The sequence below is a fragment of the Streptococcus sp. FDAARGOS_522 genome, assembly GCF_003812445.1.
Lineage (GTDB): Bacteria > Bacillota > Bacilli > Lactobacillales > Streptococcaceae > Streptococcus > Streptococcus agalactiae.
On the sequence record NZ_CP033808.1, the window covers coordinates 1,567,843 to 1,798,528 of the forward strand.

General features: G+C 35.3%; 227 protein-coding genes, 1 tRNA gene and 12 pseudogenes (2 of these 240 running past the window's edge). 170 read left to right on the plus strand and 70 right to left on the minus strand.

Going from position 1 to position 230,686, the window contains the following annotated elements; genetic code table 11:
• On the minus strand, positions 1-969 hold the 5' portion of the coding sequence (gene recF, locus EGX70_RS08195) for a DNA replication/repair protein RecF (RefSeq protein ID WP_000264870.1). The gene continues 141 nt to the left of window position 1, outside the view; only the first 969 of its 1,110 coding nucleotides appear in the window; its start codon is at positions 967-969; its stop codon lies beyond the left edge, outside the window.
• Positions 970-971: 2 nt separating this feature from the next.
• Complete coding sequence (gene yaaA / locus EGX70_RS08200) at positions 972-1,325, minus strand: S4 domain-containing protein YaaA (protein WP_000384869.1); 354 nt, start codon at positions 1,323-1,325, stop codon at positions 972-974.
• A gap of 238 nt (positions 1,326-1,563) precedes the next feature.
• Here yaaA (EGX70_RS08200) and EGX70_RS08205 point away from each other — a divergent pair, with 238 nt between their 5' ends.
• From EGX70_RS08205 to EGX70_RS08240, 8 genes are all read left to right on the plus strand, one after another.
• The gene (locus EGX70_RS08205; protein WP_123948067.1) at positions 1,564-2,790 is read left to right on the plus strand and encodes a pitrilysin family protein; all 1,227 of its coding nucleotides are present in this window, start codon (positions 1,564-1,566) and stop codon (positions 2,788-2,790) included.
• 19 nt (positions 2,791-2,809) lie between these two features.
• Positions 2,810-4,093, plus strand: a complete 1,284-nt coding sequence (locus EGX70_RS08210) for a pitrilysin family protein (protein WP_000217762.1) — start codon at positions 2,810-2,812, stop codon at positions 4,091-4,093.
• A 122-nt stretch (positions 4,094-4,215) separates the two neighbouring features.
• Complete coding sequence (pgsA, locus tag EGX70_RS08215; RefSeq protein ID WP_000239225.1) at positions 4,216-4,758, plus strand: CDP-diacylglycerol--glycerol-3-phosphate 3-phosphatidyltransferase; 543 nt, start codon at positions 4,216-4,218, stop codon at positions 4,756-4,758.
• Positions 4,758-5,597 (plus strand): energy-coupling factor ABC transporter ATP-binding protein, encoded by an 840-nt coding sequence (locus EGX70_RS08220; RefSeq protein WP_000181758.1) that lies wholly within the window; start codon positions 4,758-4,760, stop codon positions 5,595-5,597. The genes pgsA and EGX70_RS08220 overlap by 1 nt, the downstream gene beginning before the upstream one ends.
• A complete protein-coding gene (locus tag EGX70_RS08225; protein ID WP_000510606.1) occupies positions 5,573-6,415 on the plus strand; it encodes an energy-coupling factor transporter ATPase in 843 nt (280 codons plus the stop codon). The genes EGX70_RS08220 and EGX70_RS08225 overlap by 25 nt, the downstream gene beginning before the upstream one ends.
• On the plus strand, positions 6,408-7,202 hold the full coding sequence (locus EGX70_RS08230; protein WP_000359358.1) for an energy-coupling factor transporter transmembrane protein EcfT: 795 nt from the start codon (positions 6,408-6,410) through the stop codon (positions 7,200-7,202). Before EGX70_RS08225 ends, EGX70_RS08230 begins: the two co-directional genes overlap by 8 nt.
• 215 nt (positions 7,203-7,417) lie before the next feature.
• Positions 7,418-7,957 (plus strand): LysM peptidoglycan-binding domain-containing protein, encoded by a 540-nt coding sequence (locus EGX70_RS08235; protein ID WP_000029069.1) that lies wholly within the window; start codon positions 7,418-7,420, stop codon positions 7,955-7,957.
• A 105-nt stretch (positions 7,958-8,062) separates the two neighbouring features.
• Positions 8,063-8,737 carry a transglycosylase SLT domain-containing protein gene (locus tag EGX70_RS08240; RefSeq protein WP_001042665.1) on the plus strand — a complete coding sequence of 225 codons (675 nt, stop codon included), beginning with the start codon at positions 8,063-8,065 and terminating at the stop codon, positions 8,735-8,737.
• A gap of 133 nt (positions 8,738-8,870) precedes the next feature.
• Here EGX70_RS08240 and sdaAA read toward each other — a convergent pair whose 3' ends face one another.
• Together sdaAA and sdaAB are read right to left on the minus strand one after the other, a co-directional pair.
• A complete protein-coding gene (gene sdaAA / locus EGX70_RS08245; RefSeq protein ID WP_000500148.1) occupies positions 8,871-9,743 on the minus strand; it encodes an L-serine ammonia-lyase, iron-sulfur-dependent, subunit alpha in 873 nt (290 codons plus the stop codon).
• Positions 9,744-9,757: 14 nt separating this feature from the next.
• Entirely contained in the window at positions 9,758-10,426 is a 669-nt protein-coding gene (gene sdaAB, locus EGX70_RS08250; RefSeq protein ID WP_000681579.1) for an L-serine ammonia-lyase, iron-sulfur-dependent subunit beta, read from the minus strand.
• Positions 10,427-10,671: 245 nt separating this feature from the next.
• On the opposite strand from sdaAB, the gene mnmA reads away from it, so the two are divergent.
• From mnmA to rpsD, 8 genes are all read left to right on the plus strand, one after another.
• Positions 10,672-11,793 carry a tRNA 2-thiouridine(34) synthase MnmA gene (gene mnmA / locus EGX70_RS08255; protein ID WP_000131751.1) on the plus strand — a complete coding sequence of 374 codons (1,122 nt, stop codon included), beginning with the start codon at positions 10,672-10,674 and terminating at the stop codon, positions 11,791-11,793.
• A 31-nt stretch (positions 11,794-11,824) separates the two neighbouring features.
• Positions 11,825-12,436 (plus strand): MarC family protein, encoded by a 612-nt coding sequence (locus EGX70_RS08260; RefSeq protein ID WP_000623752.1) that lies wholly within the window; start codon positions 11,825-11,827, stop codon positions 12,434-12,436.
• 169 nt (positions 12,437-12,605) lie between these two features.
• A complete protein-coding gene (gene mnmG, locus EGX70_RS08265; protein WP_000149489.1) occupies positions 12,606-14,507 on the plus strand; it encodes a tRNA uridine-5-carboxymethylaminomethyl(34) synthesis enzyme MnmG in 1,902 nt (633 codons plus the stop codon).
• Between the two features lie 66 nt (positions 14,508-14,573).
• Positions 14,574-16,556, plus strand: coding sequence for a DHH family phosphoesterase (locus EGX70_RS08270; RefSeq protein WP_123948069.1), 1,983 nt, complete (start codon positions 14,574-14,576; stop codon positions 16,554-16,556).
• 5 nt (positions 16,557-16,561) lie between these two features.
• Positions 16,562-17,014, plus strand: a complete 453-nt coding sequence (rplI, locus tag EGX70_RS08275; protein WP_000864243.1) for a 50S ribosomal protein L9 — start codon at positions 16,562-16,564, stop codon at positions 17,012-17,014.
• 42 nt (positions 17,015-17,056) lie between these two features.
• The gene (gene dnaB / locus EGX70_RS08280) at positions 17,057-18,412 is read left to right on the plus strand and encodes a replicative DNA helicase (RefSeq protein WP_000852645.1); all 1,356 of its coding nucleotides are present in this window, start codon (positions 17,057-17,059) and stop codon (positions 18,410-18,412) included.
• 11 nt (positions 18,413-18,423) lie between these two features.
• Positions 18,424-18,711, plus strand: a complete 288-nt coding sequence (locus tag EGX70_RS08285; RefSeq protein WP_001278152.1) for a Veg family protein — start codon at positions 18,424-18,426, stop codon at positions 18,709-18,711.
• Positions 18,712-19,040: 329 nt separating this feature from the next.
• Positions 19,041-19,652 (plus strand): 30S ribosomal protein S4, encoded by a 612-nt coding sequence (rpsD, locus tag EGX70_RS08290; protein WP_000092759.1) that lies wholly within the window; start codon positions 19,041-19,043, stop codon positions 19,650-19,652.
• Positions 19,653-19,759: 107 nt separating this feature from the next.
• Here rpsD and EGX70_RS08295 read toward each other — a convergent pair whose 3' ends face one another.
• A complete protein-coding gene (locus tag EGX70_RS08295; RefSeq protein WP_000700115.1) occupies positions 19,760-20,926 on the minus strand; it encodes a site-specific integrase in 1,167 nt (388 codons plus the stop codon).
• Between the two features lie 498 nt (positions 20,927-21,424).
• On the opposite strand from EGX70_RS08295, the pseudogene EGX70_RS11315 reads away from it, so the two are divergent.
• Positions 21,425-21,529: pseudogene (locus EGX70_RS11315) on the plus strand (DUF3102 domain-containing protein); the annotation flags it as partial.
• Positions 21,530-21,960: 431 nt separating this feature from the next.
• Here the strand turns inward: EGX70_RS11315 and EGX70_RS08300 are convergent.
• Both EGX70_RS08300 and EGX70_RS08310 read right to left on the minus strand, forming a co-directional pair.
• Positions 21,961-23,118, minus strand: a complete 1,158-nt coding sequence (locus EGX70_RS08300; protein ID WP_000746021.1) for a hypothetical protein — start codon at positions 23,116-23,118, stop codon at positions 21,961-21,963.
• A 254-nt stretch (positions 23,119-23,372) separates the two neighbouring features.
• Positions 23,373-23,960: a helix-turn-helix domain-containing protein gene (locus EGX70_RS08310; RefSeq protein ID WP_001080836.1), complete on the minus strand. Its 588-nt coding sequence runs from the start codon at positions 23,958-23,960 to the stop codon at positions 23,373-23,375.
• Between the two features lie 154 nt (positions 23,961-24,114).
• Here EGX70_RS08310 and EGX70_RS08315 point away from each other — a divergent pair, with 154 nt between their 5' ends.
• From EGX70_RS08315 to EGX70_RS08415, 21 genes and pseudogenes are all read left to right on the plus strand, one after another.
• Positions 24,115-24,300: a hypothetical protein gene (locus EGX70_RS08315; protein WP_000909285.1), complete on the plus strand. Its 186-nt coding sequence runs from the start codon at positions 24,115-24,117 to the stop codon at positions 24,298-24,300.
• A gap of 15 nt (positions 24,301-24,315) precedes the next feature.
• Positions 24,316-24,918 carry a phage repressor protein gene (locus tag EGX70_RS08320; protein ID WP_001258609.1) on the plus strand — a complete coding sequence of 201 codons (603 nt, stop codon included), beginning with the start codon at positions 24,316-24,318 and terminating at the stop codon, positions 24,916-24,918.
• Positions 24,919-25,153: 235 nt separating this feature from the next.
• On the plus strand, positions 25,154-25,792 hold the full coding sequence (locus EGX70_RS08325; RefSeq protein WP_001021397.1) for a Bro-N domain-containing protein: 639 nt from the start codon (positions 25,154-25,156) through the stop codon (positions 25,790-25,792).
• 98 nt (positions 25,793-25,890) lie between these two features.
• Positions 25,891-26,064, plus strand: coding sequence for a hypothetical protein (locus EGX70_RS08330; protein ID WP_000130289.1), 174 nt, complete (start codon positions 25,891-25,893; stop codon positions 26,062-26,064).
• Positions 26,065-26,152: 88 nt separating this feature from the next.
• Positions 26,153-26,659, plus strand: coding sequence for a hypothetical protein (locus EGX70_RS08335; protein ID WP_001259478.1), 507 nt, complete (start codon positions 26,153-26,155; stop codon positions 26,657-26,659).
• 76 nt (positions 26,660-26,735) lie between these two features.
• Positions 26,736-27,068: a hypothetical protein gene (locus EGX70_RS08340; protein WP_000877499.1), complete on the plus strand. Its 333-nt coding sequence runs from the start codon at positions 26,736-26,738 to the stop codon at positions 27,066-27,068.
• On the plus strand, positions 27,065-27,286 hold the full coding sequence (locus EGX70_RS08345) for a hypothetical protein (protein WP_001256559.1): 222 nt from the start codon (positions 27,065-27,067) through the stop codon (positions 27,284-27,286). The genes EGX70_RS08340 and EGX70_RS08345 overlap by 4 nt, the downstream gene beginning before the upstream one ends.
• A 2-nt stretch (positions 27,287-27,288) precedes the next feature.
• Positions 27,289-27,480 (plus strand): hypothetical protein, encoded by a 192-nt coding sequence (locus EGX70_RS08350; RefSeq protein ID WP_001157003.1) that lies wholly within the window; start codon positions 27,289-27,291, stop codon positions 27,478-27,480.
• A gap of 10 nt (positions 27,481-27,490) precedes the next feature.
• Positions 27,491-27,820: pseudogene (locus EGX70_RS11235) on the plus strand (hypothetical protein).
• 1 nt (position 27,821) lies between these two features.
• Positions 27,822-28,094 carry a hypothetical protein gene (locus EGX70_RS08360; RefSeq protein ID WP_001100460.1) on the plus strand — a complete coding sequence of 91 codons (273 nt, stop codon included), beginning with the start codon at positions 27,822-27,824 and terminating at the stop codon, positions 28,092-28,094.
• A pseudogene (locus tag EGX70_RS08365) lies at positions 28,095-28,953 on the plus strand (primase alpha helix C-terminal domain-containing protein).
• An 11-nt stretch (positions 28,954-28,964) separates the two neighbouring features.
• On the plus strand, positions 28,965-30,359 hold the full coding sequence (locus tag EGX70_RS08370; RefSeq protein WP_000656430.1) for a VapE domain-containing protein: 1,395 nt from the start codon (positions 28,965-28,967) through the stop codon (positions 30,357-30,359).
• Positions 30,360-30,651: 292 nt separating this feature from the next.
• The gene (locus EGX70_RS08375; protein WP_001069293.1) at positions 30,652-30,909 is read left to right on the plus strand and encodes a hypothetical protein; all 258 of its coding nucleotides are present in this window, start codon (positions 30,652-30,654) and stop codon (positions 30,907-30,909) included.
• Positions 30,906-31,079, plus strand: coding sequence for a hypothetical protein (locus tag EGX70_RS08380; RefSeq protein WP_000694573.1), 174 nt, complete (start codon positions 30,906-30,908; stop codon positions 31,077-31,079). Before EGX70_RS08375 ends, EGX70_RS08380 begins: the two co-directional genes overlap by 4 nt.
• Positions 31,080-31,236: 157 nt before the next feature.
• Positions 31,237-31,794, plus strand: a complete 558-nt coding sequence (locus EGX70_RS08385) for a hypothetical protein (RefSeq protein WP_001258765.1) — start codon at positions 31,237-31,239, stop codon at positions 31,792-31,794.
• A 72-nt stretch (positions 31,795-31,866) separates the two neighbouring features.
• Positions 31,867-32,355: a hypothetical protein gene (locus EGX70_RS08390; protein ID WP_000891151.1), complete on the plus strand. Its 489-nt coding sequence runs from the start codon at positions 31,867-31,869 to the stop codon at positions 32,353-32,355.
• 6 nt (positions 32,356-32,361) lie between these two features.
• Positions 32,362-32,514: pseudogene (locus EGX70_RS08395) on the plus strand (DUF1492 domain-containing protein); the annotation flags it as partial.
• Positions 32,489-32,866: an ArpU family phage packaging/lysis transcriptional regulator gene (locus tag EGX70_RS08400; protein ID WP_000038826.1), complete on the plus strand. Its 378-nt coding sequence runs from the start codon at positions 32,489-32,491 to the stop codon at positions 32,864-32,866. The pseudogene EGX70_RS08395 and the gene EGX70_RS08400, both read left to right, overlap by 26 nt.
• A gap of 68 nt (positions 32,867-32,934) precedes the next feature.
• Positions 32,935-33,222, plus strand: coding sequence for a type II toxin-antitoxin system RelB/DinJ family antitoxin (locus EGX70_RS08405; protein WP_000543070.1), 288 nt, complete (start codon positions 32,935-32,937; stop codon positions 33,220-33,222).
• Positions 33,212-33,559, plus strand: coding sequence for a type II toxin-antitoxin system RelE/ParE family toxin (locus EGX70_RS08410; RefSeq protein WP_000253103.1), 348 nt, complete (start codon positions 33,212-33,214; stop codon positions 33,557-33,559). Before EGX70_RS08405 ends, EGX70_RS08410 begins: the two co-directional genes overlap by 11 nt.
• 483 nt (positions 33,560-34,042) lie before the next feature.
• On the plus strand, positions 34,043-34,339 hold the full coding sequence (locus tag EGX70_RS08415) for a DUF4298 domain-containing protein (RefSeq protein ID WP_001052249.1): 297 nt from the start codon (positions 34,043-34,045) through the stop codon (positions 34,337-34,339).
• An 85-nt stretch (positions 34,340-34,424) separates the two neighbouring features.
• Here the strand turns inward: EGX70_RS08415 and EGX70_RS08420 are convergent, their stop codons facing one another.
• Positions 34,425-34,964: a TetR/AcrR family transcriptional regulator gene (locus EGX70_RS08420; protein ID WP_123948071.1), complete on the minus strand. Its 540-nt coding sequence runs from the start codon at positions 34,962-34,964 to the stop codon at positions 34,425-34,427.
• Positions 34,965-35,102: 138 nt separating this feature from the next.
• Between EGX70_RS08420 and EGX70_RS08425 the strand changes: the two genes are divergently transcribed.
• From EGX70_RS08425 to mprF, 4 genes are all read left to right on the plus strand, one after another.
• Complete coding sequence (locus EGX70_RS08425; protein ID WP_000883414.1) at positions 35,103-37,421, plus strand: YhgE/Pip domain-containing protein; 2,319 nt, start codon at positions 35,103-35,105, stop codon at positions 37,419-37,421.
• A gap of 66 nt (positions 37,422-37,487) precedes the next feature.
• The gene (locus EGX70_RS08430; RefSeq protein WP_000105934.1) at positions 37,488-37,844 is read left to right on the plus strand and encodes a DUF1304 domain-containing protein; all 357 of its coding nucleotides are present in this window, start codon (positions 37,488-37,490) and stop codon (positions 37,842-37,844) included.
• Positions 37,845-37,977: 133 nt separating this feature from the next.
• Complete coding sequence (locus tag EGX70_RS08435) at positions 37,978-38,721, plus strand: alpha/beta fold hydrolase (RefSeq protein ID WP_000138570.1); 744 nt, start codon at positions 37,978-37,980, stop codon at positions 38,719-38,721.
• Positions 38,705-41,245 (plus strand): bifunctional lysylphosphatidylglycerol flippase/synthetase MprF, encoded by a 2,541-nt coding sequence (gene mprF, locus EGX70_RS08440; protein WP_000733240.1) that lies wholly within the window; start codon positions 38,705-38,707, stop codon positions 41,243-41,245. Before EGX70_RS08435 ends, mprF begins: the two co-directional genes overlap by 17 nt.
• A 78-nt stretch (positions 41,246-41,323) precedes the next feature.
• On the opposite strand, the gene EGX70_RS08445 is transcribed toward mprF, so the two are convergent.
• The 4 genes from EGX70_RS08445 to EGX70_RS08460 form a co-directional block, all read right to left on the minus strand.
• Entirely contained in the window at positions 41,324-42,838 is a 1,515-nt protein-coding gene (locus tag EGX70_RS08445) for an ABC transporter permease/substrate-binding protein (protein WP_000209279.1), read from the minus strand.
• Between the two features lie 2 nt (positions 42,839-42,840).
• Positions 42,841-43,563 carry an ABC transporter ATP-binding protein gene (locus EGX70_RS08450; RefSeq protein ID WP_000622721.1) on the minus strand — a complete coding sequence of 241 codons (723 nt, stop codon included), beginning with the start codon at positions 43,561-43,563 and terminating at the stop codon, positions 42,841-42,843.
• Positions 43,564-43,784: 221 nt separating this feature from the next.
• Positions 43,785-44,618, minus strand: coding sequence for a DNA-binding domain-containing protein (locus EGX70_RS08455; RefSeq protein WP_000675242.1), 834 nt, complete (start codon positions 44,616-44,618; stop codon positions 43,785-43,787).
• The gene (locus EGX70_RS08460; protein ID WP_000884290.1) at positions 44,615-45,910 is read right to left on the minus strand and encodes an ATP-binding protein; all 1,296 of its coding nucleotides are present in this window, start codon (positions 45,908-45,910) and stop codon (positions 44,615-44,617) included. Before EGX70_RS08460 ends, EGX70_RS08455 begins: the two co-directional genes overlap by 4 nt.
• 102 nt (positions 45,911-46,012) lie before the next feature.
• Here EGX70_RS08460 and argF point away from each other — a divergent pair, with 102 nt between their 5' ends.
• The 3 genes from argF to EGX70_RS08475 all read left to right on the plus strand — a co-directional run bounded on the left by argF (position 46,013) and on the right by EGX70_RS08475 (position 49,596).
• Complete coding sequence (argF, locus tag EGX70_RS08465) at positions 46,013-47,011, plus strand: ornithine carbamoyltransferase (protein ID WP_000793624.1); 999 nt, start codon at positions 46,013-46,015, stop codon at positions 47,009-47,011.
• An 11-nt stretch (positions 47,012-47,022) separates the two neighbouring features.
• Positions 47,023-47,949, plus strand: a complete 927-nt coding sequence (gene arcC / locus EGX70_RS08470; RefSeq protein WP_001074358.1) for a carbamate kinase — start codon at positions 47,023-47,025, stop codon at positions 47,947-47,949.
• Positions 47,950-48,042: 93 nt separating this feature from the next.
• Entirely contained in the window at positions 48,043-49,596 is a 1,554-nt protein-coding gene (locus EGX70_RS08475) for a YfcC family protein (RefSeq protein WP_001114291.1), read from the plus strand.
• Positions 49,597-49,703: 107 nt separating this feature from the next.
• On the opposite strand, the gene EGX70_RS08480 is transcribed toward EGX70_RS08475, so the two are convergent.
• The 3 genes from EGX70_RS08480 to EGX70_RS08490 form a co-directional block, all read right to left on the minus strand.
• Positions 49,704-51,068: a cell wall metabolism sensor histidine kinase WalK gene (locus EGX70_RS08480; RefSeq protein WP_000898844.1), complete on the minus strand. Its 1,365-nt coding sequence runs from the start codon at positions 51,066-51,068 to the stop codon at positions 49,704-49,706.
• Positions 51,052-51,723: a response regulator transcription factor gene (locus tag EGX70_RS08485; RefSeq protein WP_000699621.1), complete on the minus strand. Its 672-nt coding sequence runs from the start codon at positions 51,721-51,723 to the stop codon at positions 51,052-51,054. The genes EGX70_RS08480 and EGX70_RS08485 overlap by 17 nt, the downstream gene beginning before the upstream one ends.
• A gap of 84 nt (positions 51,724-51,807) precedes the next feature.
• Positions 51,808-52,479, minus strand: coding sequence for a PepSY domain-containing protein (locus tag EGX70_RS08490; RefSeq protein ID WP_000186296.1), 672 nt, complete (start codon positions 52,477-52,479; stop codon positions 51,808-51,810).
• A gap of 280 nt (positions 52,480-52,759) precedes the next feature.
• Here EGX70_RS08490 and EGX70_RS08495 point away from each other — a divergent pair.
• Positions 52,760-53,565 (plus strand): IS5-like element IS1381A family transposase gene (locus EGX70_RS08495; protein ID WP_088181596.1). Its coding sequence is split into 2 segments (ribosomal slippage): positions 52,760-53,134 and positions 53,137-53,565, totalling 804 coding nucleotides; the frame shifts between segments, so codons are not numbered across the junction.
• Between the two features lie 133 nt (positions 53,566-53,698).
• Here EGX70_RS08495 and EGX70_RS08500 read toward each other — a convergent pair.
• The 10 genes and pseudogenes from EGX70_RS08500 to EGX70_RS08545 form a co-directional block, all read right to left on the minus strand.
• Positions 53,699-54,957 (minus strand): annotated as a pseudogene (locus EGX70_RS08500) (tyrosine-type recombinase/integrase).
• Between the two features lie 89 nt (positions 54,958-55,046).
• Entirely contained in the window at positions 55,047-55,295 is a 249-nt protein-coding gene (locus tag EGX70_RS08505) for a MerR family transcriptional regulator (protein ID WP_001058391.1), read from the minus strand.
• On the minus strand, positions 55,288-55,893 hold the full coding sequence (locus tag EGX70_RS08510; protein ID WP_001040935.1) for a replication protein: 606 nt from the start codon (positions 55,891-55,893) through the stop codon (positions 55,288-55,290). Before EGX70_RS08510 ends, EGX70_RS08505 begins: the two co-directional genes overlap by 8 nt.
• Before the next feature lie 205 nt (positions 55,894-56,098).
• A complete protein-coding gene (locus tag EGX70_RS08515) occupies positions 56,099-56,704 on the minus strand; it encodes a hypothetical protein (RefSeq protein ID WP_000182708.1) in 606 nt (201 codons plus the stop codon).
• Positions 56,701-57,801, minus strand: a complete 1,101-nt coding sequence (locus EGX70_RS08520) for a type IV secretion system DNA-binding domain-containing protein (RefSeq protein ID WP_000203864.1) — start codon at positions 57,799-57,801, stop codon at positions 56,701-56,703. The genes EGX70_RS08515 and EGX70_RS08520 overlap by 4 nt, the downstream gene beginning before the upstream one ends.
• Positions 57,801-58,121, minus strand: coding sequence for a hypothetical protein (locus EGX70_RS08525; RefSeq protein WP_000874694.1), 321 nt, complete (start codon positions 58,119-58,121; stop codon positions 57,801-57,803). Before EGX70_RS08525 ends, EGX70_RS08520 begins: the two co-directional genes overlap by 1 nt.
• Before the next feature lie 202 nt (positions 58,122-58,323).
• The gene (locus EGX70_RS08530; protein ID WP_000066889.1) at positions 58,324-58,773 is read right to left on the minus strand and encodes an RNA polymerase sigma factor; all 450 of its coding nucleotides are present in this window, start codon (positions 58,771-58,773) and stop codon (positions 58,324-58,326) included.
• 320 nt (positions 58,774-59,093) lie between these two features.
• Positions 59,094-60,509, minus strand: coding sequence for a helix-turn-helix domain-containing protein (locus EGX70_RS08535; protein WP_000667636.1), 1,416 nt, complete (start codon positions 60,507-60,509; stop codon positions 59,094-59,096).
• Between the two features lie 50 nt (positions 60,510-60,559).
• A complete protein-coding gene (gene cadX, locus EGX70_RS08540) occupies positions 60,560-60,898 on the minus strand; it encodes a Cd(II)/Zn(II)-sensing metalloregulatory transcriptional regulator CadX (protein WP_000711079.1) in 339 nt (112 codons plus the stop codon).
• 11 nt (positions 60,899-60,909) lie between these two features.
• Positions 60,910-61,524, minus strand: a complete 615-nt coding sequence (locus EGX70_RS08545; protein ID WP_000615736.1) for a CadD family cadmium resistance transporter — start codon at positions 61,522-61,524, stop codon at positions 60,910-60,912.
• Positions 61,525-61,552: 28 nt separating this feature from the next.
• Between EGX70_RS08545 and EGX70_RS11240 the strand changes: the two genes are divergently transcribed.
• Positions 61,553-61,738, plus strand: a complete 186-nt coding sequence (locus EGX70_RS11240; RefSeq protein ID WP_075316629.1) for a FanG protein — start codon at positions 61,553-61,555, stop codon at positions 61,736-61,738.
• A gap of 78 nt (positions 61,739-61,816) precedes the next feature.
• Here the strand turns inward: EGX70_RS11240 and rpmG (EGX70_RS08555) are convergent, their stop codons facing one another.
• Entirely contained in the window at positions 61,817-61,966 is a 150-nt protein-coding gene (gene rpmG, locus EGX70_RS08555; protein ID WP_001265622.1) for a 50S ribosomal protein L33, read from the minus strand.
• Between the two features lie 15 nt (positions 61,967-61,981).
• Positions 61,982-62,164: a 50S ribosomal protein L32 gene (gene rpmF, locus EGX70_RS08560; protein WP_000290414.1), complete on the minus strand. Its 183-nt coding sequence runs from the start codon at positions 62,162-62,164 to the stop codon at positions 61,982-61,984.
• A 219-nt stretch (positions 62,165-62,383) separates the two neighbouring features.
• Here rpmF and hisS point away from each other — a divergent pair, with 219 nt between their 5' ends.
• The 4 genes from hisS (at position 62,384) to EGX70_RS08580 (ending at position 67,422) form a co-directional block, all read left to right on the plus strand.
• Entirely contained in the window at positions 62,384-63,664 is a 1,281-nt protein-coding gene (gene hisS / locus EGX70_RS08565; RefSeq protein WP_000775906.1) for a histidine--tRNA ligase, read from the plus strand.
• A gap of 92 nt (positions 63,665-63,756) precedes the next feature.
• Entirely contained in the window at positions 63,757-65,508 is a 1,752-nt protein-coding gene (gene aspS, locus EGX70_RS08570; RefSeq protein WP_000830938.1) for an aspartate--tRNA ligase, read from the plus strand.
• Positions 65,498-66,442 carry a YitT family protein gene (locus tag EGX70_RS08575; RefSeq protein ID WP_123948073.1) on the plus strand — a complete coding sequence of 315 codons (945 nt, stop codon included), beginning with the start codon at positions 65,498-65,500 and terminating at the stop codon, positions 66,440-66,442. The genes aspS and EGX70_RS08575 overlap by 11 nt, the downstream gene beginning before the upstream one ends.
• Before the next feature lie 107 nt (positions 66,443-66,549).
• Positions 66,550-67,422: a YitT family protein gene (locus EGX70_RS08580; protein ID WP_000915478.1), complete on the plus strand. Its 873-nt coding sequence runs from the start codon at positions 66,550-66,552 to the stop codon at positions 67,420-67,422.
• Positions 67,423-67,448: 26 nt separating this feature from the next.
• On the opposite strand, the gene EGX70_RS08585 is transcribed toward EGX70_RS08580, so the two are convergent.
• Both EGX70_RS08585 and argS read right to left on the minus strand, forming a co-directional pair.
• Positions 67,449-67,757 (minus strand): bacteriocin immunity protein, encoded by a 309-nt coding sequence (locus EGX70_RS08585; protein ID WP_001138859.1) that lies wholly within the window; start codon positions 67,755-67,757, stop codon positions 67,449-67,451.
• 87 nt (positions 67,758-67,844) lie between these two features.
• Positions 67,845-69,536: an arginine--tRNA ligase gene (gene argS / locus EGX70_RS08590; protein ID WP_000379864.1), complete on the minus strand. Its 1,692-nt coding sequence runs from the start codon at positions 69,534-69,536 to the stop codon at positions 67,845-67,847.
• Between the two features lie 221 nt (positions 69,537-69,757).
• Here argS and argR point away from each other — a divergent pair, with 221 nt between their 5' ends.
• Positions 69,758-70,195 carry an arginine repressor gene (argR, locus tag EGX70_RS08595; RefSeq protein ID WP_123948075.1) on the plus strand — a complete coding sequence of 146 codons (438 nt, stop codon included), beginning with the start codon at positions 69,758-69,760 and terminating at the stop codon, positions 70,193-70,195.
• Between the two features lie 56 nt (positions 70,196-70,251).
• Positions 70,252-72,828 carry a DNA mismatch repair protein MutS gene (mutS, locus tag EGX70_RS08600; protein ID WP_001118379.1) on the plus strand — a complete coding sequence of 859 codons (2,577 nt, stop codon included), beginning with the start codon at positions 70,252-70,254 and terminating at the stop codon, positions 72,826-72,828.
• A gap of 56 nt (positions 72,829-72,884) precedes the next feature.
• Here mutS and EGX70_RS08605 read toward each other — a convergent pair whose 3' ends face one another.
• The gene (locus EGX70_RS08605; RefSeq protein WP_000191849.1) at positions 72,885-73,088 is read right to left on the minus strand and encodes a cold-shock protein; all 204 of its coding nucleotides are present in this window, start codon (positions 73,086-73,088) and stop codon (positions 72,885-72,887) included.
• A gap of 225 nt (positions 73,089-73,313) precedes the next feature.
• Between EGX70_RS08605 and mutL the strand changes: the two genes are divergently transcribed.
• From mutL to nrdG, 17 genes are all read left to right on the plus strand, one after another.
• Positions 73,314-75,287 (plus strand): DNA mismatch repair endonuclease MutL, encoded by a 1,974-nt coding sequence (gene mutL / locus EGX70_RS08615; protein WP_000034614.1) that lies wholly within the window; start codon positions 73,314-73,316, stop codon positions 75,285-75,287.
• A 31-nt stretch (positions 75,288-75,318) separates the two neighbouring features.
• Positions 75,319-76,551, plus strand: a complete 1,233-nt coding sequence (locus EGX70_RS08620; protein ID WP_000657472.1) for an MFS transporter — start codon at positions 75,319-75,321, stop codon at positions 76,549-76,551.
• Position 76,552: 1 nt separating this feature from the next.
• Positions 76,553-77,143 carry a Holliday junction branch migration protein RuvA gene (ruvA, locus tag EGX70_RS08625; protein WP_000272490.1) on the plus strand — a complete coding sequence of 197 codons (591 nt, stop codon included), beginning with the start codon at positions 76,553-76,555 and terminating at the stop codon, positions 77,141-77,143.
• Positions 77,144-77,165: 22 nt separating this feature from the next.
• Entirely contained in the window at positions 77,166-77,717 is a 552-nt protein-coding gene (locus EGX70_RS08630) for a DNA-3-methyladenine glycosylase I (RefSeq protein ID WP_000817341.1), read from the plus strand.
• 88 nt (positions 77,718-77,805) lie between these two features.
• On the plus strand, positions 77,806-79,065 hold the full coding sequence (locus EGX70_RS08635) for a competence/damage-inducible protein A (protein WP_001200975.1): 1,260 nt from the start codon (positions 77,806-77,808) through the stop codon (positions 79,063-79,065).
• Between the two features lie 73 nt (positions 79,066-79,138).
• Entirely contained in the window at positions 79,139-80,278 is a 1,140-nt protein-coding gene (recA, locus tag EGX70_RS08640; protein WP_001085741.1) for a recombinase RecA, read from the plus strand.
• Positions 80,279-80,493: 215 nt separating this feature from the next.
• A complete protein-coding gene (gene spx / locus EGX70_RS08645; RefSeq protein WP_000591161.1) occupies positions 80,494-80,892 on the plus strand; it encodes a transcriptional regulator Spx in 399 nt (132 codons plus the stop codon).
• Between the two features lie 201 nt (positions 80,893-81,093).
• Positions 81,094-81,360 (plus strand): IreB family regulatory phosphoprotein, encoded by a 267-nt coding sequence (locus EGX70_RS08650; RefSeq protein WP_000507056.1) that lies wholly within the window; start codon positions 81,094-81,096, stop codon positions 81,358-81,360.
• On the plus strand, positions 81,360-81,779 hold the full coding sequence (gene ruvX, locus EGX70_RS08655) for a Holliday junction resolvase RuvX (RefSeq protein ID WP_001222109.1): 420 nt from the start codon (positions 81,360-81,362) through the stop codon (positions 81,777-81,779). The genes EGX70_RS08650 and ruvX overlap by 1 nt, the downstream gene beginning before the upstream one ends.
• A 25-nt stretch (positions 81,780-81,804) precedes the next feature.
• Entirely contained in the window at positions 81,805-82,122 is a 318-nt protein-coding gene (locus EGX70_RS08660) for a DUF1292 domain-containing protein (RefSeq protein WP_000940931.1), read from the plus strand.
• 82 nt (positions 82,123-82,204) lie between these two features.
• Positions 82,205-82,327 (plus strand): hypothetical protein, encoded by a 123-nt coding sequence (locus tag EGX70_RS11270; protein ID WP_001285708.1) that lies wholly within the window; start codon positions 82,205-82,207, stop codon positions 82,325-82,327.
• 45 nt (positions 82,328-82,372) lie between these two features.
• Entirely contained in the window at positions 82,373-83,914 is a 1,542-nt protein-coding gene (locus EGX70_RS08670) for a membrane protein (protein WP_000230040.1), read from the plus strand.
• A gap of 97 nt (positions 83,915-84,011) precedes the next feature.
• Positions 84,012-86,210 (plus strand): anaerobic ribonucleoside-triphosphate reductase, encoded by a 2,199-nt coding sequence (gene nrdD, locus EGX70_RS08675; protein ID WP_000989502.1) that lies wholly within the window; start codon positions 84,012-84,014, stop codon positions 86,208-86,210.
• A 74-nt stretch (positions 86,211-86,284) separates the two neighbouring features.
• Positions 86,285-86,428 carry a hypothetical protein gene (locus tag EGX70_RS08680; protein ID WP_000521645.1) on the plus strand — a complete coding sequence of 48 codons (144 nt, stop codon included), beginning with the start codon at positions 86,285-86,287 and terminating at the stop codon, positions 86,426-86,428.
• A gap of 12 nt (positions 86,429-86,440) precedes the next feature.
• Positions 86,441-87,373, plus strand: coding sequence for a Gfo/Idh/MocA family protein (locus EGX70_RS08685; protein WP_000939688.1), 933 nt, complete (start codon positions 86,441-86,443; stop codon positions 87,371-87,373).
• An 8-nt stretch (positions 87,374-87,381) separates the two neighbouring features.
• Entirely contained in the window at positions 87,382-87,873 is a 492-nt protein-coding gene (locus EGX70_RS08690; RefSeq protein WP_000776870.1) for a GNAT family N-acetyltransferase, read from the plus strand.
• A gap of 72 nt (positions 87,874-87,945) precedes the next feature.
• On the plus strand, positions 87,946-88,563 hold the full coding sequence (nrdG, locus tag EGX70_RS08695) for an anaerobic ribonucleoside-triphosphate reductase activating protein (RefSeq protein ID WP_001287939.1): 618 nt from the start codon (positions 87,946-87,948) through the stop codon (positions 88,561-88,563).
• A 356-nt stretch (positions 88,564-88,919) separates the two neighbouring features.
• Here nrdG and yaaA (EGX70_RS08700) read toward each other — a convergent pair whose 3' ends face one another.
• Positions 88,920-89,651, minus strand: coding sequence for a peroxide stress protein YaaA (yaaA, locus tag EGX70_RS08700; protein ID WP_000590609.1), 732 nt, complete (start codon positions 89,649-89,651; stop codon positions 88,920-88,922).
• Positions 89,652-89,693: 42 nt separating this feature from the next.
• A complete protein-coding gene (locus EGX70_RS08705; protein WP_001146813.1) occupies positions 89,694-90,554 on the minus strand; it encodes a VOC family protein in 861 nt (286 codons plus the stop codon).
• Between the two features lie 185 nt (positions 90,555-90,739).
• Here EGX70_RS08705 and EGX70_RS08710 point away from each other — a divergent pair, with 185 nt between their 5' ends.
• From EGX70_RS08710 to groL, 6 genes are all read left to right on the plus strand, one after another.
• Entirely contained in the window at positions 90,740-91,537 is a 798-nt protein-coding gene (locus EGX70_RS08710; protein ID WP_000251907.1) for a Cof-type HAD-IIB family hydrolase, read from the plus strand.
• A gap of 464 nt (positions 91,538-92,001) precedes the next feature.
• Complete coding sequence (locus EGX70_RS08715; RefSeq protein WP_000724423.1) at positions 92,002-92,964, plus strand: ABC transporter substrate-binding protein; 963 nt, start codon at positions 92,002-92,004, stop codon at positions 92,962-92,964.
• A 15-nt stretch (positions 92,965-92,979) separates the two neighbouring features.
• Complete coding sequence (locus tag EGX70_RS08720; protein WP_000884162.1) at positions 92,980-93,876, plus strand: ABC transporter permease; 897 nt, start codon at positions 92,980-92,982, stop codon at positions 93,874-93,876.
• A 4-nt stretch (positions 93,877-93,880) separates the two neighbouring features.
• On the plus strand, positions 93,881-94,684 hold the full coding sequence (locus EGX70_RS08725) for an ABC transporter ATP-binding protein (protein WP_123948077.1): 804 nt from the start codon (positions 93,881-93,883) through the stop codon (positions 94,682-94,684).
• Positions 94,685-94,858: 174 nt separating this feature from the next.
• On the plus strand, positions 94,859-95,143 hold the full coding sequence (gene groES / locus EGX70_RS08730; RefSeq protein WP_000917302.1) for a co-chaperone GroES: 285 nt from the start codon (positions 94,859-94,861) through the stop codon (positions 95,141-95,143).
• Between the two features lie 95 nt (positions 95,144-95,238).
• Complete coding sequence (groL, locus tag EGX70_RS08735; RefSeq protein WP_001029978.1) at positions 95,239-96,861, plus strand: chaperonin GroEL; 1,623 nt, start codon at positions 95,239-95,241, stop codon at positions 96,859-96,861.
• A gap of 34 nt (positions 96,862-96,895) precedes the next feature.
• Here groL and EGX70_RS08740 read toward each other — a convergent pair whose 3' ends face one another.
• Together EGX70_RS08740 and EGX70_RS08745 are read right to left on the minus strand one after the other, a co-directional pair.
• Complete coding sequence (locus EGX70_RS08740; protein WP_001181223.1) at positions 96,896-97,258, minus strand: hypothetical protein; 363 nt, start codon at positions 97,256-97,258, stop codon at positions 96,896-96,898.
• Between the two features lie 12 nt (positions 97,259-97,270).
• A complete protein-coding gene (locus EGX70_RS08745) occupies positions 97,271-98,008 on the minus strand; it encodes a GntR family transcriptional regulator (RefSeq protein ID WP_001125582.1) in 738 nt (245 codons plus the stop codon).
• Positions 98,009-98,165: 157 nt separating this feature from the next.
• Here EGX70_RS08745 and udp point away from each other — a divergent pair, with 157 nt between their 5' ends.
• From udp to EGX70_RS08770, 5 genes are all read left to right on the plus strand, one after another.
• Positions 98,166-98,945 (plus strand): uridine phosphorylase, encoded by a 780-nt coding sequence (gene udp / locus EGX70_RS08750; protein ID WP_001182060.1) that lies wholly within the window; start codon positions 98,166-98,168, stop codon positions 98,943-98,945.
• Positions 98,946-98,965: 20 nt separating this feature from the next.
• On the plus strand, positions 98,966-100,168 hold the full coding sequence (locus tag EGX70_RS08755) for a NupC/NupG family nucleoside CNT transporter (protein WP_001159688.1): 1,203 nt from the start codon (positions 98,966-98,968) through the stop codon (positions 100,166-100,168).
• Positions 100,169-100,197: 29 nt separating this feature from the next.
• Positions 100,198-100,869: a deoxyribose-phosphate aldolase gene (deoC, locus tag EGX70_RS08760; protein ID WP_000453154.1), complete on the plus strand. Its 672-nt coding sequence runs from the start codon at positions 100,198-100,200 to the stop codon at positions 100,867-100,869.
• A gap of 66 nt (positions 100,870-100,935) precedes the next feature.
• Positions 100,936-102,147: a phosphopentomutase gene (locus EGX70_RS08765; RefSeq protein WP_000077187.1), complete on the plus strand. Its 1,212-nt coding sequence runs from the start codon at positions 100,936-100,938 to the stop codon at positions 102,145-102,147.
• A 169-nt stretch (positions 102,148-102,316) separates the two neighbouring features.
• Positions 102,317-103,957, plus strand: coding sequence for a zinc ribbon domain-containing protein (locus EGX70_RS08770; RefSeq protein ID WP_123948079.1), 1,641 nt, complete (start codon positions 102,317-102,319; stop codon positions 103,955-103,957).
• 24 nt (positions 103,958-103,981) lie between these two features.
• On the opposite strand, the gene EGX70_RS08775 is transcribed toward EGX70_RS08770, so the two are convergent.
• Positions 103,982-104,866 carry an RluA family pseudouridine synthase gene (locus tag EGX70_RS08775; RefSeq protein WP_000010477.1) on the minus strand — a complete coding sequence of 295 codons (885 nt, stop codon included), beginning with the start codon at positions 104,864-104,866 and terminating at the stop codon, positions 103,982-103,984.
• A 43-nt stretch (positions 104,867-104,909) separates the two neighbouring features.
• On the opposite strand from EGX70_RS08775, the gene pbp2a reads away from it, so the two are divergent.
• The 6 genes from pbp2a (at position 104,910) to EGX70_RS08805 (ending at position 111,575) form a co-directional block, all read left to right on the plus strand.
• Positions 104,910-107,231 (plus strand): penicillin-binding protein PBP2A, encoded by a 2,322-nt coding sequence (gene pbp2a, locus EGX70_RS08780; protein ID WP_000764812.1) that lies wholly within the window; start codon positions 104,910-104,912, stop codon positions 107,229-107,231.
• Positions 107,232-107,279: 48 nt separating this feature from the next.
• A complete protein-coding gene (gene rpmG / locus EGX70_RS08785) occupies positions 107,280-107,432 on the plus strand; it encodes a 50S ribosomal protein L33 (RefSeq protein ID WP_000057521.1) in 153 nt (50 codons plus the stop codon).
• A gap of 35 nt (positions 107,433-107,467) precedes the next feature.
• Positions 107,468-107,641: a preprotein translocase subunit SecE gene (gene secE / locus EGX70_RS08790; RefSeq protein WP_000497678.1), complete on the plus strand. Its 174-nt coding sequence runs from the start codon at positions 107,468-107,470 to the stop codon at positions 107,639-107,641.
• Between the two features lie 310 nt (positions 107,642-107,951).
• Entirely contained in the window at positions 107,952-109,847 is a 1,896-nt protein-coding gene (locus EGX70_RS08795) for a YSIRK-type signal peptide-containing protein (protein WP_123948081.1), read from the plus strand.
• Positions 109,848-110,052: 205 nt separating this feature from the next.
• Positions 110,053-110,592 carry a transcription termination/antitermination protein NusG gene (gene nusG, locus EGX70_RS08800; protein ID WP_000887149.1) on the plus strand — a complete coding sequence of 180 codons (540 nt, stop codon included), beginning with the start codon at positions 110,053-110,055 and terminating at the stop codon, positions 110,590-110,592.
• 137 nt (positions 110,593-110,729) lie between these two features.
• Entirely contained in the window at positions 110,730-111,575 is an 846-nt protein-coding gene (locus EGX70_RS08805; RefSeq protein WP_000953628.1) for a patatin family protein, read from the plus strand.
• A gap of 42 nt (positions 111,576-111,617) precedes the next feature.
• Here the strand turns inward: EGX70_RS08805 and EGX70_RS08810 are convergent, their stop codons facing one another.
• The gene (locus EGX70_RS08810) at positions 111,618-112,865 is read right to left on the minus strand and encodes an MFS transporter (protein ID WP_000074727.1); all 1,248 of its coding nucleotides are present in this window, start codon (positions 112,863-112,865) and stop codon (positions 111,618-111,620) included.
• A 376-nt stretch (positions 112,866-113,241) separates the two neighbouring features.
• On the opposite strand from EGX70_RS08810, the gene leuS reads away from it, so the two are divergent.
• Positions 113,242-115,743: a leucine--tRNA ligase gene (gene leuS / locus EGX70_RS08815; protein ID WP_000145177.1), complete on the plus strand. Its 2,502-nt coding sequence runs from the start codon at positions 113,242-113,244 to the stop codon at positions 115,741-115,743.
• Between the two features lie 89 nt (positions 115,744-115,832).
• On the opposite strand, the gene EGX70_RS08820 is transcribed toward leuS, so the two are convergent.
• From EGX70_RS08820 to EGX70_RS08835, 4 genes are all read right to left on the minus strand, one after another.
• Complete coding sequence (locus tag EGX70_RS08820) at positions 115,833-116,441, minus strand: hypothetical protein (RefSeq protein ID WP_000903269.1); 609 nt, start codon at positions 116,439-116,441, stop codon at positions 115,833-115,835.
• A gap of 92 nt (positions 116,442-116,533) precedes the next feature.
• Positions 116,534-117,922 (minus strand): cell wall metabolism sensor histidine kinase WalK, encoded by a 1,389-nt coding sequence (locus tag EGX70_RS08825; protein ID WP_000730416.1) that lies wholly within the window; start codon positions 117,920-117,922, stop codon positions 116,534-116,536.
• Complete coding sequence (locus EGX70_RS08830) at positions 117,919-118,605, minus strand: response regulator transcription factor (protein WP_123948083.1); 687 nt, start codon at positions 118,603-118,605, stop codon at positions 117,919-117,921. Before EGX70_RS08830 ends, EGX70_RS08825 begins: the two co-directional genes overlap by 4 nt.
• Before the next feature lie 232 nt (positions 118,606-118,837).
• Positions 118,838-123,553, minus strand: a complete 4,716-nt coding sequence (locus EGX70_RS08835) for a S8 family serine peptidase (protein WP_001093374.1) — start codon at positions 123,551-123,553, stop codon at positions 118,838-118,840.
• A 322-nt stretch (positions 123,554-123,875) separates the two neighbouring features.
• Between EGX70_RS08835 and EGX70_RS08845 the strand changes: the two genes are divergently transcribed.
• The 5 genes from EGX70_RS08845 to EGX70_RS08865 all read left to right on the plus strand — a co-directional run bounded on the left by EGX70_RS08845 (position 123,876) and on the right by EGX70_RS08865 (position 130,431).
• Entirely contained in the window at positions 123,876-124,568 is a 693-nt protein-coding gene (locus EGX70_RS08845) for an AzlC family ABC transporter permease (RefSeq protein ID WP_000410672.1), read from the plus strand.
• Positions 124,558-124,881 (plus strand): AzlD domain-containing protein, encoded by a 324-nt coding sequence (locus tag EGX70_RS08850; protein WP_000610952.1) that lies wholly within the window; start codon positions 124,558-124,560, stop codon positions 124,879-124,881. The genes EGX70_RS08845 and EGX70_RS08850 overlap by 11 nt, the downstream gene beginning before the upstream one ends.
• 369 nt (positions 124,882-125,250) lie before the next feature.
• On the plus strand, positions 125,251-127,488 hold the full coding sequence (gene metE, locus EGX70_RS08855; RefSeq protein ID WP_000241559.1) for a 5-methyltetrahydropteroyltriglutamate--homocysteine S-methyltransferase: 2,238 nt from the start codon (positions 125,251-125,253) through the stop codon (positions 127,486-127,488).
• Between the two features lie 44 nt (positions 127,489-127,532).
• Entirely contained in the window at positions 127,533-129,377 is a 1,845-nt protein-coding gene (locus EGX70_RS08860; RefSeq protein WP_000032994.1) for a bifunctional homocysteine S-methyltransferase/methylenetetrahydrofolate reductase, read from the plus strand.
• 346 nt (positions 129,378-129,723) lie between these two features.
• The gene (locus EGX70_RS08865; protein WP_000227144.1) at positions 129,724-130,431 is read left to right on the plus strand and encodes a DUF1003 domain-containing protein; all 708 of its coding nucleotides are present in this window, start codon (positions 129,724-129,726) and stop codon (positions 130,429-130,431) included.
• A gap of 164 nt (positions 130,432-130,595) precedes the next feature.
• Here the strand turns inward: EGX70_RS08865 and EGX70_RS08870 are convergent, their stop codons facing one another.
• Together EGX70_RS08870 and EGX70_RS08875 are read right to left on the minus strand one after the other, a co-directional pair.
• Positions 130,596-131,681: an iron-containing alcohol dehydrogenase family protein gene (locus EGX70_RS08870; protein WP_000210838.1), complete on the minus strand. Its 1,086-nt coding sequence runs from the start codon at positions 131,679-131,681 to the stop codon at positions 130,596-130,598.
• Between the two features lie 200 nt (positions 131,682-131,881).
• Positions 131,882-132,421, minus strand: a complete 540-nt coding sequence (locus tag EGX70_RS08875) for a DNA topology modulation protein (RefSeq protein WP_000684245.1) — start codon at positions 132,419-132,421, stop codon at positions 131,882-131,884.
• Positions 132,422-133,189: 768 nt separating this feature from the next.
• Between EGX70_RS08875 and cfb the strand changes: the two genes are divergently transcribed.
• Both cfb and EGX70_RS08890 read left to right on the plus strand, forming a co-directional pair.
• Positions 133,190-133,957: a CAMP factor pore-forming toxin Cfb-I gene (gene cfb, locus EGX70_RS08885; RefSeq protein WP_001101132.1), complete on the plus strand. Its 768-nt coding sequence runs from the start codon at positions 133,190-133,192 to the stop codon at positions 133,955-133,957.
• Between the two features lie 172 nt (positions 133,958-134,129).
• Positions 134,130-134,432 (plus strand): rhodanese-like domain-containing protein, encoded by a 303-nt coding sequence (locus EGX70_RS08890; RefSeq protein ID WP_000162433.1) that lies wholly within the window; start codon positions 134,130-134,132, stop codon positions 134,430-134,432.
• A gap of 156 nt (positions 134,433-134,588) precedes the next feature.
• On the opposite strand, the gene EGX70_RS08895 is transcribed toward EGX70_RS08890, so the two are convergent.
• From EGX70_RS08895 to EGX70_RS08905, 3 genes are all read right to left on the minus strand, one after another.
• On the minus strand, positions 134,589-135,452 hold the full coding sequence (locus EGX70_RS08895; RefSeq protein WP_001071067.1) for a CPBP family intramembrane glutamic endopeptidase: 864 nt from the start codon (positions 135,450-135,452) through the stop codon (positions 134,589-134,591).
• Between the two features lie 304 nt (positions 135,453-135,756).
• On the minus strand, positions 135,757-136,317 hold the full coding sequence (locus EGX70_RS08900) for a TIGR00730 family Rossman fold protein (RefSeq protein ID WP_001223118.1): 561 nt from the start codon (positions 136,315-136,317) through the stop codon (positions 135,757-135,759).
• A complete protein-coding gene (locus tag EGX70_RS08905) occupies positions 136,314-136,631 on the minus strand; it encodes a MazG nucleotide pyrophosphohydrolase domain-containing protein (protein WP_000355472.1) in 318 nt (105 codons plus the stop codon). Before EGX70_RS08905 ends, EGX70_RS08900 begins: the two co-directional genes overlap by 4 nt.
• Before the next feature lie 213 nt (positions 136,632-136,844).
• Between EGX70_RS08905 and EGX70_RS08910 the strand changes: the two genes are divergently transcribed.
• From EGX70_RS08910 to EGX70_RS08955, 10 genes and pseudogenes are all read left to right on the plus strand, one after another.
• Complete coding sequence (locus EGX70_RS08910) at positions 136,845-137,459, plus strand: phosphatase PAP2 family protein (RefSeq protein ID WP_001035910.1); 615 nt, start codon at positions 136,845-136,847, stop codon at positions 137,457-137,459.
• 248 nt (positions 137,460-137,707) lie between these two features.
• Positions 137,708-138,784 carry a helix-turn-helix domain-containing protein gene (locus EGX70_RS08915; protein WP_000900242.1) on the plus strand — a complete coding sequence of 359 codons (1,077 nt, stop codon included), beginning with the start codon at positions 137,708-137,710 and terminating at the stop codon, positions 138,782-138,784.
• A 1-nt stretch (position 138,785) separates the two neighbouring features.
• On the plus strand, positions 138,786-138,992 hold the full coding sequence (locus EGX70_RS08920) for a PLDc N-terminal domain-containing protein (RefSeq protein ID WP_001090962.1): 207 nt from the start codon (positions 138,786-138,788) through the stop codon (positions 138,990-138,992).
• Positions 138,989-139,891 carry an ABC transporter ATP-binding protein gene (locus EGX70_RS08925; RefSeq protein WP_000644459.1) on the plus strand — a complete coding sequence of 301 codons (903 nt, stop codon included), beginning with the start codon at positions 138,989-138,991 and terminating at the stop codon, positions 139,889-139,891. Before EGX70_RS08920 ends, EGX70_RS08925 begins: the two co-directional genes overlap by 4 nt.
• The gene (locus EGX70_RS08930; RefSeq protein ID WP_000838136.1) at positions 139,888-140,649 is read left to right on the plus strand and encodes an ABC transporter permease; all 762 of its coding nucleotides are present in this window, start codon (positions 139,888-139,890) and stop codon (positions 140,647-140,649) included. Before EGX70_RS08925 ends, EGX70_RS08930 begins: the two co-directional genes overlap by 4 nt.
• A 168-nt stretch (positions 140,650-140,817) precedes the next feature.
• The gene (locus EGX70_RS08935; protein WP_000403114.1) at positions 140,818-141,306 is read left to right on the plus strand and encodes a GNAT family N-acetyltransferase; all 489 of its coding nucleotides are present in this window, start codon (positions 140,818-140,820) and stop codon (positions 141,304-141,306) included.
• A gap of 521 nt (positions 141,307-141,827) precedes the next feature.
• Entirely contained in the window at positions 141,828-142,163 is a 336-nt protein-coding gene (locus tag EGX70_RS08940; RefSeq protein ID WP_000827865.1) for a PadR family transcriptional regulator, read from the plus strand.
• Positions 142,150-142,758, plus strand: a complete 609-nt coding sequence (locus EGX70_RS08945) for a DUF2812 domain-containing protein (RefSeq protein ID WP_123948085.1) — start codon at positions 142,150-142,152, stop codon at positions 142,756-142,758. Before EGX70_RS08940 ends, EGX70_RS08945 begins: the two co-directional genes overlap by 14 nt.
• A gap of 441 nt (positions 142,759-143,199) precedes the next feature.
• Positions 143,200-143,592, plus strand: a complete 393-nt coding sequence (locus EGX70_RS08950; protein ID WP_001191782.1) for a DUF2785 domain-containing protein — start codon at positions 143,200-143,202, stop codon at positions 143,590-143,592.
• Between the two features lie 178 nt (positions 143,593-143,770).
• Positions 143,771-144,361 (plus strand): annotated as a pseudogene (locus EGX70_RS08955) (aminoglycoside 6-adenylyltransferase); the annotation flags it as partial.
• A gap of 11 nt (positions 144,362-144,372) precedes the next feature.
• On the opposite strand, the gene EGX70_RS08960 reads toward EGX70_RS08955, so the two are convergent.
• The 9 genes and pseudogenes from EGX70_RS08960 to EGX70_RS11075 form a co-directional block, all read right to left on the minus strand.
• Positions 144,373-145,175 (minus strand): IS5 family transposase gene (locus tag EGX70_RS08960; RefSeq protein WP_123947962.1). Its coding sequence is split into 2 segments (ribosomal slippage): positions 144,373-144,779 and positions 144,779-145,175, totalling 804 coding nucleotides; the frame shifts between segments, so codons are not numbered across the junction.
• A 249-nt stretch (positions 145,176-145,424) separates the two neighbouring features.
• Entirely contained in the window at positions 145,425-145,619 is a 195-nt protein-coding gene (locus EGX70_RS08965; protein WP_016480129.1) for a type II toxin-antitoxin system RelB/DinJ family antitoxin, read from the minus strand.
• A gap of 293 nt (positions 145,620-145,912) precedes the next feature.
• Positions 145,913-146,641, minus strand: a complete 729-nt coding sequence (locus EGX70_RS08970; RefSeq protein WP_029140671.1) for a hypothetical protein — start codon at positions 146,639-146,641, stop codon at positions 145,913-145,915.
• Positions 146,642-146,919: 278 nt separating this feature from the next.
• The gene (locus EGX70_RS08975; protein WP_000731523.1) at positions 146,920-147,303 is read right to left on the minus strand and encodes a DUF1310 family protein; all 384 of its coding nucleotides are present in this window, start codon (positions 147,301-147,303) and stop codon (positions 146,920-146,922) included.
• Positions 147,304-147,403: 100 nt separating this feature from the next.
• Entirely contained in the window at positions 147,404-147,685 is a 282-nt protein-coding gene (locus EGX70_RS08980; protein ID WP_029661612.1) for a WXG100 family type VII secretion target, read from the minus strand.
• A 392-nt stretch (positions 147,686-148,077) separates the two neighbouring features.
• Positions 148,078-148,227 (minus strand): annotated as a pseudogene (locus EGX70_RS11320) (site-specific integrase); the annotation flags it as partial.
• Positions 148,182-148,310 (minus strand): hypothetical protein, encoded by a 129-nt coding sequence (locus EGX70_RS11275; RefSeq protein ID WP_000562552.1) that lies wholly within the window; start codon positions 148,308-148,310, stop codon positions 148,182-148,184. The pseudogene EGX70_RS11320 and the gene EGX70_RS11275, both read right to left, overlap by 46 nt.
• A gap of 48 nt (positions 148,311-148,358) precedes the next feature.
• The gene (locus EGX70_RS08990; protein ID WP_000134167.1) at positions 148,359-148,676 is read right to left on the minus strand and encodes a hypothetical protein; all 318 of its coding nucleotides are present in this window, start codon (positions 148,674-148,676) and stop codon (positions 148,359-148,361) included.
• A gap of 8 nt (positions 148,677-148,684) precedes the next feature.
• Positions 148,685-148,822: a hypothetical protein gene (locus EGX70_RS11075; protein ID WP_162471061.1), complete on the minus strand. Its 138-nt coding sequence runs from the start codon at positions 148,820-148,822 to the stop codon at positions 148,685-148,687.
• A 912-nt stretch (positions 148,823-149,734) separates the two neighbouring features.
• Here EGX70_RS11075 and EGX70_RS08995 point away from each other — a divergent pair.
• The 4 genes and pseudogenes from EGX70_RS08995 (at position 149,735) to EGX70_RS09010 (ending at position 151,954) form a co-directional block, all read left to right on the plus strand.
• On the plus strand, positions 149,735-150,067 hold the full coding sequence (locus EGX70_RS08995; RefSeq protein WP_123948087.1) for a hypothetical protein: 333 nt from the start codon (positions 149,735-149,737) through the stop codon (positions 150,065-150,067).
• A gap of 1 nt (position 150,068) precedes the next feature.
• Positions 150,069-150,622 (plus strand): annotated as a pseudogene (locus EGX70_RS11245) (hypothetical protein); the annotation flags it as partial.
• Between the two features lie 641 nt (positions 150,623-151,263).
• On the plus strand, positions 151,264-151,665 hold the full coding sequence (locus EGX70_RS09005) for a hypothetical protein (RefSeq protein WP_000517024.1): 402 nt from the start codon (positions 151,264-151,266) through the stop codon (positions 151,663-151,665).
• Positions 151,649-151,954 (plus strand): hypothetical protein, encoded by a 306-nt coding sequence (locus tag EGX70_RS09010; protein WP_000511798.1) that lies wholly within the window; start codon positions 151,649-151,651, stop codon positions 151,952-151,954. Before EGX70_RS09005 ends, EGX70_RS09010 begins: the two co-directional genes overlap by 17 nt.
• A gap of 188 nt (positions 151,955-152,142) precedes the next feature.
• Here EGX70_RS09010 and EGX70_RS09015 read toward each other — a convergent pair.
• The 3 genes from EGX70_RS09015 to EGX70_RS09030 form a co-directional block, all read right to left on the minus strand.
• Positions 152,143-152,215: transfer RNA gene (locus EGX70_RS09015), tRNA-Lys, on the minus strand.
• Between the two features lie 262 nt (positions 152,216-152,477).
• Complete coding sequence (locus tag EGX70_RS09025; RefSeq protein WP_000774765.1) at positions 152,478-153,746, minus strand: replication-associated recombination protein A; 1,269 nt, start codon at positions 153,744-153,746, stop codon at positions 152,478-152,480.
• Positions 153,739-154,230 (minus strand): GNAT family N-acetyltransferase, encoded by a 492-nt coding sequence (locus tag EGX70_RS09030; RefSeq protein ID WP_000586892.1) that lies wholly within the window; start codon positions 154,228-154,230, stop codon positions 153,739-153,741. The genes EGX70_RS09025 and EGX70_RS09030 overlap by 8 nt, the downstream gene beginning before the upstream one ends.
• Before the next feature lie 604 nt (positions 154,231-154,834).
• Between EGX70_RS09030 and EGX70_RS09035 the strand changes: the two genes are divergently transcribed.
• The 6 genes from EGX70_RS09035 (at position 154,835) to EGX70_RS09060 (ending at position 157,341) form a co-directional block, all read left to right on the plus strand.
• Complete coding sequence (locus EGX70_RS09035; protein ID WP_001082462.1) at positions 154,835-155,023, plus strand: helix-turn-helix transcriptional regulator; 189 nt, start codon at positions 154,835-154,837, stop codon at positions 155,021-155,023.
• Between the two features lie 2 nt (positions 155,024-155,025).
• Positions 155,026-155,553, plus strand: a complete 528-nt coding sequence (locus tag EGX70_RS09040; protein ID WP_001031199.1) for a DUF3278 domain-containing protein — start codon at positions 155,026-155,028, stop codon at positions 155,551-155,553.
• Between the two features lie 73 nt (positions 155,554-155,626).
• Positions 155,627-156,097: a DUF3013 family protein gene (locus tag EGX70_RS09045; protein ID WP_001051338.1), complete on the plus strand. Its 471-nt coding sequence runs from the start codon at positions 155,627-155,629 to the stop codon at positions 156,095-156,097.
• Positions 156,098-156,139: 42 nt separating this feature from the next.
• Positions 156,140-156,448, plus strand: a complete 309-nt coding sequence (locus EGX70_RS11080) for a hypothetical protein (RefSeq protein ID WP_001868493.1) — start codon at positions 156,140-156,142, stop codon at positions 156,446-156,448.
• The gene (locus EGX70_RS09055; RefSeq protein WP_000376720.1) at positions 156,441-156,899 is read left to right on the plus strand and encodes an NUDIX hydrolase; all 459 of its coding nucleotides are present in this window, start codon (positions 156,441-156,443) and stop codon (positions 156,897-156,899) included. The genes EGX70_RS11080 and EGX70_RS09055 overlap by 8 nt, the downstream gene beginning before the upstream one ends.
• Positions 156,871-157,341 (plus strand): GNAT family N-acetyltransferase, encoded by a 471-nt coding sequence (locus EGX70_RS09060; protein WP_000631754.1) that lies wholly within the window; start codon positions 156,871-156,873, stop codon positions 157,339-157,341. The genes EGX70_RS09055 and EGX70_RS09060 overlap by 29 nt, the downstream gene beginning before the upstream one ends.
• A gap of 38 nt (positions 157,342-157,379) precedes the next feature.
• Here EGX70_RS09060 and EGX70_RS09065 read toward each other — a convergent pair whose 3' ends face one another.
• The gene (locus EGX70_RS09065; RefSeq protein ID WP_000859570.1) at positions 157,380-158,096 is read right to left on the minus strand and encodes a MerR family transcriptional regulator; all 717 of its coding nucleotides are present in this window, start codon (positions 158,094-158,096) and stop codon (positions 157,380-157,382) included.
• Between the two features lie 216 nt (positions 158,097-158,312).
• Between EGX70_RS09065 and EGX70_RS09070 the strand changes: the two genes are divergently transcribed.
• The 15 genes and pseudogenes from EGX70_RS09070 (at position 158,313) to EGX70_RS09145 (ending at position 173,003) form a co-directional block, all read left to right on the plus strand.
• Complete coding sequence (locus tag EGX70_RS09070) at positions 158,313-158,678, plus strand: MepB family protein (RefSeq protein ID WP_228776375.1); 366 nt, start codon at positions 158,313-158,315, stop codon at positions 158,676-158,678.
• Complete coding sequence (prmA, locus tag EGX70_RS09075) at positions 158,675-159,628, plus strand: 50S ribosomal protein L11 methyltransferase (protein WP_001099300.1); 954 nt, start codon at positions 158,675-158,677, stop codon at positions 159,626-159,628. Before EGX70_RS09070 ends, prmA begins: the two co-directional genes overlap by 4 nt.
• Positions 159,628-160,368, plus strand: a complete 741-nt coding sequence (locus EGX70_RS09080; protein ID WP_001188249.1) for a 16S rRNA (uracil(1498)-N(3))-methyltransferase — start codon at positions 159,628-159,630, stop codon at positions 160,366-160,368. Before prmA ends, EGX70_RS09080 begins: the two co-directional genes overlap by 1 nt.
• The gene (locus EGX70_RS09085) at positions 160,365-160,952 is read left to right on the plus strand and encodes an AAA family ATPase (RefSeq protein WP_000582350.1); all 588 of its coding nucleotides are present in this window, start codon (positions 160,365-160,367) and stop codon (positions 160,950-160,952) included. The genes EGX70_RS09080 and EGX70_RS09085 overlap by 4 nt, the downstream gene beginning before the upstream one ends.
• 200 nt (positions 160,953-161,152) lie before the next feature.
• Positions 161,153-162,034: pseudogene (locus EGX70_RS09090) on the plus strand (substrate-binding domain-containing protein).
• Between the two features lie 14 nt (positions 162,035-162,048).
• Positions 162,049-162,894: a phosphate ABC transporter permease subunit PstC gene (gene pstC, locus EGX70_RS09095; RefSeq protein WP_000814835.1), complete on the plus strand. Its 846-nt coding sequence runs from the start codon at positions 162,049-162,051 to the stop codon at positions 162,892-162,894.
• Between the two features lies 1 nt (position 162,895).
• Positions 162,896-163,774, plus strand: a complete 879-nt coding sequence (pstA, locus tag EGX70_RS09100) for a phosphate ABC transporter permease PstA (protein ID WP_000427916.1) — start codon at positions 162,896-162,898, stop codon at positions 163,772-163,774.
• Positions 163,767-164,516, plus strand: coding sequence for a phosphate ABC transporter ATP-binding protein PstB (gene pstB, locus EGX70_RS09105; RefSeq protein ID WP_000041121.1), 750 nt, complete (start codon positions 163,767-163,769; stop codon positions 164,514-164,516). The genes pstA and pstB overlap by 8 nt, the downstream gene beginning before the upstream one ends.
• The gene (gene phoU / locus EGX70_RS09110) at positions 164,513-165,169 is read left to right on the plus strand and encodes a phosphate signaling complex protein PhoU (protein ID WP_000621376.1); all 657 of its coding nucleotides are present in this window, start codon (positions 164,513-164,515) and stop codon (positions 165,167-165,169) included. Before pstB ends, phoU begins: the two co-directional genes overlap by 4 nt.
• Positions 165,169-165,846 carry a winged helix-turn-helix domain-containing protein gene (locus EGX70_RS09115; RefSeq protein WP_000638643.1) on the plus strand — a complete coding sequence of 226 codons (678 nt, stop codon included), beginning with the start codon at positions 165,169-165,171 and terminating at the stop codon, positions 165,844-165,846. Before phoU ends, EGX70_RS09115 begins: the two co-directional genes overlap by 1 nt.
• Complete coding sequence (locus tag EGX70_RS09120) at positions 165,839-167,494, plus strand: ATP-binding protein (RefSeq protein ID WP_123948089.1); 1,656 nt, start codon at positions 165,839-165,841, stop codon at positions 167,492-167,494. Before EGX70_RS09115 ends, EGX70_RS09120 begins: the two co-directional genes overlap by 8 nt.
• A 157-nt stretch (positions 167,495-167,651) precedes the next feature.
• Positions 167,652-169,835, plus strand: a complete 2,184-nt coding sequence (locus tag EGX70_RS09125; RefSeq protein ID WP_000795065.1) for a PTS transporter subunit IIBC — start codon at positions 167,652-167,654, stop codon at positions 169,833-169,835.
• A gap of 53 nt (positions 169,836-169,888) precedes the next feature.
• Positions 169,889-170,704: an endonuclease/exonuclease/phosphatase family protein gene (locus EGX70_RS09130; protein WP_001029866.1), complete on the plus strand. Its 816-nt coding sequence runs from the start codon at positions 169,889-169,891 to the stop codon at positions 170,702-170,704.
• A 215-nt stretch (positions 170,705-170,919) separates the two neighbouring features.
• Complete coding sequence (locus EGX70_RS09140; RefSeq protein ID WP_001019939.1) at positions 170,920-171,672, plus strand: LytTR family transcriptional regulator DNA-binding domain-containing protein; 753 nt, start codon at positions 170,920-170,922, stop codon at positions 171,670-171,672.
• The gene (locus EGX70_RS09145; protein WP_001089364.1) at positions 171,669-173,003 is read left to right on the plus strand and encodes a sensor histidine kinase; all 1,335 of its coding nucleotides are present in this window, start codon (positions 171,669-171,671) and stop codon (positions 173,001-173,003) included. Before EGX70_RS09140 ends, EGX70_RS09145 begins: the two co-directional genes overlap by 4 nt.
• An 88-nt stretch (positions 173,004-173,091) precedes the next feature.
• Here the strand turns inward: EGX70_RS09145 and EGX70_RS09150 are convergent.
• Positions 173,092-173,256, minus strand: a pseudogene (locus tag EGX70_RS09150) (cysteine peptidase family C39 domain-containing protein); the annotation flags it as partial.
• A gap of 288 nt (positions 173,257-173,544) precedes the next feature.
• Here EGX70_RS09150 and EGX70_RS09155 point away from each other — a divergent pair.
• From EGX70_RS09155 to EGX70_RS09210, 11 genes and pseudogenes are all read left to right on the plus strand, one after another.
• Complete coding sequence (locus EGX70_RS09155) at positions 173,545-173,718, plus strand: hypothetical protein (RefSeq protein WP_000683599.1); 174 nt, start codon at positions 173,545-173,547, stop codon at positions 173,716-173,718.
• 68 nt (positions 173,719-173,786) lie between these two features.
• Positions 173,787-174,634: pseudogene (locus EGX70_RS09160) on the plus strand (ABC transporter ATP-binding protein).
• A gap of 5 nt (positions 174,635-174,639) precedes the next feature.
• Complete coding sequence (locus EGX70_RS09165) at positions 174,640-175,794, plus strand: ABC transporter permease subunit (RefSeq protein WP_000623425.1); 1,155 nt, start codon at positions 174,640-174,642, stop codon at positions 175,792-175,794.
• 228 nt (positions 175,795-176,022) lie between these two features.
• Positions 176,023-177,058, plus strand: a pseudogene (locus tag EGX70_RS09175) (acyltransferase family protein).
• 246 nt (positions 177,059-177,304) lie between these two features.
• Positions 177,305-177,730: a PTS mannose transporter subunit IIA gene (locus EGX70_RS09180; protein WP_000823117.1), complete on the plus strand. Its 426-nt coding sequence runs from the start codon at positions 177,305-177,307 to the stop codon at positions 177,728-177,730.
• Between the two features lie 17 nt (positions 177,731-177,747).
• A complete protein-coding gene (locus EGX70_RS09185) occupies positions 177,748-178,239 on the plus strand; it encodes a PTS sugar transporter subunit IIB (RefSeq protein ID WP_000632641.1) in 492 nt (163 codons plus the stop codon).
• 15 nt (positions 178,240-178,254) lie between these two features.
• Complete coding sequence (locus EGX70_RS09190) at positions 178,255-179,064, plus strand: PTS mannose/fructose/sorbose/N-acetylgalactosamine transporter subunit IIC (protein WP_000605775.1); 810 nt, start codon at positions 178,255-178,257, stop codon at positions 179,062-179,064.
• Positions 179,061-179,888 (plus strand): PTS system mannose/fructose/sorbose family transporter subunit IID, encoded by an 828-nt coding sequence (locus tag EGX70_RS09195; protein WP_000841957.1) that lies wholly within the window; start codon positions 179,061-179,063, stop codon positions 179,886-179,888. The genes EGX70_RS09190 and EGX70_RS09195 overlap by 4 nt, the downstream gene beginning before the upstream one ends.
• 137 nt (positions 179,889-180,025) lie before the next feature.
• Positions 180,026-181,675: a sensor histidine kinase gene (locus EGX70_RS09200; RefSeq protein WP_123948091.1), complete on the plus strand. Its 1,650-nt coding sequence runs from the start codon at positions 180,026-180,028 to the stop codon at positions 181,673-181,675.
• Positions 181,676-181,678: 3 nt separating this feature from the next.
• Positions 181,679-182,452 (plus strand): response regulator, encoded by a 774-nt coding sequence (locus EGX70_RS09205; RefSeq protein WP_000286068.1) that lies wholly within the window; start codon positions 181,679-181,681, stop codon positions 182,450-182,452.
• 11 nt (positions 182,453-182,463) lie between these two features.
• Positions 182,464-183,501 carry an extracellular solute-binding protein gene (locus EGX70_RS09210; protein WP_000660653.1) on the plus strand — a complete coding sequence of 346 codons (1,038 nt, stop codon included), beginning with the start codon at positions 182,464-182,466 and terminating at the stop codon, positions 183,499-183,501.
• A gap of 221 nt (positions 183,502-183,722) precedes the next feature.
• On the opposite strand, the gene EGX70_RS09215 is transcribed toward EGX70_RS09210, so the two are convergent.
• The 4 genes from EGX70_RS09215 to EGX70_RS09230 all read right to left on the minus strand — a co-directional run bounded on the left by EGX70_RS09215 (position 183,723) and on the right by EGX70_RS09230 (position 188,282).
• Positions 183,723-184,220, minus strand: a complete 498-nt coding sequence (locus tag EGX70_RS09215) for a kinase (RefSeq protein WP_000226643.1) — start codon at positions 184,218-184,220, stop codon at positions 183,723-183,725.
• Entirely contained in the window at positions 184,220-185,257 is a 1,038-nt protein-coding gene (locus tag EGX70_RS09220) for a M42 family metallopeptidase (protein ID WP_000450427.1), read from the minus strand. The genes EGX70_RS09215 and EGX70_RS09220 overlap by 1 nt, the downstream gene beginning before the upstream one ends.
• 10 nt (positions 185,258-185,267) lie before the next feature.
• Complete coding sequence (nrdI, locus tag EGX70_RS09225) at positions 185,268-185,723, minus strand: class Ib ribonucleoside-diphosphate reductase assembly flavoprotein NrdI (protein WP_001125401.1); 456 nt, start codon at positions 185,721-185,723, stop codon at positions 185,268-185,270.
• A 156-nt stretch (positions 185,724-185,879) separates the two neighbouring features.
• Positions 185,880-188,282, minus strand: coding sequence for a bifunctional 2',3'-cyclic-nucleotide 2'-phosphodiesterase/3'-nucleotidase (locus EGX70_RS09230; protein ID WP_123948093.1), 2,403 nt, complete (start codon positions 188,280-188,282; stop codon positions 185,880-185,882).
• Positions 188,283-188,541: 259 nt separating this feature from the next.
• Here EGX70_RS09230 and EGX70_RS09235 point away from each other — a divergent pair, with 259 nt between their 5' ends.
• The 4 genes from EGX70_RS09235 (at position 188,542) to EGX70_RS09250 (ending at position 194,998) form a co-directional block, all read left to right on the plus strand.
• Complete coding sequence (locus tag EGX70_RS09235) at positions 188,542-190,758, plus strand: bifunctional (p)ppGpp synthetase/guanosine-3',5'-bis(diphosphate) 3'-pyrophosphohydrolase (RefSeq protein ID WP_000237875.1); 2,217 nt, start codon at positions 188,542-188,544, stop codon at positions 190,756-190,758.
• 9 nt (positions 190,759-190,767) lie between these two features.
• Positions 190,768-191,211 (plus strand): D-aminoacyl-tRNA deacylase, encoded by a 444-nt coding sequence (gene dtd, locus EGX70_RS09240; RefSeq protein WP_000691434.1) that lies wholly within the window; start codon positions 190,768-190,770, stop codon positions 191,209-191,211.
• A gap of 254 nt (positions 191,212-191,465) precedes the next feature.
• Positions 191,466-192,389, plus strand: coding sequence for a zinc ABC transporter substrate-binding protein (locus EGX70_RS09245; RefSeq protein ID WP_000822451.1), 924 nt, complete (start codon positions 191,466-191,468; stop codon positions 192,387-192,389).
• 26 nt (positions 192,390-192,415) lie between these two features.
• Complete coding sequence (locus tag EGX70_RS09250) at positions 192,416-194,998, plus strand: pneumococcal-type histidine triad protein (protein ID WP_001080372.1); 2,583 nt, start codon at positions 192,416-192,418, stop codon at positions 194,996-194,998.
• A 281-nt stretch (positions 194,999-195,279) separates the two neighbouring features.
• Here EGX70_RS09250 and EGX70_RS09255 read toward each other — a convergent pair whose 3' ends face one another.
• Positions 195,280-196,056 carry a DeoR/GlpR family DNA-binding transcription regulator gene (locus EGX70_RS09255; protein ID WP_000919190.1) on the minus strand — a complete coding sequence of 259 codons (777 nt, stop codon included), beginning with the start codon at positions 196,054-196,056 and terminating at the stop codon, positions 195,280-195,282.
• Between the two features lie 208 nt (positions 196,057-196,264).
• Between EGX70_RS09255 and EGX70_RS09260 the strand changes: the two genes are divergently transcribed.
• From EGX70_RS09260 to galE, 13 genes are all read left to right on the plus strand, one after another.
• Positions 196,265-196,738 (plus strand): PTS sugar transporter subunit IIA, encoded by a 474-nt coding sequence (locus tag EGX70_RS09260; protein ID WP_000458428.1) that lies wholly within the window; start codon positions 196,265-196,267, stop codon positions 196,736-196,738.
• A gap of 1 nt (position 196,739) precedes the next feature.
• A complete protein-coding gene (locus EGX70_RS09265; RefSeq protein ID WP_000590543.1) occupies positions 196,740-197,045 on the plus strand; it encodes a PTS sugar transporter subunit IIB in 306 nt (101 codons plus the stop codon).
• Positions 197,046-197,084: 39 nt separating this feature from the next.
• A complete protein-coding gene (locus EGX70_RS09270) occupies positions 197,085-198,533 on the plus strand; it encodes a PTS galactitol transporter subunit IIC (RefSeq protein ID WP_001195839.1) in 1,449 nt (482 codons plus the stop codon).
• A gap of 240 nt (positions 198,534-198,773) precedes the next feature.
• On the plus strand, positions 198,774-201,224 hold the full coding sequence (locus tag EGX70_RS09275) for an exo-alpha-sialidase (protein WP_000176328.1): 2,451 nt from the start codon (positions 198,774-198,776) through the stop codon (positions 201,222-201,224).
• Positions 201,225-201,470: 246 nt separating this feature from the next.
• On the plus strand, positions 201,471-201,896 hold the full coding sequence (gene lacA, locus EGX70_RS09280) for a galactose-6-phosphate isomerase subunit LacA (RefSeq protein WP_000152527.1): 426 nt from the start codon (positions 201,471-201,473) through the stop codon (positions 201,894-201,896).
• 20 nt (positions 201,897-201,916) lie between these two features.
• Positions 201,917-202,432 (plus strand): galactose-6-phosphate isomerase subunit LacB, encoded by a 516-nt coding sequence (gene lacB, locus EGX70_RS09285; protein ID WP_000686152.1) that lies wholly within the window; start codon positions 201,917-201,919, stop codon positions 202,430-202,432.
• Between the two features lie 10 nt (positions 202,433-202,442).
• Positions 202,443-203,375 (plus strand): tagatose-6-phosphate kinase, encoded by a 933-nt coding sequence (locus EGX70_RS09290; RefSeq protein ID WP_000604244.1) that lies wholly within the window; start codon positions 202,443-202,445, stop codon positions 203,373-203,375.
• A 1-nt stretch (position 203,376) separates the two neighbouring features.
• Positions 203,377-204,354 carry a tagatose-bisphosphate aldolase gene (gene lacD, locus EGX70_RS09295; protein ID WP_123948095.1) on the plus strand — a complete coding sequence of 326 codons (978 nt, stop codon included), beginning with the start codon at positions 203,377-203,379 and terminating at the stop codon, positions 204,352-204,354.
• 53 nt (positions 204,355-204,407) lie between these two features.
• Entirely contained in the window at positions 204,408-205,304 is an 897-nt protein-coding gene (locus tag EGX70_RS09300; RefSeq protein WP_001018634.1) for an aldose 1-epimerase family protein, read from the plus strand.
• A gap of 94 nt (positions 205,305-205,398) precedes the next feature.
• Positions 205,399-206,250 carry a helix-turn-helix domain-containing protein gene (locus EGX70_RS09305; protein ID WP_000345941.1) on the plus strand — a complete coding sequence of 284 codons (852 nt, stop codon included), beginning with the start codon at positions 205,399-205,401 and terminating at the stop codon, positions 206,248-206,250.
• A gap of 100 nt (positions 206,251-206,350) precedes the next feature.
• A complete protein-coding gene (locus tag EGX70_RS09310) occupies positions 206,351-207,484 on the plus strand; it encodes an ABC transporter ATP-binding protein (protein ID WP_123948097.1) in 1,134 nt (377 codons plus the stop codon).
• 128 nt (positions 207,485-207,612) lie between these two features.
• On the plus strand, positions 207,613-209,220 hold the full coding sequence (locus EGX70_RS09315) for an alpha-glucosidase (RefSeq protein ID WP_000716724.1): 1,608 nt from the start codon (positions 207,613-207,615) through the stop codon (positions 209,218-209,220).
• An 87-nt stretch (positions 209,221-209,307) separates the two neighbouring features.
• A complete protein-coding gene (gene galE / locus EGX70_RS09320; protein ID WP_000279626.1) occupies positions 209,308-210,303 on the plus strand; it encodes a UDP-glucose 4-epimerase GalE in 996 nt (331 codons plus the stop codon).
• 20 nt (positions 210,304-210,323) lie between these two features.
• Here galE and EGX70_RS09325 read toward each other — a convergent pair whose 3' ends face one another.
• Both EGX70_RS09325 and EGX70_RS09330 read right to left on the minus strand, forming a co-directional pair.
• Complete coding sequence (locus EGX70_RS09325) at positions 210,324-211,004, minus strand: response regulator (protein WP_000382776.1); 681 nt, start codon at positions 211,002-211,004, stop codon at positions 210,324-210,326.
• Position 211,005: 1 nt separating this feature from the next.
• Positions 211,006-212,481 (minus strand): cache domain-containing protein, encoded by a 1,476-nt coding sequence (locus tag EGX70_RS09330; RefSeq protein ID WP_123948099.1) that lies wholly within the window; start codon positions 212,479-212,481, stop codon positions 211,006-211,008.
• A 221-nt stretch (positions 212,482-212,702) separates the two neighbouring features.
• On the opposite strand from EGX70_RS09330, the gene EGX70_RS09335 reads away from it, so the two are divergent.
• The 12 genes from EGX70_RS09335 (at position 212,703) to EGX70_RS09395 (ending at position 227,662) form a co-directional block, all read left to right on the plus strand.
• A complete protein-coding gene (locus EGX70_RS09335; RefSeq protein WP_306806734.1) occupies positions 212,703-214,022 on the plus strand; it encodes a 2-hydroxycarboxylate transporter family protein in 1,320 nt (439 codons plus the stop codon).
• 24 nt (positions 214,023-214,046) lie between these two features.
• On the plus strand, positions 214,047-215,210 hold the full coding sequence (locus tag EGX70_RS09340; protein ID WP_001293705.1) for an NADP-dependent malic enzyme: 1,164 nt from the start codon (positions 214,047-214,049) through the stop codon (positions 215,208-215,210).
• 190 nt (positions 215,211-215,400) lie between these two features.
• Positions 215,401-215,745 (plus strand): thioredoxin domain-containing protein, encoded by a 345-nt coding sequence (locus EGX70_RS09350; RefSeq protein ID WP_000286792.1) that lies wholly within the window; start codon positions 215,401-215,403, stop codon positions 215,743-215,745.
• Positions 215,746-215,821: 76 nt separating this feature from the next.
• A complete protein-coding gene (gene yajC / locus EGX70_RS09355; protein ID WP_000056607.1) occupies positions 215,822-216,163 on the plus strand; it encodes a preprotein translocase subunit YajC in 342 nt (113 codons plus the stop codon).
• 166 nt (positions 216,164-216,329) lie between these two features.
• A complete protein-coding gene (locus EGX70_RS09360) occupies positions 216,330-217,082 on the plus strand; it encodes an isoprenyl transferase (protein WP_000469560.1) in 753 nt (250 codons plus the stop codon).
• Positions 217,083-217,096: 14 nt separating this feature from the next.
• Positions 217,097-217,891, plus strand: a complete 795-nt coding sequence (locus EGX70_RS09365) for a phosphatidate cytidylyltransferase (RefSeq protein WP_000664688.1) — start codon at positions 217,097-217,099, stop codon at positions 217,889-217,891.
• A gap of 30 nt (positions 217,892-217,921) precedes the next feature.
• Positions 217,922-219,181, plus strand: coding sequence for an RIP metalloprotease RseP (gene rseP / locus EGX70_RS09370; protein ID WP_000900650.1), 1,260 nt, complete (start codon positions 217,922-217,924; stop codon positions 219,179-219,181).
• A 91-nt stretch (positions 219,182-219,272) separates the two neighbouring features.
• Positions 219,273-221,126 carry a proline--tRNA ligase gene (locus EGX70_RS09375; protein WP_029140674.1) on the plus strand — a complete coding sequence of 618 codons (1,854 nt, stop codon included), beginning with the start codon at positions 219,273-219,275 and terminating at the stop codon, positions 221,124-221,126.
• A gap of 124 nt (positions 221,127-221,250) precedes the next feature.
• A complete protein-coding gene (locus EGX70_RS09380) occupies positions 221,251-221,835 on the plus strand; it encodes a glycoside hydrolase family 73 protein (protein ID WP_000842267.1) in 585 nt (194 codons plus the stop codon).
• 122 nt (positions 221,836-221,957) lie between these two features.
• On the plus strand, positions 221,958-226,364 hold the full coding sequence (locus EGX70_RS09385; RefSeq protein WP_001292143.1) for a PolC-type DNA polymerase III: 4,407 nt from the start codon (positions 221,958-221,960) through the stop codon (positions 226,362-226,364).
• 125 nt (positions 226,365-226,489) lie between these two features.
• The gene (locus tag EGX70_RS09390; protein ID WP_000526288.1) at positions 226,490-226,915 is read left to right on the plus strand and encodes a MarR family winged helix-turn-helix transcriptional regulator; all 426 of its coding nucleotides are present in this window, start codon (positions 226,490-226,492) and stop codon (positions 226,913-226,915) included.
• A 132-nt stretch (positions 226,916-227,047) separates the two neighbouring features.
• Positions 227,048-227,662: a nitroreductase family protein gene (locus EGX70_RS09395; RefSeq protein ID WP_000008878.1), complete on the plus strand. Its 615-nt coding sequence runs from the start codon at positions 227,048-227,050 to the stop codon at positions 227,660-227,662.
• Positions 227,663-227,708: 46 nt separating this feature from the next.
• On the opposite strand, the gene EGX70_RS09400 is transcribed toward EGX70_RS09395, so the two are convergent.
• The 4 genes in view from EGX70_RS09400 to dhuD are tightly spaced (at most 25 nt apart) and all read right to left on the minus strand, a layout consistent with a single transcriptional unit that may run on beyond the window.
• Positions 227,709-228,347, minus strand: coding sequence for a bifunctional 4-hydroxy-2-oxoglutarate aldolase/2-dehydro-3-deoxy-phosphogluconate aldolase (locus tag EGX70_RS09400; RefSeq protein WP_000597407.1), 639 nt, complete (start codon positions 228,345-228,347; stop codon positions 227,709-227,711).
• 11 nt (positions 228,348-228,358) lie between these two features.
• Entirely contained in the window at positions 228,359-229,366 is a 1,008-nt protein-coding gene (locus EGX70_RS09405) for a sugar kinase (RefSeq protein ID WP_000034938.1), read from the minus strand.
• A gap of 25 nt (positions 229,367-229,391) precedes the next feature.
• The gene (gene dhuI, locus EGX70_RS09410) at positions 229,392-230,033 is read right to left on the minus strand and encodes a 5-dehydro-4-deoxy-D-glucuronate isomerase DhuI (protein WP_000684793.1); all 642 of its coding nucleotides are present in this window, start codon (positions 230,031-230,033) and stop codon (positions 229,392-229,394) included.
• 16 nt (positions 230,034-230,049) lie between these two features.
• A protein-coding gene (gene dhuD / locus EGX70_RS09415; protein WP_000139173.1) for a monomeric 2-dehydro-3-deoxy-D-gluconate 5-dehydrogenase DhuD crosses the window boundary here: on the minus strand, positions 230,050-230,686 show its 3' portion. It continues 176 nt past the right edge of the window; the window shows 637 of its 813 coding nt (coding positions 177-813); the start codon falls outside the window, past its right edge; its stop codon occupies positions 230,050-230,052.

The following is a 230,686-nucleotide window of genomic DNA, read 5'->3' on the forward strand; positions in this document are numbered from 1 at the left end:
GAGTTTTAGTTGACGATGGTTGTCAAGTTCACTCATGACGTCGTCAAGTAAGAGAATCGGATAATCGTTGGTAACGGTTTTTATTAGCTCAATTTCTGCTAATTTCAATGATAAAATAAGGCTTCTTTGTTGCCCTTGGCTACCAAAAGTAGCATTGATATCATTAATAAAGAAAGTAATATCATCACGATGAGGTCCGATGCTTGTGTTTTTCTTAAAGATGTCTCTTGAGTGGCTTTTAGATAATTGGTTTAAAAAATGTTCCCTAATACTTGACTTATCTGTAAACTCTATTGACGATTTGTAGTGAATAGATAAATGTTCTAACTCAGTACTGATAATGTAGTGATGCTTGTCCGCTTCATCATTTAGGGCTTGGATAAAATCAAAACGGTGTTCAATGACACGACTTCCATAATCAGCTAATTGTTCATCAAGGACTGATAAAAAAGTTTTGTCGACGTTATTAGTAGTTTTTAGATAAGTGTTTCTTTGTTTTAATACATGATTGTAATTTGAAAGTTCAGCTAAGTACGTTGGCTTAATTTGTCCAATATCTATATCTAAAAATTTCCGTCTTAGGCTAGGTGCACCTTTAACTAATTGAAGATCTTCAGGGGCAAAAAGTACGACAGTCATAGCCCCAATATAATCAGATAATTTTGCCTGTTTAAGATGGTTAACCTTAGTGATTCTTCCTTTTTCAGATAATTGAATATCTAAGCTAAGATGGCCGCTTTTGCGGATTACCTCACCTGTAATTTGTACATCATGGTGTTTAAAATGTACAAGTTCTTTATCAGAACGGGTACGATGACTTCGAGTCAAAGCCAAGAAGTAGATTGCTTCTAAAAAATTTGTCTTTCCTTGAGCATTGCGGCCAATGAAAATATTGAGGTTGGGTGAAAAATCTACTTGTGCTTCTTCATAATTACGATAATGTTTTAAAGAAATATTTTTTATCCACATTTTTATGTCCCTGGAAAGCGAACTGGTTTTTTGCTAGTTTTTGATTTATCTTTGTTGGTGTTTTTATTCATTTCTTTAACGATTGCTGAAACACGCTGTTTTTCAGCTATTTCTACATTACGTTCTTCAATTTCTTGATCTGATGGCTTCCTTATAATGATCTCGACATTTTGATCAGGAATAGTAATAATATCCCCCAGGCGGAGTTTCTTTCCACGCCTATTTTCAAGGTCACCGTTAAACAATACTTGATTATCCGCTAAAAATTTTTTAATGGCTCCGCCACTTTGAATGATACCAATCTCTTTTAGAAGTGATTGTAAAGTAATATATTCATCAAATAATTTATAATCCATGACTTTTTAATCTCCAATTTTAGATATCACATCATTATAGCATAAAATTATTTTTTGAGTTGAACTTATGATATGGAGACAAGGTATAAAAAATGGGAGTAAATATTGGTTGACGACTTTGTCAATTTTGAAGAAGATTGAAATTTAGAATTAATCATATCTTGGATGTTTAATCTTTTTTAACGCCTTTAAAAATGATATAATCTTAGCTAACAATACAGAACACAAAGGATATTGAATGAAAATAGTTGAAGGCGTTTCTCTACATTTAATTAAAAACCAACAATTTAAGACTAATCATCTTACTTTTCGATTTTCAGGTGATTTTAATAATAAAACAGTAGCACGTAGATCGCTCGTTGCTCAAATGTTAGTTACTGCAAATGCTAAGTACCCTAAGGTACAAGAATTTCGAGAAAAGTTAGCTTCCTTATATGGTGCTAGTTTATCAACTAAGATTTCTACTAAGGGTCTTGTTCACATTGTTGATATTGATATTGTATTTGTTAAAAATACCTTTACTTTAGAACAAGAAAATATCGTTGAACAAATTATTACATTCTTGGAGGATATGCTGTTTTCTCCTTTAATTTCTTTAGAACAGTATCAAACATCTATTTTTGATACTGAGAAGAAAAACCTTATTCAATATTTAGAGGCCGATATTGAAGATAATTTTTATAGCAGTGACTTAGCACTAAAATCTTTATTCTACAATAATAAGACACTTCGTTTACCTAAGTATGGTACAGCATCTTTAGTGGAATCAGAAAATTCATTTACAGCTTATCAAGAATTTCAGAAGATGCTTAAGGAAGATCAATTAGATATTTTTGTCGTAGGAGATTTTGATGACTATCGAATGATTCAGGCATTTAATCGTATGGCATTTGAGCCACGTCACAAAGTATTAGCTTTTGATTATACGCAGACTTATGAAAATATCACGAGAAGTCAAGTAGAAGATAAGGACGTTAATCAATCTATTATGCAATTGGCTTATCATCTTCCAATAACTTATAAAGATGAAGATTATTTTGCTTTAATAGTATTTAACGGTTTATTTGGTGCTTTTGCCCATTCCTTGTTGTTTACAGAAATTCGAGAAAAGCAAGGTTTAGCCTATACTATAGGTAGTCAATTTGACAGCTTTACAGGTCTCTTTACGATATATGCAGGTATTGATAAAGAGAATCGTGAGCGTTTTTTGAAGCTTATTAATAAGCAATTCAATAATATTAAGATGGGCAGGTTCTCTTCTACATTATTGAAACAAACAAAAGATATATTGAAAATGAACTATGTTTTAGCTTCTGATAATCCTAAGGTCATAGTTGACCACATTTATCATGAACATTATTTAGATCAGTTTCATACTTCAGCACTATTCATTGACAAAGTGGACGATGTAACAAAATCAGATATTGTCAGCGTAGCAACAAAATTTAAATTACAAGCTTTTTAATTTTTGGAAGGAAACTAGGATGACAGTTAATAAAATAACTTATCAGAACCTTCAGGAGGAAGTATATAAGTTAACATTAGAGAGCGGGCTAAATGTATACCTTATTCCAAAACCATCATTTAAGGAAACTGTTGGAGTATTGACAGCAAATTTTGGATCACTCCATACAAGATATACGAGGAATGGTTGTGTAGAACATTATCCGGCAGGAATTGCTCACTTCTTAGAACATAAATTATTTGAACTGGATAAAGGACAAGACGCTGCAACTCAATTTACTAAATATGGCGCCGAGAGTAATGCCTTTACAACTTTTGATAAAACTAGTTTTTATTTTTCAACTATAAGTCACATTACAAACTGCTTAGATATACTACTTGACTTTGTATTGACAACAAACTTTACAGAAGAGTCAATTACTAAAGAAAAAGACATTATCAAACAAGAAATTGAAATGTATCAAGATGACCCAGAATATAGGCTTTATCAAGGAGTGTTATCGAACCTTTACCCCAACTCTCCATTAGCATTTGATATCGCTGGAGATTACCAATCAATCTCTCAAATAACCTTAACCGATTTACAAGAAAATCACAAAGACTTTTATCAGTTGTCTAATATGAATTTAGTTCTTGTTGGACAATTTAGTCCACAAGAAATTATAACTTACCTTCAAAAAAATTCTCATTTAACAAATTACTCACAGAATATTGACCGAGATTCTATTAGTCTTGAACCTGTTATAAAAAACAACTCTTGCCATATGACAGTGACAAAACCTAAATTAGCTATTGGTTATCGAAAATCAAGTCATATGAGACATGGTTCTTACCTAAAAGAGAAAATCGGATTACAGCTATTTTTTGCAATGCTTTTAGGATGGACTTCTACAATTAATCAAGACTGGTACGAATCTGGTCAAATTGATGACTCTTTTGATATAGAAATTGAAGTTCATCCAGATTTTGAGTGCGTTATTATTTCTTTAGATACGACAGAGCCAATTGCTTTTTCAACTCAGTTGAGGTTATTGCTAAAAAATGCTTTGCAATCATCTGATCTTACCGAAAGCCACTTACAAAACGTTAAGAGAGAGCTCTATGGCGATTTTTTAAGGAGCTTAGATTCTATTGAAAATCTCGCAATGCAATTCGTCACCTATTTATATGATGGAAAAACGATGTATTTAGATTTGCCATCTATCGTTGAAGAATTAGACTTGGAAGATGTCATTACGATTGGTAAGGATTTCTTAGATAATGCTGACACATCTGACTTCGTTATTTTTCCAAAATCTTCGTAAATAATCTGAAATTTTGATATAATAAGGAAGCTTAGACATCTATAAAGTTGGTATGTCAAAAGTCTTTTACTAGTTTTGAAATAACATAATATAGGAATACTATGTTTCCAAAAGGAGAATTTATGGTGAAGAAAGAAAATATTCCGAATCTATTAACTGTAGTCAGAATTTTAATGATTCCGTTATTTATAGTATTAACTTCAGTAACAACAAGTACAACTTGGCATATTGTTGCAGCTATTGTATTTGCTATTGCAAGCTTGACCGATTACCTAGACGGTTATCTAGCACGTAAATGGCAAGTAGTAACAAATTTTGGGAAATTTGCAGACCCATTAGCTGATAAAATGCTAGTTATGAGTGCTTTTATCATGTTAGTTGGACTAGGCTTAGCACCGGCTTGGGTTTCAGCTATTATCATTTGTAGAGAGTTAGCAGTTACAGGTTTGCGTTTACTTTTAGTTGAAACAGGTGGAACAGTACTTGCTGCAGCTATGCCAGGGAAAATAAAGACGGCTACTCAAATGTTTGCAGTTATTTTTTTGTTAGTACATTGGATGACACTTGGTAACATCATGTTATACATTGCTTTATTCTTTACCTTGTATTCAGGCTACGACTATTTTAAAGGTGCAGGCTTCTTATTTAAGGATACTTTTAAATAATGACAAATATTATTACTGTTAATAATCTCTTTTTTAAATATGATAGTAATCAAACACATTATCAATTGGAGAATGTATCGTTTCATGTGAAACAAGGAGAATGGCTATCTATTATCGGTCATAATGGTTCTGGGAAATCCACTACTGTTCGTTTAATAGATGGGCTTTTAGAGGCGGAGTCAGGCCAGATTATCATTGATGGACAAGAGTTAACCGAAGATAATGTCTGGGAGTTACGTCACAAGATTGGCATGGTATTTCAAAATCCTGATAACCAATTTGTAGGGGCAACTGTTGAAGATGACGTCGCCTTTGGTTTGGAAAATAAAGGTATTCCTTTGAAAGACATGAAAGAAAGAGTGGGCCAAGCACTTGATTTGGTAGGCATGTCTGAATTTAAAATGAGGGAGCCTGCACGTTTATCTGGAGGGCAAAAGCAGCGTGTAGCCATTGCAGGAGCTGTAGCTATGCGTCCACAAGTTATCATCTTGGATGAGGCGACTAGTATGCTTGATCCTGAGGGACGATTGGAACTGATAAGAACGATACGAGCTATTCGTCAAAAATATAATCTTACTGTTATTTCAATTACACACGACTTAGATGAAGTTGCATTGAGTGATCGTGTCATCGTTATGAAAAATGGTAAAGTTGAGTCAACATCCACTCCAAAAGCGTTATTTGGTCGTGGAAATCGTTTGATTAGTTTAGGTTTAGATGTTCCCTTTACAAGTAGGTTAATGGCAGCACTGGCTGCTAATGGTCTTGATATAGGGACAGAGTATCTTACAGAGAAGGAATTAGAAGAACAATTATGGGAATTGAATTTAAAAATGTAAGTTATACCTATCAAGCCGGCACTCCTTTTGAAGGGCGTGCCCTTTTTGACGTTAATCTGAAAATTGAAGATGCTTCCTATACCGCATTCATTGGGCACACAGGTTCTGGAAAATCAACTATTATGCAACTTTTGAATGGTTTACATATTCCTACAAAAGGTGAGGTAATTGTCGATGATTTTTCTATTAAAGCAGGGGACAAGAACAAAGAAATCAAATTTATAAGGCAAAAAGTTGGTTTAGTTTTTCAATTTCCAGAAAGTCAGCTTTTTGAAGAGACAGTTTTAAAGGATGTTGCTTTTGGACCACAAAATTTTGGTATTTCTCAGATTGAAGCTGAAAGGCTGGCTGAAGAAAAATTAAGGTTAGTTGGTATTAGTGAGGATTTATTCGATAAAAATCCATTTGAACTTTCTGGAGGGCAGATGAGGCGGGTTGCTATAGCTGGTATTTTAGCGATGGAACCCAAAGTACTAGTACTGGATGAGCCAACAGCTGGACTTGATCCTAAGGGAAGAAAAGAATTAATGACTCTTTTTAAAAATCTTCATAAAAAAGGAATGACTATCGTCTTAGTGACTCACTTAATGGACGATGTAGCGGATTATGCTGACTATGTGTATGTTTTAGAAGCAGGGAAAGTAACCTTATCAGGACAACCAAAACAGATTTTTCAAGAAGTAGAACTTTTAGAAAGTAAACAATTAGGAGTTCCCAAAATCACCAAGTTTGCTCAAAGACTATCTCATAAGGGATTAAATTTACCTAGTTTACCAATTACTATTAACGAATTTGTGGAGGCTATTAAGCATGGATAAATTGATTTTGGGACGTTACATACCAGGTAATTCTCTCATTCATAAATTAGATCCTCGAAGTAAGTTACTAGCCATGTTACTTTTTATCATTATTGTTTTTTGGGCAAATAATGTAGTGACAAATGTGATCGTATTCATTTTTACGTTGGTTATTGTGGGTTTATCTCAGATAAAATTTTCCTATTTTTTCAATGGTATTAAACCGATGGTTGGTATTATTTTATTTACCACCCTATTCCAGATGCTGTTTGCACAAGGCGGGCAGGTTATCTTCTCGTTTTGGATTTTTAGCATCACTAGCCTTGGGTTACAACAAGCAGCACTTATTTTTATGAGATTTGTTTTAATTATCTTCTTTTCGACATTACTTACCTTAACTACTACTCCGTTAAGTTTAGCAGATGCTGTTGAATCTTTGTTAAAACCATTGGAAGTACTGAGAGTACCAGCACACGAGATTGGTTTGATGTTATCCCTTAGCTTACGTTTCGTTCCTACTTTAATGGATGATACAACACGTATCATGAATGCTCAAAGAGCTCGTGGAGTTGATTTTGGAGAGGGAAACCTAATTCATAAGGTTAAGTCCATTATCCCTATTTTGATTCCATTATTTGCTTCTAGTTTTAAAAGAGCAGATGCGTTGGCAATTGCTATGGAAGCAAGAGGTTATCAAGGCGGAGCCAATCGTAGTAAGTACCGTTTATTGAAGTGGACTGTTCGGGATACTTTTAGTATATTACTTATGTTATTATTGGGTTTGAGTTTGTTTCTATTAAAAAATTAAAAGGTTAAGATCAGTTTATGGTCTTAGCCTTTTCATTTATATAATGTGAAAAGCTCAACAACTTTACTTAAAGAAAACTAAAAATTATTTTTTGGAGGCCTTTTCTTTATTAATTTACAATTTATTTGTAATAAATTTCATCTAAGGCAAAACAATTAGTAATATTTACAAGGTATGATAGTACGCGTATCAATTAATGAAAGAGAGCATATATTATGTCAATAACCTCGGTTAAAAAATCAAAACCATTTAAATTAGGAGTGGCAGGTCTTTTAGTGGGTGCTTCATTAGCTTTACCACTTTCAGTAAGCGCAGCATCTTATACCGTGAAATCAGGTGATACCTTATCAGCTATTGCTAAAAATCATAAAACTACGGTACAAGAGTTAGTGTCTCTCAATAGTATCAGTAACGCTGACGTCATCAGTATAGGTGATGTTTTAAAATTGGATAATTCTACAACTAGTCAAGCAGAAGCAAAATCTCAACCAACAATTGAAAATTCAATGAATTCTTCATCAAATTTGAGTTCAAGTGATTCAGCCGCAAAAGAAGAAATAGCTCGTCGTGAATCAAATGGTAGTTATACTGCACAGAATGGACAATATTATGGAAGATATCAACTGTCTCAATCTTACCTAAATGGCGACTTATCTCCTGAAAATCAAGAAAAAGTAGCGGACAATTATGTGGCTTCTCGTTACGGATCTTGGTCGGCAGCGCTATCATTTTGGAATAGTAACGGTTGGTATTAATAAAAGTTGATAAAACAAAGAGATTTACTTAAAATTAAATCTCTTTGTAATATTTTTAACATCTATTCAATTGTTAAGTAACAAATAAAGTATAATATAGGTGACATGAATAAAAGAAGAAAATTATCAAAAATGAATGTAAAAAAACAACATTTAGCTTACGGAGCTATCACTTTAGTAGCCCTTTTTTCATGTATTTTGGCTGTAACGGTCATCTTTAAAAGTTCACAAGTTACTACTGAATCTTTGTCAAAAGCAGATAAAGTTCGCGTAGCCAAAAAATCAAAAATGAATAAGGCAACATCTAAATCAAAAGTAGAAGGTGTAAAACAGGCTCCAAAACCAAGTTCTCAATCTACAGAAGCTAATTCTCAGCAACAAGTTACTGCGAGTGAAGAGGCAGCTGTAGAACAAGCAGTTGTAACAGAAAATACCCCTGCTACCAGTCAAGCACAACAAGCTTATGCTGTTACTGAGACAACTTATAGACCTGCTCAACACCAGCCGAGTGGCCAAGTATTGAGCAATGGAAATACTGCAGGGGCTATTGGCTCAGCAGCAGCAGCACAAATGGCTGCTGCAACGGGAGTTCCTCAGTCTACTTGGGAACATATTATTGCCCGTGAATCAAATGGTAATCCTAACGTTGCTAATGCCTCAGGAGCTTCAGGACTTTTCCAAACGATGCCAGGTTGGGGTTCAACAGCTACAGTTCAGGATCAAGTTAATTCAGCTATTAAAGCTTATCGTGCTCAAGGTTTATCGGCTTGGGGCTACTAGTGAATAGCTATAAATTAACTTTACACTATTGTCAACAATAATTACAAATTGCTAAAACAAGTAAATTAAAACGTTACAGCTTTACTGTAGCGTTTTAATTTATTTTTAGGAAAGATTAGAAAATTGATAAACTTTATTCCCCAAAAATTTCTTTGCTATAACGTCTTCCTGTCGGCGTGGCAGCAAGTCCTCCTTCTGCAGTTTCACGAAAAGCAGTCGGTAAACTTGATCCAACTTGATACATTGCATCAATAACTTCATCTACTGGAATTTGCGATTCAATACCAGCCAAGGCCATATCAGCAGCAACAAGTGCAAAACTTGATCCAAGAGCATTCCGCTTCACACAAGGGACTTCAACTAAACCTGCAACAGGGTCACAGATAAGTCCAAGCATATTTTTAATAACAAATGCTATAGCTTGGCTAGCTTGGAAAGGAGTACCTCCAGCAGCCATAACTAAAGCAGCCGCAGCCATAGCACTAGCTGACCCAACTTCAGCTTGGCAACCTCCTTCTGCACCTGAGATAGAGGCATTATTACCAATGACAAGACCAAATGCGCCGGCTGTAAATAGAAAATTAAGTTGCTCTTCTTCTGTTAAATTAAGCTTTTCAATGGCTGTAGAAATCACAGCTGGTAAACATCCTGCACTACCTGCAGTTGGTGTTGCACAGACCAGTCCCATCTTAGCATTTAACTCATTAACAGCCATAGCATTCCTAACGGCAGCTAGGATTGTGGTATCTGAAATAGTTTTTCCTGATTGTAAATATTGATCCATCTTGACAGCATCACCGCCTGTTAAACCACTGATTGATTTACTAGGGGTCAATCCATCAATAACAGAAGCTTTCATAACCTCAAGGTTTCGGGACATAATATAACGAATTTCTTCACGACTTCTACCAGTCATTTCAATTTCCGTTTGGATCATGAGCTCTGCTATGTTACCCTTATGTTGGCTATTAGCTTGCTCTACCAGCTCTTCAATTGTATAAAACATAGTTACCCTTTCTCTTAATCAAAGAAGTTGACATTGTGTAAATGAGGAATAGCTTCTATCTTTTTGACAGCTTGTTGACAATCTCGTGAATCTACTTCTATAATCATGATAGCTTTTTCTCCTGCACTTTCGCGTGTTACATTCATTTGAGCAATATTAATGTTAAAGTCAGATAAAATATCAGTTACTTTAGCAATCATGCCAGGTATATCTTGATGAACGATAATTAAAGTAGGAGTATTCATTGTTAATGAAACTGAGAATCCATTCAACTCAGTAACTTGGATGTTTCCGCCACCAATTGACACTCCTGTAATACTCATGCTCCTATCCCCATTTTTAACAGTTATTTTCGCAGTATTTGGATGTGGTGAATTACTATCTTTTAGGATATCCCAGTAAATCTTAATTCCTTTTTGATGAGCAATTTCAAGAGAGTTTTTAATATCTGGATTATCTGTATCCATTCCTAGAATCCCTGCAACCAATGCTTTATCAGTACCGTGTCCTTGGTAAGTTTTAGCAAAAGAATTGTATAAATGAAAGGTTACTTCACTAGGTTCACCAAAAATAGAATGGACAACTTTGCCAATGCGGACAGCTCCTGCAGTATGACTACTTGATGGTCCAATCATAACAGGACCGATAATGTCGAAGACCGATTGAAATTTTAAATGTTTCATAGTTTTTCCTCGTGATTTTTGTACATTCTCATTATAACAGATTATTTCTAAAAAATATCATAAAAAGATAAAAAAACTGCAATGTAATAAATATTTATCATAACAAAAACATACAACTTGACAACAAATAGTGCTATAATATATAAGCACTTTTATAGTGTTTCTTAGTCAATATGATTGATCTAAGAACAACTTGGCCCTTCAAGCCTAAGTTAAAAATAAAACTTTTTGATGGGAGAATTCTTATGACTGATAATTCAAACATTCGTGTCGTTGTAGGCATGAGTGGAGGTGTTGATTCATCAGTAACTGCCCTACTTTTAAAAGAGCAAGGTTATGATGTTATTGGTGTTTTTATGAAAAATTGGGATGACACAGATGAATTTGGTGTTTGTACGGCTACTGAAGATTATAAAGATGTTGCTGCTGTTGCTGATCAGATCGGCATACCATACTACTCTGTCAACTTTGAAAAAGAGTATTGGGACAGGGTTTTCGAATATTTTTTAGCAGAATATCGAGCAGGTCGTACCCCAAACCCAGATGTTATGTGTAATAAGGAAATTAAATTTAAAGCATTTCTAGATTATGCGATGACATTAGGTGCTGACTATGTAGCAACAGGTCATTATGCACAAGTAACACGTGATAAAAACGGAATAGTTCATATGCTCAGAGGAGTAGATAATAATAAGGATCAAACTTATTTTCTAAGTCAATTATCTCAGGAGCAATTGCAAAAAACGTTATTTCCACTTGGTCATTTACAAAAACCAGAAGTTCGCCGTATAGCTGAAGAAGCAGGACTTGCGACCGCTAAGAAAAAAGACTCTACTGGTATTTGTTTTATTGGAGAAAAAAATTTCAAGGATTTCCTGGGTCAATATTTACCGGCTCAACCAGGTCGTATGATGACTGTTGATGGTCGTGACATGGGTGAACATGCTGGTTTAATGTATTATACTATTGGTCAAAGAGGGGGCCTTGGTATTGGTGGGCAACATGGTGGAGATAATAAACCTTGGTTTGTAGTTGGAAAGGATTTAAGTAAAAATATTCTTTATGTCGGTCAAGGTTTCTATCATGACTCATTGATGTCAACTAGCTTGACAGCTTCTGAAATCCACTTTACACGTGATATGCCTAATGAATTTAAGCTAGAATGTACGGCTAAGTTCAGATATCGTCAACCTGACAGTAAAGTTACAGTTTACGTAAAAGGTAATCAAGCAAGGGTTGTGTTTGATGATTTACAACGAGCAATCACACCAGGTCAAGCTGTTGTTTTTTATAATGAACAAGAATGTTTAGGTGGTGGGATGATTGATCAGGCTTATCGTGATGATAAAATCTGTCAATACATTTAATTGACACTTAATTATTAAGTGAGGTAATCGTATGATTTCAAAATTTATTTTAGCTTTCATGGCTTTTTTCGCCATTATGAATCCCATTTCTAATTTGCCAGCTTTTATGGCTTTAGTAGCTGATGATGATCAGAAGATTTCACGTCGAATTGCAGCAAAAGGAGTATTACTTGCTTTTGTCATTATTGTAATCTTTGTATTAAGTGGCCACTTACTTTTTAACTTATTTGGGATTACCCTAGCCGCCCTAAAAATATCTGGTGGGATATTGGTCGGCATTATAGGTTATAAAATGATTAATGGTATACATTCACCAACCAATAAAAACCTAGAGGAGCATAAGGATGATCCAATGAATGTGGCAGTTTCACCATTAGCAATGCCCCTTTTGGCAGGTCCGGGTACTATTGCAACTGCTATGGGTTTATCAAGTGGTGGTTTATCTGGCAAACTCATTACTATACTTGCTTTTGCCATACTATGTGTGATAATGTATGTTATTTTAATAAGTGCAAACGAAATTACTAAATTTCTTGGAAAAAATGCAATGACTATAATCACCAAAATGATGGGACTTATTTTGATGACTATCGGGATAGAGATGCTAATAACAGGCATAAAAATTGGTTTTCATTTAACATAGTCTGTCCCCTCTGGTTGACTTTTAAAAGATAAATGCTAAAATAAATTTAACAATAACTATGATGGTCAAAGCTCATGGAATTTGTAAGTCTTTTTGACGTACAATTTTCGAGAGTTTTGGCTATTTTTGTGTTTTAATGAATTAGACTTTGAAATTGGAAAGGAATAAAATGACACATAATTTTGCAGAAAACTATGATATTATTGTTGTTGGAGCGGGTCATGCAGGTGTGGAAGCTAGTCTAGCTGCTAGTCGTATGGGATGTAAGACACTTCTAGCTACTATCAACTTAGAAATGTTGGCATTTATGCCTTGTAATCCTTCTATAGGTGGCTCTGCTAAAGGTATCGTTGTCAGAGAGATTGACGCTTTAGGTGGTGAAATGGGTAAAAACATTGATAAAACCTATATCCAAATGAAAATGCTTAATACAGGTAAGGGGCCTGCTGTCCGTGCCTTAAGAGCACAAGCTGATAAAGCCCTCTATGCACAAACAATGAAGCAAACTGTAGAAAAGCAAGAAAACCTTACCTTAAGACAAGCTATGATTGATGAAATACTTGTTGAGGATGGAAAGGTTGTGGGGGTTCGTACAGCAACTAATCAGAAATTTTCAGCAAAATCTGTTGTTATAACAACAGGTACTGCTCTTCGAGGAGAGATTATATTAGGTGAGCTTAAGTACTCTTCGGGTCCTAATAATAGTTTAGCTTCTGTGACATTGGCAGATAATTTAAGAGACCTAGGATTAGAAATTGGTCGTTTCAAAACTGGAACACCTCCTCGTGTAAAAGCCTCCTCTATTAATTATGAAGAGACAGAGATACAACCTGGGGATGAGCAACCAAATCATTTTTCATTTATGTCTAGAGATGAAGATTATATTACTGACCAGGTACCGTGCTGGTTGACCTATACGAATACTTTGAGTCATGACATCATCAATCAAAATCTACACCGTGCTCCTATGTTTTCTGGAATCGTTAAGGGAGTTGGTCCTCGATATTGTCCGTCAATTGAAGATAAAATTGTGCGTTTTGCTGATAAAGAGCGCCACCAACTCTTCTTAGAACCAGAAGGTAGACACACTGAAGAAGTTTATGTTCAAGGGCTATCAACGAGTCTTCCTGAGGATGTTCAAGTTGATTTATTACGTTCTATAAAAGGGCTTGAAAATGCTGAAATGATGCGTACAGGCTATGCTATTGAGTATGATATTGTATTGCCTCATCAATTAAGAGCAACACTCGAAACAAAAGTAATTGCTGGTTTGTTTACTGCAGGACAGACTAATGGTACTTCAGGTTATGAAGAAGCTGCTGGTCAAGGGTTGGTTGCTGGGATCAACGCTGCTCTCAAAGTTCAAGGGAAGCCAGAACTTATTTTAAAACGAAGTGATGCTTACATTGGTGTCATGATTGATGATTTAGTTACCAAAGGGACTCTAGAACCATATCGTCTGTTGACAAGTCGCGCAGAATATCGTCTGATTCTTCGTCATGACAATGCAGATATGCGTTTAACAGAAATCGGTTATGAGATTGGCCTAGTAGATGAAGAGCGTTATGCGATATTTAAAAAGCGTCAAATGCAATTTGAAAATGAATTAGAACGTTTAGATTCTATAAAGTTAAAGCCAGTTTCTGAGACAAATAAACGGATTCAAGAATTGGGTTTTAAACCTTTGACAGATGCTTTAACTGCCAAAGAATTTATGCGCCGCCCACAAATCACATATGCAGTAGCAACGGATTTTGTTGGTTGTACTGATGAGCCATTAGACAGTAAGGTTATTGAACTTTTGGAAACTGAAATTAAATACGAAGGCTATATTAAAAAAGCTTTAGATCAAGTTGCAAAAATGAAACGAATGGAAGAAAAACGTATTCCCCCTCATATTGACTGGGATGACATTGATTCTATCGCAACAGAAGCTAGACAAAAATTCAAAAAAATTAACCCAGAAACGCTAGGTCAGGCTAGTCGTATTTCAGGAGTTAATCCAGCCGATATTAGTATTTTAATGGTTTACCTTGAAGGAAGACAAAAAGGTCGTAAAAATATCAATTGATAATAGTGTTCGCCCCTGTTTATCAGGGGCGTTTTGTGTTATAATTAGGTCTTAAGAGGTTATTTAATGAAAAGATTTCGTTTTGCAACCGTCCATTTAGTTTTAATAGGCCTGATTTTATTTGGACTATTAGCTATTTGTGTTAGGTTATTTCAATCCTATACGGCTCTATTATTGGCTATTTTTGTTGCTTTATCTTTTGTTGTTGCCTTATTATATTACCAAAAGATAACTTATGAACTATCTGAAGTTGAACAAATTGAATTACTTAATGATCAAACAGAAGTTTCTCTTAAGAGTCTTCTTGAACAAATGCCAGTTGGTGTTATACAATTTGATCTTGAAACAAATGATATTGAGTGGTTTAACCCTTATGCAGAATTGATTTTTACTGGGGATAATGGTCATTTTCAGTCTGCTACTGTTAAAGACATCATTACTAGTAGACGTAATGGAACGGCTGGGCAATCATTTGAATACGGTGATAACAAATATTCAGCTTATTTGGATACAGAGACGGGTGTTTTCTATTTCTTCGATAATTTCATGGGGAATAGAAGAAACTATGATAGTTCAATGCTACGTCCAGTTATTGGTATTATTTCCATTGATAACTACGATGATATTATGGATACTATGTTAGAGGCTGATATGTCAAAGATTAACGCCTTCGTGACTAGTTTTATTTCTGATTTTACCCAGTCTAAAAATATTTTTTATCGTCGTGTCAATATGGATCGATACTATATTTTTACCGACTATAGTGTTTTAAATACATTGATAAAAGATAAATTTGATATTTTAAATGAGTTTCGAAAACGCGCTCAGGAAAACCATTTATCATTAACATTAAGTATGGGAATTTCTTATGGTGATGGTAACCATAATCAAATTGGGCAAATTGCTTTAGAAAATCTTAATACAGCACTCGTTCGCGGAGGAGATCAAATAGTAGTACGTGAAAATGATAGTAGTAAAAAAGCACTTTACTTTGGTGGTGGTGCTGTTTCAACTATTAAACGTTCACGAACACGTACTAGAGCTATGATGACTGCTATTTCTGACCGTTTGAAAGTAGTTGATAGTGTCTTTATTGTGGGACACAGGAAATTGGACATGGATGCACTAGGTGCATCTGTAGGGATGCAATTTTTTGCTAGTAATATTGTTAATGCCAGTTATGTAGTTTATGACCCAAATGACATGAATTCTGATATTGAAAGAGCAATTGATTACTTGCAAGAAGACGGCGAAACACGTCTCGTAAGTGTTGAGAGAGCTTTTGAATTAATTACTCAAAATTCTTTATTAGTCATGGTAGACCATTCTAAAACAGCTTTAACCTTATCTAAGGAATTCTTTAACAAGTTTGCAGATGTTATTGTGGTAGATCATCATAGAAGAGATGAAGATTTTCCCCAAAATGCTGTCCTTTCATTTATAGAAAGTGGCGCAAGTAGTGCCAGCGAATTAGTTACAGAATTGATTCAATTTCAACAAGCTAAAGATAAATTAAGCCGCAGTCAAGCAAGTATTTTAATGGCTGGTATCATGCTTGATACAAGAAATTTTGCATCTAATGTAACGAGTAGAACTTTTGATGTGGCAAGCTATTTACGCGGTTTAGGTAGTAATAGTATGGCTATTCAAAAAATATCAGCTACAGATTTTGATGAATATCGTTTAATTAATGAATTGATTTTAAAAGGTGAGCGTATTTATGATAACATCATTGTTGCTACCGGAGAAGAACATAAAGTTTACTCGCATGTTATAGCTAGTAAAGCAGCTGACACCATGTTGACAATGGCAGGTATTGAGGCTACTTTTGTTATTACTAAAAACAGTTCAAATATTGGTATTTCAGCGCGCAGTAGAAATAATATCAATGTCCAGCGCATTATGGAAAAACTTGGTGGTGGCGGACATTTTAGTTTTGCTGCTTGTCAAATACAAGACAAGTCTGTAAAGCAAGTTAGACGTATGTTACTGGAAATAATTGACGAAGATTTAAGAGAAAATAGTACAGTCGAAAATAGAAGGGATTAATTGAGATGAAAGTTATTTTTTTACAAGATGTTAAGGGGAAAGGAAAAAAAGGTGAGGTTAAGGAAGTACCTACTGGTTATGCTCAAAATTTCTTATTAAAAAAGAATCTAGCTAAAGAAGCAACGACACAAGCTATCGGTGAATTAAAAGGAAAACAAAAGTCCGAAGAAAAAGCGCAAGCAGAAATTTTAGCACAGGCACAGGAGCTGAAAACACAATTAGAATCCGAAACTACACGAGTGCAATTTATTGAAAAGGTAGGTCCAGATGGTCGTACGTTTGGTTCTATCACAGCCAAAAAGATTGCTGAAGAGTTACAAAAACAATACGGCATTAAAATTGACAAACGTCATATTGATTTAGATCATACTATTAGAGCGATTGGTAAGGTTGAAGTACCAGTAAAATTACATAAACAGGTTTCTTCACAGATTAAGCTTGATATCAAAGAAGCGTAAACTGAGAGATGATAAAGGTTGACAAGTCAGGAGGAATGAAGTTTGGCAGAAGTATCTGAGCTAAGAGTACAACCTCAAGACCTGTTGGCAGAACAGGCCGTTTTAGGATCTATCTTTATCTCACCAGAGAAACTGATTATGGTGAGAGAATTTATAAGTCCAGATGACTTTTATAAATATTCACACAAAGTTATCTTCAGAGCGATGATTACCTTAGCTGATAGAAATGATGCAATTGATGCTGCTACTGTTAGAAATATTTTAGATGACCAAGGTGATCTTCAAAACATTGGTGGGTTGGGCTATATTGTTGAATTAGTTAATAGTGTTCCAACAAGTGCTAATGCGGAGTTTTATGCCAAAATAGTTTCTGAGAAAGCCATGTTGCGAGATATCATTTCTAAGTTGACAGATACTGTCAACATGGCCTATGAAGGAAATGATTCTGATGAAATTATTGCTACCGCTGAGAAGGCTTTAGTTGATATTAACGAACACAGTAATCGTAGCGGGTTTAGAAAGATATCTGATGTTTTAAAAGTTAATTACGAAAACTTAGAATTACGTTCACAGCAAACCTCAGATGTCACAGGTTTACCAACTGGATTTAGAGATTTAGACAGGATTACTACAGGTTTACATCCAGATCAATTAATCATCTTAGCGGCTCGTCCTGCAGTAGGTAAAACAGCCTTTGTTTTAAATATTGCTCAAAATGTTGGAACTAAACAAAATAGACCTGTAGCTATTTTTTCACTTGAAATGGGGGCTGAGAGTTTAGTTGACCGTATGTTGGCAGCAGAGGGAATGGTTGATTCTCATAGTTTACGAACTGGTCAGTTGACGGATCAAGATTGGAATAATGTAACGATTGCTCAAGGAGCTTTGGCGGATGCGCCAATTTATATTGATGATACGCCCGGGATTAAAATTACAGAAATTAGAGCACGCTCTAGGAAGTTATCTCAAGAAGTTGATGATGGTTTGGGTTTAATCGTCATTGACTACCTCCAATTAATTTCAGGAACTAGACCAGAAAATCGTCAGCAAGAAGTTTCTGAAATTTCAAGGCAGTTGAAGATTTTAGCTAAAGAATTAAAGGTTCCTGTTATCGCATTAAGCCAGCTCTCTCGTGGGGTTGAGCAAAGGCAGGATAAACGACCGGTCTTATCTGATATTCGTGAATCTGGATCGATTGAACAAGATGCTGACATTGTTGCTTTCTTATATCGAGATGATTATTATCGTAGAGAGGGCGAAGAAGCAGAGGAAATTGTAGAAGATAATACCGTTGAGGTTATTTTAGAAAAGAACCGTGCTGGTGCGCGTGGGACAGTAAAATTAATGTTTCAAAAGGAATATAATAAATTTTCTAGTATAGCTCAATTTGAAGAATAGGAGATGTTAATATGAGTGATGCATTTGCAGATGTTGCAAAAATGAAAAAAATAAAAGAAGATATCAAGTCACATGAGGGACAGATGGTCGAACTTACTCTCGAAAATGGTCGTAAGAGGGAAAAAAATAAAATTGGGCGCCTAATTGAAGTTTACCCATCTTTGTTTATCGTAGAGTATAAGGATACTGCAGCTGTACCAGGAGCAATTGATAATACTTATGTAGAGTCTTACACTTATTCAGATATTTTAACTGAGAAAACTTTAATTCGTTATTTTGATGACGAGTCAGCAGAATAGTATGAAAACCTCGACTGAGGTTTTTTGTTTCTATAAAAAAATTTACTAATTCTCTATTGGTGGTTAGAATTAAGAATCTTTCTTATTATAATCGGAAATACTTATTAGATGTCTATTTGTATTTAAGGTTTAAGAGACATAAAAACTTGATTCAATATTATTTTCATGATATAATATAGCTTGTGTGAAATAACAGCAGAAAAATATGAAGCTCGTCAACAGGTGGTTAACTAATCTAGTACCCTTTGCTGTTTAGGCGAAAATCCCCTGCACGAATCAGGATTTTTTAAATCGTTATTTCCTCAATTATTTTAGAGGAGGACATTTAGATGTCACGTTATACTGGTCCATCATGGAAACAATCACGTCGCCTTGGTTTATCACTTACAGGCACAGGTAAAGAATTGGCACGTCGTAACTACGTACCTGGTCAACACGGTCCTAATAACCGTAGCAAGCTTTCAGAATATGGCTTGCAGTTAGCTGAGAAACAAAAACTTCGTTTTTCATACGGACTTGGTGAAAAACAATTCCGTAACTTGTTCGTACAAGCTACTAAAGCAAAAGAAGGAACTCTTGGTTTCAACTTTATGGTTCTTTTAGAGCGTCGTCTTGATAACGTTGTTTATCGTTTAGGACTTGCAACAACTCGTCGCCAAGCTCGTCAATTTGTTAACCATGGTCATATCCTTGTTGATGGTAAACGTGTTGATATCCCATCATACCGCGTTACTCCAGGACAAGTTATTTCAGTTCGTGAAAAATCAATGAAAGTACCTGCTATCCTTGAAGCTGTTGAAGCTACTTTAGGACGTCCAGCTTTCGTATCATTTGATGCTGAAAAACTTGAAGGTTCATTGACTCGCCTTCCAGAACGCGATGAAATTAACCCAGAAATCAATGAAGCACTTGTCGTTGAATTCTACAACAAAATGCTTTAATTTTAAGATTAAACTTACTGAAAGCCTACAACAGTGGGCTTTTTCTCTTATCTTAAAACATTGATTTCTGGGTTTGCTTACTTTTTTGCTAACTTTTGATTTTTTTGCTATATTGAGTTAATTGCTGTTTCAAAGAATGAGACAGCTTTTTTTGCATTCTCTTTTGATAAATGGCTATAAATATCCATAGTCATAGATAGAGTAGAGTGCCCTAACCTATATTGGAGTTCTTTGTAGGGGATACCTGTGTTGAGCAATAAACTAGCGTGAGTGTGACGAAAACCATGAAAGCCTATATTCGGTACATTCGCTCTTTTAAAATGTGTTCTTAATCGAGTTTGTAAGGTTCTATTGTTGGGGTACTTATGGATAAAATCAGAAAATACCACTGTTTCTGAACGACCTAACTTCCATGCTTCTTGAATCTGTCTTCGTCTATACTGCTTAAGCATTGTAATTGTTTGACTATCTATGTCAATATCACGATAGCTTGACTTTGACTTTGGACTATTAATTTCTTGCTTGTAATTTAGCGTTTTTGTGATATGAACAACGGCATTATCCAAGTCGATATCTGACCAGTTTAGAGCTAACGCTTCATTAATGCGACAACCTGTAGCTAACAAAAACTTATAAAGTGTGACTTCGTAGAAGTTTCTATATTTACTTTTATCTAGATTGTTTAAGTAGTTGAAAAATGTTCTTAGCTCATCATTTTCAAAATGCTTTACTCTTTTAGTGTTAGCTTTCTTAGTGTTGCGAGGGAGAATGACCTCACGAGCAGGGTTGAATGGTATAGCTTGCATGATAACACCATATTGTAGTATACGTTTATTTAGCGCGTGTATTCTGTCATAATGGAGATAAGCTTTTCTTTCTCCTTTATTAGTTTTATCAGCTAGTTTATTGATGATAGACTGTATAAGTGGTGTCGTTAACTTATCAAGCTTATATGCTCCAAAAATTGGTATGACATGAACGGTTAACAGCTTTTCAGTAGCTAGCTGAGTATTGTATTTTACGGTATGTTTGTAACTATCCCACCATAAGGTTGCAAGTTCCTGATAGCTTGTTACGGAAGTAGCTTTGAAGCGAGTAGAACCATTTTTTATAAACTCAACAGCTCCTTGCTTAGCTTTTTCTCTAACTTCTTTCTTAGTTCGTCCTGTTATTTTAGTGGTTACTTTCTTACCTGTTACTTTATCAGTACCAAGATAAACACTGGCACGATAAATTACCGTACCATCTTTCTTTTTTACTTCATTTATTTTCACGATTATAAACCTTTCCATCAGCAGGCAAGCTATTATTAAAAGGGTTTTAGATTAGTTTATATCATGGTATAATAACGGTATCGGGTTAATATCCGAAATATTATAAATAGAAAATTGTGATATAATATTGTTGTTTTTTAAGACCTTGCGAGCGTGGAAAACTTGCGAGGTCTTTTTTTGTTTGGTTTTAGTAAGTTGGTAAATTTTTAGATAGCCCAGAAAAGCTGGCTGTCTCTTGGCTATTGTTAGCCGTATATATCAAAAATTGTAATTCATTCATGGCTATTCCTTTAAGGTTACCCCCCATCATTAAAAAATGTTGTTCAATCCGAGTTTGGAAACCGGTGGGAAGGGTCAACTGTCCAAATATTCGCTTTTTTTCTCACACGACCCCCCTCCCCAGGGAGAAAAACTAGAAAGGAGATGTGAATTTTTGGATGAATTAAAACGTTTAGAATAGCAATCTCATCACATTTATAAGCAAAATTAACACAGACAGTAGCAAAAGAACTTCCAAATTATTCAACGTTGAGTAATTTAGGTAGTTCAGCCCTCTACCTCATCGCTACCCTTCCAGATGACCAAAAGCAAGAACAGCTTGAATAACCTATGGCTTCCTATGGTGGAAGGCTGACGCTCCTGAATCGTTCAACGTTGAGAGATTTGGCAACTCCGTTGACATGTTGCTGTAGTCCCTAAATGTTGGTACGTGCCAACATAATACGTCAACCTATTTCAATAGTCCTAAAACGCTCGGTAAATTCACTTAAAGAACTTGAAAAAACTTGATATATCGGTCGTTTATTAATTTATTTTTTCCGTTGTGATAGCTTCTAAGATCAGTAGACTTTTTTAGCATATAGTATTCAGAAATCGGACTTTTCGGCTCTCCTAAAAGGTTGTTAAAGATAATTATTTGGTGAAAAATGATGGAATTTCGAGTGTGAACAGAGAGCGAACTCCGAGAAATTGGCTTGAAGCTAGAGCGAAGTAAGAGAAATATAGTAAACGGTGTTTCATATTGAGGGAATAACTCATGGATGATAAGTACTATCTCCATTATCACTGCTAGTTGTGTCACCAACCTGATTTTCAAATTCATTCGGTGCATAGTAATCTCTTGAGTCTTGGATTTCCTTAATTGCAGAATTTAATTCCTCTTCCGTCATTTCACTTGATGAAGATGTATCACTTGAATCTTCCACACCCCGAGTGCCACCTCTACCACCACTATTTGAAGTTTCACTGCTTGACTGTGATTCCTGACTTTTGTCCGTAGTTGATGAAGGTGCAGGCTGTTCTTGTGTACTTGTTTTTGTATTATCTTTGCTAACTTCTTTCTTCTTGGAGTCTTTGGTAGAACCAGAATTTTTTGATTTAATTTCTATCAATTTTTCATATATTTTTTGTGTTAAAGATTTCTGTTGGCTTGCTGTTAGATAGTGAGATGTCCTAATAACAACAGTTCCAAATACATAGTGAGAACCTGGATTAAACATACCTGCACTGTCAAATGCACTCAGGTATATATTACGTTTTTCTGCTTCTTCTTTGGTTTTAAAAACCTCAATATTTCCTCCTGCATCGGTCCCCTTATCGAGCACATCCTTACCTTCTACAGCTTCAGTTACCTGGTTATCAGTAAAGTAGATTGAGGCAGTATAACCACCTTGTTTATTTAGTTTTCCATTAGGGTCATTGCTTTCTGTCACTGACTGAACGCCTGTAACTGTATCAATCTCTTTTAAGCGCTCCTCAACAAAACTTTGACTGGGATTGGTTATTTGGGCTAGTTGCTTAACACTATTTGTATATGCTAAAGAACTATCAGCTAAAGACTGAGTAGCTTTTGAATAATCTATTGGTTGATTAAGCGACTTGGTTTGTTTCTTGATAGCTTCGGTTTTATCTGCTACCTTTGGAATTTCTCTTAAGTCACTTTTGGCAGTTGCTACTGCTGCTTTTAGGTTGTCTAAAGTCCTTACATCTAGCGGCTGCTGGTTTGACTTAACGAGCTTTTCAGCTTTGGCAATCTCACTTTTTAGCGTCTTATTCTTTGACTTAACTGTCTGAACAGCTTTATTAAAGTTTGTGACAGCCTCTTGGTGAGGGGCGTAACTTAGGAAATAATAAGCTGAACCACCACCAATAGCTAGCAATGCGACCAGCACAACAATAATTCTCTTTTTCATGTTTGTTTCTCCTCTATGCGCGTGAGTTAATGCGGAAAATCAATATCTAAACCCGCTAGTCCCTCTAAAATATTTATTATGCTTTCCCTTTCTTTTGGCGTTAGTAAAGAAAAATAAAAAATAAGCTTTTTAAAAACATTTGGGGTATCCCCACCGTCAATAAATTCAATAAATTTCTTTGTATAAAGCGTTTAAATACAGATACCATGGTTTTATTTATATAGATGAAACCCTTGAAAATAGTGGCGCGTGGGTTAGTTGTCACCATTGTCAGATATAAATTTGACAACATTTTTAACGGTTTCTAGTTTCTCACCTTCCATAGCTAGAATATCCAATAAGGTGAAACGAATGTCATCACGAAGTTTAACTATACCCGTAAGCAGCATGATGATATAGTCGTTTGTATCTTCTTGAAATTCTGCTAAAAAAGCATTGAATTTCTCACTGTCTTTTATTTCGTGTTCTTCTTTCATTCGAATACCATAATAATCATAATATTCTTTTAAATTTGAAAGTATCTTATCGCGAGTATCTACATTTTTCAACATAGATATATCCATAAGAGTAACCATGTCTTGTAAATCAAAATACTCTCCTGTATCATCTTTTCGAGCTAATTCAAAGCTGGTTAGCATTGGGTCTTTTTTATCATCGCTATACCCCAACAGATACCCCACAGACACGTTAAAATAATCCGCTAGGGCTTGGGCTTTGTCTGGTTTGATTTGGCTTTCACCATTCTCTATTTTCTGATACCCTCGGCGACTCATATTCAAAAACTCAGACATATCCTGCTGAGTCTTTTTTTGATTAGCTCTTAATTCTTTCAATCTATTCATAATTTATTACCTCAAGTCGATTATATCATAAAAAGAAAACTAAGCTAACTTTTTTTACACTTTTTAGAATCACCTTCTTGACAACGAATTATAAGTTAGCTAAAATAAAACCTGTTAACTAACAAAAAGTTAGCAAAGAAAGGAGTTGAAATTATTGCTTATTACCTCAACACAAGCAAAAGCTATCCGAAGAAAACAAGCTGATAAACAATTAACTTCTAAATCAGCAAGCGCTGAAATTGGAGTTACAGAAGTGACTTATCGCAAAGTTCGTAATGGCGGAGAAGTAAAAAATGGCATTTATCAAAAAGTCATGGAATGGCTTGCTGAAGATTACTAAAGAAAGGACAATTTATTGAGAACAGAAACATGGAATGGATATGATATCCGATTTGTAGAGCACCAAGGCGAATGGTGGGCAGTTCTTGCTGATATTTGTCACGCGCTAGACTTAAAACCAAAACGTGTGAAAGAGCGTTTAGTTGATGAGGTCGTTTCAACCGACCACGTCGCAGACAGTTTAGGACGTCAACAAGAAATGCTAATTGTTAACGAGTTTGGAATTTATGACACTATTTTTTCAAGTCGTAAACCAGAAGCAAAATCATTTAAGTTTTGGGTATTTGAAACCATTAAACAGTTAAGACAAGCAACTGGTCTAGAAGGCTTTGAGGTCTTTAGAATGCTGGATAAGGAACATCAAAAAGAAGCTATGGCAAGATTGACTAATAGCTTAGATAGGGTATCTAAGAAAGACTTGATTAAAGCTAACACAATCACAAATAAAGCCGTTTCCAACAAGTTTGGATATTCAAAAATGGTTAAAAAATCAGAAATGACACCAGATATGTTAGTTGCTAGAGAAATGATTTTAGATGATACTGTGGAACTCATGGGAATTAAAGAAAAGTTCGGATTGAATATCAGTGTGTCTGAGTCAATCTACAATAAAAATTAAAAAAAGCGCAAAAATGCGCGTGAAAACAACAAAAAAAGGCTTACCGAGACCAATCAGCAGAGCCTTTAACTAGTATAACTAAACTCAATTAATAAAGCAGGCAAGCTATTATTAAAGGGGTTTTAGTAAAAGATTTGATACTTCCATTGTATCATACTACCGCAGAGCAGGCAACGACTTAACAGTTGCAGTTCTCCCCGACAAAACAACAATAATCAAATAACGAGGTAAAACAGTGAATATCATAAAACAAGTAAAAAGTTCTTTTGGAGAACTTGAAATTGATTTTTATCTGGACAGGAATAGAAATATTTTTGTGACGATTGAACAATTAGCGCAGAGATTTGGATATAAGAGCCGAAATGCTATTGAAAAGATGATAGAGCGCCAACCCTACCTCAAAGAAAAGCGATTTTCAGTTACTGACAAATTGTCAGCTACTGATGGCAAACAATACGAGACCCGACTATTCAATAAGCGAGGAATTTTTGAGATCGGTATGCTGTCCAAAACGGAGAAAGGTAAAATCTTTCGTCAATGGATTTATGACCATATCGAAGAACTAGAAAGAGAAAACGCTAACTTTAAACTGATACGAGAGCTTGAAAAGTCTAATCATAAAGAATTAACACAAGCTATCAAGGATTGGGAACACTTTAATCAATGGAGCTACAAGGCTATTAGCGACCTTTTGCTAAAATCTGTCACAGGACAGACTGCTAAACAACTGAAACAGTCACGGGTAGGTTATGAAATTGCATTAGATTGCCTAAGTGCTGATGAGTTGACGCGATATAGAAAACTTGAACAAAAAGTAATTGTCCTATTGGAGCTCAATGCAGAATATAACGATATTAAAAAATTAGTCCTTTAACAACTGAATAGAGTACGCAAAAAAGTTTGATTTAGGGGTTGACTTATTAAGACGACTTAATTATAATAATTATGTCGTCAAAACTAAGGAGGTATACAATGACTGACAAAAGAGCAGTCGGCAGACCACCAAAGGGCGAGCAACCGAACAATATCAAGATAACGGTTAGAATTAGCCAAGGACTTGATGAAAAGGTACAAGCATATGCTGATAATCATGGCTTAACAAAGCCAGAAGCAATCAGAAAAGCCCTTGAAGATTTGTCAGACTAAACAAAAAAATAGCACAGTAACCGCCAACGCCAATTTTTGGTTACTATGCTATCGCTCGACCCACAAAGTGAGTACGTAAATATTATACATGCGTACTCTATTTCAGTCAACACAAAAAACAGAAAGGGAGTGCGCTTTTTGTGTGCTCAAAAATCAAAACAATATGATTAAGAAAAAAAGAAATCCGAGAGTACTATTTAAAAATGTCGCTTATAAACTATCTGAAATTGAAGGGAAAACATTAACAGAAATCGCTTCTTTTCTTGGATTTGGGAATTCAGAAGTTTGCAGAAGTACCCTATATAATTGGAAGCGTAGAAAATGGCTAACATTCGACCTTAAAAACGGTCATTATCGCAATGTTGAAGTATTACATGAAGTTACTCTTGAAAAGATGGCTAACAAGGAATTAAAAGAACAAGGACTCATTTATAAAGCTAGCATTTACTATGAACAAGTGGTTTCAACATCCGAAATTATAGAAGACATTAAAACCAAAACACAAGATAGAATTAAAGCTATCCACTTACAACAAAAAGCGCTAGAGCGTATCCCTAGCGAGTTATTCGCAGAATTATACACTAACATGAACTAATCATAAAACTAGCATGAATCTAGTATAAGAAACAAGCAATTACACAGAAAATAATAATTAAGCGAGAAAAAACATAATGAAATATAGAGTAGAAACAAATCCTTTTTCAAAAGATAGATACACTCCTGAACAACGAGAAATGCTCAAAAAACGCCAACTCAGCAAAGATAAAGCGGAAGCCTATTTTGCTCGACTATATAACCATCATATCGCTAGGGTGATTATTGCTAATGTAATGGCAGAGTATACGACTACATTCAGGAAAAGTGCCACTACTTTTGAAGAAGCATGGGGCGCTTTAGGTTATAAACAAACCACAGAGATTGTCTTTAGAGCCGTTAACGGTTTACCATGTTCAGAGAAAGACACAGGGGAATTAGAAACTTATTTAAGTGAGGTATCCGCATGAGGAGTATTGAAGAATTAAATGAAATCGCTAACGACATTTTAGTAGATTATGAAGGTCTTTGCGGTCAACTTATGGATATTCTAAATGTCCTAGATTTGGCTGCTCAAGAATATAGTAAGGAAACAACTAGTGCAATTATAAACACGAGTTGTCGCGCTTTGAAGTGCCTTATTTCTGACCATGATAAGATGACACATAAATACAGAAAGGAGTTGTAACCATGCAAGAACTTAACTTTACACTAACACAGACACTTATTTTATTCATTGTTTTAGGTCTCATAGGGCTTCTTCTAAGCCGTTCTAAGCCATTAATAGAGATTGACTTACCAGAAGATACCCAAGCACCTAAACCACGTCAGAATGCAAACTATGGGGCTTATATTCAAGCACAGAACCATTATTACAATTAGGGGGAACTGAATGACATTGCCTGAAAATTATAGACGTGTCCTTAATCTGATTAAGGTTGGGGCAGACAATCCCATTACAGGGCAGAGATTGGCTTAATACTGAAACGCGAAGAACGCTCCGTCCAAAGTATCATCAAGTAGCTTAATCACGCGCTACAACGTCCCTATTATTGGCATTAGACACGGATTCAATCGTGGTTACTTTATCCCAGCTAATAAAGAAGAATTACTAGATGGTGCTAAAGCCTTTTATAATCAAGTACAAAAGGAACAACAACGCCTAAGTGTCTTATTGAATGCCGATTTAACCAGTTATAAGGAATTACTCAAAGGAGGTTAGTATGAACGTATTTAGTCAAGATTATGAAGCAAAACTCTTAGAACAAAATCTGACCGCTTTTAATCGCTTCTTAGAAGTATACCAGCAACCTAAACCAAGAGTTTTAGGGTTGATCACGGCTGAACAGGTCAAAGAGGAATTAAATATCAAAGGTAAAACCCTAAAGCGGTGGGAAAACGCTGGGTTAAAACGATACCAACCACCACTAGAAGACACAAGGAAACATTATTACAAGGTCAGTGATATTCTTATCTTTTTGGGGGTGGATGTGTAGATGGCTATTTATGAAGCAAGAGGCTTTAGCTCTTATTTGTACCCCTACAAAGGACAATTAGAACCGTTTGACTATATCGCACAGTTTAAACCAATGAAAACGCCTGAGGCTATCGATATTGAAGAATACAAGCGAACACAAGCTCCGTACTGTTTGAGTGGCAAGGTAACCCCAGAGAAAAACGGTAGCTATAAGCGCAATAATGCTAGTCTAGTCTATCGTGATTTGATTTTTCTTGACTATGACGAGATAGAAACAGACGTAAACCTGCCTAAAATCGTTTCTAAGACACTTTGGGAATACAGCTATATTTATTTATCCAACGATTAAACACACCCCTGAGAAGCCACGCTATCGCCTTGTCGTGAAGCCTAGTGACACTATGGACAAAACGACGTATAAACAAGTGGTCAAGGAGATAGCTAATAAGATTGGACTACCGTTTGATTTAGCTAGTCTTACCTGGTCGCAATTACAAGGCTTACCCGTCACAACAGGCGACCCAGAAGACTATCAGCGCTATGTGAACCGTGGTCTTGATTATCCTGTCCCTAAAGCACCCAACCGACAGGTTACTACTACTTACACGTCACGCCCTAGAAGTCAGCGTTCTATTACCATGAGGGTCATAGATACCTTGTTTAATGGTTTTGGAGACGAAGGCGGACGTAATGTAGCCTTAACTAAATTTGTTGGTTTGCTATTTAATAAATGGGTGGATTGTGATTTAGAGACGGCTTATGAGCTGGTACAAATAGCTAACAGCGTGACAACTAAGCCACTACCCATTGATGAGATAGACAAAACTTTTAGAAGCATACTCGATACAGAACTAAGAAAGAGAGGAATCAAGCCATAGAAAAGGAAGAATTGAAAGATTATCAAAATAAACTATCACAAGCCACTCAACCTGCTTTTGCCCCTGCATTCAGGACGCGAAAAGGTAGAGGAGACAAAGAATATGTCATTAGTAGCCCCTACAATGTCGGTAAGGTTTTTGAATTCTACGAAAATATCTTCACAGGTATTAAATACAACGAATTTGAAAAAACTATTGAAATCACTAAAACACTCCCTTGGTCTAAAGAAAAAGGGCTATGGACGAATGAACAGACCAGCCTTTGTATTGCATTCATTGATGATAAATATCGGTTTACCCCTCGTAAAGAACATATAGAGGTAGCTATTACCGCTTTAGCTAAAAAGAACTCTTACCACCCCATTAAACAGCGTATTGAAAGTCAAAAATGGGATGGTAAAGCTAGAGGAGAACGCTACTTTATTGATCTATTAGGCTGTGCTGATAATTCCTATAATAGAGAAATTGCCAAAGTATGGCTAACAGGTCTTATAGCTAGAATTTATCTCCGTAAAGTAAAGTTTGAAGTCGTTCCTATTCTCATTGATAAAAGACAAGGAACTGGAAAAAGCACTGTTACTAAGCGCTTGCTTCCTAGCTACCACACCGATTCAGAAATCAAGTTTGGTAAAAATGATAGTGATTATCAGAAGATACAAGCCAATGCCATCATCGAGCTAGGGGAGCTAAAAGGTATGTCAAAGGCAGAAATTGAAACGGTTAAAAGCTTCATTTCCTCAGATAGTGATACTTATCGTGAACCTTATGAACGTAAAGCCACTCCTCATCCAAGGCACTGTGTCTTTATCGGGACAGCTAACAAAAAATCTTTTCTTAAGGATAGTGGAACAGAAAGACGCTTCTTCCCTATTGAATGTGGTATCAATGACGTGGAAAAACATCCTATGGAGGTGGAAGAAGATTATTTCTTACAGATACTCGCTGAAGCCAAAGTATGGTTTAACAATTATGAACCACTAACACCATCTAAAGAGTTGATGAATCAGTTAGCTGATATTCAAGAAGATTATAAAGTTGAAGACGTTGACAAAGAAATCATTGACCAATTACTGAATGAGTTTCAAATTGTTGAAGGTTGGGATAGTTTATCACAGTATGAACAACGGCAATACGTCCTAAAACAGTTGGGAGAACCTTTAGATAATGCTCAAAGTTATAGTGACTACCCTTCTGCACAGACAAATTGCTTACTCCAGGTCACAAGTCCTAACCATATTGCTTATCTGGGGTTTAACCAAAAACCAACGCAAGGCGGTAAAGCTCTTATTTCTCAAAAAATACGTGACCATTTAGATAATGATGACGGCTGGAAAAAAGGAGAGAATCCCGCAAGAAAAAGACTATTTAAAGGTGGCACTCCCGTATCTTACTATGAACGAGTTTAAAAACTACACTAATACTACATAAAAACTACACGTAATAACACAAGCCAAAACATTGGTATTATAAGCTTTATACTCTATTGTAGTATTAGTAGTATTTAATACTATAGATAATAATATTTATAACTAATAGTGCGCGTGCAAAAAAAGAAAGTCTTTTGGTCAAATTAATGCTACTAAAAACACAAAATGTCAAAAACCCTTGATACAACTGGCTTTAGCCCTGTGTTTTTTGCTGTGCTATTTGATTTTTTAAATGTTAATAACACACATTTTAGAGAGAAAAGAGGGACATATGAATCCTAACTATACAAATCATGGCATAAAGAAAATGCATTACCATTATGATGACCTGCCAAACGACCAGCTATACCGATTGGAGCTTCCCAATGGTCAATGCGGTTATGACTTCATCAGCAAAATCAATTTCAACACCAAGTCTAAACCTGGTGATTGTGATTTTACAAGACCAGAACTCATACGCCGTGGTTATCGCTGGGTCTTTGACTGTGGCTTTGCTATACCCGTTGAGAAAGGAGAACAAACACAATGAAAATCAAGCTATTTTATCAAAAACACAAAGAATCACTGGATGATTTTGAATATCGAATCAATCAATTTACCCTATCGGTATCTGTGATAGACATTAAATTTTCAGAAGCAACTTATGGCAATTATGAAGACATGAGTACCACAACTTCTTTATTGGTCTTGTACAGGTAACTAAAATTACACACACGAGGCGGTAACACCGTCACTATACAAGGAGACTGCACCCTTTATAATGAGTTGGTCAAATATCTTCTATCTGGGCAACAACCAAACTGGGTAGCCATCATCAATTTATCAGACATTATAGCAATCACAAAGGAGAAATAACATGAGAACATTTTCAGACACACCAAAAACATTTACATTCCACTATACTTTTAAAGACTTTGATACTGCGCAAGTTGCCTGTCATGCCATTCTAGGGTATATGACTGGGAGCTATGAGCAACCAGTGATTGACGCAACTTATCACAATGATGATCAAGGTGGTCATGCTAACCAGTTAGTACTTGAATATGCCGAAGACAGAAAACTAAATAAGGTCTTCAAGCGTATCTGTGACAGCTTTAAGGACTATTACAACCAACCTGAGGATATGACGGATGAAGAACTTGATGACGTAGCTCAAGAAACTGAGTTACTAAAGGAGGTTGAAAGTACTGACAAGAAGCGCGTGGTTCCTTTATTTGACAATAGCCAAGAGAAAGCGGACAAACAAGACATATTCATGGCTTTCATCTCAGACCACAACCAACTCGCCGAACACGTTTCCATGAATTATAAAAAGATGACTCAAGAGGATTTAGGAGCTGTACTTGAATCTATCAGCCAAGGCTTTAATTATTTGTATGATATGGCTATTGAGGGTGAGTTACTGGTTAAATAAACAATCAGAGGGATTTCCCTCTTTTTGTCGTTTATCAATAGTTTTGGGTTATTTGAATACTAAGGAGAAAAGATGTTAGAACTAGCTATTGAGAGTATCATTAAACCAATGAAGAAACAGGAAAAGACTAGAGTTACAGGAACAATAAATGACCAATCTATCACCATAGACCTAGATAACCTAATCGTCCATTATGAGGGGCAAGAATTCTTACTTGAAACGATACCAGGAACTTATGGTGGTAAGCGCTACTTCTTCCTGTGTCCTGACTGTGAGAGACGTTGTAGAAAGTTATTTAAGGCTTCTCATGCCTTTGCTTGTGGTACTTGTCAGAAGCTTCATCAAGCGACATTCAATCGAAGTAAGACAGATTGTCAATACTATTGGCAACTAGCCTTTAAAGAGTGTCTGAAAGTAGATTCAAAAGCAAAACACAAACATGGTTATTATAGTTATGATGACTTTCCTAAGCGTCCAAAGTACATGAGAATGACTAAATACTTATATCATTGGAAGAGATTCCATTACTATATGGATAAGGGGGACAAATACTGGCTATAACATTCGGAAAAACAGATAGCTGTTATCAAAGCTAGATACGTGGATGACTTATCATGGGATGAGATACCCGACAAGCTAGGTTATTCAAGGAATACTGCATTCAAATTACATAGAGAAGCTTTAGAGGTATTAGATGAGCAAGAAGAACGCTATTCGTAAATTAAAAGAGTTTCATAGATGGCAACGTATCGCCAATAGCCTTGATTTAAGCTATAACGAGCGTTACCAGTTTGATATAAAATATCATCCCACGCGCAGAGAACACCTTGAAATAAGCCGAGAATGTGCCTTAGAGGAGCTAGACGCTATCAAGTATGCTATCAACCAACTGTCTAAGATAGACTACAGAAAGATATTGATTGAGTGTTACTTGATTAGTGAGAAAAAAACTCAGCAAGACATCATAGCAGAACTTAACAAAAGTCAAAGTTGGTACTACGAGACTAAGAAAAGAGCTTTGCTTGAATTCGCCCAGAGTTATAGGAATGGTGTGTTAATAACAACAGCATAGGCTCTTGGATATATGCAACTATACAGGTATAGTTTAAAGTGTTATAATAACTAAAAGGAGGTGCTACTATGCACGCTTTAGAAAAAAATACGCAGGTCAACTTTAAAACCAACAGTGATTTACTAGAGAAAGCTAAAGCTATTATCGCAGCCCAAAACCTTGACATGACAGCTAGCTTTAATTTGTTTTTAGAAAACATTGTACAAAATAAAGCCTTACCTTTTGAGACTGACACCGATAAAGAACGAGCTGAACTACTTGCAGGTTTACGAGCTGAAATTGCTAAAAGTTTTGACGATTTAGAGCATGGGCGGGTATACAACGCTAGTGAAGTGAGGGCTAACCTTGGTATCTGATAATAAAACCCATAGCCTTATTATCCCTGAAACCGTACAAGAACAATTACAGGAGATAAAAAGCTATATTGAAACTACTTACTTTTCGGAGCAGGCAGGGGCTAACACCGTCAACAATATTCTTTACGGGCTAGAACGTCTTGAATTTTTCCCAGAAGCAGGATTTAACGCAGATGACAGAGTAGGTGAAACTATTTATCCGCCACATAATACTCGTTGTATTGTTTTAGGGGACTACCTAGCTTTTTATCACATTTTAGAAGACAGAAAAGCCGTTTTTGTATCTGATATTATCCATAGCAAACAAGACTATATCAAACTGTTTAAGAAAAAATAAAAACGCAAGATTTACAGCAAACTAAAAAGCACCTTTATTGGGTGCTAGTTCTTGCCTGCTGAACTCATTGATTGACAGAGTTGTAAATTAAATTTTTGCTTACTTTTTGCTAACTTTGAAGGAAATTTTAATGTCAACTAATGTTGACAAAAAAAGTTTAAAATGTTGATTTAAAGCTATAAAGACTTGTAAAGCAACCTTAAGGAAGTCTCAAAAATACAGTACAACAAAATGCTTTAATTATTACATTACATACTTTAAAAGCCTATTTTATAGGCTTTTTTTGTTATATACTTTTTAGTGAGTCATTATATTTAATGAACCAAAAAGATTTTAAACTAACATTAGAATAAAAATCAACACTGTCAGTTTGTAATGAGTAATTTTTTACTTTGTAAAAAGGATATAGTAGAATTAACGTTACAAATACTTGAGAATGATAACTTATCTCGTCGAATCTTATATAACTAAGGAGATTTTATTATGAATCTAAATGATAGATTAAAAATAGAAGAAATGGAAGAGAAGTATGATAGCTTCAAACCTAGAATCAATGCATTAGTAGAAGCTATAGATGATTTTCAAAAGCACTATGAAGATTACGTGAAATTAAGAGAATTTTATGGTAGCGAAGACTGGTTTAGACTATCAGAACAAGCAGAAAATAATCTCAAATGCGGTGTACTGAGTGAGGATCAGCTCTTTGATTTTATAGGAGAACATAACGAGCTTGTAGGCCAATTTTTAGATATGTCTTCTCAAATGTATCGTCATTTATAATGTCAGTCCATATTAGTGTTGTTATCCTATAACGAGGATAAAATAAACCTAACTAAAAATGACCAGCCTATAAGGAAGGCTGGTTTTAAGTTTGAGGTAATAAACTGAGTAGCACTTGTGTAATTTGTTGAGGGCTTTCTTTTTTTCCTCGTGTTATCCACATTTGATAGACTCCAAAAATAGCATGACTGAGATAGACACTATAATACAAACGGTTGATATCAGACTTTGTTGCATCTGGATTGACCTCAGGTAATTCTTTAGAAAGCATTAATTGTAATTTATTAAGGGTGTAGGTCTGAATTTCTTTTGTTCCATTTTGGGTTAAGAGAGCAGCAAATAATGATTCTCTATCTAAGAATTGAAAAATTTCGAGCAAGGCATCTTCTTTTTTAAATTGATTGCGATCAAAAATATATTCGACTTTATTGAAGAGTGACTGTTGGTATTGATCAATCATTTCATATTTATCTTTATAATGAGTATAAAAACTAGAACGACTGATTCCAGCTGTTTTAGTTAGATTAATCGTTGAAATTTCATCGAAGCTCTGATCTTTTAATAACGTAATCATAGCTGCTTCAATAGCTCTTTTTGGTTTTTCTCTCCTCGTATCGTTTACCATATTAATTACCCCTTAATATTTTTGTACATTTTTAAACACAGTGTCCAAAAACGAGATTTTTATCTTGAAATTATCTATCATCACTGTATAATATATTTTATCAAAAAAATGAACAATATGTCCAAAATAGGAGAAAAAATGTTAGACGAATTAAAAGCAATCATAAAAAGCCCAAAATTATGGATTACGATGGCTGGGGTTGCACTGATTCCAACGCTATATAATGTTATCTTTCTAAGCTCAATGTGGGATCCTTATGGGAATACTAAAAATTTACCTGTGGCAGTCGTTAACCAAGATAAATCGGCTAAATTAAATGGAAAAACTATTTCAATTGGCAAAGATATGGAGGACAATTTGTCTAAAAATGATAGCTTAGATTTCCATTTTACAACGGCTAAAAGAGCAGAAAAAGAATTAGAAAAGGGTCACTATTATATGGTTATTACCTTTCCTAAAGATCTTTCTAGAAAAGCGACAACTCTCATGACAGAAAAACCAGAAAGGTTAAATATTACTTATAAAACTACTAAGGGGCGTAGTTTTGTAGCTTCAAAAATGAGTGAGACAGCAGCTAATAAACTAAAAGATGAGATAGCAGAATCTATTACAGGGACTTATACTGAATCAGTTTTTAAAAATATGGGTTCTATGAAAACAGGTATCAATAAAGCTGCTGATGGGAGTCAAGAATTATTAAATGGTTCTAATAAGCTACTGGATGGCAGTCAAACCTTGACAAGTAATTTAGATGTTTTAGCAAGCTCTAGTCAAACTTTTTCTGGAGGAGCTAATAAACTAAATAGTGGAATAAACCTTTATACAGATGGTGTGGGGACCCTATCTAACGGGTTAGAAACATTATCAGATGGTGTTACTGCTTACACAACAGGTGTGCATAAGTTGAGTGAAGGTAGTCAAAAATTAGATGATAAGTCTCAAGCATTGGTGGAAGGATCAGAAAAGTTGACGGATGGTTTACAACAATTGTCACAAGCAACTCAACTAAAACCAGAGCAAGAACGTACTTTGCAGAACCTTTCAGATGGATTAAAGAATCTAAATCAGATTATTACAAATTTACAATCGACAGCAACTACTGATAGCGATACTAATAGTAAGTTATTTAATTTTTTATCAACTATTGAATCAAGTACAAAGGCTTTGATGAATACGGCTGCTGCTGATAAACAAAAGCAAATGACTGCGGTACAATCAACGTCAGCTTTTAAAAGTTTAACCCCTGAGCAACAATCTCAAATTACCTCAGCGGTTACTGGAACACCTACTTCAGCTGAGACAATTGCAGCAAATATTTCTTCAAATATAGAAAATATGAAAACTGTGCTTAGTGAAGCATCTAGTTCAACCCCTTCTAATAATAACTCACAAAATCTTCAAACTTTGTCAGGAACAGCTAACAATTTAGTATTAAAAGCTATCTCAGATTTAGATAAAATTCAAAAATTGCCAACGGCTACTAAGCAGTTATATCAAGGTAGTCAAAAATTGACAAAAGGAATCACGGATTATACGAATGCTGTAGGGCAATTACGCAAAGGTGCAGAAACTTTAGATAGTAAATCCAATCAATTGATTTCAGGAACACAAAAAGCAAGTCAGGGAGCTCAAACTTTAGATAGTAAATCGGATCAATTGAGAGACGGAGCGGGGCAATTAGCTAGTGGTTCTGATAGAATTGCAGATGGTTCTAATAAGCTTGCTGGGGGAGGACATCAGTTGACAGATGGGTTGACAGAGTTGTCAGGTGGTGTTTCTCAATTATCAAGTTCTTTGGGGAAAGCTGGGGACCAGTTGTCCATGGTTTCTGTAAATAAAGATAATGCCAATGCAGTATCTAGCCCAGTCACTATCAAGCATGAAGATTATGATAGCGTTGATACGAATGGTGTTGGAATGGCACCATACATGATTTCAGTTGCGTTGATGGTGGTAGCTTTATCAGCCAATGTTATTTTTGCGAAAGCTTTATCTGGCAAAGAGCCAGATAATCGTTTTAGTTGGGCTAAAAATAAATTATTAATCAATGGATTCATTGCAACTCTAGCAGCAACTATCTTATTTTTTGCAGTTCAATTCATAGGTCTTAAACCAGATTACCCTGGAAAAACATACTTTATTATCCTATTGACAGCATGGACTTTGATGGCATTAGTAACTGCTTTAGTGGGATGGGATAATAGATATGGTTCCTTCTTGTCGTTATTAATATTATTATTCCAGCTTGGTTCAAGCGCAGGAACTTACCCAATAGAATTGAGTCCTAAGTTCTTTCAAACAATTCAACCATTTTTACCGATGACTTACTCTGTTTCAGGATTAAGAGAGACCATCTCGTTGACGGGAGACGTTAACCATCAATGGAGAATGCTAGTAATCTTTTTAGTATCATCGATGATACTTGCTCTTCTTATTTATCGTAAACAAGAAGATTAATAGAAAGTATCTAGTGATAGACTAACAGTATGATATGGTATGTCAAAGTATTTAGGAGGAGAAGATATGTCTACTTTAACAATAATTATTGCAACATTAACTGCTTTGGAACATTTTTATATTATGTATTTGGAGACGTTAGCCACCCAGTCAAATATGACTGGGAAGATTTTTAGTATGTCTAAAGAAGAGTTGTCATATTTACCCGTTATTAAACTTTTTAAGAATCAAGGTATATACAACGGCTTGATTGGTCTATTCCTCCTTTATGGGTTATATATTTCACAGAATCAAGAAATTGTAGCTATTTTTTTAATCAATGTGTTGCTAGTTGCTGTTTATGGTGCTTTGACAGTTGATAAAAAAATCTTATTAAAACAGGGTGGTTTACCTATATTAGCTCTTTTAACATTCTTATTTTAATACTACTTAGCCGTTCGATTTAGTTGAACGGCTTTTAGTAATCATTTTTTTCTCATAATACAGGTAGTTTAAGTAATTTGTCTTTAAAAATAGTATAATATAACTACGAATTCAAAGAGAGGTGACTTTGGTTATGACTGAGAACTGGTTACATACTAAAGATGGTTCAGATATTTATTATCGTGTCGTTGGTCAAGGTCAACCGATTGTTTTTTTACATGGCAATAGCTTAAGTAGTCGCTATTTTGATAAGCAAATAGCATATTTTTCTAAGTATTACCAAGTTATTGTTATGGATAGTAGAGGGCATGGCAAAAGTCATGCAAAGCTAAATACCATTAGTTTCAGGCAAATAGCAGTTGACTTAAAGGATATCTTAGTTCATTTAGAGATTGATAAAGTTATATTGGTAGGCCATAGCGATGGTGCTAATTTAGCTTTAGTTTTTCAAACGATGTTTCCAGGTATGGTTAGAGGGCTTTTGCTTAATTCAGGGAACCTGACTATTCATGGTCAGCGATGGTGGGATATTCTTTTAGTAAGGATTGCCTATAAATTCCTTCACTATTTAGGGAAACTCTTTCCGTATATGAGGCAAAAAGCTCAAGTTATTTCGCTTATGTTAGAGGATTTGAAGATTAGTCCAGCTGATTTACAGCATGTGTCAACTCCTGTAATGGTTTTGGTTGGAAATAAGGACATAATTAAGTTAAATCATTCTAAGAAACTTGCTTCTTATTTTCCAAGGGGGGAGTTTTATTCTTTAGTTGGCTTTGGGCATCACATTATTAAGCAAGATTCCCATGTTTTTAATATTATTGCAAAAAAGTTTATCAACGATACGTTGAAAGGAGAAATTGTTGAAAAAGCTAATTGAAAAAGTCAAATCACTGACTTCTGTGATTAAAATTGTATTTTTTATATCTGTTTTAGTGCTTATTATTGTTGAAATGATTCATTTGAAACGAACTATTTCTGTTGAGCAACTAAAGAGTGTTTTTGGGCAATTATCTCCAATGAATCTTTTCTTAATTATCCTTGTGGGGGTTATCGCTGTCTTACCGACAACTGGATATGACTTTGTACTGAATGGACTTTTACGTACAGATAAAAGCAAAAGGTATATTTTACAGACTAGTTGGTGTATCAACACTTTTAATAACTTGTCAGGATTCGGTGGCTTAATCGATATTGGGTTGCGCATGGCTTTTTATGGTAAAAAAGGTCAAGAGAAGAGTGACCTAAGAGAAGTGACTCGTTTTTTACCCTATCTTATTTCTGGTCTGTCATTTATTAGTGTGATTGCCTTAATCATGAGCCATATTTTTCATGCCAAAGCTAGTGTTGATTACTATTATTTGGTATTAATTGGTGCTAGTATGTATTTTCCTGTTATTTATTGGATTTCTGGTCATAAAGGAAGCCATTATTTCGGAGATATGCCATCTAGTACTCGTATAAAATTAGGTGTTGTTTCTTTTTTTGAATGGGGATGTGCGGCCGCAGCATTTATAATTATCGGTTATTTAATGGGCATTCATCTACCAGTTTATAAAATTTTACCACTATTTTGTATTGGTTGTGCCGTGGGGATTGTATCCCTTATTCCCGGTGGATTAGGAAGTTTTGAACTAGTTCTATTTACAGGGTTTGCTGCCGAGGGGCTACCTAAAGAAACTGTGGTTGCATGGTTATTACTTTATCGTTTAGCCTACTATATTATTCCATTCTTTGCAGGTATCTATTTCTTTATCCATTATTTAGGTAGTCAAATAAATCAACGTTATGAAAATGTCCCGAAAGAGTTAGTATCAACTGTTCTACAAACCATGGTGAGCCATTTGATGCGTATTTTAGGTGCATTCTTAATATTTTCAACAGCATTTTTTGAAAATATTACTTATATTATGTGGTTGCAGAAGCTAGGCTTGGACCCATTACAAGAACAAATGTTATGGCAGTTTCCAGGTTTATTGCTGGGGGTTTGTTTTATTCTCTTAGCTAGAACTATTGATCAAAAAGTGAAAAATGCTTTTCCAATTGCTATTATCTGGATTATTTTGACATTGTTTTATCTTAATTTAGGTCATATTAGTTGGCGACTATCTTTCTGGTTTATTTTACTATTGTTAGGCTTATTAGTCATTAAGCCAACTCTCTATAAAAAACAATTTATTTATAGCTGGGAAGAGCGTATTAAGGATGGAGTCATTATCGTTAGTTTAATGGGAGTTCTATTTTATATTGCAGGACTACTATTCCCTATCAGGGCTCATATTACAGGTGGTAGTATTGAACGCCTGCATTATATCATAGCATGGGAGCCGATAGCATTGGCTACGTTGATTCTTACTCTCGTTTATTTATGTTTGGTTAAGATTTTACAAGGAAAATCTTGTCAGATTGGCGATGTGTTCAATGTGGATCGTTATAAAAAACTACTTCAAGCTTATGGTGGTTCTTCGGATAGCGGTTTAGCCTTTTTAAATGATAAAAGGCTCTACTGGTACCAAAAAAATGGAGAAGATTGCGTTGCTTTCCAATTTGTAATTGTCAATAATAAATGTCTTATTATGGGTGAACCAGCCGGTGATGACACTTATATTCGTGAAGCTATTGAATCGTTTATTGATGATGCTGATAAGCTAGACTATGACCTTGTTTTTTACAGTATTGGACAGAAGTTGACACTACTTTTACATGAGTATGGTTTTGACTTTATGAAAGTTGGTGAGGATGCTTTAGTTAATTTAGAAACGTTTACTCTTAAAGGGAATAAGTACAAACCTTTCAGAAATGCCCTAAATAGAGTTGAAAAGGATGGTTTCTATTTCGAAGTTGTACAATCGCCACATAGTCAAGAGCTACTAAATAGTTTGGAAGAGATTTCTAATACTTGGTTAGAAGGACGTCCTGAAAAAGGTTTCTCATTAGGATATTTTAATAAAGATTATTTCCAACAAGCCCCAATAGCTTTGGTAAAAAATGCTGAACACGAAGTTGTTGCTTTTGCTAATATTATGCCAAACTATGAAAAGAGTATTATCTCTATTGATTTAATGCGTCACGATAAACAGAAAATTCCGAATGGCGTTATGGATTTCCTCTTTTTATCATTATTCTCTTATTATCAAGAGAAGGGATACCACTATTTTGATTTGGGGATGGCACCTTTATCAGGAGTTGGTCGCGTTGAAACAAGTTTTGCTAAAGAGAGAATGGCGTATCTTGTCTATCATTTCGGTAGTCATTTCTACTCATTTAATGGTTTACACAAGTATAAGAAGAAGTTTACACCATTGTGGTCGGAACGTTATATTTCTTGTTCTCGTTCGTCCTGGTTAATTTGTGCTATTTGTGCCCTATTAATGGAAGATAGTAAAATTAAGATTGTTAAATAAGCTTTATTTGGCAATTAAAAAGAGCATGTCATGCGACATGCTCTTTTTAAATCATTTAATACCATTGATTGCTTGAATCTACTTTATAATATGATGTGCTTTTAAATATTGTTTAGCTACTGTAGCTGCTGATTTATGCTTTACAGCTACTTGGTAGTTCATTTCTTGCATTTCTTTTTCAGTGATATGACCAGCAAGTTTATTGAGAGCTTTTTTTACTTGAGGGTATTTTTTAATCGTATCTTGCCTTAGTAGCGGTGCTCCTTGATATGGCGGAAATAGATGCTTATCGTCTTTGAGAATTTGAAGTTGATACTGGATTAATTCACTATCGGTAGAGTAAGCGTCAATAATATTGACATCTTTACTATTGATAGCTTGGTATCGTAAAGCAGGTTCTAAGGTTGAGATATCAAGGTTTAAACCATAATGTTTCTGTAAACCAATACTCCCATCCTCTCTATCCTTAAATTCTAAAGTGAAACCAGCTTTTAGTTTATCTAATTTTTTTAGGTCACTGATATTTTTGAGTTGATTAGCTTCAGCGTAATCTTTTTTAACAGCTACAGCGTAGGTGTTTTGATAAGCCATAGGTGACAAAAGTGACAACTTATCTTGTTTTAAAATACCGTTTTTGGCTAAGTTGTAAACCTGTTTAGGGTTATTACTTACTTTAGGAGGATTTTTAAGTAAACTTGATGTAATAGTACCTGTAAACTCTGGGTAAAGATCAATGTCACCAGATTTTAGGGCTTGATATAAGAAAGTTGTTTTTCCGAAATTAGGTTTAAGCTTAACTTTGATATCTGTCTGATCCTCAATAAGTTCTTTGTACATATTAATTAAAATATCTGGTTCAGTTCCTAACTTCCCTGCAACAGTTATCGTTGCAGTATTTGTTCCAGGCATCCATTTTGGAGCATAGGATAGTCCTAAGCCTGCTAGTAAAAGTATACCAGAAACGGCTATGGTTCGTAATCTAGCCTTTTCTAGTAATCCAATTAAACCACTAAATATAATAGCTAAGACAGCAGAAGAGATTGCCCCTATGAGAATTAGAGAAGGATTGTTGCGATCAATCCCTAACAAAATAAATGATCCAAGGCCACCAGCTCCGATAAGACTAGCTAATGTAGCTGTACCAATAATCATAACAGAGGCAGTTCTAATGCCTGAGATGATAACAGGCATACTTAAAGCTAACTCAAACTTTTTAAGCCTTTCCCAACGTGTCATTCCAAAAGCAGTTGCTGCCTCAATGAGATTAGCATCAATTTGCATCAGTGCTGTTACAGTATTTTGTAAAATTGGAAATAGAGCGTAAATAATTAGTGCAACGACAGCTGGTACAGTTCCAATTCCCATAAAAGGTATAAATAAACCAAGCAAGGCTAAAGAAGGAATTGTTTGAAATATCCCAGTTATCTGAAGGACAACATGACTGATTTTTTTATAATGACTAATGATGATACCGAGTGGAATAGCAATTAAGGTTGCTAAAATAAGTGTTAGTAGTGATAGCTGGAGGTGTTCAATAAGACTTTGAGTCCAATCTCCAAAACGCTCTTGAAAGGTAGTGATTAGTGTTGTCATACTCAGTTCTCCTCTTCAAATAGGGTTCTAACAAATTGGTCAGAGGGATTATTTTGAATTATTTCTGGTCTATCCAATTGCACTATCTTACCTTCCTTAATAACACAAATTCTATCTGCAAGACGCATAGCTTCTTTCATGTCATGGGTGACAAACACTAATGTAATACCCAATTCAGACTGTAATTGTTTGGTGATATCTTGCAATTGACGTCTTGAGATAGGGTCTAAAGCAGAAAATGGCTCATCCATAAGTAGTACCTTAGGTTTAGCAACGATTGCTCGTAAGATACCTATGCGTTGTTGTTCACCACCAGAGAGCTCATGAGGATAGCGATTAAAGTAGTCCTTAGCAGGTAAACCCACCTTATCAAGAAGGTCGCTAGCGGCTTTTTTTTGGTCACCTTTTGACCAGCCCTTCATTTCAGGGATAAGTTCTATATTTTCTCCAACTGTTAAATTAGGGAAAAGTGCAATTTGTTGCAAGACATAACCAGTTTCTAAGCGTAATTGTCGCAAATCAAGTGATGTAATGTTTTCCCCATCTAAAGTAATAGCGCCTTGGCTTGGTTCGATGAGACGATTAATCATCTTGAGGATGGTAGTTTTACCACTGCCACTGGCCCCCACAAGGACAAAGAATTCTCCTCTTTGAATATGGCAACTAATATTATCAATGATGGTATGATCACCATATGATTTACTAACATTTTCAAATGAAATCATGTAATTTACTTTCTAGTGCGTAACGAGTGTAGGTCGTATGATATTAGGGTTATATTAGCATAAAGTAGACATTCAAACAACTATCTGACATTTAAATTGTCAGAAACGATAAACTAGAAGCAAAAACAAACACCTTGCGGTAGACAAGGTGTTTGTTGGAGATTTATGAAAAGGAAAGTTTTAGGATGGTTATAGTATATAAGGCCATGCTTAAACAAGTCTTAAAACGTTTTACTCTGTAAAATAAGTTCATCGAAAAAACGTTTAAGTGAAATTTTACCACCATACATGCTTTTTCCTTGAATAAGTTGTGCCTCATTATGGATATTCTGAAATCCAAACAATGCATTAGCATATTGCAGTGTTAATTCATTTTCAAAATCATCAATGTACAGATGAGCCATATTTATCATAGCTTTTTTAACGGCACGACGAATACGTTGTAAAATGATTTTTTGTTGGTGTTCATCGATAGAAAGTTCTTTTTGAAAATCAAATTGGGCAAAATTTAATTCTTGTTTTAATAAAAGTTCACAGATGTTAAGAATATCTGTGTAGGCTGTCTCTGAAGTAATACCTAAATAACTGAGTATTGAACGGATTTTAGTGAGGTTACTAGTCGTTATAGGCTTTTGATATGATGGCGTATTTTCTAGGAGATTTTGGATTGTATTTAATTTTTTTTGCATTTCGATAGTATCAGTGACACGTTTCACGACGCTTTTTACTTCAATAATATTAATGGGTTTATTAATAAAAAATTCGATTCCTGCTTTATATGCTTCTTGTCGTAAATCATTATCTTTGACTTGGGAAATCATAATAAATTTTAAATCGGAACGCTGTTTATAGATTTTTTGGACTAATGTTACACCGTCTAATATTGGCATTAATAAATCAATCAATACGATATCAACATCTGCAATCAGCAATTCGTTGTATGCCTTACTGGAGACATTATTCACTCTGACTACTGTATTATTGAAATCTTCTTCAATAATATCTTGTAAAATCATAGTGATAGTGGGGTCATCATCAATAATATAGAATTTCACGTATTATCTCCTAACTTAAATCGATTTTTACGGAATAACAGTGTAAATGTTGTTCCATTTGGCTGATTAGGACAAACAGTTATCGTTCCTTGATATTGCTCTTCCATTAAAATACGCACGTGGGATAGCCCGATTCCTCGATAGATATCACCATTAGCATCAAATTTAGTCGAAAATCCAGGTTTGAAAATCATGTGTTTCATTTTATCAGGTATTCCTGGTCCGTTATCACTAATCTCAATTTTAATAAAATCTTCTAATTCTTCTGTGTGAACACTGATTGTACCCTTTTTTTGTTTATCAATAGCTTCTACTGCATTTAAAACGATATTGGAAATAATGGTTAGTAAATAGTAATAGTTTGATATTATCAAATTACATTTATTATTTTCGAGAATAATGATATCTTGATGCCGAAATTGAATAATACTCCTAGTATAAGATAAAACAATTTGAAAGATATCTTTCAATGCCATAGTTGATTCATTTTTTACACTAAAATAGGTTCCTAAGCCTTTAATAATATTTTGGTAATCTTTCTTAACTTCGTGAACGTCCCGCGAAATATCTAGAGAGAGGTGTTGGTATTCTTTAGGTAGGTGATATTTGGATAACTCTTTATCTAATAAATAAGCATTTTTCATGATGTTTTCAATTTCAATGATATTTTTTTGCATAAAATAAACCTCGCTTTTGACGGCTGAAGTTGACCACATAAAATAATAGTATCGACGTTCGTGATCGTCTTTTTGTAAGAGAAGTGATAGATAACTATAAGTATAAGCCACAGCGCAACTAATAAAAGCTCGCAAAAGTGCTATGGCAAATAAAGTAGCGAATATAGTTATAGTATAATTGTTAAACTTTATGAGAAAACTAATTTCTACAAGGTTGGCAAAATAATCACAAATAATGATAGAAAAGAAAAAAGTACCTTTATTACGGTAGGAACGATGCCAATAAATAGTATAAAAGGTGATGCCATAACAAATATAAAACGCCATATCAGTTAAAACGAATTCAATTATTTGATGAATCTCAGCCTCGCCAGCGATACTTAATATGATTCCTCTGAAGATAGGAGAAGCAAAAGTAATTCCTAGACAGAGAAGAATTGGATTAATGTCGTCATTAAAATATAAAAAGACAGGCAAAATGAACAAAGATAAGGTCATAATAAACCCATCAGCAAGTATTGAGATATTTATTTGAGCAGCTAAGGCGATAACTATTGCAGAGATAATAATACGCTGCTTTCTTTCTAGATGTTTTTCTGATAATATATCTAGCATACAAATGTCCTTAAAGTTTTTTTGAAGATTTTTGATGAATTTTGATTATTTTTGAAAGCGCTATCTACAATAAGAGTATAAAAAAAAAGGAGGCAATAAGCAATGAAAAATTTACGTAACCGTAGTTTTCTTACTTTATTGGATTTTAGTACAGCAGAAGTTGAATTTCTTTTAAAACTTTCAGAAGATTTAAAACGTGCTAAATACGCAGGAATTGAACAACAAAAACTTGTTGGTAAAAATATCGCTTTGATTTTTGAAAAAGATTCTACACGGACACGTTGCGCTTTTGAAGTTGCTGCTCACGATCAAGGAGCTCATGTTACTTATTTAGGTCCAACAGGCAGTCAGATGGGTAAAAAAGAGACCTCAAAAGACACTGCGCGTGTGCTAGGTGGTATGTATGATGGTATTGAGTATCGTGGATTTTCTCAAGAAACAGTTGAGACTTTAGCCGAATTTTCAGGAGTTCCTGTGTGGAATGGCTTAACCGATGCTGATCATCCCACGCAAGTACTAGCCGATTTTCTGACTGCTAAGGAATGCTTACATAAGCCCTATAAAGATATTCGCTTTACGTATGTGGGTGATGGACGTAACAATGTCGCTAATGCCTTGATGATCGGTGCTTCTATTGTAGGCATGACTTATCATTTGGTTTGTCCTAAAGAATTAGAGCCAGATCCTGAACTACTCTCTAAATGTCAAGAAATTGCGAAAACTACTGGTGCTTCTATTGAAATCACTGATGATATTGCAGAAGGTGTCAGAGATTCAGACGTCCTATATACAGATGTTTGGGTTTCAATGGGAGAACCGGATGAAGTTTGGAAAGAAAGAATAGCTCTTTTAGAACCCTATCGTATTACCCAAGAAATGCTTAATATGACAGAAAATCCAAACGTTATTTTCGAGCATTGCTTGCCCTCATTTCATAATATAGATACTAAAGTTGGATACGACATTTATGAAAAATATGGTTTGAAGGAAATGGAAGTATCAGATGAAGTTTTTGAAGGCCCTCACTCAGTTGTTTTCCAAGAAGCTGAAAATCGTATGCATACTATTAAAGCAGTTATGGTAGCAACTTTAGGTGATTAGGAGGAATTTTCATGGCAAAAATTGTTGTTGCACTAGGAGGAAATGCCTTAGGAAATTCTCCAGAAGAACAATTAAGATTAGTAAAACATACTGCAAAATCATTGGTAGCCTTGATAAAAAAGGGACACGAAATTGTTGTAAGTCATGGTAATGGACCACAAGTTGGTGCCATTAATTTAGGAATGAATTTTGCGGCTGAGAGTGGTCAAGGAACTAATTTTCCTTTTCCAGAATGTGGAGCAATGAGCCAAGGATACATAGGCTATCATCTCCAACAGAGCCTTTTAAATGAATTACGTCAAGAAGGAATAAATAAGGAAGTTGCTACAATTATTACCCAAATTGAGGTGGATGAATCAGATCAAGCATTTAGCGCACCTACCAAGCCTATAGGTACCTTTTATGATAAGGAGACATCAGAAAAGATTGCTATAGAGAAAGGGTATACTTTTGTAGAAGACGCTGGACGAGGGTATCGTCGTGTTGTTGCTTCACCTGAACCTAAAAAAATCATCGAAATTAATAGCATTAAAACACTTATTGAAAATGATACCCTAGTTATCGCAGGTGGAGGTGGAGGCATCCCTGTCATTAATAAGGGAGGTTATGAAGGTATTGCAGCTGTTATTGATAAAGACAAATCTAGTGCACTGTTAGCAGGAGAACTAGCTGCGGATCAATTGATTATTCTCACTGCAGTTGATTATGTTTATACTCAATTTGGTAAAGAAAATCAAAAAGCTTTAACAGAGGTTAATGAGAATCAAATGATTGATTACGTTAACCAAGGTGAGTTTGCAAAAGGAAGCATGTTACCTAAAGTAGTAGCCTGTATGAGTTTCTTAGATCACAATCCGAAAGGAACAGCCTTAATCACCTCATTAAATGGTTTAGAAGATGCATTAGATGGGAAATTAGGAACACGTATAACTAAGTAATCTCAGATAAGTGCAAAGAAATGATTATTTAACCTTCATCTTTGCACTTTTTCTGATGAAGTCAATCTATTTTTATTATAGAGGAGGCGTGTCATGCCAGAAAAAATGACAAACAGTGAAAACAAAAAGAGTAAAGGTTTTCGAATGCCAGGTGCCTTTACAATATTATTCATTTTAACAATCTTTTCGGTTTTGGCTACATGGTGGATACCTGCTGGGTCCTATTCAAAATTACAATTTGATACAGCATCATCCAAACTAGTAGTAACAGATCCAAATGGTAAGACAGTTCATGTTCCAGCAACGCAAACACAGTTGGATAAGATGAATGTCAAAATTAAAATTAAAGAATTTACTTCTGGTGCTATTAGTAAGCCAGTTTCAGTTCCAAATACTTACAAACGTTTGAAGCAAAATCCGGCAGGCATTGGCTCCGTGACGACTAGTATGGTAAATGGAACCATTGAAGCTGTTGATATTATGGTATTTATCATGGTACTTGGAGGCATGATAGGAGTAGTTAGAAAGAGTGGCGCTTTTGAGTCTGGTCTTCTAGCTTTAACAAAGAAAACCAAAGGTAGAGAGTTTTTATTGATATTTTTAGTTTCCTTATTGATGGTTTTAGGCGGTACTCTATGTGGTATTGAAGAAGAAGCAGTTGCTTTTTATCCTATTTTAGTTCCAATCTTTTTAGCCATGGGTTATGATTCTATCATTTGTGTAGGTGCTATTTTCTTAGCAAGTTCTGTTGGGACATCATTTTCAACAATTAATCCGTTTTCTTCTGTTATTGCTTCAAATGCAGCTGGTATTAGTTTCACAGAAGGCTTATCATGGCGTACAGTAGGGTGTACTGCAGGTGCTATTTTTGTTGTGGTGTATCTACATTGGTATTCTAAAAAAATAAAAGCGAATCCAGAGTTTTCATATTCCTATGAAGATAGAGTAGAATTTAATGCTAAATGGGGCATGACAACTAACCATACCCCCTCACTCTTTACTGTCAGACAAAAAATTATTTTAAGTTTATTTGTTATTTCATTTCCTTTGATGGTTTGGGGAGTAATGTCACAGGGATGGTGGTTTCCAACCATGGCTTCTTCCTTTTTAGCTATTACAATTATTATTATGTTTTTAACAGCAACTGGGGCAAATGGTATTGGAGAAAGGGATGTTGTTGATGAGTTTGTTAATGGTGCATCAAGCCTTGTTGGGGTTTCATTAATCATTGGTTTAGCGCGTGGTATCAATATTATTTTGAACCAAGGTTATATATCAGATACGATGCTTTACACAGCTTCAAAATTAGCTTCACATGTTAGTGGCCCTGTCTTTATCATTGTTATGATGTTTATCTACTTTGTGTTAGGATTTGTTGTTCCATCCTCGTCGGGTTTAGCAGTACTTTCAATGCCAATTCTAGCACCTCTTGCAGATACTGTTGGGATTCCTCGTTCAGTAGTAGTAATGGCTTATCAATTTGGGCAGTATGCAATGTTGTTTTTAGCACCTACTGGACTAGTTATGGCAACCTTGCAGATGTTAGATATGAAGTACTCCCATTGGCTAAAATTTGTGTGGCCGGTTGTTTTATTCCTCCTAATATTTGGTGGCGGTTTGTTAGTTCTACAAGTTTTAATACTTTAAAGATTTCAGCTATTAGTCTCAAAAATATCTGAAGAGATATAATAAATTGAGTTTAAGTTAAATAAAAAAACGATAGGTGTAATCTATCGTTTTTTTATTTCCTTTCTCTAGTCTTTCTTCAATTTTGGAAAGGTGAGCGTAAACTGACTGCCATCATCAGGTTTAGAATCAACCCATATTTTAGCACGGTGTATTGTAGCGATTTGTTTTACTAAAGATAGCCCTAAACCAATTCCAGACTGACTATCCTTGGTTCGAGCAGAGTCCACTTGATAGAAACGGTTCCAAATTTTACTTTGGTCATCAACTGAGATACCTAGACCATTATCTTTAATAGAGAAGACAATTTGATTATCGGACTGTCTTAGACTAATAGAAATATGATTGTTTGTAAATTTAATAGCATTTGAAAATAGATTATCAAAAAGCCGTTTGAGTAGTGTTTGTTGACCTATAATCCAAAGGTCATCTTCGATTTGAGAGTCAAGGTGTATAGGGGTATTATCTAATAATCTACTTGAATCGGATACTAGTTGCTTCATCATAATTGAGAAATTAAGAGGTTCTAACTGAATTGATAATGGATTTTCTGCCTTAGTCAATTCTAGAAGTTGCTCAACTAATTTTTTCATTGATAGTGACTGACGGTGTATAACCTCAAAGGATTCTTTTGCTTCAATTAAATTTTCTGCGTAGTTTTTTCCGTATTCACTTTCAGAAAGTATAACTGTTACAGGAGTCCGTAGTTCATGAGAAACATCATTGTTAAATTGTTTTTCCCGAACAAATGATGATTCAATAGAAGCCAACATAGTATTGATAACAGCTGCTAGCTCAGTTAATTCATTTTCGTTATTTTTAGTGATAATTCGCTTAGTATAGTCCTCATTTTGGGTAATAAATTGAGCGGTTTCAGTAATTTCTTGAATCGGTCTAAAAGCGCGCTTTAAAATTAAATAGCCACCAACAGTTATTATAATCAATATAAGAGGAAGAACGATACCCAAACTAAATAACAATTCAGTTAATTGCTTATCCAGTCTGTCAACAGTACGGATAGCACGTAACCACTGATTTTTCCCAGAAATTGGAATATCAACATACTGAAATGTACGATTCTCCATGGAAAATAGAGATAATTTCTTTTTATGTTTATGTTGATGGTCTAAATCCTTTTTAAATCCTTTTGGAAAACCAGAATAGATAACTTTTCCATTTTGGTCATAGACTGAATAAAATATTCCATCTTCAAAAGCCTCATACCGATGACCTTTAGCTAACGCTTGACTCATTTGCACAGCTTTAGCTTCTAAATTTTTTTCAGATTTGTTTTCAGCAATGCTTTTTGAAATAAAAAATGAACCAATTAATACACCGATAACAAGGATAAAAATAAAAGAGCTGTACCAGAGGGTAATTTGAGTGATGATGCTAGACTTTTTAGGGTAATTTATTTTACTTTGGAATAACATATCCTAAACCTCGTTTAGTTTTTATTAGTGATCCGTCTCGGTTGTTATCTAGTTTTCGACGAAGGTTTTTGATAAGGACATCAATAATATTGGACTCTCCATCATAATCATAATCCCAAACGTGTTCACGAATTTGATGACGAGAGAGGACTTGGTCTCTGTGACGTGCCAAATACTCAAGGACTTCGTATTCCTTAGCTGTTAAATCAATCAAATTGTTGTTTCTCCAAACTTGCTTTGTAGATAAATTGATTGTTATATCTTGAATTTGAATATCATCAGAAGATACTTGTCTATTTGTACGTCGTAACATAGCTCGAATTCGGGCCATGAGCTCTCCAAATTCAAATGGTTTTACAAGGTAATCATCCGCACCAAAATCTAGACCTGCGATACGATCTTCAACGGCATCTCGAGCAGTCAACATAAGAATAGATACTTGACTTCCTTTGTTGCGAAGCAGTTTTAAAAAGGTGAAGCCGTCCATTTTTGGCATCATTACATCTAAGATAATCACATCATATTCTGCCACTGAAACAAATTGTAAGGCTTCTTCACCATTTGAAGCACTGTCAACACTGTAGTGTTGCTTTTTTAAAAGTTTTACAATACTACGGTTCAAGTCAAACTCATCTTCAACAACAAGGATTTTCATTTTTTGGCCTCCGTATGGCTTTTTTCCATTATATCACAAAAGGGAATGGAGTACTGAGGTCCTATTCCCTTTAATACACTAGTATTAGTCGTGATTTTTATGAGTTGTATTAAGCTTATTTGCCTTTATAAATGATGCTTTATCACTATCAAATTGGGCAATCTTAGGAGTATTTCCATCAAGTAGTTTTACTTTATAAACTAGCTTATTTGATTTGTTATTCGCAAGAGAAATTTCTTTTATTTTTGCATTTTTATATTTTGCTTGAATAGCTTGTAATGCAGTCTGAATATCTTTACTTGGTTGTTTTAATTGGGCATCTTTTGAATTGAGTTGGTTATCTGATGTTGTTGAAAGGATCTTCCCAGAATTAGCATCAATTTTATATTTTTTAGCTATTTTATTATCAATAACTTTGATTTCATAAAAAGGTGTATCACCTTTGGTATTTAATTCAATTTGTGAAATAAAGCCTGAGCGAGCTTCTTTTTTGGCAGTTTCTAAGGCAGTCTTATAATCGATTTTTGTCGAGATATTCTTTAATGTTTTTAGTGAGTGTTTTTCTCTATGATCGTGATGTTTATCGTGTCCTTCATGCTTATGTTCAAAAGACATGTGTTCTGAGTGATGGTTATGCGCTAATGCAGCTCCGCTTACTCCTATAGCTCCCCCAATACCAAGTAGCGTAATGGAAGCTAACCCTACGTATAATTTATTGCTCATGAATTTTTTTAAGTTGTTTTTATAGTTTGTCATACTGACTTCCTTCTTTCTTTTTTCAAACCTTGGATTAGGTTTGTTACTTCTGAGTATATAGTCGTAAAATGAATCTAAAATGAATTTTTAAAATTAGGAACAATATTTTCAGTTATAAAAAAGTGAGTTTTAAAAGAATGACTAACTACCTGAAGGTAAGAGGTAAATTTATACTTTTTTGTCAGATTTTATTTTTAAAAATAAAAAGCCCAGAAATATTGATTTCATAGGCTTTTTTATATTAGACTTCCTGCGAAACAAAATATGGTACAATAGTTCTATGAATTATGAAGCAAGCAAACAATTAACTGATGTACGATTTAAGCGCCTTGTTGGTGTTCAGCGCACTACTTTTGAAGAGATGTTAGCTGTGTTAAAAACAGCTTATCAACGTAAACACGCAAAAGGTGGCCGAACCCCTAAGTTAAGCTTAGAAGATCTCCTCATGGCTACTCTTCAATACATGCGAGAATACCGCACTTATGAACAAATTGCGGCTGATTTTGGCATTCACGAAAGCAACTTAATCCGTCGAAGTCAATGGGTTGAATCAACTCTTATTCAAAGTGGTTTTACGATTTCAAAAACTCATCTTAGTGCTGAGGATACGGTGATTGTGGATGCAACAGAGGTAAAAATCAATCGTCCTAAAAAAATCAACTAGCGAATTATTCTGGTAAAAAGAAATGTCATGCTATGAAGGCTCAGGCGATTGTCACAAGCCAAGGGAGAATTGTTTCTTTGGATATTGCAGTGAACTATTGCCACGATATGAAGTTGTTCAAAATGAGTCGCAGAAACATCGGACAAGCTGCTAAAATCTTGGCAGACAGTGGTTATCAAGGGATCATGAAGATGTATTCACAAGCGCAAACTCCGAGGAAATCAAGCAAACTTAAGCCACTAACTCTTGAAGATAAAACCTATAACCATACGCTATCCAAAGAGAGAATCAAGGTTGAGAATATTTTTGCCAAAGTAAAAACGTTTAAAATATTTTCAACAACCTATCGAAATCGACGCAAACGGTTTGGATTACGAATGAATTTGATTGCTGGAATGATCAACCGTGAACTAGGATTTTAGTTTCGCAGGAAGTCTATTCAATTATTTAACTTCAGTGAGAGTTAAATAATTTCTATTTTAGCTGTTAGAAACGTTGGTACATCAATGTTTCTAGAATGCTACATAATAAAAGGTAGAGTGAATGGTAGAGTAGTTATTGCGTTAGCTCAGCAATCTTTTCAAGATAAATCCCCACAGCTTCTAACTTTCGTTGTGGTGCTAATTCAGCGTAAGTATCCATTGTAGTTGAAATGGATTTATGTCCCATTCTGACTTGGAGTTCTTTCCAATTTGTTCCAGCATTAAGTAGCATTGAAGCATGAGTATGTCGGAATAAATGGAAACCATAGTTTGGTAATCCAAGACCTACTAACCTTTTCTTAAGAGTTGTTCTCTCGTTTCTGTCACACATATAGTTCCCATAGATTGTAGGGAAAATCAGTTTTGTTCTATGTCTGTTGTGCAATTCAAGATACTTGTTCATTTCGTGGTGGAAATCTCTGAGTTTTTCTATTATGGGGGGAGGGACAGAGCGATTTCCTGCATCAGTTTTTGGTGTAGCTTTACAGATAACTTCCCCTTTTGTCCCATCTTTTTTATTTGCGGTTTTCCACATCAATGTTTTACTGACGTTAATAGAAGAATTTTCAAAATCTAGGTCATCAATCGTCAATGCAAGTAATTCATTTATTCGCAAAGCGGAGGCTAATAGAGTATTACAAATTAACTTAAATCTACGATTGGCTCTATTGTTATCTAAACTTTCAAGATAATTAAGCCATATTACAAGACCATCATCATGTAATACCATGATGCGTTGCTTATTTGATTTTGGCTTAGGTGGTATCTTAACAGTGCTAACAGGATTAGTGATTAGTCCATAGTTTGTAATTCCATAGTCAAAAATATCTTTCAACTTATGGATAACAGCACCAAAATCTTTAGCACTACCTTTATCAGCACGCTTTATACCAGATTCAATGGACTCTTTTGATTTCTTTGCCAAATCGTTTAACCAAAGCTGGATATCCGCAGATTCAATTTTATCTGGTTTGTAATCTCCAAATTTAGGGATAATATAATTATCAAGATAACTTCTTACTCTGTTCAGAGTATTATGCGAGTTAACCCAGGTTTTATATGATTTAAACCATTCTTCAGCTAAATCTTCCAGTGTATCAATGACGATAACTTTTTCTCGTGTTGAGCCATTTTTTCAAATTCTAGTCGTGCTTGAATGATTGCTCTATCTAACTGTTTTAGTGTCTTGGCTGTAATGGTAGTAGTGACTTGCTTACCAGTTTTGATATCTTTTCCCAGAAATGTCCCCTTCAAAGTGTATGAGATGGACTTATCTTTTTTGATTTTTTTAATGACTTTTTTGCCATTATGAATAATTGTTTCAGTTTCCATATTTGCCTTTCTTCATGGATATTGAAGTAGGCTAAAATAGTTACCACTCTTTCTTTTAGATAAAACTATTTTAGCACAAATTTTCAGAATTAGGATTGTAAAAAGTTGATAATATCATCTAGTAGATAGAAGACGGTTCGAGTTCCCTCTATAGGAGGTTCTAATCTTTTTAATCCTTTTTGTTCCCAAGTTTTTAGTGTGTTTGGGGAGATATTTAGCTGTTTTAGCAATTCTCGCTGTTGTATTATCTTTAGTGGTATGTTCTGTTCTTTGATTTGAATGAGTTTGATAAGTGTTTGCAATAATTGTTCAATTTGTTCTAATTTTTCGTTATTCATTATTCTCTTTCTCCTCTGTGTTTGAATTATGGAGTCGATTAGGATTGTATCTTCGTGAATCTAGGTATTTGGCGAAGAAATATGTACGTTCAATGATAAGCCCTAATAAATTGGTATTGTTTGCTCGGGCATACCAGACCAATTCTTCAAATTCGGTAAAGTCGTTCTCTTCGATAATATCAACTACTTCATGTATAAAATCCGAGGAGTTCATCTCCATCAAGAATTTTTCTAAATTAAAGCCGCAACCGACTTCAATATCCTCAATGTTGTAGGGGGTCTTATCTGGATTTTCCGCATGGGTAAAGTAGTCAAATAAACCAGTGGGAGACATAACTACCTCCACATGTGCTGGACCGTTTAGTTTGTCACTGATGATATTTGATACTTGTGAATAGCTTTTCAGTGAATCAAAGAAGAAAGCACCGTGTTTGTGCGATTTCTTGAACTCTCCCGTCTGTCTATTAACGTCCTTATCGTGCCAAGGACTAAGAATAAACGGAATATGGAGTTCCTCTAATATATTCAAGTAGTTCTCTGGGGCGCTTTCCTCGTAGAAGAGAAAAGTCCATTTGGTTGAGCGCTGTTCTTTTGCCATAGGCAGTTACCTCATTTCTTTTGGGTTCTATTACTAAGGAGAAATGACAGGTCGTATGCAAAGTTTTTTTGGAAAAATTGAATTTTTTGTGATTATTGATTATTGACCTATTGGGGGTCGTAGTCACCCCAATAGGTCATGATAGAAAAGAATATAAAAAGGGGCTGTCTGGCTTTTGCTTAACGCAAGCCACAGCCCCAAGGGATTAACGTTTTTGTTCAGTGAACCACAATTGGTTACGAACTCGAATAGGAGAGGAGAAATAATAGTCTGCGTGTTGGCTGACGATTTCTTCTTTTAATTGTGCTTCCATCTCTTTTAGGATTTTTTGCCCTTGTTGGTCTCTAGGGACTTTTAGAAAAATAGTGATGGTATCTTTTCGTATATCTACGATACACTTACGAACAGCTCGGTTAAATCCGTTATGGATTGGGTTGATAGTAGTAACCGTCTGATGTTCAAGATTGCTTATCTTCTGTACTCGTTCACGCTGAAACAGGAAGTGTCGCAACAGAAAAGTGTGATAGACAGATTGGATATAGTTCCAAAGACTATCTGTTTTCAACCGTTGTATTATTTCTAATCCAACCAAAAATAAGGCAAGTAGAAGAGAAATAAGTGCAAATCCATGACAAACGGAACTAATGATATCCGTAATACTTTTGACCGTATCTAAATTGACAAACGTGATGTTTGTTAATTGAACGGAAAGATAATTGAATAACCATCCAAATGCAGAACAGATAGGTGCAAATAGAAATAAATATAGTATGAGATTAAAACTTCTCATAAAGTAGGTTTTATTGGTCATAGAATACCTCGTTTAGTGTAGTAGGTTGGACAGAGTAAGGGCAGAACTTGGTAGGGATGTTCATTATCGATAACTTGAATGATACCTGTCCCATGTCCTATTGGAATAACAATACCCTCTGGGTCTAGGTCTGGAAATAAAAATTGAGTAGTTTTCTGATTGATATTTCCAATTTGCAACAATACGTTTAGCTGTTCCCTCACTGAAATTGGAATAGTATTGTGGTCAAAACGCTGGCTTACCAAAAACAGATGGATTTTGGTAGCACGTCCTAATAAGGAAATCTGTGAGAGTAGGGAGAAAAAGGCTTCTTTGATATTCTTATTGACTCCCTCTGATAGAGCGAGGACTTCATCAATAACAATAGTTAGATGGGTAAATTGATGATTGGGATTATCATACAAGATAGCTTGTCGTTTCTGAATGAGAGTTGCACACTGACTTAATTGTTCATTGACCTGTGAGACAAAATCTGATTTTGAACGGTTTTCAACAGGGTGTATAACAGCAACGTGATTTTCTCTTGCCCATCGACTTGGGGTATCAAATTTAGGGTCAATGATAATCAAGTCAGACATATGCTTTAGTACACTCAAGAAATAAGTGAGAGCGTACGATTTCCCAGAACCTGAATTTCCAGCAATAGCCCAGTGATTAACCTTATCTAAATTGAGTTCAAAGTACTTCATGATAGGGATTTTCCCCTGTGGCAAGCTAGCTGAAAACTTATCCAAATCTGGAATGACTAAACGTTCTGAAATTCCCTTTTTCCAAGGGAAAAATAATCCACGCTGAGTGTGTAAGTCATCTGTTTCTAGAGGGACAAAATCGGTAGCGTTTTGTTTTAGAAGCGTATATTGTGGATAAAGTGAAGCATTGGCAATCAGAAAGATTTTCTTGTACAAGTCATCATCAAGGATATAAGCACATGGTAGACGAGGGACAAAGATAAAGCCGTCTGCTTGAATAACAATATTAAAAGAATTGGTGTAGCTGGTTTCTCCCTGCATTAAAGCCCCCAGAGCCATGTTTAGGCTCTGGAGCAGGTAAGATTGCAGGTAAGATTGGTTTAGCACATCACGAGATTGTGAAGTCATTACCGAACCTCCTTGATACCATTTGCTTTGAAGTAGATGTTATATTTTACTTCGCAGGCTTGTAGTGTGTCAAATTGAATCATGGATTGAAAAGCTGGAAGCTCAATCGTTTCTTCAAATTTTACTTGGAAAGGGTCTTGCCCTTCCTGTACAAACCATGCTTTATAAGCTACGATTTCTCCGGTTGGTTTTCCTTCTTCAAACCGTTGTTGTGGTTCAAGTTCGGTACTAAGTGAGTAAATCGGTTGTTTTTGACTGATAATTTTATCAGCCAATGTAGTTGTATAACCACCTTTTGTGGTTTTCATTTTAAACGCCATAGGGCAAATCCTCCTTATGAATAAGAGATAGTGTGAATGCGACAGGCTCGGTTTGGGTCATGAGCTGGACTTTGTTTTTTAGGTTATCTGACCACCTCCTCATTACTAAGGAGAATGAGACAGCTAAACGCAAATTTATTTGTTGAATTTTTAATTTTTTTTTTACAAAAAATCCAGTGACAGAGACACTGGATTTGAGGAATTAGCGGTAAGCTTTTAATAAAGGAGCTAATTTTTTTAGCGCTTTACAATAATGGGATTTAACAGTTACATCACTCATTTTCTTATAATGTTCAGTGATATAGCGAGCCGTTTCTTTATAGCTTGAACCTTGTTCCGCTATCATTTCAACAATCTTACTGTCAATTTCTGATAGGGATGCTTTAGCTTCACGAATAGCTTGTCTTAACTCCTCTAGGATTAAAGCTTCTTCGGGATTCAAATCAGAACTTGCAATGACATCATAACGTACAGACTTTTTGGCATTTTTGCTAGCTATTGTTTCGTCTTTGATTCGTCTATTGTGGTATCGGTCACGACGTTCTGCGTTACTTTGTTCTTGTTGAAGCAAACGAGTTACTTCATCCCAATTTTTAGCTTTAATAGCTTCTTTGATTTTACGCTCACGACGTTCTTGTACTTTATTACTCATAATGATGAGCTCCTTTCTGTCCTTTGGACAGAAGGAAACAAAATGAGCAAATATTGAACGCTGAGTATACCAAAAGGCACAACAAAGAAACAGCGAAACAATTCTATGCAAGACATGACCTTTATCGTCATGTCATCATATTTGTTTCAATCTGTCCTTTGATGGCCATCAATTTGGACTATTAAAATTTATATCAAGAGTTTTTCTTGATATATTCAGTATAAGGAGTAATGTTCTTTTATTTTTTACTTCTTTTTTTACTTCAATAGACTAATTTGTAAAACGAGACGCAAAAAAAGACTAGGCGATTCACCTAGTCTTTAAAGAGCAAATTTTCGTATCTCCTCTTCACTTAATAATTTAATAAAGGCCTGTTGTACGTTATCTAAAGCGTGAGCCATTGACAGCAACTCCTTATTTAATTGTTCTTGGAAATAGTATGTTACTTGGGTGTTATTAGTCAATAACCCCACAATATGGCGATTGACGCTTGTATTGTCTAAATTAATATCATATAGGTCAACTAAATCAATAAGGTCGATTTCGCTTAGTCCTTGAGCTGCAGCTTCTTCAATTCTTTTCTTATCCTCTAGTGAAAATCTTGTTGGCTCTAATTGAATAGTGTGCCTTTCTTGAATTGGTCTTGTTGCATAAGGGTTGGAAACCCAACTGATAATTTCATCAAAAGTTCTTTCCTCAGTCCTTTCTATATCATTGGATTGATAAATATTAATGCCTAGATTTGCCAACTCTTCTTTAGAATATTTTTGATATAACTCTGCGATATCCTTACCTTGACTGAGTAATTTCATATAGTCCTCATATATCTGTTTGAATTTCACTCCATCTATTTGTTGACCACCAGTCATACTAAACGAATAGGTTGTTCTTCCTTTTTGAGAAATAACTAATGGGACGGATGTAAGGTAAGATTTTGGAATATTCTCTTTATACATTCTTTCTAATATATCATTTACCATAAATCCGATATTAAACAAGGGATTTTCTTTGAGTTTTTTTATTAGATTAGGGATAATTTCTGTCGAAACATTATCATACCACCATTTATTGATGAGAGGATCAATGTTTTCTTGCCTAAATGTTGAGGGTATGTCATTTCCGCCTAATTCAAATAGGATACCACAGACATTAACTTCAAATGATTTAATTAAATTATCCCCTAACATCAACCAAAGAATATCAAACATTTCTTCAAAATCAATGACAGTCAATTCATTGATGGTACGGGTTCTAAAACTTCTAGCGGGGTTATAACTTTTTCCACCAACCCATACGTCAATGTCATCTTTCTTGTGAAAAGTATCCATTTCAGTTTCAGTAGAAATCATAAATCTTTTTCTTTGAATATTGAAATTTGCAAATGTCTTGGCAATACTTAGACAACTTGATTGGATTGAAATTAAATCATCACTCATGAAAGAATATAGTTTTTCATCTACAGCCTCTAAATCTCTATATAAAATAGAACTGAAAAAATAATGAAACAGATTCTCAATAAACTCATCTAACTCTCCAAAAACGATATACGTATAGCTCGAAGCGGTTAGAGCATTTAAATAAACTAACATCGAACTCGTAATTGGTCGCTTACCACTTTCAACTTGACTAACTTGACCTGCATTGCCTAGTTCGCTTTGTGTAATATTGTATTTTTTTCTTAAATTTTTGATACGAGTAGGTATTTCTTGTGAATAATTTTCTTCAAAAAATTTCATATATAATCCCCCTATAATCATGGAAAAGTAGAAAGTAGTAGAAATAGTTGTTATCCTAGTTGATTAAAAAAATCTCTGATTTCCTCATCTTTTATAAAATAATATACAATTTTCCCCTCTCTTCTAGTGTCCAAGATGTTTTGATTGGCTAGTTTACGAAGATGGTGGGAGGCAGATGCCATACTGAGATTTAATAAACAGGCTATATCGCAGACACAGAGTTCTTCGACGGCAAGGAGATAAAAGATGATATTTATCTGTTTATTATCGGTAAATTTTGATAAAATGCGAAGTGATTTTTGGACTTTTTCCTTTTCAAGGTAGTTCGTTGCGGTTGTAACATTTTGTTGATTTATAACATCCACTTGACAGATACTATCTTTTTTCATAATTTTTTCTCCTAGCCTAACACAGCCCATAGCATGTCAAAGCTGTTGTTTTCAATCAGGATATACATCCCCAATCCTAAATAGACAACGGCAATAAACCATCTGCTATATTTTTCCAAAGTTTCTCCAACAGAAGGGACTTGTGCTAATTTTTGTGCAGAAAAAACCAAGAGATAAATCATGACTAGAAAAGTAAGTAAAGTCACTATCAAATTCGCTAAATTTAAGGTGGTAAAATATGGGACAAAGACACCAATATTGTCAGCGCCACAACTTGCAAAAGTAATCATAGCGACTAGAAAAATCAGGTTTTTATTGTCTTTTCGCAAACCATCTTTTGCAATAGCTTCTCCATCAGAATCTCCTAAAAGCAAAACTTTTAGGCCTAGGAAAATTGGAATCAAACCGAGTAAACCTAAAATCTCTTTACTAGGAATATAATTTAAGACAAATGCAAAAAGCAAACTTAGGAATATTAGACTAACAGAGCCTAGAAATTGTCCTAAATAGATGTTAATGATGTCTTTTCTGCTTTTTCTTTTGGCAAAAAATAACATTAGGATAATAAGTAAGTCTACGGCTGTCCCAGAATACAGGATTATTGAAGTAACAACATTTTGAATCATAAAATACCTCATTCAAATATATTTTTGAATGTATTCTAACATTAAACTTTGTAGATGTCAACTTAAAATCCACCAAAATATAGATAATAAGTTAGTGTACCAAATATTAAAAAGCCCTGCCATCGAAATGATAGCAGGGCTTAACTTCAATATCCAGATGATATATTTATCTAAAAAAGGTAGAGTAAAAGGTAGAGTTTTTATTGATTTGTAGTGCGATATAATGAGTTTCAAAAAATCAAAAATCGCTTAAAATCAATATTTTGACGTCTATTGACGTGTACTGAAACCCTTACTTAACCTCAGTAAAAACAACGTGTTTACGAAGTTTTGGTGAGTATTTTTTCAATTGAAGACGGTCTGGAGTGTTACGTTTGTTTTTTGAAGTAAGGTACAAGCGTTCACCAGATTCTTTATGTTCAAGTGTAATATTTACGCGCATGGTATCTCCCTTCTATTATTTAGCTTCGTTAGCTTTAGCGATTTTACGTCCTTTGTAGTATCCTTTGAGTGATACACGGTGTGAACGTGAGTAATCTCCAGTAGTTTCGTCGAATTGTACAGATGGAGCTGTCAATTTGTAGTGTGTACGACGTTTGTTTTTCTTCGCTTTTGAAGTGTGACGTGCAGGTACTGCCATTTTCTTATTCTTCCTTTCGATGTGTAAGTTTTGATTTTCATCAACTTCACTATGATAACATATCTTTTTTGTAAAGTAAAGTTACTTGACAAAACTTTTTATTTTTACAATTTCATGGTGAAAATACTATCAAACTAAAGCAAATGATATATGCTTGTTTAAAATATAAGAAAAAATGGTAGAATGTTTAAAGAGAAAACTAATCGAAGAGGTAAACTTATGAAACTTCAAAAACCAAAAGGGACTCAGGATATCTTACCTGGAGAATCAGCAAAGTGGCAATACGTTGAAAATGTTATACGCAATCTCTTTAAACAATATCATTATGATGAAATTCGTACACCAATGTTTGAACATTACGAGGTTATTAGTCGCTCAGTTGGGGATACAACGGATATCGTTACAAAAGAGATGTATGATTTTCATGATAAAGGAGATCGTCACATTACGCTTCGTCCAGAAGGAACAGCACCTGTTGTACGTTCTTATGTTGAAAATAAACTATTTGCACCAGAAGTTCAAAAACCAACCAAAATGTATTATATTGGATCAATGTTCCGATATGAGCGCCCACAGGCTGGTCGTTTACGAGAATTTCATCAAGTAGGCGTTGAGTGCTTTGGATCAAATAATCCAGCAACTGATGTTGAAACAATCGCAATGGGACATCATCTATTTGAAGATTTAGGTATCAAAAATGTTAAACTTCATCTTAATAGTTTAGGGAGTCCAGAAAGTCGTCAAGCCTATCGCCAAGCTCTTATTGATTACTTAACACCCATACGTGAACAATTGTCTAAGGATAGTCAACGTCGTTTGAATGAAAATCCATTGCGCGTACTAGACTCTAAGGAGCCAGAAGACAAACTAGCAGTTGAAAATGCTCCTTCTATTTTAGATTATTTAGATGAGTCAAGCCAAGCCCACTTTGATGCTGTGTGTCATATGCTTGATGCTCTAAATATTCCATACATCATTGATACTAATATGGTTCGTGGTCTTGATTATTATAATCATACTATTTTTGAGTTTATCACTGAGATTGAAGATAATGAATTAACGATCTGTGCTGGAGGCCGTTATGACGGCTTAGTATCCTATTTTGGTGGACCAGAAACTCCAGCATTTGGTTTTGGATTAGGTTTAGAACGCTTGCTCTTAATATTAGGTAAGCAAGGGATTCCTTTACCAATAGAAAATACTATAGATCTGTATATAGCTGTATTAGGATCAGAGGCTAATCTAGCTGCCTTAGATTTGGCACAATCAATACGTCATCAAGGTTTTAAAGTAGAACGTGATTATTTGGGTCGTAAAATCAAAGCACAATTTAAGTCTGCAGATACTTTTAATGCTAAAGTGATTATGACATTAGGTAGCAGTGAAGTAGATTCGAGAGAGGTCAGTTTAAAAAATAATCAAACACGTCAAGAAGTTAAAGTTAGTTTTGAAAACATTAAAACAGGTTTTTCATCTGTGCTTAAACAATTAGGATTGTAAAACAGTTCCTAAAAACTCTCCTTAATGGGTGGGGTTTTTAGGTGCTTTTTGTTATAATAGGTTGGAATGAATATTTTAAATGGAGAAAACAGATGAAACGTAGTATGTATGCTGGGCGTGTTCGTAGTGAGCACATAGGAACATCGATTACTTTAAAAGGATGGGTTGGTCGTCGTCGTGACCTTGGAGGTCTTATTTTTATTGATCTTCGCGATCGCGAGGGAATCATGCAATTAGTTATTAATCCTGAAGAAGTATCAGCCTCAGTTATGGCAACCGCAGAAAGTCTCCGTAGTGAATTTGTTATAGAGGTTAGCGGTGTAGTGACAGCACGAGAACAAGCTAATGATAATTTACCAACAGGAGAAGTTGAATTAAAAGTGCAAGAATTATCGGTTCTTAATACCTCGAAAACAACACCATTTGAAATTAAAGATGGTATTGAGGCAAATGATGATACACGCATGCGTTACCGTTACTTGGATCTTCGTCGTCCGGAAATGCTTGAAAATTTCAAATTACGTGCGAAAGTAACACACTCAATCCGTAATTACCTTGACAACTTAGAGTTTATTGATGTCGAAACTCCGATGCTAACAAAATCAACTCCAGAGGGGGCACGAGACTACTTGGTTCCATCACGTGTCAACCAAGGACATTTTTATGCCCTTCCACAAAGCCCTCAAATTACAAAACAGCTATTGATGAATGCGGGATTTGATCGTTATTATCAAATTGTCAAATGTTTCCGTGATGAGGATTTACGTGGAGATCGTCAACCCGAGTTTACACAAGTTGACTTAGAGACATCATTCCTTAGTGATCAAGAAATTCAAGACATTGTTGAGGGTATGATTGCTAAAGTAATGAAAGACACTAAAGGTTTAGAGGTTTCTTTACCATTCCCAAGGATGGCATATGATGATGCAATGAATAACTACGGGTCTGATAAGCCTGATACAAGGTTTGATATGCTTTTACAAGACTTGACAGAAGTTGTAAAAGAAGTTGACTTCAAGGTATTCTCAGAAGCTTCAGTAGTTAAAGCGATTGTTGTCAAAAATAAGGCGGACAAGTACTCTCGAAAAAATATTGATAAATTAACAGAAATTGCAAAACAATACGGTGCCAAAGGTTTAGCATGGCTAAAATATGCAGATAATACTATTTCAGGTCCGGTTGCTAAGTTCTTGACAGCTATTGAAGGTAGGTTGACAGAAGCTTTACAGCTAGAGAATAATGACTTAATTCTATTTGTAGCAGATAGTCTTGAAGTAGCTAACGAGACTTTAGGAGCGCTTCGTACACGCATTGCAAAAGAACTTGAACTCATTGATTATTCTAAATTTAATTTCCTATGGATTGTTGATTGGCCAATGTTTGAGTGGTCAGAAGAAGAGGGACGATATATGTCGGCTCATCATCCATTCACCTTGCCAACAGCGGAGACAGCGCATGAGTTGGAAGGGGATTTGGCTAAAGTACGTGCAGTTGCCTATGATATTGTTTTGAATGGATATGAGTTAGGCGGTGGTAGCCTACGTATTAACCAAAAAGATACACAAGAGCGTATGTTCAAGGCTTTAGGATTTAGCGCTGAATCAGCTCAGGAACAGTTTGGTTTCTTACTTGAAGCTATGGATTACGGCTTCCCACCACATGGTGGATTGGCAATAGGCCTTGACCGCTTTGTTATGTTGTTAGCAGGCAAGGACAATATTCGAGAAGTTATTGCATTCCCTAAAAACAATAAGGCTAGTGATCCAATGACTCAAGCTCCTAGTCTCGTTTCAGAACAACAATTAGAAGAATTATCACTTACTGTAGAAAGTTATGAAAACTAGACGAACCCCTTTAGAAAAAAAGGTAAAATATATTATCAGTGTATGGGCTAAAAAATTTGGTCTCTTACACACTTTAAAAAGTATCTCACGAGAAAAATATGCAGAGAAAATTTCGGCTTCATTACTGTATGGTATTCTATCCAGTGTTGCTGTCAATTTCTTTTTTCAACCTGGACATGTTTATTCAAGTGGAGCAACTGGTTTAGCTCAGGTTATTTCAGCTGTCAGTAAACACTGGTTTTCTTTTGAAATACCAGTTGCTTTAGCTTTTTATGCTATTAATATCCCTTTGCTGATATTATCTTGGCGTAAGATTGGACATAAATTTACTATTTTTACGTTTATCACAGTAACTGTAAGCTCTATCTTCATTCAATTAATGCCTCAAATCACCCTTACAACTGATCCCTTAATCAATGCTATCTTTGGTGGCTTAATTATGGGAGCTGGTGTTGGTTTTAGCTTTAAGTCTAGAATTTCTAGTGGGGGAACAGATATTATCAGTTTGACAATTAGAAAGAAAACAGGCAGAGATGTAGGTAGTATTTCTTTTATTATTAATGGTATTATTTTATTATTTGCAGGTCTTTTATTTGGTTGGAAGTACGCTTTGTACTCGATGGTGACAATTTTTGTATCAAGTAGAGTTACAGATGCCATTTTTACAAAGCAAAAAAAGATGCAAGCGATGATTGTTACCAGTAAGCCTGATTGCGTCATTAAACATATCCATCGTGATTTACATCGTGGTGTAACCTGTATCAATGATGCTGAAGGTACTTATAATCATGAGAAAAAAGCAGTTTTAATAACTATATTAACACGTGAAGAATTTAGTGATTTTAAATATTTAATGCTAAAAGCAGATCCAAAAGCCTTTGTTTCCGTTGCAGAAAATGTTCATATTATTGGACGATTCGTTGATGATGATTAACTGTATATATGACTTTTGGTCAACTGCCACTAAGGAAACATTATGATGTTATTAAGCTAAGTTGTTTAAACAACTTTAGCTTTTTTGAATAAGGAAGGATTAAGCCTATGTTGAAACTGGATTTAAAAACAAAGATAAAAGAAGCTATTTTAATTGCCTTGGGTGTGGCTCTCTATACTTTCGGATTTGTCAAATTTAATATGGCTAATCATTTGGCTGAAGGAGGTATTTCCGGTGTCACCTTGATTATCCATGCACTTTTCGGAGTTAATCCAGCACTTTCATCACTTCTCCTTAATATCCCGTTATTTATATTAGGGGCTAGGATTTTAGGGAAAAAATCCTTATTGTTAACTATATATGGTACAGTGTTAATGTCTTTTTTCATGTGGTTTTGGCAACAAATCCCTGTAACAGTCCCTTTGAAAAACGATATGATGTTAGTTGCAGTAGCTGCTGGAATTTTAGCAGGAACTGGTAGTGGTTTAGTATTTAGATATGGTGCAACTACAGGTGGTGCAGATATTATTGGTCGTATTGTGGAGGAAAAATCTGGAATAAAATTAGGGCAAACCTTATTGTTTATTGATGCTATAGTTCTAACGTCTTCACTTGTTTATATTAATTTACAACAGATGCTATATACGTTAGTAGCTAGCTTTGTATTTAGTCAAGTGTTAACAAATGTTGAAAATGGGGGCTACACTGTTCGTGGAATGATCATTATTACCAAAGAATCAGAATCTGCAGCAGCAACCATTTTGCATGAAATTAATAGGGGTGTAACTTTTTTACGGGGCCAAGGTGCCTACTCAGGTAGAGAGCATGATGTCTTGTACGTAGCTCTTAACCCAAGTGAAGTGCGTGATGTGAAAGAAATCATGGCTGATTTAGACCCAGATGCTTTTATTTCTGTTATAAATGTAGATGAAGTTATTAGCTCAGATTTTAAAATTCGACGAAGAAATTACGATAAATAAAAATACAGGCTGTCTGGCCTGTATTTTTATTTTGGTCCTCCACTTAAGAAACTACCAAGCATAATAGCTGAGATAGCAGTTCCCTTGTAATGGCTAGCTTTTGTTTTTACCAAGCGACTAAGATCAAATATGCTTTTAGGAGCATCAAATTGATGTGTTAAGACGTATTGATTGATAAGTGAGTCAATTTTTGTAGCTAGGAGTGAGTTCATCCCCTCTTTTTCAAGTTGACTAGCGAGCTCGAAAATAGCTTGACGAAAATAATCATCTGCTTGTATTACTTCTTCGCTATAAACTTTACTAAGAGCATCTAATATTTCTTTTTCTGATGGCATGGCATTCTCCTGTAACTTATTGTGCTATTATTATAATATAAAAAATTAAGACTGTCATAAATTTGACAGTCTTAGTAGTGTCATTTCTTACATTTCATTCGGAGCATCAACTCCTAGGAGGCGAAGAGATTCTTTTAATACTGTAGCAGTTGCATAGCAAAGTGCTAGACGACTACTGATTTCAGCGTCTTCATCTAAAATACGTGTGTGGGCGTAATATTTATTGAAGCACTGAGCTAAATTGATAGCGAATTTTGCAATAATAGAGGGCTCAAAATTATCTGCCGCACGTACAATAATACGAGGAAAATCTTGGATGAGTTTGATGATTTCCCAGCTTTCAACATCGTTGAGACTGTAATTATCGCTATTAGATGGGTTAAAGTTAGCTTTACGTAAGATTGATTGAATACGAGCATGTGCATATTGTACATATGGCCCAGTTTCACCTTCAAATGATACCATTGCTTCTAAGTCAAAGTCATAACCATTTGTACGATCAGTTTTCAAATCGTAAAATTTAATAGCACCTACACCAACTGCTTGAGCAACTTTATCTTTATCTGCTAGGTTAGGGTTTTTAGCTTCAATCTGAGATGCCGCACGATTAATAGCTTCTGCAACAGTAGGTTCAAGGAGAATTACATTTCCTTTACGAGTTGATAATTTTGCTCCTCCTTTTGTTACAAGGCCAAAAGGAACATGAGTCATATCATCGGACCAATCGTAGTCCATTTCTTTAAGAACAGCTTTTAGTTGTTTAAAGTGTGCAGACTGTTCGTTTCCTACAACGTAGATTGATTTTGCAAAATCGTAGGTACGTTTACGGTAAAGTGCAGCAGCTAAGTCGCGTGTAATGTAGAGAGTTGCTCCATCGGATTTCTTAATGAGAGCAGGATGTTCAATACCGTATTTTTCTAGGTTAACAACTTGTGCACCTTTAGATTCGACCAGGAGGTTTTTAGATTCTAGCAGTTCAAGCACTTCCTCCATTTTGTCGTTGTAGAATGCCTCGCCGTTATAGCTATCAAATGTAACATTCATTTTATCGTAAAGACGGTTGAATTCTAATAATGACTCGTCACGGAACCATTGCCATAATTCAGTTGCTTCAGGATCGTTAGCTTCAAGTTTACGAAACCACTCACGTGCCTCTTCATCAACGCTAGGGTCTGTCTCGGCTTCAGCATTAATACGGACATAAAGTTTTAAAAGTTCATCAATGGGATGAGCACGGACAGCCTCTTCATTGCCCCATTTTTTATAAGCAACGATTAACATTCCAAATTGTTTACCCCAGTCGCCAAGGTGATTAATTTTAACAGGATGATAGCCAATTTTATCAAAAATATTAGCTAAACTATCACCAATAACTGTTGAACGAAGGTGTCCAATTGAGAATGGCTTAGCAATATTTGGACTAGACATGTCAATGGCAACATTTCGTCCTTCACCAATATTTTGAGTAGCATAGGCAGAACCATCAGATAAGACTTGTTTTAGAACTTGACTTGAGATTGCGGCTTTATCAAGGAAAAAGTTAACGTAAGGTCCAACAGCTTCCACCTTTTCAAATTGGTCGCTTTTAATTTGTTCAGCAATGTCACTAGCAATTATTTGAGGTGCTTTGCGTAGAGTTTTAGCCAAAGAGAATGCTGGGAAAGCTAAATCTCCCATGCTCGAATTTTTTGGGGTTTCTAATAAAGAAAGAATGGTCGATTGTTCCATATCTGGAACAACTTTTTGAATTTCACTCGCAATTAGATGTTTTGTATCCATGGTATCTCCTATTTTAATTAGTAATATAGTCACCCTATTTTAACATAATTATGAAAAATAGACGAGAACTTGTTGATTAAATTCATAATGCATTCTGTAAAGAACTAGCCTACTTTATAGCTTTTTTACAGAATGATTACGATATCACTACTAAGTGAAAAAGACAATTTTTTTTGATATAATTTGGTAAGCATAATTCTAACTAAAAAGGATTGAATAACATGAATAAAATAGAACGCCAAAAACGTATTAAACGTTTAATCCAATCAGGGCAGATTGGCACACAAGAAGAAATTAAATTACATTTAAAAAATGAAGGAATCGATGTCACGCAAGCGACTCTATCAAGAGACTTGCGTGAGATTGGTCTTTTAAAATTGCGTAGCCCAGAAGGTAAGCTATATTATAGTTTATCAACAGCTACTTCAAATCGATTTAGCCCAGCCTTACGCTCCTATATTTTGAAAGTATCGCGAGCAAGTTTTATGTTAGTTTTAAATACTAATTTAGGGGAGGCTAGCGTTTTAGCAAACTTTATTGATGAGAAAGGGCTGCCAGAGATTTTAGGAACAATGGCAGGAGCAGACACCTTGTTGGTGATTTGTCAAAATGAAGATATTGCCAAAGTTTTTGGAAAAGAACTATCAGTAGGTTTATAAATATAATGATTGAGGAGCTGAGCATGGCAGCCAGCCCCGTTAGTTAGGAGTGAGAAATGGCCAAGCCAACGATATCACCGGGAATGCAACAGTATCTGGATATAAAAGAGAATTATCCAGATGCTTTTTTGCTTTTTAGAATGGGTGATTTTTATGAATTATTTTATGATGATGCGGTAAAAGCAGCACAAATCCTGGAGATTAGCTTGACTAGTCGAAATAAGAACGCAGAAAAGCCAATCCCAATGGCAGGTGTTCCCTATCACTCAGCTCAACAGTATATTGACGTTTTAGTTGAATTAGGTTACAAAGTAGCCATTGCTGAGCAGATGGAAGATCCTAAAAAAGCTGTGGGAGTGGTAAAGCGTGAGGTAGTGCAAGTTGTTACCCCAGGAACGGTTGTGGAGTCAACGAAGCCGGATAGTGCTAATAATTTCTTAGTAGCGATTGATTCGCAAGATCAACAAACATTTGGTCTAGCATATATGGATGTCTCAACTGGAGAGTTTCAGGCAACCCTTTTAACAGATTTTGAGTCCGTCCGTAGTGAAATACTAAATTTAAAAGCTCGTGAGATTGTAGTAGGATATCAATTGACGGACGAAAAAAATCACCTACTGACGAAGCAGATGAACTTGCTTTTATCATACGAAGACGAACGACTTAATGATATTCATTTGATTGATGAACAGTTAACTGATTTGGAAATATCTGCTGCGGAAAAACTTTTACAATATGTGCATAGAACACAAAAGCGTGAACTTAGTCATTTACAGAAAGTAGTTCATTATGAAATAAAGGACTATTTACAAATGTCATATGCAACGAAAAATAGTCTAGATTTACTGGAGAATGCTAGAACAAGCAAGAAGCACGGAAGTCTTTACTGGTTGTTAGATGAGACTAAAACAGCGATGGGAACTCGAATGCTGAGAACTTGGATTGACAGGCCTTTGGTAAGTATGAATCGAATCAAGGAACGTCAAGATATTATTCAAGTGTTTCTTGATTATTTTTTTGAGAGAAACGATCTCACAGAAAGTTTAAAGGGTGTATATGATATTGAACGTCTAGCAAGTCGAGTATCTTTCGGAAAAGCCAACCCTAAAGATCTATTGCAACTCGGACAGACCTTATCACAAATTCCTCGGATTAAAATGATTTTACAGTCCTTCAATCAACCTGAGCTTGACATTGTTGTCAACAAAATTGACACTATGCCTGAATTAGAAAGTTTAATTAATACGGCGATAGCCCCAGAAGCACAGGCTACTATCACTGAGGGAAACATTATCAAGTCTGGATTTGATAAGCAATTGGATAATTATCGAACAGTGATGCGTGAAGGTACAGGTTGGATTGCTGATATTGAAGCTAAGGAAAGAGCAGCAAGTGGTATCGGTACTCTTAAAATTGATTATAATAAAAAAGACGGTTATTACTTCCATGTTACCAATTCCAATTTATCACTAGTACCGGAGCATTTTTTCCGTAAAGCGACGTTAAAAAATTCTGAACGCTATGGAACAGCAGAACTAGCCAAAATTGAAGGTGAAGTGCTCGAAGCTCGCGAGCAATCTTCAAATTTAGAATATGATATTTTTATGCGTGTTCGTGCTCAAGTAGAATCTTATATTAAACGTCTTCAAGAGCTAGCAAAGACTATTGCAACCGTTGATGTTCTACAGAGTTTGGCAGTAGTTGCAGAAAATCATCACTATGTTCGTCCCAAATTTAATGATGAACATCAGATTAAGATTAAGAATGGGCGTCATGCAACCGTTGAAAAAGTGATGGGAGTGCAAGAATATATTCCCAATAGTATCTATTTTGATAGTCAGACAGATATCCAGTTGATTACAGGACCAAATATGAGTGGTAAGTCGACCTATATGCGCCAGTTAGCTTTGACAGTTATTATGGCACAAATGGGAGGTTTTGTATCGGCAGACGAAGTTGATTTGCCTGTATTTGATGCAATATTTACTAGGATTGGTGCTGCTGATGACTTAATTTCTGGGCAATCAACCTTTATGGTAGAAATGATGGAAGCGAATCAGGCTGTAAAACGAGCCAGTGATAAATCTTTGATTCTTTTTGATGAATTAGGTCGAGGGACAGCCACTTATGATGGTATGGCATTAGCTCAATCGATTATAGAATATATTCATGACCGTGTTAGGGCAAAAACAATGTTTGCAACTCATTACCATGAGTTGACAGATTTATCTGAACAATTGACAAGGCTTGTCAATGTACACGTGGCTACTTTAGAGAGAGATGGAGAAGTTACCTTCTTACATAAAATTGAATCTGGACCTGCGGATAAGTCTTATGGGATACACGTCGCAAAAATAGCTGGTTTACCAATTGACTTATTGGATAGGGCAACTGATATTTTATCACAGTTGGAAGCTGATGCAGTACAGTTGATCGTATCAGCCCCCCAAGAAGCTGTTACTGCTGACTTAAATGAGGAACTAGATTCTGAGAAGCAACAAGGACAATTATCACTTTTTGAAGAACCTTCAAATGCAGGTAGGGTTATTGAGGAGTTAGAAGCGATAGATATAATGAATCTAACTCCAATGCAAGCTATGAATGCTATATTTGACTTAAAGAAATTATTATAAAATAGCCTTTGGGCAACAAAAAAGAGACTAAATAATTCATTTAGGCTCTTTTTTAATTATTTAACAAGATTGATATTTGTTGCTTGTGGTCCACGTTGACCATCTTGAATATCAAATGTTACTTTTTGTCCTTCTTCAAGAGTTTTGAAGCCATCAACTTTAATCTCTGAAAAATGAGCGAAGACGTCTGTTCCAGTTTCGCTAGAAATAAAGCCAAAACCTTTTTCTGAGTTAAACCATTTCACTGTACCTTGTGTCATTTGTTTATTACCTTTCTAAAAATGTTACTGTAAAAAATTAAAAAGGTAAAAATGTTAAACAAAAATACAACTTCAAAACTTATTACGCTCCCTAAGTCTAACAGGTAATAGGAGTGATGTCAACTAAAAATTGTGTTATTGTCAAATTAATATTTTGAATATGGTATAATGGCTAAGATATCACAAAAAAAGTTACAAAAAATCTTAAAAAAAGGAGGGATGAACTTGTCTAAAATTATTGAATTACCGGATATATTAGCTAACCAGATTGCTGCTGGTGAGGTTGTTGAAAGACCTAGTAGCGTCGTTAAAGAATTAGTTGAAAATGCCATAGATGCAGGAAGTAGCCAAATTACCATAGAGGTTGAAGAATCTGGTCTTAAAAAGATTCAAATAACGGATAACGGTGAAGGGATGACTAGTGAGGATGCTGTTCTCAGTTTACGACGTCACGCTACATCCAAAATCAAAAGCCAGAGTGACCTTTTTCGTATTCGGACCTTAGGTTTTCGTGGTGAAGCCCTACCATCAATCGCTTCGATTAGTTTAATGACGATAAAAACAGCTACAGAGCAAGGGAAACAAGGGACGTTACTTGTTGCTAAAGGGGGAAACATTGAAAAACAGGAAGTTGTTTCAAGTCCTCGTGGAACAAAAATTTTAGTTGAAAATTTATTCTTTAATACGCCTGCCAGATTGAAATACATGAAGAGTTTACAGTCTGAACTAGCTCATATTATTGATATTGTTAATAGACTCAGTCTAGCGCATCCGGAAGTTGCTTTTACACTGATAAATGATGGTAAAGAAATGACTAAAACTAGTGGGACTGGCGATTTGAGACAGGCGATTGCAGGTATTTATGGTTTAAATACTGCAAAAAAAATGATTGAGATTTCAAATGCAGATTTAGATTTTGAAATTTCGGGTTATGTAAGTTTGCCTGAATTGACACGAGCTAACCGAAACTATATTACCCTATTAATTAACGGTCGTTACATTAAAAATTTTCTTTTAAACCGCTCAATTCTAGATGGTTATGGTTCAAAGTTGATGGTTGGAAGATTTCCAATTGCTGTCATTGATATTCAGATAGATCCTTATCTAGCAGATGTCAACGTTCATCCGACTAAGCAAGAGGTGAGAATTTCTAAGGAACGAGAATTAATGAGTTTAATAAGCTCAGCAATTTCTGAGAGTCTTAAACAATATGATTTGATTCCGGATGCTTTAGAGAATTTAGCTAAAACTAGTACCCGAAGTGTAGATAAGCCTATACAAACAAGCTTCTCACTAAAACAGCCTGGTTTGTATTACGATAGGACTAAAAATGACTTTTTTATAGATGCAGATACTGTATCTGAACCTATTGCTAACTTTACAAACCTTGACAAAAGTGACGGTTCAGTTGACAATGATGTAAAAAACTCTGTTAATCAAGGAGCAACGCAGTCTCCTAATATAAAGTATGCTAGTAGAGATCAAGCTGATAGTGAGAACTTCATTCATTCTCAGGACTACCTTAGTAGTAAACAGTCACTTAACAAACTTGTTGAAAAATTAGATTCGGAAGAAAGTTCGACTTTTCCAGAGCTCGAATTTTTTGGTCAAATGCATGGGACCTACTTATTTGCTCAAGGGAATGGTGGGTTGTATATTATTGATCAACATGCAGCTCAAGAGCGTGTAAAATACGAGTATTACCGTGAAAAGATAGGTGAGGTTGATAATAGTCTTCAACAATTGTTAGTACCATTTCTATTTGAATTTTCAAGTTCAGATTTTCTTCAATTACAAGAAAAAATGTCATTATTACAAGATGTTGGTATTTTCTTGGAACCGTATGGTAATAATACTTTCATTTTAAGGGAACATCCAATTTGGATGAAAGAAGAAGAGGTAGAGTCTGGCGTTTATGAAATGTGTGATATGTTGTTGCTCACTAATGAAGTCTCAGTGAAAAAATATCGCGCAGAGTTGGCTATTATGATGTCTTGCAAGCGATCTATTAAAGCAAACCATACGCTAGACGATTACTCAGCACGTCATTTATTAGATCAGTTAGCGCAATGTAAAAATCCTTATAATTGCCCTCATGGAAGACCTGTTTTAGTTAATTTTACAAAAGCTGATATGGAGAAAATGTTTAAACGAATCCAAGAAAATCATACAAGCCTCAGGGATTTAGGAAAATATTGATAATTACTTGTTAGGGAAGAAGGGAGAAAAAGTGAAAGAGTTTTTTGCTTTGCCAAAACAGCTACAGTTAAGAGAATTATTGCGTTTTATTTCCATTACAGTTGGTTCAGCGATTTTTCCTTTTATGGCAATGTATTATGTTCAATATTTTGGAAATCTAGTTACAGGAATTTTGATCATCATAACTCAACTATCAGGGTTTGTAGCGACCTTATATGGAGGCCATTTGTCAGATGCTATAGGGAGGAAAAAAGTTGTGATTGTAGGTTCACTGCTGGCAACCATTGGTTGGGCTATAACTATAGCTGCAAATGTTCCAAATCATATTACGCCACACTTGACCTTTGTAGGTATCCTTATCATTGAAATAGCTCACCAATTTTATTTCCCTGCCTATGAAGCTATGACCATTGATTTGACGAACGAACAGAATCGTCGCTTTGTTTACACTATAGGTTATTGGTTGGTTAACATCGCTGTAATGCTAGGTTCTGGGATTGCTGGGATTTTCTATGATCACCATTTTTTTGAATTATTAATAGTTCTTCTTATTATTTCAGCGATTTGTTGTTTCGTGGTTTACTTCAAGTTTGATGAGACAAAACCACAGGAGGGAACCTTCAAGCATGATAAGGGAGTTTTAGGAACTTTTAAAAATTATAGTCAGGTTTTAGTGGATAAAGCGTTTGTTGTTTATACTTTAGGAGCAATTGGTTCCAGTGTTGTCTGGCTCCAGGTTGATAATTATTTCTCGGTCAATCTTAAGCAAAATTTTGAAGTAGTGTCCATTTTAGGACATACAATCACAGGTGCTAAAATGCTTAGTTTAGCAGTCTTTACAAACACTCTATTAATTGTCTTACTAATGACAACTATAAATAAATTCATAGAGAATTGGCCTTTGAAACGTCAACTAATATTAGGGAGCTTGATTTGTGGTTTTGGAATGCTTTTTAATATCTCTCTAAACACTTTTGGAGCTATTTTGATTGCCATGACGTTTTTTACCTTTGGCGAAATGATTTATGTTCCAGCTAGTCAGGTTCTAAGGGCGGAGATGATGGTGGAGGGAAAAATTGGATCATATTCTGGATTTTTAGCTATCGCACAACCTGTTGCAAGTGTATTAGCAGGTGCCATGGTTTCGCTCAGCTATTTTACAGGAAAAATAGGTGTTCAAATAACATTGACCATTTTTATGTTAGCAGGTCTGGTTTTAATCTTATATGCTACCAAAATGAAAAATATTGAGATAGGAAAATAGAATGTACGATTATATTAAAGGAAAATTGAGTAAAATAACAGCTAAATTTATTGTTGTGGAAACAGCTGGATTGGGATACGTGATATATGTGGCAAATCCCTACTCTTTTTCAGGTTACGTTAATCAAGAAGTTACCATCTACTTACATCAAGTCATTCGCGATGATGCACATCTTTTATTTGGTTTTCATACGGAAAATGAAAAAGAAATTTTTCTTAATTTAATTTCAGTATCAGGAATTGGTCCAACGACCGCTTTAGCAATTATTGCAGTCGATGACAATGAAGGTCTCGTAAGTGCCATTGATAATAGTGATATTAAGTATTTGACTAAATTTCCAAAGATAGGAAAAAAAACAGCACAACAGATGATCCTTGATTTGTCAGGGAAGTTTGTAGAAGCTTCTGGTGAGAGTGCGACTAGTCGTAAGGTTAGCTCTGAGCAGAATAGCAATCTTGAAGAAGCTATGGAAGCTTTGTTAGCGTTGGGGTATAAGGCGACTGAATTGAAAAAAGTAAAAGCCTTTTTTGAAGGTACGAACGAGACTGTGGAGCAATACATCAAATCTAGTTTGAAGATGTTGATGAAATAATTTAGAAGTAATGAGGTTTCACATGAAACGATGTTCTTGGGTGAATTTAGATAATCCATTATATGTAGCTTACCATGATAAAGAGTGGGGGAGAGCTGTTCATGACGATCATGTACTCTTTGAGTTACTATGTTTAGAAACTTATCAATCGGGTTTATCTTGGGAAACAGTATTAAATAAACGTCAGGAGTTCAGACAAGTTTTTCATCACTATAATATTGAAAAGGTAGCTGCAATGTCAGATGCGGATTTAGAGATAATCTTACAAAATCCTAGGGTTATTCGTCATCGTCTAAAACTTTTCTCAACACGACAAAATGCTAGGTCAATTATATTAATTCAGAAAGAATTCGGAAGTTTTGATCGCTACATTTGGTCTTTTGTAGATAATAAAGTACAGGTTAACTCAGTTAACAACTACAACGATGTGCCTGCAAGTACTACCTTATCCGAACGCTTATCTAAGGATTTAAAAAAACGCGGTTTTAAATTTGTTGGTCCAACTTGCCTCTATTCTTTTATTCAGGCCGCGGGTATGGTTAATGACCATGAAAATATATGTGATTTCAAGTAATATCAATGTGATATGTTTTAAGTAGCACTTTTGCTACTTTTTTTGCTAAAATGTAGTCATTATTTCGAATAGATAAGAGGGTGAAGTTGTGAGGGCTGAAATTATCGCTGTAGGAACAGAAATTTTAACAGGACAGATCGTTAATACAAACGCACAATTTTTGTCGGAGAAAATGGCAGAATTGGGAATTGATATTTATTTCCAGACAGCTGTAGGAGACAATGAGGAACGTTTATTATCGCTTTTAGATATAGCTAGTCAGCGCAGTCAATTGGTTATCCTATGTGGTGGACTTGGACCTACAGAGGATGATTTAACGAAACAAACTTTGGCTAAATTTTTAGGTAAATCATTAACAGTGGATTTATTAGCTAGTCAAAAATTGGATCGTTTTTTTGCAAGTCGTCCTCAGTTTGCTAGAACGCCAAATAATGAACGACAAGCTCAATTGGTTGAAGGCTCAATACCTCTACAAAACCTTACTGGTCTAGCTGTTGGTGGTATCGTTACATCTAAGGGAGTCCAATATATGGTTTTACCAGGTCCGCCTAGTGAATTAAATCCAATGGTTATGGAGCAGGTGGTACCTATTTTGTCAAATAATGGTACAAAATTATATTCACGTGTATTGAGATTCTTTGGTATCGGTGAGAGTCAGTTAGTCACAATCTTAGAAGACATAATTAAGAATCAGACAGATCCAACTATAGCACCATATGCAAAGGTTGGTGAGGTAACTTTAAGGTTATCAACGAAAGCTGAAAATCAGGATGAAGCCGACTTTAAATTAGATAGCTTAGAAAAAGAAATACTTGCTCTTAAGACATTAGATAACCGTAAATTAAAAGATTTATTATATGGTTATGGTGATAATAATAGTATGGCACGTACTGTTTTAGAATTATTGAAAGTACAAAATAAAACGATTACTGCCGCAGAGAGCTTAACAGCAGGGTTATTTCAATCTCAGTTAGCAGAATTTTCTGGTGCTTCGCAAGTTTTTAATGGTGGTTTTACGACCTATAGTATGGAAGCAAAATCACAACTTCTCGGCATCCCTAAGAAAAAATTGCAAGAATATGGAGTTATCAGTCATTTTACAGCTGAGGCAATGGCTCAGCAAGCTCGCCAACTTTTAAAAGCAGATTTTGGTATCGGTTTAACGGGAGTTGCTGGTCCTGATGAGTTGGAAGGATACCCTGCAGGTACAGTTTTTATTGGGATTGCAACCCCTGAAGGCGTTTCTTCTATTAAAGTATCGATTGGAGGGAAGAGCCGCTCAGATGTCCGTCATATCAGTACTTTACATGCTTTTGACCTGGTGCGTAGGGCTTTATTAAAGATATAATATTTGTTATAATTAGTAGAACGATTTCTAAATTTGAATCAACCTAGATTCATAGAAATATAAGGAGAAGACATTGGCTAAAAAAACGAAAAAAGCAGAAGAAATTACTAAGAAATTCGGTGATGAACGTCGAAAAGCCTTAGATGATGCTTTGAAAAATATTGAAAAAGATTTTGGTAAGGGCGCAGTGATGCGCTTAGGTGAGCGAGCTGAACAAAAGGTTCAAGTAATGAGTTCAGGTTCTCTTGCTTTAGATATCGCTTTAGGAGCAGGTGGATATCCTAAAGGACGTATCGTCGAAATTTATGGACCAGAGTCATCTGGTAAAACAACGGTTGCCCTTCATGCCGTAGCTCAAGCCCAAAAGGAAGGTGGGATTGCTGCCTTTATTGATGCTGAGCACGCTCTTGACCCAGCCTATGCTGCGGCTCTTGGAGTTAATATTGATGAGTTACTCTTGTCTCAACCTGACTCAGGTGAGCAAGGTCTTGAAATTGCAGGTAAATTGATTGATTCAGGCGCAGTTGATTTAGTTGTTGTCGATTCAGTTGCAGCCCTTGTTCCTCGTGCTGAGATTGATGGTGATATTGGTGACAGCCACGTTGGTTTGCAAGCTCGTATGATGAGTCAAGCAATGCGTAAATTGTCAGCATCCATTAACAAGACAAAGACAATCGCAATTTTTATCAACCAGCTAAGGGAAAAAGTAGGCGTTATGTTTGGTAACCCTGAAACAACACCTGGTGGTCGTGCTTTGAAATTTTATTCATCGGTTCGTCTAGATGTTCGTGGTAATACTCAAATCAAGGGGACTGGTGAGCATAAAGATCATAATGTTGGTAAAGAGACAAAAATCAAAGTTGTTAAAAATAAAGTTGCTCCACCATTCCGTGAAGCTTTTGTCGAAATTATGTATGGTGAAGGTATTTCTCGCACGGGTGAGTTAATTAAAATTGCTAGTGATTTGGATATTATCCAAAAAGCAGGTGCATGGTACTCATATAATGGTGAGAAAATTGGACAAGGTTCTGAAAATGCCAAAAAATATTTAGCAGATAATCCAGCAATTTTTGATGAAATTGACCATAAAGTGCGCGTGCACTTTGGAATGACTGAAGATGATTCGCCAGTTCAGTCTGAGCTCGTTGAAGAAAAAAATGAAGCTGATGATCTTGTTTTAGATTTGGACAATGCTATTGAAATTGAGGAATAAAATAGCAACTATACATCTTGAACTTGAATAAATGTAACTAAAATAAGTTCTGACAGTGGTTGGAACTTATTTTTATACTAAAAATAAGCTTAAAAATCCCTAAAATATATTTATTTTTATTAGTAAATTGATAAAAAATAGGTCTTAAGTCCCATGTTTGATTTTTGTGACTATGTTAAACTATAACTATCATGGGATAGAAAGTGAGAAGGCACATGATTAAGATTTATACTATTTCAAGTTGCACAAGTTGTAAAAAAGCAAAAACTTGGCTAAATGCTCATCAACTTCCATATAAAGAACAAAACCTAGGTAAAGAATCACTAACACGTGATGAAATTTTAGAAATATTAACAAAAACTGAAAGTGGTATTGAAAGTATCGTTTCTTCTAAAAATCGTTATGCTAAGGCGCTCAATTGTAATATTGAGGAGTTGAGTGTAAATGAAGTTATTGATCTTATTCAAGAAAATCCACGTATTTTAAAGAGTCCAATTCTAATTGATGACAAACGTCTTCAAGTAGGTTATAAGGAAGATGATATTCGTGCTTTTCTACCTCGCTCTATTCGTAACGTTGAAAATGCAGAAGCTCGTCTTCGTGCAGCACTTTGAGCTTTAGATAAGCATAAGTGAGAGTCACACGATAACCTGTAAAAATCACCTATAAGGTAGGGAGTAAAGAAATCAAAGAATCACTTCTTGGTTTCTTGTGCTCCCTTTTTGATTTTCTAATATAGTGTTTATCAATTTCTTGTACAAATACTTTATTTAAGTTATAATAAGTGAAAGAATTAAAGGAAAGAAGGTGTAGGTATGGGATTTACAGATGAAACTGTTCGTTTTAGATTAGATGATAGTAACAAAGTAGAAATTAGTGAAACATTAACAGCTGTTTATCGTTCATTAGAAGAAAAAGGTTACAATCCCATCAATCAAATTGTTGGTTACGTATTGAGTGGGGACCCTGCTTATGTACCTCGTTACAATGATGCTCGCAATCAAATTCGTAAATATGAACGTGATGAGATTGTAGAAGAGCTCGTTCGTTATTATTTACAAGGAAATGGAATAGATTTGTAATGAGAATAATGGGACTTGACGTCGGCTCGAAAACTGTTGGCGTTGCAATTAGTGATCCACTCGGTTTCACTGCACAAGGTCTTGAAATCATTAAGATCGATGAAGAATCTGGAAATTTTGGTTTTGACCGCTTAGCAGAGTTAGTAAAAGAGTACAAAGTTGATAAATTTGTAGTTGGTCTACCTAAAAATATGAATAATACAAGTGGTCCTCGTGTAGAGGCTAGTCAGGCATATGGCGATAAAATCACTGAATTATTCAATCTTCCAGTTGAATATCAAGATGAACGTCTAACGACTGTTCAAGCAGAGCGTATGCTAGTTGAGCAAGCTGATATTAGTCGTGGTAAGCGTAAGAAAGTTATCGATAAATTAGCAGCTCAACTAATCTTACAAAATTATTTAGACCGCATGTTTTAAGCATTCGGCATAAAAAGGAGAAACAATGGCACATAATCATAACCACGATCATAACCATGAACATCAACATGAAGTAATCACTCTTGTAGATGAGAATGGGAACGAAACACTTTTTGAAATCCTATTAACTATTGATGGGCGTGAAGAGTTTGGCAAAAACTATGTTCTCCTCATTCCTGCAGGTGCGGAAGAAGACGAACAAGGTGAAATTGAGATTCAAGCTTACTCATTTACAGAAAATGCCGATGGAACTGAAGGAGACCTTCAGCCTATACCAGAAGATTCAGATGCAGAATGGGACATGATTGAGGAAGTTTTCAACAGCTTTCTAGATGAAGAATAATATTGAAGCGATTGAGCAATTGTTCAGTCGTTTTTTTTTTCGAATAATAATAGTGATGATGTAGTAAAAGGAGGTGATGTTAATGTCAGATACTCAGCTAACATTAGAAGAACAAGAATTTTTCAAACAATATATGTCTAGAAAATACCACTACTTTAGGGATATTATTCGTTACGGTCAAGTGTTGGCTAAATTGACTAAATAAGGTTTTCTGATATACTGGTAGTATGTAAATATGAGGAGAAAAATAGTGGTAGAAAACCTAGAAAAACCAATTGGAGTGAGCTATAAAAATAGCCCATCAATGAGTAAACGAACGGCTATCAGAATGAAGAAATCTAGTCGATTTTCAATTTTATTATATAGTGTTTTGTCAACTCTCTTAGCAATTGCAAATCCGTTATTGACTTATTTTGCAAATGGTTTGCAGACTCAGAATCTCTATACAGGTTTGATGATGACCAAAGGACAGATTCCTTATAGTGATGTTTTTGCTACAGGAGGATTTTTATACTATGTAACGATTGCTCTAAGTTACCTTTTAGGGTCTAGTATCTGGTTACTTATTGTACAGTTTATTGCTTACTATGTATCTGGAATTTATTTTTATAAATTAGTTTATTATGTGGCACAAAGTGAAATTGTCTCGATAGGCATGACGTTGATTTTCTATATAATGAATATTGTCTTAGGATTCGGTGGTATGTACCCAATACAGTGGGCATTACCTTTTATGCTCATTTCGCTATGGTTTTTAATTAAATTTTGTGTCGATAATATCGTTGATGAAGCATTTATATTTTATGGCATTTTAGCAGCATTCTCACTATTTATAGATCCCCAAACACTGATTTTTTGGCTTTGCTCTTTTGTTCTCTTAACAGCAACCAATATTAAGCAAAAGCAGTCACTACGAGGATTTTATCAGTTTTTATGCGTTGTTTTTGGTATGATTTTAATTGCTTATACTGTTGGTTACTTTATGTTTAATCTACAGATTATCTCTTCTTATATTGACAAAGCTATTTTTTACCCCTTTACGTATTTCGCTAGGACAAACCACTCATTCCTTCTTAGTTTAGCAATTCAAATTGTTGTCCTTCTAGGGTCAGGTTGTCTCTTTGGACTATGGGATTTTATTCAAAATCGTAAAAAAGCATCTTATCAAATCGGCTTGAACTTTATTGCCTGTATTTTTATTATTTACGCTATAATGGCCATTTTTTCAAGAGATTTTAACCTTTACCACTTTTTACCTGCTTTACCATTTGGTCTTTTGCTAACGAGTAATAAAATTACTATTCTTTACCAAAAAGTGATTGACAGGCGTTCACATAGACGTCAGTATTTCTCTGGTAAATCTCTTATCGTAGACCTTTTTGTAAAGAAAACATATTATTTGCCCCTCTTACTAGTTTCTTTATCGATAGGGTTACTAGTTTATAATACTTATCAAAATGTTACTCTTAGTAAAGAAAGGCGTGACATTTCACATTATTTGACTACAAAAATTGATAGAGATGGTAAGATTTATGTTTGGGACAAAGTTGCTAGCATTTATAGCCAGACTCGGTTAAAATCTGCTTCTCAATTTGTTTTGCCACATATTAATACAGCGCAAAAAAATAATGAGAAAATTTTGAAGGACGAGCTGCTTCAGCATGGGGCTAAATACTTTATCTTAAATAAAAATGAGAAGTTACCAAATGAACTGAAATCTGATATTAAGAAGCACTACCAAGAAGTTCCTCTATCAAATATCACTCATTTTGTTCTATATCGTTTCAAATAGATTAAAAATCAATATATTGTGTCTGAGCAAAAAACTTGACACAATATATTGATTTTTTTTCTTTGCATGCTATAATTGTCACTGGAGGATATTTCACATGATGGTATTGGAAAGAGAACGATTTATGACAGAATCTGATATCAAAGTGATTAAACGTGACGGGCGTTTGGTCAGCTTTGATAAGTATAAAATCTACACGGCTCTATTAAAAGCTAGTAATAAAGTTATCAAAATGTCTCCTTTAGTTGAGGCTAAACTTGAGATGATTGCAGATCATGTCATCGCTGAGATCTACAATCGTTTTAAAGATAACATCAAGATATATGAAATACAAAATATCGTTGAACATAAATTATTGGAAGCTAATGAGTACGCTATTGCACAAGAATATATCAATTATCGTACCCAACGCGATTTTGAGCGTTCACAGGCTACAGATATCAATTTTTCTATTGGAAAATTAATTAATAAGGATCAAACTGTTGTTAATGAGAATGCTAATAAAGACTCTGATGTGTTTAATACCCAACGTGATTTAACAGCAGGTATTGTAGGGAAATCAATTGGTCTGAAAATGTTACCTTCTCATGTAGCAAATGCACATCAAAAGGGTGATATCCATTATCATGATTTAGATTACAGCCCATACACTCCCATGACAAATTGCTGTTTAATCGATTTTAAGGGAATGCTTGCAAATGGTTTTAAGATTGGTAATGCAGAAGTTGAGAGTCCAAAATCTATTCAGACAGCGACTGCTCAGATTTCACAGATTATTGCGAACGTTGCTTCAAGTCAATATGGTGGCTGTACAGCAGATCGCATTGATGAGTTTTTAGCTCCTTATGCACAGTTAAATTATCAAAAACATTTAAAAGATGCAAAAGAATGGGTTATTGAAGATAAACAAGAAGACTATGCGCGCGCTAAAACACAAAAAGATATATATGATGCCATGCAATCTTTGGAGTATGAAATTAATACTTTATTTACTTCAAATGGGCAAACGCCATTTACTTCGCTTGGTTTTGGATTAGGAACTAATTGGTTTGAACGAGAAATTCAAAAAGCGATTTTGAAAATTCGGATTCAAGGTTTAGGAAGCGAGCATCGTACTGCTATTTTTCCAAAATTAATTTTTACGCTTAAAAAAGGCCTTAATTTAGAAGAAAATAGCCCCAATTATGATATTAAACAATTAGCACTAGAGTGTGCGACAAAACGGATGTATCCAGATGTCCTTTCTTATGATAAAATTATTGACTTAACGGGCTCTTTTAAAGCCCCTATGGGCTGTCGTTCTTTCCTACAAGGGTGGCGAGATGCAAATGGTCAGGATGTAACATCTGGTCGTATGAATCTTGGAGTTGTAACAGTTAATCTACCGCGCATTGCCATGGAGTCTAACGGTGATATGGATAAATTCTGGGAGATATTTAATGAACGTATGAGTATTGCTAGAGATGCCTTGGTTTATCGTGTGGAACGTGTCAAAGAGGCTATCCCAGCAAATGCGCCCATTCTTTACCAGTATGGAGCATTTGGAGAACGTTTAGGAAAATATGACAATGTTGATCGACTCTTTAATCACCGCCGTGCAACGGTGTCTCTTGGTTATATTGGTTTATATGAGGTGGCGAGTGTTTTTTATGGTGGTGACTGGGAAGATAATCATCAAGCTAAAGCATTTACTGTAGACATCGTTCGTAAGATGAAGCAGTTATGTGCAGATTGGTCTGATGAGTATGATTATCATTTTTCAGTTTATTCGACACCATCGGAGAGCTTGACTGACCGGTTCTGTCGTTTAGATACTGAAAAATTTGGTATAGTAACTGATATTACTGATAAGGAATACTACACTAATTCATTCCACTATGATGTGCGTAAGAATCCAACACCTTTTGAAAAACTAGATTTTGAGAAAATCTATCCTGAAACGGGTGCATCAGGAGGATTTATTCACTACTGTGAGTACCCTGTTTTGCAACAGAATCCAAAAGCTTTAGAAGCAGTTTGGGACTATGCTTATGATCGGGTAGGTTATCTAGGTACTAATACACCAATTGATAAGTGTTACCAATGTCAATTTGAAGGGGATTTTACACCGACAGATCGAGGCTTTACTTGTCCAAATTGTGGTAACAGCGACCCTAAGACAGTAGATGTTGTCAAACGTACATGTGGTTACTTAGGTAATCCACAGGCTCGTCCGATGGTTAATGGTCGTCATAAGGAAATCTCTGCTCGTGTAAAACATATGAACGGATCAAGTATTAAAAATCAAGGCAATTAATTAAAACCTCTATTAAAACCTCTGGTCTATTATATGTTAAAATAAGAAGATAAAATAGAAGGAGTTATTAAGATATGGGGAAATACCAATTAGATTACAAAGGGCAAGCACAAGTACAGAAGTTCCATGAGAAGCACTCTACTGGAGAGAATGCTAATCAAAAATCACGTCTAAAAGATTTAAGGAAACAATTTTTGGAAAAGGCAAAGAAAAAATAGAAGGAGGATGCTATGTTGCAACTTGGAATTGTCGGTTTAGGAGGTATTTCACAGAAAGCTTATCTACCTTATATGCGTCAAGTGACAGGTGTGCACTGGCATCTTTTTACACGCCAAAAACAGATTTTAGAAGAAGTTAATATGCTTTTTGGTTCTTCTACAGCTTATGACAGTTTAGATAGTCTAGCCGAGCATCCTTTGGATGGAGTCTTCATTCATGTCGCGACTAGTGCTCACTTTGATATAGCAAAGCTTTTTTTAAAAAAGGGTATTCCAGTTTTTATGGATAAGCCTTTGACAGAAGATTATACTTCAACTAAAGCATTGTATGATTTGGCGAAGGATCATAAAACATTTTTAATGGCAGGTTTTAATCGTCGCTTTGCACCACGTATTATGGAAATGAAAAAAGTAGAAGATAAAAACCATATTCGCACCTTTAAAAATGCTGTCAATGCACCAGCGGATTTTCAATATAAGCTTTTTGATATGTTTATCCATCCTTTAGATACGGCGCTATTTTTGACAAATAATGTTGTTAAAAGAGGATACTTTGTGACTAAACGTGATGGGAATAAGATATTACAAGTATCAGTAACGCTAGAAACAGACAGTGAGATAATAGAAGCAAGCATGAACCTGCAGTCGGGGTCTCGTCGAGAAATAATTGAAATAGAGTCGCCAGAAGTAACCTATTCATTAGATGATTTGTCAAATCTTTCTGTTATTGATGGCTTTGATCGTCGTGCTATCGGTTTTGGCTCTTGGGCAAGCACTCTAGAGAAACGTGGTTTTGAACCAATGATTGATGCTTTTATTCAAGCTATCACTACAGGTGTCAATCCTATATCACCAAAGTCTAGTTTATTGAGTCATTTTATTTGTGACCAGATTAATAAAGCGAATGCTCCTTTTGGAATGCTTAACTTGAAGATAATGGAATAGGAAACAATATGAAATTACGGCGCCCAGTGTTAGAAGATAAAGAAGAAATTTTAGCCATGTATAAAGAGTTTCAAAAAGAAAGTAGTTCAATGGATGGTGGTTTTTATGAACCAACTATGCATTTTGAAGACTGGCTAGATCATAACCTAAATATGGAGTTAGGGATAGGTGTTCCTGATAATTTTGTTCCATATATTCAGTTTGTGTCTTTTGACAATGATAATAATGCTATAGGTTTCTTAAATTTACGTTTAAGACTAAATGATACTCTTTTAGAAAAAGGTGGACATATTGGTTATTCCATACGACCTCGCCAGCGTGGCAAAGGTTATGCTAAAGAACAGTTGAAGCTAGGAATTGAGCAAGCACATCTAAAAAATATCAATGAAATACTTGTGACATGCCATGTAGACAATGATGCCAGCAAGTCAGTAATATTAGCTAACGGTGGTGTTTTAGAAGATTGTCGTCATCAGACAGAGCGTTATTGGATAACCTAAAATAGTACTTTAAGATAATAATAAAAAGACCAGTTAGTTCTGGTTCTTTTCATATCAATAGAGAGGTTAGAAATGTCAGAAGAAGCAAGTTGGAATACTCCAAAGCCTGGGGAGTGGAAAAGCGAAGAATTAAGTCATGGCCATATCATTGATTATAAAGCTTTTAATTTTGTAGATGGTGAAGGTGTTAGAAATTCACTCTACGTAGCTGGATGTATGTTCCACTGTAAAGGGTGTTATAATACTGCTACATGGTCCTTTCGAGCCGGAATCCCTTATACAAAAGAGCTTGAAGATCAAATTATGAAAGATTTGGCACAACCTTACGTCCAAGGTTTAACGTTATTAGGTGGAGAGCCGTTCTTAAATACAGGTATTTTGCTGCCACTTCTTCAGCGTATCCGACGTGAATTGCCAGAAAAAGATATTTGGTCATGGACGGGGTATACTTGGGAAGAAATGATGCTGGAGACTCAAGATAAATTGGAGATGTTATCTTTGATTGATATTTTAGTGGATGGTAGGTTTGATCAAAGTAAGCGAAATTTAATGCTACAATTTAGAGGATCTTCAAATCAAAGAATCATTGATGTACAAAAATCTTTAAAAGAAGGTGAAGTCGTGATTTGGGAAGGATTAAACGATGGTGACAATAGTTATGAACAAGTCAAACGAGATGATTTACTTTAGTGTCAAAAATTAACTTTTAAATAGAAATTGAAAGTTATGTTTATCCACAGCTTGTTTATAAGTATTTGACAGTCTGTGACAAGATGTTGACGTTTATTATTGTTAATTTAACAAGTATTTTTGAAATCTAAAGGTATATAAAATGACATTAATGTTAAGTAATCAACTTTATATAAACAGATTATCCTCTGTCTATCCCCATAGTTATCCACAAGTTGTTGATAACAATTATTTTTTGTTAATATTATTTGAAACCTTGATATAGAGAGGTTTTTAGACCTTACAAGTTTGTCAAAAAGCAAGAGATACGATTATCTCTTGCTTTTTGTGTGAATAAATTGTGGATAAATAGTTACTTAAGTCTGTTTTTTAACAAAAGTTAATTGCTTAGAGTCTGAGAGTTCATTATCATAACAGAAGCCATCAAAGCGTAATTGCTTTAAGTGTTCTAGAGTTTGGCAATTATTTTCCATCATAGCAGTTAAACACTTTCCTCTTGCTTTTTTTGATATGGTAGAGTGGGTTTTTAATTGGCCATCTCGATCTTCAATAAAGTTAAGATGTATTAGTTTTTGACGCTCTTTAGGAGAAAAGACGGTTTCAAATTCATTAGAAAGCAAAGAAACCATAATGTCATCTGACTGCATAAAAGTATCGTAATTTTCACGCCAAAAAACTTTAAGAGAGTTATTGTTGATTTTGATTTTAGTGTTAAAATCTAAACGATGAGGGGATATTAGTGTCATAGCAGGAATGATGCCATAAAGAGCACTAGTAATAAAAACAGAATTTTCCATAAATTGTGCTTCACTTATGGATAAGTTGTGCCTTTTGATATTGCGGTACATAAGACCGTTGAATAACTTAATAGCAGGATTCAGAGTAAGTTGTTTACATTTAAAATCTTGCCATCTTTGAGCCTCACAACGAGCTGCACTTGTATTAATTCTGTAGATATCCTCTAAGTCTGAAACAGTTAAAGTAGAAAAATAATCAATTATAATTTGCGTTTGTGCACTCAGTTTAGGCCTTGCAATGTTTTGACACACTTTCATTTCTTTTGCAGTTGGGATCAAAATTTTTATCATATTGACATTATGTAAAATGAAGAGGCAAAAGTCAAGTAATGGTTAATTCTCTGGTTTTAGAACAACTTTAATTCGGATGCCATCAAAATCTTCAATAATATAATAATGATCTTGTTTTTCAAGGAAAGTCAGTTGGTAAAGTTGCGCTTTTTTTAAGCTATCTCTAAAAAGGTTGTCATCATTGTAAGCAATTGTCAATAAGAAAATTCCGGGTCTATCTTCTTGGTTTTTAGAAAGATTTGGACCAGCCCAATTATTAAAGGCTAGATGATGATGGTAGTTGCCGGATGCAATCCAACTAGCTGTCGGGATTGCAAATTTCTCATCAAAGCCAAAAACATTTTGATAGAGTTTTGAGCTAATCTTAGCATCTTTAACACTCAAATGAATATGACCAATACGAGTTTTTTCAGAAAGCTTATAATTATTAGGAACGTTGACAAGGCTGTCAAGTAAATTGTCAATATCTAGTCTTTCAGTAATACCAATAATTTGTCCACTCTCTCTGATATCCCACATAGAGATATCCTTATCATTATAAATTTCGATTCCATTACCTTCAGGATCACTTAGATAGATAGCATTGCTATAGCCATGGTCAGCTCCACCCTCTAGAGGGATATGCTGAGATAATAAATGATTTAGAGCTAGACTGAGATGGTATTCATCTGGTACTAAAATAGCAGTGTGATAAAGGCCATAGGTACTATGCTTTTCAAGTTCAGTTTTTTCAAGGATAATAAGAGGGATTTTTTGATTTACCCCTAGTAAGGCTCTAGTGCTGGATTTGTCAATAACAGTTAACCCAATGATATCGCTATAGAAGTTTACGAGGTTTTCGAGGTCATTTACTTTTAAGGTGATTGATTCAATGGAATGATTGGCTTTGTATGGATACGGCATAGTTAATCCTCCTATTATTACTATATAGTAACATATTACACCGTTCATTGAGAGAAATAAACTAATTTGTTTTGAAATATAGCTTATATTAGTAGTCTCATTAGACCAGACGAAGTTTATTTGCGAAACAAAAATTTAAGTGTTAGAGTAAAGTAAGCGCGTACAATTATATTTTGGAGGATAATATGGTAAGGCTAATATTTAGTGATATTGATGGTACTTTAATTAACAGTAATTTTAAAGTAACACCTAAGACACGGCAGGGAATTAAACAAATAGTAGCTCAAGGGGCTACTTTCGTTCCCATATCAGCTAGGATGCCTGAGGCAATTACTCCGATTATGGAACAAATTGGAATAGATTCTTATATTATTTCCTATAATGGGGCTTTAATACAAGATATGCAACAAAAAACAATTGCTTCCCACACAATGGATGGTCAAGTTGCCTTACAAGTTTGTTCTTATGTAAGCAAGCATTATTCGAAAATTGCATGGAATGTCTATCGTTATCATGAATGGTATTCCTGTGATAAAGAAAATGAGTGGGTCCAAAAAGAGGAGGAGATTGTTGGTTTACAATCTAAAGAGATGAGTTTGATGGAGTTAGAGAAGCAAGATAGGATTCATAAACTTCTCTTGATGGGAGAACCATCTCTGATGGGAGAATTGGAGAACACTTTGAAAGCTCAATATCCACATTTATCAATCGCACAATCTGCTCCTTACTTTATTGAAATAATGGCTCCAGGTATTGAAAAAGGAAAATCTGCTAAAACTTTAGCAGACTATTTAGATATTTCTCTTGCAGACTCTATTGCGTTTGGTGATAACTATAATGATTTAAATCTGCTTGAAATTGTGGGTAAAGGTTTTGTCATGGCGAATGCTCCTAAAGATTTACAAGAGAGAATTGGAAATGTAACTCAGGATAATGATAACGATGGTATTTATTATGCTTTAGTAGAGTATATGGAAAATTAAGGATAGCAAATCTAAATTTCTTTAAAAGCGTGTTATATCAACGAATGACTATTATTTAAATTATCTATCTAACAAGAATTTTCAAAAAAATCAAATTTAACTATTGACAATTATTTTTAAATGACGTAAACTTATAGGCAACCATAAACAAGGAGAGAATAATATGTTAATCAAATCGTCTATTATTAAACAAACAAATACTTATTATTACTTTAGTTTCTTTAGATAGACGTTTGTAGCCTCAAGGATACAAACGTCACGCAAAGTTTGTATCTATGAAGCTAAAGCATTTTATGATGAAAGCAGAGCCGATTAGATCATTTCAATAATCTAGTTGGCTAAGGCAATATTTTTTCGTCCTCTCGTGCACAGAGGAATTGAGAGAAATAATTAACCAACTAGATGTAGGGTCTAGTTGGTTTTTTGTTTTATGGAAAATTTGATGGTATTACAAGGAGACAGTAATGAAAAAAATAACAAAGATGGTAATTAGCAGCGTTTTAGCAACTGTTCTGATGACAGCTTGTTCACAATCTTCTCAAAATGGTCAATCTGATGTAAAACATATTGGTATTTTACAATATGTAGAACATCCCTCTCTAACTGCCACTAGAAAAGGATTTATAAAAGAATTAGCTAAAGAAGGCTATAAAGATGGCAAAAATATCAAAATTGAGTATAAGAATGCTCAAGGGGATCAGTCAAATATCCAATCAATTTCTGAAAAACTCATTAAAGATAATAAATTAGTATTGGGAATTGCGACTCCGGCGGCTCAATCGTTGACAACTGTGTCAACAGAAACACCTATTTTGTTTACAGCAGTGACAGATCCGGTATCAGCCGAATTAGTAAAATCAATGAAAAAACCTGAAGGTTTAGCGACTGGTACAAGTGACATGTCTCCAATTAAAAAGCAAGTATCCCTTTTGAGAAAAGTAATGCCTAAGGCTAAACGTGTTGGTATTATGTATACCACTAGCGAGCGTAACTCAGAAGTTCAGGTAAAACAAGCAAAAAAGATCTTCCAAGAGGCGGGGATTAAAACAAGTGTTAAAGGTATTTCTTCCACTAATGATGTACAAGATACTGCTAAGAGTTTAATGTCTAAAACAGATGTTCTTTTTGTACCAACAGATAATATTATAGCCAGCTCAGTAACGCTGTTAGGGAATCTATCGAAAGAATTAAAAGTGCCTGTTGTGGGAGGTTCAGCAGATATGGTACCAAGTGGTTTGCTCTTTTCTTATGGGGCTGATTATGAGGCTTTAGGTCGTCAAACAGCAAGACAAGCTGTTAAAATCCTCAAAGGTAAAGACGTCGCTAAAGTTCCTTCAGAATATCCTCAAAATCTAAAAGTAGTAGTTAATGAAGATATGGCAAAAGAGCTTGGAATTGATGTTTCAAGTATTAAAAATAATAAATAATCAGAAAGGTATTGTATGTTAGATATTATCTTATCCGGAATTTCGCAAGGATTACTTTGGTCAATTATGGCAATTGGCGTGTTTATCACTTTTCGTATCTTAGACATAGCCGATCTCTCTGCAGAAGGGGCTTTCCCTATGGGGGCTGCAGTTTGCGCCTTATGTATCGTTAATGATATTAATCCAATTGTGGCAACCATAGCGGGCATGTTAGGTGGTATGTTGGCAGGACTAGTATCGGGTTTTCTTCATACTAAAATGAAAATACCAGCCCTCCTCACAGGTATTATTACGTTGACAGGACTTTACTCTATTAATTTACTTGTTTTAGGAAGATCAAACGTCTCTTTTGCTCTCAAAAATACTTTGGTTACAATGGTAACAAGATTAGGTTTAAATAAACTTTCAGCAGTTTTATTAATTGGAATTGTTTGTGTAGGCTTGGTTATCTTAATTTTGTATCTCTTTTTAAATACCCAACTAGGATTAGCTCTAAGAGCGACAGGTGATAATGAGGCTATGGGACAAGCCAATAGTATTAAAGTAGATCGGATGAAAATGCTAGGATATATGATTGGGAATGGCCTGATTGCTTTATCTGGTGCACTTTTAGCGCAAAATAATGGCTATGCAGATTTGAATATGGGAGTGGGCACAATCGTTATTGGATTAGCTTCAATTATCTTGGCAGAAGTAATGATAAAATACTTACCTCTTGGCAAAAGGTTATGGTCAATTGTATTAGGTTCTGTTTTATACCGTATGATTATTGTTTTCATATTAACAACCGATATTGATGCACAGATGATAAAGTTGGTTTCAGCAATTTTGTTGGCTCTCATTTTGTATGTCCCAGAATTACGAGCTAAACTAGGAGTAAAAACCTCTAAATCGCTTACAAAGGAAGGATAAGAACATGTCATTACTTGAATTAGTCAATCTGCACAAAACTTTTGGAAAAGGAACTGTCAATGAGAACCATGTTTTACGTGGTTTAGATTTAACGATTGAAGACGGTGATTTTATTTCAGTAATTGGAGGTAACGGTGCAGGAAAATCAACCCTCCTTAACTGTATTGCTGGTCTAATCTCTATTGATCAGGGGGCAATCACATTAGACAACCAATCAATTACTAAAGACTCTGTAGAAAAACGGTCTAAGGATATTAGTCGAGTCTTTCAGGATCCTAGAATGGGAACTGCAACAAATTTGACGATTGAAGAAAATATGGCAATTGCACATAAAAGAGGCAATAAGCGTCACATTTTTAGACAGTCAGTGACTGACGATGACCGTCAACTATTTAAAAAGTCTCTATCACAATTAGGTCTAGGCTTAGAAAATCGAATGAAGACTGATGCTGCATTTTTATCTGGAGGTCAGCGTCAAGCCCTCACGTTAGCTATGGCAACTCTTGTTCGTCCCAAATTATTATTACTGGATGAACATACAGCGGCTCTAGATCCCAAAACTAGCGATATGGTTATGGAATTAACACAGAAAGTGATAGAAGAACAACGATTGACAGCCTTAATGATTACACACAATATGGAACATGCCATTGCTTATGGTAATCGTCTCGTGATGCTCTATCACGGGAAAATTGTTGTTGATGTTAAAGGAGAAGCAAAGAGAAACTTAACAGTTGCAGAATTAATGGAACTTTTCCATAAAAACTCAGGTCAACAGTTGATAGATGATGCCCTTGTCTTAGGTTAAAATATAAATTTCTCTAGTGAATGGACAGGATAACTAGGGAAATTTTTCTTGTTTGAAACGTGCCTTTTCTCTTGACTAATTCTGACCAAGTGATAGAATAGTTTTTGTAGTTAGCACTCTCTGTATAGGAGTGCTAAAAAATCAAAATATATCTCGTATGGAGGTTCGTTTATTATGTTAAAACCATTAGGTGATCGTGTGATCATTTCGTTTGTTGAAACTGAAGAGAAATCTGTCGGTGGTTTTGTTCTTGCAGGAGCAAGCCATGATGCGACAAAGACAGCCAAAGTTCTTGCTGTGGGTGACGGTATTCGTACCTTAACAGGGGAATTAGTTGCACCTAGCGTTGCAGAGGGTGATACTGTTTTAGTCGAAAATGGTGCTGGTTTGGAAGTTAAAGACGGTAACGAAAAAGTGACAGTTGTTCGTGAAAGTGACATTGTTGCTGTCGTTAAATAGGTTTTATTAAGCAAGAAAGGATATAGGCCTATTAGAGAAAAGTTGCTTTGTAAAGAAAGTAGACTTTGTTAAATTTTAGGCCTGGGTATTAAATTATGGCAAAAGATATTAAATTTTCAGCAGATGCCCGCTCAGCAATGGTGCGTGGTGTTGATATTTTAGCTGATACAGTCAAAGTAACATTAGGTCCTAAAGGCCGTAATGTTGTTCTTGAAAAAGCATTTGGTTCGCCTTTAATTACAAATGATGGTGTGACAATTGCTAAAGAAATTGAGCTAGAAGATCACTTTGAAAATATGGGAGCTAAACTTGTGTCAGAAGTGGCTTCAAAAACTAATGATATTGCAGGGGATGGCACTACAACTGCTACTGTTTTGACCCAAGCTATTGTACGGGAAGGTCTTAAAAATGTAACTGCAGGGGCGAATCCGATTGGTATTCGTCGTGGTATTGAAACAGCTGTTTCAGCAGCAGTTGAAGAGCTAAAAGAGATTGCACAACCAGTTTCAGGCAAAGAAGCTATTGCTCAAGTTGCAGCTGTGTCTTCACGTTCTGAAAAAGTTGGGGAATATATTTCTGAAGCTATGGAGCGCGTGGGTAATGATGGTGTTATCACTATTGAAGAATCGCGAGGTATGGAAACAGAGCTTGAAGTTGTAGAAGGAATGCAGTTTGACCGTGGGTACTTGTCACAGTATATGGTAACTGATAACGAGAAAATGGTCTCTGAACTTGAGAATCCGTATATCCTTATTACAGATAAGAAAATTTCAAATATCCAAGAAATTTTACCATTATTAGAAGAGGTTCTTAAAACAAATCGTCCATTGCTAATCATCGCTGATGATGTTGATGGAGAAGCTCTCCCAACGCTTGTTCTTAATAAAATTCGTGGAACTTTCAATGTCGTAGCTGTTAAAGCGCCTGGATTTGGTGATCGTCGTAAAGCCATGCTGGAAGATATTGCTATCCTAACAGGAGGAACTGTCGTTACTGAAGACCTTGGTTTAGACTTAAAAGATGCTACTATGCAAGTTTTAGGACAGTCTGCTAAAGTAACAGTAGATAAAGATTCTACTGTTATTGTCGAAGGTGCCGGTGACTCATCAGCAATTGCTAATCGCGTAGCTATCATTAAGTCACAGATGGAGGCTACAACTTCTGATTTTGATCGTGAAAAATTACAAGAACGACTTGCCAAGTTAGCCGGTGGTGTAGCAGTAATTAAAGTTGGTGCAGCGACTGAAACAGAATTAAAAGAGATGAAACTTCGCATCGAAGATGCGTTAAATGCAACGCGTGCTGCAGTTGAAGAAGGTATTGTTTCAGGTGGAGGTACGGCTCTTGTGAACGTTATTGAAAAAGTAGCGGCACTGAAACTTAATGGTGATGAGGAGACTGGACGTAATATTGTTCTTCGTGCTCTCGAAGAGCCTGTTCGTCAAATTGCTTACAATGCTGGATATGAAGGTTCAGTTATTATTGAACGTTTAAAACAGTCTGAAATTGGTACAGGATTTAATGCGGCTAATGGAGAATGGGTAGATATGGTTACCACAGGTATCATTGACCCTGTCAAAGTAACACGTTCTGCACTTCAAAATGCGGCATCTGTAGCAAGTCTTATCTTGACTACAGAAGCAGTAGTAGCAAATAAACCTGAACCAGAAGCTCCTACAGCTCCTGCAATGGATCCATCTATGATGGGTGGCTTCTAATCACTAACTTATCACAACATAAAACTCCCCTTTGTTAAAGGGGAGTTTTATGTTGTGATAATAGAGATATGATAGTCACTACCACTTGCGGTAAGAAGATCATAAGGATAGGCCATCCAATATTTGCCAGTAGTGGGAGGAAAAAAAGTAGCAAAACAATGATTGCTATTATCTTAGATTGAGATTGATAAGCTAAGAATTGAATTATGGCTAATAGAATTAAGTAACTAATAAGTATAAATAACATAGCAAAGAGCATTCCGTACCCAGCACCCATTGACGGTTCCTTTGGAGGGGCTAGAAAATAACTTAACTTAAAATAAGCGCCAACTATTAGGCCCATAATTAATTCGGTAAAAGTTATGAAAAAAGCAACTTTTAATAGTCTATTTTGCATAGGCTTGTCTCCTTAATGAGAGGTAATGGACAATTCAAAGTGCTCAATGGGAACGTAATGCTTATTACACATTAGTATTTTCTCTTGGTTAAAAATTGTTTCTTGTATTAATATGAATTGTCCATGATCGGATAGGGTATATTTGGTTGCTGAAAAATTGCCAGATGTCGCATATCCCAAATGGCTTTGTGAGTGGCTTGATATGCCTTCTTGATAGATACCTTCTTCAATGAAGTTTAACAACTGTTTAGTATCATGTAAAGAAATCTCAGCATCTGAAATAAGTTCGATAGGGATAAAAGAAAGTGTGTAAGCTAATGGTCCATCATCGGTGTGGTACCAACGATCAGCAATAACAACTACAGGGGTTTCTTGTTTAAGTGAAGCTGTGATAGCTTCTGCAGGAACCTCTACACGAAATTCTAATTCCACTTCTGTAATTTTGGAAGTTAGACAAGTTTTAATAGGGTGTTGTCTATTTTCGTAACCGTTTTCAGACAAGTTGCTAGAATTTTCTCTAATGAAATTACCTTTTCCTCTGATATTTTTAACCAAATGGTCTTCTTGTAATAGTGCTAATGACTTTCGTAAAGTAGCTCGACTAACATTAAGTTGCCCTGCTAATTCGGGCTCAGAAGGCAATTGCATTCCAGGAGAATAAGTACCGTCTTGGATCATGTTAAAAATCTTATTGTAGACTTGCACATGCTTTAGTTTATTTAGTTTATTATTTAGTTCATTTTTAGGCATTGTAACCTCCGTATACAAGTTAGTTTAATTGAAAAAATTAGAAAAATCAAGTTAAAAAATAAAACGTTTTCTTTCGATAAAAGCGTTTACAAAGGTTGTCTTGTATGTTATTATACAAGTGTAAAAAAATAGACAAGACATTAAGGAGGTCTTTATCATGCAGAATTATTCAGGTGAAGTCGGATTGCAATATCACCTACAGATTCGTCCAGGTGATGTAGGTCGTTATGTTATCATGCCAGGTGATCCAAAACGTTGTGCAAAAATTGCAGAACATTTTGATAATGCAGTTCTTGTAGCAGACAGCCGTGAATATGTTACTTATACAGGTACATTAAACGGTGAAAAAGTCAGTGTTACTTCAACTGGTATTGGTGGTCCATCAGCGTCTATTGCGATGGAAGAATTGAAACTCTGTGGCGCTGATACCTTTATCCGTGTTGGAACATGTGGTGGTATTGACCTTGATGTTAAAGGCGGAGACATCGTTATTGCAACTGGAGCTATCCGTATGGAAGGTACAAGTAAAGAATATGCTCCGATTGAATTTCCTGCTGTAGCTGACTTGGAGGTAACGAATGCTCTAGTTAATGCAGCTAAAAAGCTTGGTTACACAAGTCACGCAGGAGTAGTTCAATGTAAAGATGCATTTTATGGACAACATGAGCCAGAACGTATGCCAGTTAGTTATGAATTATTAAATAAATGGGAAGCATGGAAACGTCTGGGAACAAAAGCGTCTGAAATGGAATCTGCAGCTCTTTTTGTAGCAGCAAGTCATCTAGGAGTTCGTTGTGGATCAGATTTCCTTGTTGTTGGTAATCAAGAACGCAACGCTTTGGGTATGGATAACCCAATGGCTCATGACACAGAAGCAGCTATTCAAGTTGCTGTTGAAGCACTCCGCACACTTATTGAAAATGATAAATCACAATAAGCGAGGTTTTGGAAGTCATCATGCAATTTATTTATAGTATTATTGGTATTTTATTGGTATTAGGAATTGTGTATGCAATTTCTTTCAATCGTAAGAGTGTTTCTCTAAGTTTAATTGGAAAAGCTCTTATCGTTCAATTCATTATTGCGCTAATCTTAGTACGTATCCCACTAGGCCAACAAGTTGTTAGTGTTGTTTCAACTGGAGTTACTAAAGTAATCAACTGTGGTCAAGCTGGTTTAAATTTTGTGTTTGGTTCATTAGCAGATAGTGGAGCAAAAACTGGTTTTATTTTCGCCATTCAAACGCTTGGTAATATTGTTTTCTTATCTGCCCTAGTTAGTCTACTTTATTATGTAGGAATCCTTGGATTTGTAGTAAAATGGATAGGTAAGGGTGTTGGTAAAATTATGAAATCCTCAGAGGTTGAGAGTTTTGTTGCCGTAGCTAATATGTTTCTTGGTCAAACAGACAGTCCAATTTTGGTTAGCAAATACCTAGGTCGTATGACTGATAGTGAGATAATGGTTGTGTTGGTATCAGGTATGGGAAGTATGTCAGTTTCTATTCTTGGTGGCTACATTGCATTAGGCATTCCAATGGAATATCTCTTGATTGCTTCAACAATGGTTCCTATTGGCAGTATTCTCATTGCTAAAATCTTATTGCCTCAAACAGAACCTGTTCAAAAAATTGATGACATTAAGATGGATAATAAAGGTAATAACGCCAATGTGATTGATGCAATCGCTGAGGGTGCAAGCACAGGTGCACAAATGGCTTTCTCAATTGGTGCTAGTTTGATTGCCTTTGTTGGTTTAGTTTCTTTGATTAATATGATGTTAAGTGGATTGGGAATCCGCTTAGAACAAATCTTCTCATATGTTTTTGCTCCATTTGGTTTTCTTATGGGATTTGACCACAAAAACATTCTTCTAGAAGGAAACCTTCTTGGAAGTAAGTTGATTTTAAATGAGTTTGTTTCGTTCCAACAATTGGGTCACCTAATCAAATCTTTAGATTATCGTACAGCATTGGTAGCAACTATTTCACTTTGTGGTTTTGCTAATTTATCAAGTTTAGGTATTTGTGTTTCAGGTATTGCTGTTCTTTGTCCAGAGAAACGTGGCACCCTAGCTCGACTTGTTTTCCGTGCAATGATTGGTGGTATTGCTGTAAGTATGCTTAGCGCCTTTATCGTCGGTATTGTAACTCTATTCTAAAAGTTGACAAAAGAAAGAAGGATAGTAACGTGGAAGTAAAAGATATTTTAAAAACGGTAGACCATACTTTGCTAGCAACAACAGCAACATGGCCAGAAATCCAAACAATTTTAGATGATGCAATGGCTTATGAAACAGCTTCAGCATGTATTCCAGCCTCTTACGTCAAAAAAGCAGCAGAGTACGTTTCAGGTAAATTAGCTATTTGTACTGTTATTGGGTTCCCAAATGGCTATAGTACAACTGCAGCGAAGGTTTTTGAATGTCAAGATGCTATTAAAAATGGTGCTGATGAAATTGACATGGTCATTAATTTGACAGACGTTAAAAATGGGGATTTTGATACTGTTGAAGAAGAAATTCGTCAAATCAAGGCTGCATGTCAAGACCATATCTTAAAAGTTATCGTTGAGACATGTCAATTAACTAAAGAAGAACTTATCGAACTTTGTGGAGTTGTCACACGTTCAGGTGCAGACTTTATTAAAACCTCTACTGGTTTTTCGACAGCAGGTGCTACATTTGAAGATGTTGAAGTGATGGCAAAATATGTCGGCGAAGGTGTTAAAATTAAGGCAGCAGGTGGAATCTCATCATTGGAAGATGCTGAAAAATTTATTGCTTTAGGAGCTTCACGCTTGGGTACTAGCCGTATCATCAAGATTGTTAAGAACCAAAAAGTTGAAGAAGGCACTTATTAAATAATATAAAGGAAATAGGAAGGATGCTGGTCTGACTTCCTATTTTCAATTGATAAAGGAGAAGTTATGTCACAATTTGATCGCATTCACTTAGTTGTCTTAGATTCAGTGGGTATTGGAGCGGCACCAGATGCCAATGATTTTGTCAATGCAGGAGTTCCTGATGGTGCTTCAGACACGCTTGGCCACATTTCAAAAACAGTTGGACTTGCGGTGCCAAACATGGCTAAAATCGGACTTGGTAATATTCCTCGTCCCCAAGCGCTTAAGACCGTCCCTGCAGAAGAAAATCCAAGTGGCTACGCGACGAAGTTACAAGAAGTATCACTTGGTAAAGATACAATGACAGGGCATTGGGAGATCATGGGCTTAAATATTACAGAGCCATTTGATACTTTCTGGAATGGTTTTCCAGAAGATATCATCACAAAGATTGAGGATTTTTCAGGACGTAAAGTTATTCGTGAAGCGAATAAACCTTATTCAGGGACAGCTGTTATTGATGACTTCGGACCACGCCAAATGGAAACTGGTGAGCTCATCATCTATACCTCAGCTGATCCAGTCCTACAAATTGCAGCTCATGAGGATATCATCCCTCTAGAAGAACTCTACCGTATTTGTGAATATGCTCGTAGTATCACAATGGAGCGTCCAGCTCTCCTTGGTCGTATTATCGCTCGTCCATATGTAGGTGAACCAGGCAACTTTACGCGTACAGCCAATCGTCACGACTATGCAGTATCACCATTTGAAGATACCGTATTAAATAAACTAGATCAAGCTGGCATCGATACTTATGCTGTTGGTAAAATCAATGATATTTTTAATGGTTCAGGCATTAATCATGATATGGGACATAACAAATCAAATAGTCATGGTATTGATACTTTGATAAAAACAATGGGGTTATCAGAGTTTGAAAAAGGCTTCTCCTTTACTAATTTGGTTGACTTTGATGCTCTCTATGGTCACCGTCGTGATCCTCATGGCTATCGTGATTGTCTTCATGAGTTTGATGAGCGTCTTCCAGAGATCATTTCAGCAATGCGTGACAAAGACTTACTTTTGATCACTGCCGATCATGGTAATGACCCAACTTATGCAGGCACAGACCATACAAGAGAATACATTCCTCTCTTAGCCTATAGCCCATCCTTCACAGGAAACGGACTTATCCCAGTAGGGCATTTCGCAGATATTTCAGCAACAGTTGCGGATAACTTTGGTGTTGATACTGCGATGATTGGAGAGAGCTTCTTGCAGGACTTGGTATAATCATAGACAAAAATTTTAGAGGTTGAAATCGGATTATGGTTTCAATCCTTTTTTCGTTTTGTTATAATAGAAAAATAGCGGTTACAAGTACAAATACAGCTGTTTTATCAGTGTTGTAACTTTTCTTTAAGCAATTTACTTTAATATAAAGTGAATGAGAGGATAAGGTATGTTTGATTTTTTTAAGAAAAAAGTTGTTAAAGTGTGCTTAGTTATTTTTGGTATAGTTTTAGTATCACTTCTGAGTCTAGGATTCTTTTATTTTTCAAAGGGACAAGTACTTAGTCGTTTTGTAGCAGCACGTTCTCGTACGTCAGGTCAAGCGTTTGATAATATTAAAGAATACATGGTTTGGTCAGATACGGGAGAATCTATCACAAATGATGAGGCCAATTACGCTAATTTTGAGCCCTTGTCTAAAAGTGAGGCGCGTAAATTAGGGCAGGAAATAAAAGAAGGAAACAAAAATGATTCAATGTATCTAAAGCGTGTAGGTAGTCGCTTAGGTATATTCCCTGATTATCGTATTGCTAATAAGCCTATGTCTTTGACCTTGAAAACCAATGTTCCTAAATTGGATGTTTTGTTGAATCAAAAAAAGGTCGCAACAAGCAATTCAGATCATTTTTCAGTAACGGTGGAACGTTTACCTAGAACCCATTATACTGCTAGCCTTGAAGGGACTAGTGACGGAAAAGAGATTAAACTCAAAAAAGATTATGATGGTAAAAACCAAACTATTGATTTATCGGTCGCTTTTAAATCTTTTACAGTAACAAGTAATCTTATGGATGGTAATCTTTATTTTGGTGATAATCGTATTGCTAAATTAAAAGATGGTAGCTATTCCGTAGAGAATTATCCAGTGACTGATGGTTCAAAAGCTTATATCAAAAAGGTTTTTAATGATGGTGAGATAACCTCTCATAAACAAAAATTAATCTCTATCGCTGATAATCAGACAATCAAATTAGATGTTGATGGTTTATTAAATGAAAAAGAAGCTGGACAGAAATTGATAACTGCTTTCAATCAATTGATACTTTATGTATCAACTGGGCAAGACCCTCAGACTTTAGGAACAGTTTTTGGAAAAGGTGCCGAAAATGATTTTTACAAAGGATTGAAAGAAAGTATTAAAGCAAAATTTGTAACTGATAATCGTAAAGCGAGCCATTTCACTATTCCTAATATTGTCCTTAATAAAATGACACAGGTTGGGAAAGAAAGTTATCAAGTTAATTTTGCTGCCGATTATGATTTTAATTATGATAAATCAACAGATCCTGATAAGAAAACATATGGCCACATTATTCAGAATTTAACTGGTAATTTTATTATGAAAAAATCAGGAAATAGTTACCTTATTTCTAATGATGGTAAAAAAGATATCACAGTAGCTAAGGAAACTAATAAAGTTAAGGCTGATCCCGTTTCCATTTTTCCAGAGAACCTTGTAGGAAGTTGGAAAGGTGAAGTTGAGGACGGTACAGTAACGATGACTTTTGATAAGGATGGTAAAGTTACTCAGAAAAAAGTTTACAAGGATAGTAAATCTAAGGAAAGTAACCATTCTGCTAAAGTTACGAAGTTGGAGGATAAGGGAAATGGGCTCTACCTTTATCAATATGAATCAGGTACTGATACTACAACTTTTGTAACAGGAGGTATCGGTGGTCTTAAAGTTAAATACGCCTATGGAATAAAAATTGAAGGGAATAAGATCATCCCAGTAATCTGGCAGACATCTAGTGATGGAGAATTTGATTACCATAAACCACTACTCAGTAAGCCATTAACTAAGCAATAATGATTAAAAGGAGTTGGATAATTATTATCCAACTCCTTTTTTATAATTGTTTAAAATCTTCTCGAAAGTAGATGAAGGGGCCTCTACGCTAATAGTTTCGCAAGTTAGTGGATGAGATAGAGTCAATCGGTGAGCGTGTAGCATTAACCTTTCATTATTAGAAGAAGGGTTGTAGAGGGGATCTCCTATTAAAGGATGTCCGTGATGAGATAAGTGAATGCGAATTTGATGGGTTCTTCCGGTTTCCAGTCGGCATTTTATGAGACTACTATTTTGGGTATACTTCAAAACGTCAATGATTGTCATAGCATGTTGACCGTTTTTAGAATCAATGATTCGTTTACGTCTGTCATGACGGTTCCGTCCAATTTTGTCTCTCAAGACTTGATGCTTAGGTGAAAATTTTCCTTCAACTAAAGCCCAATATTCACGCCAAATTTCTTTTCGTTCTAAGCGTTGATTGATAAGGGGAAGTATAAATGGATTTTTAGCAAATAAAACAGCTCCACTGGTCTCCATATCTAGGCGATGAACAACATAGCATGTTTGTCCAGAATAGGCAGATACATGATTTAACAGTGCTATTTCATTTGGTTGGTTACCGTGAGTTTTCATACCTTCAGGTTTATTAACGATAATAAGATGTTCATCCTCATAAAGACAATCAATAAGCTCTGCTCTGCCCAGAGGAATTTTTTTAGTAGGGTAATCCTCATCATCAAAGATTAAGGTAATAGTATCGTTTTCTTGGACGACAGTTTGCCAATTAATGAATTCATTGTTTATAAGTACATGTTTTTTAACACGCAAAAAATGTCTAATCTTACGTGGAATCAAAAAATAATCTTCAAGGAGTTCTTTAACGGTATGTTCACCGTATGGATTTCTAATTTTTAATGAAAATGACATGGTTTTATTATAGCATTTTATTGAAAATTGATATAATAAGTCTATGAAATTATTTGATAAGTTTATAGACTTATTTCGTGTTGACGAAGACAACGACGAAATGACAAGAAAAAATGAACAAGAAACTAGAGAAGAAACTAGTAATTTGGATGGCGAAGAAGTCTATGATATTGATGATATTACCCGACCTAGTAAATCCCAGTATCAGCGAGGCATTCGTCACCAAAAGAAAAATGCTAAATCTCGACCTGAATGGCTACAAAAAGTTGATCGTTACCTCCCTTCTCCTAAGAATCCTATCCGTCGTTTTTGGCGGCGCTATCGTATTGGGAAGTTGCTTTTTATCGCCTTAATGGCTTTTATTCTTATATTTGGTAGCTATCTTTTTTATCTTTCTAAAACTGCTACAGTTAGTGATTTACAGAGTGCTCTAAAAACAACTACCACCATTTATGATAAGAATAAAGAATACGCTGGAAAACTTTCGGGACAAAAGGGAACTTATGTAGAGTTAAATGCTATTTCTGATCATCTCAAAAATGCTGTTATAGCAACTGAAGATAGAACTTTTTATGAAAATAATGGTGTAAACTTTAAGCGATTTTTTTTGGCAGTAGCTACACTTGGGAAATTTGGCGGAGGCTCAACTATTACCCAGCAATTAGCAAAAAATGCTTACTTGTCACAGGACCAAACGATTAAACGCAAGGCGCGTGAATTCTTTTTAGCGCTAGAATTGACTAAGAAATATAGCAAGGCTGAGATTCTGACCATGTATCTTAATAACTCTTATTTTGGTAATGGTGTTTGGGGTGTGGAAGATGCTAGTAGGAAATATTTTGGAACCAGTGCTGCTAATTTGACAGTAGATGAGGCTGCTACACTTGCTGGAATGCTTAAAGGGCCAGAAGTTTATAATCCTTATTATTCTGTTGAAAATGCAACTAACCGAAGAGATACTGTTTTGGCAGCGATGGTTGATGCAGGTAAACTAACCAAGTCTCAAGCTAAAGAAGCTGCTTCAATTGGTATGAAAAATAGATTAGCAGATACCTATGCTGGTAAAATTAATGATTACAGGTACCCATCCTATTTTGATGCTGTTGTCAATGAAGCCATTGATACTTATGGTATTTCAGAAAAAGATATTGTCAATAATGGCTATAAGATTTACACTGCATTAGATCAAAATTATCAATCAGGAATGCAAAAAACATTTGATGATACTAGCCTCTTCCCTGTATCTGACTATGATGGTCAATCTGCCCAAGGTGCTAGCGTAGCTTTAGATCCAAAAACTGGTGGTGTAAGAGGTTTAGTTGGACGTGTTCAAAGTACTAAAGATGCACAGTTTAGAAGTTTTAACTACGCGACTCAATCAAAGAGAAGTCCAGCCTCAACCATAAAACCTTTAGTTGTTTATTCACCAGCTATTGCTTCAGGATGGTCAATAGATAAAGAACTTCCTAATAAAGTTCAAGATTTTCATGGTTATAAACCAAGTAACTATGGTGGGATTGAGACTGAAAGTATCCCGATGTATCAAGCACTAGCTAATTCTTATAATATTCCTGCTGTTTATACTTTAGACAAACTAGGAATCAATAAAGCCTTTACTTATGGCAGGAAGTTTGGTCTAAATATGTCATCAGCAAACAAAGAGCTAGGAGTGGCGCTAGGTGGAAGTGTAACCACTAATCCTTTAGAAATGGCACAAGCTTACTCAACTTTTGCAAATGACGGTATAATGCATCGCGCTCATTTGATTACTCGAATTGAGACAGCTAATGGAAAATTAGTAAAGCAATTTACAGATAAGCCTAAGCGAGTTATTAGTCGCTCAGTGGCTAGTAAAATGACTAGTATGATGTTAGGAACATTCTCAAATGGTACAGCTATTAATGCCAATGTTTATGGTTATACAATGGCAGGTAAAACTGGAACAACCGAAACAGATTTTAACCCCAATTTGTCTGGAGACCAGTGGGTAGTCGGCTATACGCCTGATGTCGTTATTAGTCAATGGGTTGGGTTTAAGAAGACAGATAAACACCATTATTTGACAGATTCTAGTGCAGGTACAGCTTCAAATATATTTAGCACTCAAGCTTCATATATACTACCGTATACTAAGGGGTCTAGTTTTACTCATATTGAGAATGCTTATTTCCAAAACGGTATTGGTTCAGTTTATAATGCACAAGATGCTAGTAATACAACGAACCAAGAATCACGCTCAATTATTAATGATTTAAAAGATTCGGCAAGTAAGGCTGCACAAGATATTTCTAGAGCGGTGGAAGATTCAAATTTCCAAGAGAAGGTAAAAGATGCTTGGAATAGTCTAAAGGACTACTTTAGATAGCTTGCAGGATTATACAAATCATGTTAAAATAGCATTTATGGAGGCGTTATGGCACAAAAGAAAGCAAGCCTAGCGTGTACAGAATGCGGAAGCCGAAATTACTCAATCGGAGTAAGTAGCACCCCCAAGCCAACACGACTAGAAGTAAATAAATTTTGTAAATATTGTAAGAAATATACAATACACAAAGAAACGCGTTGATATAGCGTAACAAACTGCAAAAAGGAGAACTGATAATGTTTGTCAAAGGGATTTTTCAAGTATTGCGTGACACTACTTGGCCAAATCGAAAACAACGTTGGAAAGATTTTATTTCCATCTTGGAATACACTGTATTTTTCACAATCGTTATCTACATCTTTGACAAACTGTTAGCCGCAGGAGTCATGGACTTGATTAATCGATTTTAATAATAGATTATTTTAGATAGAAACAACCCAAACCCTTAGATTTTACTAAGGGTTTTTTGTGTGGAAAATAACATATATATCCGACTAGATTATAAAAAAATAATCTTTTGATTGTTTTTACTAGATTGTTGAGCAAAAAAATATTAAAAAAAAATATTTATTTTAATAAAATGTAAATAAATTAAAGAAAAGTGTTGAAATAAAAAGCTACAAGATATATAATTAGTTAAGGAACTCAAATTAAATTAAAATAAACGTGGTCCTATCCTAATAAATTAGGATTTTTAACTAACTATATAAAGGAGCGAATATGAATAATAACGAAAAAAAAGTAAAATACTTTTTAAGAAAAACAGCTTATGGTTTGGCCTCAATGTCAGCAGCGTTTGCTGTATGTAGTGGTATTGTACACGCGGATACTAGTTCAGGAATATCGGATTCAATTCCTCATAAGAAACAAGTTAATTTAGGGGCGGTTACTCTGAAGAATTTGATTTCTAAATATCGTGGTAATGACAAAGCTATTGCTATACTTCTAAGTAGAGTAGATGATTTTAATAGAGCATCACAGGATACACTTCCACAATTAATTAATAGTACTGAAGCAGAAATTAACAATACTTTACCTCAGGGACGAATTATTAAACAGAGTATACCAGTCGTAAGATTAAAAGTTGAGAGATTGGGAAGTGGTGCAATTAAGGCTGAGTCGATTAATAATATTAAAGCTGAATCAATTAATAAAATTCAGGGTAAATCAACTAATACAATTAAGGCTGAGTCCATTAATAAAATTAAAGTAGAGTCTATTAATACAATCAAAGCCGAATCAATTAATAAAATTCAAGCTAAGCCAATTAACACAATCAAAGCCGAGTCTATTAATACAATTAAGGCTGAATCAATTCATAAAATTAAACCTCAATCAATAAAAAGTACTAGTGCTACACATGTTAAAGTTAGTGATCAAGAACTAGCTAAGCAGTCAAGACGTTCTCAAGATATCATTAAATCATTAGGTTTCCTTTCATCAGACCAAAAAGATATTTTAGTTAAATCTATTAGCTCTTCAAAAGATTCGCAACTTATTCTTAAATTTGTAACACAAGCCACGCAACTGAATAATGCTGAATCAACAAAAGCTAAGCACATGGCTCAAAATGACGTGGCTTCAATAAAAAATATAAGCCTCGAAGTCTTAGAAGAATATAAAGAAAAAATTCAAAGAGCTAGCACTAAGAGTCAAGTTGATGAGCTTGTAGCAGAAGCTAAAAAAGTTGTTAATTCCAATAAAGAAACATTGGTAAATCAGGCCAATGGTAAAAAGCAAGAAATTGCTAAGTTAGAAAATTTATCTAACGATGAAATGTTGAGATATAATACTGCAATTGATAATGTAGTGAAACAGTATAATGAAGGTAAGCTCAATATTACTGATGCAATGAATGCTTTAAATAGTATTAAGCAAGCAGCACAGGAAGTTGCCCAGAAAAACTTACAAAAGCAGTATGCTAAAAAAATTGAAAGAATAAGTTTAAAAGGATTAGCGTTATCCAAAAAGGCTAAAGAAATTTATGAAAAGCATAAAAGTATTTTGCCTACACCTGGATATTATGCAGACTCTGTGGGAACTTATTTGAATAGGTTTAGAGATAAACGAACTTTCGGAAATAGAAGTGTTTGGACTGGTCAAAGTGGACTTGATGAAGCAAAAAAAATGCTTGATGAAGTCAAAAAGCTTTTAAAAGAACTTCAAGACCTTACCAGAGGTACTAAAGAAGATAAAAAACCAGACGTTAAGCCAGAGGCCAAACCAGACGTTAAGCCAGAAGCTAAGCCAGACGTTAAGCCAGAAGTTAAACCAGAGGCTAAGCCAGAAGTTAAACCAGACGTTAAGCCAGAGGCCAGACCAGAGGCTAAGCCAGAAGTTAAACCAGACGTTAAGCCAGAGGCCAAACCAGAGGCTAAGCCAGAAGTTAAACCAGACGTTAAGCCAGAGGCTAAACCAGAAGCCAAACCAGCAACCAAAAAATCGGTTAATACTAGCGGAAACTTGGCGGTTAAAAAAGCTATTGAAAACCAAAAGTATAGTAAAAAATTACCATCAACGGGTGAAGCCGCAAGTCCACTCTTAGCAATTGTATCACTAATTGTTATGTTAAGTGCAGGTCTTATTACGATAGTTTTAAAGCATAAAAAAAATTAAATTTATTTTTAAACATAAACCGAAAGGTCTATCCTTTCAAAATCTTAAGGCAAACCTCATCAGAACTTTGCCTTTTTTATTTGAATTTTAGAATGATTTAGTCGGTACTTTAATTGACAGCTTATTTTATTTTCTTTATAATATATATTGAAAATAGCAGTCCAATAAGCCGTAAAAGGCTTTTTTATTAAGGAAAGGAAAACTTATGTTAGATTCTTTTGATAAGGGTTGGTTTGTACTCCAAACCTACTCAGGTTATGAAAATAAAGTAAAGGAAAATCTCTTGCAACGTGCGCAAACTTATAATATGTTAGACAACATTTTGCGTGTGGAAATCCCTACTCAAACTGTAAATGTTGAGAAAAATGGGAAAACAAAAGAAATTGAAGAAAATCGCTTCCCAGGTTATGTACTTGTGGAAATGGTAATGACTGATGAAGCCTGGTTTGTTGTTCGTAATACTCCAAACGTTACTGGATTTGTTGGATCACACGGCAATCGCTCTAAACCAACACCGTTGTTAGAAGAAGAGATTCGTTCAATACTCATCTCAATGGGACAAACCGTTGATGTCTTTGATACTAATATCAAGGAAGGTGATGTTGTTCAAATCATTGATGGTGCTTTCATCGGACAAGAAGGACGTGTAGTTGAGATTGAGAATAACAAAGTTAAATTAATGATCAACATGTTCGGCTCAGAAACACAAGCAGAACTTGAGTTGTACCAAGTTGCAGAATTATAAAACAAAAAGGCTATGTTAGACGGTTGTTTATCATGGCTTTTTAGTTAACATGATCTAAACTTTATATTCTTTTTCAGAAAAAATAGCTATATTTTGCTATACTTTAATCAAATATCAATATTAGAAAGTGATTGCCTATGTTGTCTGTTGGTTTAGTTTTAGAGGGTGGCGGAATGAGAGGTCTTTATACTGCTGGAGTTTTAGATGCTTTTCTAGATGCAGGAATAAAAGTAGATGGTATCATATCTGTCTCTGCTGGTGCATTGTTTGGTGTTAATTTTGTATCTAGACAACGAGAGAGGGCTTTGCGATACAATAAAAAGTATTTATCCCACCCTAAATATATGAGTCTAAGGTCATGGCTTCGAACAGGGAATTTTGTTAATAAAGATTTCACCTATTATGAAGTTCCTATGAAATTGGATGTATTTGACGATGAAGCATTTAAAAAATCAAGTATTGATTTTTACGCAGTTGCTACAGAGATGACATCTGGTAAACCTGAGTATTTTAAAATTGATAGTGTTTTTGAACAAATGGAAATTTTACGTGCTAGTTCAGCATTACCAGTAGTCTCAAAGATGGTTGTTTGGCAGGGGAAAAAGTACTTAGATGGTGGTTTATCTGATAGTATTCCCGTTGATTTTGCCCGTGGTTTAGGATTTGACAAGTTGATTGTTGTGATGACTAGGCCGCTCAATTATCAGAAAAAGCCTTCAAGTGGACGATTGTATAAAACTCTGTATAGGAAATATCCTAATTTTGTAAAGACAGCCTCGAACCGGTACCAACAGTATAATAATAGCCTTGAAAAGGTCATGAGCCTTGAAAAAACAGGCGATCTATTTGCAATTAGACCAAGTAAGAGCTTGGTTATTGGCCGCTTAGAGAAGAATCCGGATAAACTTGATAGTATTTATCAGCTTGGTATGAAAGATGCTAAAAGTGGGATGCCTGAGCTGAATAGTTATCTAATGAAATAAAGAAAACAGTATTTCTCAATTGAGGAATACTGTTTTGTAATATCAGTCAGTTGGTTTGACATCTAATTGTGTTAAATTAGTGTGATATTTTTGATGTTTTAATTGCTTAATGCTTAGCATTGATAAGAAACTAACGATATAGAGACTTGCTAAGAAAAGCATGACCATAGAGACATTTGAAACGTCTAGAATCATTCCGATGATAACAGACGAAAAGCCACCTATTGCACGACCAACATTTAAGATAAGATTGTTAGCTGTTGAACGAATATGATGTGGATAGAGACGTGTAATCATGGCACCATAGCCTGCAAACATACCATTAACAAAGAATCCGACAACTGCCCCGCCTATAATCATAGAAGGCATTGTTGTTGCAAATTGAAAGAGATAGACACAAATTGCAGATGATAGAAGGAAACACCCGTATACTAAACGCGGTCCAAATTTATCTAACAATTGACCAAATACTAGCATGCCAAGGCACATTCCAAGAATGGTTGCAATCATCCATAATGATGAATTCTTGACAGAAACGTTTAAGTTGGTTTGGATAATAGTTGGTAACCAGTTCATCATGCCAAAGAATCCGGCAATCTGAACAGTTGTCATAACCATTAGTGCTAGGCTCTGTGTGGCTAATACAGGAGTATCAAATAAAGCTTTTATACTGATATCTAGAGGTTCATCATCTGCGTCTGTATTATATTGATCTAAGATATCTTTATCATCAATAGCAAATTGCATCCATAGGACGAGAACTATAGGGAGAAGGCCAAAGAGAAAAAGTCCCCGCCAACCGAGTGCTGGGGCTAGCCATCCTGCTAAGAGTGCTGAGCTAATAGATCCAACTTGACCAGCTATACCATTTAGTGAAGAAATCCGGCCCATTTTATTAGCTGGGACAATTCCTGCCATAATGGCAATAGCGATACCATATTCGCCACCAACACCAATTCCTGCAATGAAGCGCATGATATAGAGATATGATAAATTAGTAGTGAAGAAAACTAAACCAGTTGCGATTGAAAAGATTAGAATCGTCCATTTGAAAACTTTAAATTTATTGTAGCGATCAGCTAATAAACCAAATATTAGTCCTCCCACGAGCATTCCCAAGTTGGTAATTGTCCCAATCCAACCAGCCTGTGCCGCAGATAAATGAAGATCAGTAATGATAGTTGACATAGAAAATGCAAGGAACATGATATTTAAATCATCGGTCCCGGATGCGACAATGGCAGCGATTAGGGCGCGCCAATTATTCTTATTGATATTTAATGGTGACATAAGTCTCCTCCTTTAATGATGGCTCACAGACCACCGTTATTAAATACTGTCAATAGAAAAAATTCTAAAACAGAGATGTCATAGCTGCTTCAACTCATTATAATGTAAAAGAAAAAACTCAAGATGCTACCCTTGAGTTCTATAAACGCTCGCAAAAATAGTAGGATTTCTGTATAGAATCCTATTTTGGTCGCTTATATGTCTCACAGGACACGGTTAAAGCATTATGTCATTTGGAAATAGTATAGAGTAAGTTTAGTTTATTGTCAAGGATAAGTGGGGAGAGAACCTGCTGTTGAGGGTATTTTCACCTTTTTTATTGCTATTTTTCGTGTTATAATAAGAAGACTATACTTTTTTGACATGGAGAAGTGCGATGACATTCTATAATCACAAAGAAATCGAACCCAAATGGCAAGCCTTTTGGGCAGATAATCATACTTTTAAAACAGGAACAGATGCATCAAAACCTAAGTTTTATGCCCTAGATATGTTCCCATACCCATCTGGAGCTGGTCTCCACGTTGGTCACCCAGAAGGCTATACAGCAACTGATATTCTCAGCCGTTTCAAACGTGCCCAAGGTCACAATGTCCTCCACCCAATGGGTTGGGATGCCTTTGGACTTCCTGCTGAGCAGTACGCTATGGATACTGGTAATGACCCAGCCGAGTTTACAGCTGAAAACATCGCTAACTTTAAGCGCCAGATTAACGCTCTTGGCTTCTCATACGACTGGGATCGCGAAGTCAACACAACTGACCCTAACTACTACAAGTGGACACAGTGGATCTTTACTAAGCTTTATGAAAAAGGCCTAGCCTATGAAGCTGAAGTTCCCGTTAACTGGGTTGAAGAATTGGGAACGGCCATCGCCAACGAAGAGGTTCTTCCAGATGGCACATCAGAACGTGGCGGCTACCCAGTTGTCAGAAAACCAATGCGCCAATGGATGCTCAAAATCACTGCCTATGCAGAGCGCTTGCTAGAAGACTTGGAAGAAGTTGACTGGCCAGAATCAATTAAGGACATGCAACGCAACTGGATTGGTAAATCAACTGGTGCCAATGTAACCTTCAAGGTTAAGGATACAGATAAGGACTTCACTGTCTTCACAACACGTCCTGACACCCTTTTTGGTGCAACTTACGCAGTTCTTGCTCCTGAACATGCCTTGGTTGATGCTATTACAACAGCTGACCAAGCAGAAGCTGTTGCCGAATACAAACGTCAAGCAAGTCTTAAATCAGATCTTGCCCGTACAGACCTTGCTAAAGAAAAAACAGGTGTCTGGACAGGTGCCTATGCTATTAACCCAGTTAATGGTAAAGAAATTCCAGTTTGGATTGCGGACTATGTCCTTGCCAGCTACGGTACAGGTGCTATCATGGCTGTTCCAGCCCACGATGAACGTGACTGGGAATTCGCAAAACAATTTAAGCTAGACATCATTCCAGTTCTTGAAGGTGGTAATGTTGAAGAGGCTGCCTTTACAGAAGACGGTCTTCACATCAACTCAGACTTCCTAGATGGTCTCGATAAAGCGTCAGCTATTGCCAAAATGGTCGAATGGCTTGAAGCAGAAGGTGTTGGTAATGAGAAAGTCACTTACCGTCTCCGCGACTGGCTCTTCAGCCGTCAACGTTACTGGGGTGAGCCAATCCCAATCATCCACTGGGAAGATGGGACATCAACAGCGGTTCCTGAGAGTGAATTGCCACTGGTTCTTCCAGTAACCAAGGATATCCGTCCTTCAGGTACTGGTGAGAGCCCACTTGCTAACTTGACAGACTGGTTGGAAGTGACTCGTGAAGATGGTGTTAAAGGTCGTCGTGAGACTAACACCATGCCACAATGGGCAGGTTCAAGCTGGTACTATCTCCGTTACATTGATCCACACAACACCGAAAAACTGGCTGATGAGGAACTTCTCAAACAATGGTTGCCAGTTGATATCTATGTCGGTGGTGCAGAGCATGCCGTGCTTCACCTTCTCTACGCTCGCTTCTGGCACAAGGTTCTTTACGATCTCGGTGTCGTACCTACCAAAGAGCCATTCCAAAAACTCTTTAACCAAGGGATGATTTTGGGAACAAGCTACCGCGACAGCCGTGGTGCACTTGTGGCAACTGACAAGGTTGAAAAACGTGATGGTAGCTTCTTCCATGTGGAAACTGGGGAAGAGCTTGAACAAGCACCAGCTAAGATGTCTAAATCACTTAAGAACGTTGTCAACCCAGATGATGTTGTTGAACAGTACGGTGCTGACACCCTTCGTGTTTACGAGATGTTCATGGGACCACTTGACGCTTCAATCGCTTGGTCTGAGGAAGGTCTTGAAGGCTCACGTAAGTTCTTGGACCGTGTTTACCGTTTGATCACGACTAAAGAGATTACTAAGGAAAATAGCGGAGCCCTTGACAAGGTTTACAACGAAACCGTTAAGGCTGTTACTGAGCAAGTTGACCAAATGAAATTCAACACAGCTATCGCTCAGCTCATGGTCTTTGTCAATGCAGCTAACAAGGAAGACAAACTCTTTAGCGACTATGCCAAAGGCTTTGTTCAATTGATTGCACCATTCGCACCACACTTAGGTGAGGAGCTCTGGCAAGTCTTGACAGCCTCAGGTGAGTCAATCTCTTACGTGCCATGGCCAAGCTATGACGAAAGTAAATTGGTTGAAAACGAAATTGAAATCGTTGTCCAAATCAAAGGTAAGGTCAAAGCTAAACTTGTAGTTGCTAAAGACCTTTCACGCGAAGAATTACAAGATCTTGCCCTTGCTAACGAAAAAGTCCAATCCGAAATCGCTGGCAAAGACATCATCAAAGTCATCGCAGTACCAAACAAACTGGTTAATATTGTGGTGAAATAAGATAAAGATTTTACTAGAAATAGTGATATTTACGCGTATAAAATCCCAAAAGTTTATGAACTTTTGGGATTTTTCTATTTTTAGCTAAATCAGTCAGCTCGTACTGTTTTTTTAGCATAGTAAGTTTTTAATACCTCTTTTGTAATACCATGTTTTTGATAGATTTTTTCGATTTTTGACGTTAATATTTTTAGTTCTTTATTTTGGTTTTCAATAGAGTTATCAAATTTTTGATAGCGGTCGTTCAACCTTGTCTCAAGGTAAGCACGTTGTTCAAAATATAATTTTAATCTATTTTTTTCGTTAGTGGATAGGTTTGTCTTATCAATCAATTTTTTGACCTCACTTGTGCTATCCCATGTTTGATTATCAATAGAAGTATAGAATTTAGTTAGTAGACGTTTATTTTGCTTCTCTAGTTGGTTGATATCTTTGTTAATATACAATTCAATAACTTTTAAATCTTTTGCTTTTTTGACTTCAATATGTCGTTGGATATGGTCGATTTTAGCGTAGAGAGGAGCAGCTTCTTTATCTGCAACTTTTAACTTATGTTCAATAGTTTTTTGACTCATATGAACAGTTGATGTTTTTTGTGATTGTTCAGCCGTTACATGATTTGGTTGTAAACTCGTATATGTTGCTAAAGAGAGAACGGCAATAAGCGATAAGGAATGTATTTTTTTAGAATGTAACATATAAAAACTCACTTTCTTTTAGAATAACTTTTTGATCTATAGGTATTATAGGTTAAAAAAGCAATAACTTCTTTGAATTTTTGTAGGAAAAGTTAGGCAATTTTGTGGCAATTGAAATAAATCGTAAAAGTTGTTGAGGTTGAATCACTCTCAGCGATGATATTACCATGATGTTGCTTGATAATTTCTTTAGTCATTGCAAGTCCAATACCTGTTTGGCCGCCATGTCCTTTATAGAAGCGATCGAAAATATAAGGTAAGTCTTCTTTTGAAATGGCTGGTCCGTCGTTTGAGATAGTCAGTTTTTGATTTGTGTAAGAGATTTCAATATGAGAAACAGCATAGCGTAGTGCGTTACTAAGGATATTATTGATAGCTCGTTGAATCAACTCTTCGTTACCTTTTAGTAACTTTTCATGCTCGTCTGGTCTATAAGTGATACTAATTTTTTGTTTATTAGCTAGGGGTTTGAAATAAGCAATAATACTATTAAGTAATTCATTTAAAGAAAATTCATCTTTTTGATCACTTAAGTTACTGTCTAATTTAGAGAGTAAGATAATATCGTCTACGAGCTGTTTCATTTTTTTGCTCTCTTGCAGAATAACAGAGTGTGCGAGCTCGGCATCAATAATACCCTCTTGAACTCCCTCAGTATATCCTTGGATGGACATTAAAGGTGTCCGTAACTCGTGGGAGGCATTTTGAAAGAAGTTTCTTTGGCTCTCTTCTGCCTGGTAGATTCGATTTGCCATTTCTTGGCTCTCAAGTAGAAGAGGATCGAAATCAGAAAAGACAATTTCTTTTTGACTAGATTGATGATTGCCTTGATTTTTCCAAAGGCTGGAAATATAAGTTTGTACTGATTGAATAGATTCTCTAATTCCAGTGAAAGTCTTCCTCATAATAAATAGCATGGGAATATAGGTTAGTACTAAGATAACTATAAGAAAATGATTAATTTTAGTAATTAGATGCTGGGTGTAAGTAATGTCTGAAAAGTTAATCACATGAAAAAGTTGCGACTGTGCTTTAGGAACTTTTTTTATGCTACCATCAACAAGGATACCAGAGTAGTCTTTGGTCATTACATAATAGGTTTTTTTCTTGATGGTTACAAACATACCATCTTTTTCCTTGGAAATTTGCCACAATCTTTTTTGGGTAAGATAGCGAATAATATCATGGCTCTCTTTTTTATGATTATCAGTGCCATATTTCATACGATAATGCTGGTCAAAAATAGCATAGTAAGACCAAACAAAGATGCTATCTTGGTTAACCATATTTTCATCTGGTATTTTCTTGTTGTTATAGATACTATCTAAAATGGTGAAATTCGCCTGCATGGAATTCCTTGTCATTTGATGGACATAGTCTTTAATGACATAGTTGACAGAAAAATAGATGAGGTAAAAACCAAGAAATAGAGTGATGCTATTAATAAGGATAAGATTGCTAATTAAACTTTTCTTTTTCATTTGTCCTCTTTGATTAATTTGAAGCCGTAACCCCAGACAGTTTTGATACTAACTTGACTGTGGTATTGCTTAAATTTTTTACGTAATCGTTTAATAGTGTCATCAACTGCTCTGCTTTCAATATCATCAAATCCCCAAATACGATTAAGCAGTGTTTCCCTAGAAAAAGCAGTTTCAGGTTTTTCAATTAATACTAAAAGAAAATCAAATTCTGTCTTGGTTAAGGGCATTTCTTCATTTGATAATAGGGCTATTCGCTTTTCAGTATCCAGAGTTAAATCTAGGAACTGATACTGAGTGTCATTTTTGATTGCTTTTTCATCAAGGCGTTTGAACAATGCTTTAACATGTAGGCTAAGTTTTATAGGTGAAAAAGGCTTGGTGAAGTAATCGTCAGTTCCTAAATTAAAAGCCGTAATGAAATCAACATCAGAATCTCTAGCTGTTAACATGATAATAGGAACATTATCATATTGGCGGATGCTTTTCATAACATCTAAACCATTAGTTCCAGGCATCATTATGTCTAATATAACTAAATCGGGTTTTTGGGTTTTATAGGCTTCTAAGAGAAGGTCTCCAGTTTCAAATGCTCGAACAGTGAAACCATCATGTTCTAAAAAAGGAACCACCAAGTCACGAATATTCTTTTCATCATCAGCGAAATAAATTATTTTTGTCATGTATACCTCAATACCCATAGTTATAATTTGACTTTTAGCTAGCTGTTTATGTCATATCAAATATAACAAAAAAAGAGTTTTTTTCCTATTCTTTGAAGTGTTATAGTGTTATAAAACAAGATACTGCAGAGAAAAGGTCTTTAGGAACATCATTTTAAGCTCCTCAAAAAGGCACCCGTCACTAACTATTAATAGCTAGTAATTGATGCCTTGCTCTATTTTTTAAAGTATTTTATTCTCTTTTGATAGACTTTAGTTTGATTGTTGCCAGACCTAGCATAGAGAGACTAAATAGCAATATTGTATAGGTTATTTTAGGAGTGCTTTCGCCTGTTTTAGGAAGCTTGTTTGTCTTTACCTTTTGATTATCGGTTTGACTAGTCACCCCTAAGACACGCTTCTGAGCAACCTCACTTTCTTTAGTCATGCCTTTTTTGAATATCAACGCCTGGGGCTGATTTGGCGGATTGATAGGTGTGGTATTGAGAGAGTCATTATCATTGAGTGATTGACTATAATTCTCTGCGGAAGAAACTCTATCGCGACCATCAAGCTCTTGTTCGGTTGCTTTTATTTGGTTTAATAACTCTTCAACTTGAGCTTGTGTAGCTTGTCTATTGGAAAGCAGCAATTCTGCTTTCTTGATAAGGTTATTATAATTTTCTTTAGCAAATTGACTGGCGTTCTGATATTTAGATGATGTTTGTTTCAGAACATTTGCTTTAATTATCATATGGTGTAAACCAGAGTAATCAGTTTCATGACCATTTAATTGATTTTTAGCAATATCAAGATTTTCTAAGGCTTTGTCTACTTCTGATTGAGTGACGTTAGGTTTTTGTAGAAGGTTTTTCGCCAATTGGACTTGATTGATATAAGTTGATTGGCTTAATGGACTAGCATTAACAAATTGATAGTTTCCCTTGATTTCTGTTTCAGCTAAAATAGCTTTTGCCAGTAAAGAAGTATCTGTTTCTTTACCGTTAAGAGCTTGGCGACTTTCTCTCAAAGCAGCAATAGCATTATCAATACTTGTTTGTTCCACTCTATTTTTAATTAAAGTTTGTGCCTTTTCAAGATTAGCTAGGTAATTATTTTTTAAGTGAGTTCCAGCATTATAAAACACAGGTTGGGTAATAATGTCAGTTTGTTCTGCTAGGGCATTAATCAGAGGAGCTTTATTAATCAGCGTCAATTTTGTTAGGTTTACTTGACCTTCTTTTACGGATACAAGTAAATCATCTAAGTTCTCTAAAGTGCTATACCCACTAGGCAGAGTTACGTTTAAACGATAGTCTCCTACAGGTATGTTTTTACCATAGTCAGTAGGAGAATAAGTTGCTTTTGGTAGATCAACAACAGTATTTGTCTTAGTAACCAACTGGACTGTTGCTCCTTTTGGTAAAAGCTTGTCAAATTCAACGAGTAAGGCTGCTTTCTTGAGTAAGTTAACTTTAAATAAGACGTCTTTAAGGCTATCTTTTTCAGAAATAGTTACAGTGACACTTTTGGGACTGATTAGATTTGCTCGTTCCTCATCGTATAAGAATAGATCAAACGTATAGGTACCAAAAGGCAATTTCAGTAAATTGAGGTCTTTCCCGTGATGTTGCTTTTTGATGACATTACCTTTGTCATCTTTGACAGAGTAAGAGAAATCAATATCGACATTACTGTTAAGCTCAGGGCTAAACACTTTGACGTTTACTAAACCATTTTTATTGCCAATATTGATCAAATCTTCGAGTTTTGCTGATACTAGATTGCCTGCATAATCTTCAACAGTGTAGTAGACATGAGAGAAATCGTTAACCTCTTTAGGTAGAATAAAGCTACCATCCTTTTCTTGTTTGATAAATACTTTGTTATCTTCAACAAGGATACCGTCTTCTCCTTTTTGACGTAAGACGCTATTATAATGACCATCTTTATCTTTTTTTAAGTAAAAAACTTGTTCTCTAAAGATATCAGATTCCCCGTGTTCTACTGCAGGACGAGCTTTGAAGATACGTCTATCTTTGTCATAAGTTGCTGTTGTTAGTGTAGGAGCTTGTCTATCCAAAGTGATATCAAACACCATTTGTTGTGGCTTAGAGCCAGGGACATCAGAGTAATAAGTTAAAACGTATTTGTATTTTCCATCTTCTAAAGGAATACCATCAGTAGTGGTTCCTTTCCATTCTGTGTCATATAAAAATGTAGATTTTGGATTTTCAGTATTTCCGCTGTAGTAATTTTTATCTCCTGCTTGGGGAGCACTTACCCATAGTGGTTTTTGTAAATTAACATCATCTGCACGATAGACTTTGGCTCTTAAATTATTGAAATTACGTAAGAAAACACCTTTCACTGCAACGGCATCTTGATTTTGGTCATCATTAGGTGAAATGGCTAGATGAGGCTGGCCTTTTTGATCTAGTTGTAAGATCCATTTTCCATCTATAGACTTATAGCTTCCCAAGGCTTTCAATTGGATAGGACTAGTACCGTCTGTTGAGTAGATAGGTTCTGAACTTGTAGTCATTAAGGCAGTATAATCTTCTGAACCAGGAACTTCGTTTGTTTGTTTTGGTTGGAAATAAAATCCCTTTTCTTTGTTAGCAACAAGCTTATAAATGGATTTTTCTAAAACTTCTAAGTTTTGGAATTCTCCCTTAAATCCAACATAAGGAATACTAAGAACTTCCCCACCATCAACAGGGTCTGTAAAACGTACGTAGCCTTCTAGGAAATAGCCGTTTGGCATTACTTTTTTTAACATGTCATGGTATTTCGAAACATCTATATCAATTGTAATCGTTTTAGTTTGCCCTGGTTCAATCCGTATCGTTTTCCCTGTAAATGTACCAAGTTGTTGAGGAGCCAATGTGACAAAGCCATCTTTAACTTGATCAGTATTCAAATAGGTTGTATAGTGTAAATCTTTTGCAACTTTATTGATATTATGAACAGTAACATCAAAGGAAATTTTATCTTTAATATTTCCTAATGTAACGCTACCATAGTTGTTTTCCCCACCAGTTAGGTATAATCCTGTCTGAACTGCTGCTGCGACATCGATAATACCTGCTCCCTGTTGGCGTGGTGAGGTGTAAGCGCCTGTATCTTTGTTTAGGTGTGCTTTAGCAGTACTCATAAGAAGGTATTTGACAGTTCTTTCAATGTCACCTTTTTTAAGTTCTGGATGTTCTTTCAATAAGTATTGTTTAACTAGAGCAGTAGCACCAGCGACATGGGGAGAAGCCATACTTGTCCCACTCATCATATCATATTCATTATCATTGATAGCGGCGTAAATAGAGCCTCCAGGAGCAGATAAGTCAGGTTTTAATTGTCCGTCTGCTGTTAATCCCCAGCTTGAAAAGTCAGATAGGACACCTGCATTAGGGTTAGCTTGTTTATTTTTGATATTGTTAAATACAATTTTATAGCTTTTTTGAGCTAAAACATCTCCAAACTCTTTTTGGGTAAAAATGGCAGGAATAGTACTTGCTTCAGGATCTAAACTCATTGTTAGGTTAGCTTCCCCAGCTTTGTTATTAAAGATAATAGCTCCCACAGCACCGTGATTAATAGCATTGACGACTTTTTTTGTAAAAGTAATATCTCCACGTTCAATTAAGGCGATTTTACCATTTAAAGTTTTGTCCTTATAATCATTGTCGTTTCCTTTTCCTACGAAAACATAATCATATTGCTTCCCTACTTCAAAGGTCTTATCACTAACTTTAGGATCTGCATAAGCAGCTAATCCGTTGTTGAGATTTTTGTTGTTTTCTAATCCGATAATGTTAAAGACTTTATTAACCAGTGTTGTATTATTATATGATGCTACAGAAATGGCCTCACGAGCTGTTGATGGACTACCAATTAAACCATAATCAGGATAAAGAGCAGAAGGCTTTGATGCTCCACTCCCAAATGTACCGTCGTTACCTGCTGCTATAACAACAGAAACGCCAGCGAGTCTAGCCATCTCTAAAGCTTTTATAAGTCGGTCATCGGCATTAACTAAAGAGCCATTAGCTCCACCTAAACTTAAATTAATGCTATCAGCACCGAGTTTAACGGCATCTTCAATAGCTTTAACATAAAGGGCTGGTCCAGTTCCTCTTTTTTCATCAGAGAAGACTCTCATAAACATTACTTGTGCTTCAGGAGCAACACCATAGATTAATTCATTTGTATCTTTCTTGCTAGGATTAGCTGTTGCGATACTGGTTACGTGCATACCATGAGAAGTGCTTTTCACCTCTTTTAGCTCTGTATTGACATCAACATAGTTGTGACCAAAGATTACTTTGTTGTTATACCATTTTCCATAGTTTATACCAGCTTTTGCTTTAGCAGCATTCATTTGCTGTTCGTTTTGGTATTTTGCTTTTGTCGAATCATTTAGTTGGAGAGCATCGTGATTGGTATCTAGTCCTGAGTCAATAATTGCTACAACAGTTCCCTCTCCTTTGTAGCCTGTGTTCCATACTTTGGGGACAGTGATAATTTTATTACTATCAATGTTTTGAGGGGTTTCTTTAGAAATAGCTGGTGTAGGTTTGACTGCTAAATTTTGTTTGGTTAAAGGAGTTTTAGAAACTTCTTGAGTGCTTTCAACCGGTTGATTTGCGGCTGGGGAAAATGTCTCGGTGGCTTGAGAGTGAGACTCAGCTACTGGTTGTGTTTCTGTTGGACTATTATTATTAGCCTTTGTAACAAGATTGTCTTGAGCTGTCGACGCAAGGGCTGATGACGTGTTGTTAGTAGGTGTCTCATTTGCTATGCTCGTTGGACTGTCTTTTACTTGCTGTTCAACTGCAATATCAGATGGCTTATTTATGACAGAATCAGCAGCTACATTTGTGATACCGCCTAAAAAAAATAGGGTTCCCAAAAGTACAGATACGGCACCTAACTTATATTTCCGGATTGAAAAACGCTGTTTTGTGTTCATAAAAATCTCCTTTTCTTGTAACATAATAATTACAAAAACTATTAAAACATAAAAAATCAAAATTTTCTACAATTTTCTGAATTTTCATTACAAATTATTTTGTGGTCAATTTAAGACCGTACCTAAAGTATTTTTTAAAAATCATTCTATGAAAATAATAATATTGTCCAACTATATGGCTACAATATCAAAGGTTTATAGAATAATTATAGGATATTTATTAGGCTAATTGCTGGCAAAGCTAAATAATCGTTCCCCTTCTTTCTTAGTAATCACCGTTGTGCTATAATAACTGAATATACTGAAAATTTAGGGGGATATGATGGAAAAAGGATTTAAAGATGGAGTGAAAGATGCCTTGCCCACAGCTTTAGGGTATATCTCAATAGGCTTGGCGTTTGGGATAGTTGCTTCAGCATCAGATTTATCTGCAATAGAAGTGGGTCTTATGAGTGCCTTGGTATATGGGGGATCTGCTCAGTTTGCTATGTGTGCGCTATTATTAGCAAAAGCAGACTTGATGACTATTACGATAACAGTATTTTTAGTTAATTTGAGAAATATGTTAATGAGTTTACACGCGACTACTATCTTCAAGTCTGCTCACCTAATGAATCAATTAGCCATAGGAACTCTAGTAACAGATGAGAGCTACGGCGTTTTACTTGGAGAAGCATTACATCACAAAGTCGTATCGCCTAGTTGGATGCATGGTAATAATGTGATGAGTTATTTGACATGGGTAATCTCAACGATAATAGGAACTTTACTGGGGAGTACTATTCCTAATCCAGAAATGTTTGGTTTAGACTTTGCATTAGTCGCCATGTTTATAGGTCTCTTTGTATTTCAGTTGTTTGGGATGTTATCTGATGGAAAGCGACTTGTTGTATATGTTCTTGCTTCTGTAGGTTTAAGTTACTTCTTATTAGCCACTTTTTTGTCAGGAGCCTTATCAGTATTGCTTGCGACTGTTGTTGGATGTAGTGTGGGAGTTGTTTTAGATGATAAATAGTACCGTTTTTCTTGCTATTCTTTTAGGTTTTGTTGTTTCTTGGGTGCCAAGAGTCGCTCCATTCATATTTGTAAAATACAAAGGGCTACCAAATAGTCTTGTGAAATTTTTAAAATTTCTTCCTCTTTCTATTTTATTTGCCCTAACATTCTCTAGCTTTTTTTCAGTTAAATTAGGACAATTGCCAACACTAAAATGCTTAGATTTATTGGCTGGCATACCAACTCTAGTTGTCACTATTCGATATCGAAATTTATTTTACACTGTTCTTACTGGTATCGTTACTATGGCTTTATTGAGATTACTATTTTAACGTGTAGGAATGGGAGATTAATAAAAACACAAAAAACGCATCTATTTCTAGATACGTTTTTTGTGTTTTTGTCTAGACAGGAACTTTTGATAGCCGATATGTAATAGTTTGACTAATTGTTAATAATATCAACAGATTTTTCTGTATCTTGATAATATGAGTTGATTGTAAGATTGCTTTTTAAAGATATCTACGTGTTGCTGTTTTAAAATTTATAAAAAGGTCTATAGTGGTTTGTATAGTTTAAAACTATATAAATCACTAAAAATATAAAATATTAAAAGCTATTGATATTATAGTTTTCATGGACTAAAATAATTCATAAAACTAAAAGGGTTAGTTATTAGCTATAACTTGATGGAGGAAATTATGGTAAAAGTTTCAAATTTAGGGTATCCACGTCTTGGTGAACAGCGCGAATGGAAGCAAGCGATCGAAGCTTTCTGGGCAGGGAATCTTGAACAAAAAGATTTAGAAAAACAACTAAAACAATTACGTATCAATCATTTAAAGAAACAAAAAGAGGCAGGTATTGACCTTATTCCAGTGGGGGATTTTTCTTGTTATGATCATGTTTTGGATTTGTCATTTCAATTCAATATAATCCCAAAGCGTTTCGATGAGTATGAGAGGAATTTAGACCTTTATTTTGCTATTGCAAGAGGTGACAAAGATAATGTCGCATCATCTATGAAAAAGTGGTTTAATACCAACTACCACTACATAGTCCCAGAATGGGAGGTTGAGACTAAACCTCACTTGCAGAATAATTACTTACTTGATCTTTATCTAGAAGCTAGGGAAGTAGTTGGTGATAAAGCAAAGCCGGTTATCACTGGTCCAATAACCTATGTTTCCTTATCATCAGGAATTGTCGACTTTGAAGCGACTGTTCAGCGGTTATTACCACTTTATAAGCAGGTCTTTCAAGATTTGATAGATGCAGGCGCCACCTATATTCAGATTGATGAGCCGATATTTGTAACTGATGAAGGTGAACTTTTAGTAGATATAGCTAAGTCTGTCTATGATTTTTTTGCAAGAGAAGTACCACAAGCCCACTTCATCTTTCAAACCTACTTTGAATCAGCAGTCTGTTTAGATAAACTCTCTAAGCTGCCAGTAACGGGATTTGGCCTTGATTTTATACATGGTAGGGCGGAAAATTTAGCTGCTGTTAAGCAAGGTCTATTCCGCGAAAAAGAATTATTTGCAGGAATTGTTAATGGTCGAAATATCTGGGCAGTAAATTTAGAAGAAACGTTGGCTTTATTGGAAGAGATAGGTCCCTTTGTTAAACGTTTGACCCTTCAACCTTCTTCAAGTCTTTTACATGTACCGGTGACGACTAAATACGAAACACATTTAGACCCTGTGTTAAAGAATGGCTTATCATTTGCTGATGAAAAACTAAAGGAATTAGAACTATTAGCTAGTGCTTTTGATGGTAATAAAACAAAGGGATATCACGAAGCTTTATCTCGTTTTTCAGCTCTTCAAGCTGCTGATTTTCGTCATGTAGCATTGGAATCATTAGCAGAAGTAAAGCTTGAACGAAGTCCGTATAAATTACGCCAAGCTTTGCAAGCTGAAAAATTACAGTTACCGATTTTACCAACAACAACTATTGGGTCCTTTCCTCAATCACCTGAAATTAGGAAGAAACGCCTTGCTTGGAAAAGAGGAAATCTATCTGACTCAGATTATAAAGATTTCATAAAAACTGAAATTAGAAGATGGATTGCTATTCAAGAAGATCTTGATCTTGATGTGTTAGTACATGGCGAATTTGAGCGTGTGGATATGGTTGAATTTTTTGGTCAAAAGTTAGCTGGTTTTACGACAACCAAATTAGGCTGGGTACAGTCTTATGGTTCAAGGGCGGTCAAACCACCTATCATTTATGGTGATGTCAAACATATTCAACCCTTAAGCCTTGAAGAAACGGTTTATGCCCAAAGCTTGACTAAGAAACCTGTTAAAGGCATGTTGACAGGTCCTATTACTATAACGAACTGGTCATTTGAGCGAGATGATATTAGCCGATCTGATCTTTTTAATCAAATTGCTTTGGCTATAAAAGATGAGATTCAACTTTTGGAACAATCAGGCATTGCTATTATACAAGTGGATGAAGCAGCCCTTCGAGAAGGTTTACCCTTACGCCAGCAAAAGCAACAGGCTTACTTAGATGATGCTGTTGCGGCCTTTAAAATTGCAACTTCATCTGTGAAAGATGAGACACAAATTCATACACATATGTGTTATTCAAAATTTGACGAAATTATTGATTCTATCCGTGCACTAGATGCAGATGTTATTTCTATTGAAACGAGTAGAAGTCATGGGGACATCATTGAAAGTTTTGAAACAGCAGTTTATCCTCTAGGAATTGGCCTGGGTGTTTACGATATTCATTCCCCTCGCATACCTACTAAGGAAGAAATTATTGTCAATATTCAACGATCACTAAAATGTCTATCAAAAGAGCAATTTTGGGTAAACCCTGACTGTGGCTTAAAAACACGTCGTGAAGCAGAAACAATTGCTGCCTTGGAGGTTCTTGTTTCAGCTACCAAAGAGGTTCGTCAGCAATTAGATAATTAATAGGTTAATCAGTAAAGGATTGCCATGAGGGAGGAGTAAAGAAGATGTCCAAGTTTTTAGAGAAATTAAAAACAGATATTCTAGTAGCTGACGGTGCAATGGGAACTCTCCTTTATACTTATGGGCTAGATACTTGTCATGAATCCTACAATGTAACACATCCAGAAAAGGTTCTAGCCATTCATCAAGCTTATATTGAAGCGGGTGCAGATGTTATTCAGACGAATACCTACGGGGCTCAACGTCATCGATTAAAGAACTACGGTTTGGAAGATCAGGTTGTCTCTATCAATCAAGCAGCAGTTAATCTAGCTCATCAAGCGACTTTGGGTAAAGAAACATTTATTTTAGGTACTGTTGGAGGTTTTCGTTCTCAAAGACAATGCGATTTAACATTGGATAATATTGTAGAAGAAACTTTGGAACAAGTTGAGGCTTTATTGGCGACTGGACAGCTAGACGGATTATTGTTTGAAACTTATTATGATATTGAGGAGATAACGACAGTTTTAAAAATTGTGAGGGAGATGACTGATCTACCAATTATTACTAATATTTCTCTTCATGAAGCAGGGGTAACATCAAATGGAAAGCCTATTGTAGAGGCGCTCAGCCAATTAGTTATGTTAGGTGCAGATGTGATTGGCTTAAATTGTCACCTTGGACCCTATCATATGATCCAATCATTGAAGCAAGTTCCTTTATTTGCCCAGTCTTATTTGTCAGTTTATCCTAATGCAAGTCAGTTATCTTTAGACGGTGAGAATAGTCAATACCAGTTTAGTCAGAATTCAGAGTATTTTGGAAAATCTGCAGAACTTCTCGTAGCAGAAGGAGTTAGGCTTATTGGTGGTTGTTGTGGGACAACTCCAGATCATATTAGAGCTGTGAAACGATCTATTAGAGGATTGAAACCTATTGAACGAAAGGTTGTTACTCCTATAATACCTGTAAAAGATTTTGTTAGGCGTATCAGACGAACAGATACTCTAGTGGATAAGGTAAAAAAAGAAGTAACAATTATCGCAGAATTAGATCCTCCAAAACATTTAGATATCGTTCAGTTTCAAAAGGCTATACGAGCGATTGACCAAAAAGGTATTGCAGCAATTACTTTAGCAGATAATTCACTATCTAATACACGTATTTGTAATTTAAGTATAGCTAGCTTGCTTAAAGATGAAATTAGTACACCCTTTTTACTACATATAGCTTGTCGTGACCATAATTTAATTGGCTTACAGTCTAGACTGTTGGGCATGGAATTATTAGGTTTTAACCATATTTTAGCCATAACAGGAGATCCGACTAAACTTGGTGATTTCCCAGGAGCGACTAGTGTTTATGATGTGACTTCCTTTAAACTCCTTTCTCTGATTAAACAACTTAATCAAGGTTTATCTTATAGTGGTGCTAGCTTGAGACGTCCAACCGATTTTACAGTTGCTGCTGCCTTTAATCCTAATGTGAAAAACCTTACTCGAACCGTAAAATTGATTGAGAAAAAAGTAGCTTCTGGTGCTGATTATTTTATGACACAACCAATATTTGATCACTCTGTGTTAAAGGAATTAGCTGATCTTACTAAAACAGTTGAACAACCCTTTTTTATCGGAATTATGCCAATAACAAGTTATAATAACGCTGTTTTTCTACACAATGAAGTTCCTGGTATTAAACTTTCTGAGTCATTTTTATCTGCTCTTGAAAAGGTAAAGGACGACAAAGAAGCTTGTTTAACTTTGGCCTTAAACGAGAGTAAGTCCTTGATTGATGAAGCCTTGAACTATTTTAATGGTATCTATTTGATTACTCCCTTTTTACGCTATGATCTGACTCTTGAGTTAATTGACTATATACAAAAAAAGCAAGTAAGAAAGTCCTCTTAACTTTCTTACTTTTTAGTTGGTCGTTTATTATTATAATAAAAGTTACGTACCAAAACAGAGGTTAAACTAGATTTTTAAGCCACCTTCTATACTAAGATAAATTAGTTAATTTAAGTTTTCTTTAAGTTTATAGACTTAGAATAAAGCGTTATTTTGATGGGTAGCATAAAATCAAGGCATAATATAGATGTCAGCGATTTTTTTAGACTAACGAAATAACGATGTAAAGCTTAATAGGGGTGTATCAAATACTCACTTATATAGTACCAAAAGCCTATAGCCTGTTGGCTAGCTTGACCGTATTCAAATATTGAATAAATCTTGGTTGAGAAAGGGAGGTATAAAAATGGTATGTGTCGATTTTATTGATCAAAAAGTTTATAGTGAAGCAGAAGGTCTATTTGTTTCCGATTTAGACTTAGGCATTAAAGGTTTAATAAGAGCACGTTATCCTTTTGCTCTGGATAGTGACTTTATTTCGTATGGAAATTTAAGTCATTATTGTATGAATTATCTTGACGAAATTGTTCAGCGAGCGAATCAGAAAAATGAGAAGATAAAATATAATGTGACTACCTTGATGAAAGAAGAAGAGAAGCCCTTCAACGTTGAAGAGCGTTTGAACAAGCAAGCAACTATCGGTCAACGAATTGCTGATGATGTTGCGCGTTTTGGCGGATCTTGGACTTTTATTATCGTTTTTGTATCCATTATGGCTATTTGGATGTTGGTTAATATCATGAAGCCTTTTGGTATTCAATTTGATCCTTACCCATTTATCCTGTTAAACTTAGCTTTATCAACGATTGCTGCAATCCAAGCACCACTTATTATGATGAGTCAAAATCGTGCTGCTGATTATGATCGTTTGCAAGCTCGAAATGACTTTAATGTCAATAAAACCTCTGAGTTAGAAATTAGATTATTGCACGAAAAGATTGACCATATGGTACAACAAGATCAGTTTGAATTGTTAGAGATTCAAAAGTTACAGACAGAAATGCTAGTATCATTGGGAAATCAGTTAGCACAATTGAAACAACTACAAAAATAATCTTTTAGCAGTTATTTAAAAATACTGATACAATACTAAGAATTTAAATTAATACTGCAACTTCCTATAATGGAGAGCAGTATTTTTACTTTATTAATAACAAAAACCCCTTAGATGATGTGTCTAAGGGATTTTTGTATCGGAATAATCGAGTTGGTGAATTATTAGGCTAGTGTCTGTCCGAAAGCGTCTGCTGCTAAAATAGCTTGAGCAAACATTTTGGGATCGAAAGGGGTATTTTTGTATTCATTAGTAGTCATTGCAATTTCAACAATTTTTGGAATATCTTTTTCTGATAAAGAGACGTCAGCTAGAGTTGTTGGCAAACCTAGTGACTTATTAAAACGAGCTACTTTTTCAAGTTCTTCTAGTTCGTTGAAATAAGCATGTAAAACTAACACACCAAACGCAACTACAACGCCATGTAAGAATTCACCTTGTCTTTGAATAGCGGTTGTACCATAGTAAAATGCATGCGCGTGACAAGAATTGTAGTAGAAATCAGGTTGATTAACTAAATTAGAAGCATAGCCAGTTGAGATTAAGATATCAAGCGCAATTTCTTCAACTGCACGCGAAGCTAAATTAGCTTCAACGTCTTTTAGACCTTGTTCACCAAATTGATAAAAAGCTTCCTTTGAAGACAGAGCGACTGCTTGTCCTAACACTGCAGTATGTGGTAGTTTATTGGTCTTAGCCTCTAAGGTAGCACGTTCTACTTCAGGGGCTTTTGAAATACCGTCCCCAATACCAGCCCAAAAATATTTGCTTGGTGCCTGTGCAATGATCCGTGTATTGATAAAAATATGAAGTGGAGACTCGGGATAGCCGTATCTTAAGAAAGAATGGTCATCATTATATACAACTGCAATGGCAGTACCTGCGGAGCAATTAGAACAAATAGTTGGGATAGTAAAGCTATTTTTACCTAACTCTTTTGCTACCATTTTAGCTGTGTCTAAAGCTTTTCCACCGCCAAAACCTAAGATAGCATCAGCAGCTTGAACTTGTGGGTTGGCTACTAACTTGTCAATGTTAGATTGTGTTGAATCCGTTCCATAGACAAAGCTTCCTGTGACTTTAATATTTGCTTCCTCTAAAATAGAGCGAACCTCGGCTTCTGAGCTGTCTAGGGCACGTTTGCCACCGACGAAAGCAATGCTTTGAATACGGTAAGTTGCCAAAACGCTAGGAATTTCTTTGAAGCAATCTTCTCCGTAGCTATAATTTGCCATTACATTTGTTGTCATTCAGTGTCCTCCTCTATTCCAAAGGTCGATTAGAGACAGCTATTTTCTAAAAGTGAATAGTTTTTTGTCTCTTGACCAAGTGATTATCATATTATAGCAGAATATTCAGAAAATTGGAACATGAAAAACAATTTAATTTTCAAGAATAAGAATAGAAAAGGTAAAGCGAGATATACGAGTAAATACTGTCAGTATAATAATTATAAGCTCTTGAGAGGGTCTGTATTGGATGCAACAGGGAGTTCTTTTAGGTATTGCTCAAGATCGCGTTGGTGTTTTAGAATCTTTATTTTTTGAGGGTAGTTCTCAATAACTTGCTTATAATTTGATTTTTGTTTATCAGAGCGACCGTCTTTAAGAATCCAACTGATAAATTCAAAATCTAATTTTTCCGGGCATCCATTGGCCATATCAGGTCGAGTCTTACCACGAAACTTACAGTAACGTTTGAATGCTCTCCACAAGCAGTTGAAGCGATTAAAGTCAAAAAAAATAATCTCATCTGCATCTGCTAGACGTTCTTGATATAGCAGTTTTTTGTAGTTACCTTCTATAATCCATGTTCTTCTTTCTAACATGCTGCTGACATCGTCAATCATGTCATCATATTTTCTCTCTTCCCAATTTGGGGCGAAGTGAATACTATCAAGGTGTAATACATTGCAATTATAGTAATTTCCCAATTTTCTCGCTAAAGTGGACTTACCCGACCCACTATATCCGATTATTGCTATTTTCATATACTACCTCCGTTAAATTGTTTACTTGAAGTTAATGCTGTACTTAGGATTTACTTATTTTATAAGGGTTATTCACTTTTTTAGATTAATATATTTTTGATATAAGTTATCCATACACATGGTAACATAATTACCAGTAAATGTAATCTAGATATCAATACTATGGTTGACGATATTGTTAACTTTTGGTTCAAAAAATTGGGTAAAAATCATCGGAGGGAACTGCCAAACAAACTCACAGTTTAAAATACTAAGTAATAAAAAGTCTTGAACTTATTATGTTTAAGGCTTTTTAAGCGTCTAAACTACTTGGTCTAGTATGAATTTCTAAACAGAAAGTAAAAATAATGAGTTTTAGTATGGTTTTTTGGGCATAATGGAACGATTTTATCTAAAATAGTACGTTTCTTATTAAATTTATTTTTTAAGAAAAACATTAGGCTAATCTATTTGATAAAAATAGTGATAAGTAGAAATTTTCTAAAATATTTAGATTTATATAAGGTGGTAAATTCTCGTTATGGTTTTTTACATGAAAAATTAAATTAAATTATCAGAAATTAACAAAAGGATAGGCGCAAGTATATTATAGCAAAATGATAATATTAGTTTTATGAAAAAAATGCAGTTTATTTGTAATAATGTAAAATATAGGGGAAAAGAAAGCGCTTGACGACCTTTTGGACAAGTAGTAAGATACAAACATGGGCCCTGTAAATTAAAAATACTGCAGTAAAAGTGATTTTAGTTTAAAGGAGGAAATTCATTATGAACGTTAAACATATGATGTATCTATCTGGAACTCTAGTGGCTGGTGCATTGTTATTTTCACCAGCTGTATTAGAAGTACATGCTGATCAAGTGACAACTCCACAAGTGGTAAATCATGTAAATAGTAATAATCAAGCCCAGCAAATGGCTCAAAAGCTTGATCAAGATAGCATTCAGTTGAGAAATATCAAAGATAATGTTCAGGGAACAGATTATGAAAAACCGGTTAATGAGGCTATTACTAGTGTTGAAAAATTAAAGACTTCATTGCGTGCCAACCCTGAGACAGTTTATGATTTGAATTCTATTGGTAGTCGTGTAGAAGCCTTAACAGATGTGATTGAAGCAATCACTTTTTCAACTCAACATTTAGCAAATAAGGTTAGTCAAGCAAATATTGATATGGGATTTGGGATAACTAAGCTAGTTATTCGCATTTTAGATCCATTTGCTTCAGTTGATTCAATTAAAGCTCAAGTTAACGATGTAAAGGCATTAGAACAAAAGGTTTTAACTTATCCTGATTTAAAACCAACTGATAGAGCTACCATCTATACAAAATCAAAACTTGATAAGGAAATCTGGAATACACGCTTTACTAGAGATAAAAAAGTACTTAACGTCAAAGAATTTAAAGTTTACAATACTTTAAATAAAGCAATCACACATGCTGTTGGAGTTCAGTTGAATCCAAATGTTACGGTACAACAAGTTGATCAAGAGATTGTAACATTACAAGCAGCACTTCAAACAGCATTAAAATAATATTTGCATTTTTCGTGTGATGCTGTCGACTTCGTGATTTTGTACTACCATGATTTTTACGATTAAAAGGTTTACGATAATAGTCATAATAGTAGAACGATGTCACCATTTTAAATAATAAAGTGATTAGTCATTTGACTAAATTTACCAAGTATCAAAGGAAATAAAGATTATGACTAAAAAGATAACTGTTGTAGCATTAGAAACATTGATTGCCCAGCATAATAATATCCATTTGATAGACGTTCGTGAAGAGCATGAGTATCGTGGGGGGCATATTCCAGGTGCGATAAATCTTCCTTTGAGTCAACTCAGTCATAAGTTTGAACAGTTAGATAAAAATAAGGAATATTATCTTGTTTGTCAACGAGGGGGAAGATCTATTAGAGCATGCCAATTTCTTGAGTTGAAAGGCTACAAAGTAATCAATGTAGATGGTGGCACAGAAGCGTGGAGAGGAAATCTAGAAGTGTAAATATGTCCTGTGTAGTCTACCATATTTGATAATAAAAAAATTGACATTATCTCACTATTAATGACCTTTTAGTAAACATAAAGAAAAGTATGTGTTTTGAAAAGGAGGATGATTATCCTTTTCAAAACCATACTTTTTGTGTCTTGTGGCTTGGTCTTAATTAATAGTTGTTAGGACAATGTCGTAAATGACAAGGAGAATAAAAGGCCAACTAGTAAGTAATAATTTTGTGTATTGTTTAGAGTTTATTGAGTCAGCCTCTCGAACGTTAGAGTGCAGACTTATACGATGGCGAGCAGTATTCCTATGCGTAAAAAGGTAATATAATATAAATAAGATTGCTAAAATTAGCAATATATTTTCAAAATAAGTCCCGTATAACTCGTTTACTGTTGATAGCTGGGTGAAAATTTCTACGATAAAGTTATTGCAGATATGAAGGAGTAGGGCTACCTTAAAGGAATAATGGTAAGCGATAAAACCCATTATGATACCCGCAATAGATGTAGTCAATAGCTGAGAAATGTCTTGGTGCATTAAACCAAATAGGATGCCAGAAGTAATAATGGCAAACCATTTACCATACTTGGATAATAAATTCAATACTATTCCTCGGTATAAAACTTCTTCAAAAAAAGGACCTACAACAACAGAATAACTAATCATAAGTATACTGAAGGTGGCATCATAATTTTGACTTTCCGATTCCATAATATTGAGATGATTTAGCACAGCATCCCATATTGTGGAGACTATATTATTAGTAGTATATATAATGCTTAACAAGAATAAAATAGTGGTGAAAGTGATTGTATGATGAGTTGCCGTTAGATGTTTTTTTAAATTTTTAAAACCCATAAAAAAACAAGGAATGAGTAAGGCGATTAAAGTACTTGCTATACCTATCCAGACATCATTTTGTAAGATTTCAGCAAATAGTGTAGTCGCCAAACTTAAAACAATAGCCTGAGCTAAAAGTATCAGCCCGATTAGGTTAAGTCTCTTTTTTTCTTGATTCAATTGATTACCTCCTTATTAATAACGGTAACGACAAAGAAATATTATAATGTATAATGTATAGGTTTCTAAGTCATTAGTCAATAGGGACGGGCACTTGGATACTTCTAATAAGATAAAATACATAGACAAGACTATGGTTTTGGCTTCTCTAAAGATTACCTAAAAATTTATAAGTTCTCGATCAGAAAGGATGAGTTTGGATATTGAGAGGAGGGGCTTGACCAGCTGAAAGAAAAATGAACCAAGGGTAATCGCTTCGAAAAAAGAAGGAAATTTCAATTAGAAACTTCCTTTTTTTATCAATCTAGTATTGGCGCGTGCTAGGGACTTTATAATTCGTTATAAAATCTTCGATTTCAGCAATATCATCTGAGAATAGGACATTTTCTCTATCTTCCAGACTAAGAAAACCCTCACCAACCATATGATCAAACATATTTTTTAAATCATTAAAGTAGCCATTAACATTATATAAAATGCAAGGATTATCATTTTGACCGATGCGAGACCAAGAGATAACTTCGGAAATTTCTTCAAGGGTACCAGGTCCACCAGGTAGAGCGATAAAGGCATCTCCAAGTAGCATCATTTTTGCCTTACGTTCAGGCATATTATTTACTATGATAAGCTCTGATAAATTTTCATGTGCAATTTCACGATCTCTTAAAAATGTCGGAATAACACCAGTAGTATAGCCACCATTTGCAATCACAGTATCAGCCATGACTCCCATTAAGCCAACTTTTCCTCCACCATACACCAGAGAATGTTTGTTTTGTGCCATCCATTGTGCTAAGGCAACTGTTTTTTCACTATAAACAGGATTTTCCCCAGTACTTGCTCCACAAAAAATAGTTATTCTCATGTTTCAAACCTCTTTTCTAATTTAGTGCGATGTGCGCTGATAATCTCTTCTAGTGAGATATTATACTGATCAGCAAGTATGAAGATATTATCTAAGACATCTCCTAGTTCTTCTTTTATATCATTTAAGTTTTCCAAATCAGTTTGTTCGGTTTCGTCAGGTCTGTCACGTCCAATTTCATATTTGCGAATGGCTTGAGCCAATTCGCCGACTTCTTCTGAAAGAAAGTTACTTCTAATAAAAGAATTGTATTGATACCAGTTTCTTTTTTTATAGAATTCGCTCACCCATTTTTGATAATCTGTAATATCCATTGTTCCCTCCGTTTCAAGTATATTGTAGCAATATTGCTTTATTAATGAAAATTTGAACGCTAATTAATAGGAAAAGTTCGTATTTGGTATTTCTTCTAGTTTGTGAATAGTCATATTTAAACCTAAGAGGTTAGCGCGTGCTTTAAGCATTTTTTAAATATTTTAAACCATAATGTATGAAGATTTATCTCTTTATTAAAGTGAGGTTATGTAGTGAACAAGAAACCCTTCTTCCAGTGTGTTATACTATTTGTTTCTTTTTTAGTGTTAACATTAGCAGTTAAATCTCAAAGTGATATGATAAGTTATTTGGATAATATCACTTCAGCTTTTTTTCAAAGCATACGAAACCCCGATTTAACTAACTTAATGACGATAATATCAACAGTTGTCAGCCCTTTGACAACGTCATTAATAGCACTTGTTATCCTTGGGTATCAATATTTTTTAAACGAAAGGATAGCTGTGTGGCTATTTATGTTATTTTTTGGTACCAATGCTTTGGCACTGCTTTTAAAAGATATCATCGCACGTCATAGACCTATGAATCAACTTGTTTTTGATTCGGGTTATAGTTTTCCCAGTGGACATACGATATCAACGTTTTTATTAATGATTCTTGTTTTAGTGGTTGCAAGACAGAGATTGAGAAGAGTATTGTCACAAGTAGTTTTCGTAATATTTGCATTAGTGATCCTTGCATCAGTTATTTTTTCAAGACTCTATTTAGAAAATCATTTTTTAACGGATATTTTAGGGTCGTTGTTACTAGGAGCAACGTCATATTGTGGTTTGTCTGCTATTGTATCTTTGAAAGAGTTACAATAAAAATAGTAGTTACCAATGAATTATAAAAGAGCCTTTCTTAAGGGCTCTTTTATAATTCATTATTTTTCAATGACAAATATTAGTGAAGTTAATTTTTATTTAACCATTGTTATTATTAATGCTATTTTGCCACTTATTAATCAACGAAAAAGTTTCTTCTAGGGAAACTTTTTTATATTATATTTCCTGATAGGAACTTTTATTTTTGATTTAGAAACTCTATAATGGACGTGAAAGGAGATTGACCGATGCTTGGAGAGAATATCTATTTACAACGTACTCAGATTGGTATGACGCAAGAGAATTTGAGTGATTATTTGCATTTAACAAAAACTACAATTTCAAAGTGGGAAAATAATCAAGCTAAACCGGATATTGACTATCTTATTTTGATGGCTAATCTTTTTGATATTAGCTTGGATGACTTAGTCGGTTATCAAAAAACATTGTCAGATGATCAAAGAAATCAGCTCATTAAGGATCTAAAAATAAAAGCAAATGTATTGTCTGAGAGAGATTTCTTTCAGGAAGTTAAGGAATTATCAAAACAGTTCCCTAACGATTTTAAGACTCTGTTGATAATGATTAATATGGTCTTGAGCAACCTAACCAACCTTAATGATTCAGAAATGAAAGAGTGGTCACTAAGTACACTAAATAAAATTATTAGTAAAACAGTAGTTGAGTCTGACCTCCAGACGGCGATAATGTTCAAAACGGTCGTTCTTTTTCACAACCTTGAATATGATGAAGTGATAAACCTTTACCAGAATAGTCCCTATAAATTAGGTGAAGAATTACTTTTAGCTAATAGCTTTTTTGCAAAAGGCGATGTTTACCGAGCTAAGCAAGTATTACAGGTTGAAATTTATCAGCAGATTCTACTTGTATGCGAGTATCTATTGAGTTTATCAACTTTTGAAGTTGAAGAAAACAAAGGCGATATTTTTGAAAGGCTTGAACATATGATAGAAGCGTTTCAATTAAACTCTTTGCATCCCAACACAGTCATCAAGTGTTATTATAGTTTAGCTTGTCATTATAGTAAAAGTGATGATGATAAGGCATTAGGATACTTAAAACAATGTTTTAAATCTTTAAAACAATTGCTCCAAAGATTTGAATTACACGGTGATACTTTCTTTTATACCATCGATGATTGGTTAGAGACAATACCTACTGGTATTGCACCACCGACGAGTCAATTACAGGTAATAGAACGAGTTGAGGACTTATTTCAAAATTCACAATTTAAAGAACTATCAGGGCGTAAAGAATTTCAACAAATGATTCAAAAACTTAACGATTTAAAAAAGGATTACTAATATGAATACAGAAATACCAAATCAATTATTACCATTCCTAGTTCCGTTGATTATGTTGCAAGGAGCTTTAATTATCATTTCTCTAGTCAAACTAAGTAAACTTAAGATGACTAAACACCTTTCAAAGCCAGTTTGGTTTTTGGTCATTATATTTCTTAATATAATTGGGCCAATTGCATTTCTTATTTTGGAAGGGAATAATGAATGAAAGCTATCTCATTTCAAAACGTTACAAAATCTTTTGGTCCTAAAAAAATATTAAATAATGTTTCTTTTGATTTAGAAGAAAATATGATTTATGGATTCGTAGGACCAAATGGAGCAGGTAAAACAACGACAATAAAAATGATTTTAGGATTGTTAAAATTCGATACGGGTTTCATAACAATTTTTGGTAAAAAAGTTAATTTTGGAAGAACAGATACCAATCAACTGATTGGCTATCTCCCAGATGTTCCCGAGTACTACGATTATATGACAGCTCTAGAATATCTTGATTTATGTTCTGGTTTAGCGAGATCAAAGCATAAGCTTTCTAACAAAGAACTACTTAGGTCAGTTGGACTTGACGATAATCACCAAAAGATTGCTACTTATTCTCGAGGAATGAAACAGCGTCTTGGATTAGCTCAAGCACTGGTCCATGATCCTAAAATTATTATTTGCGATGAACCAACCTCTGCATTAGACCCGAAAGGTCGCCAAGATATTTTAGATATTATTTCAAATCTTAGAGGAGAAAAAACTGTGATTTTTTCTACCCATATTCTCTCTGATGTCGAAAAAATATGTGATCACGTTCTGGTGTTAACTAAGTGTGGGATTTATTCTCTTGAAGAGTTAAAAGGAAAAAAATCAGAGGAAAATTATTCGGTTCGTATTTTAATAAAAGTGACAAAGTCTGAAGCTAAGGTACTATCTCATAACTATCAGATAGAAAAGAAAGATAATGAGTATGCACTGACTCTCAAAGGCTCTAAAATGGATAACAAAGCAGATTTACTAGCTGGTTTTTACCAAGATTTAGTTTCTTTAAAGATTAGCCCATCAGCTATTGAAGTCATTGACAATAGTTTAGAGGAGCTTTATTTGGAGGTTACCAAATGAAATCTTTAGCAGTAATGTTAAAAAAAGAATGGATGGAGAATGTTAGGACATACAAAGTTATATCTATTCTGATTACTTGTTCAATATTTGGTATATTAGGTCCCTTAACTGCACTTATGATGCCTGATATTATGGCAGGAATTTTACCTAAAAAACTACAGGGAGCGATACCAGAGCCTACCTATATTGATTCTTATATTCAGTATTTTAAAAATATGAATCAGCTTGGTTTAGTTATTTTAGTATTTTTATTTAGTAGTACACTGACGCAAGAATTTTCAAAAGGAACCTTAATTAATCTAGTTACGAAGGGATTAGCCAAAAAAGTTATAATCCTTGCTAAATTTATAGTAATTACCCTTCTATGGACAGTGTCATACTTATTAAGTGTTGTCATACATTTTAGTTATACGTTATATTACTTTAATAACGAAGGAAGTCATAAATTAATGGTTTATGGTGCAACATGGTTTATCGGTATCCTTTTCATAAGCTTAATACTCTTTTTTTCAGTTCTTTTTCGTAAAACTTTAGGGGTTTTGTTAGGTTGTCTTTTTATGGTGGTGTTATGTGTAGTATCTGGATTTTTTAAAATCAGTAAAAGCTATAATCCTATGCTTCTTATCCAAAAACAAGGAGAAATGTTAAGTGGAAAGTTTAAAGTTCAAGACTTAATGGAACCGAGCATATTAGTGTTTTTGCTTATTATAATGACGTTATTACTTAGCATGTACATTTTTGAAAAAAGTGAAGTTTAATTTTGATGAGATATCAATAAGGCGATAGCTACTTTTTGAAAAAATAAAACCGAATTAAGAGTCTTGCTGCTATTTGACTTATCTAGATCAATATTTCCAACTAATATGATGTCTTATGCATACCTCATTGCAGAAATATACTTTAAAGTCAAAATAAGGAAATATATTATGGAAATTAAAGAATACGAGAATAATCCGTACCATTTAGCACAGCTAGTAGATTTAATTAATTATTGTCAGAATATAGAAGCTAAACTTGATATAAAGATGGCTGAACAAGACGATATTTTTCAAATAGAAAATTATTATCAAAACAGAAAAGGTCAATTTTGGCTTGCCTTAGAAAATGAAAAAGTAGTTGGTTCGATTGCGTTACTGCGTATTGATGATAAAACAGCTGTTCTAAAAAAATTTTTTACATATTCAAAATATAGAGGAAATCCTGTTCGACTTGGTCGAAAATTATTTGAAAGATTTATGCTTTTTGCTCGAGCTAGTAAATTCACAAGAATTGTCTTGGATACTCCAGAAAAAGAGAAAAGATCTCACTTCTTTTATGAAAATCAAGGATTTAAGCAAATAACAAGAGATAAACTAGATGTAGACTACATTTTTCCAGATAGAGATTCAAGGATATATGTAAAACTTCTTGATTAATTGTGAAGAAAACTAGCCAAACAGATGAATAAACCCAAATAACGATTATTTTAGATAATACATTGGAAAAGTGGTTGTAGAATATAGAAAAAGAAATTTTTAGGATTACTGTTATCATTGGTTATGGTAGCTTATTCAAGTAATATCATAAGAGATGAATCAATGGATATAAATTGAATAAAAAATAATAGAGGCCAGAGTGATGAACTCTAGTCTCTATTATTAATTTTAAAAACTATTGTGTTTATGAGGAGGTATTTTAACTGTATAGATTGGATAAGAAGTCATAATTAAAGGTATTAAGATCAGGATGAGATGAATAAACAACAGTACTATAGTCAATAGATTATAAAAAACTATAGTACTTTTGAGAAGTTACGACTAAAATAAAAAACTCCAAACGAATAATTGGATAGGCTATCTGTTCTTTTCTTTTTAATAAGTTTAAATATACAGTTGACTTATATAGTTATATTGTATAGAATAACTATATAAAGTTTAACTGTATAGAGAGAGAATTGATGAAAAGGAATAAACATTTACCGTTAACAGAAACTACCTATTATATCTTATTAGCTTTGTTTGAGGAAGCGCATGGCTATGCTATTATGCAAAAAGTTGAAGAAATGAGTGGCGGTGATGTTAGAATAGCCGCAGGGACAATGTACGGTGCCATTGAAAATTTACTTAAACAAAAATGGATAAAGTCTATCCCAAGTGACGATAGAAGAAGAAAAGTTTATATTATTACTGAGACAGGAAAAGAAATAGTAGAACTTGAAACGAATCGATTAAGAAAGTTACTTAATACTGCTAATCAGTTGGGTTTTGGGGGAGATAGTTATGATAAAGTTTAAATTATTTTTTAAATCCACAGAAAAAGAGGAAGAATGGATCGATAAGGTTCAAAAAAGTGGCTATACTTTTACAGGCATTAACTCATTTCTTCCAGCCTTCTATTATTTTAAGAGAGATAAAGAAAAAGACAAGATGTCAATAAAAATGGATTTTAAAAAATACATATCGAAAGATGACTATGCTAACTATATCACTTTATTTGAGGACAGTGGATGGAAGCATATTAGCGGTAGTCGTTGGGGAGGGCTGCATTATTTTCCAAAAATAAAGCCTGAAACCAGTTCAGAGATTTTTTCTGATCAAGAATCAAAATCAGCGATGGCTATGAGTTATTATAAATATACTTGTGAGCATGCGTTTTTCTCTTTATTTTATTTCTTTCTCTTGATAAGAACAACTTCTATCACCATATTTGATCCAAAAAGTTGGTATCTGACGCAAGGTCTATGGGAAATGCAAGGGAAAATATTTTGGTTAGCATTCTTATTTGAAACACCATTTGCCTTATTAAGAATATTACCTATGTTTTACTTTTTAATTTCTGGAATATACTATATTACACGAGCTGTAAAACCCAAGGAAATTATAAATTAAGCAGAAGCATTTTAGATTTTTATACTTTTATATTTTCTATATTCTCTGGTAATTTTAGTTCTATCGTATATTTATGGTATGCCTCAATTTTTTCCTAATGGAGGTTACAAGGTAGGCCTTCGCTATATTTCTAAAGTCAAAGAATAAGTACTAAAAATTTCTGATATAAAAGTGAGTATTCAAGTAAAAAATTAAAGTTACTATAATCATTTTAAAGTGAAAACGAAAACTCTAATGTTACACTTTGGAAAATATAAAATATAAAGTCATGCAAGGAGAAACATGGAAGCAAGTGATGTAATCAAAAAGATAGAAAATAATTATCCAATTGATGAGGATGTTTTATCTTTTTGATTACATCATATAGGAGATTGGAACCCAAGAGTTCGAGATAAAATAGTATATGGGTCTTGGGTTAAATTAGTAATAGAACATAAACTGATGCAAAGCCAGAAATTAAATGTCCTTCAGAGAGTTTTAAGGGATAAATTTCTTTTACAAGGATTAGGAGTACCCAACAGTAATACTGTGTTAAACAGATCTTTTACTGCTCTATTACTAGCTTTATTATTGGAGGACTCAAATAATAAAAGTTGGATATCTGAAGAAGATCAGATAAAAATTATGAATCAGGCATGCTCCTGGCTTATAGATGAACCTGATTTTAGAGGCTTTGACGAGGAGCTTGGATGGATACATGCCTTTGCTCATGGAGCTGATTTATTAACAGAAATAGTCAAGATGAAATATTTTTCAAAAGATGATAGTTTAAAAATCTTAACTATCATAAAAAGAGTGATGATAACTGATGACATACTAACATTAAACGGTTGAAAATATTTGGAATCATAATCAGTTGTTCAGAAAAATTTAAAATTGAATCCTTGGAGGTCGTAAAGGTATGTCCATGCTAATTTAAGTTTATGATTACATGCTTAGAGAAAAATACAAGGGTAATATAAAGGTATTAGAAAAAACATGGTAATATAAAGTGAAGTAGGAGGTAGCCATTATGAGAGATGAGCAAGAAATATATAATTTGGTTTTAAACATAGCAAACCAAGATAAGAGAATCGAAGCTGTACTATTGAATGGATCTCGGGCTAACCCAAATGTACCGAAAGATGATTTTCAAGATTATGATATTGTTTTTGTTACTAATTTTATAGAAGATATTATTTCTGACACTAATTATCATAAAAAATTCGGTGATATTCTTATAATGCAGAAACCAAATGAGTTTAGAAATAAGACGGAATACAATTGCTTTGCTTACTTAATGCAGTTTCAAGATCTGACGAGGATTGATTTAAGGCTTATTAAACCAGAATTCTTGGAGGATTATTTAGATGATGCTTTTTCAAAAGTACTTTTAGATAAAAAGAATAAATATCTTGATTATAATTTTGAAAGAAGTTCTCTGTATGAAACAAAGCAATTGTCAGAAGATGAAATCAACAAAATTCTTAATGAAATATATTGGGTTAGTACTTATGTAGTCAAGGGGATAGCAAGAAATGATATTATTTATTCAGAGTTTATGATATCTAATCCTATTAAAAATGCTTTTATTAAACTTCTAAAACAAAAAATATTAATAGACTTCCTGCGAAACTAAAATCCTAGTTCACGGTTGATCATTCCAGCAATCAAATTCATTCGTAATCCAAACCGTTTGCGTCGATTTCGATAGGTTGTTGAAAATATTTTAAACGTTTTTACTTTGGCAAAAATATTCTCAACCTTGATTCTCTCTTTGGATAGCGTATGGTTATAGGTTTTATCTTCAAGAGTTAGTGGCTTAAGTTTGCTTGATTTCCTCGGAGTTTGCGCTTGTGAATACATCTTCATGATCCCTTGATAACCACTGTCTGCCAAGATTTTAGCAGCTTGTCCGATGTTTCTGCGACTCATTTTGAACAACTTCATATCGTGGCAATAGTTCACTGCAATATCCAAAGAAACAATTCTCCCTTGGCTTGTGACAATCGCCTGAGCCTTCATAGCATGACATTTCTTTTACCAGAATAATTCGCTAGTTGATTTTTTAGGACGATTGATTTTACCTCTGTTGCATCCACAATCACCGTATCCTCAGCACTAAGATGAGTTTTTGAAATCGTAAAACCACTTTGAATAAGAGTTGATTCAACCCATTGACTTCGACGGATTAAGTTGCTTTCGTGAATGCCAAAATCAGCCGCAATTTGTTCATAAGTGCGGTATTCTCGCATGTATTGAAGAGTAGCCATGAGGAGATCTTCTAAGCTTAACTTAGGGGTTCGGCCACCTTTTGCGTGTTTACGTTGATAAGCTGTTTTTAACACAGCTAACATCTCTTCAAAAGTAGTGCGCTGAACACCAACAAGGCGCTTAAATCGTACATCAGTTAATTGTTTGCTTGCTTCATAATTCATAGAACTATTGTACCATATTTTGTTTCGCAGGAAGTCTAATTAGTGGAGAAATAGAATTATCGAATTATTCACCAAAGTATTTTCGAATTTTAAATGAAACAAGCAAAAAAATAGTGATGATATTTCAATAATCTATTATGAGGATAAATGATGGTTTCTGAAAAGGTTTATAATAAACTCTCTAGAGAAGTATATAGTGTAGACAATATAAAGTTAAAACTAACAATCCTAAAAATTTCTTTTTCATCATTAAAACTCCTTATTTTGTAATTCTTCAACTAGAATTGAAGGATTATTTTTAATCTCAAAAGGTATACTTTGAGTTTTAACAGATTGAATGAGAAACATTTTCACAGCAGTACTCATATCTAATCCTAAAGATTGAAAAAGCTTTGTTGCATCATCTTTTAACTGATCATCAACTCTTACTGCAACTGTTGACATACAAATCATCTTACCTTTCTTTGTATAACTAATAGAAATACGATGCAAACAAATTCTCAAACAACTTATTAAAGAGCCTACATTGCATGCAAGCTCCCTTTGAAACGAAAAGTAATATTTTAATCTTTAGAAAATATCTCTCTTTTTATCTAATGATTTTTTTCTGAAAGTAATTTATATATTTTTATAAGGTAAATTACTGCTGTAATAGCAAGTCCTAAATACAATAAATTCAATAATATTCCTAAATATAACATAAATTCTGCCATAAAAACCTCTTAATTAATTTCTCTTTAAAAATTAGTATCTAACCAAAAAGTGTCGTTACCAACTCTGAAGTATAGATATTTTGTAGATGTACCAGTAGGAAGTCCAAACCCTGGTGAGACAGACCACTGACCTTTTATACCACCATAAGCTGAGGCTCCGGGTGCTTCACTACCCCTAAATACACCATTAACTAAAAAGGTCCAAGTTCCTGCTCTATCAACTGTGGCACCATATACCCTATCGAGTCTATTATACCCTCCTTGAACCTTTTGAAAATCTACATAGTAGCTTGATTGTAAACCGACCAATCCTGCATTACCTGAAACACGCATTCCTTTACATACATTATAACCTGATCCTGAAAACCAAGTTCCACCACTTGTGCCTACAGACCTAGCCAACAATTTTTCTGGTCTTACTGTTTCCATAACAGTATCTTTATCAACCAGATTCCCATTTTCATCATAAAATTCTGCTTGTGTAAAGTCAAACCTGACAGTATTGAAATTTTCTTCCTCCTGAGATTGTAAGGAACGTGCATATGAAGTAATATTATTGGATTCCTGTTGAGTAACAAACTCTATAACGTATGGAGAAATTTTTTCAGATGAAATAATTATATTTGAAGTTTGTGGAATATAATTAGAATTCATAACTGCATTAGCACTTACCGAGTCAATATCAGAATTCATTGCTGCTAAAAAACTTATTCCAACTACACAAACAGCCAACACAACTTTTGACTTGTTCATAGTCATCTTCCTTTATAAAAAAGAAATTAAAATATTACTTTAATTCAATTATACACTTAATCACTCACAAAGGAGAGCGTTTTCTGTTTTGTTTAACATCTGAATTATTAAGGCGTATGTTTGTCATTTTACCATTTATTTTTATACAACAAACAAATTCAAATAAATTTGTATACTCTATAAAATATCCTCTGTCCAAACTTCATCGTTAACTGAATTCAATTCATTATATTCAGTCATAGCTATTTGAAGACTATCATCCTTAACATACTTTTTCATCATTTTGGTTCTCCAAGTTTGTTTGATAGGTCAGCTGATACGACAAGATTTGCATAATGCATCCTTCCTTCGTCATCTTTTATTAAATTATAACTTATATAATTCTTTGATGAATCATTAACTATAACTTTTACAATAATGCCTCCCATTGGATTACTGTATACGCTATTATCATCAATTGTGTATTTTTTTATTATTCCTTCATCTGTGAACGCACTATTATCTCTTTTTTTCATAAATGATTCATAAACTTTTTTTGCCTCATCACTATGAGCTATTGCAATCATTTTTTCCTTTTCTGTATGTTGTTTAAAAACCATATAGCCACTTCCTCCCAAAACTGTTAATAGTAATATTAGTAAAATCCAATACTTTTTCTTCATCATTAACTCCTTCGATATAATTGATACTCACTTTTAAGTATATCAAAAATAGGAAGGCTTATGCCCTCCTAAGCTATACTTATGAATGGGAATAAGCCAGTTACTGATTAATCTGCGAAGCAATATCAGAGTCTATTTGTTCTACAACATCTGCTACTTTTAATAGTTGTTGATTGATATCTTCTAACAATTGTGCAAATTGTGTGATTTTCGGCGACAATTCATTGAACTGAGCTTCAAAACTGTCAAATGCTGTACCATCCCAATTCTCATCAATAACTGCTTGCTCTTGCGTTAAAGCAGTTAACACATCTGTAATTGATTGTGATCCTATTGTGTATTTTTGTGCTGACGCACGGAGTACTTCAGGAGTTAATTTAATTTAATTTGTGACATATTGTATCCTCTTTTATATAATTTATATAATATTTTAAACGATAAAACGTTAAAAATAAGAGTATTAATCCGCAATTTATTTAATTTTTAAATAATAACTTAAAAAACGGTCTCCTTTTGGTCACCATTTATATTAAACCAATATACTAGCGAGTGATAAACTCTTGATTTTGACTGTAGGGGCGTATAAATACATAAGAAAAGCCATGATTAATGTCATAGATTTTTGGAAGTTTATTTGTGAAGTTAGCTCTTAAAAAACTCTAAATCTTTACATACAATTGATATTGATAACTTCTTTTAAATTAATTAAATTACCTCTTTTTATTATAATAAAAAGAGGTAATTCAGATTCCTCAATAATAGGAGATTCCATACTACTCCTTCTTGAACCTTAACACTCCCATAAGTATGTCTTGCACCATAATCTGTTATTAATGGAGTAATAGTTAATTCTGTAATTATCTTTTTAACTTTCTTATTTACTGTGGTTTCTTCAGGTAATTTCCATTTCTCACCTGAAGTAAATATGTATCCCCTCCAGCAACCATTTCAACATCTGTAGCTATGTCTAAACGACCACCTGAAATAGTACCTGCATAAGCAATCACTATTTCACTAGTATCCGGTTCAGCTTTTGTCCTTTTTTATTGGAGCAACTACCATAGCTTGCATACCATTTGAAGTATTTTTTGTGCAATAGGTTGATGGGATTTATATGATTCTAATAATGTTTGGAATACAACGTCGGAATTAAATCTTGGAATACCTTCTTGGATTTTGTTTTTAAATATGGTGTAGTCTAAGATGTTTTTTGTAACTATTTCTTTGAAAACATTATTGATGTGATTGATTTCGTCTAGAGATAAATTATATTTGATGATGAAAAATTCTCTGGAACAAATGTTTAAACTTTCACATATTTGAATTATTAAATTATTGTAAATATACTGTTTATATTCCTGTTCTTCTGTCATTAAGCCCCCTACTCTAAAGCAAGACGAATCCAATAAGCTATGGTTGAAGCTGTTGTTTCTGCCATTTCGGAAGTTGTCAAGGCGTTTTTCACTTGTCCTTCAACTGTTCTGTGGGCTAAATCGCTCCAGTACAGTAAATTTCTCAAGACCGGCATAACGGTGTTGAGAGATGCTCCGACAGATACAGCTGCATCTCGACCGATATATTTACCGACTAAATTGACGATTTTGTTTCTGTTTTTTATCTAGGGTTTGGCAGTATCTCCTTTCTAACCTAAATAAATTTTAAATGAAATGTTTTTGGTTTCATTTTACCATTTTTGTAAATTTAATTTTACATATACACTATTATGTGGTGAATATGATAAGACTGGAAATATTTTTAAATCTTCTGAAGAATGGACTTAGAATAACAAAAACTGTGTAAATCAGATCATTCCTGATGCCTATCATTATTCCAATCAAGATTAATCAGAAGTTGTTAACAAGCTGATTAATAATTATCTTAATGAAATAGATTACGGATATACGTAATAGAAGTAGGGCGTCAAGATATTAAAAAATAGGAATTTATTTTTTCAGGGATAAATGATGGGACAAATCCTCTTTAGACAAGCAAAAAAGCCTTTAGATAAAGGCTTTTTGATGTATAGTATGACACCCCCTACAAGATAGAACTAAAGACCGATAAAATTTGAAAAGGGCTGATATTAAGCATTTAAGATTGTTTTTAATAGTTATCTGTCTATAAGGAATGTCGAAAAATGAATTTTGAGTGGGCAAAAAGTGGGACAATAATAATGATAGAATATCGAAACTTCATGCAAATTATAATGTTGAGAAGAATCAGTATAAAAATACGAATTTCACAACTAGTAAGAAATAAAAAGAAAGCGTTATCTTTGAATTTTTATTATAATAGAATGAGGTAATTCAACTAATTTAAAAGAAGTTATCTATATTTGAATGGTATAGAAAAAACAGAGGTTTATTTGCTTATGAAAAAACGTATATGGTATTTGATAATAATAATCACAGTAATTTTAGGAGGACTAGCCATGAAAAACTTATTTGCAACAACAGAAGCATCATCAAGGAAACAGGAACAAGATAGAATTGTCAATTACATAAAACAACATGTTGAGTTAACAAATGGTGATCAAATAAAAAAAGTTGAGTTTATCGATTTTCCAAAAAATGAGATGACAGGTACATGGGGAATTTCTACTAAAATTAATGAACAATTTTCGATTAGTTTTTCTGAAGATAGAATTGGTGGTAAACTTAGAGCATTAGGATATCAACCGAATGAAATAGGTTTTTCAAAGGACATCAATAGTAATAATCAAAATATTAATGATATTGAAGTGATTTATATGAAGAAAGAATAGAATGATTTCAGAAGAAAGTTACAGATATTTAGTTGAGGATGCTTATCGAGTTGATTCAAAAAAAGTAAAAATACCTCTGAAAAGAGGTGATATTGTAGGAAACAGTGACTATGTTATTATAGAACCACCTATAGATAATACTTCAAATGGTATGCAAGCTATGGTAGTTGCTCCGATAAAAGAAGGAACGACAGCTGAACAGATACTAGTGAAATAGTGATTGCTTATGCAGGTACTAATTTAGGTGATCGTTTAGACATAGCTACAGATGTTGAAATGGTTGCTGGAGGGGATACATATTTACTTGCTGACCCTAAAACCAAGACTTTTAGGAAATCTCAGGGAAAATCAGCACTAGAGTATGCCGAAAAAATATCGAGTAAATATCCTAATTCAGAAATTACTACAACCGGTCACTCCTTAGGGGAATCAGAGGCACTATATGTCGCTTTAAAAATGGGTTGGATGAATGTTGGTTATAATGGTCCAGATATTCATAACATGATATCAGATGACGAAATATATTATATGAAATCTCATCCAGAACAATTTAGAAATTATCGAAATACACTAGATGTTATCGGAAATATTACAGGGAACGAAACAAAAACAGCTATTTATTATGATAAAGTTGAAGGTATTTATGGACCTTTAAAAGCTCATGGATTAGCAAATTGGAGTTTTAATAAGGAAGGTCAAGTTGTTGATGAAAATGGCAAAGAAATTACGAATGGTATGATACTTTCAGTTGCACAAACAACTGTAAAAACTTTTCAAATTAATAAGCAGAAGCAACAGATGATGAAGGGAGGTCTAAATTCTAATGAAAAAATCTTCTTGGATGCTGAACAAGCTGCTGTTATTGCAAGTGGTTTAGTCTCTACTGCTGAAACTGCTTTAGAGGATATCAAAACCTCAGCACAATCTGCTGTTGAAGAAGCTGAAGAATTGTGGAATACCACTAAAAGCATGCCCTTTGGTATTACAGAGCTTACGGAAGCAGAGTTGGCAGAAGCCTATGCAGAAGGTGGTGTTACCTATGAGAGCATAGTAACTAAAACAGATACCCATTTTGATAAAAAAGTCGCTAAAGCAGAAGAATTGGTAACTACTTACACGACTTTGAAAAGTGATATTCAATCTGGTGTTGAAACTATGTTGTCTAAGGATAGTGAATTGGCTGGAGATTTTAAAGCATGGGAAAACTAGATTCGAATGAGGATAAACTTAGTAACAGTAAAAGGGATTTAGAAAAGTTGGAAGATGATTACCATCATAAAACCATGGCTATCTCTAATAAATTCTTTGAACTGGAAGATAAACGAACTGAGTTTGAAACGATGCTTCAGGAAACTTATGAAGCAACAAGTTATAATCTTCGTCAAGATGAGAACATTAATGAAGAGTCCTTTATGACTATGAATCACATTATAGATGCTTTTCAAAGTGATTTTGATACAGAATATACTAAAGAGAAAAGAAGATTGACTGCCTTAGAAGAAGAAACTAATCAAAAGTACTCTAAAAAGAGACAATTGCTTGAAGAAAAAATAGATCATTTAATGTCAGAAAGGAGAGACTATGGGAATCCTTGGTGATTATGTTTTATCAGAAGCCTCTGATTATATCAGTGGCAAAAAAGATATCAAGGCTTTAAAAAAGAAACTTGATAAAATGTTAGTGACAGGTGTTTACGCTCCAAGAATCAAGTCTAAACGTAGTAGTATTGTCTCTACTTATGATGAAGAGATAACGACGACTGCAACAAACGCAAAAGCAAGCATAACAGCAATAGCAGGTCAAATAGATACTGCAATTAAGGGACAGTTTAGAACTAAAGTTGAAACTGTATTGGATAATAACAGTACAAAGTATGATGAAATTTAAAAGACATGGGCTAAATAATTTAGCTCTTTTTTTATACTCAAAAATAAGAGAAATACAAAGCAAAATACATATTTATGCAAGTAAAGAGAAATAAAAAAATCACCATTTTATCTGTCAAAAAAAATTGGTGGGCAAGTGTAAAAAGAGCGTCAACAAAGCCTATAGGTATAGGCTTTGTTTTATAAGACTGCCCCCTACAGGGCTCGAACCTGTGACCCATAGATTAAGAGTCTACTGCTCTACCAACTGAGCTAAGGAGGCTAGGAAGCTGTATTGGCACCGATGATCCACTTTTTGTATTGATCCCGCACAAAATAAGCAGGTGGGTAACTCGCACCTCTTTAAGTGGCTTCCGCGTGTTAACGGCTTGCGCACTAGAGATGACTTCGTTTCCCGAAATACAAAGAAATAGTCGGTCAACACTTAGATGTGGATTCGTATGCCACAGCAATGTTTCTATATCTTTATGATACCACTTTTTATAAAATTTTCAAGCAAAATTATCGATTTTTAAAACTGGCAATCAGTCTGAGAGCTTATCAATGCGCTCTTTATTTGAACCAAGTGCGCGTTCGTATTTACCAGTTTCATTGGCTTCAAAATAATTATGTCCTACTAGTTTATCTGGTAAGTATTGTTGTTTAACCCATTTTTCAGGATAGGCGTGAGGGTACTTGTAATCCCTTGCATTGCCCAAGGTTTTACTACCGCTGTAATGTCCATCTCTTAGGTGACGTGGAATAGGTAAATTTCCTGAACGACGTAAATCAGCTAAGGCTGCATTCATAGCCAAATAGGCTGAATTTGATTTAGGTGATAGAGCTAAATCCACAACAATGTTAGCAATAAGAATACGAGCTTCTGGAAAACCAATGCGTTGGGCAGCTTCCAATGCAGTCACAGTATGTATTTGTGCTTCGGGGTTAGCTAAGCCGATATCTTCATAAGCAATAATGGTCAAACGTCTTGCTAAACTAGGTAAATCTCCAGCTTCTACTAAACGAGCGGCATAGTGCAGGCTGGCATTGACATCAGAACCTCTAATTGATTTTTGTAAGGCTGATAGGACATCATAATGCCCATCTCCGTTTTTATCCATTGTAATATAACTACGCTGCAGACTATTTTCCATTGTCTCTAGACTAATATGACGGCTACCATCTTCATTAGGAGAAGTAGACATGACTGCTAGATCCAAGGAATTATAAGCAGATCGTAGGTCTCCATTTGTGGCGGTAACAATGAAATCTAGCGCCTCATCATCAATTGTCACTAAAAAAGGAAATCCCCGTTCTTTATCGGAAATTGCTAGCTGAATGGCTTTTTTAATATCCTCGTTAGAAAGAGGTTCTAACTCAAAAATTTGTACCCTACTTCTAATGGCAGGAGTTACTGAAAAGAAAGGATTTTCAGTTGTTGCTCCAATCATAATAATATTGCCATTCTCAAGTAAAGGTAAAAGAAAATCTTGTTTTGTCTTGTCAAGTCTATGAATCTCGTCAAGTAATAAAACTAAGCCACCAGAAAATTTAGCTTCTTCTGCAATTTCTTGAAGACGTTTTTTACTATCAACAGTGGCATTAAAAGTACGAAAGGCATATTTAGTAGTACCAGCAATAGCAGAAGCAATAGAAGTCTTCCCAATACCTGGTGGGCCATATAGGATCATGGAAGATAACATATTAGCTGCAACCATTCGATCAATAATTTTGCCATTACCAACGAGATGTTGCTGCCCGATAACTTCATTAATATTGCGAGGACGCATACGTAGAGCAAGATTGTCAGCCATGATTATTCTCCAAATCTTTTGCGAAAATTAAAGCATCAACATAATGATTTTCAATGAAAAAGGCTTTAGTGATTCGAGCCTCTTCGGTAAAACCGTATTTTTGATAGAGGGAAATGGCTCTACTATTGTTGCCCATGACGTGCATGGCAATCTTGATGTAACCTTGAGCTTTAGCCTCAGTTAGCAGAGCTTTCAAGAGAGCCTTACCTAGCCCCTGACCTTGGTAGGGTTCAGCGATGAGAATGCCGAAAGTGGCAACATGCTTGCCAGCTGGGAAAGGATAGTAGGGACCAAAGTCCAAGATGCCAGCGATCTTATCATCGACCTCAGCGACAAAGAAGGACATGCCATTTGCCAGATTCTTCTCCAAGTCACTTTCAGTCCACTTGCGGTCATAGACAGGAGAGGTAAGAGCAGTCCAGCCTGTATTTTGTAAGGTCAGAACTGCCCCACGGTCGCAGTCCTGCATAGGTCTGATAATCATAATTGATGATACAAAGGGACGGTTCGGTTTACCGAAAATTTTCGTAAAGAAATAGGGAACGACGAAGTGTCGTCAGACACTAGGAAGTTCATCTTTTCTTCTAGAAAATTAGTCCCGTATTCAAATCCTTTCTATTTTTATATAGAGTTTTTCTTTTAGCTGACTCTTTTAATATAGTATGAAGCCGAGGCTGGGCAAAAACTTCTAGGCCTCTTAATTTTTTGTAGTCTGATTTGCAAGACACAGTGGTTGAGTGGGTTCTAATTCGTTGATAAATCAAGTTTTACAGCCCTACTCAACTGTGCGGAGGTGGGAGTGAAACAGTCTGGGGATAGACTGTTTCAGGTCAGCAACTGAAAATCAAAACTTGCTGACAAAATCGAATTCCTTTGGAATTACCGATTTTTGTCCCACTCTCATTGTAACATAAAATAAAAAAATTTGAGAAAAGGTGTCTAATATAGTTGACAATCCCTTTCAAAAGATTATAATAAAACTATCAAATATAGTTGACACATTTTAGGCCAACAAAATTTTTTAAGCAAGCGTGTCGTATATATATGACATGCTCTTGTGAAACCTTACCGCAATAGAAAGGAGATAGATGAATAGAGTTAAGGATTATCGTTTGGAAACTAAGAAGTCTCAGCTTGCTTTGGCGAAGGAAATCGGAGTTTCTAGACAGACGATAAATATGATTGAGAACAACAAGTATAATCCCTCGCTTGATTTATGTATCAAGCTGGCTAAGGCTTTAGGGACTGATTTGAATGCACTGTTTTGGGAGGATTGAAAATGAACAAAGAAAATTTTACAGACCGCTTGATTAAACGTTTTTACGGTATTTCTGGCCCTTTGGATGAGTACAAGAGACGTGAAGCCGACCGCATGGGGAATATAGCTCTTATCTTTCTGGTATGGTTCTTGATGCTTGGAAATGTTGTAGCGCTCCTATTGGCAGAGGATTTTCCCCAAGAGGTTGCCATGTATTATCCGATGATTCTGGAGCTACTTGTTTTTATCTTGTTTGGTTACCTCGTCTATGCTAGCAATAAGACACAGTTGACGAAGTATGATGAGGATGAATTGTCCGATAAGGAGCGAAAAAGTATACGTCATATTGGTTGGAAGTCAGGTATCTATTTTGGTGTTTTCATGTATTTGACTTCTTACACTTGGATAGATAGTCCGCTTAGCTATTTTGATTATCTATTATCAGGTAAAGCCTTGTTCACCTTAGTCTTTACAGGTAGCTTCTTTGGTATATCGACGGCTGTCGTCAATTATTTTAATCGACGAAAAGGTAAGGAAGAGCGTGAATAGCTTCTTGAAAGAGTTGGGAAGACCAGCTCTTTTTTGCTATAATGAAAGAAAGTAAATTTGTAAAGGATTTAAAATGGCTAAATTTGGATTTTTGTCTGTTCTGGAAGAAGAATTGGACAAGCACTTAAACTATGACTTTGCCATGGATTGGGACAAGAAAAATCACGCTCTTGAGGTGACCTTTGTCCTAGAAGCGCAAAACAGCTCTGCTATTGAAACCGTGGACGACCAGGGGGAGACGAGTAGCGAGGACATCGTTTTTGAGGACTATGTACTCTTTTACAACCCTGTCAAGTCTCGCTTTGATGCTGAGGACTATCTGGTGACTATCCCCTATGAGCCTAAGAAGGGCTTGTCGCGTGAGTTTCTGGCTTATTTTGCGGAGACTCTCAACGAGGTTGCCACTGAAGGGTTGAGCGACCTCATGGACTTCCTCACCGATGACAGTATCGAAGAGTTCGGTCTTTCTTGGGATACGGATGCTTTTGAAAATGGCAGAGCAGAACTGAAAGAGACAGAGTTTTATGCATATCCGAGGTATTGAGATAAAGCATGAAATGATGTTAGCACCGGAACCATTTGAAAAATGAAATCAGGTCAGAAAATAATTGAACTCAGGTTATATGACGAACGAAGGCAGACTATTACAATTGGTGATTACATTGTCTTTTATCTGTTAAATGATAAAAGAAAGAAATTGACCACAGAAGTTGTTTGTTTACATATATTTGATGATTTTTCTCAACTTTATGAAAGTTTAGATTTGCTAAAATGTGGATATACATTGGATGATATAGAAACAGCCAGACCAGAGGAGATGGAACGTTATTATCCCCCTGAACAAATTAGAAAATATGGAGCTTTAGGAATAGAATTGAGGTTATTGCATGGATAGTTTTGATGAGTTATTTGATTTCTCAGGTGCAAAGATCGCTCTTTTCTGTGAAGGAAAGATTTTGACCAGCCTAAGAGATGATTTTCCAGATTTGCCTTATGCAGGCTTTTGGGACTTACCAGGAGGTGGTCGTGAGGACAATGAAACACCTTTGGAATGTCTTTTTCGAGAAGTTGATGAAGAATTAAATCTGACCTTAACTCGAAACCATATTAATTGGGTCAAGACTTATAGGGGTATGTTGAAGCCTGATAAATTATCAGTTTTTATGGTTGGACATATCAGTCAGAAAGAGTACGATAGCATTGTTCTAGGTGATGAAGGACAAGGCTACAAGCTCATGTCCATTGACGAATTTCTAAGCCATAAAAAGGTCATTCCTCAGTTGCAGGAGAGGTTGAGAGATTATTTGGAGGTGGAAGATGATTACTTTACAAAAGGCGGAAGCTAGTGATTTAGAGAAGATTATTGCCATTCAGAGAGCTAGCTTTAAGGTAGTCTATGAGAAATACCACGATCAATACGATCCCTATGTGGAAGAAGTTGAGCAGATTCGATGGAAACTAGTGGAGCGACCAGATTGTTTCTATCATTTTGTCCTTGTTGATGAGACAATTGTTGGTTTTCTTAGATTGGTTATCAAGGACGAGGAGAAGCGTGCTTGGCTTGGTACGGCGGCTATTCTTCCCCAATATCAAGGGCAGGGCTACGGCTCAGCAGGGATGGCTTTATTAGAGAAAACCTATCCTAAGCTTACAAAGTGGGATTTATGTACGATTGCACAAGAAAAACTAATGGTCAGTTTTTATGAAAAATGTGGTTATCATTCAACCCATACCGAACCTGAGCAAGAAGGAATGGATATGGTCTATATGACAAAGAAGATAGAATAAAAAAAGAAAACTAGATGATTGTCTAGTTTTCTGATAGTTTATTGGCAATAGTAAGCAATAGCTTGGCTGACAAATTCACTTGTTCCTGCTCCACCAGCTTTGTCAATTGATTGACTAAACCGGTCATCTGATTGATACATTTGTCCTAGTCCAGCAAGGATTTCATTGGTACAGGTGTAAAAATGCTGAGAGATATAGTCTTGTAGCCGTTTCACACACATTTGAACAGATTCATCAGATACATTTTGTGTCTTTAATTGCCCAAATTGTACCATTATTTTTGCCATTTCTTGGCTAATTTGTGCAAAGTCATCTGAAGCATGTTTTTGAGCAAATTCTTGGTAGGCTGCTGTTTGTCCCCATTTTTCTTTTGCTTCAGCTTGTAATTGTTCTAATTCTGTTTTATTATAAACATCGAAATTCATATAATCATCTCCTTTTTCTTGTAATCGTTTCGCATGGGTGATAACCTGCTCAAGATGCAATCTTTTCCATTCAAGCAATTTGATTTGTTGGGCTAATAAGTCTTGCCTTTCCTCTTTTGCTTGCTCAAGCAGGTATTTGATATCTTTGAGAGGGAATTCCAACTCACGAAATAGCAAAATTTCTTGCAGGCGAATCAATGCTTCATCGTCATAAAGTCGATAGCCTGCTTCGGATAGGGCGGTAGGTGGGAATAAACCGATTTTATCATAGTGATGCAAGGTGCGCACACTTACACCGCTTAAGATACTGACTTCTTTAACTGTTTTCATGGTAATAACCTCCTCTCACTTACATAGTATAAAGGATAACCTAAGGTCAGGGTCAAGCAAAAAATAAATTATTTTGAAAAGTATGGTTAATCATATTGATTTGAAGATAAAGGAGGGATAGTTATAGAAATAGTTGAGCTACTAAGGGAATGGTATTCTTCCTTTGAAGTTAAAGAAGAAAAGTGGAATGAAAAATATGAAGGTATCCTCATAAGAATTGAAGGCGATAGAAACTATAAAAGGTGTCGTTTAGCTCATAAGACAGCTAGCAAGATGGGGTATTTTACAGTATTTTGGCAGAAAGATGGAAATGGTAAAAATATTCCTTTTTATGAACAAGATGAAGTGGGAGATTTGATTATTGTCATTAAAGATGGTAGGAGGAAAGGTTTGTTCATCATTCCCAAAGAAGTTGCAGTGAGTAAGGGTATTCTTTCATCTGCTAACTCTCAAGGAAAGATGGCTATGCGATTTTACCCTCCTTGGTGTAGCGATTTAAATAGAACAGCTTTGGTGACACAGCGATGGCAGTTGAACTATTTTATTGATTTAAGTAGAAATAATGAAGGAGTTACTACATGAACACATGGAATGAACTAACGGTTCACGTGAATCGTGAGGCAGAGGAAGCTGTCTCGAATTTATTGATTGAAACTGGCAGTCAGGGGGTTGCCATTAGCGATTCGGCTGACTACCTTGGACAGGAGGATCGTTTCGGTGAGCTTTATCCTGAGGTGGAGCAGTCTGATATGATCGTTATTACTGCCTATTATCCTGATACGCTTGATATTGAGGCGGTTAAGGCTGATTTGGCTGATCGTTTAGCTAATTTTGAAGGCTTTGGTCTTGCGACGGGTAGCGTCAACCTTGACAGTCAGGAATTGGTCGAAGAGGACTGGGCTGATAACTGGAAGAAGTACTATGAGCCAGCTCGCATTACCCATGATTTGACCATCGTGCCGTCATGGACGGACTACGAGGCTAAGGCTGGTGAGAAGATTATCAAGCTGGATCCTGGTATGGCTTTTGGGACTGGGACTCACCCAACGACTAAGATGAGTCTTTTTGCCTTGGAGCAAGTGCTTCGTGGTGGTGAGACGGTTATCGATGTGGGGACTGGTTCTGGCGTTTTGTCTATTGCTAGCTCTCTCTTGGGTGCCAAGGACATCTATGCTTATGATTTGGATGATGTTGCAGTGCGCGTGGCTCAAGAAAATATCGACATGAACCCAGCTACTGAAAATATTCATGTGGCTGCTGGTGACTTGCTCAAAGGTGCCCACCAAGAGGCAGATGTCATTGTTGCCAATATTTTAGCGGATATTTTGATCCATCTGACAGACGATGCCTACCGTTTGGTCAAGGATGAGGGTTATCTCATCATGTCTGGTATCATTTCTGAAAAATGGGATATGGTGCGTGAGAGTGCTGAAAAAGCTGGTTTCTTCCTTGAGACTCACATGGTTCAAGGTGAGTGGAATGCCTGCGTTTTCAAAAGGACAGATGATATTTCAGGAGTGATTGGCGGCTAATGCAACAGTATTTTGTAAATGGCAAAGCAGATGACTTTGTGACCATCGAGGACAAGGATACCATCAAGCACATGTTCAATGTCATGCGATTGACAGAAGATGACCAAGTGGTCTTGGTTTTTGATGATACCATCAAGCGTCTGGCAAAGGTGGTGGACAGCTCTGCCCATCGCTTCCAAATTCTAGAAGAGCTAGACAGCAATGTTGAAATGCCTGTCCAAGTGACCATCGCCTCAGGCTTTCCCAAGGGAGACAAGCTAGACCTTGTGACACAAAAGGCGACAGAATTGGGTGCAGCGGCTATCTGGGCCTTCCCAGCTGACTGGTCAGTCGTCAAGTGGGATGGTAAAAAACTGGCTAAAAAAGAAGATAAGCTGGCAAAAATTGCTATGGGCGCTGCAGAGCAGAGCAAGCGTAATCGTCTTCCTCAGGTTCGTTTATTTGAGAAGAAGGCTGACTTTCAAGCGGAGCTTAATGGCTTTGATAAAATTTTTATCGCCTATGAAGAGTCTGCCAAGGAGGGTGAAATGTCAGCGCTAGCCCAGAACTTGCAGACTGTAAAAGCAGGTGACAAGCTCCTCTTCATCTTTGGACCAGAAGGGGGCATTTCTCCAAAAGAAATCGCAGCTTTTGAAGAGGCTGGAGCGATAAAAGTGGGCCTGGGGCCACGCATCATGCGCACAGAAACAGCACCGCTCTATGCTCTAAGTGTTATTAGTTACTCAGCGGAGTTATTATGATTATTGCTATTCAAGGTGGTATGGCTGTAGGGAAAACCACAGCTTTGAAAATCATTGAGAAAGTTTACCCAAAAATCGCTATTAGTTTTGAGGACATTTCTCCAGTAGTTGATAAGATTAATAAACATCAGCTTGATAACAATAAATTAGACGATTATTGTGAAATTCAACAACTATTTATTCAGCATGAACGAGATAGATACGAACTTGTTAGAGATAATGAAATAGTGTTAATGGATTATGGAGCTGAGGAAATTGCTTTTTATACACAATACTTTCCAAAGGTGGCGGGTTATAGTTGGACTTTACCTTCTAATTTGTTACTAGAGGTAAATAGGCTAAAGGAATGTTTTGCTGATTATATTATTTTTCTAGATGCAGATAAGACGGTCCTATACCAACGTCAAAAAAATGATTTTAATAGACGGCGTCATTTTTTCAAATGGTATACTCATCACCTGTTGCCTGCTAAAAAACATTATTTAGACACATTTTCCAATGTTATTCATATTAATACAAATCATTTAAATGCTGAGGAAGTGGCTGAAAAAATCATTGACATCATTCGTAAGTTAACTCTATAATGGGATAGTTATACTCCAATTATGTGGTATAACAACTGTTTCAATCCGACTTACTGGCTGAATTACCATAATAGAAAAAAGGAGTTTGGATAATTTTCCAACTCTTTTTAAATTTACATTGATTTTACAAAAATCCTCAAAGAGATTTGATATTTCTTAACTATAATAAAATCAAATCAAAAAATATTTAGGAGTTCATCATGAAAAAACACAAAATGCTATCTCTTTTGGCGGTATCTGGTCTTATGGGAATTGGCATCCTAGCAGGATGCTCAAATGATTCATCATCTTCACCTAAAGGGACAATTAACATTGTTTCTAGAGAGGAAGGGTCTGGAACTCGTGGAGCTTTCATAGAGTTATTTGGGATCGAGTCAAAAAATTAAAAAGGCGAAAAAGTAGACCATACTTCTGATGCAGCAACTGTTACCAATTCAACTTCAGTTATGCTAACCACTGTCTCTAAAGACCCGTCAGCTATTGGTTATTCTTCACTAGGTTCATTAAATAGTAGCGTTAAAGTGCTTAAAATTGATGGCAAAAATGCGACTGTAAAAGATATTAAATCAGGAAGCTATAAGATTTCTCGTCCTTTCAATATTGTAACAAAAGAAGGTAAGGAAAAAGAAGCAACAAAAGATTTTATTGATTATATCTTAAGCAAAGATGGGCAAGCAGTCGTTGAGAAAAATGGCTATATTCCACTTGACAATGCCAAAGCATATCAAGCAAAAGTGTCATCTGGTAAAGTTGTTATAGCAGGTTCAAGTTCAGTAACGCCGGTTATGGAAAAGATTAAAGAGGCCTATCATAAAGTAAATGCAAAAGTAGATGTTGAAATTCAACAAAGTGATTCTTCAACTGGGATTACAAGCGCAATTGATGGATCAGCAGATATAGGTATGGCATCACGTGAATTGGATAAGACAGAGTCATCCAAAGGGGTCAAAGCTACTGTTATTGCAACAGATGGTATAGCAGTAGTTGTTAATAAGAAAAATAAAGTTAATGATCTATCAACAAAACAAGTAAAAGACATTTTTACTGGAAAGACAACGTCTTGGTCTGACTTATCAAAGTAAGGTAAGAGTAAACAATGAAACAAACAAAAGAAGGTCTTATGCAAGCTGTGTTTTTCATCACGGCTTGCGTCAGTGTTATATCAGCTATTTTAATTTGCCTCTTTCTCTTCTCTAGTGGTCTTCCAGCTATTACGAAAATCGGCTGGGGAAATTTTATATTTGGTAAAGTCTGGCATCCTAGTAATAGTATTTTTGGCATCTTTCCAATGATTGTAGGTTCCTTATATGTTACAGCGGGAGCTTTACTTTTAGGAGGACCGATAGGTATCCTTACTGCTGTTTTTATGGCTTATTTCTGCCCAGAAAATATTTATAAGCCTTTAAAGTCAGCTATCAATTTAATGGCGGGAATCCCTTCAGTTGTTTATGGTTTCTTTGGACTCGTTGTTATTGTCCCTATGATAAGGCAATATATTGGTGGCTTTGGTATGGGAGTCTTAGCAGCTTCAATTTTGCTAGGAATTATGATTTTACCAACAATTGTTAGCATTTCAGAATCTTCTTTAAGAGCTGTTCCAGAGAGCTATTATGAAGGCGGTATTGCCCTTGGTGCCTCTCATGAACGAAGTGTCTTCTTTGCTGTTTTACCAGCTGCTAAACGTGGTATTTTAGCATCGGTTGTTTTGGGAATTGGACGTGCTATTGGTGAAACAATGGCTGTCATCATGGTAGCGGGTAATCAAGCTGTCTTGCCTCAATCGCTGACATCAGGCGTTAGAACTCTAACCACTAATATTGTCATGGAAATGGGCTATTCTTCTGGTTTGCATCGTCAAGCCTTAATTGGTACAGCTGTGGTACTCTTTATCTTTATATTAATGATTAATATCAGTTTTTCAGCATTACAGAAAGAGGAATAAGATGGAAAATATTAACCAAAAAACGTCAAAACAATATTTAGCATCTTTAAAAAAAGATCCCCTTTCCTTCTTTCTTTTTGCTATTGTCTATTTGGGAGCAATTCTAAGTTTTGCTACAATTGCATTTGTTGTTATTTATATTTTAGTTAAGGGGCTTCCTCATGTGAATACTGGCTTGTTTGCATGGACTTATAATACTCAGAACGTTTCACTATTACCAGCTTTCATTAACACTATCTTTATCATCGCCTTAACTTTATTATTTGCAGTTCCACTTGGTATTGGTGGATCAATTTATCTAACGGAATATGCTAGACGTGATAATCCTTATCTCAAAATTATCCGTGTTGCAACCGAGACATTGGCAGGGATACCTTCAATTATTTATGGTTTATTTGGTGCATTATTTTTTGTAAAATACACACACTTAGGCTTATCTTTGATATCGGGTTCTTTGACTTTGAGCATCATGATTTTACCTTTGATTATGAGGACAACTGAAGAAGCTTTACTATCTGTTCCGGATTCTTATCGAGAAGGAGCCTTTGCGCTTGGTGCGGGTAAATTGAGAACCATATTTAAAATCGTATTACCTAGTGCTATGTCTGGTATTTTTGCTGGTATTATTTTAGCGGTAGGACGTATCATTGGTGAGTCAGCAGCACTTATTTTCACAGCTGGAACAGTTGCAAAAGTAGCACATTCGGTATTTAGTTCATCTCGTACTTTAGCAGTACATATGTATGCTATTTCGGGTGAGGGCTTATATGTTGACCAAACTTATGCGACTGCGGTCATCTTATTGCTTTTAGTTATTATTGTCAATTTTGTATCTGGACTAGTAGCCAAACGATTAGGAAGTGAGTCGAACAGTGAGTAAATTAGTAATTAATAATTTAGATTTGTATTATGGAGAATTTCACGCTCTCAAGGATGTTAATTTAGACATTGAAGAAAAAGAAATCACAGCCTTTATTGGACCTTCTGGGTGCGGAAAGTCTACTCTCTTGAAAAGTATTAACCGTATGAATGATTTGGTCAAAAATTGCAAAATCACAGGGGATATTACTTTAGAAGGCGAGGATGTCTATAGACAATTGGATATTAACCAATTGCGTAAAAAGGTTGGAATGGTGTTTCAAAAACCTAATCCGTTTCCAATGAGCATTTATGATAATGTTGCTTTTGGTCCAAGAACGCACGGTATTCATTCCAAAGCAGAGTTAGATGATATCGTTGAACGTTCCCTTAAACAGGCGGCTCTATGGGATGAGGTTAAAGATCGTCTTCACAAATCTGCTCTGGGTATGTCTGGCGGACAGCAGCAACGTTTGTGTATTGCGCGTGCTCTTGCTATTGAGCCTGATGTTTTACTTATGGATGAACCCACAAGTGCCTTGGATCCTATTTCAACAGCAAAAATTGAAGAATTGGTTATCCAACTGAAGAAGAACTACACTATTGTTATAGTGACACATAATATGCAACAAGCTGTTCGTATTTCTGATAAAACAGCATTCTTTCTGATGGGAGAAGTGGTTGAATATAATAAAACGAGCCAACTCTTTTCATTGCCACAAGATGAGCGTACAGAAAACTATATTACAGGGAGATTCGGATGATTCGTTCACGATTTGCAAGTCAACTTAATGACCTTAATAAAGAAATTATTTTTATGGGGGCATTGTGTGAGGACATCATTGGGAAGTCCTTAGGTGCTCTAACAAATAGTAATGACGTTTACCTTGACGACATTTCTGAAACTTATCACAAGATTGAACAAATGGAACGGGATATTGAGGAGAGATGTTTAAAACTTTTACTTCGTCAGCAACCAGTTGCCAAGGATTTACGCCGTATTTCTTCTGCATTAAAAATGGTTTATGATATGAAACGTATTGGTGCTCAAGCTTATGAAATTGCGGAAATTGTTAGTTTAGGTCATATTATCCAAGGTGCAGGTTCTGAAAGGGACCAACTTAACAGCATGTCTAATAATGTCATTAGTATGCTGACTAAGAGTATAGATGCTTTTATTTATGACAATGAAGAACAAGCGCATCAAGTAATTGAACAAGATAGGACAGTTAACCAGGAATTTGATACAATAAAGAAACAGTTAGTGTTATATTTTTCGGTACAGGATGTTGATGGTGAATATCCCATAGATGTTTTAATGATCGCCAAGTACCTAGAGCGTATTGGTGATCATACAGTAAATATTGCTAAATGGGTGCTTTTCTCAATAACAGGTAACCTAGATGGAGAAGCGTAATGATATATTGTGTTGAAGATGATGCTGATATTCGCGAAATGATGCTCTATACTTTGCAAATGGCAGGTTTTACAGCTCAAGGATTCTCGAGTTCAGAGCTTTTTTGGGAAGCTATTCAGGAGAAAGTTCCAGACTTGATTTTACTTGATATTATGTTGCCGGGAGATGATGGTTTGACTATTTTAGAGCGTTTAAGGAGAAAACATCAAACGGAAATGATACCAGTAATCATGACAACTGCTAAAGGTAGTGAGTATGATAAAGTTAAAGGGTTAGATCTTGGAGCAGATGATTATCTCGTCAAACCTTTTGGGATGATGGAAATGATTTCACGAATAAAAGCAGTCTTGAGACGTAGCCGCCAAGTAGATTCAAAAGCTCATATTATCATTGGAAATTTAGAGATTGATCCGACTAATTATTGGGTCAAAAGGGGAACGGAAAAAATCCACTTAACCCTAAAGGAATTTGAGTTATTAGTATTATTCTTCCGTAATCCCAATAGAGTCTTTACAAGGCAAGAACTTCTGGATAAGGTTTGGGGAGAACAATTTTTAGGAGAAACTAGAACTGTGGATGTTCACATTGGGACACTGCGAACAAAACTTGGTGAGGATGGCTATTTGATCGCTACAGTAAGGGGAGTTGGATACCGTTTGGAGGAAAGACATGACTAAAAAAATTTTCCGTACAACTTTATCCGCTAGTTTGGGAATTGTTTTAGTTACAATTTTGATGATTATGGGATTTCTCTATAATTACTTCAATCGCATTCAGCGAGAACAGTTGAGAACACAAACGGCACTGGCGTCACAAGGAATTTCCTTTGAAGGTAAAGATTATTTTGGAAATCTTAAAACTTCAAATGTGCGTATTACTTGGGTAGATAATAAGGGACAAGTGCTTTATGATACCCAATCAGATGCAAAACATATGAAAAATCACGCCAATCGTCAAGAAATTAAAGAAGCTATCAAGAGTGGTTATGGTGAGAGCACGAGGTGGTCAGCGACACTTACTGAGAAGTCTATCTATGCTGCGCAACGTTTAAATAATGGAACGATAGTTCGTTTATCAGTTGCGCAACAAACTATTTTTTATCTTCTCCTTGGTATGATGAGTCCCTTAGCAATTATCATCTTACTTGCTATTATTTTATCTGTATTAATTGCACGATATATAGCGAAAAAAGTATCAGAGCCTTTAAACAATATTGACTTAGATCATCCTTTATCAAATGATAGTTACGAGGAGATAACACCATTATTAAGGCGTCTTGATAGCCATCAGTCTAAGATTCAACATCAAAAACTGTTATTACAAAAGCGTCAAAAAGAAATTGATACCATTATTTCTAAAATTAAGGAAGGAATGATTCTTTTAGATGATCAAGCAAGAATCGTTAGTATCAACGCAGAAGCTTTAAAGTTATTCCAAATTAATGATGATTGGCATGGGCGCTTTATGATGGAAGTTAGCCGAGATTTAACTCTCAAAGACTTAATTGATCAAGGACTAAAAGGGAAAAAGAAAGAGGCTAATATTGACATTGAAAATAATCATTACCGCGTCTTGGTAAGACCAACTACAGATAACAACCGAGTAACAGGATTGGTTGTTCTACTGTTTGATGTGACTGACCAACTCCAAATGGAACAACTTCAACGTGAATTTACTGCCAATGTCTCTCATGAATTGAAAACCCCGCTTCATGTCATTTCTGGGTACTCAGAACTGTTAGCTAATCAAATGGTTCCAAACGAAGAAGTCCCACAATTTGCAGCTAAAATTCATAAAGAATCTGAACGATTAGTTAAATTGGTTGAGGATATTATCAACCTTTCTCACCTTGATGAACAAGAAAAATTACCGCAAGAGACAGTAAATCTGTATGACTTAACACAAAAAGTTTTAGAAGGTTTACAAGCTAAAGCAGATAAGAAGCACATACAAATCAATTTTAATGGAGAAGAAGCTATTTTGCGAGGGAATCCAGTTTTATTGAATTCCTTGGTGTACAACTTGTGTGACAATGCTCTCACCTATAATCATGAGAAAGGTCAAGTAAATGTGACTTTGAAAAATTCACCTGATACAATTACCTTAGAAGTTAGTGATACGGGACTAGGCATTGCAGAGAAGGACAAAAAACGTATTTTCGAACGTTTCTATCGCGTCGATAAAAGTCGCTCAAAAATAGTTGGAGGGACTGGTTTAGGTTTGTCTATTGTAAAGAGTGCTTTAGATTTTCACAATGGTAGTATAAAAGTGGACAGCCATTTGGGGCAGGGAACAACAATGACCGTTTTACTTCACAAACAATAAAAACTCACAAATAAAAGTCTAGATGATATTATCTAGACTTTTTTAGTAATTCAGAAAAAATATACAAGTAAGGGTTTACAAAAAACAAATAAGTGCTATAATAAAACCATAATAACGCAAACGCTTGCACTATTAAGTGCATAAAAGGAGATTGAAGATGAAAAATAATGTCAAACAGCTCTTTAGTTTTGAATTTTGGCAGAAGTTTGGGAAGGCTTTGATGGTTGTTATTGCTGTTATGCCAGCAGCAGGATTGATGGTTAGTATTGGTAACTCCATTAGTCTATTGGATCCATCAAATGTTTTATTAGGGCGCATAGCTAATGTCATTGCTCAAATTGGTTGGGGAGTTATTGGTAACTTACACATCTTATTTGCATTGGCTATTGGTGGTAGCTGGGCTAAAGAACGTGCCGGTGGTGCTTTTGCGGCTGGCTTATCCTTTATTCTTATTAACCTTATTACGGGGAACTTTTTTGGTGTTAAAACAGATATGTTAGCAGACAGTAAAGCAACTGTTCAAACGGTATTTGGTGCAACCATCAGAGTTTCAGATTACTTTGTTAACGTTCTTGGACAACCTGCTCTTAATATGGGTGTATTTGTCGGTATTATTTCAGGTTTCGTTGGTGCAACTGCCTTTAATAAATATTATAACTATCGTAAATTACCAGATGCTTTAACTTTTTTCAATGGAAAACGTTTTGTTCCATTTGTTGTTATTTATCGTTCAGTCATTGTTGCATTAATTTTATCAGTATTTTGGCCGGTTGTTCAATCAGGTATCAATGGCTTTGGTAAATGGATTGCAAGTTCACAAGACAGTGCTCCAATATTAGCACCATTTGTCTACGGTACGTTAGAGCGTTTATTGCTCCCATTTGGTTTACACCATATGTTAACTATTCCAATGAACTACACGCAACTAGGTGGCACATACACTGTCCTTACAGGTGCAACTAAAGGAGCACAGGTGTTGGGACAAGATCCACTGTGGTTAGCATGGGTTGGTGATTTAATTAACTTAAAAGGCTCAAATTCAAGTCAATACCATCACTTATTGACAAGTGTCACTCCAGCACGTTTTAAAGTGGGGCAAATGATTGGTGCTTCAGGTATTTTGATGGGATTATCTTATGCTATGTATCGTAACGTTGATAAAGATAAAAAATTGAAATACAAGTCAATGTTTATTTCAGCAGCGGCGGCTACTTTCTTGACAGGTGTTACTGAGCCAATTGAGTACATGTTCATGTTTGCAGCAATGCCACTCTACCTTGTATATGCTGTCGTTCAAGGATGTGCGTTTGCTATGGCAGATATTGTTAACCTCCGCGTTCATTCATTTGGTAATATAGAATTTTTAACACGTGTTCCCATGGGAATAAAAGCGGGCCTTGGTGGTGATATTTTCAACTTTGTTTGGGTGACACTTCTTTTTGCAGTATTGATGTACTTTATTGCAAACTTTATGATTAAAAAATTCAATTTAGCAACAGCAGGACGTAATGGTAATTATGATAACGAAGAGGTTGATAATGCTCCTTCAACAGCTTCTGGTTCTGCTGATGCAAATTCTCAAGTTGTACAAGTTATTAATTTACTTGGTGGTCGTGATAACATTGAAGATGTAGATGCATGTATGACTCGTCTTCGTGTCACAGTTAAAGATGGAAATAGCGTGGGTTCTGAAGCAGCTTGGAAAAAAGCTGGTGCAATGGGATTGGTGTTAAAAGGTAATGGCGTTCAAGCTATTTACGGACCTAAAGCAGATGTCCTTAAATCAGACATTCAAGATTTGCTAGATTCAGGTACAGTTATTCCAATAGTTGATTTAGAAACAGGCCAACCTGTAGCAGCAGCCCAAGTTACAACTTATAAAGGAATAACAGAAGAAATTGTTTCGGTGGCTAATGGTCAAGTAGAAGCATTGGATGTTGTTAAAGACCCTGTCTTTTCTCAAAAAATGATGGGTGATGGCTTTGCTGTGGAACCAACTGATGGCAATATTTATGTTCCAGTTTCAGGTACAGTTACTAGTGTCTTTCCAACAAAACATGCTTTTGGTTTATTAACAGAAAGTGGCCTAGAAGTTTTAGTACATATCGGTCTAGATACAGTAGCTCTTGATGGTCAACCATTTGAGGTTAAAATTTCTAGTGGTCAAAAAGTGGTAGCAGGCGATCTTGCTGTAGTAGCAGATTTGGAAGCTATCAAAGCAGCTGGTAAAGAGACAAGTGTGATTATCGTCTTTACAAATGTTTCAGATATAAAAACTGTTAAACTTGAAAAATCAGGTCCACAAATAGCTAAAACAGTTGTGGCAAAAGTCGAACTGTAACAAACGATAGGAGCTGGGCAAGTCTCAGCTTCTTTCTGATGAAAGGATACTCTATGGCAAAATGCTTAACGTTAAATACTCATTCATGGATGGAAGTAAATGCTCTAAAGAAATTATTTGATTTAGCAGAGCATATCTTCCGTGAAAAATATGATATCATCTGCCTACAAGAGGTGAACCAGAGCATATCTTCCCCTCTTGCTAAGAGTAGTCCAAATTATCATCCGATTGAAGGTACACCAGCTCTTCATCAAGATAACTTTGCCTTGCAATTAGTGCATTACCTAAATCTTCAAGGTCTACACTATCATTGGACATGGGCTTATAATCATATTGGTTATAGTAAGTACCATGAAGGGGTAGCGATACTTTCTCTGAAACCATTAAAGCCAGATGATATTTTAGTTTCAGCTGTAGACGATGAGACTGATTATCATACTCGTCGTGCTCTGGTAGCTGAGACCACTCTGAATGACAAAGTCGTTACAGTAGTTAGCCTCCATTTATCATGGTTTGAGAAAGGATTTGCGGAGGAGTGGAAACGACTAGAAACTACCCTACTTGAGGTAGAAACTCCACTTTTACTCATGGGTGACTTTAATAATCCTACTGGAAATCAGGGTTATGAACTTGTTCTTAATAGTCCATTAGCATTAAAGGATAGCCACCAAATAGCCAATCATGTATTTGGAGACCATACTATTATGGCTGATATTGATGGTTGGGAAGGGAATAAAAAGGCTCTTAAAGTTGACCATATTTTTACTAGCGAAGACCTTTCAATCAGTTCAAGTCAAGTAGTTTTTGAAGGTGGTGAAGCACCTGTCGTTAGTGATCATTACGGCTTGGAAATTACGTTAAATCTTTAGATTAATCTATTTAATATATTAAAAGCATCCTAAATTTGTCTATAAAACAAAACTTAGGGTGCTTTTTGAAAAATATGTCACATTATTTAACTTCTTACGAAGTTTGGAATGCATGAGAAAATATGATAAAATGATAATAACTATTATAGGTGATTTTAATAAATATTTTAATCAATTGGTTTATCTATTAGAACAATTAATACGAGGAGACGAGAGTGAATATTTTTATTTTAGAGGATAATTTTATTCAACAGGCACGTTTAGAGAGAATAATTGAGGAAGTTAAAATTAGGAGAAGTATACACAGTAAAATGGTAAATACCTTTGAAAAACCAGTTCAATTATTGGAATCAATCTGTGAAAAAGGTATGCATAATTTATATTTCTTAGACATTGAAATAAAAAATGATGAGCAGAGGGGCTTAGAGGTCGCAAAACAAATTAGACAAATTGATCCTTATGCTCAGATTGTTTTTGTTACAACTCATTCGGAATTAATGCCTTTAACCTTTCGTTATCAGGTATCAGCTTTAGACTATATCGATAAAGGACTTTCACAGGAAGCATTTAGCAGAAGGATTGAAGAAGTTTTACTATATGCTAATAATGCTTGCAGTAAAAACTTACTAGAAGATTCTTTTTATTTTAAATCACGCTATAGTCAAGTACAAGTACCTTTTAACGATATCCTTTATATAGAAACGTCATTAAGGTCACATAGAGTTGTCCTTTATACTGCAAAAGACAGAATGGAATTCACAGCCACTTTGGGGGATATTTTAAAACAAGAACCTAGGCTCTTTCAATGTCATCGCTCTTTTTTAGTAAATCCCTTGAATATTTTTAAAGTGGATAGGTCAAATAAACTAATCTATTTAAAAAATGGTTCGAATTGTTTGATTTCTCGTAATAAAATAAAAGATATTATGGTAGTAATAGAGGAAAATCAAAGAGGTAGAGGAATATGAATTCTACTCTATCCATCTTAGAGATAGCTTTAACGATAATATTAACAATATTTCTCTTTTCTAAAATCAGTGGACGTCAATTAACTTTAATAGAGATTGGAATTTGTATTGCTCTGAGATTAGGACTTGTAATTTTATTTATAGCAGCTAATACTATTATTAATCTTTCATTTCTAAAGTACTGGCTTCTCCCCATCTATATGTTAAGTCTGGCTTTCTTGTTGCTAAGACCTATATCTAAAACTTTAGTAGTCTTTTATGGCTTGTTTCCAATTGTTCTCAGAAATCTTTGTTCACGTTCTTTAGCTTTTTTTGTCTTTCCTTTGTTTAATATTGATTTTCATACAACCAACCAGGGGTTTTGGGGATATTTTGTTGATGTCTTGTCTACTCTTTGTGTTCTCTTATTTTTAAGATGGATGCAATACGATTTTAAAGCATTGCGAAGTAGTGAAGTTTCGCCAACAGATAGGAGAATTCTCCAATTTACGAATGGGTGCATGGTGAGTTATTACTTATTGATGCAGTTTTTAACTTACTTCGAATATGAATTAGCCATCAATACTGTTATTTACCGACAATTTTTGCTTGTTGCTTATTGGATTATATTTACGGGAGCAATAGCCAGTTTAGACCGGAGACTTCGAAATTCTTTACAGGAGAGGTTAGCTGTTCAAAGAGAACTCCAATTGGCTAATATGATAGATTATAGCCACCATATTGAGGGGTTGTATAAAGAAGTTAGGAGCTTCCGACATGATTATAGTAACATGTTAACGACCTTGAAACTAGGGATTGATAATGAAGATATATCTATTGTCAAATCAGTTTATCAGTCTATCTTTAAAGAATCTAATACACATTTCCGACATCCTAAGTATAATATAGACCGGTTGGTTAATGTAGATAACCCAGCCTTAAAAAGTCTTTTAGCAGCCAAGCTTTCACAAGCGATAGACAATCATATTATGGTATCTATAGAAGTACCAGACAGTATTAAACCTCAAGGGATGGAACTGATTGATTTTATTACCATTGTATCTGTTTTATGGGATAACGCTATTGAGGCTTCTTTAGAGACAGACGATCCTAAGATAGCCATGTCTTATTTTACATTAAAACATAAACAAATTTTTATCATAGAAAATTCAACTAAGGAAAAGGCAATAGATACGTCAATGATATTCAATTATGAGATAAGTAGTAAGGGACAGAATAGAGGAATAGGTCTTTACAATGTCAGGGGAGTTATCAATCGTTATCCAAATATTTCTATTGCAACAAGTAGCCAAGATTTTAGTTTCTGCCAAACTTTCGAAATCATATTATAGCTTTAAAAAGTTCAATTTATCTAAGTTTATTATTTTCTTAATACCATCAATCCAACCACCACCAGTGATATTATTTAGTTGTTCCGGCGATAATTCCTGAAGCTGTAGTTCCATCTCGATTAGTTTTGGCCAGTTCTCGTAAGTGGTTTAATGAATATTTTGAACCATAGAACTTTGCGATTGAAGCAAGTGCAGTTACTCCACAATCCTTAGTATCAACCTGACGCACCAATGCTTTTTTGTACGTCAACATTGTGTAATTCCTTTCTTCGTTATCGTATTAATATTTTGCCATAAAAATATATACTTATTAAAAATAGCTTAAACAGCTATTGAAATGCGTCCAATGGTTTCTATAAGAATATAAAGGTAGATAGTACTTTTCTGTTTTGAGGCGATTCAACGACATTTCAGGGAATAAACGCTTCTATTTTTATTTGAATGCTATATTAAATGTGTCAAGTTGCAACAGACAAAAATTTTATACAGGAGATATTCAAAATAAATGTAAAATCAATTGAACAATTAGAAGTTATGGATAATGAAGCATTATCACATGTTGAAGGTGGCCTTGGTCATAGATGGATATACAGTAAGAACCGGTAAACATACTTATACAAGTGCATGGCATCTTTCTGAAAAGACTGCTGCAGCAAATGCAAGAAATCGTATGGGCCTTTACCCTGAAAGCGTTTGTCGTGTCTATCATGTATAATTGATTTTTTATTTAAGCGATAGGGAATCTTCCTTGCCGCTTAAGTTTGTATAGGGAGAGACAATACTATGTTATTACAGCTAGATAATATCACTAAAAGCTACGGAAAAAAATAGTACTTAACCAGATTTCCTACCAGTTTACTCCTGGTTTGTATGGACTCTTAGGAGCAAATGGTACTGGCAAAACAACCTTATTAAATTTGATGAGCCACTTTACATTCGCAGATAGTGGGAATATTTATTGGAATGGACTGGAGCAGTCGGAAGAATTTTATCGTCACATTGGTTTTTTACCGCAACATTTTCGCTATTATGATCAATTTACTGGCATTGCTTTCTTAAATTATATCGCTACCTTAAAAGGTGTTGATAAAAAGAAAGCTAAACAAGAAATTCCTAGATTACTAGAGCTTGTTGGTTTAGGCGATGTAGGTAAAAAGAAGATTTCATCATACTCCGGTGGTATGAAGCAACGTTTAGGCATTGCTCAAGTACTTATCAATGATCCTGAAATACTCATTCTGGATGAACCAACTGTTGGACTTGATCCTAAGGAACGGGTTAAATTTCGCCATATTTTGAGTCAGTTATCCACCAATAAAATTATCATTTTATCAACGCATATTGTGTCGGATGTGGAAGCTGTTGCCAAAGAAATTATAGTATTAAAAAATGGTAAATTTATCGAACATGGCAACACCGCACAGCTGTTGAAAACTATTGAGGGAAAAGTGTGGGAAATAACGACTGAACCAGATTTATCTCAGATACCCAATATTGCTATTGTTAATGAAAAAGTCATTTCAGATAGTCGGGTATTTCGTGTAGTGAGTGATATTTGTCCGAGTGATTCGGCACAGTTGGTTGTTCCGACTCTAGAAGATTTCTACATCTATCATTTTAGAGGGGAGTAAGTAAGATGATATCAATTTTTCCTTTTGAATTAAAAAAACTGCTACAACGTAAGGCAGCATTGGGGGCTTTTATTATCTTCCTTCTTGCTATTTTTGGTCTATTTTACCAGCATTTTTTTGTTGGGCAAATTAGTGGCTATTCTGCAGATAAAATACATGGTCGAGAAGCGGTTGCCATTAATCGTAGAATAGCTGAAAAATATTCAGGGGATTTATCTGAAGAACGAGTAACAAATATTATTAAAAACTATGTTAATCCGCCAGCAGGACGCCCCCCTATATTTGATGTTTTTAGTTATTATGTGGCAGACACTTTTGATCGTGATTTTTTAATTTACTATAACCAATTGAAAGATGATAAAACAATTGATTTTAATAAAATAAATATTAAAGATCAAAAACAGTTGGGTTCTGCGCTACCACTAAAACAACTAAAGTTAGGTAACTTTGCTCCTTGGAATCAACTTTTCGAAGTAAGTAATAGTACTTATATTTTAATTGTCTTATTTACTCTATTCTTATCAGCTCCTCTTTTTTCAGGAGATAGGGCTAAGAAGATTAATCCTATACTACTGACGACTCGGTATGGACGTGGTCAGTTGACCTGGGCTAAGTTAGCTAGTACAATGACCATCGGTATTTCCACATTTATCCTAGCATATGCCCTCATTCTGACGGTATTTGCAGATTATTTTGGTTTTAGTGGTTGGGAGACAAGTGTTCAACTGAATTTATACTGGACATCACCTTTAGCTAATATTATGGGATTTCCTGTACCTATGACAATATCAACTGCTTTTGTTCATATTATTGTCTTACAATTTGTTGGACTCCTTTTTATAGCCAGTCTTAATTTCTTTATATCAAGTATCACAAATTCGCCATTAACATCTTTTGCTGTTTCAACACTTGCCTTTTTTGCTCCTAGCTTTTTAATGGCTATGTTTAATAAAGGTGTGATAAACAAGTTATTAACTATTTTCTCAGTATCAACGACAGACACTCCAGCTTTACTTTTAAAATTATCACGTAATGGTAGTCCTGGCTTTTTCTTTGATAGTTTTTCTGCTAATGAAATCTGTTTGATCAGTCTGCGTATGTTAATTGCAGTGTTATTGATAGCTTATACCTATCGTTTAATGCGACGAAGAAGTTTATAGCTCCCACTAGTTATCTGAACAAGAAATTATTCTAAGCTGATTTTCTTTTGCGAAATCAGCTTTTTTATTTCCTAATATGGTTAATAAGGTATTAACAATAATTATCAGATACCATTTAAGGCGTTTCAATGACTTTTTGGGATAATTGAGATATTCTTCTGAAGAGATTGGTATCATAGTAATGATAACTTATAGAAAGTAATGTTAAGGATGAAGAGAAGTCAGTGCGTGGATAATAAGCAGCATAATACATCAATGATTAGCTTGCTACAATACCTTTTTTCCATACTGGTCATTTTAGTTCATAGTGGAAGGTTATTTAGTCAGGATGTCATTCATTTTACCTTTAAAAGTTTCCTAGGTCGGATGGCTGTTCCTTATTTTTTGATTTGTACTGCTTTCTTTTTGAGAGGTCGTATACAGCAAGGTTTGTGTAATCACTCCTACTTTCGTAAACTGATTAAAAAGTATAGCATGTGGACTATCATTTATTTGCCTTATGGTTATTTCTTTTTTGAATCTCTAAATATAGCGAAGATCTATTTGCTGCCGGGTTTTATTGTGGCATTGTTGTATTTAGGTATGTTACATACCCTTTGGTACATCCCTGCTGTTATTCTAGGTTGGATCATTATTCAAGGATTATTGAAGTATGTAGGAACTAGGGGGGACATTTATCACAGTTGTTGTACTCTATTGTATTGGAGCAGTAGAGACCTATTCTGTCTTTGTACAGTCAACAAAATTTTATCCCCTGATGTCCACTTATATGTCAATTTTTCAGACAACACGAAACGGATTATTTTACACTCCAGTTTATCTTCTAGCAGGATATTTACTCTATGATTATTTTAATACTGACCTATTTACCAAATCGCGTGGTCTTAAGTATATTCTCTTCCTTTTACTTCTAGCTTTAGAGAATGTTCTTATTTATTTTAATCAAGGGTTGGATAAAAATTTCTTCTTATTAGCTCCTTTATGTGCAGTATTCTTATTTAACTGGAGTATACGTACATCACTGTTTAAGGACTATCGTTTAAGTCCTTTAAAGCAGTTGAGTGTCTATTATTTCTTCCTTCACCCTCTTTTTGTTGGCATAGTGTCTTACTGTTTAAAATCAACTTCCTTAGTTGCACACCATCAAGGAAAAGTGATTTTTGTGGTGACCTTGGCATTAACACATGCTTGTGCTCTACTCATAATAAAGGTTGTTAATAAGATACCCTATCAAAAAATTATTCCATTATCTCTTTCGAAATAGTGATTCATATAAGAGAAAGTTTAAAGTTATAGTGATGTAAAGGTTGTGTAAACTATTAGGATACATGACCTTTTTATTGTTCTGTTTTTAAAAATTAATTATATAGAATAGTCCACACATAGAGTAGAATAGTCCATTTTTAAACCGCTTTCATTTGTTAGAATGATAGTAAAGGTTATCTTATTCAAAGTATTGATAAAACTTTCAGAACTAATTTAGGGTAATGTAATAAATAGGAGGAGAAAGATGAAGCGGAAATTCCTAATTGGAAGTCACGGAAAACTTGCGAGTGGGTTGCAGAGTTCTATTGATATTCTGACAGGCGAGGGACAAGAGATTCAGACAATAGATGCTTACATTGATGATAGTGACTATACCAAGTCTATTGTAGAATTTATTGATGAGATTGCACCAGATGAACAGGGCCTTATTTTTACAGATTTGTTAGGTGGTAGCGTTAATCAGAAAATGGCGACTGCTGTAATGAATAGTGGGAAAAATAATGTTTTTTTAATAACGAACAGCAATTTAGCGACCTTGTTGTCATTACTATTTTTGAAACCTGAAGAGGAATTAACTAAAGAAGAAATTGTAACCGTTATCAATGAATCTCAAGTGCAGCTGGTAGATCTTAGCTTTAAAGCGAGTTCAGAAGATGACTTTTTCGATTAATAATTAGGAGGAAAAAAATGATTACTCAAATTCGTGTTGACGACCGTTTGATTCATGGGCAAGTGGCAGTTGTATGGACTAAAGAATTAAATGCACCACTTTTAGTGGTGGCTAATGATGAAGCTGCAAAAAATGAAATCACACAGATGACTCTTAAAATGGCTGTGCCTAATGGCATGAAATTATTAATCCGTTCAGTTGAAGAATCAATAGCTCTATTTAAAGATCCACGCGCAACTGACAAGCGTATTTTTGTGATTGTCAATTCTGTTAAAGATGCCTGTACAATTGCTAAAAATATAACTGATTTAGAAGCAGTAAACGTCGCTAATGTAGGACGCTTTGATAAGTCTGATCCAGCTACAAAAGTCAAACTAACATCAAGTCTCTTATTAAATCCAGAAGAGTTGGAAGCCGCAAAAGAATTAGCCAGCTTACCAGATTTAGACGTCTTTAACCAAGTATTGCCTTCAAATACTAAAGTTAACTTGAGTCAACTAGTCAAATAAAGTGAGGTATGACATATGATAATGCCAGCGACGATGGCAGCTTTAGCTGTATTGATTTGTTTTGGGGGAAATTACTTAACAGGTCAAAGTATGATGGAGAGACCACTTGTAGTTGGTCTTGTAACAGGAATGCTACTAGGTGATATTAAGGTTGGTATCTTAATGGGAGCCTCCCTAGAAGCGCTATTTTTGGGAAACGTTAATATTGGGGGTGTTATTGCAGCAGAGCCAGTAACAGCAACAGCGATGGCAACAACTTTTACCATTATTTCAAACATTGATCAAAAAGCAGCAATGACTCTAGCTGTTCCAATTGGAATGTTGGCAGCATTTGTTGTTATGTTTTTGAAAAACGTCTTCATGAATATCTTTGCACCGATGGTGGATAAAGCTGCAGCCGCAAACCATCAAGGTAAACTTGTGATGCTTCACTATGGTACATGGATTATTTACTATCTCATTATCGCTTCTATTTCTTTCATTGGTATTTTAGTAGGTAGTGGGCCTGTTAATAGTTTTGTCCATCATATTCCTCAAAACCTGATGAATGGCTTAAGTGCGGCGGGAGGCCTCCTTCCAGCTGTTGGTTTTGCTATGCTGATGAAATTATTATGGACAAATAAATTAGCTGTTTTTTACTTGCTTGGTTTTGTTTTAACAGCTTATTTAAAATTACCAGCGGTTGCAGTTGCTGCCCTAGGAGCAGTTATTTGCGTCATTAGTTCACAACGTGATATAGAATTAGACGCAATTACTAGAGGTGCGATCAGTAAACAGACAACCTTTGACTCTAAAGAATCAGAAGAGGAGGACTTCTTCGCATGAAATCACAGGATAATTTGACTAAAGAAGACCGTAAAATGCTTCGCTCAGTCTTCTGGCGCTCATGGACGATGAATGCTAGTCGTACTGGGGCAACACAATACCACGCAGTAGGGGTTATTTATACTTTACTACCAGTCATCAATCGTTTTTATAAGACTGATAAGGATAAAGCAGAGGCATTGGTCCGTCATACAACATGGTTTAATGCCACCATGCACATTAATAATTTTATTATGGGTCTTGTTGCATCTATGGAAAAGAAAAACAGTGAAGATCCTGATTTCGATGCTAGTGCCATCACCGCAGTTAAGGCTTCTTTGATGGGACCTATATCTGGAGTTGGTGATTCATTCTTTTGGGGAATTCTAAGAGTTATTGCGGCAGGTATCGGTATCTCCTTGGCAAGTACAGGCTCAGCCATGGGAGCTGTTGTCTTTCTACTCTTGTATAACATTCCAGCTTTTCTGATTCATTATTATAGTCTCTATGGAGGTTACTCTGTAGGTGCAGGGTTTATCAAAAAATTGTATGAATCAGGTGGTATTAAAATTGTTACTAAGACTTCAAGTATGCTTGGTTTAATGATGGTAGGCTCAATGACTGCTTCAAATGTTAAATTCAAGACAATCTTAACGGTAGCAGCTAAAGGAGCTAAGGAAGCAGCTTCCATACAAAGTTACCTTGACCAATTATTTGTTGGCGTAGTGCCACTGTTGGTAACGATATTAGCCTTCTGGCTTCTACGTAAAAAAGTCAATATCAACTGGATCATGTTTGGCATTATGGTGTTAGGTATTGTACTTGGTCTCTTAGGTATTTGCTAATAATCTCCTAGCATTAAAGGTAAGTGGAACAAGACGATACTTGTTTAGCTTATCTTTTTTTCCTTTGAAAGTTATTGTATGAAAGGAGTTGACTATCTTTATTGGATAGCTATTTGCTATAATAAAAGGAGATGGAAATGAGAGGATATAGAATGGAAGAACGCTTTAAGAAACGACTACAAGATGATATCTCTAAACATTTTTCCCGCCAGTCTTTAATTTTATCCTTGTTATTGATTGCACTTTTCGTCCTTTTTTCTTTAGCGCCTCAGCAGATAGGCCTTTATAAAGATGTTAATTCAGTTTCCTATAGTTATAAGCAATTGATTCAAAAACATGATACCTTATTAGATGACTTAGGTAAAAATAGTTTGAAACCATTTGTCTCAGGACACTTAGGAAGTGCTGATTTGAGTAAGCAATATTATCATTTAAGGAATCATTTACAAAGTCAAACAGAACTTTTAGTATTCTCACCTAATCAAGAACTTTTGTTTGCTAGTAATTCACATTTAGGTAATTTTTTTAGTAAGTCTATTTACATTAGTGAAGTTTTAGATAAGGCTAAAATAAATCAAAGGCTACTAAAAATTATTGTAGATAGTGAGGGAGGGCATTACCTTGCACTCATTAAGCCAATTATAGTTAATAAAAAAGTTTCAGGTTATGCCTTCTTATTGATGAATGGGAAAGACTTTTTACTTCCAACGAAGGCTATTAACTCAGACTTGATTATTGCCGATCAGCTAAATAATAGCTTTACTTTTACTAATCGTGATTTTATCTCCTCTAGTTTAGATAAGGTAGATAGTCAATTCTTAACTAGATATTTTAGTTTTCACGATCATCGAGCTTTTGTTGTTAGGAAAGTAGCTCTGCAAGACAATATCCTACTTTACATGTATCGTCCCCTGATACCAGTAACTCTGGTCGTCCTTTTTTCTCTAGTATCATCAGTTATTATTTTTGTAATTTTACGACGAAAATCTAGAGTTCTAGCCGATCGCATCGCAGTAAAAAATTCTAGCGCCATAAATCAAATGGTGCTAGATATGGATGCCATTTCCCGCCAAGAAAAATCTAGTATTGAGCTTGATAGTCAAGATGAATTTCAATATCTATCTGTTCAAATCAATCAGATGGTTTCACGGTTAAAAGATTTACATGAGAAAACTCTCGATTTGGAAACACAAAAGTTGCTGTTTGAAAAGAGGATGTTAGAAGCTCAGTTTAATCCTCACTTCCTTTATAATACCCTTGAGACAGTTTTAATAACCAGTCACTATGATTCACAATTAACAGAAAGAATCGTTATACAACTAACAAAATTATTGCGCTATAGCCTTAGTGGTAGCACAGAAGCAGCTGTGCTTAAGGATGATTTAGCAATCATTGAATCCTACCTTTTGATTAATCAAGTGAGATTTGAAGAATTAACTTACACTATTTCAGTATCCCCTGAACTTGAACACATGCGTGTACCAAAACCTTTCTTGTTACCGCTAATTGAGAATGCTATTAAATATGGCTTAAAAGAACGTCATGATGTAGCAATAAACATAGATATTTGGCAAGATAGTGATGGAATTTGGTTTACTGTTTCAAATAATGGATCAGGTATTAGTTTGGCTAGGCAAAAAGCCATACGTACAATGTTAAGATCAACTCACTCGCATCATGGGCTTATTAATTCTTATAGACGATTACAATATCAATTTTCAACAGTATTGTTAGAGTTTACGAAGACAGATGATGCTTTTCGAGTTAGCTATATAGTAAAGGAGTGAGTTATGTATAGATTACTTATCGTTGAGGATGAGCACCTTATTCGTAAGTGGTTACGCTATGCTATTGATTATCAATCATTGAATATTTTAGTGGTTGGTGAAGCAAAAGATGGTAAAGAAGGAGCTCAATTAATTCAGGAAGAGCAGCCAGACATTGTTTTAAGTGATATTAATATGCCAATTATGACAGCATTCGATATGTTTGAGGCAACCAAAGGACAATCTTATGCCAAAATTATTTTATCTGGCTATGCTGATTTTCCAAATGCGCAATCAGCTATTCACTATGGCGTTCTTGAATTTTTAACAAAACCACTAGAAAAGCAAGCTTTGATTGATTGTTTAAAAACAATTATGGCTAGAATTGAGGAACATAAGGAGAAGCACCTACAAGAGCATACAGAATTGTATTTACCTCTACCACAAGCTAATGACCAAGTTCCTGAAGTTATTAAAGATATGCTAGCATGGATTCATAGCCATTTTCATGGGAAAATTGTGATTAGCCAGTTAGCTCACGATTTAGGTTACAGTGAAAGTTATCTTTACACAGTCACTAAAAAGCACCTTCATATAACTTTGAGTGATTATATAAATCAATATCGTATTAATCAAGCCATTCAGTTGATGTTTAGAGAACCAGACCTAATGGTTTACCAAATTGCAGAAGCTGTTGGTATTTATGATTATCGTTATTTTGATAGGGTTTTTAAAAAGTACTTGGGTCAGACAGTAAAAGCGTTTAAGGAAGAACATATTTTTAAACAGATGGATTAGGTAGGTGAAAGATGAAAGAAAAACAGTCGAAAAGGCTTATTTATATACTACTGGTTGTTCCCATTATTTTTATAAGTATTTTTACATACAGTATTAGCCAGCCTTCTAAACTACTTCCACCAAAAGAATTAGTTATTCTAAGTCCAAATAGTCAAGCCATTTTAACAGGAACGATTCCAGCTTTTGAGGAAAAATACGGTATAAAAGTTAAGCTTATTCAAGGTGGGACAGGGCAACTAATAGATAGATTAAGTAAGGAGGGTAAGCAGTTGAAGGCGGATGTTTTCTTTGGAGGAAATTATACGCAATTTGAAAGTCATAAGGCATTGTTTGAGTCTTACGTATCAAAGAATGTTCATACTGTTATTCCAGACTATATCCATCCGAGTGATACGGCGACACCTTATACTATAAATGGGAGTGTCTTGATTGTAAATAACGAATTAGCTAAGGGACTTACCATCAAGAGTTATGAAGATTTATTACAGCCTTCCTTAAAAGGTAAAATTGCCTTTGCAGATCCGAATACTTCCTCTAGTGCTTTCTCACAACTCACCAATATACTCTTGGCAAAGGGTGGTTACACCAATCCAAAAGCGTGGAACTATGTTAAAAAGCTACAACATAATATTAATGCTATCAAATCTTCTAGCTCTTCAGAAGTTTATCAATCAGTTGCAGAAGGCAAAATGATTGTGGGGCTGACTTACGAAGACCCTAGTGTCAATTTGCAAAAAAGTGGTGCCAATGTTTCTATTGTGTATCCGACAGAAGGGACAGTTTTTGTCCCATCTTCGGTTGCAATTATAAAGAATGCTCCTTCTATGAAAGAAGCAAAGTTATTTATTAATTTTATGCTTTCTTTAGATGTTCAAAATGCCTTTGGGCAGTCAACGAGTAACCGACCTATTCGTAAAGATGCCCAAACGAGTAATGGCATGAAAGCTTTAAAGGATATTGCTACTCTTAAAGAAGATTATCGCTATGTCACTAAGCATAAGGGCCAAATCCTTAAAACCTATAATCGTATTCGTAGAAATGCTGATTAAATGAGAATATAGAAAAACTCCTCGGAATCATTGATTCCGAGGAGTTTAATCGTCGTCTTCGTCGCTTTCGAAATCTTTTTTCCAATAACGATAAAGACTAATACATGCCAGAAATCCGGCTATAATGGGAACGATAATAAATAAGAGGTCAATCACTGTATCCATGGGCAATATACTCCAATGATAAGAAGTCATTATTGTTTATAGTGCGTACAATAATGTTAAGGTAAAACGTCGGTCATTATAAGTTTTTTGACATCCTCTAAACTCATAGATTTTGTTAATATTTTTTCAGGTATCTCTTTTAAGAAGTCTTTCTCAAGCCACCATCTTGCAAGAGAATCTTCTCCAAATTCTAAAGATTTAAGTCGAGTTGAATGTCTTTTAACAGTTTCTTGAAAGCTTAAATCATAGTAATAAGCATAAGTATTGTTGGGGTTATGTTTTAAAATATGTTTCCAAACAGGCGTATACCAATCAGAACGAAGTATGCCTTCAAGGATGATGTAGGAACAGTTATGGTAACCATAATTTAGTAAATTGATCAAAAGGGGAATGGTAGTAGTATTTTCACCATCCTTAGTTCCTAACATCTCTCTACGAAGGTAATCCTGAGATAAGAGAAGGGTATCTTCCCCTAATTCGGCTTGAAGTTGCTTAGCTATTGTAGACTTTCCGCTAGCTGAATTTCCCCTGATAATAATGAGCGTGGCTACCATTAGTTCACCATATTGCTTTTGAGATAGGCATCCACTAAGAGTTCAGTTGCTTGAATAGAATCGATATGGGTACGTTCATAAGAATGACTAGATTCAATACCTGCACCAAGTAGCGCGTGTTTAACTTCCGCACCAGCACGCATGGCAGCGGAGGCGTCACTACCATAATAAGGATAAATATCAAGTTTATAAGGAATATTATTGTTTTCAGCTAGAGAAACAAGATGTTGACGTAATTCATAATGATAAGGACCAGAAGCATCTTTAACACAGATAGAGACAGTATATTCGTCAGTTTCTTGATCGTCTCCCATAGCTCCCATATCAACTGCTAGATATTCTACAGTTTCATTTGGGATGCTTGAATTTGCTCCATGTCCTAGCTCTTCAAAGGCACTAAAGTAGAAATGAGTAGTATAAGGAAGTTGAATGTCTTCTTTCTTGTAAACAGAAAGAAGTTCCATTAGGATACCAGCGGATACCTTGTCATCTAGGTAACGTGATTTAATAAAGCCGCTGTCTGTTACGATTGTACGCGGATCAAATGAAATAAAATCGCCGACCTGGATACCTAAAGCACGTGTTTCGTCAGCAGTTGTTACTTTCTCATCTAAACGAATTTCCATATTTGTTTGATTACGTTCAGCAGTTCCAGCGTCTTTGTAAACATGGACACTAGTTTGATGAATAAGAGCAGTTCCAGAAATTTCTTTACCATTTTTTGAGAGGTGTATAGTACAGTTTTCTCCTTCAATGGCATTGTATGTGTATCCGCCAATAAGGTCAATTTTTAATCGACCATCTGGTTTGATGGCCCTAACCATAGCACCAAGTGTATCAAGGTGAGCAGTTATCATGCGATGTTTAGTATCATTTTTTCCTTTTAGAGAAACCATGACGCCTCCCTTGTTTGTGCGAATTGGTGAGTAGCCAAACGATTCCAATTCTTTGATGATATAGGTCATGATTGTTTGGGTAAACCCTGTTGGTGAAGGGATTGATGTCAGGGTTTTAATGTAGTTTAATGTTGTTTCCATACTATTTCCTTTAGGCTTTAAAGTTCGATAATGTTTCAACGATAATATTTGCGATACGTTCAACGTCGCTAGAAGTTCCTCGCAATTCAAAGTCTCCTAACATAGGAAATCCAAACCGTTCAGAGTATTGTTTTGCAGTTAAACAGTACTGATTGTTAAAATTTCTATTTCCAGAGCCAACAATTCCGATACAATTTTTGACATTATTGTGTGCAGCTATAAAATCACCAAGTGGAATGGTAAGAATTTCTTGATCGCCATTGTCAATGCCATTTCCTCCCTCGAGGTAAGTGGGTAATAGTGCTACGAAAGGTTGGTCAACAGGAAAGGTTTGATGATTTTGTTCCTTGATATTAATAGTCGAAACCTGACAGTTATGCCAAGTTGACAGTTGTTCACTAAGACGTTTGACAAAGCTTTGAGTATTGCCGCTAAGACTGATATAGACTAGGGTTAATTTAGGCATTTAGTACTCCTTAAATCTAAATTTCTTGTTATCAGTTTAGCAAAATCATGTCAGATAAACAAGCTAGAGTGGTATCTCAATATCTGACTATTTAGAGAGAAAATCTATTGTTGAGACTAAAAACTGAGGTTGATTGGCCTCAGTTTTTAGTGATGACTATATTTGTTTCTTTTTAAGTAAACTTCCCACGAGTCCAAGTATTGCGACACCAAAGAAAGCCAGATAAGATTGTTTTTCTTGTCCAGTTTTAGGTAATGTTTTTTCTTTCTGTTGTGTATAGACAGTGCCTGTAATATTTGGAGAAGCTTTTGCTTTTGTATAAGCAGTTGCAACCATGTGGTGAATTTTTTGTTTTTCTATTTGGCTTAACTTTTCTTGATGTGATGGCTCAGTAAGGTCTACTTTTTCTTGTTCAGTATAGACAAATCGATAATCACCAAATCCTTCATCTTTGGTAGAACTAGCGATATACTGAATATCCTTGCTATTAGTAACAAGATTTTTAGCTTTATCGGCTGTTTGGAATCGTAAATCAAGGCCTTTAATAGACTCTGTGAAGCCCCAGTTATTATCAGCTGTAGGATTGATGGTTTTCTCTGAAATAATATAGTTGATAATAGTTTGGCGATTTTCTAAGTTCAGCAAACGGTTCATTGTGGCATTTTTAGCCCCAGGGAAGGTACCACTAGCACGGTAGTTATTGGTCACAATCATAAACTCTTGTTTGTCTGCAACGGGCTTACCATTGTACATTAAATCGCGTACTCGACTAGCTTGACTATTAACAACTTTTCCATCTTTATTGTATTTATTAGGTTGTGTAATATCAAATTTATAAGTCAAGCCATCAATAACGTCAAAATTATAGGTACGATATTCGGTATTGATAATATTTTGTGGTGCTTTATTGTTAGGGTCAATTTGGTTAAATTGACCAGCGGACATTTCTAACCATTCACGTAAGTCTGCTCCGGTCACTTTTAAAAGTGCAGTAACATTATCATAAAGATAAAGATCAGCTACGTTTTTAATTGCAACAGGTCCAGCTGGAATATCAGTATATGCGGTAGCATCGCCACGTGTTCCAGCTTTAAATGGTGCTGCAGCAGATAGAAGTGGTAAATTTGCCTCAGGTGTTCCTTTCAATTCATTTGCAACGTACCAACGTTGAGCGTTGTTAACAATTTGAACTGAAGGATCATCTTTAACTAGTGCAAAGTAACTTGTAATTGGCGCAGTTGTTGTACCTACTTGTTGGCGAACATAGTTGATTGTGCCATCGTGTGCTTCCTTAGCCAATGCAATGATACGCTCGTCAGCAGTTGTTGAGTTCATATCAATTTTACGGATTTTAGCACTGCTTTCGGAGACTTGCCATTTTCCATTAGTATAGCTAAGTCCTAAATCAATAATACCAAGGTGATCCCCGTACTTGCCTGCCATTGTAACGGGTGTTCCATTTATTTTTCCATTGATACCATCAACTCCAGTGTATTTTTCATAGAAGCCAGTACCGTTACCTGATGGAAATTCAGCGTGTGAGTGTCCCGTAACAACGGCATCCACTCCCTTGATGCTGGCAATTTGATAGCCAACGTTTTCTTCACCTTCTTCATATCGATCATCTCCAATGCCAGAGTGTGATAAAACGAGAATGACATCTGCTCCTTTAGCACGCATAGTAGGAACGATTTCTTCGATTGCTTTAACTGAATCTTTGACAATAACCTTTCCCTCTAAGTTAGCCTTGTCCCAGTTTAAGATTTGAGGAGGTACAATTCCTGTAATTCCAATATTTAGTGCAACAGCTCTTCCTGTTGAATCTTTGAAGGTTTTAGTAATGATGTCATAAGTTTTAAAAACTGGTTGATGTGTTTTGAAATCCAAAACATTTGCGTTGAGGATTGGAAGGTTGGCTGTAGCAATGATTTTTTTGAGGTAATCTAAACCGTAATTAAACTCATGATTACCTAGTGTTGATGCATCATAACCAAGAGCATTCATGGCTTGGTACATAGGATGTTCTTCATTTTCTGCGACAGGTTTAACGATTGCTTTATAAGTTCCTAAAGGTGTCCCTTGAATGACATCTCCGTTATCAACTAAGACGGTATTAGGATTTTCCTTTTTTGCTTCTTCGATAAGGACAGCAGTTTTTGCTAACCCTATTTTTTGAGATTCTTTATCTTGATAATAATCATAGTTAACTAAATTGGTGTGTAGGTCTGTGGTTGACATGATGCGAAGGTCAACTTTTTCACCTTCAATAGGTTTGAGATCACCAGTTGTGGTTTCTGTGGCAACAGGCTGTGGATTTTGATTATTGGCAGTGGTATTTGTGCTTGTGGCTGTTGAAGCATCAGTTATTGCAGTTGGAGTAGAAGTAACGTTTGACTTTTCCTCTGCAATTGTGCTAGTGGGGGTAGTTGATTCAACCTTTGTAGCGGTTGAACTTGGTGTTGTAACAATGTCTTCTGCTTGAACAGCTAAACCACTTGTTGCTGTAGCTGTTAAGACAGTTAAAGCGAATACGCTTTTTGGAAAATAATGTTTTGACATAAATCTCCTCCATTAAAACATTACATGTATATTATCCTAATCTAAAAACTATTATAGCTTATTGAAAACGTTTAATCAATCTCATTTACGAATTATTTTTGGTGATTACACCAAAAACAATCGTTTATTTATAAAGGATAACTTGGTGAGACACATTTACTTGGTATTTAATTCTTTTTGAGCCTCTAACTTCTTTTATTTTTAGGTTAAAAAGTGATAAAATAGGTACAATCTATCACTATGATTAAAGAGGATAACTATGGTCAAAGAAATTAATTTAACAGGAGAAGAGGTTGTTGCAATCACATCCCAGTACATGAGTGAGACGGATGTTGCTTTTGTAAAATTTGCCTTAAATTACGCAACCGCAGCTCATTATTATCAAGCAAGAAAGTCGGGAGAGCCCTACATTATTCATCCAATTCAAGTAGCAGGTATTCTTGCAGATTTACACCTTGATGCCGTTACGGTAGCTTGTGGTTTTTTACATGATGTTGTAGAAGATACGGAAATTACCCTTGATGAGATTGAAACTGATTTTGGCAAGGATGTTCGCGATATTATTGACGGCGTAACAAAATTGGGTAAAGTGGAGTACAAATCTCATGAAGAACAGTTAGCAGAAAATCACCGTAAAATGTTAATGGCTATGTCTAAGGACATCCGTGTTATTTTGGTTAAGCTCGCTGACCGCTTACATAATATGAGAACCCTTAAACACCTCAGAAAAGATAAACAAGAGCGTATTTCACGTGAGACTATGGAAATATACGCTCCTTTAGCGCATCGTTTGGGGATTAGTCGTATCAAGTGGGAATTAGAAGATTTATCTTTTCGTTACTTGAATGAGACGGAATTTTATAAAATTTCTCATATGATGAGTGAAAAACGTCGTGAACGTGAAGAGTTGGTTGATATAATTGTCGATAAAATCAGATCCTATACTGAGGAACAGGGTTTATATGGTGATATTTATGGTAGACCAAAACACATTTATTCTATTTACAGAAAAATGCGTGATAAAAAGAAACGCTTTGATCAGATTTATGATTTAATTGCGATACGCTGTATTATGGAAACTGCTAGTGATGTTTATGCCATGGTGGGGTATATCCATGAGTTATGGCGTCCTATGCCAGGAAGGTTTAAAGATTATATTGCGGCACCAAAGGCCAATGGTTATCAATCTATTCACACGACGGTTTATGGACCTAAAGGGCCAATTGAAATTCAGATTCGAACTAAAGAAATGCATCAAGTTGCCGAGTTTGGTGTTGCAGCCCATTGGGCCTATAAAAAAGGAATCACCAGTAAGGTTAATCAAGCAGAGCAATCGGTTGGTATGGGATGGATTCAAGAATTAGTTGAGCTTCAAGATGAATCAAAAGACGCCAAGGATTTTGTTGACTCTGTTAAGGAAGATATCTTTACAGAACGCATCTATGTTTTTACCCCAAATGGTGCTGTTCAGGAACTGCCAAGGGAATCTGGACCAATTGATTTTGCTTATGCTATTCACACGCAAGTTGGAGAAAAAGCTACTGGCGCTAAAGTAAATGGACGTATGGTTCCATTGACTGCTAAGTTAAAAACAGGAGATGTTGTTGAGATTATCACAAACCCTAATTCATTTGGACCAAGTCGTGACTGGATTAAGATTGTTAAGACCAATAAAGCTCGCAATAAAATTCGTCAGTTCTTCAAAAACCAAGATAAAGAAACTTCTATTAATAAAGGTAGAGAATTACTGGTTGATTATTTCCAAGAACAAGGTTATGTGCCTAACAAATATTTAGATAAGAAACATATTGAAGAAATCCTTCCACGTGTCAGTGTTAAAAGTGAGGAAGCTTTGTATGCAGCCGTAGGTTTTGGTGATTTGAGTCCGATTAGTATTTTTAATAAACTGACGGAAAAAGAACGCCGTGAGAAGGAACGTGCTAAGGCTAAAGCGGAAGCAGACGAACTTATTAACGGTGGCGAAATCAAAACCGATAAGCGTGATGTTCTCAAAGTTAAGAGTGAAAATGGTGTTATCATTCAAGGAGCTTCAGGTTTATTAATGCGTATTGCAAAATGTTGTAATCCCGTTCCTGGAGATCTCATTGAAGGCTATATAACTAAAGGTAGAGGCGTGGCTATCCATCGTTCAGATTGTCAAAATTTAAAGAGTCAGGAGAACTACGAACAACGTTTGATTGATGTTGAGTGGGACGATGATGGATCTAAAAAAGAGTACATGGCTGAAATCGATATTTATGGTTTGAATCGTAGTGGCCTCCTTAATGATGTCCTTCAAACCTTATCAAATGCAACAAAGCTAGTATCGACAGTAAATGCACAACCAACAAAAGATATGAAATTTGCTAATATTCATGTTAGCTTTGGAATTTCAAATTTAGCACAATTGACAACTGTGGTTGATAAAATCAAAATTATCCCAGATGTTTATTCTGTTAAACGTACGAATGGTTAGGAGAGCAAAATGAAAATCATTATTCAACGTGTTAGTCAAGCAAGTGTTTCTATTGAAGATGATGTAGTCGGATCTATTGAGAAGGGTTTAGTACTTCTAGTTGGGATTGCTCCAGAAGATACAACAGAAGATATTGCTTATGCAGTTCGTAAAATTACTAGCATGCGTATTTTTTCTGATGATGATGGGAAAATGAACCTTTCAATTCAAGACATTAAAGGAAGCGTCTTATCTATCTCACAATTTACACTCTTTGCAGATACCAAAAAAGGAAATCGTCCAGCTTTTACTGGGGCAGCTGATCCTGTTAAAGCGAATCAGTTTTATGATATCTTTAATCAAGAATTAGCAAATCATGTTTCGGTAGAAACAGGTCAATTTGGAGCTGATATGCAAGTCAGTCTGATTAATGATGGACCAGTGACTATCGTTTTAGATACTAAAAATAAATAAAAAACCAAAGAGTTGGGCAAAATGCTTGGCTCTTTTTATTGTGGTTCTAATTATACTCCTTAACCCATGCATGTTTATGAAAAGGTTTACTGTAGCTTGGAAAGGCATGAATAAAGGTTGTTGATATGAAATTAAGTGCACTTAACAATATTAAAAATAGAAAAATATTAGATTTATGGTTTTTCGTTGACACTAAAATAAGAATACTCTAAAATGTTAACTGGTTAAGTATTTTTTATTTTAAAGGAGGTTTAATGAAAAGGATACGGAAAAGCCTTATTTTTGTTCTCGGAATAATTACCCTAATTTGCTTATGTGCTTGTACTAAACAGAGCCAGCAAAAAAATGGCTTGTCGGTCGTGACTAGCTTTTATCCAGTATATTCCATTACAAAAGCAGTTTCTGGTGATTTGAATGATATTAAAATGATTCGATCACAGTCAGGCATTCATGGTTTTGAACCCTCATCAAGTGATGTTGCTGCCATTTATGATGCTGATCTATTTCTTTATCATTCGCACACACTAGAAGCTTGGGCGAGACGTTTGGAACCTAGTTTGCATCACTCTAAAGTATCTGTAATTGAAGCTTCAAAAGGTATGACTTTGGATAAAGTTCATGGCTTAGAAGATGTAGAGGCAGAAAAAGGAGTAGATGAGTCAACCTTGTATGACCCTCACACTTGGAATGACCCTGTAAAAGTATCTGAGGAAGCACAACTCATCGCTACACAATTAGCTAAAAAGGATCCTAAAAACGCTAAGGTTTATCAAAAAAATGCTGATCAATTTAGTGACAAGGCAATGGCTATTGCAGAGAAGTATAAGCCAAAATTTAAAGCTGCAAAGTCTAAATACTTTGTGACTTCACATACAGCATTCTCATACTTAGCTAAGCGATACGGATTGACTCAGTTAGGTATTGCAGGTGTCTCAACCGAGCAAGAACCTAGTGCTAAAAAATTAGCCGAAATTCAGGAGTTTGTGAAAACATATAAGGTTAAGACTATTTTTGTTGAAGAAGGAGTCTCACCTAAATTAGCTCAAGCAGTAGCTTCAGCTACTCGAGTTAAAATTGCAAGTTTAAGTCCTTTAGAAGCGGTTCCCAAAAACAATAAAGATTACTTAGAAAATTTGGAAACTAATCTTAAGGTACTTGTCAAATCGTTAAATCAATAGGTAGTTATATAAAGAAAGGACGCAGGATGAATCGTAAAAAAACAGTTATTATTAGTGCTTTATCAGTAGCTCTATTTGGTACTGGTGTAGGTGCTTATCAATTAGGTAGTTATAATGCCCAAAAATCAGACAATAGTGTTTCTTATGTGAAAACAGATAAATCTGATAGCAAAGCACAAGCAACAGCTGCAAATAAAACGCCCGACCAAATCAGTAAAGAAGAAGGCATATCTGCAGAACAAATCGTTGTTAAAATTACTGATGATGGTTATGTAACTTCTCATGGAGACCATTACCATTATTACAATGGTAAAGTGCCATATGATGCCATCATTAGTGAAGAATTGATTATGAAAGACCCTAGCTATGTCTTTAATAAAGCTGATGTCATTAATGAAGTCAAAGATGGTTATATTATCAAAGTTAATGGTAAGTATTACCTCTATCTTAAAGAAGGTAGCAAACGAACAAATGTTCGTACAAAGGAACAAATCCAAAAGCAACGCGAAGAATGGTCTAAGGGTGGTTCTAAGGGAGAATCAGGAAAGCATAGTAGTGCAAAAACTCAAGCTTTATCAGCCAGCGTACGTGAAGCGAAAGCTAGCGGTCGCTATACTACAGATGATGGTTATGTTTTTAGTCCAACAGATGTCATTGATGACATGGGAGATGCCTTTTTAGTACCACATGGCGATCATTTCCATTATATCCCGAAAGCTGATTTATCTCCATCAGAGTTATCAGCCGCACAGGCATATTGGAACCGCAAGACTGGCCGATCAGGTAATAGCTCAAAACCATCAAATTCAAGTTCATACATTCATGCAAGTGCACCAAGCGGTAATGTATCAACAGGAAGACATGCTAATGCCCCTATTTCTATTCCAAGAGTCACTCACGCAAATCACTGGTCAAAACCAGCTGGTAATCATGCTACGGCACCAAAACACCATGCACCTACAACCAAACCAATCAACAAAGATTCTGCTTTAGACAAAATGTTGAAACGTTTATATGCTCAACCGTTATCTGCTCGTCACGTAGAAAGTGATGGTTTGGTTTATGACCCAGCACAAGTTAATGCTTTCACAGCAATCGGTGTTTCTATTCCGCACGGTAATCATTTCCACTTTATTCACTATAAGGATATGTCTCCATTAGAGTTAGAAGCAACAAGGATGGTGGCAGAGCATAGAGGACATCATATTGATGCATTAGGGAAAAAAGATTCTACAGAGAAACCAAAGCATATTTCTCATGAACCTAATAAGGAACCTCACACAGAGGAAGAACACCATGCAGTAACACCGAAAGACCAACGTAAAGGCAAACCAAATAGCCAGATTGTCTACAGTGCTCAAGAAATTGAAGAGGCAAAAAAAGCTGGTAAATACACAACATCTGATGGTTACATTTTTGATGCCAAAGATATTAAAAAAGATACAGGTACAGGTTATGTCATTCCACATATGACACATGAGCATTGGGTACCAAAGAAAGATTTATCAGAGTCGGAATTAAAAGCAGCTCAAGAATTTCTTTCAGGAAAATCTGAAGCAAATCAAGACAAACCAAAAACAGGTAAAACAGCTCAAGAAATCTATGAGGCAATTGAACCAAAAGCAATTGTTAAACCTGAAGATTTATTATTTGGAATTGCACAAGCGACAGACTATAAGAATGGTACATTTGTAATTCCTCATAAAGATCATTACCATTATGTGGAATTAAAATGGTTTGATGAAGAAAAAGATCTTTTAGCTGATTCAGATAAGACATATTCTTTAGAAGACTATTTAGCTACGGCTAAATATTACATGATGCACCCAGAAAAACGTCCTAAAGTTGAAGGATGGGGTAAAGATGCTGAAATTTATAAGGAAAAGGACTCTAATAAAGCAGATAAACCAAGTCCTGCACCAACTGATAATAAATCAACATCAAATTCTAGTGATAAAAACTTAAGTGCTGCAGAAGTATTCAAACAAGCAAAACCAGAAAAAATTGTACCGCTTGATAAAATTGCTGCTCACATGGCATATGCAGTTGGATTTGAAGATGATCAATTGATTGTTCCTCATCATGATCATTATCATAATGTTCCTATGGCATGGTTTGACAAGGGTGGTTTATGGAAAGCACCAGAAGGCTATACATTACAACAACTCTTCTCAACAATTAAATACTACATGGAACATCCTAATGAATTACCAAAAGAAAAAGGTTGGGGACACGACAGTGATCATAACAAAGGCTCAAATAAAGACAATAAAGCCAAAAATTATGCTCCAGATGAAGAACCTGAAGATTCAGGGAAAGTAACTCACAACTATGGTTTTTATGATGTTAATAAAGGTTCAGACGAAGAAGAACCAGAAAAACAAGAAGATGAATCAGAGCTAGATGAATATGAACTAGGAATGGCACAAAACGCTAAGAAATATGGTATGGATAGACAATCTTTTGAAAAGCAACTCATCCAATTATCAAATAAATATAGTGTAAGTTTTGAAAGCTTTAATTATATTAATGGTAGTCAAGTTCAAGTTACTAAAAAAGATGGCTCTAAAGTGCTTGTTGATATTAAAACACTAGCAGAAGTGAAATAATAAAAGAGTTGAGTAAACTTAGCTGACAACTAAAAACAAACAAGTCACCGTACTTGTTTGTTTTTTAGTTATGATTTCTAGCGTGCGAAGATTTTAATGATATATCTAATTCTTCTTTTGAACAACCATTGTTTTACGCTTAAAAAGAGAGTTAATGTATTTTTGTTTGAGGAAGTTTTCTTGTTTTGACTTTTATAAAACGACTAAAGTTATAATCACTAAATAAAGAGCCACTACTAAAAGCTGTATAACAGGTTTCTAGTAGTGGCTCACTTGTTTTATTACATGTAATTGTTATTAGTTAAAATTTTGGTGAAGCTACTGTATTGCTCCTTAACAACATTATCAATATTATGATCTGTTAATACAAAATCAATATCGTCTAATTGATAAAAAGTATAAAAATCATATTTACCAAATTTTTGGCTATCAACTAAAAGGAATTTTTCAAAGGAATTATTAAGAGCAATGCGCTGGATTTCACCTTCCCCCTCGTCGTAAGTAGCGATAGACTTTTCAAAAACACCATTACTACTAACGAAAGCTTTTGAAAAATTGAGTGATTTAATAGAGTTAATAGTAACAGAACCGACAAAAGCACCAGTAATTTCTCTGTACTCTCCTCCTACAAGGATAAGGTCAAGTGTTGAACTTTGATTCAGAATATTGAAAACAGGAAGGCTATTGGTTACTACCCTAATTTTAAAATCAAGTAATTGCGTGGCTAATTTCTCTAAGGTTGTTCCAGGCCCAATAAAGATTGTTTCACCATCATTGATGAATTGTTTTGCAAATTGGGCAATTTCTAATTTTTCATTTGTTTGAATATCGTATTTTTCAGTGTTTGATTTTTCATAATTTTGTGGAATTGGTGATGCGTTTACTTTTTGTGCACCACCATGGATGCGTATTAACAGTCCTGCTTTATCTAATTCATCCAAGTCACGCCTAACAGTCATGTCTGATACATCAAGTTCTTCCATGATTTCATTAACAGTGACAATACCATTTATATTGACTTTTTCTATTATTTTTTGTAATCTTTCTCGCTTTAACATAATGACCTCTCCTACCTCTTCGTTATATATATCATACCATAAATAGAGCTAAAATAATAATAATTTTGAAAAAATAAACAATAATAAACAAAAATAAATAAAAAATGTCTTGTAATGTTTTATTTTGTTTTGTATAATATTGATGTAGATAAGTTGATAAGGCTTATTTGCCTTACAACAAAATGTAACCGCTTAACTAAGAAGAAAGGTGTTTGCTGTGACTCAAGATATTTTATTTATTGATGCTCATTCTCAGGAAGAATTATTTGACTTAGTATCAAAAGCATTGATAAAACAACACTATGTTAGTCCTGACTACCGACAGGCAGTAAAAGAAAGGGAGAGAGAGTTTCCGACGGGGTTAAAAATTGATTTAAAAGATGGGACTCCTATTCAATATGCTGCTATTCCACACACTGAAACGCAGTATTGTCTAGTAGATAGAATCTTTTATGTCAAAAATAGTCAGCCAATTACTTTCAAACATATGATTAATCCAGAAGAGGAGTGTAGGGTTCAGGATTTTTTCTTCATCATTAATAGTAGGAATAGTAACCAAAGTGATATTTTATCTAATTTGATTACCTTCTTTATTACAAAAGGAAATCTAGATCGGCTACATGAGCTTGGCGACAATAAGGAAAAAATTAATCATTATTTAATAGAAAAAGGAGTGTTTTAACATGATCAAAATATTAGCAGCTTGTGGTGCAGGCGTAAACTCAAGTCATCAAATTAAAGATGCTATCGAGACACAATTAGGAGATAGAGGTTACAATGTACATTGTGATGCTGTTATGGTTAAGGATATCACTGAGGAAATGGTCAACAAATATGATATCTTTACTCCTATTGCTAAAACTGATTTAGGTTTTAATGTACCAATTCCAGTTGTAGAAGCAGGACCTATTCTTTATCGCATACCAGTTATGAGCGAACCGGTCTTTACTGCTTTAGAACAAGTTATCAAAGAACACAACCTATCATAACATATTTAAAATTGGAATTAGTCTTAAAGGAGAAGGAACATGCAGGTATTTTTAAATATTGTCAATAAATTCTTTGATCCAGTTATTCATATGGGTTCGGGAGTTGTGATGCTAATTGTCATGACAGGTTTAGCCATGATATTTGGAGTGAAGTTTTCTAAAGCACTTGAAGGTGGTATTAAGTTAGCTATTGCTCTTACGGGTATTGGTGCTATTATTGGTATTTTAACTGGTGCTTTTTCCGAATCACTTCAAGCTTTTGTTAAAAATACAGGAATCAATCTAAGCATTATTGACGTTGGTTGGGCTCCATTAGCAACTATTACATGGGGATCACCATATACGCTTTACTTCTTATTAATCATGCTTATTGTCAATATTGTTATGATTGTTATGAAAAAAACGGATACCTTAGATGTTGATATTTTTGATATTTGGCATTTATCTATCACAGGTCTTTTAATTATGTGGTATGCTAAAAAAAATAATCTACCAACACTTTTATCTGTCATTATTGCAACTGTAGCTATTATCTTTGTTGGTGTTCTAAAAATTATCAATTCTGATTTGATGAAACCTACCTTTGATGATTTATTGGGGACAGGTCCAACTTCTCCCATGACTTCAACGCATATGAATTATATGATGAACCCCATTATTATGGTTTTGGATAAGCTTTTTGATAAAGTTTTTCCAGGGCTAGATAAATATGACTTTGACGCGGCTAAATTAAATAAAGCCATTGGATTCTGGGGATCTAAGTTCTTTATTGGTATGATTTTAGGACTTGTCATAGGGATTATGGGCAACCCCGTGTTCTCATTTGCAGCATTAGGTGGCTGGTTCTCTCTCGGTTTTACAGCAGGTGCTTGTTTAGAGTTGTTCTCTTTGATTGGTTCTTGGTTCATTGCTGCAGTAGAACCACTTTCTCAAGGAATTACTAATTTTGCTAATGGTAAAATGCATGGTCGTCGTTTCAATATTGGTTTGGACTGGCCATTTATTGCCGGACGTGCAGAGATTTGGGCATGTGCTAACATTCTTGCACCGATTATGCTAGTAGAAGCTATTTTACTCTCTAAAGTTGGTAATGGTATTCTACCGCTTGCTGGTATTATCGCAATGGGCGTAACCCCTGCTTTACTGGTTGTTACACGTGGCCGTTTAATTCGTATGATTACCTTTGGAACATTGCTATTACCGCTATTTCTTTTATCAGGAACAATGATTGCCCCATTTGCAACTGAATTAGCTAAAAAGGTGGGCGCATTCCCAGCTGGGGCGCGAGCAGGTTCACTTATCACTCACTCTACACTAGAAGGCCCTATGGAGAAAATCTTTGGTTACGTTATTGGTAAAGCGACAACAGGTCAATTATCAGCGATTATAACATTAATTATTTTTGCGACAGCTTATCTTGGTTTGTTTATGTGGTATGCTAAACAAATGAAACGCCGTAATGCAGAATATGCAGCTAATCAAAAATAAATAGAATAAACAAAAACCTAGGAAATATCACATTCTCCTAGGTTTTTGATATATTAAATGTTTTAAAAATAATATATATAATTAATTTTCGCTCATTTTAATAATAAAAAACTAGTAAAATTATAAAAATATATTGAAAATAGCGATAAGTTGGTATACAATCCTTTTTGGAAACATTACTGAACTCCCATTTTTCTAGAGTTGATGTATGCAACCAATATTTTAAGACTTGGAGTTTCTATGACATTAACCTTTGGGAAACCTTCTATAACGATACGCCGTCTAGGAGTGATAACTAGTATATATATGATGCTAGGTTTTATCTTATTATGTGGACTTTTGCATCCTAGTACAATTTATAGTGAGGAAATAAAATCTGATATAAACTCTTTTATATCAATAGATGATGAAAAAACTACTGCTCCCATATTTGACTCTACTTTAGATAAGCTTACTAATTCAATAGAGGAGAGGCAGTTAGAATTAGATTCTGATACATCGGACGGTTTAATAGTAGATGATCAAAAAGATAAAGATATGGTAGTAGTCTTAGGTGATTCTGACAGTCAAGAAAAATTGTCACCTCCTCTAAAATCGGAAATAGCGACAGAAGAAAATCGTAAACAGGCAAATTTAGCAGAACTAAATGCAACTCAACCTAATAATAGAACTACCTATATTATACCCGAAAGCAGTCATTCCATTGCAGAACAACAGAGATTCCTGATAGAATCAAAGGGTTCTTCGGTTGCATTACTTAATAGCGATGAATTTAGAAAGACAGCGAGAGAGGATAGAGGTTTTGAAAGGGATAAGTTGAGGTCTTTGGATATCATTCCTAAGGGAGATTTATCGACAAGTAATGTCATAGGTAATACGGACATTGCTAGTCAGATATCGTTGGGCTTTAAAAAGAATGCGATACAGGAACACCATCTTACTAAAACATTCTCTCAAAAGGATGGAAAGTTATCGTCTGTTATAGAGGGGATGCTTGCTATTGGCAAAGAGAAAGTAGAGAAAGAAATAAAATATAGTGGTAATTTATGGCAAAAATTAAAAGCTAAGGCACACTGCCTTGTTTGCTGTGTTGATAATTTGAATTTTGAAGATATAAAATCTTATTTTCAATATTATTGTCATCTAAACCATCAGCTCAAATTACCTAAAGGTGCTATACTTTCTGCTAAAACAGAAGTATATAGGGGAGGAGATTTTGGGAGAAAAAATAAAGATAATGTGTTTGGTTACCGTATCCCCTCATTATTGAAAACCGAAAAAGGAACTTTACTTGCAGGAGCTGATGAAAGAATTGAGCAAGCTTGTGATTGGGGAAACATAGGAATGGTTATTCGCCGTAGTGAGGATGATGGTGTCACTTGGGGAAAAAGAGAAACTATTGTCAATCTCCGTAATAACCCTAGAGTTCCGCTAGTTACTAGTGGTGACTATAGTGGCTCACCTATTAATATGGATATGGCATTAGTTCAAGATACTAGCTCTAAGACGAAACGTATTTTTTCAATATATGATATGTTTCCAGAAGGAAGAGGCGTTATTAGTATTGCTAACACACCTGAAAAAGAATATACCCAAATCGGAGGACAGTCTTATCTTAATTTATATAATAATGAAAAGAAATCGAAGGTTTTTACTATCCGTGACAAAGGTATTGTATATAATTTTAAAGGGAAAAAGACTGATTATCATGTTATAACAGAAACTACTAAAAGTGACCATTCAAATCTAGGGGATATTTATAAGGGAAAACAGCTACTTGGAAATATATATTTTACAAAACATAAAACGTCACCATTTCGTTTAGCAAAATCAAGCTATGTGTGGATGTCATATAGCGATGATGATGGTAGGACATGGTCATCACCTAGAGATATAACAGCAAGTCTTCGTCGGAGAGGCATGAAATTTTTGGGAATAGGACCTGGAAAAGGTATAGTTTTAAAATGGGGGCCACACGCTGGTCGTATTATTATTCCTGCCTATTCTACGAATTGGAAATCTCATCTAAGAGGTTCACAATCTTCACGCCTAATTTATTCAGACGACCATGGAAAAACGTGGCATACTGGAAAAGCAGTCAATGATAACCGTGTACTTTCTAATGGTGAAAAAATTCACTCATTAACAATGGATAATAAAAAAGAACAAAATACAGAATCCGTACCTGTTCAATTGAAAAATGGGGACATTAAGTTATTTATGAGGAATCTAACTGGTAACCTAGAAGTAGCCACAAGTAAAGACGGCGGGGAGACTTGGCAAAACCATGTTAAACGATATAAGGAAGTTCATGATGCTTACGTCCAACTATCAGCTATTCGCTTTGAGCATGACAAAAAAGAGTATATTTTATTAGTGAATGCTAATGGGCCAGGTAAGAAGCGTCAAGATGGATATGCACGTCTAGCGCAAGTTAATCGAAATGGTAGTTTTAAGTGGTTATATCACCATCACATTCAAGATGGTTCGTTTGCTTACAACTCTGTTCAACAACTTAATAATGATCAATTTGGTGTCCTTTATGAACATAGAGAAAAACATCAAAATAGTTTTACTTTAAATTACAAAGTTTTTAATTGGAGTTTTCTTAGTCAAAATACAGAGAAGCAAGGCACTTTATGGGAGAAAATGGCAGCAAATTGGCATGTTTTGTTTAAATTTTATTTATGATTATGGCGTGCGGAATAACCGTTCCTACAAATAAAAATAATGAGAAGTATCAAACTTCGTGATAGCTAGCTAGTAGTGAATTCTAGTTGACATAGTTATCACGGAGTTTTTTTGTTTATTTCGAACAAAAACAAAACAAAACATTGACAAAAACAAAAATAAGAGATATGATGATATTACAAACAAAAACAAACAATATCTTCCAACTACGTACAATTGTATTAAAAGTGAAATAAGGAGAAAGAAATGACAATTATTATTGGGGCGGATGCGCATGGTGTTGAACTTAAGGAAGTGATTAGACAACACCTTACAAGTTTAGGTAAGGAAATTATTGATTTAACGGATACTAGCAAAGATTTCGTTGATAATACCTTAGCAATCGTTGCTAAAGTGAATCAAAAAGAAGATAACTTAGGAATAATGGTTGATGCTTACGGTGTTGGTCCTTTTATGGTAGCCACTAAGGTTAAGGGGATGATTGCAGCAGAAGTTTCAGATGAACGCTCAGCTTATATGACTAGAGCTCATAATAACGCTAGGATGATTACTTTAGGTTCAGAGATTGTTGGTCCAGGAGTTGCTAAACATATAGTAGAGGGTTTTGTTGATGGGACTTACGATGCAGGTCGTCATCAAATTCGGGTCGATATGTTGAATAAAATGTGCTAAGCGTAAGAGAGGTAAAGCAGATGAAAATTGCGGTCGGTTGTGATCATATTGTAACTTATGACAAAATTGCAGTTGTGGATTATTTAAAAACAAAAGGGTATGAGGTTATTGATTGTGGAACTTATGATAATATCCGTACTCACTATCCTATTTATGGTAAGAAAGTAGGAGAAGCTGTCGCTAGTGGAAAAGCCGACTTAGGTGTATGTATTTGTGGAACTGGAGTTGGTATTAATAATGCTGTTAATAAAGTTCCAGGAATTCGCTCAGCTCTGGTACGTGATTTGACATCAGCTATCTATGCTAAAGAAGAATTAAATGCTAACGTTATCGGATTTGGTGGGAAAATTACTGGTGGGCTGTTAATGACAGATATCATCGAGGCATTTATAAGAGCTAAATATAAACCAACAAAAGAAAACAAAGTATTAATTGAAAAGATAGCCGAGGTTGAGACTCATAATGCCCATCAAGAAGAGAATGACTTTTTCACAGAGTTCTTAGATAAATGGAATCGTGGTGAATATCACGACTAAGGAGATATCTATGATTTTAACAGTAACTTTGAACCCTTCTATTGATATTTCGTACTGCTTAGAAAACTTTAACATGGATACTGTAAATCGAGTTACCGACGTCTCCAAAACACCTGGGGGTAAGGGGTTAAATGTGACTCGTGTTCTTTCTCAACTTGGCGATAATGTAGTGGCAACTGGTCTATTAGGGGGGCATTTTGGAGATTTCATCCGAAGTGGCTTAGATACATTGGAAATCAGACACCAATTTTTAAGTATTGGTGGAGAAACACGTCATTGTATTGCAGTTTTACATGAGGGTCAGCAGACTGAAATTCTAGAAAAAGGTCCACATATTACTAAAGATGAAGCAGACGCCTTTTTGAATCATCTAAAACTTATCTTTGATGCTGCAACTATCATAACAGTATCAGGAAGTTTACCAAAGGGACTCCCCTCAGATTATTATGCTAGGTTAATCTCCCTAGCGAATCACTTTAATAAGAAAGTTGTTTTAGACTGTTCAGGAGAAGCATTGCGTTCGGTTTTAAAATCTAGTGCTAAGCCGACCGTCATTAAACCTAACCTTGAAGAATTAACACAATTAATTGGAAAGCCGATTAGCTATAGTTTAGACGAACTAAAATCTACCTTACAGCAAGATATTTTTAGAGGAATTGATTGGGTTATTGTTTCTTTAGGTGCTAGGGGAGCTTTTGCTAAACATGGGAATCACTACTATCAAGTGACGATTCCAAAAATAGAAGTTATTAATCCAGTTGGTTCAGGGGATGCAACGGTTGCAGGAATCGCGTCTGCTTTAGAACATCAACTAGATGATATAAATTTGCTTAAGAGAGCTAATGTCTTGGGTATGCTTAATGCACAAGAAACATTAACAGGGCATATCAATCTGACCTACTATCAAGAATTAATCAGTCAAATCCAAGTGAAAGAGGTATAGGATGGGATTAACAGAACAAAAACCAAAACATATGGAACAATTGAGTGATAAAAATGGTATTATTTCGGCCCTGGCTTTTGACCAACGTGGAGCATTGAAGCGATTAATGGCAAAATATCAATCTGAGGAGCCCACTGTTTCTCAAATAGAAGCACTTAAAGTTTTGGTAGCTGAAGAATTAACCCCTTACGCTTCATCAATGTTGTTAGATCCAGAATATGGGTTGCCAGCTACGAAAGTTTTAGATGACAATGCCGGTCTTTTACTTGCGTATGAAAAAACGGGTTATGATACCAGTAGTACCAAACGACTCCCAGACTGTTTAGACATTTGGTCTGCGAAACGCATTAAAGAAGAGGGAGCAGACGCAGTTAAGTTCTTACTTTATTATGATGTTGATAGTTCGGATGAAGTAAACGAAGAAAAAGAAGCTTATATTGAACGGATTGGTTCTGAATGTGTTGCAGAAGATATTCCTTTTTTCCTTGAAATTTTGTCATATGATGAAAAGATTGCGGATAGCTCAGGTATTGAGTATGCTAAAATTAAGCCACGTAAGGTTATTGAAGCTATGAAAGTTTTTTCAAATCCTCGATTTAATATTGATGTCTTGAAGGTGGAAGTGCCTGTCAATATGGACTATGTAGAAGGTTTTGCGCAAGGAGAGACTGCTTATAATAAAGCGACAGCTGCGGCTTATTTTAGAGAACAAGATCAGGCGACACTACTCCCCTACATTTTTTTGAGTGCAGGAGTTCCTGCTCAGCTTTTTCAAGAGACTCTTGTGTTTGCTAAAGAAGCTGGTGCTAAATTTAACGGTGTCCTTTGTGGTAGAGCAACTTGGGCTGGAAGTGTTAAAGAGTATGTTGAAAAAGGAGAAGCTGGTGCACGTCAATGGTTACGTACAATAGGTTTTCAAAATATTGATGAACTAAATAAAATTTTGCAAAAAACAGCAACTTCTTGGAAGGAAAGATAATTGCTAGGGAAAAGCTGGTAAAGCAATTATTGCTCTTTATGAAAGGAAAAATAATGGCTATTACGATACAAAATCATGAGTTGCAAGTGACATTAAAAGCGTTAGGTGCAACAATGACTTCTATTACAGATAGTCAAGGCGTTGAGTACCTTTGGCAAGGGGACCCCACTTATTGGGGTGGGCAAGCTCCTATTTTATTTCCTATATGCGGAAGTGTTCGAAATGATTGCGTCATTTACAGACCAGCTCAAGCTCCACATTTTACGGGTATCATACCAAGGCATGGCTTTGTACGTCACAAAACATTCGACTATGATTACATATCGGATTCTTCTGTTCGTTTTACAATTAAAAGTAGTGAAGAAACGTTGATAAATTATCCTTATCGTTTTAGTTTAGAAATAACTTACACCTTAAGAAATAAAAGCATTGACATTACATATATTGTCAAAAACTTAGAATCAGAAAAAAATATGCCATATGCTATCGGAGCTCACCCAGGCTTTAATTGCCCTTTGTTTGAAAAGGAAGTATTTAGTGATTACTATCTAGAGTTTGAACAGTTTGAAACTTGCACAATTCCTGAGTCGTTTCCGGATACAGGCTTGTTAGATTTACAAGCTAGACATCCTTTTTTAGAAAATCAAAAACAATTATCTCTTAATCATGCTTTATTTGAAAAAGATGCTATTACTTTAGACCAACTACGATCTAAGACGGTTTACTTAAAATCTAGAAATCATGCAAAAGGAATCCAACTTGACTTTGATGATTTTGAGAATCTTATTCTTTGGACAAGTAACAATGGTGGTCCTTTTTTGGCTTTGGAACCCTGGAGTTCTTTGTCAACTTCTATTGAAGAGTCTGATATTTTAGAAGATAAACAAAATATCGTACGGCTTAATCCAAAGCAGTCGAAACAGCATTCTATTCGGATCACTATTTTATAACAGAAATTTTCTGAGGAGACATTCTCCTCTTTTTCTGTGCTCAAAAAGAGGTTATAAATATGATATAATGAACAAAACTGTAGTGGAGGATGCCATGGATTTTAAGGAACTGTTTCCAGAAGTTATTACTAAACAGGAAGTTAAACAGAGTGAGGATTATATCATCGTTGAGCAAGATGGTCATGTCCTCCACTTTCCAAAATCTTCGCTAACTAAGCGTGAACTATGCTTATTACAAATGACACCAAGCCTGGAAGATGCGAGTTCAGTGGATTCTCAGAATCCTTGGTACCGCTATCTAGTTGAAGGTCGTGGAAGGTTGCCCCAATCTCATTCGGCAGTCCAATTTATTTTTATTGAGCATCAATTTACCTTATCAGAAGAACTTAAGGATTTCTTGTCGCCTTTAGTAATAAACGTAGAAATAATTATGACAATTAATCAAACCCAAAGTGTCATGATTTTAAATCAGGATAATTTCTTTAATGCTACGGAATTACTAACAGATATTTTACCAACGATTGAAAATGACTTTAACACGCGTTTAAGGTGCTATTTTGGGAATAGTTGGACGCATCTACAAGCAGTGGACTGGAAAGAATTATATGAAGAAGAATATAAACTTTTTACGCTTTTTCTTAGTCACAAGGCCGAACAACATTACTGTCGATTTCCAAAGATGGCTTTATGGGCTTTGGCAAATCAATCGCCCATGCCTTCTATTAAAGCAAAATGTTTACAACATATCCTTGATACGAGTGATACTTCGGCTATAATAAAAGCCTTGTGGCAAGAGCAAGGGAATCTTGCTAAAACGGCTAAGGCACTTTTCATTCATCGGAATTCATTGCAATATAAATTAGATAAATTTACCCAATCTTCGGGACTTAATTTAAAAATATTAGATGATTTAGCCTATGCCTATTTAATTTCGATGGATACCTAAAATTTAGTTAGTTTGCACAAGAAATTTAGGCAAGGTTACCATTATATGAAAACCCTTTCTTTGTTATAATAAAATCACAATAATAAAAGAGGTCAATCTAATGGTAGAATTAAATTTAAATCATATTTACAAAAAATATCCAAGTGCATCGCATTATTCTGTTGAAGACTTTGACTTGGATATTAAAGACAAAGAATTTATTGTTTTTGTTGGACCATCAGGTTGTGGGAAATCAACAACACTTCGTATGATCGCAGGTCTTGAAGATATTAGTGAAGGTGAGCTCAAGATTGATGGCGAAGTTGTCAATGACAAATCACCTAAAGATCGTGATATTGCTATGGTTTTCCCAAACTATGCTCTTTATCCACATATGACTGTTTACGATAATATGGCTTTTGGGCTCAAATTGCGTAAATTCTCAAAACAAGAAATTGATAAGCGCGTTCGTGAAGCAGCAGCTAATATTGGCCTTACTGAATTCTTAGAGCGCAAACCTGCGGATTTGTCAGGTGGACAACGCCAACGTGTTGCTATGGGACGTGCTATTGTGCGTGATGCCAAAGTGTTCTTAATGGATGAGCCTTTATCTAACTTAGATGCTAAATTACGTGTTTCAATGCGTGCTGAAATTGCAAAAATTCATCAACGTATTGGTTCAACAACTATTTATGTTACCCACGACCAAACAGAGGCGATGACTTTGGCAGACCGTATTGTCATTATGTCAGCTACTAAGAACCCTGATGGTGATGGTACAATTGGTAAAATTGAGCAAGTTGGTTCACCACAAGAACTCTATAATCTTCCTGCCAATAAATTTGTTGCGGGATTCATTGGTAGCCCATCTATGAACTTCTTCAAAGTTAAAGTTGAAAATGGTATGATTATTAGTGAAGATGGTCTTCGAATCGCTATCCCTGAAGGTCAAGAAAAACTTTTAGAATCACGAGGCTATAAAGGAAAAGAATTGATTTTTGGTATTCGTCCAGAAGACATTTCAAGCAATCTTCTTGTCCAAGATACTTATCCAAATGCCAATGTTGAAGCAGAAGTTTTAGTTTCTGAATTACTCGGTAGCGAAACTATGCTTTATGTTAAGTTAGGTCAAACAGAATTTGCTTCTCGTGTTGAAGCGCGTGACTTCCATAATCCAGGAGAAAAAGTTAACCTAACGTTTAATGTTGCTAAGGGGCATTTCTTTGATGCAGATACTGAACAAGCTATTCGTTAAGGTATAAGCGATATTCATAAAAAGGTTGGGTTCCAGCCTTTTTATAATGTTATTTGCGCAAACGCTTGCACTGAAAGAGGAAAAACGTTAAAATAAAAGATGAATGAATTATTGATAGGAGAAGAATAATGAAGAAACACTGGTGGCATAAAGCTACGATTTATCAAATTTACCCACGTTCATTTATGGATTCAGATGGTGATGGTGTGGGGGACATTAAAGGGATTACTAGCAAACTAGACTACCTTGAAAAATTAGGGATTACTGCTATCTGGTTATCACCTGTTTATCAAAGTCCAATGGATGACAATGGTTATGATATTTCAGATTATCAAGCCATTGCAGATATTTTCGGTGACATGAATGATATGGACCAACTGTTACAAGAGGCAAATCAACGCGGGATTAAAATCATCATGGATTTGGTAGTGAATCATACCTCTGATGAACATGCTTGGTTCGTAGAAGCGCGAGAAAACCCTAATAGTCCTGAACGTGATTTTTATCTTTGGCGAGATGAACCTAACGATTTGACTTCTATTTTTAGTGGCTCAGCTTGGGAATATGATAAAGCATCAGGTCAATATTATTTGCACCTTTTTAGCAAACGTCAGCCAGATCTCAACTGGGAGAATGAAGCTTTACGTCATAAAATTTATGATATGATGAATTTCTGGATTGATAAGGGTATTGGTGGTTTCCGTATGGATGTCATTGATTTAATTGGGAAAATTCCAGATAAGGGCATTACTGGTAATGGACCAAAACTCCATGATTATCTTAAAGAAATGAACAGAGCTAGTTTTGGAAAGCATGACTTATTGACGGTGGGTGAAACTTGGGGAGCAACGCCAGACATTGCAAAACAATACTCAAATCCCGATAATGAAGAATTATCTATGGTCTTTCAATTTGAACATGTAGGTCTTCAACATAAACCTGACGCTCCTAAGTGGGATTACAGTGACGGATTAGATGTTCCAGCATTGAAAGATATTTTTACAAAATGGCAAACACAATTGGAGCTTGGCCAAGGTTGGAATTCTTTATTCTGGAATAATCACGACCTTCCTCGGGTGCTCTCGATTTGGGGAAATGATAGTGATAACAGAAAACAATCTGCCAAGGCTCTAGCAATCCTACTACATTTGATGCGTGGAACGCCTTACATCTATCAAGGTGAAGAAATTGGTATGACCAATTATCCATTTGAGTGTTTAGCAGATGTAGATGATATTGAATCCCTTAACTATGCTAAAGAAGCCATGGATAATGGGGTATCTGAAGCAACAATTTTAGATAGTATTCGTAAAGTCGGTCGTGATAATGCTCGTACTCCAATGCAGTGGAGTCAAGAACATCAAGCTGGTTTTACTAAAGGTACCCCATGGCTAGCAGTCAATCCCAATTATCAGGAAATTAATGTGGAGGCAGCGCTAAATGATACGGAAAGTATTTTTTATACTTATCAAAAATTAGTTGCTTTACGTAAAGAACACGACTGGTTAGTTGATGCTGATTTTAAACTTTTGGAAACAGCAGATAAGGTATTTGCTTATGTTCGTCAAACAGATAAAGAACGTTATTTAATAGTTGCGAACTTATCCGATAAAAACCAATCTTTTGAATTTCCAGAAGCTGTTAAAGAAACTATTATTTCAAATACAGAGGTTCAAGAAGTACTATCAAATAACACTCTTAAGCCGTGGGATGCCTTCTGCATAGAGCTATTCTAATTTCGGTAGATATTTGCAAAAAAAGCTTATTCTCAGTATAATGAGGTAACAAATGATGTTAAAAGAGTATTGAAATAGGAGAAAAATATGGCAGTTCTGATTTTAGGTGGCGCCGGCTACATTGGCTCGCATATGGTTGATCAGTTAATCACACAAGGAAAAGAGAAAGTTATTGTTGTTGATAACTTGGTAACAGGTCATCGTCAAGCGGTGCATTCAGATGCGATTTTTTATGAAGGAGATTTATCCGATAAAACGTTTATGCGTCAAGTTTTTAGGGAAAATCCTGATGTAGATGCAGTTATCCATTTTGCGGCATTTTCACTAGTTGCTGAATCAATGGAAAATCCTTTAAAATATTTTGATAATAACACTGCTGGAATGATAAAACTTTTAGAAGTAATGAATGAATGTGATATCAAAAATATTGTCTTTTCATCAACAGCTGCAACATATGGTATTCCAGAACAAGTTCCTATTTTAGAAACAGCTCCTCAAAATCCTATTAATCCTTATGGCGAAAGTAAGCTTATGATGGAAACAATTATGAAATGGGCTGATCAAGCCTACGGTATTAAGTTTGTCGCTCTACGTTACTTCAACGTTGCTGGAGATAAACCGGATGGCTCAATTGGGGAAGATCATAAACCAGAAACACATTTGTTACCAATCATTCTTCAAGTTGCTCAAGGAGTACGTGACAAAATAATGATTTTTGGAGATGATTACAATACTCCAGATGGAACTAATGTTCGAGATTATGTGCATCCATTTGATTTGGCAGATGCTCATATATTAGCAGTTGATTACCTTCGCCAAGGGAATGAATCAAACGTGTTTAATCTCGGATCTTCGACAGGTTTTTCTAACCTTCAGATGTTAGAGGCAGCTCGTCGTATTACTGGGAAAGAAATTCCTGCTCAAAAGGCAGCTCGTCGTCCAGGAGATCCAGATACGCTTATTGCTTCCTCAGAGAAAGCTCGTCAAATCCTTGGGTGGGAGCCTAAATTTGATAATATTGATAAAATTATTTCATCGGCATGGGCATGGCACTCTAGTCATCCAAATGGCTACGAAGATTAAAAAAACTTAGGTCTACAGGCCTAAGTTTTTTTTATAAGCTTATAAACTTTGTAAGGACGACCGACCTTAGTATAAATTTGCTGACTTGTCAGAAGGCCTTTTTCTTCCATATAGGCAATATATTTCCTAACAGAGACATGAGAAAATTGACTGCATTTTGCTAACTCTTGGATAGTGAAAGGCTGCTCTAACTCTTGAATGGCATCAAGAATATGCTGATAGGTAATTTCAGAGAGCCCTTTCTCATCAAGTTTAACCTCTCCCTCTAGCCATCCAGAATCTATTTTTTGAAAGTGATCGATGTTGTCTTGGTAGATTTTATCAGCTTCAAATGTATGATAATGATTTAGGAATTTTTCAATACTAGACTCAAAACGTTCAAATGTAAATGGTTTTATCAGGTAATCTACAATACCTAAATGAAATGCTTCTTTGACAGTGTGCGCCTCGTTGGCTGCTGAAATAACAATGACTTCGGTATTTTGGTGTTGATTGCGTAATAACTTTAATAATTCTAGACCATTGCCTTCTTTAATATGAATATCTAAAAGAACAAGTTGGATTTTAATGTCATTAAGATAAGCAATAGCTTGTGTTTGACTAGCAGTTGAATAGATGTTTTGAAAATAATTGAGTTTTTCAAGGTAATTGCGGTGGATAAATTCCACCATAGGATCATCTTCGATAATTAATACGTCCATACTAAGACCCTTCTGAGTAGATAATATTTGTTCTTATAATAACCTTATCTTGTTTTAAAGAGATCTTATAAGTAGCTCTTGAATCTACAAGTAACTGTTGAAAATAAGCGTCGTTGAAATACTGATGGTAGTCATTGAGTAACCACTTCTCATTCTCCCATTGATAATCTGTTTCAATGAGGTTATTTTGATAATTTAAACGTAAAGAAACTAAAGTCGTTGAATTTAATAGCGTGAGTATCTTCGTATTAATATATCTGTGGAGCAAGAGATAGTTATTAACATCCTCAACAGTTGACTTGGTAGGGATGTCTACTAAAATTTCTGTGGATAGATTGATGTGTTTTTCTGCGAATTTTTCTCTTTCGCCAATAATGAAACTAGCCAGTCGAGGCTCTCTAACTAACATTGATAAGCGTGCTAAAAATTCATTTTGTGGCTCCAATAATTCTTTTAAATAAATTTTCAACTCGTCGTGGTATTCGATGTCTGCAAGTCCATAAATAACATGAAGTTGATTCATAAATTGATGTGTTTGGGCCTGTAGAGCAGAAGCATAAGCTGTAGTGTGTGCTAATTGATCCAAAGTGAAAAGTGTTTCAGTAACATTCCTTAAGAAGACAACATAGCCTCTATTTTGTGTTTTAACCGTAATTGGCGAGATAGATAGTAAATAGTCTTGTCCTTGAAAATGTAATACTTGTTCAGTTTTTTTTGGAAAATGATCCTGCTTGAGTTGAGGAATTAAAGATTCTAATAATTTACCTGAAAATAGGTCTCGTTGCCCCTCTTTTTTGAATAATAAACTAGCTGCAGGATTATTTCTTTTGATGATATGCCTCTGGTCAATAACAAATACAGCGGCTTGAATTTGGTCCAGTGTTGCATTGCGCTCTTCTAAATGTTGAAAAATATCACTTGGATGGAGGTTGTGAAGTTGTTTTTTTAAGCCATAAGAAATTATACTTGTGACGACTAAGCTAATCAAAATACTAATCAAGAGAGGCTTACTAAACTCTTTTATGCTGCTTTGAGATAAGTCTCCAAGTGTCGTTAATTTTAAGCCAACTGCAATTGCCCCAACCTGTTTTTGGTGATCATATACTGGAATTAAGTATCGTAAAGATTTTCCTAAAGAACCTTCTGCAGTAGACATAATAGCTTTTCCCTTAAAAACAGCTTGTTCATCACCCCCTTGAAATGGTTTACCAATCTTAGTGGAGTCAGGGTGGGTAAAACGGATCCCTTTTAAATTTATAAGGACAATATAGTCTAAATTTGATTTTTTGCTAAGGAATAGCATTTGTTTTTGGAGACTTTGATCATAGTGATTATCTTTGAGTGTTTGTATAACTTGTGGATTTCTCGATAAAGCATAACCAGTATTTTTTAAGATTTTTTCTTCCTGTACCCTTACCATACGATAGGACTGATGTATAGTGACATAATAAAAAATAGAAAATATACAAATGGTCATAGTGACTAAAATCAATGATAGAAATGCCCAAAGAGATAGTTTTTTTTCATCATCACCCTCCGAATTTAGTATAACATAGCCTAAAAACTAGAATCCAGCTTAAATTAATTAAATAAGTTGAAATAATTCAATTACTTAAATAAACTTCCTTATCACTAAGTCCCAAAGTAAACTGTACATAAGAAGTAAAAGGAGGTGCTTTCATGGCAGACGTGAAGGTAGTGAATAATGAGGATTCTAGAGGTCAAAAGCAAGACTTAAAGACTAAACTATTTCATATTAAGGTAGGGTCAGTTCCCCTACCAGTATATGTTTGTTTAGCATTATTGATTCTTCTAGCAGGCTTTTTACAAAAATTGCCAGTCAATATGCTAGGAGGATTTGCAGTCATCTTAACAATGGGATGGTTCTTAGGTACTATTGGAGCTAGCATCCCTGGTTTTAAAAACTTCGGTGGCCCAGCTATTTTATCTTTATTAGTACCATCTATTTTGGTGTTTTTCAACCTCATTAATAAAAATGTTTTAGAATCAACAAATATGTTGATGAAGCAAGCTAACTTTCTTTATTTTTATATTGCTTGTTTAGTGTCCGGTAGTATTTTAGGGATGAATCGGAAAATGTTGATTCAGGGATTGCTAAGAATGATTTTCCCCATGTTATTAGGAATGGTTTGTGCGATGATGGTAGGGACATTTGTCGGTGTTATTTTAGGCTTAGAGTGGCGACACACTTTGTTTTATATCGTAACACCCGTTTTAGCTGGTGGTATTGGTGAAGGTATTTTACCATTATCGTTAGGCTATAGTTCAATTACCGGTGTAGCTAGTGAACAACTAGTTGCTCAACTCATCCCAGCCACTATTATTGGTAATTTCTTTGCCATTTTATGTACTGCACTATTGAATCGTTTGGGAGAAAAGAAACCACACTTGTCTGGTCAAGGGCAATTAGTAAGGTTAAATAAAGGAGAGGACATGTCAGATATTATTGCTGATCATTCTGGCCCAATTGACGTTAAGAAAATGGGTGGAGGTGTTTTAACAGCATGTAGTCTCTTTATTTTTGGACATTTGTTGCAGCAATTAACTGGATTTCCTGGCCCTGTATTAATGATTATTGCAGCAGCTATTTTGAAATATATCAATGTTATTCCTAGAGAAACACAAAATGGAGCTAAGCAACTTTATAAATTTATTTCTGGTAATTTTACATTTCCTCTAATGGCAGGGCTAGGATTGCTTTATATCCCGTTAAAAGATGTTGTGGCAACGCTTAGCATACAATATTTCATAGTTGTTATTAGTGTTGTATTTACAGTTATTTCTGTTGGATTCTTTGTATCGCGATTCCTTAATATGAATCCTGTTGAAGCAGGTATTATTTCAGCTTGTCAAAGTGGTATGGGAGGAACAGGAGATGTTGCCATTTTAAGTACAGCAGACCGAATGAACTTGATGCCATTTGCTCAAGTTGCTACGCGTTTAGGAGGAGCTATTACTGTTATCACAATGACAGCCATTTTACGCATGTTATTCTAATATTTATCAAAAGGAGTTATCAAAATGAGTGAAAATTTAGGTCAATTAGCTATCAACCAAGCTAGAGAAAATGGTGGAAAATTAGAAGTAATTTCAAAAGTTAAGGTGGAAGATAAGAGGGAGCTTAGTATTGCCTATACCCCAGGGGTGGCGTCAGTATCATCGGCTATTGCAGAGGATGTGGAGCTTGCATATGAGTTGACGACTAAAAAAAATACAGTAGCCGTAGTGAGTGATGGTTCAGCTGTTCTTGGATTAGGAGATATTGGTCCTGAGGCAGCAATGCCAGTCATGGAAGGTAAAGCAGCACTCTTTAAACGTTTTGCAAATGTAGATGCTGTGCCAATTGTGTTGAAAACAAATGATACAGAGGAAATTATTTCTATAGTAAAAGCGATTTCGCCGACTTTTGGAGGGATTAATTTAGAGGATATTTCAGCACCACGTTGTTTCGAAATTGAACAACGCCTAATTGAAGAATGTGATATACCAGTTTTCCATGATGACCAACATGGTACAGCAATCGTAGTATTAGCGGCTTTGTTTAACAGTTTGAAGCTAGTTAAAAAAGACATTGAAGACATCAGAGTAGTTGTTAATGGTGGAGGTTCAGCGGGCTTATCTATAACAAGGAAGCTTCTATCAGCAGGAGCAAAACATGTAACGGTAGTTGATCGATTTGGCATTATTAACGATAAAGATCGGGAGTCATTAGCCCCTCATCACAAAGCGATTGCAAAATTGACTAATAGAGAATTCCAATCTGGATCCTTAGAAGATGCTTTGGAGAATGCCGATGTTTTTATAGGTGTTTCTGCTCCGGAAGCATTACATGCAGAATGGATTTCCAAGATGGCTGATAAACCTATTGTATTTGCAATGGCGAATCCCATTCCAGAAATTTATCCAGATCAAGCCTTAAAAGTCGGAGCTTACATAGTTGGAACTGGTCGTAGTGATTTTCCAAATCAAATTAATAATGTTTTAGCATTTCCGGGTATTTTCAGAGGAGCATTAGATGCTAGAGCAAAAACGATAACTGTTGAAATGCAAATTGCAGCAGCGAGAGGCATAGCTAGTTTAATACCGGAGGAAGAATTAAGCACAACTCACATCATTCCAAATGCTTTTCAAAATGATGTGGCCGATGTAGTTGCTAAAAGCGTCAGTAATGCTGTACAAAAATAAGGTGTAAAATAAAAACTGAGCTATGCTCAGTTTTTTTGATGAGTCATTTAAATATGAGTGAGCATTTTTGAGGATAGTTTGAAGCGAGAAGTGAGTTAATGATTTTGATAGAATCGTTGTTACTCTTGCCTTGCAAGTTTTGCCATCATAGGTTATTCTTTAAATATAAGATTTAGAAAGTTGGTTAACTATGTATTCTTTTGAAGAACTTTTGGCAACCATGACTTTGATAACGGCTGCCGAAATTGAAGATAAAATTGATTCAAATCAAGATTTTGTACTGTTCATTGGTCGTATTTCTTGTCCATTTTGTCACCTCTTTGTTCCTAAAATTGTAGAAGTAGCTGATGAAGATGAATTTGAATTATTCCATTTAGATAGTGAAGATTTTGATCATTGGACTGCAAATAAAGAATTTCGAAATAAATATGACATTCCTACAGTGCCAGGTTTGATGGTTGTTAAAAACGGAACTATCAAGGTGAAGTGCGATTCAAAAATGACAAAAGAAGAAATCCGTGAATTTATTGGCTAAGAGACAGTATCTCCTTGCAGATATAGCATAAATCTGCTATAGTAATGATTACGTAGAACACGGAAAGGAGAATCAAATGAGCTTACCTATTATTATGCTTGTTGTTATGGTTGGTATGATGTTCTTCATGCAACGTCAGCAAAAGAAACAAGCACAAGAACGTCAAAAACAATTGAATGCTGTTCAAAAAGGTGATGAAATTGTCACAATTGGTGGTCTTTTTGGAGTAGTTGATGAAGTTAATACTGAAGCACAACGAATGGTTTTAGATGTTGATGGTGTCTATTTGACGTTTGAGTTGGCAGCTATCAAATCTGTTGTCTCTAAGGCAGCAACACCAACAGAACCAGTTGAAGATGTTAAGATTATTGAAGTCAATGAAGACGAAAATAAAGAAACAGCCATCGAAACTGAATAAGATATGTAGGACCAGATGATTGTTCTGGTCTTTTTAGTTTGCTGTCACAAATGGCATTTTAATACTCAAAAATAAGTTAAAATGTGGTAAAATGTTATAGTATGGGATATTTCCAGCTCTTTTAAAAGAGCTGATAAGAAAAACGATTGCTAAATTAAGGAACATTATGTTTATATTTAAAAGAAAAAAACAAGTAGAAATGCCTTTGGAGAAAATACCAGCACATATTGGTATTATCATGGATGGTAACGGACGTTGGGCAAAAAAACGTTTAAAACCACGCGTTATGGGACATAAGGCGGGGATGGATGCTCTTCAAGAAGTTACAATAGCAGCTTCAGAATTAGGTGTTAAAGTACTAACTGTCTATGCCTTTTCTACAGAAAATTGGTCACGTCCAGATGATGAAGTTAAGTTTATTATGAACCTTCCGGTTGAATTTTTTGATAAATATGTACCAGAGTTAGATAAAAATAATGTACGTGTACAGGTCATCGGAGATACTCATAAATTACCTAAGGCAACATACGATGCAATGCAACGCGCTTGTTTGAGGACAAAACATAATTCGGGGCTCGTCTTGAATTTTGCGCTAAATTATGGCGGACGTTCAGAAATCACTAATGCCATTAAGGAAATTGCTCAGGATGTTTTGGAAGCTAAGTTGAATCCTGACGATATTACAGAGGATTTAGTAGCAAATCATTTAATGACAAATAGCTTACCCTATCTTTATAGAGACCCTGATTTGATTATCCGAACTAGTGGAGAGTTACGCTTGAGTAACTTTTTACCTTGGCAATCAGCTTATAGTGAATTTTACTTTACTCCCGTTTTATGGCCAGATTTTAAAAAAGACGAACTACATAAGGCCATTGTGGATTATAATCAACGCCATCGTCGATTTGGTAGTGTATAGAAAGAAGAGAGAAAATGAAAGAACGTGTTATTTGGGGAGCTGTCGCGCTTGCCATATTTATCCCTTTTTTAGTAATGGGTGGTTTACCTTTCCAATTTTTAGTTGGACTTTTAGCTATGATTGGTGTTTCTGAATTACTTCGTATGCGTCGTTTAGAAATATTTTCCTTTGAAGGTGCATTAGCTATGATAGGATCCTTTGTTTTAACAGTTCCTTTAGATAGTTACTTGTCCTTTTTACCAGTTGACGCTAGTTTATCAGCATACGGTATTGTTATTTTTATGATTTTGGCAGGTACTGTTTTGAACAGTAATTCTTACAGTTTTGAAGATGCTGCCTTTCCAATTGCGTCTAGTTTTTATGTGGGTATCGGCTTTCAAAATCTAGTCAGTGCTCGTATGGCTGGAATAGATAAGGTGTTGTTAGCTTTATTTATTGTCTGGGCGACTGATATCGGTGCTTATATGATTGGTCGTCAATTTGGACAACGCAAACTACTACCCTCAGTGTCTCCAAATAAAACAATTGAAGGGAGTCTAGGAGGGATTGCTTCAGCCATTGTGGTAGCTTTCTTTTTTATGCTTTTTGATAAGACCGTCTATGCGCCTCATAGCTTCCTAGTCATGTTAGTTTTAGTGGCTATCTTTAGCATTTTTGGTCAATTTGGAGATTTAGTTGAAAGTAGTATTAAACGTCATTTTGGTGTTAAAGATTCGGGTAAATTGATTCCGGGTCATGGGGGGATTTTGGATCGCTTTGATAGTATGATTTTTGTTTTCCCAATCATGCACTTCTTTGGCTTATTCTAAAATAATATATTGTATTTAGAGAGGAATTGAATGCTAGGAATTTTAACCTTTATTATTATTTTTGGTGTCATTGTAGTTGTTCACGAATTTGGGCATTTCTATTTTGCAAAGAAATCAGGAATTCTTGTTCGTGAATTTGCTATTGGTATGGGTCCAAAAATCTTTTCTCACATTGATAAAGAAGGAACAACCTATACTATTCGTATATTACCGCTAGGTGGTTATGTCCGTATGGCTGGTTGGGGTGATGATAAGACTGAAATTAAGACAGGGACGCCGGCTAGCCTTACTTTAAATAAAGAAGGCATTGTAACTCGTATTAATTTATCAGGAAAACAATTAGACAATACTTCTTTACCAATCAATGTCACAGCTTATGATCTAGAAGATAAACTAACTATCACAGGATTGGTCTTAAGTGAGACAAAAACCTATAGTGTTGATCACGATGCTACTATCATTGAGGAGGATGGTACTGAAATTCGTATTGCTCCCTTAGATGTGCAGTATCAGAATGCTTCTGTATGGGGGCGCTTAATTACCAATTTTGCAGGTCCGATGAATAATTTTATTTTAGGTCTTGTAGTCTTTATTGCACTTGCTTTTATTCAAGGAGGTGTTCAAGATTTATCAACCAATCAGGTCCGTGTATCAGAAAATGGTCCTGCTGCTAGTGCAGGTTTAAAAAATAATGATCGTATTTTACAAATAGGGTCGCACAAAGTTTCTAACTGGGAACAGTTGACAGCAGCAGTAGAAAAGTCAACTAGGCATTTAGAAAAAAAACAAAAACTTGCCCTTAAGATTAAGAGCAAAGAGGTGGTGAAAACGATCAACGTTAAGCCACAGAAAGTTGATAAATCCTACATCATCGGCATTATGCCAGCTCTAAAGACAAGCTTTAAAGACAAACTTTTAGGTGGATTTAAACTAGCATGGGAAAGTTTCTTTAGAATTTTAAATGAATTAAAGAAACTTATTGCTCATTTTAGTATTAATAAATTGGGAGGTCCAGTAGCTCTCTATCAGGCTAGTAGCCAAGCTGCTAAAAATGGTTTCGTCACAGTTCTCAACTTAATGGGATTAATCTCTATCAACTTAGGTATTATGAATCTCATCCCTATACCAGCCCTTGACGGGGGTAAGATAGTGATGAATATTTTAGAAGCCATTCGTCGCAAACCACTTAAACAAGAAACAGAAACTTATATTACGCTCGCTGGGGTAGCAGTTATGTTAGTATTAATGATTGCTGTAACCTGGAACGATATCATGCGAGCTTTCTTCTAAAAGATAATAAAACGTGAAAGGAAATACGAATTTTTCAATTGCAATTCTCAATTGAAAAAGAATCAACTTTGATTAGTCGTATCTTATTGTAATGAAACAAAGTAAAATGCTTATTCCAACACTTCGCGAAATGCCAAGTGATGCTCAGGTTATCAGCCATGCTCTTATGGTTCGTGCAGGATATGTCCGCCAAGTTTCGGCTGGAATCTATGCTTATTTGCCTCTAGCTAACCGTACTATTGAAAAATTTAAAACAATTATGCGTCAAGAATTTGAGAAGATTGGTGCAGTTGAAATGTTAGCTCCAGCTCTTCTTACAGCAGATTTATGGCGTGAATCTGGGCGCTATGAAACATATGGTGAAGACCTTTATAAATTAAAGAATCGTGATCAATCGGATTTTATCTTAGGACCAACTCATGAAGAGACTTTCACAACTCTTGTTCGTGACGCAGTAAAATCTTATAAGCAGTTACCACTAAACCTTTATCAAATTCAGTCTAAATATCGTGATGAGAAGCGTCCTCGTAATGGACTTCTTCGAACACGTGAATTTATCATGAAAGATGGATACAGCTTCCACAAAGATTATGAGGACCTTGATGTCACTTACGAAGATTACCGTAAAGCATACGAAGCCATCTTCACACGTGCTGGACTTGACTTTAAAGGTATTATAGGTGACGGAGGTGCTATGGGAGGTAAAGATAGCCAAGAATTTATGGCAGTAACTCCCAATCGTACAGATTTAAATCGTTGGTTAGTCCTTGATAAAACTATTCCTTCTATTGATGATATTCCAGAGGATGTTTTAGAAGAAATTAAAGCAGAACTCTCGGCTTGGCTAGTTTCTGGCGAGGACACTATTGCATACTCCACTGAATCAAGCTATGCTGCTAACCTTGAGATGGCAACAAATGAGTACAAACCATCTACTAAGGCTGATACCTTTGAAGAAGTAACAAAAGTAGAAACTCCTAACTGCAAATCAATTGATGAGGTAGCTGGATTTTTATCAATTGATGAAAATCAAACTATCAAGACACTATTGTTTATTGCTGATGAACAGCCCGTGGTTGCTTTACTAGTTGGTAACGATCAAGTCAATGATGTGAAGTTAAAAAATTATTTAGCGGCTGATTTCTTAGAGCCTGCAAGTGAAGAGCAAGCAAAAGAGATTTTTGGTGCAGGTTTTGGTTCTCTTGGGCCAGTTAACCTACCTGAGTCTGTTAAAATTATTGCTGATCGTAAAGTTCAAGACCTTGCTAATGCTGTGTCTGGTGCTAACCAAGATGGTTATCATTTTACTGGAGTTAATCCAGAACGTGATTTCACAGCTGAATACGTTGATATTCGTGAAGTAAAAGAAGGGGAGATTTCTCCAGACGGTAAAGGTACTCTGAAATTTGCTCGTGGTATTGAAATTGGACATATCTTTAAACTAGGTACCCGTTATTCAGATAGTATGGGAGCGAACATCCTTGATGAAAATGGCCGCTCAAATCCTATTGTTATGGGGTGTTATGGTATTGGTGTTAGTCGTATTCTCTCAGCTGTCATTGAACAACATGCCCGACTTTTTGTGAATAAGACACCAAAAGGAGCTTATCGCTTTGCTTGGGGGATTAATTTCCCAGAAGAATTAGCCCCATTTGATGTACATTTGATTACTGTCAATGTCAAAGATCAAGAGTCACAAGACCTTACTGAGAAAATTGAAGCTGATTTGATGCTTAAAGGTTATGAAGTCCTGACAGATGATCGTAATGAACGTGTTGGTTCTAAATTCTCAGACAGTGACTTAATTGGACTTCCAATTCGAGTAACTGTTGGGAAGAAAGCTTCTGAAGGTATCGTTGAAGTGAAAATTAAAGCAAGTGGTGATACGATTGAGGTTCACGCTGATAACTTAATTGAAACTTTAGAGATTCTAACAAAAAAATAAGCCGATAAAAAAGTTAGTCTGATGTGCTAACTTTTTTATATGGAGTGAAATTTAGTATGGTTCTTATTGGTAAAAAGCAACTGCCTTTTGTTATAATGAAATGATATTTTAGAAAGGAGCCATCATGAAAAGTCGAAAAAAAGATAAATTGGTATTGAGGTTAACAACAACACTATTAGTTTTTGGTTTGGGTGGGGTTTGGTTTTACAATTATAAAAATGATAATGTCGAACCGACAGTCACTAGTGCATCGGATCAAACGACGACTTTTATTCAAACGATTTCCCCAACAGCTATTGAAATTTCTAAGACCTATGATTTGTATGCGTCAGTCTTATTAGCACAAGCTATTTTGGAATCATCCAGTGGACAATCAGATTTGTCTAAGGCTCCTAATTATAACCTCTTTGGCATCAAAGGAGAATATAAAGGTAAATCTGTTCAAATGCCTACTTTAGAAGATGATGGGAAAGGTAATATGACCCAAATCCAAGCTCCTTTTCGCGCCTATCCAAATTATTCTGCTTCACTATATGATTATGCTGAGTTAGTATCTAGTCAAAAGTATGCATCTGTTTGGAAATCAAATACCTCTTCTTATAAGGATGCTACTGCAGCTCTAACAGGTCTTTATGCGACAGATACTGCTTATGCTAGTAAATTAAACCAAATTATTGAAAACTACAGTCTAGATGCTTATGATAAATAGTTTCAGTTAAGAGAGTGTTGTTAAGAAGGCTAATAAATGCCTTTTTTAACAGCCTCCTTTTGTTATCTCGAAATATTTACAGATATGTGATAAAATGGAAGTAAGATATTCAGGAGAAAACTATGTCAGAATTGTTCAAGAAACTTATGGATCAGATTGAAATGCCGCTTGAAATTAAGAATTCAAGTGTTTTTTCGTCTGCTGATATTATCGAGGTAAAGGTTCATTCTCTATCACGCTTATGGGAATTTCATTTTTCATTTCCAGAATTATTGCCAATTGAGGTGTATCGTGAATTACAAACTCGTTTAGTGAATAGTTTTGAAAAAGCAGATATAAAGGCTACTTTTGATATAAGAGCAGAAACTATTGATTTTTCTGATGATCTGCTACAGGATTATTATCAACAAGCTTTTTGTGAACCCTTGTGTAATAGTGCAAGTTTTAAGAGTTCTTTTTCACAATTAAAAGTTCATTACAATGGCAGTCAGATGATTATTTCTGCACCTCAATTTGTCAATAATAATCATTTTCGTCAGAATCATTTGCCGCGTTTGGAACAACAGTTTTCATTGTTTGGATTTGGTAAACTTGCTATTGATATGGTTTCTGATGAACAAATGACGCAAGACTTAAAATCATCATTTGAAACTAATCGCGAGCGATTGCTTGAAAAAGCTAACCAAGAAGCTATGCAAGCCTTGGAAACACAAAAATCACTAGAAGATTCAGCGCCTCCATCAGAAGAAGTGACCCCAACTCAAAATTATGATTTCAAAGAGCGTATCAAACAACGTCAAGCTGGCTTTGAAAAAGCAGAGATTACACCCATGATTGAGGTGACAACAGAAGAAAATCGTATCGTTTTTGAAGGAATGGTTTTTAGTGTTGAACGAAAAACAACCCGCACTGGACGTCATATCATTAATTTTAAGATGACTGATTATACCTCAAGTTTTGCTATGCAAAAGTGGGCTAAAGATGATGAAGAATTGAAGAAGTACGATATGATTTCTAAAGGTTCGTGGTTGCGAGTCAGAGGGAATATTGAGAACAATAACTTTACTAAATCTTTGACAATGAATGTCCAAGATATCAAAGAGATTGTGCATCATGAACGTAAAGACTTAATGCCAGCAGATCAAAAACGTGTGGAATTTCATGCTCATACCAATATGTCAACAATGGATGCTTTACCAACTGTCGAGAGCCTCATTGATACTGCAGCTAAGTGGGGACACCCAGCTATTGCAATTACCGACCATGCCAATGTTCAAAGTTTTCCGCACGGCTACCACAGAGCAAAAAAAGCAGGTATAAAAGCAATTTTTGGATTAGAGGCAAATATTGTTGAAGATAAAGTGCCTATTTCCTACAACGAAGTTGATATGAATTTGCACGAAGCAACTTATGTTGTATTTGATGTGGAAACTACAGGTCTTTCTGCAGCTAATAATGACCTAATTCAGATTGCAGCATCAAAAATGTTCAAGGGTAATATTATTGAGCAATTTGATGAGTTTATTGACCCAGGTCATCCTCTTTCTGCCTTTACAACTGAGTTGACAGGTATTACGGATAATCATGTCAGAGGTTCAAAACCTATTTTACAAGTCCTTCAGGAATTTCAGAATTTTTGTCAAGGTACGGTTTTAGTTGCGCATAATGCAACCTTTGACGTTGGTTTTATGAATGCGAATTATGAACGTCATAATCTGCCTTTGATCACACAGCCGGTCATTGATACCTTAGAATTTGCAAGAAATCTTTATCCTGAATATAAGCGTCATGGTTTGGGGCCTCTAACCAAACGTTTCCAAGTTGCTTTGGAACATCATCATATGGCCAACTACGATGCTGAAGCAACGGGTCGCTTACTCTTTATTTTCTTAAAAGAGGCGCGGGAAAATCGTGATGTGACTAATTTGATGGAGCTCAATACTAAATTGGTAGCTGAAGACTCTTACAAAAAGGCACGCATAAAGCATGCAACCATTTATGTCCAAAATCAGGTTGGACTTAAAAATATATTTAAGTTGGTTAGCCTTTCAAATGTTAAATATTTTGAAGGGGTGGCAAGAATTCCTAGGTCAGTTTTAGATGCTCACAGAGAAGGTCTCTTGCTAGGTACTGCCTGTTCTGATGGAGAAGTTTTTGATGCCTTGTTATCAAATGGAATTGATGCAGCAGTGACCCTAGCTAAATATTATGATTTTATTGAAGTCATGCCACCTGCTATTTATCGCCCCTTGGTGGTTCGTGATTTAATTAAAGATGAGGCGGGGATTCAACAAATTATTAGAGACTTAATAGAGGTCGGTCGGCGTTTAGATAAGCCTGTTTTAGCTACGGGAAATGTTCATTATATTGAGCCTGAAGATGAGATTTACCGTGAGATTATTGTTCGTAGTCTTGGACAAGGTGCCATGATTAATAGGACTATCGGTCGTGGGGAGGATGCTCAACCAGCGCCTTTGCCAAAAGCACATTTCCGCACAACAAATGAGATGTTAGATGAATTTGCCTTTCTTGGTAAAGATTTAGCCTATGAGATCGTTGTAACCAATACGAATACTTTTGCAGATCGATTTGAAGACGTTGAAGTTGTAAAAGGGGATCTCTATACTCCGTTTGTTGATCGTGCTGAAGAACGAGTTGCTGAATTAACTTATGCTAAAGCATTCGAAATATATGGTAATCCTCTTCCTGATATTATTGATTTACGTATCGAAAAAGAGTTAGCATCTATACTTGGTAATGGATTTGCCGTTATCTATCTTGCTTCGCAAATGTTGGTGCAACGTTCTAATGAACGTGGTTATCTAGTAGGATCACGTGGGTCTGTTGGGTCGAGTTTTGTAGCGACCATGATAGGAATTACTGAAGTTAATCCAATGCCACCTCATTATGTTTGCCCAAATTGTCAGCATTCTGAATTTATCACAGATGGTTCTTGTGGTTCAGGCTACGATTTACCAAATAAAAATTGTCCTAAATGTGGTACTTTGTACAAGAAAGATGGACAGGATATTCCGTTTGAAACTTTCTTAGGATTTGATGGAGATAAGGTTCCTGATATTGATCTGAATTTCTCTGGAGATGATCAACCTTCTGCTCACTTAGATGTTCGTGATATCTTTGGAGAAGAATATGCTTTTCGTGCAGGAACGGTAGGTACCGTAGCTGAAAAAACTGCTTTTGGTTTTGTCAAAGGTTACGAACGAGATTACAATAAATTTTATAACGATGCAGAGGTCGAACGGTTAGCGACTGGTGCTGCGGGAGTTAAACGTTCTACAGGTCAACACCCCGGTGGTATTGTTGTTATTCCTAACTATATGGATGTTTATGATTTTACTCCGGTTCAATATCCAGCAGATGATATGACAGCTGCTTGGCAGACAACTCACTTCAATTTCCATGATATTGATGAGAATGTCTTAAAGTTAGATATTCTAGGACATGATGATCCTACTATGATTCGTAAACTTCAGGATTTATCAGGAATTGATCCATCAAATATCCTTCCAGATGATCCAGACGTTATGAAGTTATTTTCTGGTACGGAAGTTTTAGGAGTGACAGAAGAGCAAATTGGAACTCCTACAGGAATGCTTGGTATTCCAGAGTTTGGTACGAACTTTGTTCGTGGTATGGTGAACGAAACCCATCCAACCACATTTGCAGAATTGTTGCAACTGTCAGGACTATCACATGGTACGGATGTTTGGTTAGGTAATGCTCAAGACTTAATCAAAGAAGGTATTGCTACCTTATCAACCGTTATTGGTTGTCGTGATGACATCATGGTTTATTTAATGCACGCTGGTCTACAACCAAAGATGGCCTTTACAATCATGGAGCGCGTGCGTAAGGGGTTATGGTTGAAAATTTCAGAAGATGAGCGTAACGGTTATATCCAAGCAATGCGTGATAATAATGTCCCGGATTGGTATATTGAATCGTGTGGAAAAATCAAGTATATGTTCCCTAAAGCCCATGCAGCAGCCTATGTTTTAATGGCATTACGTGTGGCGTACTTTAAAGTACATTATCCAATATTTTATTACTGTGCTTATTTTTCTATTCGCGCTAAAGCTTTTGAATTACGCACAATGAGTGCTGGGCTTGATGCCGTTAAGGCGCGCATGAAGGATATCACTGAGAAGCGTCAGCGTAATGAGGCGACGAATGTCGAAAATGACCTTTTTACGACATTAGAGTTGGTTAATGAAATGCTTGAGCGTGGCTTTAAATTTGGGAAATTAGATCTTTATCGTAGCCATGCGACTGACTTTATTATTGAAGAGGATACGCTAATCCCTCCATTTGTTGCTATGGAAGGCTTGGGAGAAAACGTTGCAAAACAGATAGTTCGGGCACGTGAAGATGGTGAATTTTTATCAAAAACAGAGCTTCGTAAGCGAGGAGGAGTCTCGAGTACCTTAGTTGAAAAATTTGATGAGATGGGTATTTTGGGAAATTTACCAGAAGACAATCAGTTGAGTCTTTTTGATGATTTCTTCTAAGCAATAAGGTTGAGTAGTTACTCAACCTTATTATTTGCCAGCTGCTTTTGATAGGGCAAAGATGATATTCTTGCTTGAAATAACTAATTAGTGATAAAATAAGAAAAATACGTTTGGGAGATGAAATGGGAAACTTTAAAAATTCAGCGGTTAAATCTATGGTTGTCATGCGAAAAGCATTTAGAACAATAGACGGAAAAGTCTCAGAATCATTTAAAGAATTTGAATTAACACCAACTCAGTTTGCAGTTTTGGATGTTCTCTATGCTAAAGGCACAATGAAAATTGGAGAATTGATTGAAAATATGCTTGCTACATCAGGTAATATGACTGTTGTTATTAAAAATATGGAAAAAAAAGGATGGGTATTACGCCATTCTTGTCCGAATGATAAGAGAGCCTTTTTGGTGAGTTTAACAACTGAAGGAGAAGAAGTGATAAAAAAAGCTCTACCAGAGCATATTAAACGTGTAGAAGATGCTTTTTCAGTCTTAACAGAAACAGAGCAAGAAGACTTGATTAACCTTTTAAAAAAATTTAAAACCTTGTGAGTCACATTCTTTGACTTTACGATATAGTGGTAATATAATTACTACATAGTAATAAATAACTTTAATCTAATTCATATGTCACTAGAACAAATGTAGTAAGATATCTGAGATTGAAGAACAAGGAGAAAAAATATGTCATTTTTGGAAGAATTAAAAAACCGTCGCTCTATTTATGCTCTTGGTCGCAATACAGAAGTTTCTGATGAGAAAATTGTAGAGATTATTAAAGAGGCAGTTCGCCAATCCCCATCTGCTTTTAATAGTCAAACTTCCCGTGTTGTCATTTTATTGAATGATGAAGTTACTAAGTTCTGGGATGAATTGGTTGCTAATGATTTGGTAGAAACAATGAAAGTACAAGGTGCTCCAGAGACAGCTATTGCTGGAACTAAGGAAAAATTAGCTAGTTTTGGAGCTTCAAAGGGAACAGTACTCTTCTTTGAAGATCAAGATGTTGTCAAATCTCTTCAAGAACAATTCGTTCTTTATGCGGATAACTTTCCAGTTTGGTCTGAGCAATCAACAGGTATTGCCTCAGTAAATACTTGGACAGCCCTTTCTGCAGAACTTGGACTTGGTGGTAATTTACAACATTACAATCCAGTTATTGATGCATCAGTACAAGCTGTTTATGGTGTTCCAGCTAGTTGGAAACTTCGTGGACAACTAAATTTTGGTTCAATCGAAGCTGAAACAGGAGAAAAAGAATTCATGAATGATGATGACCGCTTTAAAGTCATCGGATAATACTGTACAAAAAAGACAAGGATAGCAACCTTGTCTTTTTATTGTGTTAATTCAGATTTAGCTGTATTTTGTATTGTTTAGCCATTTCTGTGATTTTATCAAATTCCCCCAAAGCTGCTAGTTTATTGAACTCTCCACCAATACCAATGGCTGTTACTCCAGATAGAAACCAGTCTTTGGCATTTGTGAGATTTACCCCACCAGTCACCATAATTTGTACTTGAGGTAAAGGTGCTTTTAGTGATGAGATAAAAGATGTTCCTAGAGTACCTCCTGGGAATATTTTAATTATTTCACAACCAGCTTCAAGTGCTGTTGTTATCTCTGATAAGGTCATGCAACCTGGTAAATAAGGAATAGCATAACGATTACATAGTTTAGCAGTCTGTAGATTAAATGCGGGAGATACAATAAACTTTGCTCCTGCTAAAATAGCCATTCGGGCAGTTTCTGAGTCTAGAACAGTTCCTGCCCCAACGACAACTTGTTCTTGGTTAGTATATTGTGTGACTAGTTGTTCAATGACTTGGCTAGCTTTGCTATTAGTATAGGCGATTTCGATAGCAGAAATACCACCTTTTATGCATGCTTGAGCAGCTTGAAAAGCTTCTTCTTGGCTATTTCCACGAATGACAGCAACTATTTTTCCTTGCATTAATTGCAATAAAATCTTTGATTTTATCATAATTCTCCCTTTTAACGAATAATGTCTTTCGATTGATTTAGTACTTTGTTAACTGCGGCAACGGTCTCAAACATATTGTCCCCTTCCAAAGCACATTTTAAAGATGCACTAGCGACAGCGAAATCAATGACTGTCTTGCTGTCTGAGTGCTGAAGTAGTTGATATAGCGCTCCCGCCACAAAAGCATCTCCGCTTCCAATTCTCTGGTTTACAGCTGTGGTGATTTCTTTTGAAGTGACAAACTCTTGTTTACGATTTGCTATGTAAGCTTGGTAGTGGTTTCGTCCCCATTCATCCTGTAGACGTTTAGTATGGAAAATGACTTGAAAGTCAAAGTGATTTATAAGAGAAATCATTCGTTCTTTGATGTCCTCTATTGTAGCTTCATCGCGATTGAAGAAGGTAGTGTCCTGTGAGTCAACCATAAGAGGTTCAATACCAAAACAAATATCCGCAAAGGTAGCGAACTGAGAAAAAAGGATTTTGGCATTTTTAGGAGAAATTAGTTTACTGCGAAAATTGAGATCTAAGGAGATTGTTATCTCTCTTTTTTTAGCTTCTTTTAAAAGAAGCAGTGTTATCTCTTGGATAGACTCATCCAATGATAGTGTAATACCACTAAAATGAAAGAGAGAAACTCCTTCAAATAATTGATCGAAATCAATTTGGTTTATCCTAAAGTCATGTAAACTACTATAATCGCGGTCGTAGACCACCTCACCTTTTCTGCAAGCAAAGGAATTTTCTAAGAAATATAACCCAACACGTTCTCCAACCCACTGAATAGAATGAGTATCAATACCCTGTGCTTTTAAAAATTGAAGAAAACTATTACCTATGGGATTATTGGGTAAGGCTGAGAGGAGTTTAGTATCTTGCCCAAAGCCTTGTAGAGCTCTTGCGATATTAACTTCAGAGCCACCATAGAATAGTTTAGTTGAGATACTATCTGCAAAATAGTCATTTTCTTTTGGAGTGATGCGAATGAGAGGTTCACCGAAAAAAAGAATCTTAGACATAAAAGTCCTTTCTAAAACAGACGCTTTAGTCTAAGACAGATTTCAAGTAGTCTGCTATATTTTGATTTTGGCAATTAGCGAAGAAATATTCTTGGAAATGCTCCCCAGAAATGGTTTCCTTTAAGAAATCTTGATCAATTTCTTTTAAAACAGAGAGTAAATCTCTGTAAGTAATCTGTTTTACTTCGCTAAGGATACGTGCATTGCGTTGCTCAGGCACAGCCCTCTCTTTAGGGTATCCCCCTCCTTTTTCATCTTCGAAAAGACGTTCAAATAAATACCTCAGATTCAATTCAGCTCCCCACCCAAATCCTTTAGCAAAAGGAAGAGAAAGAGCATTTCCTCCGTTTACTTGAGAGAATAAGTAAGCGTCGACAGGATCAGCAGCGAATCCACAGACTACGCCAGGAAAACTATTACAAGCAAGCATCGCTCCAATTCCTGTCCCACAGCCTGTAATAATAAAATCTGCAGCACCGCTATTAAGTAAAATAGCAGTCAGTAAACCATTTTGTACATAAGTTAGCTGGCTTTCTTCTTCTTCTTTGCCATACATCCCGTAGTTGAAAACATCAAATCCTTTTTTGTCAGAAACCGCTTTTAATTCTTTGTAGATAATAGTATTTTTACTTGCTTGGCTATTTTCGTTGATTAATGCAATTTTCATTTATATTACTCCTTTATTATTGAGGTTGTTTACCGATGTAAGCTAAAATACCGCCATCTACATAGAGTATGTGACCATTGATAAAGTTTGATGCATCGCTAGCAAGGAAGATAGCTGGTGCACCTAAATCTTCTGCCTCACCCCAGCGAGCGGCAGGTGTTTTAGCGATGATAAATTGGTCGAATGGATGACGTGAACCATCATCTTGACGTTCACGAAGGGGAGCTGTTTGTGGTGTGGCAATATAGCCGGGCCCGATACCGTTACATTGGATGTTAGCAGAACCGTATTCAGAAGCGATGTTCTTGGTTAACATTTTAAGTCCCCCTTTGGCAGCAGCATAGGCAGCAACTGTTTCGCGTCCAAGCTCACTCATCATGGAGCAAATATTGATGATTTTACCATGTCCTTTTTGGATCATTCCAGGTAATACCGCTTTTGATACGATAAAGGGAGCATTCAAATCAATATCAATAACTTGTCGAAAATCTGCAGCGCTCATCTCTAGCATAGGGGTGCGTTTTATGATACCTGCGTTGTTAACTAGAATATCAATTACCCCAACATCTTGAGAAATTTTGTTCACCATTTCGTTGATTCCATCTTCATCTGTAACGTCACAAACATAGCCATGGGCCTTAATGCCAAGTTTT

Coding starts and splice junctions, on each gene's coding strand:
- yaaA (WP_000384869.1), bottom strand. CDS start 1,325: ATGGATTATAAATTATTTGATGAATATATTACTTTACAATCACTTCTA.
- EGX70_RS08205 (WP_123948067.1), top strand. CDS start 1,564: ATGAAAATAGTTGAAGGCGTTTCTCTACATTTAATTAAAAACCAACAA.
- EGX70_RS08210 (WP_000217762.1), top strand. CDS start 2,810: ATGACAGTTAATAAAATAACTTATCAGAACCTTCAGGAGGAAGTATAT.
- pgsA (WP_000239225.1), top strand. CDS start 4,216: ATGGTGAAGAAAGAAAATATTCCGAATCTATTAACTGTAGTCAGAATT.
- EGX70_RS08220 (WP_000181758.1), top strand. CDS start 4,758: ATGACAAATATTATTACTGTTAATAATCTCTTTTTTAAATATGATAGT.
- EGX70_RS08225 (WP_000510606.1), top strand. CDS start 5,573: ATGGGAATTGAATTTAAAAATGTAAGTTATACCTATCAAGCCGGCACT.
- EGX70_RS08230 (WP_000359358.1), top strand. CDS start 6,408: ATGGATAAATTGATTTTGGGACGTTACATACCAGGTAATTCTCTCATT.
- EGX70_RS08235 (WP_000029069.1), top strand. CDS start 7,418: ATGTCAATAACCTCGGTTAAAAAATCAAAACCATTTAAATTAGGAGTG.
- EGX70_RS08240 (WP_001042665.1), top strand. CDS start 8,063: ATGAATAAAAGAAGAAAATTATCAAAAATGAATGTAAAAAAACAACAT.
- sdaAA (WP_000500148.1), bottom strand. CDS start 9,743: ATGTTTTATACAATTGAAGAGCTGGTAGAGCAAGCTAATAGCCAACAT.
- sdaAB (WP_000681579.1), bottom strand. CDS start 10,426: ATGAAACATTTAAAATTTCAATCGGTCTTCGACATTATCGGTCCTGTT.
- mnmA (WP_000131751.1), top strand. CDS start 10,672: ATGACTGATAATTCAAACATTCGTGTCGTTGTAGGCATGAGTGGAGGT.
- EGX70_RS08260 (WP_000623752.1), top strand. CDS start 11,825: ATGATTTCAAAATTTATTTTAGCTTTCATGGCTTTTTTCGCCATTATG.
- mnmG (WP_000149489.1), top strand. CDS start 12,606: ATGACACATAATTTTGCAGAAAACTATGATATTATTGTTGTTGGAGCG.
- EGX70_RS08270 (WP_123948069.1), top strand. CDS start 14,574: ATGAAAAGATTTCGTTTTGCAACCGTCCATTTAGTTTTAATAGGCCTG.
- rplI (WP_000864243.1), top strand. CDS start 16,562: ATGAAAGTTATTTTTTTACAAGATGTTAAGGGGAAAGGAAAAAAAGGT.
- EGX70_RS08285 (WP_001278152.1), top strand. CDS start 18,424: ATGAGTGATGCATTTGCAGATGTTGCAAAAATGAAAAAAATAAAAGAA.
- rpsD (WP_000092759.1), top strand. CDS start 19,041: ATGTCACGTTATACTGGTCCATCATGGAAACAATCACGTCGCCTTGGT.
- EGX70_RS08300 (WP_000746021.1), bottom strand. CDS start 23,118: ATGAAAAAGAGAATTATTGTTGTGCTGGTCGCATTGCTAGCTATTGGT.
- EGX70_RS08310 (WP_001080836.1), bottom strand. CDS start 23,960: ATGAATAGATTGAAAGAATTAAGAGCTAATCAAAAAAAGACTCAGCAG.
- EGX70_RS08330 (WP_000130289.1), top strand. CDS start 25,891: ATGACTGACAAAAGAGCAGTCGGCAGACCACCAAAGGGCGAGCAACCG.
- EGX70_RS08335 (WP_001259478.1), top strand. CDS start 26,153: ATGCGTACTCTATTTCAGTCAACACAAAAAACAGAAAGGGAGTGCGCT.
- EGX70_RS08340 (WP_000877499.1), top strand. CDS start 26,736: ATGAAATATAGAGTAGAAACAAATCCTTTTTCAAAAGATAGATACACT.
- EGX70_RS08345 (WP_001256559.1), top strand. CDS start 27,065: ATGAGGAGTATTGAAGAATTAAATGAAATCGCTAACGACATTTTAGTA.
- EGX70_RS08350 (WP_001157003.1), top strand. CDS start 27,289: ATGCAAGAACTTAACTTTACACTAACACAGACACTTATTTTATTCATT.
- EGX70_RS08360 (WP_001100460.1), top strand. CDS start 27,822: ATGAACGTATTTAGTCAAGATTATGAAGCAAAACTCTTAGAACAAAAT.
- EGX70_RS08375 (WP_001069293.1), top strand. CDS start 30,652: ATGAATCCTAACTATACAAATCATGGCATAAAGAAAATGCATTACCAT.
- EGX70_RS08380 (WP_000694573.1), top strand. CDS start 30,906: ATGAAAATCAAGCTATTTTATCAAAAACACAAAGAATCACTGGATGAT.
- EGX70_RS08385 (WP_001258765.1), top strand. CDS start 31,237: ATGAGAACATTTTCAGACACACCAAAAACATTTACATTCCACTATACT.
- EGX70_RS08390 (WP_000891151.1), top strand. CDS start 31,867: ATGTTAGAACTAGCTATTGAGAGTATCATTAAACCAATGAAGAAACAG.
- EGX70_RS08400 (WP_000038826.1), top strand. CDS start 32,489: ATGAGCAAGAAGAACGCTATTCGTAAATTAAAAGAGTTTCATAGATGG.
- EGX70_RS08405 (WP_000543070.1), top strand. CDS start 32,935: ATGCACGCTTTAGAAAAAAATACGCAGGTCAACTTTAAAACCAACAGT.
- EGX70_RS08415 (WP_001052249.1), top strand. CDS start 34,043: ATGAATCTAAATGATAGATTAAAAATAGAAGAAATGGAAGAGAAGTAT.
- EGX70_RS08420 (WP_123948071.1), bottom strand. CDS start 34,964: ATGGTAAACGATACGAGGAGAGAAAAACCAAAAAGAGCTATTGAAGCA.
- EGX70_RS08425 (WP_000883414.1), top strand. CDS start 35,103: ATGTTAGACGAATTAAAAGCAATCATAAAAAGCCCAAAATTATGGATT.
- EGX70_RS08430 (WP_000105934.1), top strand. CDS start 37,488: ATGTCTACTTTAACAATAATTATTGCAACATTAACTGCTTTGGAACAT.
- EGX70_RS08435 (WP_000138570.1), top strand. CDS start 37,978: ATGACTGAGAACTGGTTACATACTAAAGATGGTTCAGATATTTATTAT.
- EGX70_RS08445 (WP_000209279.1), bottom strand. CDS start 42,838: ATGACAACACTAATCACTACCTTTCAAGAGCGTTTTGGAGATTGGACT.
- EGX70_RS08450 (WP_000622721.1), bottom strand. CDS start 43,563: ATGATTTCATTTGAAAATGTTAGTAAATCATATGGTGATCATACCATC.
- EGX70_RS08460 (WP_000884290.1), bottom strand. CDS start 45,910: ATGCTAGATATATTATCAGAAAAACATCTAGAAAGAAAGCAGCGTATT.
- argF (WP_000793624.1), top strand. CDS start 46,013: ATGAAAAATTTACGTAACCGTAGTTTTCTTACTTTATTGGATTTTAGT.
- arcC (WP_001074358.1), top strand. CDS start 47,023: ATGGCAAAAATTGTTGTTGCACTAGGAGGAAATGCCTTAGGAAATTCT.
- EGX70_RS08475 (WP_001114291.1), top strand. CDS start 48,043: ATGCCAGAAAAAATGACAAACAGTGAAAACAAAAAGAGTAAAGGTTTT.
- EGX70_RS08480 (WP_000898844.1), bottom strand. CDS start 51,068: ATGTTATTCCAAAGTAAAATAAATTACCCTAAAAAGTCTAGCATCATC.
- EGX70_RS08485 (WP_000699621.1), bottom strand. CDS start 51,723: ATGAAAATCCTTGTTGTTGAAGATGAGTTTGACTTGAACCGTAGTATT.
- EGX70_RS08490 (WP_000186296.1), bottom strand. CDS start 52,479: ATGACAAACTATAAAAACAACTTAAAAAAATTCATGAGCAATAAATTA.
- EGX70_RS08505 (WP_001058391.1), bottom strand. CDS start 55,295: ATGAATAACGAAAAATTAGAACAAATTGAACAATTATTGCAAACACTT.
- EGX70_RS08510 (WP_001040935.1), bottom strand. CDS start 55,893: ATGGCAAAAGAACAGCGCTCAACCAAATGGACTTTTCTCTTCTACGAG.
- EGX70_RS08515 (WP_000182708.1), bottom strand. CDS start 56,704: ATGACCAATAAAACCTACTTTATGAGAAGTTTTAATCTCATACTATAT.
- EGX70_RS08520 (WP_000203864.1), bottom strand. CDS start 57,801: ATGACTTCACAATCTCGTGATGTGCTAAACCAATCTTACCTGCAATCT.
- EGX70_RS08525 (WP_000874694.1), bottom strand. CDS start 58,121: ATGGCGTTTAAAATGAAAACCACAAAAGGTGGTTATACAACTACATTG.
- EGX70_RS08530 (WP_000066889.1), bottom strand. CDS start 58,773: ATGAGTAATAAAGTACAAGAACGTCGTGAGCGTAAAATCAAAGAAGCT.
- EGX70_RS08535 (WP_000667636.1), bottom strand. CDS start 60,509: ATGAAATTTTTTGAAGAAAATTATTCACAAGAAATACCTACTCGTATC.
- cadX (WP_000711079.1), bottom strand. CDS start 60,898: ATGAAAAAAGATAGTATCTGTCAAGTGGATGTTATAAATCAACAAAAT.
- EGX70_RS08545 (WP_000615736.1), bottom strand. CDS start 61,524: ATGATTCAAAATGTTGTTACTTCAATAATCCTGTATTCTGGGACAGCC.
- EGX70_RS11240 (WP_075316629.1), top strand. CDS start 61,553: ATGTATTCTAACATTAAACTTTGTAGATGTCAACTTAAAATCCACCAA.
- rpmG (WP_001265622.1), bottom strand. CDS start 61,966: ATGCGCGTAAATATTACACTTGAACATAAAGAATCTGGTGAACGCTTG.
- rpmF (WP_000290414.1), bottom strand. CDS start 62,164: ATGGCAGTACCTGCACGTCACACTTCAAAAGCGAAGAAAAACAAACGT.
- hisS (WP_000775906.1), top strand. CDS start 62,384: ATGAAACTTCAAAAACCAAAAGGGACTCAGGATATCTTACCTGGAGAA.
- aspS (WP_000830938.1), top strand. CDS start 63,757: ATGAAACGTAGTATGTATGCTGGGCGTGTTCGTAGTGAGCACATAGGA.
- EGX70_RS08575 (WP_123948073.1), top strand. CDS start 65,498: ATGAAAACTAGACGAACCCCTTTAGAAAAAAAGGTAAAATATATTATC.
- EGX70_RS08580 (WP_000915478.1), top strand. CDS start 66,550: ATGTTGAAACTGGATTTAAAAACAAAGATAAAAGAAGCTATTTTAATT.
- EGX70_RS08585 (WP_001138859.1), bottom strand. CDS start 67,757: ATGCCATCAGAAAAAGAAATATTAGATGCTCTTAGTAAAGTTTATAGC.
- argS (WP_000379864.1), bottom strand. CDS start 69,536: ATGGATACAAAACATCTAATTGCGAGTGAAATTCAAAAAGTTGTTCCA.
- argR (WP_123948075.1), top strand. CDS start 69,758: ATGAATAAAATAGAACGCCAAAAACGTATTAAACGTTTAATCCAATCA.
- mutS (WP_001118379.1), top strand. CDS start 70,252: ATGGCCAAGCCAACGATATCACCGGGAATGCAACAGTATCTGGATATA.
- EGX70_RS08605 (WP_000191849.1), bottom strand. CDS start 73,088: ATGACACAAGGTACAGTGAAATGGTTTAACTCAGAAAAAGGTTTTGGC.
- ruvA (WP_000272490.1), top strand. CDS start 76,553: ATGTACGATTATATTAAAGGAAAATTGAGTAAAATAACAGCTAAATTT.
- EGX70_RS08630 (WP_000817341.1), top strand. CDS start 77,166: ATGAAACGATGTTCTTGGGTGAATTTAGATAATCCATTATATGTAGCT.
- spx (WP_000591161.1), top strand. CDS start 80,494: ATGATTAAGATTTATACTATTTCAAGTTGCACAAGTTGTAAAAAAGCA.
- EGX70_RS08650 (WP_000507056.1), top strand. CDS start 81,094: ATGGGATTTACAGATGAAACTGTTCGTTTTAGATTAGATGATAGTAAC.
- ruvX (WP_001222109.1), top strand. CDS start 81,360: ATGAGAATAATGGGACTTGACGTCGGCTCGAAAACTGTTGGCGTTGCA.
- EGX70_RS08660 (WP_000940931.1), top strand. CDS start 81,805: ATGGCACATAATCATAACCACGATCATAACCATGAACATCAACATGAA.
- EGX70_RS11270 (WP_001285708.1), top strand. CDS start 82,205: ATGTCAGATACTCAGCTAACATTAGAAGAACAAGAATTTTTCAAACAA.
- nrdD (WP_000989502.1), top strand. CDS start 84,012: ATGATGGTATTGGAAAGAGAACGATTTATGACAGAATCTGATATCAAA.
- EGX70_RS08680 (WP_000521645.1), top strand. CDS start 86,285: ATGGGGAAATACCAATTAGATTACAAAGGGCAAGCACAAGTACAGAAG.
- EGX70_RS08685 (WP_000939688.1), top strand. CDS start 86,441: ATGTTGCAACTTGGAATTGTCGGTTTAGGAGGTATTTCACAGAAAGCT.
- EGX70_RS08690 (WP_000776870.1), top strand. CDS start 87,382: ATGAAATTACGGCGCCCAGTGTTAGAAGATAAAGAAGAAATTTTAGCC.
- nrdG (WP_001287939.1), top strand. CDS start 87,946: ATGTCAGAAGAAGCAAGTTGGAATACTCCAAAGCCTGGGGAGTGGAAA.
- yaaA (WP_000590609.1), bottom strand. CDS start 89,651: ATGATAAAAATTTTGATCCCAACTGCAAAAGAAATGAAAGTGTGTCAA.
- EGX70_RS08705 (WP_001146813.1), bottom strand. CDS start 90,554: ATGCCGTATCCATACAAAGCCAATCATTCCATTGAATCAATCACCTTA.
- EGX70_RS08710 (WP_000251907.1), top strand. CDS start 90,740: ATGGTAAGGCTAATATTTAGTGATATTGATGGTACTTTAATTAACAGT.
- EGX70_RS08715 (WP_000724423.1), top strand. CDS start 92,002: ATGAAAAAAATAACAAAGATGGTAATTAGCAGCGTTTTAGCAACTGTT.
- EGX70_RS08720 (WP_000884162.1), top strand. CDS start 92,980: ATGTTAGATATTATCTTATCCGGAATTTCGCAAGGATTACTTTGGTCA.
- EGX70_RS08725 (WP_123948077.1), top strand. CDS start 93,881: ATGTCATTACTTGAATTAGTCAATCTGCACAAAACTTTTGGAAAAGGA.
- groES (WP_000917302.1), top strand. CDS start 94,859: ATGTTAAAACCATTAGGTGATCGTGTGATCATTTCGTTTGTTGAAACT.
- groL (WP_001029978.1), top strand. CDS start 95,239: ATGGCAAAAGATATTAAATTTTCAGCAGATGCCCGCTCAGCAATGGTG.
- EGX70_RS08740 (WP_001181223.1), bottom strand. CDS start 97,258: ATGCAAAATAGACTATTAAAAGTTGCTTTTTTCATAACTTTTACCGAA.
- EGX70_RS08745 (WP_001125582.1), bottom strand. CDS start 98,008: ATGCCTAAAAATGAACTAAATAATAAACTAAATAAACTAAAGCATGTG.
- udp (WP_001182060.1), top strand. CDS start 98,166: ATGCAGAATTATTCAGGTGAAGTCGGATTGCAATATCACCTACAGATT.
- EGX70_RS08755 (WP_001159688.1), top strand. CDS start 98,966: ATGCAATTTATTTATAGTATTATTGGTATTTTATTGGTATTAGGAATT.
- EGX70_RS08765 (WP_000077187.1), top strand. CDS start 100,936: ATGTCACAATTTGATCGCATTCACTTAGTTGTCTTAGATTCAGTGGGT.
- EGX70_RS08770 (WP_123948079.1), top strand. CDS start 102,317: ATGTTTGATTTTTTTAAGAAAAAAGTTGTTAAAGTGTGCTTAGTTATT.
- EGX70_RS08775 (WP_000010477.1), bottom strand. CDS start 104,866: ATGTCATTTTCATTAAAAATTAGAAATCCATACGGTGAACATACCGTT.
- pbp2a (WP_000764812.1), top strand. CDS start 104,910: ATGAAATTATTTGATAAGTTTATAGACTTATTTCGTGTTGACGAAGAC.
- rpmG (WP_000057521.1), top strand. CDS start 107,280: ATGGCACAAAAGAAAGCAAGCCTAGCGTGTACAGAATGCGGAAGCCGA.
- secE (WP_000497678.1), top strand. CDS start 107,468: ATGTTTGTCAAAGGGATTTTTCAAGTATTGCGTGACACTACTTGGCCA.
- EGX70_RS08795 (WP_123948081.1), top strand. CDS start 107,952: ATGAATAATAACGAAAAAAAAGTAAAATACTTTTTAAGAAAAACAGCT.
- nusG (WP_000887149.1), top strand. CDS start 110,053: ATGTTAGATTCTTTTGATAAGGGTTGGTTTGTACTCCAAACCTACTCA.
- EGX70_RS08805 (WP_000953628.1), top strand. CDS start 110,730: ATGTTGTCTGTTGGTTTAGTTTTAGAGGGTGGCGGAATGAGAGGTCTT.
- EGX70_RS08810 (WP_000074727.1), bottom strand. CDS start 112,865: ATGTCACCATTAAATATCAATAAGAATAATTGGCGCGCCCTAATCGCT.
- leuS (WP_000145177.1), top strand. CDS start 113,242: ATGACATTCTATAATCACAAAGAAATCGAACCCAAATGGCAAGCCTTT.
- EGX70_RS08820 (WP_000903269.1), bottom strand. CDS start 116,441: ATGTTACATTCTAAAAAAATACATTCCTTATCGCTTATTGCCGTTCTC.
- EGX70_RS08825 (WP_000730416.1), bottom strand. CDS start 117,922: ATGAAAAAGAAAAGTTTAATTAGCAATCTTATCCTTATTAATAGCATC.
- EGX70_RS08830 (WP_123948083.1), bottom strand. CDS start 118,605: ATGACAAAAATAATTTATTTCGCTGATGATGAAAAGAATATTCGTGAC.
- EGX70_RS08835 (WP_001093374.1), bottom strand. CDS start 123,553: ATGAACACAAAACAGCGTTTTTCAATCCGGAAATATAAGTTAGGTGCC.
- EGX70_RS08845 (WP_000410672.1), top strand. CDS start 123,876: ATGGAAAAAGGATTTAAAGATGGAGTGAAAGATGCCTTGCCCACAGCT.
- EGX70_RS08850 (WP_000610952.1), top strand. CDS start 124,558: ATGATAAATAGTACCGTTTTTCTTGCTATTCTTTTAGGTTTTGTTGTT.
- metE (WP_000241559.1), top strand. CDS start 125,251: ATGGTAAAAGTTTCAAATTTAGGGTATCCACGTCTTGGTGAACAGCGC.
- EGX70_RS08860 (WP_000032994.1), top strand. CDS start 127,533: ATGTCCAAGTTTTTAGAGAAATTAAAAACAGATATTCTAGTAGCTGAC.
- EGX70_RS08865 (WP_000227144.1), top strand. CDS start 129,724: ATGGTATGTGTCGATTTTATTGATCAAAAAGTTTATAGTGAAGCAGAA.
- EGX70_RS08870 (WP_000210838.1), bottom strand. CDS start 131,681: ATGACAACAAATGTAATGGCAAATTATAGCTACGGAGAAGATTGCTTC.
- EGX70_RS08875 (WP_000684245.1), bottom strand. CDS start 132,421: ATGAAAATAGCAATAATCGGATATAGTGGGTCGGGTAAGTCCACTTTA.
- cfb (WP_001101132.1), top strand. CDS start 133,190: ATGAACGTTAAACATATGATGTATCTATCTGGAACTCTAGTGGCTGGT.
- EGX70_RS08890 (WP_000162433.1), top strand. CDS start 134,130: ATGACTAAAAAGATAACTGTTGTAGCATTAGAAACATTGATTGCCCAG.
- EGX70_RS08900 (WP_001223118.1), bottom strand. CDS start 136,317: ATGAGAATAACTATTTTTTGTGGAGCAAGTACTGGGGAAAATCCTGTT.
- EGX70_RS08905 (WP_000355472.1), bottom strand. CDS start 136,631: ATGGATATTACAGATTATCAAAAATGGGTGAGCGAATTCTATAAAAAA.
- EGX70_RS08915 (WP_000900242.1), top strand. CDS start 137,708: ATGCTTGGAGAGAATATCTATTTACAACGTACTCAGATTGGTATGACG.
- EGX70_RS08920 (WP_001090962.1), top strand. CDS start 138,786: ATGAATACAGAAATACCAAATCAATTATTACCATTCCTAGTTCCGTTG.
- EGX70_RS08925 (WP_000644459.1), top strand. CDS start 138,989: ATGAAAGCTATCTCATTTCAAAACGTTACAAAATCTTTTGGTCCTAAA.
- EGX70_RS08930 (WP_000838136.1), top strand. CDS start 139,888: ATGAAATCTTTAGCAGTAATGTTAAAAAAAGAATGGATGGAGAATGTT.
- EGX70_RS08935 (WP_000403114.1), top strand. CDS start 140,818: ATGGAAATTAAAGAATACGAGAATAATCCGTACCATTTAGCACAGCTA.
- EGX70_RS08940 (WP_000827865.1), top strand. CDS start 141,828: ATGAAAAGGAATAAACATTTACCGTTAACAGAAACTACCTATTATATC.
- EGX70_RS08945 (WP_123948085.1), top strand. CDS start 142,150: ATGATAAAGTTTAAATTATTTTTTAAATCCACAGAAAAAGAGGAAGAA.
- EGX70_RS08950 (WP_001191782.1), top strand. CDS start 143,200: ATGCAAAGCCAGAAATTAAATGTCCTTCAGAGAGTTTTAAGGGATAAA.
- EGX70_RS08965 (WP_016480129.1), bottom strand. CDS start 145,619: ATGTCAACAGTTGCAGTAAGAGTTGATGATCAGTTAAAAGATGATGCA.
- EGX70_RS08970 (WP_029140671.1), bottom strand. CDS start 146,641: ATGAACAAGTCAAAAGTTGTGTTGGCTGTTTGTGTAGTTGGAATAAGT.
- EGX70_RS08975 (WP_000731523.1), bottom strand. CDS start 147,303: ATGAAGAAAAAGTATTGGATTTTACTAATATTACTATTAACAGTTTTG.
- EGX70_RS08990 (WP_000134167.1), bottom strand. CDS start 148,676: ATGACAGAAGAACAGGAATATAAACAGTATATTTACAATAATTTAATA.
- EGX70_RS08995 (WP_123948087.1), top strand. CDS start 149,735: ATGAAAAACTTATTTGCAACAACAGAAGCATCATCAAGGAAACAGGAA.
- EGX70_RS09005 (WP_000517024.1), top strand. CDS start 151,264: ATGGGAAAACTAGATTCGAATGAGGATAAACTTAGTAACAGTAAAAGG.
- EGX70_RS09010 (WP_000511798.1), top strand. CDS start 151,649: ATGGGAATCCTTGGTGATTATGTTTTATCAGAAGCCTCTGATTATATC.
- EGX70_RS09025 (WP_000774765.1), bottom strand. CDS start 153,746: ATGGCTGACAATCTTGCTCTACGTATGCGTCCTCGCAATATTAATGAA.
- EGX70_RS09030 (WP_000586892.1), bottom strand. CDS start 154,230: ATGATTATCAGACCTATGCAGGACTGCGACCGTGGGGCAGTTCTGACC.
- EGX70_RS09035 (WP_001082462.1), top strand. CDS start 154,835: ATGAATAGAGTTAAGGATTATCGTTTGGAAACTAAGAAGTCTCAGCTT.
- EGX70_RS09040 (WP_001031199.1), top strand. CDS start 155,026: ATGAACAAAGAAAATTTTACAGACCGCTTGATTAAACGTTTTTACGGT.
- EGX70_RS09045 (WP_001051338.1), top strand. CDS start 155,627: ATGGCTAAATTTGGATTTTTGTCTGTTCTGGAAGAAGAATTGGACAAG.
- EGX70_RS11080 (WP_001868493.1), top strand. CDS start 156,140: ATGAAATCAGGTCAGAAAATAATTGAACTCAGGTTATATGACGAACGA.
- EGX70_RS09055 (WP_000376720.1), top strand. CDS start 156,441: ATGGATAGTTTTGATGAGTTATTTGATTTCTCAGGTGCAAAGATCGCT.
- EGX70_RS09060 (WP_000631754.1), top strand. CDS start 156,871: ATGATTACTTTACAAAAGGCGGAAGCTAGTGATTTAGAGAAGATTATT.
- EGX70_RS09065 (WP_000859570.1), bottom strand. CDS start 158,096: ATGAAAACAGTTAAAGAAGTCAGTATCTTAAGCGGTGTAAGTGTGCGC.
- prmA (WP_001099300.1), top strand. CDS start 158,675: ATGAACACATGGAATGAACTAACGGTTCACGTGAATCGTGAGGCAGAG.
- EGX70_RS09080 (WP_001188249.1), top strand. CDS start 159,628: ATGCAACAGTATTTTGTAAATGGCAAAGCAGATGACTTTGTGACCATC.
- EGX70_RS09085 (WP_000582350.1), top strand. CDS start 160,365: ATGATTATTGCTATTCAAGGTGGTATGGCTGTAGGGAAAACCACAGCT.
- pstC (WP_000814835.1), top strand. CDS start 162,049: ATGAAACAAACAAAAGAAGGTCTTATGCAAGCTGTGTTTTTCATCACG.
- pstA (WP_000427916.1), top strand. CDS start 162,896: ATGGAAAATATTAACCAAAAAACGTCAAAACAATATTTAGCATCTTTA.
- phoU (WP_000621376.1), top strand. CDS start 164,513: ATGATTCGTTCACGATTTGCAAGTCAACTTAATGACCTTAATAAAGAA.
- EGX70_RS09115 (WP_000638643.1), top strand. CDS start 165,169: ATGATATATTGTGTTGAAGATGATGCTGATATTCGCGAAATGATGCTC.
- EGX70_RS09120 (WP_123948089.1), top strand. CDS start 165,839: ATGACTAAAAAAATTTTCCGTACAACTTTATCCGCTAGTTTGGGAATT.
- EGX70_RS09125 (WP_000795065.1), top strand. CDS start 167,652: ATGAAAAATAATGTCAAACAGCTCTTTAGTTTTGAATTTTGGCAGAAG.
- EGX70_RS09130 (WP_001029866.1), top strand. CDS start 169,889: ATGGCAAAATGCTTAACGTTAAATACTCATTCATGGATGGAAGTAAAT.
- EGX70_RS09145 (WP_001089364.1), top strand. CDS start 171,669: ATGAATTCTACTCTATCCATCTTAGAGATAGCTTTAACGATAATATTA.
- EGX70_RS09155 (WP_000683599.1), top strand. CDS start 173,545: ATGAAGCATTATCACATGTTGAAGGTGGCCTTGGTCATAGATGGATAT.
- EGX70_RS09165 (WP_000623425.1), top strand. CDS start 174,640: ATGATATCAATTTTTCCTTTTGAATTAAAAAAACTGCTACAACGTAAG.
- EGX70_RS09180 (WP_000823117.1), top strand. CDS start 177,305: ATGAAGCGGAAATTCCTAATTGGAAGTCACGGAAAACTTGCGAGTGGG.
- EGX70_RS09185 (WP_000632641.1), top strand. CDS start 177,748: ATGATTACTCAAATTCGTGTTGACGACCGTTTGATTCATGGGCAAGTG.
- EGX70_RS09190 (WP_000605775.1), top strand. CDS start 178,255: ATGATAATGCCAGCGACGATGGCAGCTTTAGCTGTATTGATTTGTTTT.
- EGX70_RS09195 (WP_000841957.1), top strand. CDS start 179,061: ATGAAATCACAGGATAATTTGACTAAAGAAGACCGTAAAATGCTTCGC.
- EGX70_RS09200 (WP_123948091.1), top strand. CDS start 180,026: ATGAGAGGATATAGAATGGAAGAACGCTTTAAGAAACGACTACAAGAT.
- EGX70_RS09205 (WP_000286068.1), top strand. CDS start 181,679: ATGTATAGATTACTTATCGTTGAGGATGAGCACCTTATTCGTAAGTGG.
- EGX70_RS09210 (WP_000660653.1), top strand. CDS start 182,464: ATGAAAGAAAAACAGTCGAAAAGGCTTATTTATATACTACTGGTTGTT.
- EGX70_RS09215 (WP_000226643.1), bottom strand. CDS start 184,220: ATGGTAGCCACGCTCATTATTATCAGGGGAAATTCAGCTAGCGGAAAG.
- EGX70_RS09220 (WP_000450427.1), bottom strand. CDS start 185,257: ATGGAAACAACATTAAACTACATTAAAACCCTGACATCAATCCCTTCA.
- nrdI (WP_001125401.1), bottom strand. CDS start 185,723: ATGCCTAAATTAACCCTAGTCTATATCAGTCTTAGCGGCAATACTCAA.
- EGX70_RS09230 (WP_123948093.1), bottom strand. CDS start 188,282: ATGTCAAAACATTATTTTCCAAAAAGCGTATTCGCTTTAACTGTCTTA.
- EGX70_RS09235 (WP_000237875.1), top strand. CDS start 188,542: ATGGTCAAAGAAATTAATTTAACAGGAGAAGAGGTTGTTGCAATCACA.
- dtd (WP_000691434.1), top strand. CDS start 190,768: ATGAAAATCATTATTCAACGTGTTAGTCAAGCAAGTGTTTCTATTGAA.
- EGX70_RS09245 (WP_000822451.1), top strand. CDS start 191,466: ATGAAAAGGATACGGAAAAGCCTTATTTTTGTTCTCGGAATAATTACC.
- EGX70_RS09250 (WP_001080372.1), top strand. CDS start 192,416: ATGAATCGTAAAAAAACAGTTATTATTAGTGCTTTATCAGTAGCTCTA.
- EGX70_RS09255 (WP_000919190.1), bottom strand. CDS start 196,056: ATGTTAAAGCGAGAAAGATTACAAAAAATAATAGAAAAAGTCAATATA.
- EGX70_RS09265 (WP_000590543.1), top strand. CDS start 196,740: ATGATCAAAATATTAGCAGCTTGTGGTGCAGGCGTAAACTCAAGTCAT.
- EGX70_RS09270 (WP_001195839.1), top strand. CDS start 197,085: ATGCAGGTATTTTTAAATATTGTCAATAAATTCTTTGATCCAGTTATT.
- EGX70_RS09275 (WP_000176328.1), top strand. CDS start 198,774: ATGACATTAACCTTTGGGAAACCTTCTATAACGATACGCCGTCTAGGA.
- lacA (WP_000152527.1), top strand. CDS start 201,471: ATGACAATTATTATTGGGGCGGATGCGCATGGTGTTGAACTTAAGGAA.
- lacB (WP_000686152.1), top strand. CDS start 201,917: ATGAAAATTGCGGTCGGTTGTGATCATATTGTAACTTATGACAAAATT.
- EGX70_RS09290 (WP_000604244.1), top strand. CDS start 202,443: ATGATTTTAACAGTAACTTTGAACCCTTCTATTGATATTTCGTACTGC.
- lacD (WP_123948095.1), top strand. CDS start 203,377: ATGGGATTAACAGAACAAAAACCAAAACATATGGAACAATTGAGTGAT.
- EGX70_RS09300 (WP_001018634.1), top strand. CDS start 204,408: ATGGCTATTACGATACAAAATCATGAGTTGCAAGTGACATTAAAAGCG.
- EGX70_RS09305 (WP_000345941.1), top strand. CDS start 205,399: ATGGATTTTAAGGAACTGTTTCCAGAAGTTATTACTAAACAGGAAGTT.
- EGX70_RS09310 (WP_123948097.1), top strand. CDS start 206,351: ATGGTAGAATTAAATTTAAATCATATTTACAAAAAATATCCAAGTGCA.
- EGX70_RS09315 (WP_000716724.1), top strand. CDS start 207,613: ATGAAGAAACACTGGTGGCATAAAGCTACGATTTATCAAATTTACCCA.
- galE (WP_000279626.1), top strand. CDS start 209,308: ATGGCAGTTCTGATTTTAGGTGGCGCCGGCTACATTGGCTCGCATATG.
- EGX70_RS09325 (WP_000382776.1), bottom strand. CDS start 211,004: ATGGACGTATTAATTATCGAAGATGATCCTATGGTGGAATTTATCCAC.
- EGX70_RS09330 (WP_123948099.1), bottom strand. CDS start 212,481: ATGACCATTTGTATATTTTCTATTTTTTATTATGTCACTATACATCAG.
- EGX70_RS09340 (WP_001293705.1), top strand. CDS start 214,047: ATGAGTGAAAATTTAGGTCAATTAGCTATCAACCAAGCTAGAGAAAAT.
- EGX70_RS09350 (WP_000286792.1), top strand. CDS start 215,401: ATGTATTCTTTTGAAGAACTTTTGGCAACCATGACTTTGATAACGGCT.
- yajC (WP_000056607.1), top strand. CDS start 215,822: ATGAGCTTACCTATTATTATGCTTGTTGTTATGGTTGGTATGATGTTC.
- EGX70_RS09360 (WP_000469560.1), top strand. CDS start 216,330: ATGTTTATATTTAAAAGAAAAAAACAAGTAGAAATGCCTTTGGAGAAA.
- EGX70_RS09365 (WP_000664688.1), top strand. CDS start 217,097: ATGAAAGAACGTGTTATTTGGGGAGCTGTCGCGCTTGCCATATTTATC.
- rseP (WP_000900650.1), top strand. CDS start 217,922: ATGCTAGGAATTTTAACCTTTATTATTATTTTTGGTGTCATTGTAGTT.
- EGX70_RS09375 (WP_029140674.1), top strand. CDS start 219,273: ATGAAACAAAGTAAAATGCTTATTCCAACACTTCGCGAAATGCCAAGT.
- EGX70_RS09380 (WP_000842267.1), top strand. CDS start 221,251: ATGAAAAGTCGAAAAAAAGATAAATTGGTATTGAGGTTAACAACAACA.
- EGX70_RS09385 (WP_001292143.1), top strand. CDS start 221,958: ATGTCAGAATTGTTCAAGAAACTTATGGATCAGATTGAAATGCCGCTT.
- EGX70_RS09390 (WP_000526288.1), top strand. CDS start 226,490: ATGGGAAACTTTAAAAATTCAGCGGTTAAATCTATGGTTGTCATGCGA.
- EGX70_RS09395 (WP_000008878.1), top strand. CDS start 227,048: ATGTCATTTTTGGAAGAATTAAAAAACCGTCGCTCTATTTATGCTCTT.
- EGX70_RS09400 (WP_000597407.1), bottom strand. CDS start 228,347: ATGATAAAATCAAAGATTTTATTGCAATTAATGCAAGGAAAAATAGTT.
- EGX70_RS09405 (WP_000034938.1), bottom strand. CDS start 229,366: ATGTCTAAGATTCTTTTTTTCGGTGAACCTCTCATTCGCATCACTCCA.
- dhuI (WP_000684793.1), bottom strand. CDS start 230,033: ATGAAAATTGCATTAATCAACGAAAATAGCCAAGCAAGTAAAAATACT.